Origin of the sequence: Flavobacterium sp. CHNK8 (assembly GCF_019774515.1) — a bacterium.
Taxonomy (GTDB): Bacteria; Bacteroidota; Bacteroidia; order Flavobacteriales; family Flavobacteriaceae; genus Flavobacterium; species Flavobacterium tiangeerense.
In genome coordinates this window covers 2710557-2941242 of the sequence record NZ_CP081492.1, presented here as the reverse complement: position 1 = coordinate 2941242, position 230686 = coordinate 2710557, and the positions used below count along the sequence as shown (strand labels likewise).

Here is a 230686-nt window from a genome sequence, read left to right as displayed (position 1 = left end):
CAGCTATTATTATTTTAAAGTAAAAGATTATCCTAATATTTTTGTAGGCTCATCGCAAATTTCGAGTCAGTTGCCAGTAACCATGATTGGCGATACGATCCAAATTTCATTTGATATTGATACAGAGGAAGTAATTGATGTTTCCACTTTTGAAAACATCAATTTAAAAAAGAAATAATTTTGGTTAATTATTTGTAGTGATAAAAGGTTGGATTCAGTTGTGTTGAATTCAGCCTTTTTTGATTTTATTTCTAAGGAGTATTTTAAAAATAAGTCAAAGCACCCGATGGACATTTGTCTACCGTTTCTCTTATTTTTTCAGAGGACGAAGCATCAATTTTTATCCAAGGTTTTTCCTTTGGTTGAAAAACATCGGGATTATTGCGAACACAATTACCAGAATGAATGCATTTGCCAGCCTGCCATACTACAGTCAGTTCACCATTAGTATATTCTTTTGTGATGTCCATTGAGTCCATAATTATATTGTGGTGTTGATTAAAATGTTGTTTTTTAGTATTTTAGAAACGGGGCATTTTTCGGCAATGTTCAATAATCGATGCTTGACGTCATCTTCAATTGTTTGAGGGAAATAAATCGCCCTTGAAATAAATGTAGTAGGTGTTGGACCATCTTCCTGATTAAAATTTAACGCAATATTGATTTCAGGAATGTCCCATCCTTTTCGGTCGATGTACATTCTTAAAGTAGAAAGTGTACACGATGCTAGGGCGGCAAGAAGCGCACTGTAAGGATCTGGTCCTAAATCTTTTCCTCCTATGCTTTCGGGCTCATCCATTATAAGTTGGCCGTTCCTCCAAGTAATTGTGCATAAATATTTTTGGGAACCAATAGTACCTAAAATATCATTCTCTAAAGCCTTTTCCATCAGTAATATATTATTTTTTGAACGTAGTTATAAAACATCTTTAAATTCGGGAGTTTTGTTGAAAACGTGTTTTACAAAATACCAAAATGGAACAACATTAGAGTCTTTATCTCATGCATATGAACTTCTCTCTAACAGCAAATCATTACCAAAACATTTTAACGTCATCGTTTAAATTACGAAGTGCTCCAAATTGAATTCTATAAGGATTGTACCAACTTTTGAATCTAAAACCAAAATTAGCTTGTAACCATCAGTGATCTGAATGTTATCTAGTGCTTGCTTTGTGTAAAACTGTATTTCCTACAGTATATAAATTTAGTGATTTTTATTATACAAATTTAGGCAGATAAATATGAGAGCACTTAATATAGATTGAGAAGCTACCAAAACAAACTTTGGTAGCCTCTGTAAACGTTGTAATTATGCAAATATCAATTGAATTTGTATAACCATGAGCATTTACAAACAAATATCTTTGCGCTTTTAAAATTAGTCAAAAAAATAGCATGAGTCAATTATACAAAGTGGTACTAGCAATGATGATGATAACCACTTCATCATTTGCTCAAATAGATTTCGATAAAGTGATTATTAGGAAAAGCTTGTCGCAAGCATGGGAATTAGATAGTATAGACAAACAAGGAACTTTTAGGTTTGTCTCTTATCGTCCTACTTATATAGCTGCAGCGCGTTGGTCTAGTAAAAAGAATGAAGCACCTTTTAATGAAAGTGGCGAATTTAACACTACCGACAAAAATATTTTTAATAATATCGAGTCTAAATTTCAAATTAGTTTTAAAACTAAAGTGATGGAAGGAGTGTTCAATGGGTTTGGTGATTTATGGGTAGGGTATACTCAAATAGCGCATTGGCAGATTTACAATAAAAAATTATCTAGAGCCTTTAGAGAACTCAACTATGAACCCGAAATAATTTTAAACTTCCCTGCAGATATTACTCTTTTTAAAGGAAAAATCAGAACTTTTGGGGTTATTTTGAACCATCAATCTAATGGGAAAGACATTCCTACGTCAAGAAGTTGGAATAGAATTGTTTTAAACATTGGATATGAATATAAAAACTGGAATGTAAATTTTAGACCTTGGTATCGCTTGCCTGATACGGAAGACGAAAATCCAAATATTACCAAATATGTTGGAGATGCAGAGTTAGAAATAGCGGCACAATTTGGTAAGCACGAATTTTATACGCTGATCAATCATTCGTTTAGTACTTTTGAAAAAGGAAATATTCAACTTAATTATGTATTCCCAATTCATGGCCATTTGAGAGGTCATGCTCAGATTTTTCAAGGTTACGGAGAGACTTTGATTGATTATAATGTCAAGCAAACTACTATTGGAATTGGAGTTTCCTTTGCAAATTGGTAGATCTCTTGAAACTTTTGAATACTTTACAGCTACTCTATTTTACAAGTAATTACTGTCTTGTGACACAACGATGGCTTTTGGAACTATGATTTCATTTTGCTAAAAAACTCAGAAGATATACCAAAATTGGTAACGATGTGTTTTTTAATATGTTTTTTCGATTATAACAGGGTAATCTTCAAAAGTAAAGGGTAGAGAATTTTCGACTATATTGTCATTTATATTGATACTCCAGAATTTGTAAAATTTGTAATGTTCACAAATTGGCCGCTACCGAATAAAATAGTTTTGGCTTTAAAGTGAATAGTCTCTACTTTGGATAGAAATAAGCTTTCTTTTTATGGAGTTAGTGCACTGTATTGGGTAATATTTTGATGAATTAACGCTATTATTTTTGTTCTGTTTTCTTTTTCTCAGGCAATAATTCAAATGATGTTGCCACAAAACGCTGGTTAACTATGTAACCTGTAACTTTGGCTTTCCTTACAGCAGCACAAAATCCATCTTTGGCATGTGCATCGCCGTGAGAATCGATGGAGCTGCCGTCTACAAAATAAGATTTTCCGTCTATGCGAACGGCCAAATCGCATCCGTGACCCGTCATTGCAAATTGGCATTGACCACAAGAAGCTTCCACAATTTTAGATTCTTGGTTTTCTTTTTTATCCTGAGCACTGGCTAGAGTAGCAATAATTAAAAGTGCTATACAAAGTATTTTTTTCATGGTAATAAAGTTATAAAAAAAAACAAAGATACCTGTTTTTTACATTGAATAGTTTTTGAACATGTAAATCCACAACAGTCGCGACAAACGAATATTGAACGAAGCTAAGGCGATTATCACAAAGGCAATAATAGGTATGATTCTCAAATCAAATCTTTCCTGAAAGAAAAACTGAGCAATTCCATAAGTGGCTATACTTTGCGCCACTGTTAGGCCATAATTGACATACATAGCTCCAAAAAAATAGCCAGGTTCTTTCTCGAACTTGTAATGGCAGTGCGAACAGTATTCGTTCATTTTTGGGAAACCAAAAGTAAAAAAGAGACTTTTTTCATTAAAAACCTTTCCTTTTTGACACTGTGGACAATCATTATTTAGGATATGCGCGATAGCGTTTGACATGATATTTATTTTTATCAAAGGTATTTCTAATTCCCATGAATAGTATTTTCTATCTTCGCTACTTCTAGGACAATAAAGACATTTAGATATCATGGCTAAGTATCCCATTTACAATATTCAGCGGTTTAATTGCAATGCAGTCAATAGTAGTTTGTACATCAATACTTTTAAAAATCATTTAATTACGCACAGTTTCGTAGAGGAACCGCACCGCCATAATTCCTATGTTTTAGTATTTTTTACACAAGGCTCGGGGACGCATGAGATTGATTTTGATGTTTTTGACATTCAGCCCGGAAGTATGTTTTTTATGCAACCTGGACAAATTCACCATTGGCATTTATCCGAAGATGTTGAAGGATATGTTGTTTTTTACTCACAGGAATTTTACAATCTTTACTTTGGACAAAAAGATATTGCCAACTACCCTTTTTATTCTGCTGTGGATAATAAACCCGAGCTTGTTTTACAAACTGACGAAAGTCTTGCCATTGTGCCGTATTTTGAAAGACTTATCGAGGAATCACAGTCTACTCAGCCTTGGCAAAAGGATTATATTTTGAATCTTTTGGACTGCATTCATATCGAAATTGCACGTAAGTATGAAAAATCGAATTTGTATCAAGCACATGCCTACAATGTGAAAATTAAAGCTTTTGAAACCGAATTAGAAAAGCATTACAAAACAGAGAAAGCGGCCTCTTTTTATGCAGCCCAGCTTCACATAACGCTGAAACATTTAAATAGAATTTGCAACGAAAGACTCCAAAAAACCACCACGGAGGTTATCACGGACAGAGTTTTACTCGAAGCCAAACGCATGTTGTTTGACAAAGATTTCACTGTAAACGAAATAGCATTACGTTTAGGATATGAAGATTACTCGTATTTTACCCGATTGTTTAAGAAACAAACGGGATTAACGCCTAGCCAATTTAGAACCACCAAAAATTAGTTTTTGGTGGAAATGTTTTGTTTTTTCTTTGTTAGTACCACATAAATAATACACAAACTACAAACAGTATTAATGAAATACAAATAATTAGGCTGTACAAAAGTCACTTCAAGGATTAATAATGTACTGTTTATAATGAGCGCGCAACTAGATAGCAAGAGTAGGGTATTTTTAAATTTCATACTGGCAAATATTTAGATTTTTTGTCTGACGTTTTAATGCATGTACTTATGGGTGAACAGTAATAAAGCTTGCCGCATTCTTGGCTTTTTCTACAACAATGTCAATTGGTGTTTCAAGACTATCATTTACCAAAGCCACACCCATACGTCGGTAAGGTCTTGAAGTGGGTTTGCCAAAGATTCTAAAATCAGTTTTGGGTAAAGCAGCAATTTTTTCTATTCCTGTAAAACTTGGATTTTCAGAGTTTTCTGACGCTAAAATAACGGCACTAGCACCCACTTTTTCTAGTGTAATTTCAAAAATAGGCAAGCTTAAAATAGCACGTAAATGCAATTCGAATTCGTTAAAGTTTTGCGTTCCCGCCAAAGTTACCATTCCTGTATCATGTGGTCTTGGCGATAATTCTGAGAAATAAACACCATCATCAGCCAAGAAAAATTCGACTCCAAAAAGTCCTGCGCCTCCCAAAGCTTCGGTAACTTTCTCAGCCATATCTTGGGCTTCGTATAAGTCTTTGTCGGATATCAGGGCAGGTTGCCAGCTTTCTTGATAATCACCACGTTCTTGACGGTGACCAATTGGCGCACAGAAAAGTGTTGGGTTATTATTTTGTACCACCGTTAATAATGTGATTTCCGAATTGAATTTGACAAATGCTTCTACAATTACTTCTACCACATCGCCACGTGAACCTTCAACGGCGTATTGCCAAGCTTTTTCGATATCAGATTCCGTTTTGATAGTGGATTGCCCTTTTCCAGACGAAGACATCAATGGTTTTACCACGCATGGCATTCCAACTTCGGCTACTGCTTTTGTCAATTCTTCGGCAGTGGTGGCGTAAAGATAGTTGGCCGTTTTTAGGCCAAGTTCTTTGGCGGCCAAATCACGAATGGCTTTACGGTTCATCGTAAAGTTGGCTGCTTTTGCTGATGGCACTACGGTTATACCTTGTTTTTCGTAATCATAAAAACGTTCGGTACGAATGGCTTCTATTTCGGGAACAATAAAATCGGGTTGGTGTTTAGCAACGATGCGGTCTAATGCCTCGCCGTCAAGCATATTAATGACTTCAAAACCGTGCGCTACTTGCATAGCAGGTGCATTTTCATAACTGTCTACTGCAATTACAGTTTGCCCGATGCGTTGTGCAGAGATTACAAATTCTTTACCTAATTCGCCTGAGCCGAGGAGTAGTATTTTCATTTTTTTAAATTGTTTGTTTTTGAGAATTTTGACTCCGTTTTACAATTATTAAACTACTAATAAACGTCAAAATCATTAATAGGAATGATAAAAATAGAATCATTAGTATTGAAAATATAATTTGAGAATAAATCTGTGACCCTAACACAACAGATGTGCCATTAATAAATAGTCCTATTATATATGTTGCGAACAAAGTTATTATAAGTTTTGCACTTACTTGAAATGAAAATTGAGAACAAGTTTGAAAGTAAGATGCTTGTCTTACTGATAAACTTATTTTTTTGGCTGAATTCCAAAAAATAAAAATAATAAATAGGGGGAATAGAATTCCCCAAAAAAGTTGATTTCCGAATAATCCAAAGTCACCTACTGCTATTAAGATTTCAATAAATAATGTTTTCGTAAAGATTAATATTGGAAAAATGGAGCAAATAAAAAAACCAGCGATTATAGAGTTTCTAGTAATGCTATTTTGTGATTTCATTTACATTTGGTTTTGAGAGTAAAGATAAAAAATGGATTTTATTCCCGAGTATTTTTTGCAGATTTGGTATATTTAATTCTATACAGAAATAATAATTTGGTATTTAGTTATTTGAGGAGTTTAGTAATTTGGATAGAAGTTAGTAGTTTAATTCAGATTCAAATTTGTTTTCTCACTCCATTCTAGTTCGTTTGGTAATTCTTTATTACTGAATTCAATATGAATTACTCTGCGTCTTTCGTTATTAGTTGTTTTATTTGATGCGTGAAAAAGTAAAGGTCTCATGATCATTATTCCGCCTTTTTCAACTTCACAGATCTTTTCTGTTTCGTTTTTAAATTCTATATTTTCAACTCTTACGATGCCATTTTTATGTGATTTGTTTAGAACTTTTAGTGCTCCATTTTCTTTGGTTGTTTTGTCTAAATGAATTCTAATGGTGAAATTTTTTTCTAGAATATCTTTAGGAGGTTGAACCGCATATTGATTTTGTTTTAAAGTCCAATTTTCGAAATTATCAACTTCAATTTTTTTGTCAACAGAAATAGTTAGATCTTGATGATAAGCTACAAACCAATTTGATTTTTCTGGTTTATCAAAGTATATAGATTTTGTTATAAAATAATCTTTCCCAAAAGTTGAGTGTATTATGTTAATCAAGTTTTTATTGAAGATGTGGGAAAGTACTTGGGGAATTTCTTTATGAAATTGTCGAATTGCAAATAATTCTTTAGATTTTCTAAAGGTTGAATCAGAAGGTTGCTGGGATGTTTTTTGGTCAATAAATGAAATTATTTCGTCTATTTCAAAATCTGAATAAACATTGTCAATAATCTCAAAACCATCAGAATGTATTTTGTTTGAGTAATTCATTACAAGTTTTTTTTGCGTGAGGGATAGAAGCGGCATCCTTTTGTGAAGCGATAGCGAAACAAAAGATATAGCGCATAGCCCGCTCGCCGCGGCGAACACGCCCAAATTTAATAAAAAAACCGATGCCTTTTTTTAATAAAGCATCGGTTTTGTGTTTTAATGAAAATGATCTTCTTCAATTTCGAATTCAGCGTCTTTTTCCCAAATTTCCATTTCGCAGGGTTTGCAATTGAATTTGAGTTTGTATTCTAATTCGCCTTGTTTTAATACCAAAGGTTCTTTTACCTTTTTGTCCATATTTTCTCGATGGTATTTCGGGCAACGTTCTAATTCGTATTTAATACAATATTTCGTCGTCATCACACGTGATTTCCCAGGATCCCATTGCAATTCAAAGGCTTTTTCGATTTCGGTAACGCCGTGACGCTCGTAGAATTTACGCGCCAGTTTGTTTGAAACATTGTACATAAAATCCAATTTGGTTTCCGGATAAGGATGCGATGTTTTAACCAATTGGTGTTCCTCAACTTTGTAATTAGCCAAACGAATTTCCGACAGTTGTTCGTAAACCGTTCTTCGAATTTCGTTGATTTTGGATATTGGTAAGAACCAATTTTCAGAAAATGCAATTGTAATTTCATCAGCTGTGTAAGGCGTGAAACCTGTTTTGGCCAAGTTAGTTTTGAAGTTTTCTTCAATTGACTCGTTGTTCTTGGTTCTTTCTTTTGGATGTACCAATTGAACCTTGCTCACATTACCATCTTCGTCAGTAGCTTTTAATTCAAAGCCATTTTCTGTTTCGGATAAGTGCAAAGTAGTGCTTATTTTACGAACCGCACTGTCTTCGCGTTCTACAATTTTGATAAAAGCTGCGTCGTTGTTACGGTAAATAAAAGTGCCTTCTTTTAGTTCTTTTAATACATTTGGGTAAGCCAAGCCGTTTTCGACTTTGTTTACATAAATTCCGTCAGCCTCGTTGTTCTCATTGATGTAACACAAACCATCGCCGTTGTGGAGTAATTCGCCGTTCTCTATTTCGTAAGCATTACCCACAGTACGAATTAGTTTCCCAATGTATTGTCCTTTTGATTTTGGACTTTCCCAAGAACCGATAGATTGGTGTCTTTCGTTTACAAAATAATCGGTGTATCCACGATTGAAACTTTTGTTCAAAGCAGAGTCAAAAGTAAAAGTACATTTTCCAGAAGAAGCTTTGGTGTAGTTTTCATTCCCTTCCAAGAAAGCATCTAGTTTTTGACGTAAATAAGAAACATTATTTTTTACGTACACGATATCTTTCAATCGCCCTTCGATTTTAAAGGACATCACGCCGGCTTCTACAAGATTTGGAATTTGATCCGAAACGTCAAAATCTTTTATAGAAAGTAAGTGACTGTTCTTGATTAAAGTTTCGCCGTTACCATCAATTAAGTTATACGGCAAACGGCAGTTTTGTGCGCAGGAACCACGGTTAGCGGAGCGTTCGCCATTGGCCACACTCATATAACAGTTTCCGCTGAATGACACGCAAAGTGCACCGGTTACAAAAAATTCTAACTCAACATCAGCTGTATCAGCGATTTCTTTGATTTGGTGTAAATTCAATTCACGAGCCAAAACGACGCGTTTCATTCCGGCATCTTTCAAGAATTTAATCTTATGAGGATCACGGTTGTTGGCTTGCGTACTAGCATGCAAAACGATAGGAGGCAAGTCCATTTCCATGATGGCCATATCTTGTACAATTAAAGCATCAACTTTAATATCATACAATTGCCAAATCATCTGGCGGCAAGTTTCTAGCTCGTTATCATACAAGATCGTGTTGATAACCACAAAAACTTGTGCATTAAAAAGGTGTGCGTACTCTACTAAAGCAGCCACATCTTCGATAGAGTTGGTAGCATTAGAACGGGCTCCAAATTGTGGTGCACCAATATAAACGGCATCAGCCCCACTATTGATAGCTGCCATACCATGAATTAAATCTTTGGCAGGTGCTAGAATTTCTATTTTTTTCTTCATCGATTTGATGATAAATTAGTTGTTTATTAACACTTTAGTCTTTTTGGTGGTTCCAAAAAAAAAGTGAGCAAAGGTCTAATAAATTATTCAAGATTTCTAATTCGGGAATGGATTTTTTGAGAAATATTTTTTGAAGGATAAAAAATGATCTTTCTCGATTTTAGGCTCATAAAAAAGCCTCAAGTTTCCTTGAGGCTTAGTGTGAAATGGAACTTTGCGTTACTGTAAAACACTTGAGTATTCATTTATAAACCTATTTTGAATACCGTGTATTGAACTGAATTCTTAATTTTTTATAAATTTCACAACATTCATTTTATCGTTATTTTTTATTTTTAATAAATAAACACCATTTTGCAACATGTCGATTCTTATTTTTGTCTCTTCATTGCTTATTGGTTGTGTTAATACCTCTTTTCCAGAAATATCATAAATATACGCTAAACATTTATTTAATAATTCTGTGGTTTTTATAATTAAAAAATCATTTGCAGGATTGGGATAGAAGATAAAACTAATATCATTGAAATTTTCGTTGGTATTTAGTGTTTCAGCTTTTGTACAGGTTGATTTTGATAAAATTTGATTTCCATCTTTTACTATGTATATATCATAACAGTAAACGTTATTTTCTACTATTTCCGTATCTAATAAATATAAGTCTGTTACTCCCTCTTTAAATAATATATTGTTACGGTAAATATTGTAAGAGTAGTTTTTGCTACTATTAACATTGCTAGTATTGTTTGTTTTTTTGTTAGAAAATGCTGATTTTTGAGTATCTTTTTCAAACTTTGAAATAAATGTAAAATCAGAATCTGTGAATAATGTTGCTCCAGACTTAATATTTTTTGGATTTATCTTATAAGTACTCGACCCATGTTGTATTTCAAAATAAATTTGATTCCCAATAGTGTATCCAGGAGTAATTGTAGAGTTAAAAGCACATTTGTCTATGTTAGGCTTGCAATTGAAAACGTATAATGAATCATTCTTACTTGAATATACAATAGAGCTTACGATTGTTTTACCTTTAAGAGTAGGGGTGTTACAGTCTGTAGAATTGATTCCGTTTTGATCGTAAACATTAATAATATCTCCATCTGATAAAAAATCAAATGCAGACGCTTCAACAACTACTGTATGGTATTGACCCCAACCCCAATTAACAATTATAGTCTTATCATCAAGAACTTTAGATTTAGAGTTAAAATCAATTGCTGATATTTTATAGAACAATCTATTAGTTAGGTTTTTATTATCCGATACATTAGATTCAATGATGTAATCTCCTCCCTTTGTATAAGTGTTTTTTGTATTACCGTTTAATTCTGAAGAGAAATCATAAACTTTATCACCATCGTAATCCCATTTGTAATTTTTTATTGTGCCATCTTGGTCAGTTGCAGTAGAAGTAAAAGTCACCTCAAGCGGAACTTCTCCTAATAGAGGAGTAATAAAATTATTTACGACAGGAACATAATTGATATCGCCTTTTTCTGCCATAAGCAAAGGACTGTAAATTACTTCTCCTCTGTTTATATCGTCAAATTTATCAAATATTTTTTCACTTATAACACCAATATCTATTGTTCCCCACCAGTTTTGGGTTGCAGAAAGGTTATTTGAGGAAAGATTTTGAATGTTAAAGGTATTGTTTTGTAAAAAGTTACTATTTGTAATGGTTAAATTACCATTGGTATTAACTTTTATTCCAATGTTCATTCCTGATATGGTACTTTGATTTATAGTATTCGTTCCGTATAGTTCTAATCCTGTGTTATTTCCAGAACCTCTTATCGAAGTTTCATTCATTGTCAAATTATTGCAGGATAAAATAATATTGGCTTCGCCAAATATCACGCTTTTATTAATGGATACGTTATTTGCTTGGCTCAAATTCATAGGTAAGTTTGTGATTTGGCTATTATCAATGCTTATATCGTAGTAGTTATTTGTTGGAATAAAACTGCCTCCTTCCACTATACTGTTTTTGATATTGAAATTTGCTCCGCAACATCCTATTTTCCATGTCGTATTTTTTACATTACAGCCATCAAGCCAGATACCTGAATTGTATGAATCTGAAAATAAAGTAGCGTTGATTAATTGCATGTTATTCAGCGATATTTTTTCACTTCTTGGGTATTCTCCCAATATCTGTCCTGATTCAAAACTACCATTGGAAAGTAACAACTCGGCACCAGTTTGATATCCACCAGTAAGTATGTTGGTGTTTATCATTTGTAAATTATCTATAGTTAATTTTCCAGTGTTTTTGTCTCCTTGCTGGAATTCGGATTCATTGCCTACTTGTATGCCGATATTTCCGTCCAGCATTTTGATATAGCTGAGTTTGTGTGTAGCTAGATTAGTGGCTGCAAAATTCAGGAAACGTTTTCCTTTTTTCATGCCGCTTACATCGCTTCGAAAAACGATAGTATTAGGTTGGGTTCCGTTGGCTTCAAGTCTTCCTTTTACTAGCAATTCATAATCTCCAGTATAACGAATTTCTACACCGGGTTCTATTGTTAAAGTTACGCCTGAGGGAACTTGAACATCACATAATATATAATATGGACTTAATGCTTTTGTCCAAGTTGCATTTTGAGCAATTAAACCGCAAACTCCAGTTCCTGCATCTAATACTCCCATTCCGCTAAGGTTGACAGTACTTGTGTTTTCTTTCGAGTTATGATTTAAAGTTAGGGTTGTGTTTACTTGTCCTAAATAGACTGGTTTAAAATTAACCGTTAATTCATATACTTCGTCAGGTTTTATGGTAAAACTTGTATTGTCTACAGAAAACAGACTACTATTCAAGGTAATATTACTGATTACCAAATCCGCTCCTCCCTTGTTTGTGATTAATATTTTTTTGCTGACAGTGTTGTTTAATTGAACAACATCCATGTTTATATTTGTTGTAGATAAACTGATTATTGCGGAGGGTGCTCCAGCTATGGAGTACCAGCTTTCATGGCCTTCAATTTTGTCATTTACCCCATCGGCTGATAAATCATGGGCAGTTACAGCAATGATGTCGTTAATGATTGTACTGGTTAAAGTATATGTGGTGGCATTACCAGCATTAATGACATTTGTAAAATGTATGCCATCGGTAGAGCCATAATAAATTTTATAACCAGAAATGTCCGTTTCAGTGTTGGCGGTCCATTTTAATACAACATTGCTGCCATTGGTAATCTTAACCACATTTAATGGTGGGGTTATTGGCGCAGTTGTTTTTGAATCTGTTAATTGGTTGGAAAAGTTTATTGTTCCTTTATTTATATCATCATTCTTGTCCCATAACAATTTGTTGATGTCTGTTATGTTATTTGTTCCCCACCAGTTTTGTGTAGCAGTAAGGTTATTTGAGGAAAGATTTTGTATGTTAAAGGTATTGTTTTGTAAAAAGTTACTATTTGTAATGGTTAAATTACCATTGGTATTAACTTTTATCCCAGTGTTCATTCCTGATATGGTACTTTGATTTATAGTATTCGTTCCGTATAGTTCTAATCCTGTGCTATTTCCAGAACCTCTTATCGAAGTTTCATTCATTGTCAAATTATTGCAGGATAAAATAATATTGGCTTCGCCAAATATCACGCTTTTATTAATGGATACGTTATTTGCTTGGCTCAAATTCATAGGTAAGTTTGTGATTTGGCTATTATCAATGCTTATATCGTAGTAGTTATTTGTTGGAATAAAACTGCCTCCTTCCACTATACTGTTTTTGATATTGAAATTTGCTCCGCAACATCCTATTTTCCATGTCGTATTTTTTACATTACAGCCATCAAGCCAGATACCTGAATTGTATGAATCTGAAAATAAAGTAGCGTTGATTAATTGCATGTTATTCAGCGATATTTTTTCACTTCTTGGGTATTCTCCCAATATCTGTCCTGATTCAAAACTACCATTGGAAAGTAACAACTCGGCACCAGTTTGATATCCACCAGTAAGTATGTTGGTGTTTATCATTTGTAAATTATCTATAGTTAATTTTCCAGTGTTTTTGTCTCCTTGCTGGAATTCGGATTCATTGCCTACTTGTATGCCGATATTTCCGTCCAGCATTTTGATATAGCTGAGTTTGTGTGTAGCTAGATTAGTGGCTGCAAAATTCAGGAAACGTTTTCCTTTTTTCATGCCGCTTACATCGCTTCGAAAAACGATAGTATTAGGTTGGGTTCCGTTGGCTTCAAGTCTTCCTTTTACTAGCAATTCATAATCTCCAGTATAACGAATTTCTACACCGGGTTCTATTGTTAAAGTTACGCCTGAGGGAACTTGAACATCACATAATATATAATATGGACTTAATGCTTTTGTCCAAGTTGCATTTTGAGCAATTAAACCGCAAACTCCAGTTCCTGCATCTAATACTCCCATTCCGCTAAGGTTGACAGTACTTGTGTTTTCTTTCGAGTTATGATTTAAAGTTAGGGTTGTGTTTACTTGTCCTAAATAGACTGGTTTAAAATTAACCGTTAATTCATATACTTCGTCAGGTTTTATGGTAAAACTTGTATTGTCTACAGAAAACAGACTACTATTCAAGGTAATATTACTGATTACCAAATCCGCTCCTCCCTTGTTTGTGATTAATATTTTTTTGCTGACAGTGTTGTTTAATTGAACAACATCCATGTTTATATTTGTTGTAGATAAACTGATTATTGCGGAGGGTGCTCCAGCTATGGAGTACCAGCTTTCATGGCCTTCAATTTTGTCATTTACCCCATCGGCTGATAAATCATGGGCAGTTACAGCAATGATGTCGTTAATGATTGTACTGGTTAAAGTATATGTGGTGGCATTACCAGCATTAATGACATTTGTAAAATGTATGCCATCGGTAGAGCCATAATAAATTTTATAACCAGAAATGTCCGTTTCAGTGTTGGCGGTCCATTTTAATACAACATTGCTGCCATTGGTAATCTTAACCACATTTAATGGTGGGGTTATTGGCGCAGTTGTTTTTGAATCTGTTAATTGGTTGGAAAAGTTTATTGTTCCTTTATTTATATCATCATTCTTGTCCCATAACAATTTGTTGATGTCTGTTATGTTATTTGTTCCCCACCAGTTTTGTGTAGCAGTAAGGTTATTTGAGGAAAGATTTTGTATGTTAAAGGTATTGTTTTGTAAAAAGTTACTATTTGTAATGGTTAAATTACCATTGGTATTAACTTTTATCCCAGTGTTCATTCCTGATATGGTACTTTGATTTATAGTATTCGTTCCGTATAGTTCTAATCCTGTGCTATTTCCAGAACCTCTTATCGAAGTTTCATTCATTGTCAGATTATTGCAGGATAAAATAATATTGGCTTCGCCAAATATCACGCTTTTATTAATAGATACCTTATTAGCCAGCCTTAAATTCATAGGTAAATTTGTGATTTGGCTATTATCAATGTTTATATCGTAATAATCATTTGTGGGAACAAAACTGCCTCCTTCCACGACACTGTTTTTGATATTGAAATTTGCTCCGCAACATCCTATTTTCCATGTCGTGTTTTTTACATTACATCCATCAAGCCAGATACCTGAATTGTATGAATCTGAAAATAAAGTAGCGTTGATTAATTGCATGTTATTCAGCGATATTTTTTCACTTCTTGGGTATTCTCCCAATATCTGTCCTGATTCAAAACTACCATTGGAAAGTAACAACTCGGCACCAGTTTGATATCCACCAGTAAGTATGTTGGTGTTTATCATTTGTAAATTATCTATAGTTAATTTTCCAGTGTTTTTGTCTCCTTGCTGGAATTCGGATTCATTGCCTACTTGTATGCCGATATTTCCGTCCAGCATTTTGATATAGCTGAGTTTGTGTGTAGCTAGATTAGTGGCTGCAAAATTCAGGAAACGTTTTCCTTTTTTCATGCCGCTTACATCGCTTCGAAAAACGATAGTATTAGGTTGGGTTCCGTTGGCTTCAAGTCTTCCTTTTACTAGCAATTCATAATCTCCAGTATAACGAATTTCTACACCGGGTTCTATTGTTAAAGTTACGCCTGAGGGAACTTGAACATCGCCAATAATCTTATATGGACTTAGTGCTTTTGTCCAAGTAGTACTAAAACTAATATTTCCTTGTACGTTAACTTGTGCAGAAGCAACATTAATTAGACTAAAAAGTATAATAGTACTTAAAATTGTTTTCATTGTTTTCATATAAAGAGAGATCTATTTAAGAAAGGAAAAATAAATTTTGAAAGAGGTATAATCTACTCGGGCTAATTTCATAAAATTGTATTTCTATGATTAAAAACACCTCTTTGTTATTAAAAGACAATATTACAGAAATTTCCTTGTATTAAAAAGGGGTCATGGTAAAATATAAAAGATTGTATGTTAGTTTTTCAAAATAAAAAAATGCCCCAAGAAATAAATCTAGAGGCATTTTATTTTAAATATTTCAATACTGGTTTTAGGCGACTGCTTCTTTAATGCGACGCAATGCTTCTTTTAATAATTCTTCGCTAGTAGCGTAAGAGAAACGAATGCAGTTTGGATTCCCAAAGGCGTCACCAGTTACAGTAGCTACATTAGCTTCGCTTAAAAGGTACATAGAAAAATAATTGGCATCTTTGATAAAAGTTCCTTTAAGTGTTTTTCCAAAGAAGGATGAAACGTCTGGAAAAACATAAAAAGCACCCTCTGGAACGTTGATTTTGATTCCTGGAATGTCTCTTAGTAATCCTACAACTAAATCTCTACGGCTGTGGAATGCATCTACCATGTGTTTTAAAACACTCGGGTCAGCATCAACAGCAGTAATTGTAGCGCGTTGTGCTATAGAATTGGCTCCTGAGGTTACTTGTCCTTGGATTTTTGTACACGCTTTTGCAATGAATTCTGGAGCACCAATGTATCCAATTCTCCAACCTGTCATGGCAAAAGCTTTGGCTACACCATTTACAGTAATGGTTCTTTCTAGCATTCCTGGGATGGATGCAATGCTGCAAAAAGTCCCTGAAAAATTGATGTGCTCATAAATTTCATCAGCAACTACATATACATGTGGGTATTTTTCTAACACAGCAGCAAGCGCTGTTAATTCCTCACGGCTGTAAACAGATCCTGATGGGTTACATGGTGAGGAGAACCACATCATTTTTGTTTTCGGTGTAATGGCTGCTTCTAATTGTGCCGGTGTTATTTTGAAATCTGTTTCTACAGATGTAGGAACTTCAACAGGAACTCCACCTGATAATTTTACAATTTCGAAATACGAAACCCAATACGGTGCTGGTAAAATTACTTCGTCACCATCGTTTAGCATTACTTGAGCAATGTTGTACAACGATTGTTTCGCTCCGGTAGAAACCACAATTTGTGTGGGTTTATAGTCTAAATTATTATCTCTTTTAAACTTTCGGCAAATGGCTTCTTTCAGTTCAAGGTAACCTTCAACAGGAGAATAGGTGCTGTAATTTTCATCAATAGCACGTTTTGCTGCTTCTTTGATAAAATCAGGCGTATTAAAATCAGGTTCGCCAAGGCTTAAACTGATGATGTCTTTACCTTGTGCTTTTAATTCTCTGGCTAAAGCCGCCATGGCTAAGGTTTGTGAAGTAGATAAATTATTTATTCTATCGGATAATGGATTCATTGGTATTAAGTTGTAGTTAGTTTTAATATGTTAGTAGCCCATAAAGGCTTTTTTATGCGGTTAATGCTGGATTTTGGCCTAAATCTTTTAAATGTTTGAAATGAGCAATCACGGCACTTCTCATCGTTTTATATTCATAATATGGTAGGTTGCATTCTGCAGCAGTTTCTTTTACAATTTTTGCAATTTTACCATAATGTACATGGCTTATATTTGGGAAAATATGGTGCTCAATTTGGTGGTTTAATCCGCCAGTGTACCAGTTTACGATTGCGTTTTTTGGTGCAAAATTAGTCGTGGTAAACAATTGGTGAATAGCCCAAGTATTGTCCATTTCGCCCAATTCGTTTGGTGTAGGATTTGTAGTTTCTTCTACTACGTGCGCTAGTTGGAATACAACACTTAAAATCAAACCAGCAGTGTAATGCATCACAAAAAATCCTATTAGTACTTTCCACCAAGTGATCCCAATTACGATTGGTAATACAATCCAAATAGCAACATAAATAACTTTGGTAATAATTAGCGTTGTCCAAAGTATTTTTGGGCTCTTAGCTTCTCCGTAAGATAATTTTCTTTTGAGGTAGTTGCGCATTTGCTTAAAATCGGTAGTAATCGCCCAGTTGAAGGTTAATAAACCGTACAAGAAAATAGAGTAATATTGTTGAAAACGGTGAAAGTTATACCACTTGGCTTCTTTGGTAAAACGAATAACACGACCAGCATCTAAATCTTCATCATGTCCCGGAATATTGGTGTAGGTATGGTGCAAGACATTGTGTTGAACTTGCCAGTTGTACACATTACCTGCTAGTACGTATATTGTTCCGCCCATGAATTTGTTAACCCATGATTTGTTTGAATACGACCCGTGATTTCCGTCATGCATCACATTCATTCCAACTCCAGCCATACCAATTCCCATGACGATTGTCAATAACAAGTGCGCCCAAAATGGCATACCAAGGGTTAGAATTAAAAAGTAAGGTGCTAGAAAAACAGAAAATAAAATAATCGTTTTCAGGTATAATTGCCAGTTGCCTGTTTTTTGAATGTTGTTCTCTTTGAAGTAGTTGTTAACCCGAGAGTTAAGTGTTCTAAAAAATTTTAGGCTATCTTGCTTAGCAAAAGTAGGGGCATTGTTATTCATATAATGTAGATAAGGTTCAAAGGTAATTATTAAAAATTTTTTGGTATACAAATTTCAGATAAATATTTTAACCATAAAGTATTACTTTTGTTAAAAAAAATAATAGATGGACGAGATTTTAAAGTATTTTCCTAATTTAAGTGATCTTCAGAAGGAACAGTTCGAAAAGCTCGATTTTTTATACCACGAATGGAACGAAAAAATCAATGTGATTTCGAGAAAAGATATTGATTCTTTATATACCAAACATATTTTACATTCACTTGGAATTGCTAAAATAATGAAATTTGAACCTGGAACGTACGTTTTAGATGTGGGAACTGGCGGTGGATTTCCAGGAATTCCATTGGCGATTCTTTTTCCGGAAACTAGATTTTATTTGATTGATGTTATTGCCAAGAAAATAAAAGTGGTTCAGGCTGTTGCCGAAGGTTTAGAATTGAAAAACGTAAAAGCAGAGCAAATGCGTGCTGAGAATGTAAAAGGTGATTTCGATTTTATCGTGAGTCGAGCCGTAACCAATATGCCTGATTTTGTGTCTTGGGTGAAAACCAAAATTAAAAAGAACAACAAACACGAATTGAAAAACGGAATTCTTTATCTAAAAGGAGGTGACTTAACCGAAGAATTAAAAGATTTCCCTAAAGCCACGGAGTACAACTTAGCGGATTATTTTGAAGATGAATTTTTTGAAACGAAGAAAGTTGTTCACTTGCCGTTGAAGTTTACGGTTTAGTCTAAAGGTCGAAAGTCATAAAGTCTAAAGAAAGAATTAGATAAAAAAAAGCCGAATCTAAATTTTTAGATTCGGCTTTTTGGTATTTGCTAAAATGCTCTAAAGACTTTTGACTTTTCACTTTAGGACTAAAAATTACTCTCCTAAAAATGGGTATCTGTAATCAACCGGCGTTACAAAAGTTTCTTTGATAGTTCTTGCAGAGGTCCAACGCAATAAGTTTTGCATAGATCCTGCTTTATCATTAGTTCCTGATCCTCTTGCTCCACCAAACGGTTGCATTCCTACAATAGCTCCTGTTGGCTTATCATTGATGTAGAAGTTACCAGCTGCGTTTTGTAGTTTCACGGTAGCTTCTTCAATAGCGTAACGATCTTGACTGAAAACAGCTCCTGTCAAAGCATACTCTGATGTAGTGTCTACTAATTCTAGAGTTTCTGCCCATTTAGCATCTTCGTAAACGTAAATAGTTACGACTGGTCCGAATAATTCGGTTTCCATTGTAGCGTATTTTGGATTGGTAGTTAGAATAACTGTTGGCTCTATAAAGTACCCTTTTGATTTGTCATAATTCCCACCGATAATTACCTTTGCATCAGCATCAGCTTTAGCTTGGTCAATAGCTTTCGCCAATTTATCAAATGAACCTTCAGAGATTACTGCCGTGATAAAGTTGCTCATATCTTGTGGCGATCCCATTTTCATTGATTTCAAATCAGCTTCTAATTCAGCTTGTACAGCTGGCCATAAACTTTGCGGAATGTATACGCGTGAAGCAGCGCTACATTTTTGACCTTGGTATTCAAAAGCACCACGAGCGATACCTGTGCTAACTTGTTTTGAGTGTGCAGATGGGTGTGCAATGATGAAATCTTTACCACCTGTTTCACCTACTATTCGTGGATATGTTTTGTATTTGCTAATATTAGTACCAATTTTTGCCCAAATATCATTAAATACTCCTGTAGATCCTGTAAAGTGAACTCCAGCTAAATCACGGCTAGCCAATAAGGTTTCGGTGATCATTCCTGAGTCGCCCATAACCATGTTGATAACACCATTAGGTAGACCTGCTTCTTTGAAAATTTGCATCAATAAGTTGGCAGAGTACACTTGAGTTGCTGCAGGTTTCCAAACCACAACGTTACCCATTAAGGCAGCACTTGTAGGTAAGTTTCCAGCAATTGCTGTAAAGTTAAAAGGAGTAATGGCGTATACAAATCCTTCAAGAGGTCTGTATTCAACGCGGTTCCACATGTCTGATGTTGACTTTGGTTGCTCGTTGTATATTTGTGTCATGTACTGTACGTTGAAACGTAAGAAGTCAATTAATTCACAAGCGGCGTCAATTTCGGCTTGATATATTGTTTTAGACTGTGCAATCATTGTTGCTGCATTGATCTTAGCTCTGTAAGGTCCAGCTAATAATTCTGCTGCTTTTAAGAAAATTCCAGCGCGTTGCTCCCAAGCCATTTTAGCCCAGTCTTCTTTAGCTTCAAGTGCTGTTGAAATTGCAGCTTCTATATGTTTTTTTTCGGCTTGGTGATATACCCCTACAATATGCTGGTGGTCATGAGGAGCAGACATTTTTTTAGTGTCTCCAGTTCTAACTTCTTCGTTTCCTATATAAAGAGGAACGTCTACTGTAGCGTTCCACATTTCGGCGTATGCTGCTGAAACCGCTGCTCGCTCTGGCGAGTTAGGGGCATAGCTTTTTACAGGTTCGTTTACTGCGTTGGGTACGTGAAAAAATCCTTTTAACATATTGATGTTTTTATTGGGTTAAAAATAGTGTTGTATTGTTTTTTAAACTAAAAACAAAAGTACAAAGGTTTCTTTAAAGATTTGATATTTTTTAAAGTAATCTAAAGCATCTTGTTGTCCTTTATCTAGATTGTAGCCCTGATAGTAATGGAAAGCTTTTTATGATGGAAAGCCGATTTTGCAGCGCTAAAAAAGCGACTGGAAGAAGCTCTTTTTAGGGCTAGGAAAACGTGCTTGACACAAAAAAACTTGTAATGAATAGCAGGATTAGCTCCTTATGAAAAGTATTAATTAAGTGCAAATGGTGCACATAGCCTAAAAGCAGGCACGATTACTTTGAAATTTCTAGTTGAAGTAAAATTAATCATGTTGAAGTATCCTTTCATGGCACCATACGGGGAGGATAATAAGCAACCTGAGCTGTAAGTATGTTGTTCGCCAGGTTTTAATACTGGTTTTTTTCCAATAACACCTTCGCCATCCACAATTTCTATATCGTTAAGAGAATCAAAGATTTCCCAATGACGTGAAATTAATTGTACTGAATCCTTACTGTGATTTTCAATTGTAATTACATAACTAAAGGCAAAGTGAATCTTATAGTTTTTGAAGTAAGTACCTTCAAAACTAGTTAATACTGAAATTTTTATGCCTCTTGTTATTTGAGAAACCATATTAAAAGAGTGAATATGTGTTTATTATTGACAAATTTACAAAAAAATGGTCTTAAATCAGTCCATTCTATAAAAAGTTTTTTCTAGTTAATGATGTTCAAGGAACTCGCTACGCCTTTACCAACCACGCGCTCGTACCGATCAATACTTTCTTTGTAATAGACCAATATGGTGTATTCATTTTCGGTTTGATAAAAGTTGCCATCAATGCTGTTTTCTTGGTCAATTATACCTGTGTCATTGGCAATTGTATATTGAAAATTTGCGAATCCTTGTTTCATTAAAATAGCTTTTTCATACCTGCCATTTTTTGGGTTATACTCCATCTGATATTCTGGAGTTAAGGCGTAGTTATTGAACATTCCTGTTACGTACACATTTTTGTTCATTCTGAAAGTTGGAGCAGATAGGTTGAAGTATACCCAAGCATAATCAGCTTCTATTTCACTTTTTATAGTGTTTAGATTTTTCGTAACAAAGGCACCATTGGCATCTTGAGTAAAAGTATACGGGAAATTTGCACGAGCGGCATTTGTGTGTAAAAAAGTGCCATAAATAGGTGTGCTAGAATCAATTCGGGCCACATTATTGCTTGCTGAGCGAATGTCTTTGTTTTCGAAAAATAAAAATTCATTGCCTGCCCAAAACTGCGTCTCAATATCGTATTTGTAAATCAGGTCATTTCCTATTGTATATTGAGGTTTAATATTTTTTAATGCGGTTTTAAACTGTGCGTTTTGTAAAATAAGAACTTTCACGTTTTTAATTGGATTTTGAAAAGTAATGCTGCTAGATTTAATGCTAAAATCAAGATTGTGTTTTGCATCATTGCTTTGTACTGTTCTTGCTCTTTTTATTTGCAAGGGAACTGTAACAAGGTCTTCGTAGAGGATGAATTTTCTAGAAAAAACAACCTCCTTGTTTTCGTCCAATACTTTTATCATGTAATTACCACTGATTTTGAGCTGTTGCGTAAACTGATTGGGTATCGCTAATTTGTAATGCGAATAAATCTGAAGCGTATTAAAGGAATTTGTATAATCTTGTATTCTTTGATTGTCAAAACCTTCGAGGTATTCATTTTTGGGAATAGGGGTGGGAACCCAGTTGTAGTCGCAATGAATTATTTCATAATAGTAATTGGCTTCATTGCCATACAGATCATCAAATTCTAATTGAAATCCTTCGCCTAATTTTAAAAATGGAATGATATTTTGATCATTCTGAATAAAGGAAATTGTTTTGATGTTAAAAGGTGGTGTGATCTCTTTTTCTGCCTGCGCAAATGTTACGCTGCTGAAGCTAATGGCAGTGATAAGTAGAACTATTTTAGAAAAGAAGGTACTCATTATGGGATGCTTAAGATTGTGTAAATATAAGGATTACTGCTCTTTGTTGCAGATTTATTTATTCGCCTATAGTATGTTTTACGTATGTAAATTCTGTTAAAAAAAGCATAATGTTGTAATATATTAAGGGTTTGGGTGCTATTTTTACTGCAAACAAACAAAACTTATGAAAAAATTAAACAAATTTGTACTAGGGATCATGTTGTTTCCAGCGGCTGTTTTTGCGCAGCAAATGGATTTTTCAACAGCAATTCCCTTAGACCCTTCGGTAAAAACAGGAAAACTACCAAACGGGTTAACATATTATATCAAGAAAAATGCCAAACCAGAAAAGAAGGTAGATTTGCGACTGGTTGTTAACGCGGGTTCTATTCTCGAGGAAAATGATCAACAAGGACTAGCGCATTTCATTGAGCACATGTGTTTTAATGGAACCAAGCGTTTTCCTAAAAACCAATTGGTGGATTACTTACAAAGCATTGGTGTAAAATTTGGTCAACATTTAAATGCCTACACTGGTTTTGATGAAACGGTTTATTTTTTACCAATTCCATCAGATGATCCTGAAAAATTAGAAAAAGGATTCCAAATTATTGAGGACTGGGCGTTCAACACTGTTTTGACACCAGAAGAAATTGATAAAGAAAGAGGCGTAGTATTAGAAGAATATCGTTTAGGTTTAGGTGCTGGAAAAAGAATGATGGGTCGTTATCTTTCTAAAATGATGCATGATTCTAAATATGCTACTCGTTTGCCAATTGGTCAAAAAGAGGTATTAGAAAAGTTTAAACATCAGTCTTTAATTAATTTTTACAAAGATTGGTACCGCCCTAACTTGATGAGTGTTATTGTAGTAGGTGATATTGATGTAGCCGAAATGGAGAAAAAAATTATTTCTCACTTCTCTGCTTATAAAAATCCTTCAAATGAAAAACCAAGAAAGGTATTTGAGGTTCCTAATCACAAAGAAACTTTTGTAGCTGTAGAAAGTGACAAAGAAGCCTCAAGTACTCAAGTACAATTATTGTACAAAGATTATGCTGGACCTAAGAAAATGGTAAATTTAGGTGATTTTAAAAATTACATGATCGAGAATTTATTTGCAACGCTTTTAAATACGCGACTAAATGAGTTGACCAATTCTTCTACACCACCATTTACTTACGGGTATTCCTATTATGGTGGAACGTTTGCAAGAACCAAAAAAGCATATCAATCCGTTGCAATGTCTCAAGAAGATAAGCAACTAAGCGCCTTAAAAGTATTGGTAACAGAAAATGAGCGTGCTAAGAAATTTGGATTCACACAAGGAGAATTAGATCGTGCTAAGTCTGAATTTATGGCTTCTATTGAAAAAGCATACAATGATAGAAGTAAAACGAATTCAGAGAACTTTGTTGGGGAGTTTCAAGCAAATTTCCTTGAAAACGAACCTGCTCCAGGAATTGAATGGACCTTTCAAACCTTCAAGCAAATCTTACCGTTGATTGATCTTAAAGATGTAAATGGGTTAATTAAAGAGTACGTTAAAGAGGATAACCGAGTTATTATTCTAACTGGTCCTGAAAAAGAAGGCTTGAAAAAAGTAACAGAGCAAGAAGTATTAGCTGCAATAAAAGTGAATACTGACGAATTAAAACCGTACGAAGATGCTGCCGTTGCTACTAGTTTACTAAGAAACGAAGTAAAACCAGGAACTATTGTAAGCAGAGAAAGCAATGCAAAATTAGGTACAAAAACACTTGTTTTGTCTAATGGTGCCAAGGTAACTTACAAGAATACTGATTTTAAAAATGATGAGGTTCTTTTTGAGGCAGTAAGTTTAGGTGGTTCGAATTTATATTCGAATGAAGAAATGAAAAAAGTTCAGTTTGCCAATGGAGCACTTGCAGAGGCAGGTTTCTCAGGATTAAAATTGAACGATATCAATAAATTCATGACGGGTAAAATAGCAAGAGTAAATCCTTACATTGGTGCTACTACCGAAGGTTTACGTGGTTCTTCAACACCTAAGGATTTAGAATATCTTTTCCAAATGACTTATGCTTATTTTACAGATTTAAATTTTGATCAAGAAGCTTTTGAAGGCTTTAAGCAAAAGCAGTCTAGTTTTTTCAAAAACATGGCTTCTACACCTCAAAACTATTTTCAACAAGAGTTTTACACCTACTTGAACAAGGAGAATCCAAGATTCAACGGAGTGATGCCTACTGATAAATCATGGGCAGATACAGATTATAAAATAGCGTATGAAAAATACAAAGAGCGTTTTGCAAATGCTGCAGATTTCGAATTTTATTTTGTTGGAAACGTTGATGATGCAACAATCGAAGCATTCGCAGCAAAATACATAGCTTCATTACCAGCTAATGATAAAAAAGAGAAAATAGTTGACTTAGGTTACAGATTGCTAAAAGGAGACTTGAAAAAAGTAGTAAATAAAGGAGCAGATCCAAAGAGTAACGTTACCATCATGTTTTATGGGGATGCTAAATATTCTGCTAAAGACGCTATGAGTATACAAGCTTTAGGCGAAGTTCTTACTATTAAACTGACAGAGCAATTGCGTGAAAACGAAAGTGGTGTGTATGGTGTAAATGCAAGAGGAAGCATCAGCAAAATGCCATACGGATCATATAATTTTTCGATAGGTTTCCCTTGTGGACCAGAAAATGCTGAGAGGTTAACTGCATCTGCATTGAAAGAACTTCAAAACATTATTGACAAAGGACCAGATGAGAAAGATATTGCTAAATTCAAGGAAGGTGAACTTGCTGATTTTAGAAAAGACAGTAAAGAAAACAGATATTGGTTGTCTAATCTAACAAGATCTTACATCAATGGATACAGCCCAGAGGATGTTTTCAAATTTGAAGAAATGGTAAATGCAGTTACTGCTAAAGACATTCAAAACATCGCCAAACAATATCTTACAAAAGATAAAGTGATAGGTATTTTGATGCCAGAGAAAAAATAATTTTTTTAGTCTTAAAACTAAAACCTGCTATTTCATTGAAGTAGCAGGTTTTTTTTATGCTAAAATAAAATCTAAATTTTCTTCAATTTCAGGGCTGATGTGGTTTTCATCAAGCAACGCATCCGAAAGCAGTTTTTTGTTTTCTTGTAATTGAATGATTTTTTCCTCGACGGTATTCTTGGTAATGAATCGAACGACATTTACTTTATTCAACTGCCCAATACGATGAGCCCGACCAATTCCTTGCTTTTCAGCAAAGGGATTCCACCATGGATCTAAAAACAAAACATACGAAGCTTTTGTGATATTGAGTCCCACGCCACCCGCTTTTAAGGAAATGAAAAACAATTTAGCACGCTCCTGTTCCTGAAATTTTTGCACTTGATACGCGCGTTCATTTTGTGGGGTTGCGCCAGTCAATTCGCAAAAATCAATTTTGTTTTCGATGCTCCATTTTTTATAAAATTCCAAGTTAGACACAAACGAACTGAAAACTATTGTTTTTTGATTGGATTGTACTAAGGTTTCTAAATATCGTGTCACCGCTATATATTTTCCTGAATCTAGTTCTGATTTTTTATCAATCATTTTAGGATGATTGCTCAATTGTCTTAAGCGCATCAATGTATTGATAATGTTGATTTTGTCAATTCCAGAACCATTCGTTTTTAAAAGTGCATTTCTTGCTTTCGACTTTTCTTCTTCGTATAATTTCTCTTGTTCGGGTTCCATGTCACAATAAAAAACTTGTTCTGATAGTTCCGGCAGGTCTTTTAAAACTTGTTCTTTCGTTCGACGTAAAATAAACGGACTGACTAAGTTTTTAAGTTCCAGTAGACTGTTTTCATCTTGTTTTTTCTCAATGGGAACTTTGTAATGCTCCGCAAAAAAAGCGTAACTCCCTAAAATATTCGGATTGATGAATTGCATTTGTGACCATAAATCGTCTAATGAGTTTTCTATTGGCGTACCACTTAACGAGATTTTATGAGTCGTTTTTATTTGATTAATAGCTTGAAAAATTTTCGAGTTTTTATTTTTGATATATTGACTTTCGTCCAAAATCAAAAAACGAAATTGGTACTTTTCCAAAATGGAAAGATCTTTCGATACAATGGCATAACTCGTAAAGATCAAGTCGTATTTTTCTAATTTTTTAGAAATTAGTTTTCGATCTTGTCCTACATATTGAATTCTTCGAAAATGAGGTGTAAACTTTCTAGCTTCGTTGTACCAGTTGAATACCAAAGAGGAGGGAAGTACAATCAAGGCTTTTAGGTACTCTTTGGCAATAGGAATTTCATTGCCGAACAAATCGAGTTGCATGTTTTCGGCTTTTTCAAAATCTAATTTTTCTTGAACGGCGACGAGCGTGGATAAGGTTTGCAATGTTTTTCCCAATCCCATATCATCGGCCAAGCAAGCACCTAAACCGTTGTTGTAATGTTCTAGAAGCCATTGTACGCCTTCTATTTGGTACGGTCGCAACGTGGCTTTAACCAAATCCGAAGGTTGGTATTGAACAGTTTCTTTTACATGCAAGGTCTGTTTTAATTGAGGGATGTCTTCAAAAACAGCAAAATTACTTTTGAGCACTGCCATAGTTCCGTTGTTGATTTTAGCCAGTTTAGCCATGGCTGCATAGCGCGTCATCCATTCAAGCGGAATTAAAAAATAATTCCCATTGGGTAAGAGAAACAGGCGGTTTTGGCTTTTTATATTCGGAATTAAGTCGCTGAAATTGAATTCAAAATCATCACAAACCACAGTCATTTTAATATCAAACCAATCGTTTTGTATGGTGTTGGAGAATGTAATGGTATCTGTATTATTGTCAATATATTTTCCGTCGATTTTAAGATTTTCTAATGAAAAACCTAATGACTCTAATTTTTCTCGATGGGCTAATAGCCATTGAACACATGCGTAAGTGTCTTTCTGTTCTGTTTTTTGTAATAGTCCAAAAAGCTGATTTTCTTGTTTGCTAACTCCAAGTTCTTCAAAGGATTCAATAAATGTATCCTCAGCTTGACTTCGCTTGTAATGGATTAGTTTTATGTTCTCTAAGTCTTTTAAATCAATTTCCGTATGCGTGTTTTTGGTTTTAGTGGCATCAAAAACGTATCCGTTATAATCAAAAGTAAGGCTAATGAAATAGGTGTTTTTAAAAAAGTCATGTACCAATTGTAGGTTGCAAGAACGTATAGCGGTTTGGGTTATTACTTCAAAACCCGTGGCGCTTATGTCTACTTTTTTGGCAATGTCTTTAATGAATTTTTCAAAATAATCGGGAACTAATTTCGAAGGAATTTCGACCGTTTTTTTATTTAAAAAAGGGGTTACTTTTTTGGAATTGATGCTTTTTAACGCATACAGTTTATGGTGTGAAACCAACCATCCCGGTTCGTCTAACAACAATGTTACTTTTGTGTTCGAGGGATAAAAAGCAAGGTCATTTTCCTTGAGTTTTAAAGTATATGAAATTCCGTTTTCGTGTTTATCAAAATGCAGTTTGGTTTCTAAAGCTGGATTTTGAGTGCCAATACGACTAATGCGAAAATCTTTTTCTTTACCTAATTGAAACGAAAGCGGAAAATCATGTTCGCGAACTAAAGCATAAAAGGATGCTAATTGCAGTTGTATGAATTGTGTAATTCCGAATTTTAATTTCTCGTCTTGCAATAAGTCCTCAATCTTCTTGGCAGCTTTACTTTTTATTCTGTATTTTTTAAACAAGACTTCTGGTTGTAAGCTTTCGCAAATGCTAAGTGTTTTTTGCGTTGCAAGTGGGAGTTGTTTTGTCTCAACGCCCATACTTTGCAGCACTTCTGAACTTGCTTTTTTTTCTAAATACGTGATGGTATCCACATGTCCAACCACATACGAAGTAGGGATATAGTAATTGAGTTTCGCTTCAAAACTAAGATCAAAGCAAAACTGGAAATGATTTTCGGGTTCCAAAAGTATAACGTTATTTGATTGTTAGGTTATATAGACACAGATTCCACAAATTTACACAGATTAATTTGTGCAAATTTGTGGAATCTGTGTTGGATTTTAATCTACTAAATATTATTTAAAACAAACTGGGATAATTTCGCCTTTGGCCAAACAGTATTTTTCTACCAATTCAGGTGCAATTTTATTGGTGTAATCTTCTTCAACAACTGTAAAACCTATGCTTCTTAATTTGTTAAAATAATCTCGGCCATAAATGCGCACGTGGTCGTATTGTCCAAATATTTTGGCACGTTCTTTCTGGTCGGTAATGCTGTCATCCGCAAAAGTTACTTCACGATTTAAGTCTTGTGGAATTTGTAAAATGGCCATTCCGCTAGGTTTCAAAACACGATACAATTCCTGCATCGCTTTGGTATCGTCAGGGATGTGTTCCAAAACGTGATTGCACAAAATCACATCGTATTGATTGTCCTTAAAAGGTAAATTGCAAATGTCTGCTTTCACATCTGCCAAAGGCGAAAACAAATCGGTGGTGGTATAATCTAAGTTTTTTTGCTTTCGAAACAATTTATAAAAAGCTTGTTCAGGAGCAAAATGCAAAACTTTTTTAGGTGCAGTAAAAAAATCGGTTTGTTCGTTGAGGTACAACCACAATAAACGGTGTCTCTCTAATGAAAGAGTACTTGGCGATAGCACGTTGTTGCGTTGCGTTTCGTATCCATACGACAACATTGATTTGAAGCTTTTACCGTCAATAGGATCAGTAAATTTGTCTCCTTTAAGAGTAAAGGCTATTATTGGTCGAGCCACATAACTCAAACGAATTAATAACGGACGTGGAATGGTATTGAGGATAAGTTTAAAAGCAGATTTCATTTAAAGTTTATTTACTGAACACGAATTTCAGATTAGTATAATTATACGACACAGATTGCACAGATTTTCACAGATTTAATAGGAGTGAAATAGATTTTTTATCACAATATAACTCTTTTGTATTTTAAACTATCCTCGCCAAAGTTAATAACAAGTCCTATTTTATTTTTCGAACAAGCTAAATAGTTTAGAGTTTGCCCCGTATCACTAGTTGTTAATTGTGAGATTGCTTTTATTTCTAATATTATTTCATCAAAAACTACAAAATCAGCAAAATATTTTTTTGACAAAATAATATCCTTGTACTCAATTTTGTATTCTTTTTCTCTTTCAAAAGGAATATTATTTTTTATAAATTCATATTGCAAGGCTTCCTTGTAAACAATTTCATTGAAACCTTTACCGAGAATTTTTATGTACTTCCATACAGAGTCCAATAATTTTGTATGTTTCTTGTTTTAAATAAAATTCCTCCATATTCAAAAAAAAAAAATAATCTGTGAAAATCTGTGTAATCTGTGTCAATCAAAAAAATGTTACATCACCAAAGGCACTTTTCTAAACTCTTCTTCCTCATTGCTCACAATTCCCAGTTCTTTATAAACGTAAGCAAAAGTGGATAAAATTTCAGGTTTTCCATCAATAATGGCCACATCGTGTTCAAAGTGGGCACTTGGTTTTCCATCGGCAGTAGTAATAGTCCAGCCGTCTTTGTGTTGTTTGATGTTGCGGGTTCCCATATTGATCATCGGTTCTATGGCAACCACCATACCTTCAATAAAAAGTTTACCACGACCTTTTTTACCGTAATTTGGCATTTCGGGATCTTCATGCATTTTTTGGCCTAAGCCGTGACCTACAAGCTCACGTACTACACCATATCCATGTGCTTCGGTATATTTTTGAATAGCATTTCCCACATCTTCCACACGATTTCCAAGTCGAAGCTCGCGAATTCCTACGTACAAGGATTCCTTTGTAACTTGTAATAATTTTTTTGTTTCTGGTGCCACTTCTCCAATTTCGAAAGAGTACGCATGATCACCATGATATCCGTTTTTGAAAGCACCGCAATCCACCGAAATTACATCACCGCTTTCTAATGGTTTGTTGTTTGGGATTCCATGAACTACTTGTGAGTTAGGACTCATGCATAGTGAATTTGGAAAACCGTACAATCCTAAGAAACTTGGTACTGCGCCGTGATCACGAATAAAGGCTTCGGCAAGTTTGTCTAAGTATAATGTTGTTACTCCTTCTTTGATCTCAGAGGCAATCATTCCTAAAGTTTTGGATACGATTAAGGCACTTTCGCGCATTAATTCTATTTCTTCACGTGACTTTGCTATAATCATAATTTCGAATTTTCAGTTGGCAAAAGTACGATTTTATAATTATTTAATCCGGATTGGCCATAATTTTAAACAGCTCCGAATTTGAAATGTAAAAGCGGTTTTCCAATGCTATTTTTGAGAGTTGCGCACTCACTAAATTGTTCTCTCTAGTATTGATTAAAAACAGTGAGCTTTCTCCAAATGAAAACAAGCGCTCTTCAGAATTCAGCATGGTTTGATTGTCTTTCACCAGACCTTTTATTAATTCTTTTTGTTTTAATAAAGATTCGATTTCTATTTTTTGAGCATTAATCTTGTTCGTCAATTGTACTTTTTCAAGATTCAAGGCAAATTCTGTTTCTTGTACTTTGAATTTAGCTAATTTAAGACTTCCTCTTTCTTTTCTTAAAAATAGAGGAAAGTAAAAGTTAACCCCAATCTTATAATCTTCAAAGCGGTAATTGTCTATATAGCTCGGTTCAGATAAATAGGAATAACCGATGTCAATTTTGGGTAAAAGCATATTGGCTTTCAGTTTTTGATCTACAGTTAACATGTCGATTTTACTTTCAAGCGCTTTTATTTTTGGATGACTGGTAATCGAAAAGTTTTGATTAACCAGATCATTTGTTCTTAAACTTTCTTGAATGGTAAACTCCAATTGAATTTCTGGAATTAAATCTTCAGCTAATTCTAGCGGAATGTTGTTCTCAAGCCATAAATAATTAGACAGTTCTAATTTGGCTTTGGTAAGTTTTAATTTAGAATCTTCTAGGCTTAAAGCTCTGTTTTTTACAATAATTCCGGCTTCAACACTATCTATAGCAGGTTTGTCTCCTTGATTGATTAGGGATTGTATTCCTTTAAATCGTATTTGAGCATTTTGATTGTATTGTTCATAAAGTTCTACCTCATTGAAGTTTTTTTTCCAGTTAAAATACGCTACTGATGCGTCATAAAGCACAACGATGGCTTGCAGTTTTCGCTCTGCTTCGCTTAGTTTTATTTGCATTTTTGCTTTTCGAACATCAGCCATTCTTTGATTAATTAACAAGCCTTGTCCAAGCGGAACAGTAACTCCCAGAGATGTTAGCCCTTGATTAGGTACTGTATTTTCAGGATTGAGATACACGCCTTCATTGTTATCAAATCCAGCCTTAATTTCGATACCGTACCAAGTTGGTATTTTGAAACTGCTGTTTAAAATAGAATAATACTCTTTGTCTTTGAATTGTTTTTTGCTAAAATCGACTTCAATTTTCGGATCAAAACCACCTCTAGCCATCATCAAGTTTGCTTGCGCTTTGTTTATTTCTAGGTTAGCATTTTTTACCAAAGGATGGTATTTTTTTACATAACCTAAAAATTCAGTATAGGAGAACTCCTTTGTAACCGTAGTTTGCGCGGATAATGAGATGCCAAAAAATAAAAACGCTACTAGTATTTGTTTCATTACTTCTTATCTTTTGTAGGTTGATCTGCTGTTTTGTAATAATTAGGAGGAAAACCGTTAAGTGTTCTCCAAAGTTCAAACCACACAGGAACATTGTTAAGTAAAGCTATGGTTTGAGCACCAGCTCCTATACTTAATTGTTTTGGCCACTTGTCTTCGTTTTCATCAGGAGCAATTAGCACTCGGTATTTACCGTTTGCACTGATAAAATTCTCAATCGCCACAATTTTTCCACCAAAGGTTCCATAGGACATGTTAGGCCAACCCGAAAATACAATAGTGGGCCATCCATCAAACCAAACACGTACTTTTTCACCTTTACTCAAAAGGGGTAAATCAATAGGATTAACAAAGGTTTCAACAGCAATATCATATTCTGAAGGCATAATCGTAGCTATTGGAGTTCCCTCCTTTATGGTTTCGCCAATACCAGATTGCAAGGCTCTATTGACATAGCCGTTTTGAGATGCTTTGATGTAATACATACCGTTTCTAATACTGTAATTAGCATACTGATTTTCTAATTTGTTAACTTGTGCATCTGTATCAAACTGGCTGCTCAATGCGGTATACTTATCACTATTAGCTTTGGATGCTTTTTCAGCATACTCAGCACTTATTCTATTTATTTCAACTTTGGCATTTATAAATTCATTTTTACTAGTAAGGTATTTATTTTCCTGAGTGATTATCTTAGCCTCAACTTCTTGTAATTTCAATCTTTTTTCTTCGATATCAGTCAATGGCTTTAATCCCTCTTTGTTTAACGCAACAGAACGGTTGAATTGTGTTGTCGCAATTTTTAGTTGCGTTTTTACAGCTACCAAATCAATACTATCACTTTTAATTTTTAAAACAGATTGTTTAATTTTATTTTGAGCTTGCTCCAGTTTTAAATCCTTTTCTCTTTCAATAGCTTCTACTTGTCCGGTTAATGTACTTACTTTTGAGCTATAGGATTCTAAGGATTGTTTCTTAGCGTTAATTTGATTTCTAGTGTTCTGTACCAAGTTAGGATCCATATAGTCTTCTTTTATCTCTGAGATAAAAACAATTGTGTCCCCTTTTTTTACATAATCACCTTCTTGTACATACCATTTTTCAAGTCTACCAGATATTACACTTTGTATGGATTGGGGTCTTTGATTTGGTTTTAAAGTGGTTACGCTACCGCTTCCAGATATATTTTGTGTCCAAGGTAAGAACAAAGCGATTACTCCTATGATTGAAACGGCCGCTATAATTTTATTTAAAATCTTATAATGAGGTCTATTAGCAAGGTTATGTACCGTCGTGAAACGATCAAATGAAGGAAGTCTTGTATTATTTTCGGATATGTTTAGCATGGCTAATTATTTTTTTAAATCTTGTTCGATTACACCGTTATTCATAATGATTACTCGGGAGCACTTGGTTTTCCAATATGGATTTTTTGACGAAACTATGATGGTCCATTTGTGTTTCTCGGACGTTATAAAATCTATAATTTCATTTGCAACAGTGGTATCCATTTTATCAGTTGGATCTTCATAAAACAAAATTTTAGGTTTATGAATGATGCTTCGGGCCAATAAAATCTTTTGGCAATTCGATGACGAAAGTTGTTTTCCTTCGGGTAATATATTAGTGTCAAGTCCCTTAGGTAATGATTTTATAAATGAAGTGAGTTGGACGCCATCTATTGCCCATCTAAGATCTTCAGTGCTTATGAATTTATCATTAAAGGTAATGTTTTCGAGTAGAGTACCTTCAAATGGGGTTTCTCCAGTAATGATAGATCCTATTTGAGATCGATATTGTTTTATGTTTATTTTTTTGAAAGTATCATCATTTATATATAAAGCACCCGATGTAGGCTCTAGTAAACCCGATAAAATTCGGATTAATGTAGACTTGCCAGATCCATTTTCACCATCTATTGCTATGTGTTCCCCTTGGTCAATTTTTAATGTTATGCCATTTAAAATTTCTTTTGTTGAATCAGGGAATTTAAAACTCATTCCGTCCATTTCAAGTGAAATTTTATTGTAACAGGTATCACTCGTAAAAGGCATTTCCTGCTCAAGTTCTAAATCAGTTACTTGCCCTATTTTTTCAACTGATGTTAATACGTCATAAAATGTCTCAAGTCCCAAAATAATTTTTTCAACAGAGTTGATGACCAATAGGATAATAATTTCTGCAGCCACAAATTGACCGATGTTCATTTGTTGTGACAGCACTAAAAAACCACCAATTGAGAGTAAACTAGCTGTAATTATTATTTTAAAAATAATCAATTGACTGAATTGTCTTTGAATAATCTTGAAATGCTTTTCTCTGTAAGACAAGTAATCACTCACGAGATTGTCGTTTTTTTGTAACCCAAAATTATAATTTAAATCGTTTTTAAAACTGTAGCTGTTTCTAGCCATTTCTTGAATCCAACTAGCCACTTTGTATTTAAACTTAGATTCTTTTAAACTTGTTTCAAGTCCAGCTTTGTATGAAAATTTGAATATAAAATAAAGCAATAAAAACAGTAATGCTCCAAATACAATAAAATAAGGGTGGTATAAAGACAACAATATAATACCAAAAATAATTTGAAGTAAGGCAGCCGAAAAGTCAATAAGTAATTTTGATGTTCCTTTTTGTATTGCTAAAGTATCAAAAAAACGATTGGCAAGTTCTGGGGGATAGGTGTTGTAGAGTTCTTCTATTTTTATTTTGGGTAAACGAGCACCAAATTCAAATGAGGAACGCACAAATATTTTTTGTTGTAAGTTTTCCGTAATTCGGAGCTGCATTAAAGATAAAAGCCCTACTAAAGCTACCCCAAAAACAACTAATACAATTAGCACAATCCATGAAGCACTCACGCGTCCTGATTGTATAAAATTTGTAATGGCTTGAATACCTAATGGGAGTGATAAACTTATTAATCCAGCAAAAATCGCATAGAAGAAAATTTGGTAAACATCTTTTCTATCTAAGGTAAGTAAGTTGTAAAATCGTTTTAAAGGAGTGTTTTTCATAGTATTTATTTTGCAATTCTTTCTACTAGATCTATGTAAAAATCTGTTGGCGAAATGGTTTCATTACAATTTGTTATGGTTTTTAAATGGTCTTTTAAAAAATGTTGGTGCAAGGCTCCTTCAACTATTGATGAGGCCAAGCTTTTTGCAAAAGGGTACTCTTGGTTGATAGCAACTATCATTTCAATTAAGCGGTTTATGACTCTTTTGTAAACTAAAAAAAAGCCTTCTTTATTCTCTTCGTCTACTTCTTTAGTGAGTAAGGTTTTAGTAAACTCTGCAATAATAATTTTGTTCAAGATGTTTTCATTGATGTGAGTTGTAGCATAATCATCCTCAATTTTTTCGGTTACGATTGTAATTGCTTTTTTCAATCTATCAATGGGTATAAGAATATTATTAGTGGCAAATACTAGTTTATATTCAATCCATCCCCAGTACCAAGACGATAAGTATAAAAGGAGTTTATGTTTGTTCTCAAAATAGCGGTATATAGAACTTTCGTTAGACCCAATTCGTTCTCCTAGTTTTTTGAAGGTAAAATTATCAAAGCCAATTTCATCAATAAGTAAGATACTGTTTTCTATTATTTTCTTGCCTAGAGTGGAGGTTTCGGGGTTTTTAACGTACAACTTCTCGTTAATAGCAATACTTATATTTGATAAAATAGCGTCCATAATATTTGTTTAAGCTCAATTTTGTATTTATAATCTGTTTTAATTTAATCTTATTAGAAATTTACTTTCAGTCCAAAATTCAAATTTTTCATGTCTTGCAAGTCATTTTTGATTTTGTTGTCTTTTAAGTCTAAATATTTAAGATGGTCTAATTTTTTTAAAGTAGGAACCTTCTCAATTTCATTGTTTCCAAGATATAAATTTTCAAGATTTTTTATTTTTAATAATTCAGTTGGTAGCGTTTTGAGCTGATCATTTTCCAAGTACAAAGATTTAAGCATTGGTAATTTAGCTAAAACATCAAGTGTTTTGGGTAAGTTCATCTTACTTTCATCGTTTAATCGTACTTCTTCAAGTAATTTTAGATTTGAGAAATCACTAGGAAGGACATCAAAATCATTCCCGCTTAAGTCAATAGATTTTAATGTTTTAATGTTTGAAATACCGCTTGGAATTTCTTTTAAATGGTCGTTTTTTAAACTTAAGTATTCTAGATTTATAAATTTAGACCAATCCACTGCATCGAGTTTTATGTTTTGATTGCTTAAATTCAATCGATAAATAAGCTCAGGATTTTTCAAAGCATCATTTAAATTATTGAATTCTTTATTTTTTTCATACTTAATTTGACTCCACAAACTAGTGGAAATAAGAAGAACAAGGACAGTTGTAAAGTATGTTTTCATAAAAAGAATTTTTAATTCAAGCAAAAGTACAGCATAATTAATAGTAATACTATTGATATTGTTTATTTAACTTTAATTTAAGATGTGGATACTATTCAGATATGAGAGTATTCTTAACAAAAAAAGAGGCTGATCAAAAATACTTTTGAAAGCCTCTTTCTTATTAATTATTGTTAGTTATAGTGGGACTTACCGTTTTTACTAGGAGCGCCACTTTTCCCATTCTCGTTTCCTATTGCATTTGAGCCATTCTCACCAGGGCTGCCGTTATGTCCTGTTCCTAATGAGCTGCAACTATATAAAGTTATAGTTAATAGCGCAATCATATACTTTTTCATAGTAGAGAATTACAAGTCATTACCTCAGGTTTTTCAACACCCATCAATTCAAGTATTGTAGGGGCTATATCACCTAGCACACCGTTTTTAATCATAGTTAAGTCCTTATCTACTAGAATTAGTGGGACTGGATTTGTGGTGTGAGCCGTATTTGGACTTCCATCAGGGTTAATCATTGTTTCGCAATTACCATGATCAGCAATTACAAGAGTGGTGTAATTGTGAGCAAGTGCTGTAGTGATAACTTTTTCAACACATTGGTCAACTGCTTCACAAGCTTTTATTGCCGCGCTCATGATACCTGTATGCCCTACCATATCTCCATTGGCAAAGTTTAAGCATACAAAATCAACTTCCTCTTTTTCAAGTTCTGGAATAAGTGCCTCCGTTAGTTCATTCGCACTCATTTCAGGTTGTAAATCGTAAGTAGCTACTTTTGGAGAATTTTTTAAAATTCGGCTTTCGCCAATAAATGGAAGTTCTCGACCTCCTGAAAAGAAGAATGTAACGTGTGGATATTTCTCTGTTTCAGCAATTCTAATTTGTGTTTTGCCTGCTTTTTCTAAAACTTCACCCAGTGTTTCAGTGATGTTATCTTTATTGTAAACTACTTTTACGTTTTGATACGTTTCGTCGTAATTGGTAAGGGTAACATAATACAAATTAAGCTTGTGCATGTTTTGCTCATGACAATCCATTTGTGATAGTACCTCCGTTAATTCTCTACCTCGGTCTGTTCTAAAGTTAAAGAAAATAACTACGTCATCATCTTCAATTACAGCGATTGGTTCACTGTTGTAGGTAGTGATTACGGTTGGGTTTATGAATTCATCTGTAATATTTGCGTTATAACTTTCTTGTATAGCATTTACAGCATTTGTTGCTGGTGTGCCTTTTCCATTTACCAATAAATCATAAGCCAGTTTCACTCTTTCCCAGCGTCTGTCTCGATCCATAGCATAATACCTACCAATAACCGATGCTATTTTAACAGAAGTGTTGCTAATGTATTCTTGCAAATCTTGAATGTAATTTTTTCCTGATTTAGGATCTACATCACGGCCATCTGTAAAAGCATGAACATATACTTTCTCTAAACCATATTCTTGCGATGCATCAATCAATCCTCGTAAATGCGAAGTATGTGAGTGTACACCACCATCAGATACTAGTCCTAGAAAGTGTACTTTTTTATTATTAATTTTAGCATAAGTGAATGCATCTACAAGTACTTGTTCTTGGGCTAACGTTCTATGAGCTACCGCCAAGTTAATTTTGGCCAAATCTTGGTACACAATTCGTCCTGCACCCAGATTCATGTGACCCACCTCGCTGTTTCCCATTTGTCCTTCTGGAAGACCTACATTTAAGCCATCTGTTCTTAGTTGAGCACTAGGATAATTTTGATACAAACTATTTATAAATGGGACATTTGCATTATCAATAGCTGAAACTTTTGGATCTGGTGATTTTCCCCAACCATCCAATATCATAAGAATTACTTTTTTATTCATTATCGTGTCTTTTAAACAAAGATAAAGTATTTCTAAAAAGGTTCAAATCTCCAGAAATAACTATTATACATTAAAAGGGGAACGCATACAAAAAATGACTATTTAGTTATGAGAGGCATCTATTTTTGTAATTAATGCATTCAAAATGTATTCTTCACCTGATTGTAGTCTATAAAATAGCGTAAGCTGATCGAAAATACATGGCTCAAAGCATCATTATTGAGTAGTCGAGTTACATTGCTGTTGAATTCTTTGTTGATATTTCGTTCAAAAGCACCAGCATTATTTCGATACAAGACGGTTACTTGACTTCCTGGAGCAAACCACCAGGTGTATGACAAATCAGCATTCCAAGAATAAAAACTTGAATTTTTGTTTGCGGTATAATCTTTAAAATCTGTAAACCTGCCATTTTGTTCTAAGGATAATGTGTTTTTATTTTCGGCATAAGACCAGTAATGACGCATTGCAACATTGAAAGTCATTTGACTGTTCAAGGCATACTTTCCTGACAAGGTGTTTGAATACGTTACTACATTTCTATTGGCAAATACAATAGTTTGATCTGAATTACTACTTGGGTCAGGATTGATATAGGTGTCAATATATCCTTTATTGTTGTTTTGTCTAAAAAAATTGAAGTTGTAATTCAAGGATAATTTGTCACTGAAACGGTACCTTGGTCCTATCGCAAAACCATAAGATTCGCGTCCTTTTTCATTAAAGACAGCATAAGACGGATTCAAATCAATAGCAAAACGGTTGTTGTAATTAGTAGATACATATACAAATCCACCTATGCGCTCCGGTATAATGACAAATCTATTCTCAGCTCTTGGTTCGTAATAATCGTAGGATTCTAGTGGGTTGCTATTGATGCCAAAACCGATGTAATGGTTTTTTTTGGTATCAGAGTTGATTTGAATATTGAGGTTGTTGGATTGAATTTTTCCTGTTTCTTTTTGAAATTGTGTATAAGCATTAATCCTGGTATTAAAAGAGTTAAAATACTTAGTAGGATTTAAAATTCTATAACTTGCATTTCCGTATACACTATAATAATTGGTTTGAAAATTAATTCCCAGGTCATTGTTGTCAAAATCTTTTGTCATAATATCAGCACCAATACCGTATCTGTATTTACCACTAGTTTCGGAAAAATTAAGTTGAGAATTGATTCCTTTCTTATCTTCTGTAGTGTTAATGTAGCTGTACTTAAAATCTCCAGCTAAATTATAGGTGTTTTTCTTAGTGTTTAAATCCCATGCTAGTGCAGTAACATTCCCATCTCTAAAATTCCCATTTCTAGTAACATTAGTGTTTATGAATGCAACTGAGGAGTTTTTGCGAAAGCGTTGGTCTAGTACGAGTACATTGTAATTGGCTAGGGGTTCAATAAGCTCTTCTCGTCTAGCGCCAGTTTCAGTATTACGAATCGATGCGGTTGTTTTTTCGGTAACGGCATTCAATATTCCCACACCCAGTCCGCCCTTAGTTCTACCCGAAACTTTAAAGGCATTAATTAGGTTTACAGTGGCTGGACTAGCATCAACAACTTCATTAGTTGCTAAGTTAGGTCTAGTGCTTGGGCTTCCGCCAATACGTCTCGAATACAGTAAATTTCCTTTGCTAAACAAATCCGTTCCTTCTGTAAAAAAAGGTCTGTTTTCATTGAATTGCTGTTCAAACGGACCCAAATTCAAGATTTGATCGTCAAATTTTGTTTGTCCAAAATCAGGTATCAAAATCATGTCTAGCGTAAAAGCATCGTTGATACCGTATTTTAAATCCAGTCCGCCTTTGAGTGTGCCATATGTTTTTTGTTTAGCATTGGCATTTACATAAAAAGAGGAGTACGGCAATAAGAAAAGCCTAACGGGAGGTTTGATGTTTTCAATACCCTCTAGTGTTCCGTTTTGCTGTGTAAAAGTCCCTAGTTTTGAGTCAATAAAATTCCAAGAATATTTATATCGATCTCTTCTTACTTCTCTAAAAAAGTTCAGTCCCCAAGTTTGTTTGTTTTCTGCCGAAAAGCGTAGTGCAGCATATGGGATTCGCATTTCCACAACCCAGCCTTTATCAGTAATAACAGCCTTACTTTCCCACACTGCGTCCCAAGAATAATCCTCTCCATTTGAATCGGTTGTAATACAATCAGCTTGACCATCAGCAGCATTTACAAAAAATTGAAAATCTTGTTGACCATCATTAAATCCATTTATAAACACCCCAAAAATATCCGAAGTCCCAAAATCATCTCGCTGTGTGATTTCTCTTAAAATTTTATCAGGATTTTCATCATGCAGCATTGCGCCTATGTAAATGGCGTCATTATCATATAAAACCCGAACCTCTGATTTTTTGTTTTCGGGGATGGGCTTTCCATTATCAGGTTCAAATGTGATGAAATCACCCGCTACAGCTGCAGAGTTCCAAATAGCTTCATTTAGTTTACCGTCAATTTCTATTTTTTCAGAAATGAACTTGGTTTGTAATGTTTTCTTTTGGCTGTAGCCAATGAAAGAGAAAGTAATGAAACAAAATAAAAATAGATTCTTCATGCAGTGATTATAAAATGATTGATGTGAAAACCATTGCTTTTACAGTAATGTTTTCTGTATAAATCCATAGTTTGTCATAATAGACTTATTTTTTATAGTATTGTTACACTTTCTTAAAACAAATAATCATTAAATGTATGATTGCCTCGTGAAACATGGACATTAGGAAGAACTAAAACTTTTAAAACAATACAAATTCAAGTAGGTGTAGAGTAGTGGTAGCGGAGGTATACGCGATTTAAAACATTCATTATCAAGTAATTTTTAAATAAAATTATGTTAAACCCGTTGAATGACATGTTATTATGTGTAATTTTGCGACTCCAAATCAAATTATAATCTAATAGACTCGAATGATTTATACGATGCTACCTACTATTTTATTGCTTTTATTTACTTCATTGACAGAAAAACCACGTTTTGTTGATAAAATCCCAAGCAGTCACAACGTATATGCAAATAATGCTGTACCTACCGAAGAATCAAAAATGGAACAAGTGTACCGAAGATTAAATTCGGACAAATTTTCATTGCCAAAACTGGAAAGTTTCTCTGAGGCTCTCAAAGGATATTATTCTTTAAAAGAGAAAGGGATAATCCAAAAAGACATTCTTACTATCATTGATTTTAGTTTGTCGTCTAATGTTAAAAGACTTTGGGTTATTAATATTGATACAGGTGAAATTTTATTTCATTCACTGGTAGCACATGGTCGCAACACCGGAGAAGAATATGCTTCTCAATTTTCTAATGCTTCAGAATCGTATAAAAGTAGCTTGGGTTTCTATGCCACGGGCGAAATTTATACCGGAAAACACGGTATGTCACTGCGTTTAGATGGTTTAGAAAAAGGAGTAAATGATAATGCCCGCGCAAGAGGTGTTGTCATGCATGCCGCTGATTACGTATCTGATTCTTTTATAAAAAACAATCAACGCTTAGGCCGTAGCCAAGGATGTCCGGCAGTTCCTGCAGAAATGTCTAAAGAAATCATCACTACGATACAAAATAAATCTTGTTTTTTTATTTATCATCCGTCTAGAGCAACAGTTTTTGGAAGTAGAAGCATTTCGTAATGCTTCATAATATAGGTAGGAACGCATATTGAGTAGTGTTTTTTATCTTATTAGTACTTAAAACAGGTGTTTTTAAAATATTTTTTATAATTTTTTTTAAAGCTTTCAAGGGTTATAATAAATTCATATTAAATTATTTAGGGTTTTAAATTTGGGTTTATGTAAAGGTTGAACGGTTGATAGCTTTGACTTTTTCTAAAAAAAACTTGCATTAAAGGAAACTTATTAAGTATATTTGCACCGTTGTTAATGCGAAAGTAGCTCAGTTGGTAGAGCTCCAGCCTTCCAAGCTGGTTGTCGCGAGTTCGAGCCTCGTCTTTCGCTCTAAGTTTCAAGTTTTACTTAGAATTTTTTTTTACTGTTATAATGCGAAAGTAGCTCAGTTGGTAGAGCTCCAGCCTTCCAAGCTGGTTGTCGCGAGTTCGAGCCTCGTCTTTCGCTCTAAAACCTCAAGCTTTTGTTTGAGGTTTTTTTGTTTTATGGTTGTTCTAGTCCCGAAGCTTCAGGATATCCCCTGAACGAAGAATACAGGAAGCCCCGACTTTCTCTCTTTGAAGCCGAAACTTTATGTTTCGGCTTTTTTTGTTTCAAAAGTTTCTTTAAATTATTTAATATAACTCAAGTCGGTTTCTGTTTCAAGTTCTGTGGGAATTTGATTTTGACCAAACAATCTTGCGGTTAAATTGCCTTTCAAAGTTATTTTATCTCCTTTTACTTCTAGCCAGCTGCCTTCTCGCAATCCTAATACGGGAACCGAATTGTATGCGTGAAATTCCTTAATTCTAGTTTCGCGCGTTTCACCCATGTGAGTAGATGTTGTATCTGGATCAAGGTAATGCGGATTTAAATTAAACGGAATCATTCCTAAAGTTTTAAAACTAGGCGGATAAACAATAGGCATGTCATTTGTAGTTTGCATGTTAAGTCCGCATATATTACTACCAGCACTTGTACCTAAATATGGTGTGCCTTTTCTAATGGCATCAGCAAGTGGTTGCATGATATTATTTTTGTACAATTGAGATACTAATACAAAGGTATTTCCGCCACCGGTAAAAATTCCAGATGCTTCTTGTATGGCTTGCACGGGATTTTCAAATTCCTCAATTCCATTTACAGTAATATTAATTTTGGCGAAAGCCAATCGAACCATAGCTGTATATTCCTCGTGAGTAATACCGCCAGGTCTAGCATATGAAATAAAAAGGATGCTGTTGCAATCCTTAAAATGTTTGGTTAGGGTAGGCAATAGATACTCTAAGTAACTTTGATGAGCAAGCGTTGAGGTACTTGCAATGATCATATTTTTCATTGTTAGGGTGTTATTTTTTTATAAAGATATTAAAACCGTCTTTTTTAACTGTGATTTTTAATTAACATTTTTTTACCATCCTATTAGTAATTAATTTGCAAAGCATTACGATACTTTTACAACGAATCAATACTTCTTTTTTAACGAATGTTTAAAGTGCTGTGCTTGCTTATTGTTTTGATGACTACACAAATGGAGTCGCAAGAGATGCCTAGAATTGCTCTAAAGGGTTCGGTAATGGTGCAAGATGATGTTTTAGAGGGTGTTGATGTTGTGAACAAAAAGACTAAAGAAACCACTCGTACAAATGCTCAAGGAAATTTTTCGATACTTGCAGCGGTTGGAGATACTTTGGTTTTTACAGGATTGCAAATAAAAGATATTTATTTTCCAATATCGGCACAGCAATTTCTTCAAGGATTTATTTCGGTACAAGCAAACTTACGCTCGTATCAATTAAAGGAAGTTGTAGTTCAAAACGGAATCAATGCTAGAGCACTCGGAATTATTCCTAAAGGGCAAAAGACGTACACTCCCGCAGAAAGAAAATTATATACTGCAACTGACTTGAATGCTTCTTTAAATGCAGGATCAATGGCTGGTGGTTCAGTCTCGGTGGATCCATTGCTAAACTGGATTTCAGGTAGAACAAAAATGCTGAAAAAGGAGTTGAATGCAGAGAAAAATCAATTTTATATTTTACAAATAGAGAATTTATTTACTCCAGAATATTTTGATACTAAATTGAAGATTCCGGTTTTGTACGTAAAAGGATTTGAATATTATTGTATTGAAAATGATAGTTTTATAGCTGCTTTAAAGTCAAAAAATGTTGCTTTAGCTGCGTTTTTGATGGGAGATTTAGCATTAAAATATAAAGAAATAATAGCTCGTGAAAATTAAAAATACATTATTGTTAGTGCTGTTTATGATGGTGCAATCAATGTACAGTCAAGATGTGCCCGTAAAAGAGATTCGGGGTAAAATTGTAGCAGATTCTGTTGCTGTAGACCGCATTAATATTGTTAATATTACCACGGAGAAAGCAACAATATCTGATGGCAACGGTTTTTTTACAATTCCTGCAAAAGAGGGTGACGTACTTGTTTTTACAGCCGTTAATTTAGAAGGACTACGAAAAAAAATAGAGAAACAAGATCTTGAGCAAACGCTTTTGTTGGTAAAAATGAATCCCAAAAGTATTGTTTTAAGGGAGGTTATTGTCAATGATAATAGTATTACTGCAGAAAGTTTGCGTATTATTCCTTACGGTCAAAAAAAGTACACTCCCGCGGAGCGAAAGATGTATACGGCAACCTCTGGTGGAGGAATAGATGGGTTACTTAACACCATTTCTGGACGTAAGGCTATGCTGAAAAAAGAAATGATTGTGGAGAAAAAGGAACAACTATTGGCCAGGTTTGCAAACTTTTTTGAAGATAAATATTATATAGAGACTTTGAAAATTCCTCAGGAACATATTTTAGGATTCCAGTATTATTGTGTTGATGATGTTGACTTTGCAGCTGCACTTGCTGCTAAAAATAAATGGAAGGCCATGTTTTTAATATCCAAATTAGCTCAAAATTACAACGAAATCATAGCTCTTGAAACAAAATAAAAGCATAGCACTAATAGCAACATTACTGAGTATTTGTACTCAGGGACAGGTTATAAATGAAAAACTCCTAACAGGTAAAATTATAGCAAATGCAAAGCCTGCAGCTGGTGTTCATGTCTTGAATATTGTTAATGAAAAAGAAACGGTAAGTGATAGTTTGGGTGTTTTTAATATTATGGCAAAACCAGACGATCTTTTGGTTTTTACAGCACCAAATTTAGAAATCCATAGGCGAAGCATTGATGAAGAGGATATGCATCAAAAACGTTTAGATATTGAAATGTTTATAAAAGCAATTGAATTGCAAGTGGTTTACGTTAATGCTCACCCGGAAATTAATGCAAGTGCATTAGGTATAATTCCTAAAAATCAAAAAGTAGTAACGCCAGCGCAACGCGGTAGGTATTCCCAGCCCAATGGACCACTGCAAGCAATAAAAATAATGATAACTGTTAAAAATCCGGCGCTTGATAATGCTCTTAAAGTAGAACGGAATATAGCAGCATTAAATAGGCTTGATGGGATTTTTCAGGATAAATATTATGTTGAAACCTTAAAAATTGACAAAGATTACATCAAAGGGTTTCAGTATTATTGTATAGAAGATGCAGAGTTTAGTGCGTCTCTAAAAAGCAATAACAAGTGGAAATTAATGTTCAGAATTGTAAAGCTCGCCGAAATTTATAATGAAATGAATGCGTCGCAATAAGTTTAAAATAGTAGTTTGTGTTCTTTTTTTATTCCAAATTACATTTGGCCAATCTACTGTTGAGAAGGTTTATACTGGAAAAGTAATAGTAAGCAATCAGTTTACAGCAGGTGTAACTATTACCAATAAAAAAACAGGTCTGCAAGTAAATACCAACCAAGATGGCTTTTTTTCCATAGTAGTTCATGTCAAAGATACTCTAGTTTTTGAAGCCGTTCAATTGCAAAAGAAACAAAAAATAATCATAGATACCGATTTCGAAAAAGCAGATGCTGTAATAGAGTTGCAACTTAAGAACACGGTGTTGAAAGAAGTTGTTGTCAATGGTAAAAAGATAGATGCCTACAGTTTAGGAATAGCGTCAAAAAATACTAAAAAGTTCACTCCTGCAGAACGAAAGTTACAAACAGCGGGAGATTGGAAACCCATCATGCTGTTGGGCCTATTAGGCGGTTCAATGGAATTAGATCCCTTGATTAATAAAATAAACGGAAGAACCAAACGCTTAAAAAAATTGATTGTTCTTGAAAGAAAAGAACTGAATATCAAATGGATTTCCGAGGAGTTTCAAGATGCCTTTTTTACAAATCAATTAGGGATTAAACAGGAATTTATCAGTGGGTTTAAATATTATTTAGTTGAAAATGATAACTTTACAAAAACACTGCTCACTCGGGACAAAGATCAAATTATTTTTAGCATGATACCCTTGGCACAAGAATATAAAGATAAATTACAAGGCAACTGAAATAGCAATTTTGAAAAAACAATAATATGAAGCAGCTCTTACTTATTTTTATCCTTTTTGGAAACGTTTTATGGGCTCAAAATAAAGATAGAAAGCCATTGCATGCGCGATTGATCAATGATTTTACCATTGTAGATAATGGGTATGTTTTTAATTTGAGTGCCAAGACCAAAACGTTTATCAGCAAGCAGGGTTTCTTTGATATTTTGGCTCAAGCCAAAGATACGTTGCTCATTTCCAGTTTAAATTTTAAGTCGAGAAAAATCATTGTTTCTGAAAATGATTTTTTAAAGCCGCTCGCTTTATTTGATATGGAATCTCAGTTGACGGCCTTAAAAGAAGTTGTGGTCAAAGGAAAGTTAGATCCAAAACCATCTTTGCCTAACACCCAAAAAATAGTTGATATGAAATTCATAAGCGATGAAAAATCAGCTGTAAAGAATAGCGCCATGCCATCGGATAGATCCATTGAAAACGGATTAGATTTTGTACGCGTTTTTAAAATGCTTAAAAAAGCATTCACAAAGAAGAATGTAGATGAATCTAAAAGCAACAATACGGATCAATTTCCAGAAATGGTGTTGTCCCGAATTGATGGCTATTTTTTTTCGCATACTTTAAAACTAGAACCAGCGGAAGTCAATTTATTTTTAGATTATTGTAAAAACGATGCTGCTTCAAGTAAGTATTTAGAACATACGGATACCTTTTTATTAATGGATTTTTTGGTTAACAAGAACAAAGAATTTAAAAGATTCACTACTTTTGAAAAATGAAAAAAATAATTACAAGAGTTCTTTTTGTAGTACTCATTCTCTCTATGTCATCTTTTGCGGCGCACAAATTTTATGTTGCCCTGTTTCAAGTAAATTATGTTTCTGAGAAAAAAATGATTCAAATCACTGCTCGTATTTTTGTAGACGACTTGAATAATGCCTTAGAAAAAAAGCATAATAGAAAAGTAAATCTAGGTTCAGAAATGGAGACAGCTGACGATGTCATGCTATTAAAAAAATATCTTAATGAGAAGTTTATTGTGAAAGTAGATGGACAAACCAAAGTTATAAATTTTGTTAGCAAAGAGATGGAAGGGGATGTGCTTATTTGTTATTTGAGTATCAAAGAAATCAAAAAAATGAAGGCACTAGATATATACAATGCAGTATTGACACAAAATAATGCTGAGCAACAAAATATTATGCATTTTAATGTTTTGGGGGTCAAAAACACACTTTTATTTACGACATCAACATCAAAAGGAGTGTTAAAATATTAATTAGTGCTTTTTTAAACAAAAAAAATATTATTTTCACCCATTGAAATAACCAGATTTCCAACTATGAAAAAATTATCCTTATTCTTGCTGCTTCCGGCAATGCTATTTGCTCAAGAGAAAACCGCACCTGTAACTCCTAAGCAAACAGGGAGATATGACAACAACAAATTTAGCCAGATGTATGATGTTTTGGCAACGCCAAACATGTTTCGTACTGCTTCTGGAGCTCCCGGACCTGCTTACTACCAGCAACAAGCCGATTATAAAATTAACATTGAATTAGACGATAAAAAATCACGATTGGCAGGTTCAGAAACCGTGACTTATTCCAACAACTCACCAGATACGTTAGAGTATTTATGGGTTCAATTAGATCAAAATCAAGCTGCTAAAAACTCGCAGACACCATTGGCAGACAGCCAAAGAATGGAGCAAGTTTTTCCAGCAGGAAGTTTTGCAACTAAGTTTTTAAAAGAGCCAGCAGAACGCGGTTTTAATATTGAACAAGTTAAGGATGCTAAAGGAAATCCTTTATCCTACACGATCAATCAAACAATGATGCGTATTAACTTGGCATCACCATTAAAACCTGGAGAAAAATTTTCTTTTTCTATCAACTGGTGGTACAACATTAATAATTACAGACTAGAAGGCGGTCGTTCTGGATATGAATTGTTTGAAAAAGAGGGCGACAAACTATATGTAATTGCTCAGTTTTACCCAAGAATGGCGGTTTACAACGATGTTGAAGGTTGGCAAAACATGCAGTTTTGGGGCACAGGAGAGTTTACATTGCCGTTTGGTAATTTTGATGTAAATATCACAGTTCCTGCTGATCACGTGATGGAAGCAACAGGTGAATTAATGAATAGAAGCGAAGTTTTTACTGCAGAGCAAGTGAAAAGATACGAATTGGCAACAAAATCATATGATAAGCCAGTGGTTATTGTAACGCAGGCAGAAGCTGAGGCGGCTGAAAAAGGTTTTTCAGACAAAAAGAAAACATGGAAATTCAGTGCTAAAAACGTTAGAGATTTTGGTATTGCAACTTCTAGAAAATTCATTTATGATGCCATGGCGGTGAAACTAAATGAGAAAACGGTAATGGCTGTTTCGGTTTACCCAAAAGAAGCCAATCCATTGTGGGGAGAAACTTCAACTAGAACAGTAGCGCACACTTTAAAGAGCTATTCAGCACATACTTTTGATTATCCTTACCCGAAAGCAGTTTCGGTTTCAGCAGAAGATCAAGGGATGGAATACCCAATGATTTGCTGGAATTACGGGCGTCCTGACGAAAAAGGTGTAACTAGCGATCGAATCAAAAACGGAATGATTGGTGTAGTAATTCACGAGGTAGGACACAACTTTTTCCCAATGATCGTAAACTCTGATGAGCGTCAATGGTCTTGGATGGATGAAGGATTGAATACGTTTATGCAATATATGGCTGAGCAAGAAATGAATGTTAATTTCCCTTCAAGCCGCGGACCAGCAAGTAAAATAGTTCCTTACATGAGTGGTGATCAAAAATTCTTAGAGCCAATCATGTCAAATTCTGAAACCATAGTTCAATTTGGAGCTAATGCCTATGGAAAACCTGCTACAGGATTAAACATTCTTAGAGAAACCATTATGGGTAGAGAATTGTTTGACCATGCGTTTAAGGTGTATGCAAACAGATGGAAATTCAAGCACCCAACTCCTGAGGACTTTTTTAGAACGATGGAAGATGCTTCGGCAGTTGATTTAGACTGGTTCTTTAGAGGTTGGTTTTACTCCACTGATTTTGTAGACATCGGTGTAAAAGAGGTAAAACAATATTATGTATCTGAAACGGCAACAAAAGAGTTGAAAGATGCCGTAGTTCGTAGAGGGCGTTTTGGTCAAGAAAAAGGACCATTCGTATACTTAGTTCCAGCAACAAGTGAGGAGTTAAGCGCTAAAGATAAAAAAGCATTGGCTATTAACGAGGTAAGTTTATTATCTGAGTACGTAGAAAAAAACTTTACTGCCGAGGAAAAATCAGCATTAAAAGCACCAAAATATTTTTACGAAGTGGAGTTTAACAAGCCAGGAGGAATGTTAATGCCAATCATTGTGGAGTTAACGTATGAGGATGACTCAAAAGAAACGTTTAAATACCCAGCTCAAATTTGGAGAAAAAACAATGACACTGCTAAGAAAGTATACGCAACAGATAAAGCGATCAAAAAAATTATTGTAGATCCAAAATTAGAAACGGCTGATATTGATGTAACTAATAATACTTGGCCAAAAGAAGAAGTGAAGTCAAAATTTGATTAATTACTTTTAAAATAAAATACAATACCCCCAAAAGCAACTGCTCTTTGGGGGTATTTTTATGAAATAATTAAAAGGCAACCATGCAAAAAGTAATATCTTTGTAATCATAAAAAATATAAAATTATGTTTGGTATAGGAGGAGGCGAATTAATTTTTATCATGTTTATTGTTCTCATGCTTTTTGGGTCAGATAAAATACCCGAAATTGCTAGAACCATGGGTAAAGCAATGGCGCAGTTAAAAAATGCTACAAATGATATAAAAAGTGAAATTCAAAAGGGAGCAGAAACAAATGGTTTTGATACCAAATCAATTTCTAACATAACAGGATCGATCAATAGCGAAATTAATAAAGCAAAAGAATCTATCTTGGGAGATACCTCTCCATTTGATTCTATTACATCAGGTGTAACGGATGAGATTACAAAAGTAAAAGACAGTTTACTTGCAGAAACAAAGCCTGTTGAAGAGGCAACTTCTTCACTTGAAGATGAAATCACAGGACCTATTAAACGACAAATGTAATGCTAGAAAAACTACGTGCACTTGATGTAGAACTTTTTGTTTATCTCAACAGCCTTGGCAATGAAACCTTTGATGCGACATGGTTATTTTTGACCAAACAAATCAACTGGCTTCCCTTTTTTTTATTGCTATTGTTTTTGGTTTACAAAAAATTAGGAAGTAAACAAACCTTGTATTTACTGCTATTTGTAGCGATATTAATTGCCTTTACAGATCAAACAACAAACGCTTTCAAAAATGGTTTTCAGCGTTTGCGCCCTTGTAACAATCCAGATATTAATACGTTTATCAGGGTGGTTCAATCCAGAAGTTCTTATAGCTTTTTTTCAGGGCATGCCGCAAATTCTATGGCTGTTGCTAGCTTTTTGTACTTTGTATTTAAAAACAAAATCAAGTATCTTGGATTCTTGTTTCTATGGCCCTTAGTCTTTGCGTACAGTAGGATTTATCTAGGCTTGCATTATCCTTTAGACATACTCACGGGCTATTTCTTCGGCTTTGTTTTTGGGTATCTAATGCACCTTTTATACAAAAAAGCACAAAAGAAATATTTTCCTCAGCAGCTTTCATAACTCTTTTTATTTAGGAGCTATTTCCTGCTATCCGCTATATTCCCGATCTTAAAAAAAACTACGGCAAAAAGAGCCTTGTTTTTTTAAGATCGGGAGATGCCGCTTCTATCAGGGCTAGGGCAGTTGCTTTCAGTAGAATTTGTAAACTAAAGAACTCTGCTTACCGTTAAACCATCACGAATAGGCAGTAAAACGGTCTCTACTCTTGGATCTGTTGCTAATAAACGATTGTATTCTAGTAATATTTTTGTACTTAAATCTTTAGGATTTAGGGGTTCTAAAACTTTCCCGCTCCATAAAACATTATCAGATAGAATAATCCCTCCTTTATTCATTTTGGGTAAGATCAATTCAAAATAGTTCAAGTAGTTTTCTTTATCTGCATCAATAAAAACCAAATCAAACTTTAAGTTAATCGTTGGGATAATGTCAACCGCTTCGCCGAGATGTTGAACAATTTGTTCTCCCCAAGGAGATTTGTCAAAATGCTTGCGTTGAAAATCAACTAATTCTTCTTTGATGTCAATCGTGTGCAATTGTCCGGTTTCTTGCATCCCTTCGCATAAGCACAATGCTGAATAGCCAGTATAGGTGCCAATTTCCAGAATATTCAGAGGTCGAATCAATTTTGACAACATGCTCAAAACCCTGCCTTGAAAATGCCCGCTTAACATTCGCGGAAGCAAAATTTTTTGATAGGTTTCTTTATTTAATGCTGCGAGCAATGTTGGTTCTTTTTCGGAATGTTGCTCAATGTAATTTCCTAATTCTGGTGAAATGAAATGCATTATCTTAAACTTTTTATTGGATTTTGAAAAGTGTTAAATATTCGAACAATGTAAATGGTGTTGTGATGAAATTGGTAAAGTACTTTATAATTTCGGATAATGATTCTCTTGCAATCAATTCGGTATTCATCAATTTGAAATTGATCAGGGAAAGTGATTGCCTTTATACTTTCGAAAATTTCAGTAGTTATTCTAGTTGCAACATGAGGTGAGATCTTTTGTTCCAGCGAAAAATAAATTTCTTTTAAATCAAGTTTTGCATTTGTAGTCCAAAAGATCGGATACTTTGGATTACTCATTTTTCCAGGTTTTCATTTCTTCAATAAGATTTTCTTGAGAAACTACTCTGTTGTATTTAATATCTTCTAGACCTTCTTCAACTTTATTATGATATTCTGAGATTGTTAAGGAATTTCCTTTAGCATCGTAAGAAACAATTTCATTCAAATAATTGTCAAAAACCGAAGAAACAATACGCAATAAACGTTCGTCGGCATTTTCAATTTGCATTTGAATTTTCTCTTTTAATTCTGGAAGTCCCATGTCTATTACTGTTAGAAAAACAAAGTTACAAAATATAATTTTGAGGGTTAAAAAAAATCCATATAATTCAAAATTGTCATTAAATTTGCAACATGGAAATCGAAAAAAAAGATATAAGATCCCTTTCAAAAGAACAATTGCGTGATTTTTTTGTTGCCAATAATGACAAAGCCTTTAGAGGAAATCAAGTATATGAATGGTTGTGGAGTAAAGGTGCTCACAGTTTTGAGGACATGACCAATGTTTCTAAACAAACCAGGACTATGCTGGAAACGCATTTTGTGATCAATCACATCAAAGTAGATACCATGCAACGCAGCGAAGATGGAACCGTAAAAAATGCGGTTCGTTTGCATGATGGACTAGTGGTCGAATCGGTTTTGATACCTACAAATACACGAACTACAGCTTGTGTTTCTAGTCAAGTAGGGTGTAGTTTAGATTGTAATTTTTGCGCCACAGCGCGATTAAAAAGAATGCGTAACCTGGAACCTGCAGAAATTTATGATCAAGTAATTGCCATTGATAAAGAAAGTCGTTTGTATTACAATCATCCGTTATCGAATATTGTTTTCATGGGAATGGGAGAACCGTTGATGAATTACAACAATGTTTTGAAGGCCATTGAAATGATTACTTCCACTGAAGGATTAGGGATGTCTCCAAAAAGAATTATGGTCTCAACTTCTGGAGTACCTAAAATGATTAAAAAACTAGCAGATGACGATGTGAAATTCAAACTAGCTGTGTCATTACACTCGGCAATAGATGAAGTTCGTGCCCGAATTATGCCTTTTAGTGCTAATTTTCCTTTGTCTGAATTACGGGAATCATTAGAATATTGGTACCGAAAAACCAAAAGCAAAATTTCCTATGAATATGTAGTTTGGAAAGGTATCAACGACACTAAAGAAGCGGTGGATGCTCTAGTCAAATTTTGTAAATATGTTCCTTGTAAAGTGAATCTCATCGAATACAACCCAATCGATGATGGAGAATTCCAGCAAGCATCTGAAGAATCTATAAATGCCTACATCAAAGCACTTGAAGCAACCGGAATTGTGGTAAAAGTGCGCAGAAGTCGCGGTAAAGATATTGATGCTGCATGCGGACAATTAGCAAACAAGGAAGCTTAAGAAATTACTGCTTAATAATAATCCAAAAGAAGATGCTTTGTTGCCTGATTTCTTGCTAATATCGTATCTTTGAAACTCATGAATGTCACCTCTCAAATAAAACAGCCCATCTTAAAAGAAATGGAACTTTTTGAAAAAAAGTTCTATGAATCTATGACTTCGCAAGTGGCTTTACTCAATAGAATTACCTATTATATAGTAAACCGCAAGGGGAAACAAATGCGTCCTATGTTTGTTTTTTTAACAGCAAAAATGGTTGCTAATGGTCTTGTAAATGAGCGTACGTATCGTGGTGCTTGTGTGATAGAGCTTATACATACTGCTACACTGGTTCATGATGATGTAGTAGATGATAGTAATCGCCGAAGAGGTTTTTTCTCGTTGAATGCGCTTTGGAAAAATAAAATTGCTGTTTTAGTAGGTGATTATTTGTTGTCAAAAGGCTTGTTGCTGTCTATTGATAACGGTGATTTTGATTTACTTCGAATTATATCTGTCGCTGTACGCGAAATGAGCGAAGGGGAATTACTTCAAATTGAAAAAGCCCGCAGACTGGATATCACTGAAGATATTTACTACGAAATTATTCGAAAAAAGACAGCTACTCTTATTGCTGCTTGTTGTGCTTTAGGTGCTTGTTCTGTCATTGAAAGTGAAGAGCAAGTTGAAAAGATGCGCAAATTTGGAGAGCTGATAGGTATGGCTTTTCAAATCAAAGATGATTTATTTGATTATACGGATGAAGCCATTGGTAAACCAACAGGAATTGATATCAAAGAGCAAAAAATGACTTTGCCTCTTATCCATGTTTTAAATACTTGTACCCCAAAAGAGAAAAGTTGGCTTATCAATTCGATAAAAAACCATAACAAAGACAAAAAACGCGTTAAAGAGGTTATTGCATTTGTGAAAAACAACAATGGTTTGGTTTATGCCGAAGCAAAAATGGTTGCTTTTCAACATGAAGCACTTTTATTACTTCAAGATTTCCCTGAATCCGATTATAAAAGCGCCCTAATTTTAATGGTCAACTACGTTATTGAAAGAAAGAAATAATTTTTTTTAAAATATTTTATCTTCTGAACGCCTTATTTTACTCGTTTTTTTTGATTTTCAAAGTTCAAAATCAAAAAAAAATCAGATGTCATGCAACCTTTTTATATCGAAAAGCGTCTATGTAAATAGAGATGAGGTTCAATATCAAGATTTAATTGCAACAGCACTAAAATGTATTGACATTGATATTGATTTTTGTCATTGAAACTATTTATGAAAGTAATCAACTTACATCACGAGGAAAAGGAATTAATCCGGTTGGCTGTCGATAATAATCGACAAGCGCAACAGCAAATTTATACCCAGTTTTCTCCTAAAATGTTAAGTGTTTGCCGTCAATACATAAAAGATATGCATCAGGCCGAAGATGTTATGATTACTGCTTTTATGAAGGTCTTTACTAATCTTAAAAATTACGAACATAAAGGTAGTTTTGAAGGCTGGATCAGGAGAATTATGGTTAATGAATGCATTTCTTTTATCAGAGTAAATAAAAAAATTAAATATATCGAAGATGATTTCGTGATCGGTCGCGATGAGGAAAGTTTTAATGCTATTGAAAGTCAATTGTCTGTAGACGACATTCAATCCTTGATAGATAATTTACCAGATGGTTATAAAATGGTTTTTAATTTATTTGCGATAGAAGGATTTAAACACCATGAAATTGCAAACCTGTTGGGAATTAATGAAGGAACATCAAAGTCGCAATTATCGCATGCTAGAAAAATGCTGCAAGTACAAATTAGTACAATAAAAAATTATGAGTATGGAACCGAATAAATTTGAAATGCAAATAAAAGAGCAGTTGAATGCTAGAGAAATCAAACCTTCGGCGATGGCTTGGGATAAACTCGACACAATGCTTTCTGAGACAGAAAAACAGAAAACCAAATTCCCATGGTTGTATATGGCGGCAAGTTTTGTTGGTTTTCTACTTATTGGAACCCTATTTTTTGATCAAAAAGAAAGTGTGAATGTAAATCAAGAGGATGGAGTTGTATTTCAAGATTCAAATAAGAATAAAGATAATGTAAAAACAATTGATACGTTAAAAAATACAAACACACTGTCAATTGCTTTAAAACCTAACGTTCAAAAAGGCATTGTTGTTCCTCAATACCAAGCTTCAACGCAGCAAAAATCATTGAAATTAGAGAACAATCAATTAGCAGTATCCCAAATTAAAAATTCTAAGAAGGATAGTTTAAACATTTCATTAGAAAATATTAATCTAAAAAAAGGTACTAAAAACAGGTATGTTTCAGCATCTGGATTGTTAGCAGAAGTGAGTAATACACAACTGGAGTCATCAACTAATTTGCAAGTCAATCCAAAACCGATAAAAAGCACCACGGTTAATCCTCAGAATTTATTGTCGGATGTAGAAACAGAGATGAATCAAACCTTTAGAGAGTCGGCCATAAGCAAGTTTAATAAAAATTACAACGCCATAAAAACAGTTTTGGCCAATAGAAATTACGAAAAAGAATAATCAATCATCAATCAAAAATCGAACATTATGCAAAAAATTATTTTAATCACAGTACTACTGTTATCGGCCTTTTTAACAAAAGTTAATGCGCAAGAAAAAGGAGTTTATAAAAATATTCTAGACTGGACATATTGGCAACCGGTGTCGCCAAATTATGAAATGAGTCTTGAAAAGAACTCCGAATTTAAAGAAGAAAATATCTTAACCATTAAGTCGGTTAAAAGTAAAATCAATGGTTTTGGTACAATCATGAAATCAATTAAGCCAGACTTGTATTTAGGAAAAACAGTAAAAATGTCGGGATATGTTAAATGTGATAATATTAAATCTTGGACTGGTTTATGGATGCGTGTGGATTATTATGATGTTGCCGTTTTAGCTTTTGATAACATGCGAAAAAATCCCATAAAAGGTACAAAAGATTGGGCTAAATATGAAATTGTGTTGCATGTGCCAGCAGATGCAACTTCTATTTCCTATGGAGTTTTATTAGATGATACGGGTCAGGTATGGTTTAAAGACATTGCATTGGAAATAGTTGATGATACTACACCTGAAACGGGACTTACAAAGGGAAGAGACCACCAATCAATTCCATTTGAGACCAGAGCTAAAGCCATTGGTAACGAAATTAAATCAATAACAAGTTCAGAAAAAAATGCCTTAAAAAAAGAGATCGAACAAATTGATAAAGATCTCGATAATAAAGTAATTACGAAGGAACAAGCGGATGATTTAAAGTTAAAGAAAGCAGCCGTTCATGCAGCAAATATTGATTCTAAAGTTAGTGTTCAGGAAGAAAAACTCAACCAGTTGGTACAAGATAAAGTGGATGGAAAAGTGCAAGACGCTAAAGACACTAGAAGTGGCGGCAGAATGGTTATTTTTGGGACTAATTCTGAAGAGCTTGGACCAAATCAAACCGAATTTAATATTTCCTCTTTAAAAGTGTACAACGGACAAGAGGATAAGGATGAACGCCAATCCAAAAGAACAACGTCACAATTTGTTTTTGCTGCAGGATTGAACAATGTCATTACCGATGGTGAAGTTAAAAAATCAGATTTCAGGTATTTAGGATCTCATTTTTATGAAATTGGCGTTTCTTATAATTCTAGACTTTTAAACAATTCTAACCTATTGCATGCCAAGTACGGTTTGTCAGTGATGTACAATAACCTGCGCCCTACAGATAATCGTAGTTTTGAGGTGAATGGCAATCAAACCAATTTGACAGTGAATCCTATTGAATTAAAAGATTCTAGATTTAGAAATGTAAGCTTGGTATTTCCGTTACATTTAGAATTTGATTTTACAAAGCCAGAGGTTAAGAACGACAAAACCTATTTTAAATCTCATCAAAGTGTTAGAGTAGGACTAGGCGGGTACGCAGGAGTAAACCTGAAAACAAAACAAATTTTACAATATGAAAATTCAGATTTAAAATCAACCGAAAAAACTAAAGGAGATTTTAACACAGGTGATTTTGTCTATGGATTGAGCACTTATATAGGATATAAAGCTACAAGTTTATACTTGAAATATGATTTAAATCCATTGTTTAAGGACAATGCTGTCAAGCAAAACAATGTTTCACTAGGTTTGCGTTTTGATTTTAATTAATTGCTGATGGCATTTTAGCAGCATAAAAAAGCACTTTGTAAAGAAGTGTTTTTTTGTTTTTTAGATTGTGAATTATCCAATTTGATTTGTGTAATTTTACATTTTTCAATCCCTAAATATTTTATTCAACTTGATTTCAAAAGCTACAATTGATACTGTTTATGAAACTGCTCGTGTAGAGGAGGTTATTGGTGAATTTGTTCATTTAAAAAGAGCAGGAAGTAACTATAAGGGTTTAAGTCCATTCTCTGAAGAGCGTTCACCATCATTTATGGTTTCTCCGGCTAAAGGAATCTGGAAGGATTTTAGTTCTGGAAAAGGCGGAAATGCTGTTGCTTTCTTGATGGAGCATTCTCATTTTACGTATCCAGAAGCCATTAGATACTTAGCCAAAAAGTATAATATTGAAATTGAAGAAACAGAGCAAACAGATCAAGAAAAAGCACTCACAGATACTCGAGAAAGTATGTACTTGGTCTCGGAATTTGCCAAAACGTATTTCCACAATACACTTTTAAATTCCGAAGAGGGAAAAGCTATCGGCTACTCTTACTTTAAGGAAAGAGGTTTTACAAATGAAACCATCAAAAAATTCAGTCTAGGATATTCACCTGAAAGCTGGGATGCGTTTACAAAAGAAGCTCTTGGCAAAGGATATAAATTAGAATTTCTGGAAAGTACAGGACTTACAATTCCCAAAGAGGACAGGCCTTTTGATCGCTTCAAGGGGCGTGTGATGTTCCCTATTGAGAGCATGTCCGGACGAGTCTTAGGTTTCGGAGGTCGTATCTTAACCAATGATAAAAAAGCAGCAAAATACCTAAACTCACCTGAAAGTGAAATTTACCACAAAAGTAAAGTGCTGTATGGTATTTATCAAGCCAAACAATCCATAGCAAAATTAAACAATTGCTACCTTGTTGAAGGATATACTGATGTGATACAATTCAATCAATCTGGTATTGAGAATGTGGTAGCGTCATCTGGAACTGCCTTGACGCCAGATCAAATTAGACTGATAAATAGATTGACAAAAAACATTACCGTTTTATTTGATGGTGATGCAGCAGGATTGCGCGCCTCTGTGCGAGGGATTGATTTGATACTTGAAGAGGGTATGAATGTCAAAGTGTGTACTTTTCCTGATGGGGAAGATCCAGATAGTTTTGCAAAAAAAACGTCGTATGATGATTTAGTCTATTATCTTGAAAATAATTCTAAAGATTTCATTCAGTTCAAAGCATCGCTCTTAATGAATGAAGCTAAAAACGATCCGGTAAAAAAGGCCGACCTGATTCGAGATATGGTAGGGAGTATATCTAAAATTCCAGATCGAATTCAACGCGAAATTTACATTCAGGAATGTTCCCGAATTATGGATATTTCAGAGCAAGTATTACAAAGTACTCTGGCGCAATTATCTCAAAAAGAAGTTGCCGAGGTTGGAAAAAAACAAAAACAAGAGCAACAAGCTTTTGAAATTGTTAAAAACGAAAATCCTATAGCTGTCGCTAAAGTTGATGTATTAAATAGATTAGAACGTAAAATAATTGAAATTTTACTATTGTATGGCAACCTTGAAGAAGAATTTGAGGATGTATTTTTACGTACAAATGCAGAAGGAGAAATTGAAACTGTTTCAGAAAAAAGAAATTATAAGGTTTACCAACGTATTTACCTCAGTTTGCAAGAAGATGAGGTGCAACTTGCTAATCCATTATTTAGAGCAATTTACAATGATCTTATAGCGTTTTATAATGAGAATGAATCCTTTAGTATGGAACAGTATTTAATGCGCTTGGATGTTGACTTTGCCCAAGAAGTAACAGATATTTTAATGGAAGATGAGCAACTCGTTCTTCATGATTGGGTAGGTCAAAATATTTTTCCAAAAACTAAAAATGAAACAATAGGTCAAGAGGTTTCAGAGACTATTTTAACGCTTCGTTGGTATCTTGTAGGAAGTATTATTGAAGAATTAAAAAGCTCTATATCATCTGAACCAAATTCAGATAATACAGAGCCTTTATCATTAGTTATGGATTATAATATTTTAATCCATTCTTTTTCAAAAAAATTAGGTAGAGTAATGTCAAGATATTACTAAACGATTTCTAATTTTTTTGCTTTGTCTACTAGATCAACCAGATTAGTTACATTTAGTTTAGTTAATAAACGTAATTTGTAAGTACTGATTGTTTTTTCATTCAGGTTTAAGATATCAGCAATTTCGTGGTTCTTTTTCCCTCCACTCAAGTAGCGTAATACTTCTACCTCACGGTTAGAAAGTTTGCGATACAAACGCTCACTTTTACTTTGTTTTGCAATCAAGGCTAAGTTTTTCTTCACGGTTTCATTCATGATGATCTTACCTTGCGATACTTTTACAATAGCAATTCCTAGTGTTTCTAACTTTTCGGATTTGTGCACAAAGCCAGATGCTCCGGCTTTAATGGCATTTGGTGCATAAATCTGTTCAGATAGGCCACTGTATAAAATCACTTTTGTTTTTGGGAAATCTTTCAAGATTGTTTTGATCTCGAAGATACTTGAAAGTCCTTCCAAGTCTAAATCCAGTACTAGTACATCAATGTCTTTCGTTTGAAGTATATCTCGTACCATCAAGAAATTGCCCACATTGGCTACAATAGAGATGTCAGCATTATCTTTAAAGTAAGATTTTACTCCAAAATGCACAACAGGATAATTATCGGCTATACATACTTTAATCATAATTTTAAATTTTTTTGAATTGTTTGTTATTGGAATTGTAAAATTAATAAATAAATTCTGTAATTAATTGTAAATCAACATAAAAATTCAAATTTTTATTAAAAATTTATTTTGCAAACTGGAATAGACTCCATTTTATGGCGGTTTGCTGTGTTTAAACGTTTGTAAATTTCGAAAACAATTTTTTGTCGTCCTTCAAAATCAGATGCTTTTTTTCCAGATTCATCAGCTAGCATTGCCCATTCTAATTCGTCATAACTAGCACCCAGTTGGTCTTCATCTGTTCTGTCATCACCAAAAAGTCCATCTGTAGGGGATGCCTTTTGAATAGAAGTTGGAATTTTTAAATGCTGCCCCAATTCATACACTTCGGATTTCATTAAATCAGCAATAGGACTTAAATCTACTCCGCCATCACCATATTTTGTGTAAAATCCAACACCAAAATCTTCAACTTTGTTTCCAGTTCCAGCAACTAGCAATCCATGTATGCCTGCCAGGTAATACAACGTAGTCATTCGTATGCGGGCACGCGTGTTTGCTAGTGAAAGGTTGAACTTTGCCTCATCAATACTGTGAGGAACACTTTGTTTAAAAGTTTCAAATACAGCAGTTAAATCAGTTTGTACACTTTGTACGTTTGTGAATCTAGATTTTAATTGCTCAATATGCTCTTGGGCTCTTTGTACGTGGCTTTCAGCCTGATGAATAGGCATTTCAACACATAAAACTTGTAAGCCTGTTTGTGCACACAAAGTAGAGGTTACTGCAGAGTCTACACCACCCGAAATACCTACGACAAAACCATTAACTTTTGCATTTTCGGCATAGGTTTTTAACCAGTTTACAATATGAGTATTTACTTTTTCAGCTTCAAAAATACTTTTTTTAGTCATAATAATTCACGTTTTAAAAAGGAGGGATGTATATTTGCAAAAGCAATTTGTTGTGCATTAATTCCCGAGGTTACTTACACAAATTTAATTAATTAATTATGAAAAAATACCTATTAACAGCAGTCTTTTGTCTTGTTTTGATGGCATGCGAGAAAAAAACGAAAGTAGAGCATGAAGTTTCAGAGATTCCTGTAGATTTGAAGGTAGAAAGATTTGACAAACTTTTTTTCGAAACCAAACCAGAAAATTTAGATAAGGTAAAAAAACAGTATCCTTATTTTTTTCCTGCAGGCAATGATAACACGGTTTGGATAGAGAAAATGCAAAATCCTCTTTGGAGAGAACTTTACACAGAGGTTCAAAAAAAGTATGCCAACATAGAACCAGTAAAGAAAGAGTTAGATGATTTATTTAAGCAAATAAAATATCATTTTCCAAAAACAAGAACCCCAAAAGTGATCACTGTGATTTCTGAAATGGATTATAATACCAAAGCAATTTATGCAGATTCTTTGGTAATCATTTCTCTCGAATTGTACTTAGGAAAAGATCATAAATTTTATCAATTTCCCAATTACCTAAAACAAAATTTTGAAGAAAGACAAATTGCACCTGATGTAGTGTCCAGTTTTGCCATGCGTAAAATTCCTCCGGGAACTCAAAAGGAGTTGTTGTCTCAAATGGTTTATTGGGGTAAGCAGCTTTATTTGAAAGATGTACTGTTGCCTACTTACACTGACGCCGAAAAAATAGGGTACACTCCTGAACAAATAAAATGGTGTGAAGAAAACGAAAGCTACATGTGGCGCTATTTCTTAGAGAAGGAAATGCTTTATAGTAGTGAGCAAAAATTAGCACTTAGGTTTATCAACCCAGCACCGTTCTCAAAATTTTATTTAGAAATTGATAACGATTCTCCTGGTCAAGTAGGGGTATGGGTAGGATGGCAAATTGTTAGAGCTTACATGGAAAACAGTGGCGCTTCACTAGAAGAATTGTTAAAAACAGACGCAAAAGAAATCTTTGTTAAATCAAAATACAAACCCAAAAAATAATGTCAAATACCAATACATCAGAAATAAAATTTTTAGTTGAACTAGATGAAAATCGCGTTCCAGAAAAACTAATGTGGACTGCCAAAGATGGTGGTGTAGAGCAACAAGAGGCTAAAGCTATAATGCTATCAATCTGGGATAGTAAAGCAAAAGAAAGTATGAGAATTGATTTGTGGACAAAGGATATGCCTGTAGATGAAATGAAAATTTTCTTCCATCAGACATTAGTTGCCATGTCTGATACTTTTAATAGGGCTACAAACGACGAAAAAATGGCTGCAACAATGAAGGATTTTTGCGATTATTTTGCAGAAAAACTGGACTTAACCAAAAAATAAAAAAAATAAGAGCTGTTCCTGCAGCTCTTATTTTTTTTGTATAGATTTCTTTTTAAGATCTTTCAATATCTTTTTTAGACTCCCTAATACTAATTTATTGGAGCTTTTATGAAAATTGATGTTATCAATTAGTTTGTTTGATTTTTTGGTTTCCCACATTGACTTCTGTTGAACTGCTCGATCCCTACCTATTACTTTTTGTGCATATATAATTTGATGTAAATTCAAATCGTATATTTCTAGAGTTACTTCAGCATTGTTTTCCTCTGTTGAGTGCTCATCGTCATATAAAGAGATTGTTCCTAGTTCATCCTTATTTTTTTTGGATGATACATTGATAAAGTAATCAAATCCTGTACCTGCTTGTAGTAATTTGATTTGTTCTTTATTGGGATTAAGAGGTATGTTTTCAGGAAGGAGCAAGCCCTTTGCATCAGCCCGAAAATGATAACGGTTACCTATGTTTTCAGCAAAAAACGATGTTGCTTCTTCAGTGAGTTTTTCACGGTTTTCTTTAGCGCTGTAGACCGTGTTTAAGAGCCATTTTCCTTGGGTAAAATCTACACCTGTTTTGTAATCATGATTTGTAAGTAGGTAGGTGTTAGATTTACAGGAACTCAGAGCTATAAAAAGGATTCCTACTTTAAAAAAGATGCTCCTATTGTTTGAATTCATTGAAAAATTAGTTCTAAAATTGACTGTTGTTTTTAAAAACTTCTTGATTTACTTCATCAATATAGGTCAATAACTCTTCCTTTCCAGTAGATTCTGTTGCAGATGTAACAAAATATTGAGGCATTTCGGCCCAGTTATTTGCAAACATTTTCTTTTTATAGGCAGCAATGTGGGAGTCAATTTTTACTTTACTAATCTTATCGGCTTTGGTGAAAATAATACAAAACGGAATTTCACTTTCGCCCATGTATGACATGAATTCAACATCTATCGTTTGTGCTTCATGCCTAATATCAATTAACACAAAAGCGCAAACAAGTTGTTCTCTTGTTTCAAAATAATCAGTAATGAATTCTTGAAATATAGACTTGGTTTTTTTTGATACTTTAGCATAACCATAGCCAGGTAAATCAACTAAGAACCAGTTGTTGTTAATCAAAAAATGATTTATTAATTGGGTTTTTCCTGGGCGTCCCGATGTTTTAGCTAATTTTTTGTGGTTGGTAATCATGTTAATCAAGGATGATTTTCCCACATTAGATCGGCCAATAAAAGCATACTCCGGTAAAAAGTCTTTTGGACATTTTGATACATCGGAGTTACTGATAACAAATTCGGCGGTATTAATTTTCATGTTCTAAAGGTGTAAAATGCAAATTTTGCCTTAATGTATGGCAAGATGCGTATTGGTAAGCCATTCTTCTAGCAGGCGGTTGAATTCTTCTGGATGCTCCATCATTGCAGCATGACCGCATTTATCAATCCAGTACAAAGTAGAGTTTGGTAATAATTTATGAAATTCTTCGGCAACATCTGGAGGTGTTACTTTATCATTTTTTCCCCAAATAATACAAGTTTGTACATGCATTTTAGGTAGATCTTTGGCCATATTATGGCGTATAGCGCTTTTTGCAATCGTAAGCGTTTTTATTAATTTGATACGGTCGTTTACAGATTCGTATACTTCATCGATAAGTTCTTTTGTTGCAACTTTTGGATCATAGAATACGTCTTCGGCTTTCTTTTTTATGTATTCGTAATCACCTCTTTTTGGGTAACTATCACCCATGGCGCTTTCGTAAAGACCAGAGCTACCAGTAATTACAAGTCCAGCTACTTTTTCAGGATACATTTTGGTGTGATACAATGCAATATGTCCTCCTAGGGAATTTCCAAGTAAAATAACACGCTCTAATCCTTTGAAGGTGATGAAATCTTTAACGTATTTTGCAAAACTTTTTACATTAGTCTTTAAAATGTTTTGTGTGTAAATGGGTAAGTCTGGAATGATAATTTTGTAACCCTTTGAAGAAAAGTGATCAGCAACAGCATCAAAATTACTAAGTCCGCCCATAAGTCCGTGTAAAATGACAATTGGAGTCCCTTCACCTGCTTCATAATAGCTGTATCTTCCCTCTTTTTTATAGTGTTTTTCCATTTTTTTTTAATCCCTATTTTCAATTTTGACAAATATAGGATTTAATAAATAAAAATGAATTTTTAAGACAATTTTTAATTGTAAAATTATCACTAGCGTGTCATAAATAATCCTTTTTATGTAGTAAAATACTAGTGTTTTTTTACGTGAAAATATCTTTTTAATTGCTTGATATTTCCATATTTTGAACAATCCTGCTACGGTTTTTATTCTTGAAGAGTGAATTAACAAAAATGAGGCTAACCTGTTGACAGTATATAAATTAAGGATTTTAGCTAGAAAGTGGTTAAACTTATTAACAAAGTGGTAGTAAGTGGTAAATTGTGGTAGATTTTTTTATATTTTTGCTCTACATCATTTAATACTTTTTGTTTGGACACAATTGTAGGAACATATGAATGCAAAGTTGATGCTAAAGGCAGGATGCTACTACCAGCGCCGCTTAAAAAGCAATTGGCTTCATCTCTTCAAGACGGGTTTGTTTTGAAGCGTTCTGTGTTTCAGCCATGCCTAGAGTTGTATCCTATGCAAGAGTGGAATGTAATGATGGCAAAAATTAACAAGCTCAATCGCTTTGTGAAAAAGAATAATGATTTTATCCGAAGGTTTACCGCAGGAGTAAAAGTGGTAGAGATTGATGCGCTAGGTAGATTGCTGGCTCCAAAGGATTTAGCAGTTTTTGCAAGTATTACTAAAGATGTTGTTTTCTCGTCATCTATTAATATGGTAGAAATTTGGGATAAAGATTTGTATGAGAAATCAATAAGTGGAGATGATCTGGATTTTGCAGATTTAGCAGAGGAAGTAATGGGGAATTTAAATGACGACAACAATGGAATATCATAATCCTGTTTTGCTTCAGGAATCAGTAGATGGTTTAAATATTCATCCTGATGGAGTATATGTAGATGTAACTTTTGGAGGAGGAGGTCATTCAAAAGAAATTTTGAAACGGCTGGGACCAAATGGGAAGTTGTTTGCCTTTGATCAAGATGAAGATGCATTAGCCAACGCATTAGCTGATGATAGATTTACCCTGATAAATGAAAACTTCCGTTTTATAAAACGGTTTTTGCGTTTTTATGGAGTAAAGAGTGTTGATGGTATCTTAGGTGATTTGGGAGTTTCTTCTCATCAGTTTGATGTTCCTGAAAGAGGTTTTTCAACTCGTTTTGATGCTGACTTAGATATGAGAATGAGCAAAAAAAATGACTTGAGTGCTTATAAGGTAGTAAACGAATATGATGAAGCTAACTTAAAAAGAGTTTTCCTAGATTATGGAGAGTTAAAAAACGCTCCTGTACTGGCCAGAACTATTGTGGAGGCCAGAACGCAATTCCCAATAAAAACTACTGATGAGTTAAAAGAGGTTTTGTCAAGGTATTTACCAGAAAGAGTTAGGAATAAAATATTGGCTCAGATTTATCAAGCTATACGTATAGAGGTGAATCAAGAAATGGATGTTTTAAAGGAGTTTTTGGAGCAATCTTTAGAAATCTTAAAACCAGAAGGACGTTTGAGTGTTATTTCATATCATTCTCTTGAAGACCGATTGGTAAAAAGATTTGTAAAAAACGGAATGTTTGATGGAGAGCCAGAACGAGATTTTTTTGGAAATTTTTCGGTTCCATTTAAAACCATCGGAAAATTAATTGTTCCCAATGCTAACGAGATTAAAGATAATAATAGAGCAAGAAGTGCAAAATTAAGAATTGCTGAAAAAAGATAAAAAATGAAAAACGGGGTTTACAGTTTATTAAAAGCAAAGTTTCTTGTAAACGATGATGCTGTAAAAAACTGGCGATTCATTGTTTTTGTAATTGTACTAGCTATTATTATGATTGCAAGCACACAAAGATTTGATCAAAAAGTTTTTGAAATAACAGCACTATCAAATCAGGTGAAAGAATTACGATCAGAGTTTATTGATAGAAGATCAGAGTTAATGAAATTAAAATTGGAGTCCACTATATCTGATAAAATGTTGCAAAGACAAATTTATCCATCCACAGTGCCACCAGTAAAAATAAAAGTAGTCAAAGAAGAAGAAAAAAACTTTTTCAAAAAAATATGGGAGTAGACGATAAAAATATATCCTACAGAATTTATCTGGTTGCTGCATTCATCTTTGTGATTGCAGTGGCTATTACTATTAAATTAACCAATATTCAATGGGTTGAGGGAGATTATTATCGCAAATTAGCCAAAGAAAGAACGGTAAGGAACTTTGTAATACCAGCCAATAAAGGAAATATTTACTCGGCTGATGGCAGTCTTTTGGCTACGTCAATTCCTAATTATGAAATACGTTTTGATGCCGTAGCGCCCAAAACCGAAGTCTTTGAAAAGAATGTAAAATCACTTTCAGACTCTTTAGCAACAGTCTTGGGTAAAACATCTAGCTATTTTGAAAATGAATTAAGAAAAGCACGTGCCAACAAGAATAGATATTATTTAATAGGTCGTAAACTAGGTTATACTTCTTATTTTAAAATTAAAGGTTTCCCATTATTTAATTTGGGAGCTTTTAAAGGTGGGATAATTATAGAGCAAGAGACAGTTAGGGAGCATCCCATTGGTAAAATTGCAGAAAGAACAGTAGGGTACGAACGTACTCAAAACGGTCAATCTGTTGATGGAAAAGGAATAGAATGGGCTTTTAGAAAATATCTGAATGGGAAAGACGGCAAGATTTTAAAACAAAAAATTGCAAAAGGACAGTGGAAACCTATTCGTGATGTAAATGAAGTTGATCCTCAAGACGGGTATGATGTGATTTCTACTATTGATGTTTATATTCAAGATATAGCACATCACGCTTTATTGAAACAGCTGGAGTCTTATGAGGCAGATCATGGATCAGTAGTAGTGATGGAGACTAAAACCGGTCATATTAAAGCAATTTCTAATTTAGGAAGAGCCAATGACGGAACTTATTATGAAACTACTAATTACGCTGTAGCAGAGTCTCATGAGCCTGGTTCTACTTATAAATTAGCAGGATTAATGGCATTGTTAGATGATAAAAAAGTAGATACAAGTGCAGTTTATGATAGCAAAAACGGAGTAATAACTTATTTTGGTAAAAAAGTAGAAGATTCTCATGAAGGTGGATACGGTAAAATTTCTTTGGCTAGAGGTTTTGAGGTTTCATCTAATACAATATTAGTTCAAGCGGTTTATAATGCATACAAAGAGAATCCATCACAGTTTGTAAATCACCTTAATAATTATGGACTTAATAAAACATTAGGACTTTCCATCAAAGGGGAAGGAATTCCGTACGTGCCTCAACCTACAGATAGAAGTTGGTCTAAAATATCATTGCCTTGGATGGCTTTTGGATATGGAGTGCATATTACACCAATGCAAACTTTAGCGTTTTATAATGCCGTTGCAAATGATGGAGAAATGGTAAAACCACAGTTTGTATCTGAAATAAAAGAGTGGAATAGAACCATAAAAAAATACGAGAAAGAAGTTTTGAACCCTAAAATTTGTTCTAAGGAAACCATTGTAAAACTGAAAGCAGTCTTGGCAAATGTGGTGAAAAAAGGAACGGGATCTAAATTGTTTTCTAAAGATTTTTCAATGGCAGGAAAAACTGGGACGGCGCAGGTAAATTATGGTAAAGCAGGTAGAACAGGAATGTATTATGCTTCCTCTTTTGTGGGCTATTTTCCAGCCGAGAATCCAAAGTATTCTTGTATAGTGGTGGTGCATAAGCCCAATACTGCGCTTAATAATTATTACGGAGCTGATGTGGCTGGGCCAGTTTTTAAAAGAATTGCACAAAAAATATTTACCGATGCTCCTTCAACCAATACCATAAAAAATCTTGACAGGAAAATTGATAAGCAAGAACAAAGCTATGAGGCTTACTATTCAAAAGTTCAAAAAAAGCAGAAAGTAGTTCCTAATCTTAAAGGAATGTCAGGCATGGATGCTGTAGCGCTTCTTGGAAATTTAGGAATGAAAGTAAAAGTTGTGGGTGTAGGAAAAGTAAAAAAACAGTCGTTGCAAGCAGGTGAAAATGTAGTAAAAAATGCAACAATATTATTAGAGTTATCATGAAAGTACTAAAAGACATATTATACAAAGTAGCTATAGATTCGGTAACGGGTCTTACAGATATTCCTGTGAATAAAATAGAATTCGATTCTAGAAAAATTCTCAACGGAGATGTATTTGTTGCTATTCACGGTACAGTTTCAAACGGTCATGATTATATTGACAAAGTTATCCAACAGGGAGCCACTGCAATAGTTTGTCAAATATTGCCACTAGTACTTGCGCCAGGAGTAACGTTTATAAAGGTTCAAGATACCAATGCGGCATTGGCTTGCATGGCTGCAAATTTTTATGATTCGCCTTCGCAAAAACTAAAATTAGTTGGTATTACAGGTACTAATGGTAAAACCACTATTGCCTCTTTATTATACCAATTATTTATAAATGCTGGGTATAAAGTAGGATTGCTTTCTACAGTAAAAATCATGGTGAATGAGAAAGAGTATAAAGCTACGCATACCACTCCAGATTCGTTAACAATAAACCACTACCTAAATGAAATGATAGAAAGTGGTGTTGAATATTGTTTTATGGAAGTGAGTTCGCATGGAATTCATCAAAAGAGAACAGAAGGATTGCATTTTACAGGTGGGGTTTTCACCAATTTGTCTCATGATCATTTAGATTATCACCCCACATTTGCTGAATACAGAGATGTTAAAAAAGCTTTTTTTGATAGTTTGCCAAAAACTGGTTTTGCCCTCACCAATGCTGACGATAAAAACGGATCTGTCATGTTACAAAATACCGTTGCTAATAAAAAAACGTACGCCTTAAAAACCTATGCCGATTATAAAGCACAAATTTTAGAAAATCAATTATCAGGCTTGTTATTAAAAATAAACGGTCATGAGGTTTGGGTTAAATTGATTGGAGATTTCAATGCGTATAATTTGCTTGCAATTTACGGTACCGCTATAGAATTAGGACTTGATAGTCTAGAAGTTCTTAGGTTGTTATCTAATTTAGAAAGTGTTTCAGGCAGGTTTCAATATATAGTATCGAATTCTAATGTGACTGCTATTGTTGATTATGCTCATACACCAGATGCTCTTGAGAATGTTTTGAAAACAATAAATACCATTCGTACTCAAAACGAGCAGCTGATTACGGTTGTGGGATGTGGGGGTGACAGGGATAAAGCAAAAAGACCAGTAATGGCTGATATTGCTGCAAGTTTAAGTGACAAAGCTATTTTCACTTCGGATAATCCAAGGAGTGAAGATCCTTTAGAAATTATTTTTGAAATGGAAAAAGGAGTAGCTCCACATCATTTTAAGAAAACAATTTCTATTACAGATAGAATGCAAGCTATTAAAACAGCGTGTCAGTTAGCACAGCCTAATGACATCTTATTGGTTGCTGGTAAAGGTCATGAGACATACCAAGAAGTTAATGGTGTTCGTCATGATTTTGACGATATGAAAATAGTAAAAGAACTATTAGAACAATTAGGGAAATAATTTCAAATCGTTTGGTATTTAAAGCGATCCATAGAAAAAAACAAAATAACAGTTAACAAGATAAACAAAGATATATGCTGTATTATTTATTTGAATATTTAGACAAAATGATGGATGTTCCTGGAACAGGAGTTTTTCAGTACATTACTTTTAGATCAGCATTAGCCTTAATGTTATCGCTATTATTGTCTACTATTTATGGGAAACGAATCATTCGCTTTTTACAAAAACAGCAAGTAGGAGAAACGGTTAGAGAACTTGGTTTAGCGGGTCAAAATGAAAAAGCGGGTACTCCTACAATGGGTGGTTTGATTATCATATTTGCAACGCTTGTTCCGGTTTTACTTTTTGCAAAACTGCACAATATTTATATAGTATTGCTTATTGTTACCACTCTTTGGATGGGAACAATAGGATTTATTGATGATTACATTAAGATTTTTAAAAAGGACAAGCAAGGTTTAAAAGGAATTTTTAAAGTAATAGGACAAGTAGGTTTAGGATTAATAGTAGGGACCGTTCTTTATTTTCATGCTGGTGTTACTGTACGTACAGATACGTCTACATCAGATATTTTTAGAGCGACTACTAGCACTGTTGTGTTGCCAGCACCTATTGAAGAGAAATCAACAGCAACTACAATTCCGTTTTTTAAAAATAATGAGTTTGATTACGCCGAAGTTTTAGCTTGGACAGGTGAAGGTTATGAAAAATGGGCCTGGTTAATATTTATCCCAGTGGTAATTTTTATTATCACAGCTGTTTCAAATGGTGCGAATTTAACAGATGGTATAGATGGTCTTGCTGCAGGAACATCGGCCATTTCAGTGCTGGCGTTAGGTATTTTTACGTTTGTATCGGGGAATATTATTTTTTCCAATTACTTGAATATTATGTATATCCCTAACTCAGGAGAAATGACGGTTTTTATAGCGGCATTTGTAGGGTCTTTAATTGGGTTTCTTTGGTATAACTCGTATCCAGCATCGGTATTTATGGGAGATACGGGAAGTTTGACTATTGGGGGTATCATTGCTGTACTAGCAATTGCAGTTCGTAAGGAAATGCTAATCCCATTGTTGTGCGGTATTTTTCTAGTAGAAAATTTTTCGGTAGTACTTCAGGTGAGTTATTTTAAGTATACCAAGAAACGTTTTGGCGAAGGCCGCAGAATATTTTTGATGTCCCCATTACATCATCATTATCAAAAGAAGGGATATCATGAGAGTAAAATTGTTACCCGTTTTTGGATTGTAGCCATCATGTTAGCCATACTGTCCATAGTTACATTAAAATTGAGATAGTATGAGACTAGTTATTCTTGGTGGAGGAGAAAGCGGTATTGGAACTGCAATTTTAGGAAAAAAGAAAGGGTACGACGTTTTCGTATCTGACTTTGGTAAAATAAAAGGGAATTATAAAGAGGTTTTATCTCTCAATTCAATTCCGTGGGAAGAAGAAAAGCATACTGAGGATTTGATTTTGAATGCCGATGTGGTTATGAAAAGCCCTGGTATTCCTGATAAATCTCCTATTGTTAAAAAACTAGTAGAAAAAGGTGTTTCGGTAATGTCAGAGATTGAGTTTGCTGCTCCTTTTACAAATGCTACCATTATAGGAATTACGGGTAGTAATGGAAAGACAACTACAACCATGCTTACGTATCATTTGTTGAAATCAGCTGGAGTAAATGTAGGTTTAGGAGGAAATATAGGTAAAAGTTTTGCCTGGCAAGTAGCGGATAATAAGTTTGATTATTATGTGCTTGAATTGAGCAGCTTTCAACTAGACGGTGTGTTTAATTTCAAGCCACACATTGCAATAATTACGAATATTAGTCCAGATCATTTAGATCGATACGAATATAAATATGAAAATTATATCGATTCAAAGTTTAGAATAACAATGAATCAAACAGAGGAGGATTATCTAATTTATGACGCAGATGACGAAGCGATCAGTAATTGGTTAACAACTCATCAAACAAAAGCAAAATTAATTCCTTTTTCATTGACAAAAACATTCAACGAAGGAGCTTACATAATACAAAATAAAATGGAAATTAAAATTAACCGAGAGGATTTTTCAATGGATACAGAGCATATCGCCTTAGAGGGAAAACATAATATGAAAAACGCAATGGCAGCCACTTCAGTAGCAAAATTAATGCAAATTCGAAAAGCTACTATCCGTGAAAGTTTGTCAAATTTCCAAGGAGTTGAGCACCGTTTAGAAAAGGTTTTGAAGATTCAAAACATTCAATACATTAATGATTCTAAGGCTACAAATGTAAATGCTACTTTTTTTGCTTTAGATAGTATGAATGCACCCACAGTATGGATTGTTGGTGGTGTTGATAAAGGGAATGATTACAATGAATTAATGTCTTTAGTTCGAGAAAAAGTTAAGGCAATTGTGTGTCTTGGAGTTGATAATAAAAAAATTATAGACGCATTTGGTAATGTAGTAGACATGATGGTTGAGGTAACTTCTATGAGCGATGCTGTTCGAATGGCACAGCGCTTATCAGAGAAAGGAGATACTGTATTATTGTCTCCTGCTTGTGCTAGTTTTGATTTATTTGAAAGCTATGAGGATCGTGGTAAACAATTTAAACAAGCAGTTAAAAGTTTGTAAGCAAATAGTGTTTTAAAGTGGTAAAGGGCAGTTTATTCCTCTGCTATAAAAGGATTAGAATTGGTAACAAAGAATGAAAATGAAAAAACTAATAAGCAATTTAAAAGGGGATAAAGGGATTTGGTCATTTGTGGCCTTATTAGCCTTGTTGTCTTTTATGCCTGTTTTTAGTGCGAGTAGTAATTTGGCTTACATAGGAAAAGGAGATGGTAATACGCTGGGATATCTGGTAAAACACATTGTTCATATTGCAATAGGATTTACAATAATTTTTATGGTGCACAAAGTACCTTATCATTATTTCAAAGCTATTGCAAAGGGGTCCTTGTACTTTGTTTGGTTGCTTTTAGCGTTTACATTATTCAAAGGCACAGTAATTGCAGGTGCTAATGCTAGTAGATGGATTCAAATTCCTTTCATTGGTGTTACTTTTCAGCCCTCAACTCTTGCCTCCATGGTGTTGTTTATATTTGTAGCTCGTTTTTTATCAAAAAAAAGAACTGAGCTCTTAACATTTAAAGCCTCTGTGTGGGAGCTATGGTTGCCGGTTTTTATAACGTTAATATTTATTTTGCCTGCAAATTTCAGTACAACAGCCCTTATTTTTTCTATGGTGTTGATGCTAGTTTTTATAGGCAAATATCCATTGAAATACATGGGTATTGTTATTGGTTCTGGAGTTGTGATGTTAGCTTTTTTCATGATTATCGCAAAGACTTTTCCTGATGCATTTCCCAACCGTGTGGATACGTGGATTAGTAGAGTTGAAAATTTCACCAGTGATAAACCTGGAGAAGATGATTACCAAATAGAGAAAGCAAAAATTGCAATCGCATCAGGAAAATTATACGGATTAGGACCAGGTAAAAGTGTCCAAAAAAACTTTTTACCGCAATCTTCATCTGATTTTATATATGCAATTATTATTGAAGAATATGGTCTTGTGGGCGGAGTTGGAGTAATTGTCTTGTACTTGTTGTTGCTATTTCGTTTTGTTGTGGCTTCTCATAAAGCCAATAGCCTTTTTGGGAAATTACTGGTCGTAGGTTTAGGTTTTCCAATGGTTTTTCAGGCCATGGTAAATATGGCAGTTGCTGTTGAACTATTGCCTGTTACAGGGCAAACGTTGCCGCTTATAAGTAGTGGAGGTAGCTCCATTTGGATGACATGTTTTGCATTAGGAATCATTATTAGCGTGACCAAAAAAGAAGAAGAAATAGCAGAAGAAAAAAAGGAAGCTGCAAAAAGAGAAGAAGCGTTGCAAAAGCTCATTGATAGAGAGCTTAATGAGGAGTATGAAGTGGTGCAGGATTATTCTATAGAGGATAAAGCTACAAATCCTATGAAGGCAGTGTTTAATAAATAGGATTCGAAATTTTTTTAAAATGAAACAATATAAATTCATACTTAGCGGCGGAGGAACTGGCGGACATATTTATCCGGCCATTGCTATTGCTAATGAATTAAAATTGCGTTTTCCAGATGCTGAATTTTTATTTGTTGGAGCTCAGGATAAGATGGAAATGCAAAAAGTACCTCAAGCAGGTTATGTTATAAAAGGATTATGGATTTCAGGATTACAACGAAAGTTAACCGTTGATAATATTTTGTTTCCTGTAAAAGTACTTTCTAGCCTGTGGCGCTCTAGATCAATCATAAAAGAGTTTAAGCCAGATGTTGTAATAGGTACTGGTGGATTTGCAAGTGGGCCATTATTGCAATCAGCAGGGATGAGTGGTATTCCTACCTTGATTCAAGAACAAAATTCCTTTCCAGGAATTACAAATAAATTATTGAGTAAAAAGGCTAGTAAAATTTGTGTAGCATACGAAAATCTGGAACGGTTTTTTCCACAAGGCAAAATCATTCTAACAGGAAATCCAGTTCGTCAAGATTTATTAGATATCGATTCTAAAAGAAGTGAAGCTTTATCGTATTTTAATTTAGACGATAATAAAAAAACACTTCTAGTTTTGGGTGGAAGTTTAGGTTCAAGACGAATTAATCAGCTTATTGAAAAAGAACTTGATTTTTTAATTGCCTCAGGAGTACAAGTTTTTTGGCAATGTGGTAATTTTTATATGGCTGAGTATAAACATTTTTCTGACAGGGAAAATGTTCAAGTAGTTTCGTTTATTGACAGGATGGATTTAATTTATGCTGCTGCTGATTTTGTGATTTCGCGTGCAGGTGCATCATCAGTATCTGAATTGTGCTTGGTAGCTAAACCCACAATTTTTATACCATCGCCAAATGTAGCCGAAGATCATCAAACCAAAAATGGTAAAGCAATTGTGGATAATGGCGGAGCTTTACTTATTAAAGAAAGTGAGTTGGATTTAAAGTTTGAGTCAGTTTTTAACAAACTTATTCATGACGAACAACTTCAAAAAAACTTGAGTAATAACATGAAAAAATTGGCTAAACCTAATGCGACTAAAGACATTGTGGATGCCATTGTATCATTGTTGAAATAAATAAAAGATAAAGTAGTTTAATACTATCAGAATATAACAGAAATGAATTTAAATAACATACATAACGTTTATTTTATAGGCATCGGAGGAATCGGGATGAGCAATCTTGCTCGTTATTTTAAAACATTAGGAAAGCAAGTTTCTGGATATGATAAAACCCCTTCAAGTCTTACAAGTGAATTAATAGCGTCTGGAATTTCAATTCATTTTGAAGATGATGTTCAATTGATTCCAAAAGATTTTTTGATCAGTAATACGCTTGTGGTGGTAACTCCAGCTGTTCCAAAAACGCATTCCGAATGGAACTTTTTCTTAGAAGAAGGATATGAAATAAAAAAGCGAGCAGAGGTTTTAGGTTTGATTACCGAAAATACGTTTTGTTTTGCAGTAGCAGGAACACATGGCAAGACAACTACATCTGGGATTTTAGGACATATTTTAAATGAAAGTGGTGCTGATGTGACTGCTTTCATAGGTGGTATTGTTGAGAATTATAATTCAAATTTAATAGGCAACGGTAAAACAATTACCGTGGTAGAAGCAGATGAATTTGATCGTTCTTTTTTACATTTGCACCCCAATATTGCATGCATCACCTCTATGGATGCGGATCATCTAGATATCTATGGAACAAGTGCTGCAATTGAAGAATCGTTTGTAGAGTTTGCCTCTAAAATTGAAGATAAGAGTAATCTTTTCATAACAAAGGATTTGCCATTAGAGGGAATAACCTGCGCCGTAAATGAAGATGCTGTTTATAAAGCGTTTAACGTACGTGTCGGAAACGGAAGTTATGTTTTTGATGTTCAAACACCATCTGGTGTGATGCAGGATTTGCATTTTGGACTTCCCGGAAAACATAATCTTATGAATGCCTTGATGGCAATTGGTATGGCAAATTTATATGGAACTCCTCAAGATGCTATTGCAAAAGCTATTGCGTCATTCAAGGGTATAAAAAGAAGATTTTCATATCAAATAAAAACGGATCATAAAGTCTATATTGATGATTATGCACACCATCCTACTGAGATTAACGCAGTGCATCAAGCAGTAAGAGAGTTGTATCCTAACCAAAAAGTGTTGGCAATTTTTCAGCCACACTTATTTAGTAGAACTCATGATTTTGGGGATGATTTTGCCAAAAGTTTATCGGCTTTTGATGAGATTTTGCTTTTGGATATTTATCCTGCAAGAGAATTGCCTATGCCGGGAATAACATCAGAGTGGTTGTTGCAAAAAATGACTAATGAGCATAAAGAATTAGTAGAAAAGAAAGATTTAGTTCAAAAGATTGTAAACAGTGATGCAACAATTATTGTTACAATAGGTGCGGGAGATTTAGGAGAATGGGTTCCAACAATTAAAAAAGCATTAAATGAAACTCTTTAATTGGACAAATGTACGATTAGTGCTCATGTTTGTACTGGTGATTTTTTTATTTTCATTCACATCAAAACGAAATGAAAATAGAAAACTGAAGCAATCTACAGTAACATTTGTGGGAGTTAATTCGCCATTTGTTAAACAAGAAATAGTTAATAAATTGTTGATAGAAAATAGTGACAACGTAAGAAGTATTCAAAAAGTTAATTTAGATTTGAATAAACTAGAAACCACTATTGATTCACATGCTATGATTAAAAAATCAGAAGTATATGTGACCATTGATGGCGTGTTGAAAGCAGTGGTAGAACAAAAGACTCCAATTGCTAGGGTGTTTGATAATGGTAAGTCTTTTTATATTGATTATCAAGGCGGTAAAATGCCTTTGTCAGATAACTTTACAGCCAGAGTACCGCTTGTTTCAGGAGCGAGAAATAAAAAAAATAGCGAAGAATTAACAAAATTATTTCGAGTTATTTACGATGATGAATTTTTGAAAAAAAACATCATTGGGATACAAATAATGCCAAACGGTAGCTTAATTATGCACAATAGAAATTTTGATTATCAAATAGATTTTGGTAGTCTGAATTTTTCGGTGTTAAAATTTAGGAATTACAAAGCTTTTTTTCAAAAGGCTGTTTTGGATGGTTCTTTGTATAAATATAAAAAAATTGACCTCCGATTTACGGATCAAGTAGTTTGCACTAAATAATTGATAATGGAAAAAGAGAAGATTGCAGTAGGACTAGATATTGGGACAACTAAGATAGTTGCCATGATAGGCAAAAAAAATGAGTATGGTAAACTGGAAATTTTAGGTTTAGGTAAATCTAAAAGTCTTGGTGTGGCTAGAGGCGTGGTTAATAATATTACGCAAACTATACAGTCTATACAACAAGCAATCCAAGATGCCGAAAATAATTCAGGTTTTAAAATTAAAGATGTAGTAGTAGGTATTGCTGGTCAGCATATACGTAGTATTCAACATACAGATTATATTAGCAGACACAATCCAGAAGAAGTAATAGGCGAAAGTGACATACAACTTCTTATTGATCAAGTGAATAAATTAGCCATGTTACCTGGAGAAGAAATTATCCATGTCTTGCCTCAAGAATTTAAAATTGATGGTCAATCAGAGATTAAGGAACCGATAGGAATGTATGGTGGAAGACTCGAAGCAAGTTTTCACGTGGTTGTAGGGCAAGCAGCTTCCATTAGAAATGTTGGGCGTTGCATTCAAAGTTCGGGTATTGAGCTTTCTGGGCTTACACTGGAGCCATTAGCTTCTGCTGATGCGGTTTTAAGTCAAGAAGAAAAAGAGGCTGGAGTTGCTTTAATTGATATTGGGGGTGGAACCACTGATTTAGCCATTTTTAAAGATGGAATCATTCGTCATACCGCTGTCATCCCTTTTGGAGGGAATGTTATTACTGATGATATTAAGGAAGGATGTTCTATTATTGAAAAGCAAGCTGAACTTTTAAAAGTGAAGTTTGGGTCTGCTTGGCCAGGAGAAAACCGTGACAATGAAATTGTATCAATACCAGGATTAAGAGGAAGAGAGCCAAAAGAAATTTCATTGAAAAATCTTTCTAAAATTATTAACGCACGTGTAGTTGAAATAATTGAACAAGTTTTTACCGAAGTGAAAGCTTATGGTCATGAAGATCCAAGAAAGAAATTAATTGCAGGTATTGTATTAACTGGTGGTGGAGCTCAGTTGAAACATATAAAACAACTAGTAGAATATATAACAGGAATGGATACCAGAATAGGCTATCCAAATGAGCACCTAGCAGGGAATTCAGATGAGGAAATATCAAGTCCTTTATATGCAACAGCTGTGGGGTTAGTAATGAAAAGTATAGAAAACAAAACTCAAAGTGCAGTACGATTGGATCTTGTTGCTCCAGTAAAAGAGCAACCAGTTTATAGAGCGCCCGTGGCTGTGGCACCAACTCCTGTAAATGAAGTGTCTGAAATTGCAATAGAGGAAGAATACAATATTAAAGAGAAACAACCGGATTCTACCGCAACTAGAATTCAAAAAAACTTCTTTGATCGTTATGTGGATAGGATCAAAGAATTTCTTGATAATGCAGAATAAAACTCAAAAAAGAAGCTAAGAATTAATAATAATTTCAAAAAACCCAAAATTATGCCAAGCAACACAGAATTTGGAAGTATTTCATTTGATTTACCTAAAAACCAATCAAATGTAATAAAAGTTATAGGGGTCGGTGGAGGCGGAAGTAACGCTATCAACCACATGTTTAAGCAAGGAATAAAAGGCGTTGACTTCATAGTGTGTAATACAGATTCTCAAGCTTTACATAGCAGTTCAGTGCCAAATAAAATACAGTTGGGTGTTCATCTTACCGAGGGGTTAGGCGCAGGTGCTAATCCTGATGTAGGACAGCAGTCAGCTATAGAGAGCATCTCCGAAATTGAAAAAATGTTGGATCAAAATACCAAGATGGTTTTTATTACCGCTGGTATGGGTGGTGGTACAGGTACCGGTGCAGCTCCAGTAATTGCTCAACTAGCTAAGGAAAGAGATATTTTAACAGTAGGTATAGTTACGCTACCGTTTCTTTTTGAAGGTAAAGTGCGTCAAGAGCAAGCTTTAATTGGAATTGAAAAATTACGTAAACAAGTAGATTCCTTAATTGTTATAAACAATAACAAACTAAGAGAAGTTTATGGAAACCTTGGTTTTAAAGCAGGATTTTCTAAAGCGGATGAAGTCTTGGCAACTGCTTCACGCGGAATTGCCGAAGTAATTACGCATCACTATACTCAAAATATCGATTTAAGAGATGCTAAAACGGTTTTGTATAATAGTGGAACCGCAATTATGGGTTCATCAGTTTCATCAGGTGAGAACAGAGCAAAAGAGGCTATTATTGCAGCTCTAGATTCGCCATTATTAAACGATAACAAAATTACTGGTGCCAAAAACGTATTGTTGCTTATCGTTTCTGGTACTAATGAAATTACTATCGATGAAATTGGGGAAATCAATGATCACATTCAAAACGAAGCGGGACATAATGCCAATATCATCATGGGTGTAGGTGAGGATGAGTCTCTTGGTGATGCTATTGCAGTAACTATTATTGCAACAGGATTTGACATAGAACAACAAAATGAGATTGTAAACACAGAGCCTAAAAAGATAATTCATACGCTAGGGGATGAGCAAAAAAGTGTGTACAATTTAATAAACAATTCTGTAACTGCATTTGACTTAAATATGGAGACTCCAAAAGCGTCTTCTGCAAATGATAGAATTGTATTTGATTTAATGGAGGACGAAGTAGTTGTAAAAACTCCAGTTGTAAACACACCAACGATCAATAATGAAGACTTGGTTGAAATGTCTGATTTTATAAACAATTTAGACGTAACATTCGAAATTGTTTCACCTATTACTGATATCGATTTTATAGTTTCTACTCCAGCAGTAGAGCCACAATTGGTGCAAGCAAAAACAACAGAAAAACAAGAGCAAACATCATTTTCATTTGATTTACCTCTTTTTAAATCAGAAGTGTCAGAACAAAAACAAGACAATAACGTAATTTTTGAATTGACAAATGAGACTAAAGAAATTAAAGTAAATGAAGCAGTTCAATTTGTACCAGTAACAGAGCTTTCAGACAATGGAATTATCAAATATTCGCTAGAGGAGTATATGGATGAAGAACCAGAGTTTATGCCAAAAGCTGCAGTAAAAGCAACTGAAGTGGTTACGCCAGCTGAATTGAATATCACTTTGAAACAAGTAGATACTACAACAGCTGAGCATATGGATTTTGAAAGCATTGCTCCTACAGAAATGACTATTGAAGAGTCTTTAAGAATGAGAGCTGATGAGCGTAGAAAGAAATTAAAAGATTTCAATTATAAGTTTCATAATAATGTTTCTAAAATTGATGAATATGAGAAAGAACCTGCTTACAAACGATTGGGTATAAATATCTCAAATAATCAAATGAATACTGCAAATTCAAGGATATCTGTTGGTACAGATAGTAACAATGATTTGCAATTGCGTTCTAATAATTCGTATTTACACGATAACGTAGATTAAGGTGTTAATTAATTCTAGGAAACCCGAAAATTAATATGATTTTCGGGTTTCTTTTTTTACTACAATCCACCAGATAGCAGTTGCTATTCCCGTTAAAATACTGTAATTTTGTTGAGCCTGAATCCAGCTGTTGTTGCAAGCTTTTTGTACAAAACGCTTTTTTTCTACAGTCTTAAAAGAGCTTCTTTCAGTCGCTTTTTAACTCCTAGAAAAAAATTGCTTTTTGCCCTAAAAAGGCTTTTCACGACCATCTGGGGCAGTAAGCAACAGTGCGCCGTAACTGCTGTTTCATCATAATTGAAAAAACAAAGACATAAGATATGAGTTTATCAACATTAATCATGGACGAAATGAAGACCGCCATGAGAGCTAAAGATACCGTTGCACTTGAAGCATTAAGAGCAATAAAATCAGAACTATTACTAGCACAAACGGCAACAGGATCTAAAGAAGAAATTTCAGAAGACGATGAAGTTAAGTTGCTACAAAAACTTGTAAAAACACGTAAAGAAAGTGCCCGAATCTTCACAGAGCAAAACCGTTTAGATCTTGCTGAGCCAGAACTAGCGCAAATAGCAGTTATTGAGAAATTTTTACCAGCTCAATTGAGTGAGGCAGAAGTAGAAACAGTTATTGCAGCAATTATTGCCGAAACCGGAGCATCAGGTATTGCTTCTATGGGGAAAGTTATGGGATTAGCATCAGCAAAACTTGGTGGAACTGCTGAAGGGAAAACGATTTCTACAATAGTTAAAAAATTATTGACCTAAATTTTAAGATACAAGATTAACAATTATAAATCTAGAATCGTTAATCACAAATCTCTAATCAAATGGCTGTGTAGTTCAACTGGATAGAATATCAGATTTCGACTCTGAGGGTTGCAGGTTCGAACCCTGTCGCGGCCACTTTTTAACTTTTAAATGCCTTAAAAAATTACAAGTTTTCTTGAGTTTTTTGAGGCATTTTTTTAATGAATTACTTTAATATGGTTGTCCAAGTAGTTTTGACAGTTTTTATAGGTCTCTTTTTTCTTTTATTTATACTGTTTAAAGTTATTGAGCCCTCTTATATGATGTTCTTTAATAAGCCATTGTTCATACATTGGTATCCTTTCTCTAAAAGACTGAAGCCCCATCAGCGTAAAATTTTATCAGACGATTTTCCTTATTACAGTACCTTATCGACTAAAAGAAAAGAGTATTTTGAACATAGAATACTTATGTTCACAAAACAATATCAATTTATAGGTAAAGATCTTGTAGTTACAGAGCAAATGCGATTGCTAATAGCAGCTACTTATGTCATGCTTACCTTTGGGATGCGTAATTATCTTGTTCCGTTGTTCAAGCGAATTGTAATTTATCCTACGGTATACTTCTCAACCGAAAATGAAGTTTTTCACAAAGGCGAGTTTAATCCCATGATGAAAGCAGTAGTTTTTTCTTGGGAGGATTTTATCTTAGGTCATTTAAGTTCAACTGATAATTTGAATCTAGGATTACATGAATTTACGCATGTAATGCATTTTCATTGTATGAAAAATAACGATCCCAGTTCTATTATCTTTTTTGATGCCTTTAATGAAGTAGTCAAGTATTTTTCTGATTCGGTTTTAAGCTCCTCATTAAGCGATGCTCAGTATTTTAGATCCTATGCGTATGAAAATCAATTTGAATTTTTAGCAGTAGTTTTAGAACATTTCTTTGAAACACCAGCTCAATTTAAAACCGTACATCCAGATTTGTATGATCATGTTGTCACCATGATAAACTATAAAGAAAATCAATAAAAATGGCGCACTAGGCGCCATTTTGTACTAAAAAGTGGTAAGCTTTTTTAGATCTTGAATTGTTTGTACAGGGTCTGTTGCTTTAAAAACAAAACTTCCTGCAACAAGAACATCCGCTCCTGCTTCAACAAGTTGTTTTGCATTAGAACTAGTTACACCACCGTCAACTTCAATTAGAGTGTTGGCTCCTTTTCTTGTAATTAAGGCTTTTAGTTTTTCAACTTTAGAATAGGTGTTTTCAATAAATGATTGACCACCAAAACCAGGATTCACACTCATGATACAAACCAAATCAATGTCATTAATAACATCTTCTAGCAGGTCAATTGAAGTATGCGGGTTAATGGCAACCCCTGCTTTCATTCCTTCTGCTTTTATGGCCTGTAGTGTTCTGTGTAAATGTGTACACGCTTCGTAATGTACGCTAAGGATATTGGCTCCAAGTCCAGCAAATGTTTTGATGTAGCGATCTGGATCTACAATCATTAAATGGACATCAATAGTTTTTGTAGCGTGTTTAGCAATGGCTTCAAGTACTGGCATTCCGTATGAAATATTAGGTACAAAAACGCCGTCCATGATGTCTATATGAAACCAATCAGCTTCACTGTTGTTGATCATTTCAATGTCTCGTTGTAGGTTTCCAAAATCAGCCGCTAATACTGATGGAGCAATAAGTGTATTTTTCATTGTGTAGTTGTTTAAGCTGAATATGTTTTCAGATTCTTAAGTTGTTGTTTGTGCAAAAATAGTTTTTTTAGACCAATTGCGGTACTTTTTCATTAAGAAGAAACAACGACTTTTAGTAACGAAGGTTGCGTAAGGGATAGAAGCGGCATCCTCGTAGTTCAACGGAGAGATACAGCGAATTGCCCGACCCGAAGTTTTTACGGAGGGTTACGTCTTTAAAGTGAGAAGTGAATAGTGAGAAGTGAATAGTGAGTGGTGAGTAGTGAACAGTATTCAGTGATTAGTTCTCAGTAAATAGTGATTTGTGGTTATATTGAAAAAAATAAAACTTCGGAAACTCGATCTGCCGTGGCGGAGAACAGACCGAGGTGTTATTAAAAAAATAAAACCTCGGTAATCAGCCGAGGTTTCAATCATCAATCAAAAAACGAACAGTTAATCAGACTGTTGTTTGCTTTAAAAAAGTTTTAAGTTTAAGGTTTCAAGATGTTTTGAGCAACTTTAAACTTTAAACTTGAAACAAATATAGTTATCCTAAATAGGTTTTTAAAATTTTACTTCTAGAAGTGTGTTTTAATCTACGGATTGCTTTTTCCTTGATTTGACGCACACGCTCACGAGTTAGGTCGAAAGTTTCTCCAATTTCTTCTAAAGTCATTGGGTGTTGGTCACCAAGACCAAAATACAAACGAACTACATCAGCCTCACGAGGTGTAAGAGTTTCAAGAGAACGCTCAATTTCGGTACGTAATGACTCGTGAATTAACTCTCTATCTGGGTTTGGAGACTCTCCAGAACGCAATACATCGTAAAGGTTAGAATCTTCACCTTCTACAAGTGGAGCATCCATGGATAAGTGACGGCCAGAGTTTTTCATAGACTCTTTTACATCATTTACGGTCATGTCAAGTTCTTTTGCAATTTCCTCAGCAGATGGCGGACGCTCGTTAGATTGCTCTAATAAAGCGTACATCTTGTTGATTTTGTTGATAGAACCAATTTTGTTCAAAGGCAAACGAACAATACGAGACTGCTCAGCCAAAGCTTGCAAAATCGATTGACGAATCCACCATACAGCATACGAAATGAATTTAAAACCACGAGTTTCATCAAAACGTTGTGCTGCTTTTATAAGTCCAAGGTTTCCTTCGTTAATTAAATCGGGAAGGGTTAAACCTTGGTTTTGATATTGTTTTGCCACCGATACTACGAAACGTAAGTTGGCTTTTGTTAATTTCTCTAAGGCGCGCTGGTCACCAGCTTTAATCTTTTGTGCTAACTCTACCTCTTCATCAGCCGTAATAAGATCAACTTTTCCAATTTCTTGTAAGTATTTGTCTAATGATGCAGTTTCACGATTCGTTACCTGCTTGGTAATTTTAAGTTGTCTCATGGTGTTGTCTCCTCAATTTTAAAGTGTACAAATAGTTATACGTAAGGAGTTGCAAAAAAGTTACATTTATTTTTAAATTTTATTTTAAAAAGATTTTTTTTGGCATTTTCGCCGCGGCGAATCGGGCTATGCGTTACAATCTTTTTATTTGCTGCGGCGCATAAAAAGGATTTCCACTGCTATCCCTAATGCGGTTTAGTATACATTAGAACGTTATGTGCTTTTAGAAAAACAAAAATCCCGTTCGCATTGGCGAACGGGATTTTCTATAAATAAACCTTTAGTAAACTAAGATCTGATTACTCTTTTTTCTCCTCGCGTGGAGGTCTAGCGATAAGTGCTTTACGAGACACTTTTTCTTTTCTTGTTTTTGGATCAAGTCCTAGGTATTTCACTTGAAACACATCGCCCATGTTTACCACATCAGTAACGTTTTCAGTTCTTTCCCAAGCTAGTTCAGATACGTGTAACAATACTTCGTTTCCTGGAGCAGCTGTATATTCTACAACCGCACCAAAATCAAGCATTTTAATTACTTTCACTTCGTAAGCTTCACCCATTTGTGGTTTGAAAGTGATTGATTGAATTTTAGCTAATACTGCTTCAATTCCAGCAGGATCAGTTCCTAAAATTTCAATAACACCTTGCTCGTCTACCTCGTTGATTACGATAGTAGTTCCTGTGGCTTTTTGTAATTCTTGAATCACTTTTCCACCAGGTCCAATTAAAGCACCAATAAAGTTACCAGGAATAGTTCTGGTGATAATTTTTGGAGCGTATGGTTTCACATCTTCTTTTGGAGCAGCAAGAGTTTCAATTAATTTTTCAAGAATATGCAAACGACCGTCACGAGCTTGAGCCAATGCAGCTTCCATAATCTCGTATTTCAAACCGTCAATCTTGATGTCCATTTGGCAAGCGGTAATTCCTTCAGAAGTTCCAGTTACTTTAAAGTCCATATCTCCTAAATGATCTTCATCACCAAGAATATCAGACAATACAGCAAAACGTTCTCCATCTGTAATTAATCCCATTGCAATTCCAGAAACTGGACGAATCATTTGGATACCAGCATCCATTAATGATAATGTACCAGCACAAACGGTAGCCATAGAAGACGAACCATTCGATTCTAAAACTTCTGATACTACACGAATTGTATAAGGACAATCAGCAGGAATCATGTTTTTCAAGGCACGTTGTGCCAAGTTACCGTGACCAACTTCTCTTCTTGAAGTTCCTCTTAAAGGACGAGCTTCACCAGTTGAGAAAGGAGGGAAGTTGTAATGCAAGTAGAATTTTTCTTCACCTTGTTCAGATGGAGAATCAATTTGATTAGCTTCTCTAGAAGTTCCTAAAGTAGCTGTAGCCAAAGCTTGTGTTTCTCCACGTGTAAACAATGCAGATCCGTGTACTGATGGTAAATAATCTACCTCACACCAGATTGGTCTGATTTCTGTAGTTTTTCTTCCGTCTAAACGAGTTCCTAAATCTAGGGTTACGTTACGAACAGCTTCTTTATTGGTTTTGTAGAAATATTTAGAAACTAAATCTCCATTTTCAGCCAATTCTTCTTCAGTAAATAAAGCTTTTACTTCTTCTTTTACTTCTGCAAATGCAGCAGTACGTTCTTGTTTAGAAGAACCTTTGCTTGCAATAGCATATATTTTATCGTAAGCTGCTTCTTTTACCTTAGCGTAAATAGCTTCGTCTGATTTTTCATTTTCGTATTCACGTACTTCTTTTTTTCCAAAAGCAGCAGCTAATCTTTCTTGCGCAGCAATTTGTACTTTAATGTGTTCGTGAGCAAATTTAATTGCTTCTAACATTTCTGCTTCTGAAATCTCTTTCATTTCTCCTTCTACCATGGCGATAGAATCGGTTGAAGCTCCAATCATCATGTCTATGTCTGACAATTCTAATTGTGCGCGAGAAGGATTGATGATGAATTTACCATCAATACGACCAACTCTAGCTTCAGAAATCAAAGTTTCAAATGGAATATCAGACAATGCAAGTGCTGCCGAAGCTGCTAAACCTGCTAATGCATCTGGCATTACATCCTCGTCATGAGACATCAATTGGATCATAACTTGAACTTCAGCGTGGTAGTCATCTGGGAAAAGCGGACGTAAAACACGGTCTACCAATCTCATTGTTAATACTTCGTTGTCACTAGGGCGTGCTTCTCTTTTGAAGAAACCACCAGGAAAACGACCTGCTGCTGCAAATTTTTCACGATAATCTACCGTTAATGGTAAAAAATCAATACCTGGACTTGCTTTTCTTGCGGAAACAACTGTACCTAAAATAACAGTTTTTCCAATTCTTACTACTACAGATCCATCAGCTTGTTTTGCCAAACGACCTGTCTCGATTGTGATGCTTCTGCCATCACCTAAATCGATACTTTCTACAAATAATTGTGGAATCATAAATTTAATTTTTTAGTTAAACATGGGTTCTAGTTGTGTTGTAGTTGTTGTTTTGCGTAGTTAATGCCTAAAACCCAATGAAAAACCAAACTTTTTTTAATGATCAATTCAAATGAATTGATTTTGTGATTTTGTCTTAGCTCTAATCCCTTTTGTGTCAGGACTTCTGTAGTACTTAAAGACAATAATATATAAAATAAAAAAAGAGGCACTTTCGCACCTCTTTTCTATTGATTATTTTCTGATATTCAATACTTTGATAATTTCACGGTATCTGTTGATTTCTTTCTTTTTCAAGTAATCTAACAACGATCTTCTTTTACCTACTAGTAATACTAATGAGCGCTCTGTGTTATAATCATGACGATTTTTTTTCAAGTGCTCCGTTAAGTGACTAATTCTGTAAGTAAACAAAGCGATTTGCGCTTCAGCTTTTCCAGTATTCGTTTTTTCTCCGTGTTGTGCGAAGATTTCTTCTTTAATCTCTTTAGTTAAATACATTCCAATATTATTTAATGATTCTTATGTATGTCTCCCATCTATTGGTAGACGGGTGCAAAAGTATAAAATAATTATGAATAAGGAAACAATAATCGGCATTTATTTTGATAAGGATTGAACCACATATTAGTTTGGTAGATATAATTTCACTTTTATTGGAAGGTTATAGGTAGAGTAAAATGTGTTTTTACCAACATTCCTCTATATTTACCCGGAATCCAATTTTCGTATTTTGAAATTAACTTCAAGGCATTCTCGGTAACGCCAAACTGATCTTGTGAATAGGCCGAAACATTTTCTAGTGCCCCTTTCTCGTTTACATCAAAAATCACTAGTATTTTACCAGTAACATAACCATCGATGTTTTTTGGGATTACACCGCAATTTTTCACATAGCTATAAAAATTATTCATCCCTTTTTTGGGGCTTGCTGTCTCTCTAATTAAATTGTAAGAGTACTTATTATTCAGTGAGTCGATGCTATTTCCAGAGGTTAATTTACCTTTGTTATATTGTTCTGTGAATTCAACTTTTTCATCAATAATACGACCTTTCCAAATACCTTCTTTTACAAAGTTTTTAATAACACCGAAAGATGTTTCATTGTCCGATTCTTGGTCAACAAATTCACCTTCTCCATTTGTTACTTTTTGATCATTGTTTTCATCAAAAAAGTTATGAATTTTAATACTATATTCTTTTTTGTTTTTACTGACTTCAATTTCTGATTCTAATTTGAAAAGTCCATTTTCATAGTAATAAAATTGTTTGTCAATTAATTTATTATTTTCATAATTTGCAATTCTCTTTTTTTTACCATTTTCATAGAAATACAAACATTTACCATGTAGCAACACCCTATCTTTGTCTAAAGTATTTCCTGTTAAAAAAATCTTACCTGACTTGTAATAAATTTTTACAGGGTAGGTTTCTTTATTGGTCTCATAACCTTCAATTTCTTTTATATACTCAAAGTTATTCTCGTTGGAGGTGACAAAGAAAGCATCTGTATAAAATAGCTTTTTGTTATTGTCTTGTGAATAAATAGTATTCGTTAAAACCAGCAAGAATAAGTTGATAAATAGTTTTTTTTTGAATTTCATAAAAGGGTTTAATTGAATAGGATTGCTACCTCTTGATTAACAAATTCTAAAAAACGTTCATCTTCTTCACTAAAAGGATCTATAACATGGCTATCAATATCAATTTGACCTATGTTTTTTCCATTTACAAAAAGAGGCACAACGATTTCAGATTTTACAGTAAAGCTACACGCAATGTAATTATCTTGAGCGCTTACATCGGGCACTACAAAATTAGCATTTGACTCAGCCACTTGTCCGCAAATTCCTTTTCCGAAAGGGATTACAGTATGATCTGTTTCTGCACCTACATATGGACCTAAATGTAAAGTTTTGGCTTCATGATTAGCAAAATAAAATCCTACCCAATTATAGTAGGAAATAGAGCTGCTTAATAGTTGGCAAATTTTTAATAATTTTTCGTCTCTTGTTTGTTCAGGACGTGCTATGATTTCGGATACTTTTGGTTTTAAATCTTGAAATGTCATTTTTCTTAAATTTTAGTTAGTACAAAAGTATTTAAAGAGATTTCTTTATTTTACATAAATTTGTTAAAAATTTTATTTTGAAAAAATATTTAGAACGCTACAAACCCTTTTTACAATTCTTAGGTTTATTTTTTATAAGCTATTTGATTTTTACATTGTGTTATCAATATTATCTTGGAACTTATGAAAATAATGAAGTTGATGGTTTTACTAGAGTTGTAAGTATAAATACGGCCCAAATACTTCAAGTATTCACTGAGGGATCTTATGTGATTAAAAATGCATCTCAAGATTATATGAAATTGATTTATTGTGGAAAATATGTAGCTAAAATTGTGGAGGGTTGCAATGCTATGAGTGTTATTATTTTATTTGCCTCGTTTATAATTGCTTTTTCAGGAAGATTCAAACCAACGTTTTCATATATTGTCTTGGGTAGTTTATTTATTTACATACTCAATGTAATACGAATAGCCTTGTTAAGTTCGTTGATTTTTTATTATCCCGAACAAGAAACTTTATTGCATGGGGTAATTTTTCCGCTTTATATTTATGGGGTTGTTTTTATTTTATGGATTTATTGGGTTCAAAAACATTCAAAGTATGCGTCAGAAAAAACAAAATAAAATATTTAGAATCTTAGTCATTGTAGTATTGCTTTTTCTAATAATTCTAGCTAGAGCCTACGAAAATCAATTGTTTAATGATCCTTTATTGGAGTTTTTTAAAAAAGATTTTTCTAGTTTGAGTTTGCCTGATGTTTCAAATTATACTTATTTTACTGTGTTGTTTTTTCGATATGCTATAAATACTGTTTTGTCATTAGGTATTATTTATTTTGTGTTTAATGAAATTGAATTGGTAAAATTATCTCTGGTTTTGTATTTGTTGTTTTTTGCGGTTTTGATCATTGGTTTTTTTACTGTTGCCAATATTTCATACGAGAACCAAAAATGGCATTTGTTTTACATTCGAAGATTTATCATACAGCCCATTTTTTTATTGCTTTTTGTTGCGGGTTTTTACTATCAAAAAAGAAGGTAGTATTCGTTTTATTGCTTTTTAATCGTTAATAAAACTTTAAAATAAGGTATTGTATTGCTCCAGAAACTTATTATGCTTACTTTCACACACTATAATTTTAGGTTTAAAATATTTTTAGAATGAACGAATTTGATTGGAAAAATTTAATTGACCCACTTTTTTACATCCATTTTGACATAAATGGAATTAAGTTGGGGATTTTTATAGTTTTATTTATTGTTTTTGCCGAAACCGGTCTTTTTGCAGGTTTCTTTCTGCCAGGTGATAGTTTGTTGTTTTTGGCTGGAATTTACAGTCGAGAGTTAATTGAAAATATATTTATAATTGACAATGATTTTTTGAATGTAGTTTTGTTATCTACTTTGGTAGCATTGTCAGGGATTTTAGGTAACGTGGTGGGATATTGGTTTGGTTCAAAAAGTGGCTATTATTTGTATAACAAAGCAGATAGCTTTTGGTTCAAACGCAAATACTTGGTTCAGTCTAAAGATTTTTTCGAAAAATATGGTGGTAAGGCGATTATTTTTGCTCGTTTTTTACCAATTTTCAGAACATTTGCACCGATAGTTGCAGGAATTGTATCAATGGATAAAAACAAGTTTATGTTTTATAACATCCTGAGTTCTTTTATCTGGTCATTCACATTAATTTTTGCAGGACATTATTTGTATGGCTTTTTGTTAGAAAATTATCAAATTGATTTAAAAGAACATATAGAGTTGATTGTGTTGGCTTTAGTAGGAATTACTGTTATACCGGTGATTTATAAGTTTAGTAAAAAATCAAAGGGTGAAGAATAATCTAGTTTCAAGATTATCAATTAAATAAAAAATAAAAAAAGGATGTAGTTTATAGAAAATTATATCCTTTTTTTATGTTGAAAATTATAAGTTTATAAATCTATATAATGAGTTTCGCTTATTAGTTTCCCATCAAAGGTAAATCCTTCAAGAGTAACTTTTATTTTCTTTTGATTTAAGTTAGGAATTTCTGCCTTTGTTGTATTTAATTGGTCAGTAAGTAATGTAGGAATCCAGTTGATTACTCCGTAATTTATAAAACCATTATCATTAGTACTGCTGTATTCAACATTTTCAAATTTTGGAGTATCGCTATATCCATTTTCAATGGCTACACTTTTAATACTATTATTGTTTATCCAAGGTTTTGGCTTGAATTTTTTATAAATTCTTATTGTACCTTGAAGATTGCGCCCAGAGGAAACAAGCGCACTTGGATTCAAATAAATTTCTTCAAGTTCATTCATTTGAATGTTTTGTAAAAACGAAAAGTCTCTAATTTGCATGTCATCCATAAAAATCTCAGGAGATTTAGCAATTCTATCTCCTCCACTAGGACTTATAATGGAAACATTACTACCTGAGTTATATACTCTAAATCCTTTAGTGTCTAAAAAGGTGAGTAAATCAATAGATTCTTGACCTGTAATTTTATATCCTCTTAAATTTACATTACTTAGTTTTTTTTCATGAACTAAAATATCTTTAGATTCTCTTGCCTTCACATTAACGCTATTTAGTAGTATAGATTCTTCTTTAAATACAGGAATATCTTCTATAAGAGTGTTTGCAATCTGATCATTACTTGTTATAGAAATCCCTTTAAAAGCATGATTATAATTCCTTTGCCCATTAATTACTTTAGCAGTGTGCGCAAGTTTGATTGGATTACTATCTGTATTTCTTTGCAAATTGTAATCAACTAAAGTGGAGTCACTTAAAATTAAGTTTTTGAATTCAAAATCACCATCGATAGAAATGGGAGATTGTACATTAATTTGATGATGGTACGATCTAAAACTAACGTTGTATTCCTTTGCATTTTTAAGAATTGGAGAAATGACTTTTCCCTTTATAGTAAGACCCATGTCAAATTCATATAAATTTTTTGGAGCATTGGAAATGATTTCATTCCATGAATATTTTGATTTTGGTATGCTAAGCATTAAAAGATCCAATTCGTATTTTACCCCGCTCTTTGGATTAGACAAGTAGTTGTCAATATTTTTTACGGGAGAATTCAAGTAAAAATTACATAAGAAATCCGTTGTTATGGAGCTATTCAAATCTGTATTTTTTCCATTATTGGGAACAATAGATATGCTAATATTTGCATCTTTTTGATTGGATAATCCGTCTAACTCTAGCCCTCCATTTAGATTTATTTTTTTTGTAAGTGCTACGTTTTCTTTGTTTTTTGGAAGTTTTATAAAAGTTCTTTCAGCAAGTTGATTTAAATACTGATCTATTATTCGAACAACATTAATACCATCCGATATTGCATCTGTACTGAAAATAATATTTTGTTCCAGCGTAGCTGCGTCTATATTTACATCAAATAGTAAAGCTCTTTCGTCTTGATGTACCACTAAAAATAATTTATTCTTACTAATGTCATTAATAGTTTCAGGATTTGTTTTTATTTTTACCGATGCTTTGTCAGCCAATGAAAAACTGTTTACCTCTAATGTAACACCTTTAAGGGTAGTGCTAGGGATGCTTTTTTTAATGGTTTTATTATTCAAGTCAGCTGATAGCGTGTAATTTTCATTTTTCGGATTTAAAACAAACTTTCCTAAACCTTCATTGTTTATAGCGATTTCTGAAATTAATTCATCAGATGCGTTTTTTAAGTAAATTTTTTGATTCCCAATGGCATTATTATGTGCGTCTACCATTTTAATTCCCACGGTATTATTGATTCCGTATAGTAAAACGCCACCTTCTGGAATTACCTCTATTTTAGCTGTTTCGGGGTTGGGAATTGTGCTGTCAAAGAAATTAGGCTTTTGAGTATTTATGATTTTTATGGGATAAATACTGGATTCATCTTCCTGAAAATTATTCATCCAATTGGTGTAAACTTGAACGTAATAATTTCCTGAAGGTAATTTTTTTAAATCTTTAAAAACTCCTTCAAAAGTACCTGTATTGGCATAACTGAGTTGCTTGCTTACTACTGCTCCAGATTGATCGTGCAACGCAACAAACACATTCATGGTGTTGTAAAATGGCAAAAGTTCTTTTCTGTTATAGGTGTATCCTTTAAACCAGATTGATTCGTTTGAGAGATATGTTTTTTTATTTAAATGGAGGTGAATATTTTCTCGTTCTAATGAAAAATAGGCGTTTAACTTGTCAATTATTTGAGGGTTATTACTGATGTCTTGACAATAAGAATTTAGGAAAAGAAAGAATGTTATTATTGTATAATGGATTTTTTTGGCGCGCATAAAAATTATTGTTTGTCGGTTTGTTAGTTTTAAGTTTTTAAAATTAAAAAAAAAACCGAAGCAATTTGCTTCGGTTTGGTTATTTTTAAAGATAATTCTTAAATTAAGACTACATCATCCCTGGCATTCCGCCGCCCATTGGCATTCCGCCACCAGCGTTTTCTTCTTTAATGTCAATTAGAGCACACTCTGTAGTTAAGATCATACCAGCTACTGAGGCCGCATTTTCTAGAGCAACGCGAGTTACTTTTTTAGGATCAATAATTCCAGCAGCAAGCATATCTACATACTCGTCAGTTTTAGCATTATATCCAAAATCTCCTGAACCCTCAGCTACTTTTGCTACTACTACTGAACCTTCAAGACCAGCATTTTCTACAATAGTTCTCAACGGAGCTTCTACAGCGCGGGATACAATTTGTATTCCTGTAGCTTCATCAGCATTGTCTGCAATAATGTTGCTTAGAACATTTTTAGCTCTTAGTAATGCAACACCACCACCAGCAACAATACCTTCTTCTACTGCAGCACGAGTAGCGTGTAAAGCATCATCAACTCTATCTTTTTTCTCTTTCATTTCTACTTCAGATGCAGCTCCTACGTAAAGTACAGCAACACCACCAGCTAATTTAGCCAAACGCTCTTGTAATTTTTCTTTATCGTAATCAGATGTTGTTGCTTCCATCTGACCTTTGATTTGGTTTACACGGTTTTTAATCATGTCTGCATCTCCAGCACCACTTACAATAGTTGTATTGTCTTTATCGATAGTTACTTTTTTAGAAGTTCCTAACATTTCAATCGTTGTGTTTTCAAGAGTGTATCCTCTTTCTTCAGAAATTACAGTTCCACCAGTTAAGATAGCGATGTCTTCTAACATTGCTTTTCTTCTGTCACCAAAACCAGGTGCTTTAACAGCAGCAATTTTTAAAGCTCCTCTTAATTTGTTTACAACTAATGTTGATAAAGCTTCTCCATCTACATCTTCAGCAATGATCAATAATGGCTTACCTGATTGAGCTACGGGCTCAAGAACTGGTAATAATTCTTTCAGTGAAGAAACTTTTTTGTCGTATAAAAGGATGTAAGGATTCTCTAATTCTACTTCCATTTTTTCAGAATTAGTTACAAAATAAGGAGAAAGGTATCCTCTGTCAAATTGCATTCCTTCTACTACATCAACATACGTGTCAGTACCTTTAGCTTCTTCAACCGTAATCACTCCTTCTTTTCCAACTTTTGCGAAAGCAGTAGCGATTAACTCACCAATTACTTCGTCATTGTTAGCAGAAATAGAAGCAATTTGTTTGATTTTCTCAGAATCACTTCCTACTACTTTTGCTTGCTGTGCTAAGTCGGCAACGATAGCTTCAACAGCTTTATCAATTCCTCTCTTTAAGTCCATTGGATTTGCTCCAGCAGCTACGTTTTTCAAGCCTTCTTTTACGATTGCTTGTGCCAAAACAGTTGCAGTTGTAGTTCCGTCTCCTGCTAAATCATTTGTTTTAGAAGCAACTTCTTTAACCATTTGAGCTCCCATGTTTTCTAATGGGTCTTTCAATTCAATTTCTTTGGCTACAGTAACACCATCTTTGGTTACGTTTGGACCTCCGAATGCTTTTCCAATGATTACATTACGTCCTTTAGGTCCTAAAGTTACTTTTACAGCATTTGCTAATGCATCAACACCACGTTTTAATCCGTCACGTGCTTCTATATCAAATTTTATATCTTTTGCCATTATTTCAAAAATTGTTTAATTGTTTTAAGTATTGAAAATTTCAATTTTTTGTTTCCTATTGTGGGATTATCTAGACTATACTATTGCTAGGATGTCGTCTTCACGCATAATTAAGTAGTCAACACCTTCTAGTTTCAATTCTGTACCAGCATATTTGCCATAAAGTACCGTATCTCCAATTTTCACTGTCATCGTGTGCTCTTTAGTTCCGTTTCCTACTGCAACAACGGTTCCTTTTTGAGGTTTTTCCTTTGCAGTATCAGGAATATAGATACCAGAAGCAGTTTTTGTTTCAGCAGCCATAGGCTCAATTAGAACTCTATCCGAAAGTGGTTTAATGTTTAAATTCATGGTCGTATATTTTTATATTAAATTAAAAAGTTGTGATTAAAGTTTTTCAGAAATTGTGCCATCATGCTTGAACTGACATATTTTCCTAAAAAAAATGCCAGCTTTGACAGGCTGGCATTTAATATATATGTGATATTATTTATTTTGCTGGAGCTGGAGTAGCTGGAGCGTTTTGTACTGGTGCAGCAGGCGCAGTAGTACTTGTGTTTTCAATTATTTTAGAATCAGTATCACTTAGCGTTCCTGTAAAACTTAAACTTGAAAACAAGATCAATAATATAAGAATTGTTGCTAAAGTCCATGTACTTTTATCTAAAAAATCAGTTGTTTTTTGAACTCCACCTAGCATTTGAGAACCTCCAATGTTTGAAGATAATCCTCCACCTTTAGGGTTTTGAACCATTATGACTACGATTAATAAAAAACATACTATAGTTATTAAAACTAAAAAAATTGAAAATGTGCTCATTGTTTAATTATTATTATGTTGTAAAATCTTAATATCCGAAATGCGGTTCGCAAAGAAACTACTTTTTTCTGGATATTTCAAAATTAATATTTCATATGCTTGAATTGCTTTTTGGTATTTTTTTTGTTCCAAATATACTCTTGCAAGTGTTTCGGTCATTAATGATGAATTATCAGTTGTATTGATCTCAATGGTAATAGGTATTGTTACTCCATTCTTTCCAGGTGTGATTTTGGGACTGGTCTCAATAAACTTGTCAATGAGTTCTAGTTTTTTTCTTTTTTCCTCATCCATTAAAGTTTCTGGTTCAAGTACTTTTTCGTCACGTTTTATAGGTTCGCTACGAGATAATTGAAGCCATTCCTGAAACGAATGTTGTTCTTGTTTCGAAAAATCAAGTGGAGTTCCTATGGCTAGTTTTTCCTCAATTTGATGGGATTGTTCCTCGGGCTCTACAGTGCTAGATTTAGAAATTGAAGTTAAAATCGATTCTTCAAGAGTATTGATTTTTTGATCTAATTTTTTTTCTGGAACAATTATTTCGCTGTCAACTACTTGAATGTCTAACATTTCTTGAGCTTTCTTTTCATACAAACTAGTATGTATTGAAATAAAAGTATCAGATATTATAAAGTCAAACAATATAGATCGGTCTGTGGTATAAGCTGCAGTGCGTTTTAAGGCATTGTTGTACTTGTAACTGTCTTGGTTGTAAAGCCCTTTAAGTTGTAATGCTCGTGCACTTTGAAAATACGGAAATTCATCTATTACCTTTTCTAAATCTTGTGTTTGTTGCACATGAATAGTATCCGGTTTATTTATGATATGGATAAAGTCAGTTACATTCATTTTTTAATTGTTCAATGTTCGGTAATTTCTTTTTTGCTAGAGTTTTTATTCAGTGCTCAAAATCGATTTGTGAACTAATTTTTAATAGATCCTAATTTACCATTTAGCTAATGACTCATTAAATATTTCTTGTGTAATTCTTTCGAAAATTTCTTTCAAGGCATTATTCAAAGTTGCTCCGGTAAGCTGTTGGTCTGCGGGATAATCAAAAAAGAATGAGAATGGTTTTTCAAAATTATCTGTTTCTTTCTTCTTATTGGTAAAACGCACATTAACTCTTACTGTTAATCGGTTTTGAGCAGCACGTTGATCAGCAGTTGCTGTCATTGGACTAATTCTATACTCTACAATTTCTCCTTCATAAGTCAAATCGGCACCATTTTTTACTAAGTTTAAATTAGTCTGATTTTGAATTAAATCCTGGAGTTCAAGTGTAAAAGTTCTGTCAATACCAGGTTCTATAAGTTCAGCATTATTTTGAAAAAAACCTACCTGAAACGTTTCGGCATCAATTTTACCGGTTCCCGTGAAGTTGTAAACAGAACATCCTTGTAACGAGGAAACGAGTAGTATGACAAATATAAATTTTAAGTATTTCATGTAAAAGAGTAATAGTTAATTTCTGTTTGTTTGACCTGTTAAGTCTAATAACATTAAATTACAAGTCAAATTGTTTGATTTTTCTATATAAAGTGCGCTCCGATATTCCTAACTCATCTGCGGCTGCCTTGCGTTTACCTTTGTTTTTTTCTAATGATTTTTTAATCATTTCTATTTCTTTCTGCTCTAGTCTCAAGGTTTCTTCCTCCTCAATGGTTTCAGCAAATAAATAGTTCTCTTCTGGTTCTTGGTACAAACTTTCGTTATTCAAAGTTGTAATTTGGTTGTTTCTAGGAGATTCTTCAAAGTCTATTTCATTATCATTTTCGTTTGAGCCGTAAATCTTTTTGATCAAACTTTGATTCGTCTCTTGCACTTTTGAACTCCCATTCTGAATCAGTTCCAAAGTCAGTTTTTTCAAATCATTCAAATCACTTTTCATATCAAAAAGGACTTTGTATAAAATTTCTCTTTCCGTACTGAAATCGTTTTCACTTTTTTTATCCTTGATTACAGAGGGTAAGTTGCTGCCTTGTTCTGGCAAGTAAGATTGCAATGTAGTAGCTGTAATATCTCTGCTTGTCTCTAAAACTGAAATTTGTTCAGCCACATTTCGTAACTGGCGAATGTTACCGCTCCAGCGAAATTTTTGCAACACTAGTACAGCACTTTCCTCTAATTTTAGTGGTGGCATTTTGTATTTGTGTGCAAAATCAGCGACAAACTTTCTGAATAATAAGTGAATGTCGTCTTTTCTATCTCTTAAAGGAGGTAAGGTGATATCAACGGTACTCAAACGATAGTATAAATCTTCTCTGAATTTTCCTTTTTCTATGGCATCAAATAAATTGACATTAGTTGCAGCCACAATTCGAACATCAGTTTTCTGAACCTGAGAGGAACCCACCTTAATAAACTCACCATTTTCTAGAACACGCAACAAACGTACTTGTGTGGTAAGGGGTAATTCGCCCACTTCATCAAGGAAAATGGTACCACCATCAGCCACTTCAAAGTAGCCTTCTCTGGTACTTGTAGCGCCCGTAAACGCTCCTTTTTCGTGACCAAAAAGTTCGCTATCTATAGTTCCCTCGGGAATTGCTCCACAGTTTACGGCAATGTATTTTCCGTGTTTTCTATGCGAAAGGGAGTGTATGATTCTCGGTATATTTTCTTTACCTACACCGCTCTCACCAGTTACCAGCACAGTGATATCAGTAGGGGCAACTTGTATGGCTTTTTCTATGGCACGATTGAGTTTTGGGTCATTCCCAATAATCTCAAAGCGCTGTTTTATTGACTGAACTGATTCCATTTTATTTTTGTTTAAAGTTTTGTTAGTTTAAAGTTTCAGGTTTCACAATGAAACTTAAATCTTAACTTTTCAAACTTTTCTTAATTCATATCACTCAAACCAACTGCTATTCCTTTTAACGTTCCAGAGGTGCAGCTTTCAATTTTTACATTAACAAAATCTCCAATGTTGTAATTCTCTTTTGGAAAAACTACCGTTATACTCTGCGAATTTCTTCCAGAGAATTCTTCTGTTGATTTTTTAGAAACTTTTTCGACTAAAACTTCTACTGTTTGACCTATGAATTCTTCACTTCTAAACCAAGCGTGTTTTTGTTGTAAATCTACAATTTCTTGCAATCTACGGGCTTTAGTTTCATCGTTAACATCATCTTCCATTTTTCTTCCAGCCAATGTCCCTGGACGTTCAGAATACGAATACATATAACCAAAATTATACTTCACGTACTCCATTAAACTCATTGTGTCTTTATGATCCTCTTCAGTTTCTGTTGGAAAACCCGCTATCATATCTTGAGAAATAGAGCAATTCGGGATAATAGTCCTAATTTTATCTATTAAAGTCATGTATTCTTCACGAGTGTGCAAACGGTTCATTTCCTTTAAGATTCGGTTGCTTCCAGACTGAACCGGTAAATGAATGTGTTTGCAAATATTAGGATGCTTAGCAATAACATGCAATACACTTTCATGCATGTCTTGTGGATTAGAAGTTGAAAATCGAATTCTCATTTTAGGAAAACCAATAGCAACCATCTCAAGTAATTGATCAAAATCAACAGCTGTAGCTTTTTGCATTTCGCTAGCATTTTCAAAATCCTTTTTCAAACCACCACCGTACCAGAGGTAGCTATCTACATTTTGACCTAAAAGCGTAATTTCCTTAAAACCTTTGTCCCATAAATCTTGAACTTCTGCCATGATACTTTGGGGTTCACGACTGCGTTCACGTCCACGAGTGAAAGGAACCACACAAAAAGTACACATATTATCGCAACCACGAGTGATAGAAACCAAAGCCGTAATCCCGTTACTCATCAATCGAACTGGAGAAATATCGCCATAGGTCTCATCTTTTGATAAAATAACATTTATGGCATCTCTACCTTCCTCAACTTCTTGTAATAAATTGGGTAAATCTTTATAAGCATCTGGACCTACAACAAGGTCCACAATTTTTTCTTCCTCAAGAAATTGACTTTTCAAACGTTCTGCCATACAGCCCAAAACCCCAACTTTCATTTTAGGGTTAATGCGTTTTACGGCATTGTATTTTTCTAAACGTTTTCTAATGGTTTGCTCTGCTTTATCGCGTATAGAACAGGTATTTACTAGAACTAAGTCTGCCTCTTCCAGAACTTGTGTGGTATTATACCCATTTCCAGATAAAATGGAAGCTACAATCTCGCTATCCGAAAAATTCATCGCGCAGCCATAGCTTTCTATAAAAAGTTTCTTTGTATTCTCAGGTTTATTCTCTAAAACAAGACTTTCGCCTTGTTTGCTTTCTTCAATAATCTTTTCCATGCTATTTTTTCAAAGCACAAAGATAAGCTAAAACAAATAAATGTGACAACTTGTCAGATTAAGAATTAACAGTATTTTAAGTTTGAAGAATTAGTTGTTTGTGTTTGCCAATTTTTTACAAAAAAAGAAAAAAAGCTAGCATTTAAGACTTTATTTGAATTGGGATTATGAACGTAATTTTTGCCTTTTTAAAGAGTATAAAAAACAAAACTCTCGAGGCAATTCGAGAGCTTTAAGTATGAAGTACTTCTTTATTGTTTTAATGATCTGAAGTATTTAGGTTGATAAACTCAATTCATAAAAATGAAATTAAAAATAAAATTACCACTACAGTAGTAAACGCTATTATTCTGTTTTTTCCAGTATTTTTATTGTTAATTTGATCATCTTTTATAATTTGGATAAGCTCGTAAACAGTAAGTGGAATTGCTATTATAAAATATATGAGATAGAAATAAATACGATTTTCTTTATCAATATACGCTATATAATAGCCTTGCAGAATAAAAATAAAGGATAGGATAATAACGCTTGTTCTTAAAATTTTTCTCATGTTGTTAGTCGTTTATACAATTTTGATAATCTCTTTTTTGCATTAGTCTGACATGTATTATTTTGCCACACTGCAATTGCAGCTAAATCCTTAAAAATCTATAGATAAAATACATTTTAGGTAAATATTTTTAAACTGAATTATCTTTTTTTATATATTAAATTTTGTTTGCAAGGTAAAAAATAATAGTCTGAAAACTGTATTTGTTTACTGTTGATCAATTGATCAGTTTTTCTATTTCAGCATTATAAATTGCATCTATAATTTAGAATATTTTTAATACCTTATTTCAAAGGGTGAAATTTTAGAAAAATCATTAGAATTTCTGTTTAACTAATACGGACTGATTTCTAAATTTGTGTAGTACTTGTGGATTATCTAAAGGATGAAGAAATGATTTGAAAGTATATTTTACAAGTCAAATTTTATACTAATAAATGCAGATACAAATGTTTGGAATATGATGTTAAAAATAAGTTCAGTAACAGCTTAAAAGTCCCTATCAATAAGTGTCAATTCATTCAAATGTTATTTCAAAAGCTTAATATTTAAAAAAAATAGATACTTTTGTCCCAGAAAAATAGACGAATGGCAAAGAATTTAGTTATAGTAGAGTCCCCAGCAAAGGCAAAAACAATCGAAAAATTCCTAGGTGCAGATTATCAAGTAGAGTCCAGTTACGGACATATTGCTGATTTACCTTCAAAGGAAATAGGAGTAGATGTAGATCATAATTTTAAGCCTAAATATGAGGTTTCTGCTGATAAAAAAGCCTTGGTCACCAAGCTGAAAGGGTTAGCTAAGAAAGCCGATATGGTTTGGTTAGCAAGTGATGAGGATCGTGAGGGTGAAGCTATTTCTTGGCACCTTGCCGAAGAGCTTAATTTAGATAAAAACAAAACCAAAAGAATTGTTTTTCATGAGATTACTAAAACAGCTATTCTCAAAGCAATTGATAATCCTAGAGAGATTGACTATAATTTAGTTAATGCACAACAAGCGAGACGTGTTTTAGACCGTTTAGTTGGTTATGAATTATCTCCTGTATTGTGGAGAAAAATTAAAGGAGGTTTATCTGCGGGTCGTGTTCAGTCGGTATCTGTACGTTTAATTGTAGAACGCGAACGAGAAATTCAAAATTTCAAAGCCGTTGCAACCTACTCAGTTGTTGCCGAGTTTACAAACGAGTCTGGAAAAATATTCAAGGCTAAATTGCCTAAAAATTTTAATACAAAACAAGAAGCTCAAGATTTCTTAAACAAAAATATTGGTTCTACATATAAGGTTGCAGATTTAGAAACAAAACCTACCAAAAAATCTCCAACAGGTCCTTTTACTACTTCTACTTTACAACAAGAAGCTGCGCGTAAACTGTATTTACCGGTGGGTATAACCATGCAACTTGCACAGCGCCTATATGAAGCGGGATTGATTACCTACATGAGAACGGATAGTGTTAACCTGTCAAAAGATGCGATGGAAGCTGCTCAAGCCGAAATCATCAAATCTTATGGTAAAGAGTTTTCTAAGCCAAGAACATTTGTTAATAAAAGTAAAGGAGCACAAGAGGCGCACGAGGCAATTCGTCCAACGGATATGTCTCGCCATACGGTAGACATTGACCGTGATCAAGCACGTTTGTATGATTTAATTTGGAAAAGAACATTGGCCTCGCAAATGAGTGACGCGCAATTGGAACGTACCAATGTGAAAATTGAAGCGAGCAATCACAATGAAATATTCACCGCATCTGGAGAGGTATTGCTTTTTGAAGGTTTCTTAAAAGTCTATCTGGAAGGTCATGATGATGATGAGGAAGAGCAGGAGGGAATGTTGCCCGCAATGAAAGTGAACGAAAAATTACAAAACAATTATATCACAGCAACCGAGAGGTATTCTAGAGCTCCAGCTCGTTTTACCGAAGCTTCTTTGGTAAAAAAACTAGAAGAACTAGGAATAGGTCGTCCATCTACTTATGCACCTACAATTTCTACCATTATTAACAGGAATTACGTTGAAAAAGGAAATTTAGACGGTCAAGAGCGTAATTATACGCAGTTGATTTTGCAATCTGGTAAGGTAGATGAGAAAGCACTTAAAGAAAATACTGGATCAGATAAAGGGAAATTAGTACCTACTGATATCGGAACCATTGTAACGGACTTCCTTGTCAAGAATTTCGGAAATATTCTAGATTATAATTTTACGGCAAAAGTAGAGCAGGACTTTGATGAAATTGCCGAGGGAAATATTGTTTGGACCAAAATGATGCAGGAGTTTTACGATCAATTTCATCCAACGGTGAAAGATGTAGAAGCGAATGCTGAGCGTGAAAGTGGCGAAAGAATTCTAGGCACTGACCCTAAAACAGGAAAGCCAGTTTCGGTTCGTTTAGGGAAATTTGGACCGATGGCTCAAATAGGTGCTCCTGATGATGAAGATAAAAAGTTCGCCAGTTTGATGAACGATCAAAATATTGGTAACATTACCCTTGAAGAAACCTTGAATTTATTTTTGTTACCCAAAAATTTAGGAGAGTATAAAGGAGAAGAAGTTGAGGTGAGTAATGGTCGTTATGGTCCTTATATTCGTCATGGTGCAGCGTTTGTGTCTTTACCAAAAGGAGAGAATCCATTAGATGTTGATTATAAAAGAGCTCAAGAATTAATTGATGAAAAAGCCTTGGCAGATGCGCCTATAGCTGTTTATAAAGGTGAGGGAGTTCAAAAAGGTGTTGGTCGTTTTGGGGCTTTTATCAAGTGGAGTGGATTGTTTATCAATGTGAGCAAAAAATACAATTTTGATAATTTATCTCAATCAGATATTGAAGCCTTGATAGAAGATAAGCTTCAAAAAAATATTGATAAAGTATTACACAATTGGGAAGAGGAAGGAATTCTTGTAGAAAAAGCACGTTGGGGTCGATCTGTGATTACAAAAGGCAAAATTAAAATCGAGTTAAGTAAAGATGTTGATGCGTCAAAACTAACACTTGCAGAAGTTCAAGAAATGATTGCTAAAAAAACACCTGCTAAAAAAGTAGCAGTTAAAAAAGCACCTTCAACAAAGGCAACAACAAAGAAAGCCGCCGTTAAAAAACCGGCCGTTAAAAAGAAATAATTAATAATTTAATTTGTTCGCTACACAATTTTAAGTTAACAGTGTAGTGAAGATGAAAAAAGAATAAATGGAATTTGATTTTTTAAACCCCGTTGAGGATGAGGTTCTAGAATATTGTTTTGGATTGAGTTCACAGCAACTTGGGAGTAAGGTTGTGATGCATACCCAAGATCAATTTCCAGATGTAAACAAAATCAAATTAGCAATCATAGGTGTTTTAGATAATAGAGGGCAATCTATTGAAACTAAAAATATAAGTTTAATTTCTTTAAGAAAAGAACTTTATAGCTTATTCCCTGGCAACTGGGAAACGTCAATTGCTGATTTAGGAAATATTCTAGCTGGAAATACAGTATCCGATACACATTTTGCTGTCAAAAAAATTGCATCAGAACTATTGAAATCAGGAGTTATTCCTATTATCTTGGGAGGTTCTCAAGATATAACCTACGGTCTGTATAGAGCTTATGACGTGTTGGAACAAATGGTTAATATAGTTTCCATTGATAGTAAGTTTGATTTTGGAAAAGATGAAGAAGAACTATCGTCTACATCGTATTTAACAAAAATTATTGTCGATGAGCCAAATAATTTATTTAATTTTAGTAATTTAGGCTATCAAACGTATTTTAACTCTCAGGAAGAAATTGATTTAATCGAAAAATTATTTTTTGATGCCTATCGTCTTGGTGAGGTTTCAAATAATATTTTGATCACAGAGCCTGTTTTTAGGGATGCAGATCTTGTAAGTATTGATTTAAATGCTGTTAAATCTTCGGATTCTGGGAATTTTATTTCGTTTCAGCCAAATGGTTTTAATGGTAAAGAAATATGTTCTTTGGCCCGCTATGCTGGCATTAGCGATAAGGTAAGTTCTTTTGGTGTTTTTAATTTTAATGGAACTCATCAAGAATCAATACTTGTTGCGCAAATAATTTGGTATTTTATTGAGGGAGTTCAATATAGATCAAATGAATATCCTTTTGGCAGTAAAGAGTCTTATTTAAAGTACATTGTGCCACTGGATGAAGAAGAATTGATTTTTTATAAAAGCGATAAAACAGAAAGATGGTGGATTGAAATACCATTTATTTCAAATGTTAATAATAAATTAAAAAGAAATACGTTATTACCATGTTCATACGATGAATACCTCCTTGCATGCAATAATGAATTGCCAGAAAGGTGGTGGAAAGCACAAAGAAAAAATCTTATTTAGAGATATTTAACATAGATATATGATTTTTTTATAAAAAGCGATTTGTTTAGTATAAAAAAATTGTTTTTGTTAAAAATAATAAATAGGTTTACACCCTCAAATTTAATGAATAGATAACCGAAATTATATGAATAAGTTCATAGCTTTTACGACGATTTTAACCCTATTGATTAGCTGTGCTAAATCAAGTGATAAAGGGGAATTAGTTGGTATTAATGGTGGAAAGTGGCACCCTGAGAAGCCATACGGAATGACTTTAGTCCCTGGAGGCTCATTTATTATGGGTAAATCTGATGCAGATTTAGCGAATGTTGAGGATGCTCCTACAAAAACAGTAACGGTACGTTCATTTTATATGGACGAAACTGAAATTACAAATAGTGAATACCGTCAGTTTGTAGAATGGGTTAAAGATTCAACTATAAGAGTTAAATTAGCAATAATGGCTGATTTAAGTGGTCAACCTGCTACAACAGGATCTGGTAAAGGAAGTAAATTAGGAAGTATAGCTGATTATGCTTTTAGCGATTCAGATACTACTAAAATGACTGCATATGACAAATATATGTATGACAACTATTATAGTATTGGTACTGAAGATGATCAATATGCTGGTAGAAAATTAAATAGAAAAGTAAAGCTTGCTAAAGGACCGAAAGAATATCCTGACGCAGCATATACTGAGGTAATGGATTCTATGTATCTTCCAAGTGAAGAATCATATAATGGTTTGAGAACAATTGACGTTAATAAATTAAAGTTTCGTTACTCTTGGATGGACATACAAGCAGCTGCAAAAGCCAAAGTAGGTCGTAGAAAAGATTTTATCAAAACTGAAGAGGTGAATGTGTATCCAGACACAACAGTTTGGATTAAGGATTTTGCATATTCTTATAACGAGCCTATGCACAATGATTATTTTTGGCACAAAGCATACGGGGATTATCCAGTAGTAGGTGTTAAATGGACGCAAGCAAAAGCTTTTTGTGCTTGGAGAACATTAAATAAAAATAGTTATATTAAATCTAAAACTAAAGGTCAAGATTTAATAAATTCTTTTAGATTGCCTACAGAGGCTGAGTGGGAATACTCTGCAAGAGGAGGTTTAGAATCAGCAACCTATCCATGGGGTGGTCCTTACACTAAAAATGATAGAGGTTGTTTTTTAGCTAATTTCAAACCTAATAGAGGGGATTATGCTGCTGATGAGGCTTTGTATACAGTAGAGGCTAAATCATATGAGCCTAATGGTTATAATTTGTACAACATGGCTGGAAATGTGTCAGAGTGGACTGATTCTGCATATGATTCAAACGCTTATGAATACGTTTCTTCAATGAATCCTAATGTGTTAGATGCTTCTAACAAACGTAAAGTTTTGCGTGGTGGATCATGGAAAGATGTTGCTTACTTCTTACAAGTTAGTACAAGAGATTATGAATATGCTGATTCTGCAAGAAGTTATATTGGCTTCAGAACTGTGCAAGATTACATGGGTCTTCAAACTACAGGAAACGCTAAGAAAAAGAAATAAATTAAACAAAAACCCAATCTATTAAAATTTAAAATTTATTATTATGGCATTATTAGGAAAAAAAGCAATGAATTTCGCTTACGGTATGGGGGCTGCAGTTGTAATCCTTGGAGCATTATTTAAAATTACTCACATTGAATATGGTATTTTAACAGGTAATTTGATGCTTACTATTGGTCTTGTTGTTGAGGCTTTGATTTTTGCATTATCTGCTTTTGAACCTGTTGATGATGAGTTGGACTGGACTTTAGTTTACCCTGAATTAGCTAACGGACAAGCTAAGCCAGCTGCTAAAAAAGTAGAGCCTATAGCTGATACGCAAGGTTTATTGTCACAAAAGTTAGATGCTATGCTTAAAGATGCTAAAATTGATGGTGAATTAATGGCAAGTTTAGGAAGCAGTATCAAGAATTTTGAATCAGCTGCAAAAGGAATTGCTCCTACAGTAGATTCAATTGCTTCTACAAAAAAATACAGTGAAGAGTTAACTCTTGCTGCATCTCAAATGGAATCTTTAAACAGTTTATATAAAGTACAATTGGAAAGTGCTTCTAGAAATGCTCAAATCAATGAGGAGGTAGCACAAAACAATATGAAGCTTAAAGAGCAAATGCAATCTTTAACTTCAAACTTATCTTCTTTGAACTCAGTTTACGGAGGAATGCTTTCAGCTATGAACAATAAAGGATAATTAGTTTCGAACTATTATATTAATTTAAACTAATTATTAGAAAATATGGCAGGAGGAAAACTAACCCCTAGACAGAAGATGATAAACCTGATGTATTTGGTTTTCATCGCGATGTTAGCATTAAATATGTCCAAAGAAGTATTATCTGCTTTTGGAATTATGAATGAAAAATTTGAAGGTTCTAATAGTGCTGCAGAGCAATCAAATGCACAAATGTTGATGAGTTTAGATGCTAAGGCAGCTGAAGCCGGTGGTGAATTTGCTGCTGCATCTGGAACCGCTCATAAAGTAGAAGCGATTACAAAGAAATTTTACGATTACATCGCTAACATAAAGACTGATGTTTTAAAAGGAACTAAAGTTGACCCTGAAACAGGTAAATTACCTTATGAGTCAATGGACAAGGGTGATAACTTAGATCAATCTTGGTTTAGCCCTGCAGGTTATTCTGCAAAAGGGAATGAAGTTGTAAAAACAGTTGAACAATACAAAGCAGACATGAAAGCTGCATTAGGAAGTAACAAAAAACTTTCTTCTATTGTTTCAGAAGTTGAATCTAAATTCTCTTTGTTGCCTGTGAAAAATAAAGACGGAATTTCAATTCCTTATTTAGATTACAATTTTAAAGGTTTTCCTGCTGTTGCTTCATTGGCCAAATTATCTGCTTGGCAAAATGATGTTAAGAAAATGGAGACTGATGTTTATAATACGTTGTTAGGAAAAGCCGCTGTTGCTGCTGCATCTTATAGTAATTATCAAGCAATAGTTGTTTTAGATAAAAGTGCATATTTTCAAGGTGAGCAAGTTACTGGAAAAGTAGTTTTAGGACGTTATGATGAAAACACAAAACCAACTTCATTTTCAGGACCAGGTAAAATTGTTAATGGTCAAGCTGTAATTGCTATGACTGCTGGAAATGTGGGTGAGCAATCTATTAATGGACAGTTTACTTTCCTTGAGGATGGTAAAAACATTCCTTTGAAGTTCGCTGGTAAATATGTTGTAGTTCCTAGACCTAATTCGGCTACTATCTCTGCTGATAAAATGAATGTTGTTTATAGAGGTGTTCAAAACCCTATTACTATTTCATTTGCAGGTATTCCAGATAATCAGGTAAATGCATCAGCACCTGGATTGTCAAAAGTAGGTAACGGTAAATACGTGATGTCTCCTGGAGCTGGTAATGAAGTTATTATCAATGTTTCTGGTAAAATGGCGGATGGTAAAGTTGCATCTGATAAAAAAGTATTCAGAATAAAAGGAATTCCTGGACCAACGGGTACGATTAGAGGTGAAATGGGTGTTGTTAAAGGGCCTAAATCTAACTTAGAAGTATCTACAGTAGGAGCTAAGCTTGTTGACTTTGATTTTGAAGTAGGACTAAGTGTTATTGGTTTTAACCTTAAGGTTACTGGCCAGCCAACGGTGGTTGTACAAGGAAACAAATTGAATGCTCAGTGTAAAGCTGTACTTTCTAAAGCAGGTAGAGGTGATCAAGTTACCATTTCTGAAATAAAAACAAAACTTGACGGTGCTGGTAGTTATTTATTACCAAGAACTGCTCCGGTTATTTTTGAAATACAATAATAAATTGGATTTTATAAATCCTTTTCAATATCAATAAGAATACCACTATGAATATCAAAAATTTATTTATCGCAATCGTCGCTTTATCGGGTTGTTTTGTGTCAAGTGCACAATCCAATTTATTGAATGCGAAAACTCCAGATCAAATTGGATTAAAAACAGCTGCGCAACTTGACTCGGATAATGATAAGCCACTTGCTTATGGTTATGTTCACGATAGAGACGTGTTGATGGGTAAAACAACGTGGGAAATTATAGATCTTAGTGAAAAGATTAATTTTTCTTTGTATTTCCCTATTGATACTGCTAACATAGGTAATGATAGAAGATCTTTGTATGATGTATTGTCTAAGGCAATTAAGAATGGTAAAATAACCGAAGTATATACTGATAGTTATTTTAACACTAAAAAATCGCTTAAAGATATCCAAGCTTCATTAACAAGAATTGATACAACGGATGCAGGTAGAGAGCAAATTAATGCTGGAAGTAAAGTTTCTGAAGAGTATATAATAACAGAAAACTTGGCTGCTCAAGATGTAACGCAATATAAAATCAAAGGATATTGGTATTTTGACAAACGTCAAAGTGAATTGAAGTATCGTTTGTTAGGTATTTGTCCTGTTACTCCTGATGTTTACACTATGAACAGTGACGAGAAAGATTATATTGAATTATTTTGGATCTTTTTCCCAGCCGCTAGAGAAGTTTTGCATGATGCTAAAGCTTTTAATGATAAAAACTCTGCATTGCCAATATCATTTGATCAAATTTTAAACTCAAGACGTTTTAATGCCTTTATTTATAAAGAAGAAAATGTATACGGAGATAGAAGAATTGATGAGTATATGAAAGACAATGCTCAAAATCAATTGTTAGAATCTGAAAGAGTGAAAGATAAAATTCGAAACTTTGAATCAGATATGTGGAATTACTAGTAGTTTTCAATGAATATAAAAAAACTCTTACCTTTTGGTAAGAGTTTTTTGTTTGAAGCTCTTTTCTTTAAAATTTATTTTATTTAAATGTTAGATTATATTATAGTTGGTTCTGGTTTGGCTGGTTTGTCATTTGCTGAATATGCTTTACGCAATCAAAAATCTATTATGGTTTTTGATAATAATTCTCAAAACTCATCTAAAATCGCAGGTGGTTTATATAATCCTGTTATTTTAAAGCGATTCAGTGAAGTTTGGAATGCGCAACAACAATTGGATGTGATGAATGAATTTTATACCATTTTAGAAAAAACACTCGAAAAACAATTTGATTTTAAAACTCCTATTTTAAGGAAGTTTTATTCCGTTGAAGAACAAAATAATTGGTTTTTAGCGGCAGATAAAAAAGGTTTAGAGCCTTTTCTTTCCACTAATTTGATTTATAAAAATGTAAATGGAATAGATGCTCCTTTTGGCTATGGAGAAGTTTTACAAACGGGTTATGTTGACACTTCTTTTTTTTTAGAATCTTTCTGTACTTATTTAAAAAAACTAGACGTATTTATACCAGAGTGTTTTGATTACAATGAATTAATTCAAGATCAAGAGAGGGTTTCTTATAAAGGCTTGAAAGCAAGACATATTGTATTTGCGGAAGGTTTTGGGTTGCATGCTAATCCTTATTTTAATTATTTACCTTTAGATGGAACTAAGGGTGAGCTATTTATTATAAAAGCAAGCGATCTAGATCTAGACGTAATTATTAATACTAGTGTTTTTATTTTGCCTTTAGGAAATGATTTATTCAAAGTGGGAGCTACTTACAATTGGCGAGAGAAAGATGATTTTCCCACAGAAGATGGTAAAATAGAACTCATAGATCGTATTAAAGAGATATTATCTTGTGATTTTACTATAGAAGCGCATTTTGCAGGAGTTAGGCCTACGGTTAAGGATAGGAGACCACTTATAGGCACTCATCCAGAATACAAGCGTTTTCATGTTTTAAATGGTCTTGGAACACGTGGAGTAATGCTGGGACCTGCTATGGCTCAAGAATTATATAACCATATTGAAGACCAAAAAATATTAGATCCCGTTATTGATATTAGGCGATATGAAGCTAAATACTATTCTTAATTCTTTTTTGTAGTTGCATTTGGATCATAAGAAATAAACATATTTATGTATATATTTCTGGACCACCTAAGGACAAACGGAAAAGTCACAACGAGGGTAATTATAATAGCCGCGAAAGCTATTTTTAAATTCGTTTTAAAAAAAATAAAAGAGACAATAAATGCTGCTATTCCTAAAGCAACATTAAGTCCGTAACTAACATACATAGCTCCATAAAAAAATGAAGGTTCTATTTGGTAGCGTAATCCACAATGACTACAATTTTCTTTCATTTTTAGAATTTTTGTCAATTGAAATGGATTTTTTTCCAAATACATGCTCTCATTCTGGCATTTAGGACAAGTTCCTGTTAAAATACTATATAATTTGGATCCTTTTTTTAACATTTGCAAAAAATTAATTTTTTCTTTTTGAAAAGCAGTGTTTGTTGTTACAAATTTACACATTCATTAAGGAAATAAATCATAATACATGCTTAATATACACAATTTATCTGTTTCTTTTGGTGGTACTTATTTGTTTGAAGAAGTTACTTTTCGTCTAGGTGCTGGAGACAGAGTAGGCCTAGTTGGGAAAAATGGAGCGGGGAAGTCTACCATGCTTAAAATGTTGGCAAGAGATTTTGCACCAGATTCTGGTGTGATTTCACAAGAGAAAGATATTAGAATGGGTTTTTTGCGTCAAGATATTGATTTTGAGCAAGGAAGAACAGTTCTCGAAGAAGCGTATGAAGCTTTTACTGAAATTAAAATTGTTGAAAAAAAGCTTGAAGAAATAAATCATCAACTGGTTACTAGAACTGATTACGAAAGTGATGCTTACAGCCAAATTATTGAAGATTTATCAGATTACACCCATCGATTTGAACTTTTAGGAGGATATAATTATGTGGGAGACACCGAAAAAATCTTGTTGGGATTGGGTTTTAAAAGAGAAGTTTTTGACAATCAAACTGAAACTTTTTCTGGAGGTTGGAGAATGCGTATTGAACTAGCTAAATTATTATTGCAAGCTAATGATGTATTGTTACTGGATGAGCCAACGAACCACTTAGATATCGAAAGTATCATTTGGTTAGAAAGTTTTTTAAGAAATTATCCAGGTGTTGTTGTAATTGTTTCGCATGATAAAATGTTTCTTGATAATGTTACGAATAGAACTATTGAGATTTCTCTAGGGAAGGCTTATGATTTTAATAAACCGTATTCACAATATCTTGAACTTCGTCATGAAATTCGAGAAAAGCAATTGGCAACTCAAAAAAATCAGGCCAAAAAAATTGAAGAGACCGAAAAATTGATCGAAAAATTTCGTGCCAAAGCCTCTAAGGCATCGATGGCACAGTCTTTAATAAAAAAATTAGATAAAGTTGAACGTATCGAGGTTGACGAAGATGATAATTCGGTAATGAATATTTCTTTTCCAGTTTCTAAAGAACCGGGCAGAGTTGTTATTGAGGCCGAAGATGTCACCAAAAGTTATGGTGACAATACGATTTTAAAAGACATTAGTTTATTAGTAGAACGTGGTAGCAAAATAGCTTTTGTAGGTCAAAATGGTCAAGGTAAATCTACATTTATTAAAGCAATTGTCAATGAATTTGAATATCAGGGAAACATCAAATTAGGTCACAATGTGCAATTGGGTTATTTTGCTCAAAATCAGGCAGAATATCTTGATGGTGAGATTACATTGCTTCAAACTATGGAAGATGCCGCTGCAGATACTAACCGTATGAAGGTTAGGGATATGTTGGGTTCGTTTTTGTTTAGAGGAGATGATGTTGAGAAAAAAGTAAAAGTACTCTCAGGTGGTGAAAGAAACCGTCTTGCATTGTGTAAATTATTATTACAGCCAATCAATGTGTTGTTGATGGATGAGCCTACGAATCACTTAGATATTAAGTCTAAAAATGTTTTGAAAGCTGCCTTGCAAAAATTTGGAGGAACTCTATTATTAGTATCTCACGATCGTGATTTTTTACAAGGAATGTCTAATATTGTGTATGAATTTAAAGATCAAAAAATTAAGGAGTATTTAGGGGATATCAATTATTTCTTGGAACAGCGCAATTTGGAGAATATGCGTGAGGTGGAGAAAAAAGATATTGAAAAGGCAACCTCACCAAAGGAAAGCAACAAAACCTCTTATGAAGATCAAAAAAAGGGGAAAGCACTTCAAAATAAATTGAGTAAAATAGAAAGTCAAATTAAACAATTAGAACGCGACATTCAGCAGGATGATAAAATGCTTACTTCTAATTATGACAAACATATTGAAGATGCTAAGTTTTTTACGGCTTACAATAAAAAGAAATCAGAACTAGATCAATTATTGTTGGACTGGGAAATAATTCAAGAAGAAATTGATAATTTTTAATGTAACTTAGAGCTCCTTATGGAGCTCTTTTTTTTAGTTGATAATGCCAATAGATTTAGAATGAGAAATAGCCTCGCTACTCTCCTTAAAATAGCACACAGCAACGTTAAGTGTAGTTAAGTTGTTTAAAACTGAACTAACTTTTTCTTTTTTTGAACTTCCAGTTTGCCTGATGTAAACCGCTTTTACCGTTACTGGAAATATTTTACAAATGGATTCGTATAAGTAGGGATCGTGCTGCGAGTCATCACCAAGCAGTACATATTCAAGATTGGGGTAAAATTCAAGAATATGTTTTATTTTTTCGAATTTATGATTGTGACCACCTCTGCCCGTCATAAAAAAATCGGTTAAACTGCTTTTAATATCTTTTAATAGTAACACCGCTTTTGGAAGTTTGTGAATTGCCGTAAAATTGATGATAAAACGGTATAAATTCCATTCACTGCTAGAAACATAAAAAAAAGCATTGAATTCGGACTCGTTATTTCTTCCCGCAGTACTCAACGCTTGGTAATGCGTTACTACATCATCGTAAATTTTTCGTTTGTTTATGTTTTTAAAAAGAAGGACATACAACTTCAATAAAGGATTGAAGGTATAGGAAACCAGAAAAGTATCGTCAATATCTGATATGATTCCTAAATTTCCTTTATGTGGCCTGATGTAGCTTTCTTTTTTTATGATGGTTTCTTTTTCATAAGTCATGCTTACTTCATAGTCAATCCATCCATAATCGCTGTTGGGATCTAGTGGAATACAAAATTTAAAATAGCCATCATCAAGTGTTTTAGTGTGAATTTTAGCACCATTTAGTTCTAAGTAAACATCGGCGTTTGCTTGTGTTTTCATCTGAAACATTTTGATTACCGATGTAGCATTTTTGAGGTTTTTCTTTTGAAAATTATACTCTTCTAACGTAGTAGGTTTAAATACGTGCCCCATGACAATTAATTCTTGTTCATTTGCATAACCACGGTATAATTTTAAAATAGGCTTCATAAATTTTGTATTTTTGAAAAAAGTTAAAGTAGAGGTTTTAATCGAAAAAAAGAAAAGAAATTTGAAAAAGAATATCTTATTTGTTGTAAATCCTATTTCTGGAGATATCGATAAATCAGCCTTGATAGAATCTGTATCTCAATTTGCTGCAAAAGAAAATTTGAATATCAGAGTTTTTACTACTATTGGTGAAAACGATATTCAAAATATAAAAGACTTATATACTAACTACAAGCCTGAAAGAATTATCGTTGCAGGTGGTGATGGTACCATTAAAATGGTTGCCGAAGCCATGGAAAAAGAGGACGTAATATTAGGCATTTTGCCAGCAGGCTCGGCCAATGGTTTGGCTGTTGATCTTAATTTACCCTCAACTATCGAGGAGAACCTTTCAATTGCATTCTTGAATGATTACCTAACTATTGATATGATTTCAATCAACGGAAAAAAAAGTATTCATTTAAGTGATATTGGTCTTAATGCAGCATTGGTAAAAAATTATGAAAGCAGTAACGTAAGAGGCATGTGGGGTTATGCTTTGCAAACCGTGTCTACGTTAATGGAGCTTGATGATCCTTTTATTGCAACTATCACTGGAGATTTTCCAACTATTGTGAGCGAAGCTAGAATGGTGGTTATAGCTAATTCTCAAAAATATGGTACTGGTGTTACTATAAATCCCCATGGAGTAATGAACGATGGGAAATTTGAATTGGTAATATTGAAAAACATGGATTTACTCTTATTGGGTAAAATAATAACGGGAAATATGCCTCTTGATGATGAGGATGTCACTATTATATCAACCAATAAAGCTCAAATTTCACTTAATGTTCCAGCAGACTTTCAAATAGATGGTGAGTACTGTGGTAAAGAAACCAAATTAAATATTGAAATACTTAAAGGACAAATGAAAGTGGCTATTCCTTATACCGATCTCTCAATTATTTAAAAGGATTACGCTCTTGCCAAATGGTTTCGGGTTCTAAGTATCTGAATACTTTTGGTAATAAAAGATTAAATATAGAAGATTCATGGCGCATTAAACCAAATACTTTCTCCGGTTTAGCACCTACGGAACTTTTTATTTCTAATGCTGTTCTGGCAAATACAATTGATTTAAATTTTTTATTTATGGAATAGGCTATCATATCATAAAGCATATTCAAGTAAAGCATTTTTTCTCGTTGAATGGTTTCATCATAACCTAAAAAATAGGTATCCATAATAGATCCGTTTTTTATTAATGTGTTGAAACCAATAAGTTTTCCGTTCAAGAAATATCCATAAAAAAGAAATTTATCCTTAAATTGCTCTTTAAAAACACTAAAATGATTTTTGGGTAGAAAAAAAGTGTTAAAAGGAGCATTTTTGGCCACATAAAGATACAATTCGTAGATAGTGTCTTCAAGGGCTATGATTTCCTCTAGATGTAATTTTCTTTTTTCAATTCCAGTTGCCCTTTTACGACCTCTTTTATATTGATCTCTGTATTTTTTCGATAATGAACTGATATAATCCACCTCATGATGCCAATTTTCATCAATTGTAAAAATCATATTGGGTTGAGTAGAAAACTTGAAATCTTTGCGAAAAGCGGGTACTTTAAACAGTTCAAATTCTTTGGAATTGTAATCCTTAAAAGACGTAATGTGTATTTTTATACCTTGTTGGGAAAAAGTATTTTTTAATTTCTGGACAGCTATATTAAGAGTATGTATTGCTTTTTCAGGGTTTGCATCTGCACTTAATGCAAATGAATTTTGACCTGTGAGCATATTGTTTCCAATAATCAGTACATGCGAGGCTATTTTTTTAAAAACAAAATTCCGTATCCTATTCTTTATACTGTTATCACGTTCCCCAAAACTATCAAGTGCATTTAAATCAATAAATTGAGAAATAGCAATCCCAATTAAGTCATCTTGGTTGAAGATACCAATATAGTTACACTTCATATTTGCTGGGCTAGAAGTCTCAAGCACTTGCAGGTATTTTTTAGATAAAAAAACAGTCGTATTAGCAAGGGTATCCCAATTTGCAGGTAAAGATGTGGTATTATCGAAAATTTTGAACGAATATGATGAATCCAAATTGAGTGTAAATATTTATACAAAATTAGTTATTTATGTTCAATGATTTACATTAAAGCATTAAAGCATTGTTCTAAAAAAATTGAACCACGTATAAAGCAAAATTTAATATAGTAAACCAGAAGTTGATTTGAAAAGTATAAAAAGGGATGCTTAAACAATATTTAACATTGTTACTCAGTGGTGTAGAATTTTTGTACCTTTAGCTGTACACTTTTAGGGATTATAAATCAATAAAATATTTATGAAAACATATACTGAAACGACTATTCAAAATGAATTGGTTGCATTGCAAGATTGGAACTTTATAGAGAATGCATTAGAGAAAAAATATGTTTTTAAGAATTTTACTCAAGCAATGGGGTTTATCGTTCAAGTAGGTATTATTGCTTCTTCTTTTGATCACCATCCTGATTGGTCAAATTCCTATAATAAAGTACATCTTAAACTCAGTACACATGATGCTGGTGGGGTAACACTTAAAGACATCCAGCTTGCAACAGCTATAAATGCAATCCTGTAATTGATTTGCAAAATAATGAATTTATGTTTTTGTGTACTAGAATCTTATGTTTAATTAGTAATTGTAAATGAATTTTCATTAGTTCAATATTTTATGTAGGCTGTTTTAAATTGTATTTTCCTAAATGAAATTACATAAATGTAAGATTTTGTTTTATTAAAAACTAAAAAACATGTAGTTCGTCGGATTTATTTGCTGAACAACTGAAAAAAAACTAATTTTATGTTAATATGTAATATAACAATCAGGGTATGAAAAAAGCTTTACTATTATTTTTGATTCTTTTGAGCAGCAATGTAATTATTGCAGCAATCTCTCCAAAGGAAAAAGAGGCTTTGATAAAATTATACCATGTCACAGCTGGTCCACAATGGAAAGTGAAGTGGGATTTAAGTGCTTCAGAAACATCATGGTTTGGTGTTAAAATTGAGGATAATAAAGTTATTGCGTTAGATTTATCAGATAATAATTTAACAGGTAAGATTCCTAATGAAATTTCTAATTTAGTGAATTTGCAGGTTTTAAATTTACACAAAAATCAACTTTCAGGTAACATACCTCAATCTTTAGGAAAGTTAAAGTTATTAAGAATTTTGGACCTTTCGTTCAATCAATTGTTTGGTCCTATTCCTACTTCATTGTGTCAATTAGATAAATTGAGTTCTCTTGAATTGTATATGAATAATTTATCTGGAATTCTACCAAGTCAGTTGGGGTTGTTAACACAGTTAGAAAACTTGTCGCTTTTTAATAATGAAATCACAGGGGAGATTCCTAGCTCACTTTATGAACTTAAAGGTTTAAAAACCTTAATGCTAAACAGTAATAAATTAGTGGGAGGCTTGAGTAAAGAGATTGAAAATATGATTTTTTTAGAAAACTTAAGTTTGTTTGATAACAATATGAATGGACAAGTTCCTATGGAATTGAAAAAATTAACTAGATTAAAGGAAATGAATTTATCTTACAATAAATTTAATGGATTTGTGTCCAAAGATTTAGCAGTATTAGATATTATGAATATGACTATGTTGAATGAAAAAGGTTTGGCTGTGGCTTTAAGGGTAGTTTCAGACAGAAATTCTGCAATCGTATCTGAAGATTAAAGTTTAGTAAATAAATAAGTTAGTTGGTTTTATATTTAATAAACGTAGTTGAATTAAACCTGTAAGCAATTACAGGTTTTTTTATGGAGTAGTTTTAATATACCTGTCATCAGTTTCTATGCTTTTGTTTGAATTTTAAATGGATTTTAATCTTAATCGAGAATTATTTTCTGGACCAGCGTCGGTATTTGTATCCTTTAAAATCATAAAAAATAATCATCAAATAAGAAGGTACTAAAATTAAATATGCAATTTGATTGCCACTTTTTGCTTTTTCTGTAACACCATGACTTCATTAGCAAAGTTGATGGTTTCTGCCAAATAACCATAAACCAATCGGAAAATTGCACCTCCAATGATTTCCATAATCAATAGAGCCTTGTCTATTCTAATATATCCGCCCATATCCTGAAGCGCCATTGGCCATAGTGCAGACCAACAAAGAGCATTGACTAGTCCCAATTGCTATATTAAGATAATGACTAAAGGCAAAGTAGGTAAATCAGGTAACTGAATTAATATAGTAGCAGAGATCATAGTAATTAATAGTGCTGAAATTAACCCGAGAATCCCAGAAGTTTTTAGTGCTGTCATCTGTGAAACATATTTATGAATTAACGTAACTCCTAAAATATATCCTATTACCATTGCGGTCATGGTAAATGAAGCTAGTTTTAAATAAAAATCACCATTTTCACCATATACGCCTAATTGTTTTCTGAAACCTCCAATTGAATCTCCTGCCAAAACTTCGGCAGCCAAGTATACCATCAAAGTGATTACACCTAAAACTAATTGGGGGTATTTAAAAGCATTTACTTTCTGTATAAAAACGCTTTGATTTAATACTTTTCCATCTCTATCCAGATCAATTTCAAGTAGCGGGGATAGTTTAACTAGAGCGGCTAAGACAAGAATAATAGCGCCCATATACAAATAAGGTCTCTGTAATTGTAGCGCAAGGGAATCTAACACGGCAGATTTAGTGGCTAGATCCAGTACAGCAATTTTATCGGCCGTATACTGTTGCATGTTTGACAGCACCAAAGCTGTCAAAACCAGCGGCGCGATAAATCCTGCTAATTTATTGGCAATCCCTAACACACTAATTCGTGCTGCGGTACTTTCTCTGAGACCGATAACAACTATATAAGGACTTGCTGCCGTTTGCAAAATTGCTAAACCAGTGCCCATAACAAATAAAGCCACTAGGAATAAGAGGAAAGTACGTGCTTCGGCTGCAGGGTAAAACATAAATGCTCCCAAAGCAATTACAACCAATCCTACCGAAACGCCGTTTTTATAGCCTACTTTTTCTATAACCCAAGTGGAAGGAAGAGCCATTACAAAATAAGCAATGTAAAAGGTAAAAGGCACAAAATAAACCTGTGATGGTAACAGTTTAAATGCTAATTCAAAAAACGGAATTAGTGGGTCATTCAACCAAGTTGCGAATCCTAAAATGAAAAATAAAGATGTCAAAATAACCAGCGGAATTAATGTCTTTCCAAGTTTATTATTTATGGTGCTTTTACTTTGTGACATGCTATTTGTTTGTAGGTTTTACAATTCCCAGTTGAGTACTGGATAGTGTTTTTTTAAATAGGCTTTTACCTCGGTAATATCTTCTTTGGCTGTTAAATCTGGAACATGTTCAGAGAACGAAATTCCTAATGTGGTATCTGGATGCTCTTTTAGAGCGTTCAAAAGTACTGTTGGTAATTCTTTTTCGTCTCTTTCAGGATGAACTGGACAGTTTTTTAGATACGGATATATAAGCGCTCCGTTGAATTTAAAAGCGTTCATGCTCACTCTTAATTTTCCTTCGGTGTCTTTGTAGCTTTCTAAAACCTCTGCAGTTGGTTTTTCTAGAATATCTAGCAATTGATTGTTTTCACTTAGCTTGGCTATTGCAAAACGAGAAATTCGCTCTAACGGAAACTCCAATGCATCCCGGTTATAACTGATAAATGCATTTGGACTAGTGTTTTTTCTAAGTGCGTATAAGGCTTCGGTAGAATATAAATTATCGCTATTGCAAACCGTATACTCTTGAGAATTCAATTCAGGATATTGCTCAGTAGCTTGGAATAAAGCATCAGCGGTGCCAAATGGTTTTATTCTCCCTTCGGGAATGTATTGCGTTGCAAAGGAAATCGTTAAGCCATTGAAATTATTGTTGCTGTTTTCACTTCCGTAAAACTCTTTGAATAAATCTCCTTGTTCTCCAATAATGATATAGATGTTTTTATACCCAGCTTTTTTAGCATTTAATAAAAGGTAGTCCAATAATGGTCTTCCGTTTGGTCCAACGCCAATTAATCCTTTACTTCTTTCGTTCGCCTGCGTAATTTCTTCTTCACTCAAATTATCAACTGTAACTTGTTTTTTCATTCTAGAAGAAGCACCACCAGCCAAAATGATTAGATTGTCATGCATACTTAATTTTTTAAAATGTTACTGTTCTAGTATTCTCACACCAGGATCTACGGTTACTGTGTAGGCTTCAATAGCGCCTGCTGCCAGTATTGCTGCCACTACAGGAGCTTCATGTCCGGGTTCGGCCAGTACTACAATACTTCCTCCGCCACCTGATCCTACTATTTTTGCTCCATATGCTCCAGCTTTTAATGCCGCATTGATCATTGCGTCAATTTTAGGGACAGTAATTTTTAATAAATCTCTTAAAACAGCATGATGTTGATTCATTAAAGCACCTATCTTCTTTAAGTTTGGAGTAGGTTTTTTAAATTCTTTTAAAGCTTCTTTTGTATAATGGTAATTCTTGATCGCCGCTTCAAAAAAAGGAATTAATCGATCTGGTAAGTAATTATAATATTTATCTAAATCTTCTATTTCAGATGTGTTTAAATCAAAATCTTTGAAATTTTGTTTAATAATGGCAATAGCTATTAAGGCATTTCCTTTTAATTCTCCTATTAAACCAATTGTTTCCTTGGGCACACCAGAAACACCAGTTATTAAGCCTTTTAATTCGTTGCCAATGATGTTGTATGAAAAAGGATCCTTGGTGTTAATGTGTACAATATTGCCCATAGCTATGCTGTAATGATCCATCATTCCGCCTGGTTCTCTGTGTTCTAAAACTTCAGAAGTATAACCCATTTTTGCAATAAATTCGGGTGTAACTTCGGTATCAACTCCAAAAGCGGTAACCAAAAAATGTATCCAAGCCATGAGCAAAGCAGATGAACTTGAGGTTCCAGAATTGATAGGAATATCTCCTTTTATAGTGATGTTGTATCCTTCGGTTGGTATGCAACCATGTCGTCTCAAAACTCTCAAGGAAGAGGCAAAATAATCTCGAGGCGCTAATTCTGGAAATGTAGCATGAATATCAATGACCCTAACTTCATTAATATCCTCCATGTTCAATTTGAAAACTGAAGTGTCATTTTGAACAGCAGTTAGTATTATATTTCGATTAATAGCACACGCTATCACGGGTAAACCCAAATAGTCTTGATGGTCTCCAAAAAGACACGTTCGTCCTGGAGCTAATGATATTATTTTTTTCACTTTTTAGAGGTGTTAAAATGCTGTTTTAATAGGGTTTAAGGCTATTTTTATATGTAATTCTAACTGTTTATTTAGTTTTTGTTTTACGAAACTATAGATTAAAATCTAATAAAACAATTAAAAAGATATAAAATGTGCTCGAACACATTTCAAGTTTGTTGTTTAGTATATTTTGAATTGATTTAAAAAAACACTCATAAAAAGATTAGTAATTACTTTTAAAGAATGTAAACTCATAATTAGTCAATCCTTTGTTAATTAAGTCTTACAAAAAAATCAAAACCAAAGTTTTTATATATTTGCTCAATATGGATAAAAAATATACAATAAAGGATATTGCTAATTTAGCTGGTGTTTCAAAAGGAACAGTTGATAGAGTTTTACACAAAAGAGGTAAAGTTTCGCCAACGGCTTTGGACAAAGTCAACGAAGTTTTAAAAGTAATTGACTACGAGCCAAACCTTATTGCCAGAAATTTAAAAAACAATAAGATTTATCGTATTTGTGTTGTACTTCCTGATCCTGAAATTGATCCATATTGGCGTCCTTGCTTGAACGGTATTAATGATGCGGTGAAAGAATTCAAAGCCTATAATTTGGTTATTGAAACCTTTTATTTTAATCCGGAAAAAAAGAAATCTTTTTTAAAAATAAATGAAGCCTTATTAGAATTATCTCCTGATGCAGTTTTAATAGCGACTTTATTCCATAAAGAAACCGTGGATGTTATTGAGCAATACAATTCGTTAGACATCATTGTGAATACGTTCAATAATCAGGTCGAATCCAGTTTTGTGAAAAGTTTTGTTGGTCAAGATTTATTCCGAAGTGGGCGAGTGGCAGCAAAATTATTAGATTCAATTACTGATGCGGGTCATATTGCTATTGTTCATATTGATGAAACCTACAAAAATGCAATTCACATGCAAGAAAAGGAGCGGGGTTTTAGAACTTATTTTAATGAGAAACAAAATTCTGCGTACACAATTACCACTTTAAAATTAAAAAATCCAAATATTGAACTTAATTTCAAAACATTCTTGAATGAAAATCCAAATGTGACAGGAATTTTTGTTACCACGTCTAAAGCGTATCAAATGGCAAAAATAATAAGCGACTTTAAAATCAATAAAATTAAAGTGGTAGGATATGATTTAATAGATGAAAATATTACGTATTTAAATCAAGGCTTTATCGATTTTATAATCCATCAAAACCAGAAAAGACAAGCGTATCTGGGAATAACTTCCTTAGTGGAATATTTTCTCTTTCAAAAAGAAATTCCAGAAAGGATTCTTTTGCCCATTGATATTGTGAACTCAGAAAATGCTTCGTATTATATGGAGTAAAAAATAATCTATTCTTTTAAAGTTAATACACCAAAGGAAGAAGCGATATGGAAATTTGGAGTTTCTGTATTTGGGTTAATCCAAGTAATCCAGTTAGGTTTAACAGATTCATTTTGTGTTTTGATGTATTTAGCTCTAAAAATACCGGTTTCTATCCTATTGTTTTTTATTAGGCTTAAACTTTTTAAAGATTCAATACTGATTGATCCCTCAACAATAAAAGAATTAGCTTTTACAGATGATTTTACTGTTAATTCATTCTTGGGCCAGTTCCAATTGAAATCAAAATTCTTATCAGGATAGGCTATAAAATCCATTACTCTACCACGAGTGTCTATTTCTAAACAATAGTAGGGATTCATTGCAGGATCAGTTCTAAAAAAGAGTTCAACTCGATCAGAGTTTCCGATGCTTTCAATACTGTCATCCTTTTTTTCTATGTGGATTTCGATATCTAAAATAGTAAAATTAAAAAATAAATTTTCCCGATCCCAAAGCGCTTTAAATATAACTTCTTTACCTTTTCCTGTACTCCATGGGGAACAAAAATCAGTCAAAATCTGGGCATTATCCCATTCGAAATCATCTCCATTTCCAGAGATTATCAGTTGTTTTTCTTTAATTAGATGTACTTGATATTCTTTCATTTCTGGAATTATTTTATGCGTTATTTAGTTTTACTTAATAGCGTGTTCGAATAATTTTTTCGAAATTTAGGTAAAAGAATTTTGACTGAATCTCTTTGTCAAATTTTTTATTTTCTACTTTCCAAAATTGGAGATTGATATGGCTTTTTTCTATCGAATTCAGATCAAAATAACATAAAATCTAAATTAAAATTAAATTCAATATCATGAAACTGCTGTTGAATTTTTAATTTCCAAATTTCTTATCATTTGATTGGTGTGGCCTCTTTTACTTAACAACAAGATCGAATATGTTGCTGTTCTTTTACCAATAAACTAGAATTTTATTTAAAAAAAACGTTTCATGTACTATTTATGTGCTCGAGAACATAAATAATATGTGTTCGAGCACATTTTTTGTGTTTTTCTTGCTTAGTAAAAATATAATCTATAGTTTCGTTAAGTATTAAACAATAACATACCTTTTTTTAGATCAAAATTCGATGTTTTTAAAGATCATTTAAGAGAATAAATGGAGCAATTTGCATTCAAAAAAGAGGTTAGATTGATACTAAAGTTAGCTCCGTAAAGAAATTATAAATTAAATTTTTAGCGTTCATTTTTCTTTATTTTAAAAAAAAATAGACTTGATTGTCTAATGGCTACTGTACTTTAGTAGAGTAATTTAGATATCAATGGATGCTTGTTTTTATTCAATACAGCAGTTTTATTGAATGTTATTGTTGCAATTTTATTTTAAATAGAAAGATAGATTTGAGCTTAATGCAGTTGCCGTTCTTAAAAATGTTGGTGAATAATTTTAGGAATTTAAAAAAGAATGGTAAGAGGTTATTGTTTTTTCAATTGCCATTAGGTAGCTAAATTTTTCGTAAGCATAAAATAGGATTATAAAAAAATCAAACAGTATAAAAAATAGAGATGAAAAAAAGATTCTTAACAAAACTAGCAGCAATCATATTCTTGATTCCCCTTACATCTTGCAGCGGTATTGAAAAAAGTGATGAGGTAGGTGATAATGATTCTAAAATGGTATCCACAATTTCTTTGCCTCTTGGTGGAAATGCTTTTAGTTCTATTCCTTTTGCAGGAATTAAAACTATTACAAAAAATGGAATTGAGGATTGGACTAATTCTGAAGAATATTTCACTGCTTATTTTCGAGTTTCTGAACCTGGAGTTTTTCAATTTTCTATAAATAAGGAGTCATTATTAGTTCTTGGGAAGTCAACTTTAGAATTCACCATTAACAATGAATCCAAAAGAGTAGAATTTAACGAGACTAAAAAAGATTCTTACCAAATAGGACGTTGGGAAATTAAGGAGCCAGGTTATGTTGCTTTAAAAATAAAAGGAATTAACAAGAGTAAAAGTCATTTTCCTTCTATTGTAAGCGTAACAATTAACAGTTCAATTGCTAAAGAAAAAATTGCATTTGTTCAAAATGACGAAGGTAGTTTTTATCATTGGGGAAGAAGAGGACCTTCTGTACATTTAAATTATCAAGTGCCAACAGATAAGGATATTGAATGGTATTACAACGAAGTTACAGTTCCAAAAGGCCAAGATGTTATAGGTTCTTATTATATGGCAAACGGATTTGCAGAAGGTTATTTTGGTATTCAAGTTAATTCCCAAACAGAGCGCAGAGTATTATTCTCTGTCTGGAGCCCATTTGTAACTGATGATCCGGCCTCTATACCAGATTCTAAAAAAATTAAACTTCTTAAAAAAGGAGCAGGAGTAACAACTGGAGAGTTTGGCAATGAGGGTTCTGGAGGACAAAGTTATTTGAAATACAATTGGATTGCAGGAAATACTTATAAATTTTTACTCCGTGGAACTCCTCAAAACGATAATTCAACAACCTATACCGCTTACTTTTTTGCTCCTGAATTAAACCAATGGCAATTAATAGCTAGCTTTAATCGCCCGGAGACTAATACGTATTTAAAAAGATTTCATTCGTTCCTTGAAAATTTTTCTCCAGAACAAGGGGATAAATCTCGCGAAGTTTTATTTGGCAATCAATGGTATTGTGACGCTAACGGAAATTGGACAGAGATAAATTCCGCAAAGTTCACAACAGACAATACGGGCACTATAGGATACCGTATGGATTATTCAGGAGGTCTACTAAATAACGATTCATTCTATTTGAAGAACGGAGGCTTTTTTAATAATTTTACCAAAGCACAAAGCATTTTTACAAGATCATTAAGTCAGAAAAGACCTGATATTGATTTTAAAGTATTGCCGTAAAGAGTACTCACGGTTTAAATTAAAAATTACAATAAAATATTATTGAATGGGTAATCTAGAACTAGATTATCTGCCTTTTTTAAATAAATTAAATTATGAAATCGCCATTAACAACAGGTTTGTTGCAAGCAAACACCAATAAGTAAAAGGCGACACCATATATGACCACTAACAAATAACTTTTACATATATGAAAACTAGTATTTTTAAATTACTACTTATTTCCATTGTTTTTCTGGGATGGACAACTGTATCAGCTCAAATGATTAAAACCCCAACTCCCAAACGACCTAAAGGTCAAACAGATGTTTTACGGCTAGCTACAGCTCCCATTCCTACGGTTCGTATTGCTTTCATCGGTTTAGGAATGCGTGGTCCAGGCGCTGTAGAACGTATGACTCATATTCCGGGGGTTGAGATTATAGCACTGTGTGATATGTTAGAGACCAATACAAAATCAGCTAATGAAATTCTTACTAAAGCAGGGCTTCCAAAAGCGCAAGAGTTTTTTGGAGATGAAAATGCTTGGAGAAAAGTAACAGCACTACCTAATGTAGATCTTGTGTATGTAGCAACCGATTGGAAAAACCATGCAAATATTGGCGTTCAAGCCATGAAAGATGGGAAAAATGTTGCTATTGAAGTTCCTGGTGCCTTGACAATGGAGGAAATTTGGGACTTAATTAATACTTCTGAGAAAACACGTAAGCATTGCATGCAATTGGAGAATTGTGTATACGATTTCTTTGAGTTGACAACTCTAAATATGGTGCAACAAGGATTGTTTGGAGAAATTATGCATGCTGAAGGGGCTTACATTCACGGACTTCAGCCTTACTGGGGCGAATATTGGAATAACTGGCGTATGGATTATAATAGAAAACACCGTGGTGATATTTATGCAACTCATGGAATGGGACCGGCGTGTCAAGCATTAAATATTCACCGTGGTGACAAAATGAACTTTTTAGTTTCTATGGATACTAAAGCTGTTGGAAATCCTGCTTATATTAAAGAAAAATCAGGAGAAGAAGTTACTGACTTTAGAAATGGAGATCACACGATGACTATGATTCGTACCGAAAAAGGTAAAACAATCCAAATTCAACATGATGTGACTTCCCCGCGTCCTTACAGTCGAATGTATCAAATTAGTGGGACAAAAGGGTTTGCAAATAAATATCCCGTTGAAGGATATGCTTTGGGGTCAAAGGAAGTTGGTTCAGATATTACACCCAACCATGAAAAATTAAATGCCCACAGTTTTGTTCCTGCTGATGTAAAAAAAGCATTAATGGAAAAATACAAACACCCAATTGTAGCTGGAATTGAAGAAAAAGCTAAAAAAGTTGGTGGTCATGGCGGGATGGACTTTGTAATGGATTATCGTTTGATTTATTGTTTACAAAACGGACTTCCGTTAGATATGGATGTATATGATTTAGCAGAATGGTCTTGTCTTGGCCCGTTAACCGAAAAATCACTTGATAATAATTCAGCAGCAGTTGAGATTCCTGATTTTACTCGCGGTGGATGGCAAAAATTAAAAGGTTTAGAGTTTTCTAAATAAAATATAAAATCAATTGCAAAGAGAATTTCAGCTTTTATAGAAAGAATCCAAAAAGTTGAATAATTTTCTAACTAATGAAAAAAATGAGCTCGATGATGTATCGGGCTCATTTTTTTTTAATTGACTTTATGCTTTCTAAATTACTTTATATCAATAGGACAGATGCTTTTTTGATTGTATAGTTTACTAAAAAACGAACCGCTATTGAGTGCCTGCATACAAGTTTTGAGTTGTGTAAAATAAGATTAATACAACTGTCAAAACGATTAATTCAAAATTTTTGAATTTTCCAGCAATGCTAGGTTAATACCTTTATAATTCAGTCTGTAAAATCTTTTATAGAATTATTAGGTTTTAGAAAAAGAAATAACCTACAGATAGTTGAAATACTTCGTTTCTATATTTACTAGAAGAATTATCTAAATTATTAATGTTTGATAATCCAAAATTATATCTTGCTCCAAAATTAAGTCCGTTTTCTAGTTTGTAACCAATTCCTAAATTAGCAGCTAAGTCAACTTTCTTAAACGTATCTTTTACGTTTGTGCTTTCATTTTTGGCCGAAAGTAAATACCCAATTTGTGGTCCAGCTTCAAGACTCAACCCTTTTGTTACATAATATTTTGCCATTAACGGAACGTTTAAATAATTTAATCCAACAATGTTTCCGTCACTTCCTTTAAAGCTGTAACCTTGACCGGAAAGCATAAGTTCTGGTTGAAAAGAAAATTTTTTCGCAATTGGAATCTCAGTTACTAATCCGAAATTAAAGGCAGAAACAGGTTCAAGGCTACTGGTGTTGTCACCAGTAATGTTACTAATGTTAATACCTACTTTTGCACCAAATTTAATTTTTTGCGCGTTTGCGTTTGTAAATCCTAAAACTGTAAGAACAGCTAGTACTAAAATTTTTTTCATAAAAATTGTTTTTTAATTATTGAAGTGCAAAACTCACACAAGAAGAACTAGAAAAGGTGCCAAAAACTTCAAATTGTATAAATCGGTACTTATTTATTTGAATTCCGATACTCATTTGGGGTTTGACCAGTAGCTTTTTTAAAAGCTTTATAAAAAGTGGTTTTTGAAGTAAAACCAGACTCTAGTCCCATAGTCAATAGATTATAATTTTCATATTCAGAATTAGAGATCATTTCCTTCACAGCTTCAACCCGATATTGATTGATGTAATTGGCAAAGTTGTCACCTGTTACCGTATTTACAATTTGTGAAACATATCCAGCACTTATGCCTAGTTTTTCAGCGATTTTTTCTCTATTCAAGGTACAATCGGTATAAATATGATGTTCCTTACAAAGAATATCAAGTTTTTGAAAATAAAGATTATCTACCGTAATAGATTCCCGATATTCTTCTGGGCTGTCATTTTCATTAATTTCCAAATTACTGTATGAAATAGTTAAATCGTTATTTAGAAAAGTAGAGATAGCATCCTTGTTTTTTGCGAGTCTGTACTTGTAAATGCCTACATAAGCTGTCCAATGAATAATGAAAGTTGCAGATAAAGCCACGACACTCATAGCAGAAGAAATGTCATATTGAAGAAATATGGCGACTAACCAGGTAATAATCCAAGAGAATAACAAAGATGTAAAAAGGGTTAATAACGTAACTACCCATTTTTTTTCTTCTGAATCCTTTAAATGTTTCATCATAAAATAAGAGTAAATCAACAGAAAAGGGATGAATGTAAGGACTAAAAAAAGATGAAATAGACTCAGTGTTTCAATGATAACAATTCCTGGTTTTGGAATAGTATAAATTCCTGCTACACGATCAAGATCGTTTGTAATGTTGAGTACAGCGGAAAATGCAAATGGAACAAAACATAAATATATTTTTTGTTTGCTTTTTACAGTGTCATCAATCCGATTTACGATATATAGGAATAGGAATGCAGGCAATAGTAATGCCCACTCTACATTGTCAATAAAATGTAGAAAAGGATAGGGAGTATATGCTTCTTCTAATTCAAAGACATAATTCAGTAAAAGGATAGAAAGTGTAAATAGCAAGTATGCCACATATTTATTTGAATTACTATTAAATAAGGAAGACCTTAAAATAACTAATCCCAAGACTATTCCCTGAAAAATGGCGATATTTAAAAGTGTAGTATAAATCAATTTCTGGCTTTAAAAGTTATTTTTCTAATCTGTTTTGGGATACCATTGAAAGGAGTCGTTTTTTAAAACATAACTTATTTCATACGAATTCACGGAACGAATTTATACCAATACAGTTAACTTTCTTATGGGATTATGAAATGATTAACTAAAAGGACAAGCTGCCTCAAGAGTCCCAATGATAAGACAAAGGTCTTCTTTGTGCGCATAATCTAAATATTTGTCCTTTGAATGTGATAAAAAAAAAGCTCCAGATTTCTCTGAAGCTTTTCTAGTGTTGGGAAACTATACAATAGCTACCAATTGTTTTTTACGAAATGTGTTTCAAGAAGTGTAAAAGCTTTATTTCCTTTTGAATGAATCGTATCATAAAAAATGCAAATAGAAATAAAAAAATATATCCGCTTAATAGAATGTAAAGATAAAATCCTCTTGAGAAAATGGTTTTAAAAACTGGTAAAAGCAATGTAAACCCGGCAGTATACGTGAGGTAAATGATAGGAGTAAGGATGTAATGTATTTTTTTTCTCCAACTGTAAAACTGATGTGCTAGTTTACTGTATTCTATTAATGTGAGATCAGTATTTAAATTGGCTAGCTTTTTTACACTGATCCATTCTAAGGCTACGCGACTCACAAGCATTACAATCATAATGCACAATCCAATACTAAATTGAACATTTCTATAAGCACCTGACCAGATATAATAGGAGATTAATATTATAGAAGTCAAGCTTAAAATTATTCTGGTCCATAAATGACCGCGTTTAATTTTTTTAGTATGTAACTCCGCTTTTTTTATGATTTCGGCGGGAGTTGGTTGTGATTCAGATGCTGTCTGCTGATCCCAGATATTTTGTAATTCTTCAAATGTTTTCATTTTGTACACATTGAGTTAAACTTTTTTTGATTCTATGAATTCTAACGCGAAGGGTTTCTTCGGTTATCCCGATTACTTCGGATATTTCCTGATATTCCAAACCGTCTAAAGTCATCAGGATGATCATCTTGTTCGTTTCTTCCAATTTTTGTATGCAATGATACATTTGTCTAAGTTGCTCATCTTTTTCGCTCGAATAAGTTTCTGCAACAATCTGAGGCAGAATATCGGTCCTGATTTCTTTCTTTGTAGATGATTTTCTCAAATAAAGAAGGCAAGTGTTTACTGCAATTCTGTAAATCCAAGTGCTGATATTTGATTCATTTCTAAAAGTGTCTAACTTCTCCCAGACTTTGATGAAGATTTCCTGAGTTGCATCAGAGGCTAATGCGGTATCACCACAAAAATATCCTTTGCACAATCGAAACACTTTATTGTAATGCTTATAGTATATCTCGTCGAATAGTTCTTTTTTAGCCACCTTATTTTAATTCAAGTTTTACTTTATCCAGAAACCATTCTGGTTGATCGTACATAACAAAATGAGCGGAGTTTGCTGCATATTCAATTTTAACAGAAGGCAGATTTTCATACTGGGCTTTATAAGTGTTTTGTACTGTGGTAAGATCTGGATTTGAAGCAGCTAAAATTACAACAGGAATTTTAATTTTAGAAATTTCTTTTCGAAGGTCTAAATTTAGCATGTCAATATAACCGTGAACGTAAGTTTTTCGATCCACAAGACGCATCCATTCATTGATTGTTTTTTGTTTTTCTTTGTTCATACACATAAAAGAAGTTGACTGCGAATTCATTCCGTCAAACGCTTTTTGGTCCATGTTGAGCATCATTTTACTTTGCGGATTGTCATACGGAATAATTTCTCCTTTGTAGTTAGGTATCATTAAAGCGGCAGTTGCAGGCAAAGCATCAACAATAATTAATTTTTTGAACAAATTGGTTTCCTGAGAGGCTAACCACAAGCTTAAAGTACCTCCTAAACTATGACCAACTAATGTAGCATTCTTTATTTTTTTTGTTTTTACATAGGAAATTACCTGATCTTTGATGGTAGCCAACCAAGGGGTTTCTATTGGGGCGACATTCCCAAATCCCGCAAAAGTAAAAATATGGCATTCGTTGTTTTTAGAAAGCTCTGCTACTGTTTCATTCCAAACTTCTCCGGTGCAGCCAAAACCAGGGAATAACAAGACTGGAGTTCCTTTTCCTTTTACCTCTACTTTGAAGGCGGTTTGAGCAAAAACAGATTTTGAGATCAAAAGGAAAAATGCAATAATTAAAATAGATTTCGTTTTCATAAGATGTATTTTTTTAAAGTTTACCTTTTGATACAGTACTAGATTAATTGTTACCTCAAAAAAGCATTTTTTTTTTAAATTTTTTTTCGAGGATCAAATTTTGGGTTTAAGACCCAGTAAATGAGAGTGATTGTGAGTTTTTAAAAAGCAAAAAACACCAAGTTTTTCAAATGGTGTTTTCGTAATAGTTCTCTCTCTTTCAGAAACGTGTCATATAAAAAGCTGTGGAGAGTGTCTCCGACTTCGCATGCGGAAACTGAGTTAAACTTTAAAAAATCAAAGACAACCGCAGATTCGCAGATTAAATAATACCATAATCTGCAAATTTGTGGTGAAAAAATATTTTAAATGGCGCTAAGTTGGCGACATTTGCGAAGCAGCCCGCAGTCTTTGAGTAGGTTTTTTTGAATACTTCGAGCAGCTGGTTTTTTATTTAGTAGGTAAATAATTATATTTGAAAATTAAGCAGTTTTTTGTACCAGAAATGTTTAATTTTATGGTTATTCATTTAATAGAGCCACATTTCAAACACTTTATTTTCTTTAATTAAGTAAGCAGGCACTCGTTGCAAACGAGCATCAGAGGGGTAAATCCCGATAAAAAAATAAAAGTGGAAATAGAATTTCATTTTGGTGGAAATTCAAAATGACCTAGCGCAATTGATGTAGATGTTCATGTTGACGGCAAGTATAGTAATACTTTAAGTAAGGAATAACCAACCCATAAAATTATAAAATGGATTTCAATTATTTAGTTTCAGAAATAAAGAACTATTATAGAGAATTTGAATATGATAAATTAATTGTTGACTACATTTTTACATTAGAAGGTAGTTACAATTTTATTGTTAAATATGAGAAAAATAGGAAATCCAGAGAATCAGAAGTTTCGAATAAGCCTATTAGAAGTACTGTTAGAAAGATAGCGGAGATATTTGAGGAGGAAAAAAACTCTAGTAAGAAGTTCAATCGTGTAAAAATAGAAATTAATTTAGATAGCACATATTCGGAAAAATATTGGTGGGATACAGAAAAAGAAAAGCAAGACTTATTAAATTATGCGGATATTTTTTATCAGTGGGTAAATGAGCGTATGATATCGATGATATTTGAATATGAAAAAGATAATAATCTAGTGCCTACTCAATACGATTCAGATGGTGATTTAGAATATTTAAGTTCATGGGACAGCGGTAAATTCACTTTCCACATTAATAAAAAAAACGAATTGGAATATAGAATAGTCCTTACTAAAGATGGAAAGGAAAGAATTCTCGATATCCCACTGAAAGATTATTTTTTAGAAGGAATTATGGAACATCATAAAATAACCAATACGGAACTTTCAGATCAATGGAAACCATGGAATACTATGATATTAAAATCTCTACATTATAACATCCCTTATGATAAGAAAGATGAATTTGTGAGATACGTTATGGAATAACTAAGCTGGATATTGATGGCTCGAAATTGCATTCCGTGTTTCGCTCACCTAAAAATGTCTTATCAAAAGCTGTGAGAATGTCTCCGACTTCACATCATCAATCTGAATAATCTTTATTAAAACTAAGATAAACAAAAAAAGCTTCAGATTTCTCAGGGGGTTTTCTAATAGTCTGCCGAGGTGGAGATTCGAACCTGTGTCCGCCGCGGCGTATAAGAGCCCGACGAGTTTTTATTTTAGAATTAAGTTTTTAATAAACTCCCTTCCAATTCCTGACTTTAAATATTTTTCTCTTTTCATGGCTTCAGCTTTAGAAGAGAAAAATTCAACATGAATTACAGTCCAAGGTCTAAATTTCAAGGTGTATCCTTTAGTGCCTAAAGCGTTATGTGATTTGAAACGTTCTATGAGATTAGATGTAAATCCTGTATAGTTTTTATTGAATTTTTCAGAATATAAAATGTAAACCACAAATTCATCCATGATAGAAAGTTTTTAAAAACAAAAAACGCCAGCTTTTTCTGAAGCTTTTATAGTAGTCTCGCACTGGTGGAGACTCGTATCTGTGTCCGCCGTGGCGGATATGAGCCCTCCTAATTCGTGTCGACAATCTGAATCAAGCTTCATTAAAGCTAAGATAAACAAAAAAAGCTCCAGATTTCTCTGAAGCTTTCTAGTAGCGGGAACAGGACTCGAACCTGTGACCTTCGGGTTATGAGCCCGACGAGCTGCCTACTGCTCTATCCCGCGATGTGCGTTTGTACTTTCAATAAGATTACTTTTTTTGAACCTGTGTCCGCCGCGGCGGATATGAGCCCGACGAGCTGCCTACTGCTCTATCGCGCGATGTGCGTTTGTACTTTCAATAAGATTACTTTTTTTGAACCTGTGTCCGCCGTGGCGGATATGAGCCCGACGAGCTGCCTACTGCTCTATCCCGCGATGTGCGTTTGTACTTTCAATAAGATTACTTTTTTTGAACCTGTGTCCGCCGCGGCGGATATGAGCCCGACGAGCTGCCTACTGCTCTATCCCGCGATGTGCGTTTTGTAATCTCAATAAGGCTACTTAGTAGCGGGAACAGGACTCGAACCTGTGACCTTCGGGTTATGAGCCCGACGAGCTGCCTACTGCTCTATCCCGCGTTGTTTCGGGTGCAAAGATACAATCAATTTCTGCATTTTACAACATAAATTTAAAAAAATGTTTTATTTCGTCTATTCACTTGATATGACTACCTTTGTGGCATAAATTTTAGTAGAAATGTCACATAAAGCAGGTTTTGTAAACATCATCGGGAATCCAAATGTTGGTAAATCAACATTAATGAATGCCTTTGTTGGAGAGCGATTATCAATTATTACTTCAAAAGCACAAACAACTCGTCATAGAATTCTAGGTATTGTAAACGGTGAGGATTTTCAAATGATCTTATCTGATACACCTGGAATCATTAAGCCAGCATACGAAATGCAGGAATCGATGATGAACTTCGTGAAATCGGCTTTTGAAGATGCCGATGTCTTGATTTACATGGTCGAAATAGGGGAGCAGGAACTTAAGGACGAAGCGTTTTTTAATAAAATCATCCACTCGAAAATTCCAGTTTTGCTATTGCTGAACAAAATTGACAATTCGAACCAAGAACAATTAGAGCAACAAGTGGCTTTTTGGACAGAGAAAGTGCCAAATGCTGAAATATATCCAATATCAGCATTGCAAAATTTTAATGTTCCTGAGGTTTTTCAAAGAATCATTACACTTTTGCCAGAGTCTCCAGCGTATTACCCAAAGGACCAACTGACGGATAAGCCAGAACGTTTTTTTGTGAATGAAACCATTCGTGAAAAAATCTTGTTGAATTACAGCAAAGAGATTCCGTACGCAGTTGAAATTGTTACCGAAGAATTTTTTGAAGACGATAATATCATTCGCATTCGTTCTTTGATTATGGTGGAACGCGAAACTCAAAAAGGAATTGTGATTGGTCACAAAGGTGCCGCTTTAAAAAAGGTAGGTACTGAGGCGCGTGAAGATTTAGAGAAATTCTTTGGAAAACAAATTCACATTGAGCTTTACGTAAAAGTGAACAAAAACTGGAGAAGCAACGCGAATATGTTAAAACGTTTTGGATATAATCAGTAGTGAGGAGTGAAGTGACTGGTTTTTTTAGTTTTCATTCAATTACAAGAGTTGTGCGTCATATTTTAAAAATCAGAAATGAACAAAAAAATAAAATTGATTTATTTAATACTCATATTGACACTAAACTTTTCTTGCGTTGAAAAGAAATCAACAGAAAAAGAAACTATCAAACCTGAATTGGTAGTAACACCAAAAACCGACACCTTAAAATTTACTTCTGCAATACGTGCTATCTTTCAGGATAGCAAAGGTAATTATTGGTTTGGAAGTCATAATGAAGGCGTAAGTTTTTATAATGGAAAATCATTTGAATACTTTACAACTAATGAAGGTTTATCAGACAATCAAATCCGTTCAATCCAAGAAGACGACAATGGTAAAATTTGGTTTGGAACTGCGAAAGGAATAAGTGTATATGACAAAGGAAAGTTTGCTAATTATCCTCCTAAAAATAACAACCCAATATTAGATTGGAATGAAACCAATGGAGATTTATGGTTTTATTCGTGGGAAGAAGACGGAATAAATCGTTTTGATGGGATAAATATGAACTATTTGATTTTCCCCAAACCTAAAAATCCTGATAAATCTTATGGTGTAACGGGTATCTCAAAAGATAAAAGTGGTAAAGTTTGGATTGCAACTTATGCAGCACTATTCAGCTATGATGGTAAAAGGGTAAATATCTTTGATACTGAAAAATTAAACCTAAAAGATAATGAGCTTTTGCATATAAGAAGTGTATTAGCAGATTCAAAAGGACGAATTTGGATAGGAAATAATGGAATTGGCGTATTGTTAATGGAAGGTAATTCGATAATTAATTTTTCTGAAAAGAATAATTTAATCCACCCAACAAGCACAAAAAGAGGAGATAAATCAAAACCAGGCACACTTGAACACGCTTTTGCTATTGAAGAAGATTCAGAAGGCAATATCTGGTTTGGAGATGTGTATAATGGAGCTTGGAAATATGACGGTAAATCTTTGACAAACTATTCTGTTAGTGACAAACCATCCAAACCAATGATTTGGACTATTTATAAAGACAATAAAAATAATTTGCTTTTTGGGATGGCAGACGGAAATATATTTAAGTTTAATGGAAAGGCTTTTGAAAAGCGATTTTAAGAAATACGAACGCACAACATCAGCTTGACAAATTGCCGGGTTTAGTCCTAAATTGAACAATCGGTTTTCAAATTAATATTAGTGCTGACTTGAAAGTAAGTGCTTCTAAATCCCTAACTTCCTAAAGCAGCAAAACATTAAAATCAGTACTAGAGTTAGTCTCTTGTACTGATTTTTTTTTTAGCCCAGAGCGAAAAGGAAACCCCGCAGCGAAAAAAGGATGGTGTTGCTGCTCGTGTAGAGCGACCAAAGGAAGCTCCTGCACGGGCTTTGCAACAGCTCCTTGAGTCGCGAGGAGTTGTATTGTAGCGCTGGATTTGCTCCTGAAGGTTTTAAAAGAGATAAATATATTTTGATAAAGGATGTATTTTTATTGTTTATCAATAAATATCAATATATTTGTATTTTAATTTTAAATACTTTGTATCATGTCTAGAAAAACCAATTTTGTTTTTAAAGTAGTGCAAGTGGTATCTTGGATTATTTTCGTGGGGCTTTGCATCCAGGCGGGTGGCTTTATTTTTAATACTGTTTTTACGTTGCTGCTCAATCCAGCTGGGGCAAGTAAGTTTTGGACAGAGGTTGATTTGGCAGCTTTGTATCATTTCAACCAGTCGCATTATGTGACTTTGACTGTTTTAATGTGTATTGTTGCGGTTTTGAAAGCGGTATTGTTTTACAATATTGTACTCGTTTTTCACAATAAAAAAATCAATTTGGAACAGCCGTTTAATGATTCTTTGAAGAAATTTATTGATTTGGTGGCTACTATTTCTTTTGGAATCGGGCTTTTTTCTTTGTGGGGAGCAGGCTTTACACAGAATTTAATTGCAGATGGACTACAAATGCCTAATGTTGCCGATTTGAGTTTTGGTGGTGGTGATGTGTGGTGGTTTACCAGTGTAATTTTATTGGTAATTGGACAAATTATAAAAAAGGGAATCGAAATGCAGCAAGAAAACGAACTAACCATTTAAGTTATGGCAATAATTGTAAACCTAGATGTGATGATGGCTAAGCGCAAGATGTCATTGAACGAGCTTTCGGAGAAGGTAGATTTGACCTTGTCAAATTTATCCATATTAAAAACAGGAAAGGCTAAGGCGATTCGGTTTAGTACTTTGGAGGCTATTTGTAAAGCCTTAGATTGCCAGCCAGGCGATATTTTAGAATATTCGAAGAACGAATAAATACAAAGGGCAGTGGCAAGCTTGTGAGTTTTGTTTTGAAGATGAGGTGGTTAGGTTTTGCTAATGTGGCTAATATTCGAAAAAAATTGATAATCACGCTTTTAAACACTACCTTTGCCACCCGAAACGGAAAAATAAGGTTTCGGAAAAACGAATTTTCAAATTATATTATGAATAACATTGTTGCGATAGTAGGAAGACCTAATGTGGGGAAATCGACCCTTTTTAATAGGCTGATACAAAGAAGAGAAGCTATTGTAGATTCAGTATCTGGGGTGACCCGCGATAGAAACTATGGTAAAAGCGAGTGGAACGGAAAAGAATTTTCTGTAATTGATACCGGAGGATACATAAAAGGTTCTGATGACGTGTTTGAGGGCGAGATCCGCAAACAAGTAGAACTGGCTATTGATGAGGCCGACGTAATCATTTTTGTGGTTGATGTTGAGGAAGGCATAACGCCTATGGATGATGTTGTGGCGCGCTTGTTGCGTAAAGTAACTAAACCAGTTTTGCTAGCGGTAAACAAGGTAGACAACGCCATGCGTGAGAAAGATGCCTTGGAGTTTTACAACTTAGGTTTGGGTGAATACTATACTTTTGCCAGTATATCAGGTAGTGGAACAGGAGATTTACTAGATGCTTTAATTGATGCTTTCCCGGTAAAACCAGAACCTGTTCAAGAGGAAGTGGTATTGCCGCGTTTTGCGGTAGTTGGGCGACCAAATGCTGGTAAATCAAGTTTTATCAATGCCTTGATTGGTAAAGAACGTTTTATGGTAACAGACATTGCGGGTACTACGCGTGATGCTATTGATACGAAGTTTGACCGTTTTGGGTTTGAATTTAACTTGGTGGATACGGCGGGAATTCGTCGTAAGGCTAAGGTTAAGGAAGATTTAGAATTCTATTCGGTAATGCGTTCTGTGCGTGCTATTGAACATGCTGATATTTGTATCCTTGTTATTGATGCGACACGTGGATTTGAAGGGCAAGACCAAAGTATTTTTTGGTTGGCCGAAAAAAACCGAAAAGGTGTAGTGATCTTGGTAAACAAATGGGATTTGGTTGAAAAAGATACTATGTCAACCCGCGATTACGAAGAGAAAATCAAGAAAGAATTAATGCCGTTTACGGATGTGCCAATTCTTTTTGTTTCGGCATTGACCAAACAGCGTTTACTAAAAGCATTAGAAGCTACGGTAAAAGTGTACGAAAACAGACAGCAGCGTATTGCGACTTCTAAATTTAACGAATTCATGCTTAAGGTAATTGAGGCATACCCGCCACCAGCTACCAAAGGGAAATATGTAAAAATTAAATATTGCATGCAGTTGCCTACACAAACGCCTCAGTTTGTATTTTTTGCCAACATGCCACAATATGTTAAGGAACCGTACAAACGTTACCTTGAAAATAAAATTAGAGAAAATTGGGATTTTTCAGGAGTGCCAATCGATATTTATATTAGAGAGAAATAAGACTAGAAAACCACTTTGTAACGAAGTGGTTTTTTTGTTAATGCAAATGTGCAAAGCCTAAGATTTGATTCTTGGGCTTTTTTTGTAGTATATATTACTGGTTTATGGATTTGTAAGTTAATTGAAGATTTCTATTGTAAAGAAAATTATTATGATTATTTTCGTAGCAATCAGAGCTATTGAAATGTTATGTAGCTATCTACATCAGGATAGATTGGATTTTTTACATGGCATATATTTATTAGTTGGCGTTAAGACAACCACAAAATCACCAAAAAAACTCAAATATGAATAAAGAATTGAAATTTAAAGAGATTATTGAGAATATAATTGGGGATATAAATGAAGCAAAAAGAAAGTCTAAATTTATTCATAAAGCTGGTAACATAAAAACTTCTGGTGATGAAGTTGAAAATTTAATCCGTGAAAAAATTAGTCTATTTTTACCTGAAAGGTATTTAGTTAAACAGGGACATATTATTAATTCTGAAGGTAAAGTAAGTAATCAATTCGACATTATAATTTTTGATAGATTGAACACTCCTAAATTCTTTGAAGCTAGTAATGAAACTGTATATTACCCAATTGAATCTGTTCTTGCTGTTGGAGAAATTAAAAAAACTTTGAGAAGTAAAGATCCAATAGAATTTGGAAAAAAAATTAGATATTTGAAAGAAGATATGCAACGGAAATTAATTGTTAATACTGCATTTGGAAATAAAATTTCTAACAGCACATTAATTGCTGATCTTATAAATATGACGTCAGAACGAAATTTTAAAAATCCTCTGTTTTCTTTCATTTTTGCTATCGATGAAGAGAAAATAGAAAATTTAGAAGTTAGTGAAGGCCATAAATATATGCCAAATGATATATACGTTTTGAATTACGGATATTATTTATTTGGAGAAATTAAAGATGGGACAATTGTATCAATGCTGGAAGATGAAAATCCTATGATAAAAACACTTATTGAAGTTAAAAAACCAGGAATAAATTGTATCGGTACTTTACTAAATCAACTAATCAATCATTTAAACAAATGTCATATTGAACCTTTTAGCATATCTAATTATTTAGACGCTAAAACTGATTTTAGAATTACAGGATCAGATATTAAAACTTATACATTAAGAAAATAACGTAAATGTCCAGCCGCCAACACACGCTACATCGGATTTGGGCATTGGGCTTAATGGGAAAATGATTTTGTATTTGGATGTTTAGTGATAACCGAAAAATAAATCTTACTTTAGTCCCAAACCCGCTGTAGTAGCGGGACGTTATACGGTATTGAACCAAAACGAACTAAGTTGCAAAATAAAAAATTAAAAATGGATCCCACAGAAATTAAAATGATTAATGCTGAAGTTGTTTTAATAAAAAGTAAGATTAAAAATGCGAAAATTTTTATAATTGTTTTTTTTGCATTTGCTTCTATTTGGTTTTGGATTTGGAATAGTCAAGAATCCCCTTATTCAATTTTAAACAACTCAATCAACATTGTTTTGATATCATTTTTATTATTGTTCATTTATGCTGTCTCAAAAAAAATTATTACTACAAGGAATGATATTAAAAATCAAATTAAAATTACTGATGAATTAAAAGTGACAAATAAGTATAAAGATTATGAACAGAATGGCGGAGTAAGATTTTTCATAACACTTGATTCAAAAATAATAAAAAAATACGAAGTCACAGAAAATGTGTTTAATGATTTAAATATAAATGATTCTGTATATATTGAATATTCAAAATATGCCAATTGGATACTAAAAATTGAACATAACGGTATCGATATTGAAAACAAACAGATGATAACTTAAAAAATACTGCTAGTATAAATAACTTGATGTCTATTCGTTGAAATCAACACCGAATAAAAGCTAGTAAGCAAAAGTCGGGAATCAGGCATAATGGGAAAATGGTTTTGTATTTGGGATGATTTGGCAAATCCGAATAATGGGCTTAATTTAGAACCAAACCCGCTGTAGTTCCATAACGTCTGCGTCATTTTAAGAAAACTGAACTGTTAAAATAAATCCATTGAAAGCAAATGAATAGTTTAAATGAATTAGAAATAACGAATGGTTTAAGTTTTCCAAAAATCTATAAGGATTTTTATAAACTTTGCGAAAGTTCAACTCCAAAAGGAATGATTGGAACTGACTTATTTAATGAATACAAAGAATTGAATAAATGGGCGAAAGAATTATTGGATGAGGATAATGCTGAAAATTTTCTCAATGATGATGATTTTGTTTTTATGATGCATCAAGGATATATGTTTTGGTATTTCAAAGCTAATGGAAAAGAGAATCCTAAAGTTTACTTTTATTATGAAGGACAAAAAACACCTAAAGAAATATGTTCATTAGAATATTTTATAGAAAATTATCCAAACATTTCAGAATAAAAAACGACGCATAACAGCTAGAAATTAAGAATAGAAAACCACTTTGTAAGGAGTGGTTTTTCTATGTGTTTTTAATTAAAATAAATATTACCCTACGAATCATTATATTTGGAAAAAAAATAAAAACATGAGAAATTTATTAATTTGGTTTTGCTTAGTCTTTAGTTTGTTCAGTTTTGGTCAAAATAAGAACTTTACAGTTGAAGACAAGCTTATATTTTGGAAACTTGTTTATGAAGATTCATCAAGTATATCTAATCTAAAGTCTAATCCTCGACTAGAGTTTGTATCAGATTCAACTGGAAGGATTAAAAAAACTAATTTTGAAGATAAAAAACTTGATCAGTTAACTGCAGAGTTTAAGATCGAAACGAAAAAAGGGAAATACCGTGTTTCTGTTTTTAATATAAAATTCTTTGTACAGCCAGCTGGAATATATGGTGGAGGACTTTTAATGCAAACAATTTCGGAATTTACAATTGAGAGGGCTTTGATTAAAAAGGATGGTCAAATTAGAGAATCGTCATCAAAAAATAATTTGACCGAAAGATTGAACCCTCATTTAGTAGAATTGTTTACGATTAAGAAAGTATCCAAATCAGATTGGTAAATAGAAGGAGAATTTTCTTGGATGTAGATTTCTAAATTTAGACTAATAATTCTATGGATATATTTAAATGGCTTTTTAGTAAAAAGGTGGTCTTTACTGAAAATCTTCAGAGTGATGATTTAGAAATTTCAAAAATTGAAAATGAATCTAAAGCAGTATGTCCATATTGTAATTCTAAATTGAAAAAATTTCCGGTTAGAAAAACAAAATGTATTTTTTGTAAAAAAACAATTTTTGCCAGAAAATTACACAATTCGGTGTTTAAATCTCTCATTACTGAAGATGAAGCTAAAGAAATTGATAAGGTAAAAGAAATAGAATATTTGCAATTTAAAGGATTTCATGATTTAGAAAATTTTGGTGTTACAAAAGATGAATTTCTAAAACGGAAAGAGGAAAATTATTTAAATTATGGAATTGAAAACAATAATGATGACGTGATTTGGTCTCTTTTTAATGAATTACTGATTAAAAATGTGAATGACTTTGATAAATTACGAATGATTTATTATTCTATGGCTGTAAAACTGCATCAAGAAGGTAAAGATAATTTTAAATATTTACAGTTAAGTGCCAAAGCATTGCTAGATAGTTGCCAAAACAGTGATTTAGTATTTGATTTCCAAATAATTACAGCCAAGGGCTGTTGCGAAAACTGTAGGAGCAATGATGGTAAAATTTTATCTATGCAGCAAGCATATTTGTTACCAATTCCATGTAAAGAATGTGATAATACGATTGGATTTTGTAGGTGTACTTATGGTGCTCTAGCAACTAGAAATAGTGAAGGGATGCTAGTAACTAAAAAATAAATTTCGAGTAATCTTGACTTTTTTTTAGGATTTATTTTTCCAATTCAAACGATGAAAAACACTCAATCGGATAATATCACGATCAAAAAAGTTAAGGCCGCTTTGTCGCCTTTGATAACTGTTGAGGTAGCCTAACTCATACGAAAAATGTTTGCTAGCTTGAAAATGTATCGCTGCGTAAATTCTGTTTTGGTCAAAAGTATTTCTACGGGTTGATTTTCCAGCATTAAACATGATTTCATCAGAGAGAATGGCTTTTATAGCTTGGTTTTCTTTTTTCCAAAAGGTATAATCTCCCTGAAGGCGGTATCTAAAACGCCATGAAAAAGTATTTCCGGGTAGCAATCCTGAGGAATTAGCATTGTGAATAAAACGTTCTTCCACTTGAAAACGCTGGTTGAGCACTAGTTTTTTGCCGCTGATTCTCCAAGTCAAGTCTTGTTGCCCGCGGTATTCAGGAATTCTAAAGTCGGGATTGATTTCAGGTATTTGTGTAGTAACCGAAAAATGAGCAAATCCAGCACCTGTTTCCAGATGGCTGTTTATTCTGTAACGTCCTTGAACACGCAACACATAAACATTTTGCTGAATGGGTTTTGTAAAAACTCTATTATCAATTTCAGAATGCAAGGACCATTTTTTACTCAACAGCAATTGATTGTAATAGCGCGTCCAAACAATACTTTGGTGGTCTACTTTTTTTACGGTTTGTGCTTGTAACCCCAAACACAGTAGTGAACAAAAGAAAAGGAATTTTTGAGTCATTAGTTTTAAAAATGGTTGCAAATGTACACAAAGTCAACCATTTTAAAGCAGTTACGTATTTGTTGATTCAATTCTTTACCTATAAAAAAAAGCACCGCTAACTTATGTGGTAGCGGTGCTGTATTATAAAAGGATTAAGTTGCTGTTTATAACGAGTACTTCAAGGTAATTCCGTAGGTTCTTTGGTCGCCTAAAACACCAGCATAATGTCCAGCATTTCCTCCAGCTGGTAATAATTGCTCAAAGTAATCTTTGTTCAATAGGTTTCGACCCCAAAAGTTTACAGATAATCCTTCGGTTGCTCTAAATCCGAAACGACCGTTAAAGATAGCATATCCTTGAACCACCAAGTATTTTGAAGCCGATGGACTAGAAGAAAATTCAGAACGTGCGTACGAGTCAATTGCTACAAAGAATTTACCTAGGTTGCTAAAGAATTTAGCTGATTTGTTATATTCTCCGCCTAAACTTCCGGCCCATTTTGAAACACCTGGCAAAGTACTTCCAGATACATCTTTGAAAGATACAGGAGATCCCGTTTCTTCAAGCGGTAGTGGAGCATTGGTGAATTTAATATATTTTCCATCCGTATAACTCAATGCCCCGTTGAAAGTAAAATGTTCATTGATTACAAAACTAGCATCCACTTCGGCACCTCTTACACGTACTTTGTCCGCATTGGCAAGGTAACCACGATTTACTCCTAATTCAGCTGCTTGTACATTGGTTTGGAAATCTTTGATGTCCGTATTGTACATAGTCAGGTTTAAAATAGCTCTTTTTAACGGAGAGGTTTTTATTCCAATTTCATAGTGATTTACGTCTTCAGGTCTAATTACAGCAAGATCAGCCAATGTTTGTCCTACAGCAGGAGTAGGCAAACCGGCTACATTTACACCCACTGGTTTGTAACTTTTAGCATAAGTAGCGTAGCCATTAATTTTATCAGTCGCTTTATAATTCACTGTTATATTTCCTGAAAAGTCAAACTTATCTTTGTTAGCAGAGAACGTTTGGTTGGTGTATACCGCTCTTTTAATTGCTAATAATTGTGGATCATTAGTTTGTAAACCACCATACGTTTGACGGTCGTAGTTCGATTCTTTTTTGTCATAATTGTAGCGTAAGCCTGGTAGAATATGTAATCTATCGGTAACTTGCCAATCTAATTGACCAAACAAAGCCGCACTTACAGCATGAATATCAGCAATGGTGCGTATTCCGTAGCCTTCAAGCAAACCTGGCTCAGCCCATCTAGCAAGCGGTACAGGAGTTGAAACGCCGTTATTGTTGTAGTTTACCGGCGATTGAGAAAAACGCCATTGTGCATTTCCAGATTCTTCCGTTCCTCTAATTTTAACCGTTTGATCGATAAAAAAGGCACCAATTACTCCGCTTAATTTAGAAGACACTTGTCCTGCATAGCGAATTTCTTGTGTCAACTGCGTATGTCTGGCAGGGTTTTGTGATTTAGCCAAAACTTGAAGTCCTGTAAAATCTCTATCGTTTGAAGGATCCCAGTTCCAAAAACGCCATGCTGTAGTTGAGGTTAAAGTTCCTTTACCAATTTTAGTATCTACGTTAAGCGATGCGCCGCCCAAATCTTGTCCAGAACGCCATGGTGTATCGTGATCAATTTTACGGTCAAAAGCATTTCTGCTCGGGAGTTGGTAATTTAAGTCAGCAATGATGGCGTCAAATTGGCGGTAAGCGGCTCTTTGTGTTGGCGCTACACCAGCAATAACTTGCGCATATCCATCAGGACGTTGTGTAGTAATGTCAGCTGCGAATAAAATGTTCGTGTTTTCAGAAGCGTTGTACAATAATTGGCCTCTAATTCCTTGATTGTTTAAGGTGTTTGTGGCTCTTCCAGTCACTACATTATCAATTAATCCGTCTCTTTGTGTTCCCGAAAAGGAGATTCTACCAGCCAGTTTTTTACTTAACGCACCTGTTATTGATGTTTTAGCTTGCAGGAAACCATAATTTCCGTAGCTTACTTCAAAATCAGCACCAGATGTAAAACTTGGTTTTCTGGTGGTAATGTTAAACGCTCCTGAGGTTGTGTTTTTACCAAAAAGTGATCCTTGTGGTCCACGTAATACTTCAATCCGGTCAATATCTACAAAATCTAAAGTGGTCGCTGCTGGTCGCGAATAATATACTCCGTCAACATAAAAACCAACACCAGGATCAATCCCATCATTAGTTAATCCATAAGGCGAACCAAGTCCTCTAATGTTGATACCCGTATTTCTAGGATTGGAGGAGTACAATTGTACCGAAGGAATCAATTCTTTCACACGATTTACGTTGAAAGCACCTGCTTGTTCGGCTTGTTTTCCGGTTACTACAGATACAGCAATTGGGATATCTTGTGCTTTTTCTATTCTTCTGCGAGAGGTAACGACCACTTCAGAGAGTACTTTTTCTTCTCCGTACGAAATGATAATCTCCAGCGGTTTTACATTGGTAGGCAGTTCGGTAATTTTAATTTCTTTGGTATTGTAGCCTGCATATTGTACAATAAGCGTGAAGGGAAGTGACTTGGCTTCAATACTGAAAGTTCCATCAGCTAGCGTTGTAGTAGTGTTTGTGGTGCCTTTTAGAACGATATTGACACCTGCAATTGGGGAATCTTGTTCGTCTTTTACTTTTCCTTCAAGAAGTACTTGAGCAAAAGAAGTGGAGAAAACTAGAAAAAAAAATAAAGTAGTGCTTAATTTTAAATAAATATTTTTCATTATAGTATGTATATGTAATTAGTAGAGTTTTAAAATAATTTTTTTTTATTTCTAACACATACACATCATACAGGCTTTAGACTTGGGGTTTAATTTTTTGAAAACTTCTAGGGATTTTTGTACTTGCATCTTTTTCATCTTGCTTTAAATAGAGTTACTATTAATATTTCGGTGCAAATATATATAAATTCTATAAAAATAGTAGAGTTTAAAATAAAATTTTTAATTTTTGACTAATGAGGCTATAGTGATACCTTGCATGGCCTTTAAGGTCTCATCTCGAATAAGCATTAAACCATGACGTAAACTGCATTCAGACTCTGTTTTACAGTCTGAACAAGGTTCATAAAAATTTAAAGAAGCACAAGGTAATAATGCAATAGCTCCGTCAAACAGGCGGTGTATATCAGCTAGAGTGATGTCATTTCCTGATTTTAGAAGATAATAACCTCCAAATTTCCCTTGCTTGCTACCCACAAAATGCCCCCTTTTTAGATCCAATAAAATCTGTTCCAAAAACTTTTTTGGAATAGAAGCCGACTCGGCAATTTCAATTGTTTTAGAAATATGGTCTGCGTCCTGCTCGGCTAGATAGAGCAGTGCTTTAAGGGCATATTTGGTTTTTTGTGAAAGCATTTGGTATTCGGATTACGCTTTTTTTACTGTTTAAAAACGAGGTTAAAGATACTTGTTTTTTTAAACGAATCAACTTAAACGATGAAGTTTTCAGACCTTCAAGATTGTTATCATTAATAAGATTGCTTACCGTTAAATTAAAAAAAGGATAAAGAAGCCTGAAGCAGCTTTATCCTTTTTTAATTTAACGATACTTCACAAATTTATTTGCAGCTGCTTTTCAACTTAATAGCGTAATTTGGATTTAACGGTTCGTTTGTTTGTGCTAGTCGTTGTGAACCTACATTTGCCGGACAGGCAATGTCATTAGTCGCATCATAAACTATTCGTTTTCCAGTGGCTAATAGTGTTTTTGGAACATAAATCTGTACTTTGGTTATAGCGTAACCAGACGGGTAATACCGAATGTAGTATCCATCAGGATGTAAAGTCCAAATCCCACTTGGAATATCTGTACGTACAGGTGCCATACCCGCAATAATGGCGTATTTTTCCATTTCGGCGTAAGTATAATTTCCATTAGCAACCATTTGTCGAATGTTATTTTCGGCTTCAAAAACATTTTGAACCGCTTCAGGAAGTTTTGATTTTGCTTGATTCATAAGGCTAGCAGGCAATACGCCTAACATACCACCTTCAAGGTGCGTTAATTCAGCTGTACTTAAAAGAGCGATAGCTGTTAATTTTAGTTGTCCACTGAAATCGGCAAAACGGGATTTAGCAATTATAGCCCATAATAATTCTTGTATATCGTGTTGCTGAATTTCAGGATGTTTTTCGGCATTTTTTAAAATTGTAGTTACAATTTCTTGCTTAGGTCCTAGAGTGGGTGCGTACATGTACCCATCGCCTTGAGAAGGGGCAAAGGTACCTGCTTTTAAACAATAACTTTTGGCACTCATTTCATAAAAGCCATCACACAATACAAATCCGCCTTCAGTAGCTTTTGGTAACAAATATAAAGGTTGTACATTTTTGACCACCAGTAAATCAGGTAATTTTGATCCTGTTTGATCTACATCTTCAAAGGAAGTTGTAATAGATTCTGGTTTTTTTAGTATTTGATCAAGTCCCATTTTTTTGGCTCCTAGTGCAGCGCCTGCTTGTAATACTTTTTCTTTCCAACCGCTAAATTGGGAGTAACCTTGAAATCCAATGCACAACATTAGGATTGCAATACCATGCGATAATTTTAATTTTTTCATTATTTAAAATTTAGTTTTTTTAGTCAAAGATAAAATTATTACTACTAAATAAATTAAAAAGTGATTTAATTTTTCAACAGAGGTATTGCCTTTTAAACAGTAATAAACTACCGTAAAGTGCTGTTTAGAAACAAAAAAAAGCTGCATTTGCAGCTTTTAATTAATGTATGTGTTTTACCAGTCGCCTCCAGATCCTCCTCCAGAAAAACCGCCTCCGCCAAATCCACCACCGAATCCGCCTCCGCCAAATCCTCCTCCAGAAGAACCACCACCAAAGCCTCCGCCTCCGCCACCACGGCCAAGACTGCTAAGTATGATGACATCCATAAGGCTAGGGCCAAAGCCACCACCGCGATTTCCAGAGTTGCCACCGCCTTTATTTCGGGAAGCTAGTACGATGATAACTACTATAATCACAATAATGGGAACAATGGGGAATTTTTTTTCTTTTGATTTCTCTACGCGTTTCCCTTTGTATTTCCCCTTAAAAACATCAAAAAGTGCATCAGTTCCTTTATCAAGTCCATTGTAATAACTTCCGGCTTTAAATTCGGGAATAATGATGTTTCGAGTTATTTCACCGCCAATTCCAGCTGTCAATCGATCTTCAAGACCGTATCCTGCTGAGATCCATATTTTTCGTTCTGCTTTAGCTAATAAAATAAGAACACCATTATCATTTTGTGCAGTACCACCAATTCCCCAAGTTTGCCCCCATTTAGGAGTAAGAATTCCTATGTCTTCGCCCTTAAGGCTTTCAATGGTAATGACCACAATTTGAGTAGTGGTAGAGTCCGCATATTTGACTAATTTTTCCTCAAGCTGTGCTTTTTCGCTTTCGCTTAAAACCTTAGCGTAATCATATACTGAAGTTTGAAAAGTTGGTTTTTCAGGAATTGTAAATTGTGCAAAGCTTATTTGTGCGAAAAATAAAGTGACAAATAGTTTTAGATACAACAAGGCATTCTTTTTTTGTACTACCATTATCCTCTAGATATTTCGTTTGATAATTCATTTGTATCTCCTTCTTGCCAAGGAAAATAGTGTTGCAATTGTTGCCCAGCACTTGTAATGCCATCAATAAGTCCTTGTTTAAAATTACCTTGTTTGAAGTGCGCTACCATTACATCACGGGTACTGTCCCAAAAATCACTTTTCACAGCATCATTGATTCCTTTATCCCCGCAGATGACAAAATTACGATCTTCAACCGCTAGATAGATCAAAACACCATTTTGGAGTTCAGTTGCATCCATTTTCAGTTCGTTAAAAACTTCCATAGCACGATCAAAATGATCCATAGTGGTGGTTTTTTCGATATGAACTCTAATCTCGCCCGAAGTGTTTTTTTCAGCATTACAAATAGCTGTTACAATTTCTTGTTCCTCTTCTTTGGTTAAAAAATCTTCTACTTTTGACATCGGAAATAGTTTTGAGTGAAAAATAACGATTTTCAATCCCACTAGTTTGCTAGTAGTAATCAAAAATCGTTATTCAAAATAAAAAATAAGGTTTAGAATTTTACTTCAACAGGTTTTTCAGCTCCTTCAACAGCAGTAAAATAGGTTTTCTCTTTAAAACCAAAAAGACCTGCAAAAAGACTGTTTGGGAATGTTTTGATATGAGAGTTGTATGGCTTAACAGCTTCATTAAAACGTGTTCTTGCCGTTAAAATTTGATTTTCAGTACTCGCTAACTCATCTTGTAATTTCAAGAAGTTTTGATTAGCTTTCAATTCAGGATATGCCTCAACAGAAACTAATAATCTTGATAAAGAGCTACTTACTCCGCTTTGAGCTTTGTTAAATTCAGCTAATTGCTCAGGTGTAATATTTGCTGGGTCAATTTTTACTGAAGTTGCTTTAGAGCGCGCTTCAATTACAGCAGTCAATGTGCTTTTTTCAAAATCGGCGGCTCCTTTTACAGTGTTTACTAAGTTGCCTATAAGGTCATTTCTTCTTTGATAAGCAGTTTGTACATCACCCCAAGACTGTTCTACATCTTGATTTAAAGTTACGGCAGTGTTGTTGATCCCTTTAACCCAGCTGTACATTACAAAAATTACAACTGCTACTATAATCCAAGGCAAAAATCTTCTCATGTTTGTTTAATTTAGTGTTTAAAATTTAGTTATTTAGTTTTTCTCACACGGGTGAGGTTTGTTTTAAAGTTCGTTTTTTATGTTGGTTAATTGCATTCGTATTGCTTCTAGTTTTCTAATAATTTCAAATTTATCCAAAGTTTTCTTTTGGCCTTCTTTCAGATGGGTCTTAGCACCTTCTAGTGTAAATCCTCTTTCTTTGACAAGGTGATAAATCAATTGCAAATTGGTTATATCCTCAGGCGTAAACATTCTATTGCCTTTTGCATTCTTCTTTGGTTTCAAAATATCAAATTCACTATCCCAAAACCGAATGAGTGATGCATTTACATCAAAAGCTTTGGCTACTTCGCCTATGCTATAGTATCGTTTGTCTTTTGAAAGTTCAATGTGCATTTTTATCTATTTTCTAATTTTTTGTAATTCTAATTTTTGTTGTCCAATGAAATTTCATCTTTCACATCTCACTTTTCACATTTCACATTTCACATTTCACATCTCACTATTCTAATCCAGCGACTGATTTTCTTGATTCGCTAATTGTGAAATAGCTACATATTCAACCGCCGATATGTTTCCGTAATAGAAATTAAGTGGGTTTACTACCTTTTTATCTTTCAACACCTCATAATGTAAATGCGGAGCTTCTGATCGGCCAGTACTTCCTACGTAACCTATAATGTCACCTCTTTTTACACGCTGTCCTGCTCTTGTATTGTACTTGCTCAAGTGTGCGTATAAAGTTTCATATCCAAATCCGTGCCGAATTACAATATGATTTCCGTAGCCTGATGCCGTGTTGTCCGCTTTTGCCACAACACCATCACCAGTAGCATAAATTGGCGTTCCACTTTTGGCTGTAAAATCCATGCCTTCATGCATTTTACGGGCTTTCGTAAAAGGATCTGTTCGGTATCCAAAACCAGAAGCCATGTGTTTTAAGTTCTCATTTCGTACCGGTTGAATGGCAGGAATAGCTGACAAAAATTCACTTTTAGCTTCGGCCAATTTTAAAATTTCGTCTAGTGACTTTGATTGAATGGCTAATTGTTTACTCATAACATCAATCCTTTTAGTGGTATTGATGACTAATTGTGAATTATTATAACCTTCCAGCAATTCATATCTATTTTTACCCTGAAAACCAGCTTTCCTAATAGAGTCTGGGATTGCAGTTTTGTTAAAATACACCCTATAAACATTGTTGTCACGTTCTTCTATTGCGTCAAGCGCACCGTTCACCTGATCCATTTTTTTATTGAGAATGGCATAATTCAATTTTAAATTTTCAATCTCTCGGGCTTGCAAGCGGTCTTTTGGTGTTTCAAAAAAAGGCGTGTTCAATAAAACGATGAAACTCAAAAAACCAAACAACGCGGCAGCTAGTATGAACAGAATAATAACACCAAATTTTCTTCTTTTTTGTGTTTTTATTTTCCTGTAGGCTAGATTTTCAGAATCGTAATAATATTTTACTTTCGACATATTTTAAAATACCCTATTTTTGCACACTATAATGGGTTAGACGAACAAATTTAAGAAATGTTTCATTTGTTACCGTCTTTTTTTAAGAATAAATAAATTAGGTGCCTGTTCCAGCTATTCGTTACAAGTTTACCTTTTTGCCCTCTTTTTTTCTTTGGATCCAGCAGGAGCTTCCTACGGTCGCTCTGCTAGCTCTAGAAAAAATAGTAGGCAAAAATGCAAAGCTTTACACTACTATCTGGGGCAAAAAAGAGTGAAAGATTAAAAGATTGAAAAATTCAATTCTTAGCAATCTTTAAATATTTAAATCAAATCAATGACATCACAAGACGTACGCAAGCAATTTTTAGAATTTTTCGCCTCAAATGGGCATTTAATTGTTCCATCAGCACCTATTGTCCTGAAGGATGATCCCACCTTGATGTTTAATAATTCTGGAATGGCTCAGTTCAAAGAGTTTTTTTTAGGAAACGGAACTCCAAAAAATAATCGAATAGCCGATACTCAAAAATGCTTGCGCGTATCAGGAAAACATAACGATCTCGAGGATGTAGGTTTTGATACGTACCACCACACCATGTTTGAAATGTTAGGAAACTGGTCATTTGGTGATTATTTCAAAAAAGAAGCTATCAATTGGGCTTGGCAATTATTAACAGAGGTCTATAAAATCCCAAAAGAAAATTTATACGTTTCTGTTTTTGAAGGAAGTACAGAAGATAATGTTCCTTTTGATCAAGAAGCTTGGGATATCTGGAAAACATTAATTGATGAAGACCGAATCATCCTTGGAAACAAGAAAGACAACTTCTGGGAAATGGGAGATCAAGGACCTTGTGGACCATGCTCTGAAATACACGTTGATTTGCGTACCGATGCTGAAAAAGCTTTGGTTTCAGGAAAAAGTCTTGTAAACAATGACCACCCACAAGTAGTTGAAATCTGGAATAATGTATTCATGGAGTTCAACCGTAAAGCCGATGGAACTCTTGAAAAACTTCCAGCACAGCACGTAGATACCGGAATGGGATTTGAGCGTTTGTGTATGGCTTTGCAAGGCAAAACATCTAATTATGACACGGATGTTTTCACGCCACTTATTGAGAAAGTAGAACAAATTACAGGTTTTAAATATACATCTGATGAAGTAAAAAACATTTCAGAGGAACAGAATAAAACTAATATTGCTATTCGCGTTATTGTAGATCACGTGCGTGCCGTAGCATTTGCTATTGCTGACGGACAATTGCCATCAAACACAGGTGCTGGTTATGTAATTCGTAGAATTTTGCGTCGTGCAATTCGTTACGGATTTACATTTTTGGATACCAAAGAACCTTTTATCAATAAACTGGTAGCCGTTTTGGCAAATCAAATGGGAGAATTTTTCCCAGAGATTAAAGCACAGCAACAATTGGTTACCAATGTAATTAGAGAGGAAGAAGCTTCGTTTTTACGAACGTTAGACCAAGGATTGCAATTACTAGACAAAGTGGTCGCGGAAACATCAGGAAATGAAGTTTCAGGAGCAAAAGTTTTTGAATTGTACGATACCTTCGGTTTTCCAAAAGATTTGACTGCTTTGATTTTAAAAGAAAAAGGATACACTTACAACGAAACAGATTTTGAAGTTGAATTGCAAAAGCAAAAAGCGCGTTCGCGTGCTGCATCTGAAGTTTCAACCGAAGATTGGTCGGTTTTAATTCCTGGAAATGTAGAAACTTTTGTGGGTTATGATCAAACAGAAAACGAAGTAAAAATTACTCGTATTCGTAAAGTAGATTCTAAAAAAGATGGAATTTTATATCAAATCGTTTTAGACAATACACCATTTTATCCAGAAGGTGGAGGACAAGTAGGTGATAAAGGAACACTAGTTTCTGCTAACGAAACGATTGATATCATTGATACAAAAAAAGAAAATAATTTAATATTACATTTTGCAAAACAGCTTCCAGAAAATATCGAAGCAGGTTTTACGGCAAAAGTAAATACGGATTTAAGAACGTCAACTTCTAAGAATCACTCGGCTACGCACTTGATGCATTTGGCTTTGAGAAGTATTTTAGGAACGCACGTAGAGCAAAAAGGATCCTTAGTAAATCCAAACTATTTGCGTTTTGACTTTTCGCATTTTTCTAAAGTTTCAGATGAGGAATTGCGTCAGGTAGAAGCAAGTGTAAACGCTCAGATTGAAGCTCAATTGCAATTGGTAGAACACCGCAATATTCCAATTAAAGAAGCATTGGACAAAGGTGCAATGGCCTTGTTTGGAGAAAAATACGGGGATTCAGTTCGAATGATAGAATTTGGCGAAAGCAAAGAACTTTGTGGTGGAATTCACGTGAAAAATACAGCTGAAATCTGGCATTTCAAAATCATTTCTGAAGGTGCAGTAGCAGCAGGAATTCGCAGAGTTGAAGCCATTACGGGTGTTGCAGTGAAAAATTTCTATCAAAATCAAGAAAATACTTTGGCGGAAATCAAAGAAACGCTGAAAAATCCACAAGATGTTTTAAAATCGGTAGCTTCATTGCAAGACGATAACACGAAGTTAAAAAAACAAATTGAGCAATTACTAAAAGAGAAAGTCGACGGATTAAAGAATGTTTTAGTCGCTGATTTTCATGAGGTAAACGGTGTTAACTTTTTGGCAAAGCAAGTTGATTTATCAATGAGTTCGACCAAAGATTTGGCACAAGCCATTGGAACAGCTAAACCAAATTCATTTGTGTTTTTAGCTTCAATTGAAGAAGGTTTGCCAAATATTCATTGCTATATTTCTAAAGAATTGGTTGCAGAAAAAGCATTAAATGCAGGAACTGTAATTAGAGAATTAGGAAAGTTAATTGATGGAAATGGTGGTGGACAACCGTTTTTTGCTTCTGGAAAAGGAAAGAATGCAAACGGAATCCAACAAGCATTAGACGAGGCAATAACATTTTTAGGTTAAACAAAAATTAGAATTCATACGCAAACCCTTTTTGAATAGTTTTGAAAAGGGTTTGTTTTTTTACAGAAATACAGTTGTTTTAATTGTGAAATGAATACTATTTAAAGCCTTTTTTTATAGTTTAATTTAGTAATCAAACTTGAATTTTTGTATTATATTGGTATGTAGTTATTTATATTTAACTTTGTTCCGAAAATAAAAAGATTGAATTGAGTATTTATGAAAAATAAAAAAGTGTTTCGTTTTTTCTTGTCTTTTATTATTTTAACATTTGTTTCTTGTGCAAATGATACTGACGATAGTTTTAAATTGCTTCAAAAAGTAATAGAAACAACAGCAAGAGGAAATACGCAAACGTATGTATATGTTTATAATGGGAGCCAGATAGTTAGTATTGATGGCACTCAGGAACGCACAGACTTTACATACACCGATGGTTTGATTTCTAAAATGGTTAAACTTAATAAAACGAACCAACTTCTTGAAACTATTGAATACAACTATCTTAAAGGGGAATTAGTGAGCGTTTTATCTATAGGAAATTACAAAATAAAGTATACCCATAATGCAGATAAAACAGTTTCCTTTGAAAAATTTACCCTAGGTACAGGAAATGTTGAGGTTAAAGAATATCACGGAACGTTACATTTTACCAATGATAATTTAACTAAAGAAGAGCGTATTTATGACAATTCTCTAGCGGGAGAGGAATCTAAGTATAGCATTAGTTTTGATTATGACAATAAAAGAAATCCATTATTTAATATTGCAGGGTTCAAAGAATTATTAAATCAAAATGATAAAATTTCTATCAATAATAATGTTATCAGTACAGTAATTACGAGCACTTCAATAAACGGTCAAATTACATCCTCTGTTACAACATATAAAAATGCATTTACCTATGATTTAGAGAGTTATCCTAAAGAACGAGTTTCTGAATCTACGCCTTTAGCTAGTGGATTCGTGGGGTATTTGAAAATAGAATATTTTTATTAAGATAAAATTTCTCAAATACAACCCTTTCAAAGTTTAAATTTTGAAAGGGTTTTTTTATTGTCATGAATTAGGAATAAAGAACAAAATCTCATTTAATTCGCTAAAATTGTTGAAATTTGTTGCAAATACAATTCCATGCAATTCAGAACCGAAATTCCCATTCCTACCAGTAATTATCCTATTGATTACAATTCTAAAATCATGTCAATAGGTTCTTGTTTTGCTGTAAACATGGCCGAAAAACTGGATCTTTTTAAATTTCAAAACAGCTGCAATCCGTTTGGGATTTTGTTTCATCCTTTGGCAATTGAAAAACTCCTATATTTTGCTGTTTCCGAAAAGAAATTTACAGAAGAAGATGTATTTTTTCATAACGAACGTTGGCATTGTTTTGATGTACATTCAGATTGGAGTCATGCTAATAAAGACGATTTACTCCATAACTTGAATGAGATTGTTACAGCAACAAAGCGACAAATAATCGAATCAACGCATATCATAATCACCTACGGAACCTCATGGGTGTATCGCAATATAGAAAGCCAAGCCATCGTGGCAAATTGTCATAAGGTACCGCAAAAACAGTTTCACAAAGAATTACTTTCTGTTGCAGCAATACAAGAAAGTATAACCAAGACAGTAGGTTTAATACATTCTCTAAACCCTGAAAGCAAGCTTATTTTCACAGTTTCACCAGTAAGACACATCAAAGACGGTTTTGTTGAAAACCAAAGGAGCAAAGCTAATATAGTTTCTGCTTTGCATACTGTTTTGCAAGTTCCCCCTTCGGGGGCGGAGGGGGCTTACTTTCCTTCGTATGAGATCATGATGGACGAACTGCGAGATTATCGGTTTTATGCTGATGATATGCTGCATCCTAATACTTTAGCTGTCGATTATATTTGGCAACGCTTTAAAGAAACTACCATTTCTGAAACGGCTCACACTCTGATGGATGACGTAGAAGCGATCCAAAAAAGTCTTGCTCACAAGCCATTCAACCCCAACTCTGAAAGTCATATTAAATTTGAGACAAGACTTAAGGAAAAAATAACTATCTTAGAAAATCAATATTCATTCATGAAATTTTAATTATGCTCAAAAGAATACTTATCGGAATCGGAATCATTATTGGTGTCTTTTTATTGTTTAAATATTGCGATTTTAAGAAAAATGAGGATCAAGATATTACCTATAATACCAATCTCATTCAGCAGCAAATTCTTAACGTGGGCAAGTTGGTTGTTACTGAAGGGCATTTCTCTGAAGTGATCACCTATAAAAACCAACAGAAATATTTAATGGACATGCTTTCTTTTGAGAAAAAAGCCTTAGTTGTTGTAAATGCTGATGTTACTGTGGCCTATGATTTACATCTTATGAAGTACGACATTGATTCTATTAATAAGACAATTACAATTGTGAGTATTCCCAAAGAAGAAATCAAAATCAGTCCAGATATTCAGTTTTATGATGTAGAACAAAGTAAGTTGAATCCGTTTACTGGCGATGATTACAATAAAATAAACAAATCTGTTAAAGCAAATCTGGCTAAGAAAATTGAGAAATCAAGTTTAAAAACAAATGCTCAAAACCGATTGATCAGCGAATTGTCTAAACTATTAATAACAACAAGTCAATTGGGCTGGACCTTAAAATACGAGGGACAGGTGATCACAACCGAAAAAGAATTTGGTCAAAAAATAAAACTGTAAAACGAAAAAATAACCGCAGATTCACAGATTTTTTAGAAGTAATTAAAATCTGCGAATCTAAGGTTTATTGCTTTTAAGCTTTCGCTTTATCAAAAATCAAGTCCAAACCTCCAGTAACTAAATGAGATACTTCGGGTCTTTTTAGTTTCATTTGATCTAAAAACACCAAAACTTCTTGTAATAATTGAGGTTCGTTTCTGTCTTTTAGCAGTTCTGTAAGTTCTACCGCAAGCAACCAATCGTTAGGATGATTGCTTTGTATTTTTTCAAAAATGGGTCTCAAAGACGTTTCTTTATCATTTGTTTCTCTGATATTTCGAACCGTTTGATATAAAATTTCTAAATCATCACGCTCAGCGGTATGTTTTGCTTTTATAGTAGTGCTCGATGGCAAATGCGAAATCAAATCAAAGCTATTTACATCAGCAGGGCCAGAAAAAGCCGAAGTTACTTTCTTGCCCACCGCCATATCATAAACGCCCCATTCTGGCTGGAATAAAACCGTTTCACCATGCGTTACCGTGCAATTTTTAAAACGAATCAAAGTAATTTCACCTTGTAAGTTTCTGGAGCCTGTAATAATTTCACCTTTAACCGTTATACCGCCCTCAAACTCTAGTGTAACCGTTTTTGATTCGAGTATGTCATAAGCGTTCAAGTCTTTTGGACTCATATCCTCAATAGCAAGGTTGATGCCTTGTAGTTTGCCTATTGGGCTACCAAAACCTTCAGCATGTGTCAAGGTTCCATGACCTACTAATTCTTTTTCTCTGTACGCTAGCGCCGTTTTTCCAGTAGTTTGAATGTAAATGGGTTTGCCTTCATGCTCCATAACTGAGCTGAAAACTCCTGAAATTTGCAATCCAGTACTCAATTCGATCGTTCCTAAGGCATTCGAATCAATTAACTTGTTAATACCTGATAATCCACCGGTACGCAACGCCATTTTATTAGCAAACTCTTCTAAAACTAAATTTAAATAGGCAAATGTAGGTGTAACATACAACTGTGGTTGCAGTTTAGTAATGTCAAAACTCTGGTTGGCTGCAGAAATATCATAAGGTATTTTCTTCACTTCCTGAGTCATACAATGCGCACTCTCGCCTATTGAGGAAAGCAAACCAGCACCATATATTTTAGGATTTTCAACCGTACCAATCAATCCGTACTCAACCGTCCACCAGTGTAAGTTGCGTATTTGGGCCATTTCTGAGAGTTCGCCCATGTTATTTTGCAAATCTTCAACTGCTTTTTCGGCAGCATCAATCGTAGCTTGTGGCGTACCTTCGGCTTCTTTTACGATTGAAAGCAGTCGGATAGCTTCGTACATTTCGTAATCCTTGTGAGAAGAAATTGCTTTGCAACCTATTTCTCCAAAACGACGAAGGTATTCCGCATATTCTGGATTAGCAATAATCGGTGCATGACCAGCACCTTCGTGAATAATATCTGGTGCAGGAGTGTATTCAATATGTTCGAGTTGGCGAATATCCGATGCAATTACAAGTACATTATAGGCTTGAAATTCCATGAAAGCATTGGGCGGAATAAAACCATCAACTGCAACTGCAGCCCAGCCTATTTCGGTCAGAATGCGGTTCATGCCATACATACTCGGGATATTGTCTATCTCAATACCTGTTTTTTTCAATCCTTCTAGGTAGGAACTATGCGCCACTTTGGATAAATAATCCACGTTTTTGCGCATCACATAACGCCAAACCGCTTGGTTTATAGGTGTATAGTCGCTATAATCCTGAGGTTTAATAAATTGTTGTAAATGTTTTGGCAATCGGTCTAATAACGGATTGCTTTCTATAGTTGTGTTCATGTCGAAAACGTTGTAGTTTTTATGCAAAAATACGAAATTCAGGAGCTAATTCCCGCTTTTCATTGCAAGTTTTTGCAAACCCGTTTGTTTTTCTAAAGTTTATAAAAGAGCTTCCTGCGGTCGCTTTTTATAAACAAGAAAAATCAAAACTGCTTTTTCAAAAAGCTTTCCATTGCAATCGGGGCTAGGGGATTTGCAAATGATAAGATATTGTCGGATTTCCTACTCCATCACCTCAAACAAAAAGAACTGTGTTTTCTGTTTTTCCGCAAAATTATTGTCTGAAACCAAGATTAAAGATCGATTGCCGTTAGCCAGCCTGGGGCCAAACGTAATTCCTTCGATATTATCAATAAAAATATCCAAATCATCCATGTTTAGAACCAGTTTTTTAGATCCCAATTGTATGTTTTGGTTCAGTAAGGAGGTGTTATTTTTAACGTTAGTTGCTTTTTTTAGATCACACACAAAAACTTTTACGGAGCATTCTTGGGTTCCCGTGGAGTAGGAACGTTCCACGATAAGTAGTTTATTTTTACTGTAATACTGAATTGCCGAAATTCCATTGACAGCAAAAGCACCACTCGGATTGGGTTCGCGGGCAATAGGGTCTAAAAGATAGCCGTATTGAGCCGTATTTTTTCCGGTTTTGGCATTAAACTGGTACAAACGTATCAAACCTCCTTTGCTGGTTGTGGCTTGGTTACCATCCTCAAATAGCGGTTCCTCAATATTGGTGTAAATGTTTTTGAAGTTTTTATCAAAAGTAATGCCTTCTAAAGTTCCATTGTTTCTTGGCCCTTTTTCTATTTTTTGCATTTTTAGATTTTCTGGGAATGTTACATCTCCTAGAAAATCACCTTTTAAAGTCATGAAGTTCAAGGCAGGATTTTGCAAAACTTCCTTATCTGCGGTTATCACTCGAGCTCCTTCGCTGCTCCATACCAAAGTGTTTGTTTTTGGATTAAATCGGATGTCTTCTGGATCTGTTGAGGTGTTTGGTGCAGTGTTCCAGCTGCCATATACTTTTCCGGTTTCATTTTTTAAAGTACTCATGCTTTGAAATATAACATTTTTCAGAAGGTTATTTTCCAAAGCTATGGTGGCAGTGTAATAACGAGCCTCATTAAAAATCGATCGATCATCGGAAATGATGTAATACAACTCTTTTTTTTGATCATAATCAATACCAGATAAGCCACCGATTTTTGTATTTTGAAATTGGGCATCAAACGGAACTTCAATAGTGTTTAATAACTTTATTTTTGGGACGTGACTGTGTTCAGCGCTTTGTTTTACATTGGCACAAGAGAAAAGAAATACAGGAAGAACAACTAAAAAAAATAATTTGCGCATAGAATTGATAGTGTACTAGATAAAAATAAGATAGCTGCAGCTAATAACGTTACGATGGATTGGCTTGATTTGTTTCGGCGTTACGGAAATAGTCAATTTTGTAATGAAACATATCAGCCATGGCTTTTGCTCTGTATTTGGCTTCATCTGCAAGCGGTCCTTGGAATAATTGATCGGTAGTTTGTGTAAATAGTTCCATCCAACGGTTAAAATGATCTTTACCAATAGGGAGCTGCTTGTGAGGCGGAAAAGGACTTCCAGAATAAGAGTGAACTTCCAGCAAAATAGTTTCCCAAAATCCGTACATTTTTTCTAAATGTTCAGGCCAACGGTTGCCTATTTTTTCGTTAAAAATAGGGCCTATTATTTCGTCTTTTTGCACTTGAGCATAAAAGGTATTGACTAAGAGTTTAATATCGTCTAAGGTAGCAATATCGTTTTGTGGTATCATAATTTCTATAAAAAAAGCCTACGCAAAGGTAGGCTTTATGTTTGATTGTAGTAATGTCTATTTTTCTTTTGGCGGAAATTGTTCTAAAATTTTAGTAACAAATTCGTTGATTCGATCTTCTTTGTCTCTTCGGTTTTGAGTTAAATTCCCAACACCTTCACCTTGCCAAATGAGTTCTTTCTTTTTAGCATCAATTAAGTCGATAAAAAGTGTCCCCTCAGTTGAAGTACTAGCAATTGTATTTTGTCCTCCCCACATAAAAGGACTCCAACCCCAACCCCAGCCGTAACCCCATCCAGAGTTGAATTGATTGACATCAACTCGTTCTCTTTCTTTGGTAAAAATGTTGACTAACAAATCTGGATCTTCGCTTTTGGTCATGCCTTTTGCACTCAATTCACGATCTATAGCGTTTAGGATTCTTTTCTTGTCTAATTGTGAAATTTCAACTTTGTCGATTCCATTTTTATGAAACGCATACGTTTTGTACGGAGTGAAATCTACTTTTTTATCAAAATCAGAGTACACTCTAACTGAACTGCAGGAAGCAAATACAAAGAGTAATAGTACAGGAATAAATTTTATTGTTTTCATAATGTTTTATTTTAGTGTTTCAAGTTTGAGGCTTCAGGTTTGAAAAGTTAGACTTGAAACCTGAAACTATAATAAATCTTCGTCAACTACATTAGGGATGGTGACTTTCAATAAAGGTTGCGTTTCCATGGCTCTTTTTATTGCAAAAATAGCCCCTTCGTTTCTTGCCCAACTTCTTCTCGAAATTCCGTTGTTTACATCCCAGAAAAGCATTGATTCTAAGCGTTTTGATGCTTCTTTTGTACCATCAAGAACCATACCAAAACCACCGTTAATTACCTCGCCCCAACCGACACCGCCACCATTGTGAATAGAAACCCATGTAGCACCGCGAAAGCTATCGCCAATTACGTTTTGGATTGCCATATCAGCAGTGAATCTTGAGCCGTCGTAAATATTGGATGTTTCTCTGTAGGGTGAATCGGTTCCAGAAACATCGTGATGATCGCGTCCTAAAATGATATATCCAATTTCTCCTCGAGCAATAGCTTGATTGAAGGCTTCGGCGATTTTAATTCGACCTTCGGCATCCGCATATAGAATTCTGGCTTGTGAGCCAACAACCAATTGATTTTCTTGCGCGCCTTTAATCCATTGAATATTATCCGCCATTTGTTGCTGGATTTCTTCTGGAGAGTTTGTCATCATTTCTTCCAATACATCGCAAGCAATTTTATCAGTTTTGGCTAGATCCTCTGGATTTCCTGAGGCACAAACCCATCGGAATGGTCCAAACCCGTAGTCGAAACACATTGGTCCCATAATATCTTGAACGTAGCTGTTGTATTTAAAATCGATGTGATTTTCTGCAAAAACATCGGCTCCAGCACGAGAGGCTTCCAGTAAAAAGGCATTTCCATAATCAAAGAAATAGGTGCCTTTTGCTGTATGTTTATTGATTGCATCAGCATGACGACGCAATGTCCTTTGAACTTCTTCTTTAAATTTGTCAGGATGAGTTGCCATTAATTCATTCGACTCTTCAAAAGTATATCCAGTTGGGTAATAACCTCCAGCCCAAGGATTGTGTAATGAAGTTTGATCGGAACCGAGATCAATATGCAGCTCTTCTTTATCGAAACGTTCCCAAACATCAACCACATTTCCGAGATAAGCAATGGAAACTACTTCTTGTTTTTCTAAAGCTTTTTTAACTCTTGGAACTAATTCTTCGATATTTTCAATCACTTCATTGATCCAACCTTGCGAATGACGAATGTGTGTAATTTTTGGGTTTACTTCGGCACAAACAGTTACGCAACCAGCAATATTTCCTGCTTTTGGTTGTGCACCAGACATTCCGCCAAGCCCAGAAGTAACGAATAATCCGCCTTTTGGCGATTTCTTAATTTTTCTAAAACCATTTAAAACTGTGATGGTAGTTCCGTGGACAATTCCTTGTGGACCGATGTACATGTAACTTCCGGCAGTCATTTGTCCGTATTGAGAAACGCCCAAAGCATTCATTTTTTCCCAATCATCCGGTTTGGAATAATTTGGAATAACCATTCCGTTAGTAACAACTACTCTTGGCGCTTCTTTATGAGAAGGGAATAATCCCATGGGATGACCAGAATACATGGCTAACGTTTGCTCTTCGGTCATTTCTGCCAAATATTTCATGGTCAATAAATATTGAGCCCAGTTTGAAAATACTGCTCCATTTCCGCCATACGTAATTAATTCATGCGGATGCTGCGCTACGGCATAATCCAAATTATTTTGAATCATCAACATGATGGCTTTTGCTTGTTCGCATTTTCCCGGATATTCATGAATTGGTCGCGCATAGATTTTATAATCAGGACGTAGGCGATACATATAAATTCTTCCGTATGTTTCTAATTCGGCTTTGAATTCAGGAAGTAATTCTGCATGATGTTTCGGCTCAAAATAGCGCAAAGCGTTTTTTAGTGCTAATTTTTTTTCATCATCCGAAAGGATTTCTTTTCGTTTTGGAGCATGATTTATTTCGGTGTCATACGGTTTTGGATTTGGTAAAACCGAAGGAATTCCTTGTACTATTTGTTCTTGAAAAGTCATTTTTAATTTTATTTCGTTATTTTTCATGTAGTGTTTTGTTAAAGAAGCACTTACTTCTTGTAAAAAATCAAACAACTAAGGATAACGAATATCCGACCTATGGTAGGATTTGTGAATTTTGATTCTATATTTCTGTGAACAAATATCCATTTTATGTATGTGTTTTTTTAAACCAGCACTCTAATATTGTTTGTTATTTAGATTCTAAAATGTGATTATTTTTTATTGGTTCCTGTTTTTTTATCAAATCCGTAAGGACAATGTCTACAGTTGTTTTTACAACAATAACCTCTTTTAAGGTGGTGTTTCTCGGTAAAACATTTATATCCTTCTGGTGTGTAATAGAAATCTTCCCCTTCTATCAATTTATTTTCATTACTTTGGCTCATTATTTTTTGATACTACTTTGGAGAATATAATTTTACAATTCCACAAAATGTTCTTTTTTTAAGGTTTTGTATGACTACAAATTTATAAATTTTAGTGCTAATGTTTTTGATTGTGTCCAAATATTTAATTCCAAAAGGATATCGTGGATTAACGATTTTTCCTTTTGTAATAGTAAAATTCAAGAAAGATAAAGAAAATCCAATTTTACTAAATCATGAACGCATACATATCAGGCAACAAATCGAGTTGCTAATTCTCCCTTTTTTTATTTGGTACCTTTTAGAGTATTGTATACGATTGTTACATTATAAAAATAGTTATCTCGCTTACAAAAACATTTCCTTTGAGCGGGAATGTTATACGCATGAACAAGATTTAAACTTCTTAAAAAAACGTACTTTCTTTAATTTTTTAAAATTTATTTTTAGATAGTATACGTTTTTATACCTCCGTCATTTCGTTATTGTTTTAAGATGAGAACTAAAATGGTAGTATTTTTAGTATTTATGTCTATTTATTTTTTGAAAGAAAAAACATATTTTAAAACTAAAAAAGTGTATTTCATCGATTATTTATACTTTTTATCGGCTTTTTTGTCTGTTTGTATTTTATTTTTTTTGTAAATTTAGGTAATGAAAAACAGTTTTATGCTTTTGTTTTTGAATTTTTAGAACCTACATTTTAAAACTATTTAGCAAAGCTGCTTTTATATAAAAAATTAATACTTTCTAATTTAAAAGCTTATGAACACATCAATACTTCAAAAAGGAGCTTTCTTTTTTCTATTCATTTTTTTTCAAAATGAAAGTAAGGCACAAATGTATGTGAGTCCAAATAGTTATGTATTTGCTACAAATGAGTTGGTTTTTATAAAAGAGCAATTAGAACTCAAAGCTGCTACAAGTAATTTTTATTTGAGAGATAGTGCGCAACTTTTACAAGGCACTACAACCAACACAAGCAACAGTGGTTTAGGTAGTTTATCTGTATATCAAGAAGGTTCCACAAATAATTTTCAGTATAATTATTGGTGTTCGCCGGTAGGTGGGGCTGCTGCTACTACAGGAAATTCCCCTTTTGGTATAAGTCAATTGAAGGACGTCACTAGTATTATTGGGTTTAACGAGCCTAATATATTAGCCTCAAATAGCTATAATGGAACTGCAAGTCCGCTTGGAATTGCCCCTTTTTGGATTAATAAATTAATAGGTTCATCTAGTTATGCGAGTTGGTTGGCAGTAGGTTCTGCAGCAACTATAAATGCGGGTGAAGGATTTACAATGAAAGGCACTTCGGGGACAAATGCGATAACTGTAAATGGAGTTCAAAACAACCCTGGAAGTAAGCAACGTTATGATTTTAGAGGAAAACCTAATGATGGTACAATACAAATATCCGTTGGCTTGTCGCAGTTCACTCTCACAGGTAATCCATATCCATCTGCGATTGATCTTTCTGCATTCTTGCTTGAACAAACAAATTGTTCAGGTATTGCTTATTTTTGGGAACAAGACAAAACCGTAAATTCCCATTATATTACGGATTATAAGGGAGGTTATGGTACTTTTTCTCCTGGAACATTAGGTAGCAGCGGCGTTTATGTGCCAGCTACTTTTTATTCCTATGATGGATCAGGAAATAGTGGTGGTATAACTGGTTTGGGGACTATTTTTCAAAGACGTTTTTCACCTATTGGACAAGGTTTTATGATTAATGGAAGAGTAAATGGAACTGTAGAAATGAAAAACAGTTATAGAGTTTTTGTAAAAGAAGGGGTAGCAAACAATTCTCAATTTGAAAAAACTTCTGGAAAGAAAAAGACGAATCCAGATTTTGAGTTTTTGTCTAAAATTCAATCTGTTTCTGGATTTGATTATAAAACGGTAAGTACGGAGCTTACACCACAAATAAGATTAAATACCTTAATGAATAACCAAGGGGTTCGACAGTTAGCACTTGCATTTATTCCTCAAGCAACAGATGGAGTAGATCGTGCCATGGATGCAATGTCATCAAGCGATAGTGCTCCTGCCGATGTTTATTTTGTTTTGCAAGATTCTGAATATGTAATTAATGCAGTAAACTTTGATCTAGATAAAAAAATTCCAATTGGATTTAAAAACACTAAACAAGCTAATTTTAAAATAACAGTTTCAGAGATTGTTAATGTTCCTACTGTTAATGCCGTTTATTTGCACGACAAAATCAAAGATACCTATCATGATATCAAAAATAGTTTTCATGAAATGGTGTTGCCGGCTGGAAAAAATAATACACAATTTGAGATTACTTTTAAAGACAACAAAACATTAGGAGTAGATTCTAACGCAAAAGAGGACTTTATGGTCTACCAAAACAATCCTTCAAAAAGCTTAACAATAAGCAATCCAAACTCAATAGAATTAGCATCTTGCGGAATCTATGATGTGGCAGGAAAATTGATTTTTGTCCAAGATGATTTGGGTGATCAAGCAACTTTAACTTTTTCAACAGCCAGTTATGGAGATGGTATTTATATTGTGAAGTTGACTACAAAAGACAATAAAAATTTCGGCAAAAAAATAATTATCAAAAATTAATTTCAATAGCATACAAAATCTAAATGCAATCTGAGAAGGTTGCATTTTTTTATGCATTTTAGTTTTACCTTTGTATTAAAATCAAATATTTTGAATCAAAAAGTAGCGAAACTGTTCTCCAACTCCATTGAATTATACATCAAAAGAGAGGATTTGTTACATCCATTTGTTTCAGGAAATAAATTCAGGAAGTTAAAATATAATATTCTTGAAGCTAAGAAATTGCAAGAAAAGCAGTTGCTCACTTTTGGCGGTGCATTTTCAAATCATATTGCCGCAGTAGCATATGCAGGTTATGAAAATGGTTTTAAAACTATTGGTATTATTCGAGGGGATGAATTAGAGAACCAAACGGTTTTAAATCCCACATTAACGTTTGCAAAGAAATGCGGAATGGAATTTGAGTTTGTTTCAAGATCAGATTATCAGCATAAGAATGAACCAGAAAATCTAGCGAAATGGACCGAAAAATGGGGTGCTTTTTATTTGATTCCAGAGGGCGGAACAAATTCATTAGCCATACAAGGGTGTGAGGAAATACTAAATGAGGAGGATAGTTATTTTGATTATATCTGTTGCTCCGTTGGAACAGGGGGGACAATTTCAGGTATTATAAACAGTATTTTGCCTCATCAAAAAGTTTTAGGCTTTCCTGCTTTAAAAGGTGATTTTATGAAAGAGGAAATTCGTAATTTTGTAAATAATAATGCTTGGGAATTAAATACGGAGTATCATTTTGGGGGGTATGGCAAGGTAAATGATACTTTAGTTCAATTTATAAATCAATTTAATGTTGATTTTCAAATCCCACTAGATCCCATTTACACCGGTAAAATGGTTTATGGTGTTCTTGATTTGATGGAGAAAAATTATTTTCCCGAAAATTCGAAAATTTTAATGATCCATACAGGAGGTTTACAAGGTATTCAAGGCATGAATATCAAGTTAAAAAACAAACAATTACCAACTATTGATATACATGTTTAAAAAATATATAGTCTTGCTTGTAGTGCTAGTATTAGCAAGTTGTAATACGACTAAACCCGTTATTGTAACTAAAAAAAACACGCCAAGAGCAAGTGTTCCAACTGTTGTAAAGGGAAAACCCGAAACCTATAAACCAGCTAAAAAGACTGTTGCCAAAGTGCCAACAAAACCAAGCGTTGCGGTATCTCAAAAATCAAAAGCAACAGTACATAATGTACCAAAAGAAGTCATAGTTTCTACCTCTAAAACGGTTGTGACCAGTGATGTCATTGTGTTATACGTTTCAAAATTCAAGGATATTGCTATGGGAAACATGAGAAACTATGGCATTCCGGCGAGTATTATTTTGGCACAAGGAATCCTTGAATCTGGGGCAGGAAACGGTGATTTGGCCTTGAGTGCTAACAATCACTTCGGGATAAAATGCCATGTTGGTTGGACTGGAGAATCAGTCAATCATGATGATGATGCCTCTCAGGAATGTTTTAGAAAATATGAAAATCCATCAGAGTCTTTTAGAGATCATGCGTTGTTTTTAACTAGTAGAAACAGGTATGCTAAATTATTCGAAAATCAAAAAGGCGATTACAAGGCTTGGGCCAAAGGTTTAAGAGCTGCAGGTTACGCCACTGATCCTAAATATCCTGATAAATTAATTTCATATATAGAAAGATATAATTTGCATCAATATGATGATTTGGTTTTAGGGATCAATTCAAATATTAAAATTAAGGAAATCACCGATGAATTAAATATTTCTAATAAAAATTCAGTAGCTTGGAATTCTGATAGTTATGAAGTTCAAAAAGGAGATACTTTATATTCTATTGCGAAGAAATTTGCCTTACAAGTTGAGGATTTAAAACAAAAAAATAACCTCACTGATAATGCACTCGCTATTGGTCAGCGGTTAATTGTAAAATAAGTATAAACACATAATTAGTATTCATTAGATGTTATATAAAAGAAGTAGTCAGCTTTTTGCTGATGCAGAAAAAGTAATTCCTGGAGGTGTCAATTCTCCTGTTCGTGCCTTTAAAGCAGTAGGTGGTACACCTATTTTTGTAAAAAGTGCCAAAGGTGCATACCTGTATGATGAAGATGGAAATAAACTAATAGATTACATCAATTCATGGGGACCAATGGTTTTAGGCCATGCGTATGAGCCAGTCGTTGAAGCTGTAATTGAAAGAGCAAAATTAGGAACCTCTTTTGGGATGCCAACTGAGCTTGAAACCCAAATAGCTGCTTTGGCCATAAAAATGGTACCTAATATTGACAAAATTCGTTTTGTAAATTCAGGAACAGAAGCTTGTATGAGTGCTATCAGACTAGCGCGAGGTTATACTAAAAGAGATAAAATCATCAAATTTGCGGGTTGTTACCACGGACATTCGGATTCTTTTTTGATCCAAGCAGGAAGTGGCGCTATTACATTTGGTTCTCCTAATAGCCCTGGTGTTACCGCTGGAACGGCTAAGGATACCTTGCTTGCGCGATACAATGATTTAGATAATGTTGTGGAATTAATTACAGCAAATCCTAATGAAATTGCAGCCATAATTGTTGAACCTGTGGCGGGGAATATGGGTTGTATTCCACCTAAAGAAGGTTTTTTAGAGGGCTTACGCCAATTGTGTACAGATAATGGAATCCTACTTATTTTTGATGAGGTTATGACCGGTTTTAGACTTGCAGCAGGCGGAGTTCAAGAGCTTGTTGGGGTTACTTCAGATATTGTTTGTTTTGGAAAAGTTATTGGCGGAGGTTTACCTGTAGGTGCCTTTGCAGCACGTGCAGAAATTATGAATTATCTTGCGCCATTAGGTCCTGTTTACCAAGCCGGAACTTTGTCTGGAAATCCATTGGCTATGGCCGCAGGATTAGCCATGTTACAAGCCTTAGATGCAGATAGAGACGTGTTTAATCGATTAAAAGACAAAACAGCTTACTTAGCAGCAGGAATAGATAGAGTTTTGCGCAATAACAACGTGGTGTTTACAATAAATACCATTGGATCTATGATTTCAGTGCATTTTGATGAAAACGCAGTGGTAGATTTTCAAACAGCTGCAAAAGGAGACAATGAAACCTTTAAGAAATTCTTTCATGGCTTACTCCAAGAAGGAATTTACATAGCGCCTTCTGCGTATGAAACTTGGTTTATAACTGATGCGCTTACGTATGAAGATCTAGATTTTACCATTCAAGCCATCGATAAAGTGTCTAAAACTTTTTAAAAAAAGGATTGACGTAAAAAATATTTACATAAAAATGCCCCCAAAAAGTTAGATACTATTCGGGGGTATTTTTTATAAAATAATCATTTATTTTCTGTGAGACTCCATTCTATTTGCTTTTTTGCCATGCTGATACGCTAGTCTTTTAGCATCTCGTTGGTGTCTTTCTGTTCTTGAAGCATCCCATTTTTTAAACTGCTCGTTCGAAAGAATTTTTTTCATTCGTTCTTTCATCACAATTTGATTGTCTAACATTTGGTTTTTAAGCTCAAAACGCTCATCAGATGTCAGTTGTTTTTTTTCTGCTGTTTTGTTTGCTTTTCTATCAGCAAGCATCGCTTCACGTTTAGTGCTCTGTTCTGCAAGAAGTGAACTAATTTCTTTTTGTTGCGATGCATTGAGATCTAGTTCAAGAGTCATTTTCTTGACCTGTAAGACTCTCTTTTGTTCGGCACTCATGCGTTCCATTTTAGCGCTGTCAGTTTTTGTTTTTCTTTCTTGTGCTTGACTTGTTATTCCAAAAGCCAAAACCAATACAATCAATAATTTTTTCATTTTTTTAGTTTTAAGATGTATAGTTATAAGACAAATGCAAAACAAAAAAGTTTAGTCTTTAACAAAAGTTTAGCGGTAAGTGAATTGATTAAAGGAATTTTTTTCTTTCAATTTTATTTTTTTTATGATTTAACTTGTTGTTTGAAAGTTGTTTTTTAGAATAATTACAGAGTCATTCAATTTATTTTACATAAAATACACAAACAAAAAACGATTAATGTTAATTAAACATTTCTCTATTAATTATAAAGCGTTTCTGAAGGTTTTATTCTACTATAACTCTTAAATATTATTATAATGATTGTTATGTTTTAGTCCAAGAAAAAAATCAAGCTGATGTTCATTTACAGTAATTTATAATAATTTTTAGATCAAGAAAACCAAATTAAACTTCTTGTCGTACATAAATGCATAACTGAATAACTAAATATATAAAACGATGAAAAAGAAACAACTTAATTTAGGTTTTGCTTCCTTACTAGGAGCAGCAATTTTATCTCTAACAGCAATTTCATGTAATGATGATGATTCAAATAATTCTGATAGACCTGTAGAAGCAGTTGCGCCTGATGTAAATTTTACAGCTTTGGCAAGTAATAACACTATTATTACATATAACGCAAGTACATTGAGAGCGCCAATTGCTACAGTACCTATTGTTGGATTACCAACATCTGAAAGAATTGTGAGTATTGATTATAGACCAGCAACGGGACAATTGTACGGATTAGGTTCGTCAAGTCGCTTGTATTTTATCAATGAAAAAAGTGGAGTAGCAACAGCACTGGGGGTTACTTCTTTTGCGCCTGTAATTGCATCTGCTAATGCATCAATTAATTTTAATCCTACTGTTGATAGAATTAGATTGGTTACAGATTCTGGTCAAAATTTAAGATTACACCCAGAGTTAGGAACTGTTGTTGCTACAGATGGAGTTATTAATGGTGGTGTCAGCCCGAAAATTGGCGCCATTGCATACACTAACAGTATGGCGGGCGCTACAACAACCATGTTGTATGATGTTGATTTTGAGCAGGATAAATTATATTTACAAAATCCTCCTAATGATGGTGGATTACAATTTGTAGGTGATCTAGGAATAAACTTTGAAGGCGTGGGTGATATGGACATTTTACCTGATAATTCTTCCGCTTTAGCAGTAATCAACAATAATAATGTATCTTCTTTATTTACTATTGATTTAACAACGGGAAAAGCAGCTAACGTAGGGAAGTTTGCTGAGCAAATTGTAAGTATTGCTTTTAAAACAAATCCTATTGCTTATGCTACTACAAGTACTAATATGTTGTTTCGTTTTAACCCAACAACTGGTACTAATAATTCAGTTGCTCTAACAGGTTTAGCAACAAATGAATCTATCGTAGGACTTGATTTTAGACCTGCAAATGGTGGATTGTATGCTGTATCAAATCAAAGTAGACTTTTTACAGTGAATACAGCAAACGGTGCCTTAACTGTTGTAGGTTCTACATTTGGAACTGCGTTAATAGGAACTGCTTTTGGTTTTGATTTTAATCCTACTGTTGATAGAATACGTTTAGTAAGTAATACAGGTCAAAATTTACGTTTACATCCAGATTTAGGAACGGTTGCAGCAGTTGATGGAAATTTAAATCCTGGAACTCCAGCTGTTACTGCGGGTGCTTACACAAATAATGTAGCAGGTGCAACAACAACGGTTTTATTTGTAATAGACTCACAAACAGATACTCTTTTCCGTCAAGATCCACCTAATAACGGAACTCTTGTATCCATAGGAAGTTTAGGAATTAATGTAGATGCTGATAGTGGATTTGATATTGGAGGAAATAGTGCAACAGCATTTGCATTGCTTAAAGTAAATAACGTTACCTCTGTATACAGCATCAATCTTACTACAGGAGCTGCCACAAAAATCACAGATGTAAATGTTCAAGCTACTGCAATGGCTGTAGGTTTAGGTTTTTAATATTTAGTTAGTTTTGTTTTGAATTAGTAAGCCGACTCCTTGCAGGGAGTCGGCTTGTTTTTTTGATTACTTTTTATTTTAAAAATGCAATGCAAAACCAATGTTTAACTGGAACGTATTGTCATAAAACTGCTTGTGTGTTGCAAAATTATATCGTACTCCAGGTTCAATACTCACATTTTTTCCTAAAAATACAGCATAACCAATTTGAGTTCCTAAATACGTAGGATTTAAATCAGCTTGACCAAAACCGATGCCATTATACGAAAGTTCAACAGGAATCATGCCTTTGATATAATATTTAGCACCAACTTTGTAGGCAATTGGTTCACCTACACCATCTATTTCTCCATAACCCAATCCTAACTTTAAAGCTAGGTTGTCTTTTATAAAATAGCCACCTTCAGCGCCAATGTTAAAGGCGTTTACACCATTAGTATTGCTAAAATATAAAGCTGTAGAACCTACGTTGTTACCAAAACCTGTATTGGCTTCAATAAGCCACTTTCCTTTTAAGAGCTGACCGTCTTTTGCTTGTCCATTTGCAAATGCAAATGCGCATAATGCAAATAATGTTGTTGTAATTTTTTTCATATCTATTTTTTCCAGTAAAAGTAGAAATTAAACTTATTTACGTATGATTTTTAAGACAGATTTAACTTTCGTGTCTGCTTCGAAAAATACGTCAGCTAACTGCAAGTGTTTTTAATGCATCTGTTACACGTTTTACTTGAACTAACAAAATGTATAGTTGATGTTGTTTTTCTTTTTCTAAAAAGCACAAAATAAATGCTGTTTATAGCATTGAAAGCATGATATTTATCAGTTTTTAAACGGTTTTCTTTCGCGATTTTTGTGGTTTATATATAAAACTCATTTTAGCATGACTACACGTAAACCACTTCATACCTTTCATATCCCAGTTATGGGACTTGCTTATACGATTGATAGCCCGATACGAGTGGCTAAGTATGGAATTTCCTCCGTGATTTCAATTATGGATGATGAACTTATCGAAAAAATGAATGCTTTTTACAGTAAGAAATTCGATTTGCCGTATCAGGAAATTACCCAAAAAATACATGACTATCGGGCAGAACGTATTGCTTCTTATCTGAATTTGGTAGACAAAATCGTGAAGGAAAAATTCGAAAATTTCAAAACGGAATTATCCGAAAGTAAATCAGCTTTGGAAAATTATATCGCCATGCTTCCTAACAAATCAACGATTAAAGCGGGTCTACAAAACTTGATGCAGGACGGTTTTGCTTTTAAAGAAAATATCAAAAATTATCTGGAGAAAAATCTTTTCCCAGGTGATATTGATGTTAATATTATGACCAAATTAGATAAGGACAATTTTATCAAAGACGAACAATTGCCAATTGCTTTTAATGATGCACATGCTGCACTTCGCGGGTTTGTGAACAGTACGTTAGAATCTTCGGTTGTTTTATCGGCTGGTATGAATCCAAGATTATACAGCTATTTCGAAAGTTTTTCGGCTTTCTTTCCAGATAAAAATAATGCACCGAAAAAGAAAATTACACTAAAAGTGAGTGACTTTCGTTCTGCTATGATTCAAGGGAATTTTTTGGCTAAAAAAGGACTTTGGGTTTCTGAATATCGAATCGAATCAGGACTGAATTGTGGTGGACATGCTTTTGCTACCGAAGGCTATTTGTTGGGACCTATTCTGGAAGAATTCAAACAGAAAAAAGAGCAATTGATTCAATCTGCTCATGAGTTGATGGTGAAAGCGTTGGGGCAAAAAGAAATGCATGTTCCGGAACAACCTTTGGATTTAAAAATCACGGTTCAAGGCGGCGTAGGGACTGCTGAAGAACATGATTTCCTGTTGGAACATTATGAAATTGATTCTGTGGGTTGGGGTTCCCCGTTTTTATTGGTTCCTGAAGCCACTTCGGTTGATACACACACCAGAGCGCTATTGGCTAGAGCCAAGGAAGATGATTTATATTTAAGTCATATTTCGCCGTTGGGAATTCCTTTCAATACGTTGCGAGGAACGACGAATGAAAAATTAAAATTGAAACGAATTGAGGAAAGCAAAGCAGGAAGTTCGTGTCCAAAACGATTTTTGGCGTTAAGCAAAGAATACGATGCGAAAGGAATTTGTACATCTTCTAAGAAATACCAAGATTTAAAACTAGAAGAATTGCTACTCGAAAAAGATATTTTACCAGCAGAAGTTTTCGAAAAAAAGAAAAATAGCATTACGGAGAAAGCCTGTCTTTGTGTGGGTTTAGCCAATGCTTCGTATCTTGAAAATGACATTAAGATAAAAGGGCAGGCACAAGGCGTAATCATTTGTCCAGGACCCAATATGGCGTATTTTGATCAAGAAGTATCGCTGTCTAAAATGGTACAGCATATTTACGGAAACGCTTCTGTATTGACGGTTACTGATCGTCCAAATCTATTTGTGAAGGAGTTAAAAATGTATTTGGATTATCTGAAAAATGAAATTTCAGCGGTTACCGAAGAAATAACTTTGGGACAAATTAAAAAATGGAATTCGTTCAAAAATAATTTGCTAGAAGGGATTGAATACTATGAAGATTTATTTTCAAAAACTCCATTTTTCGAAAGCGCCAAATGTCAGATTCAGAGTCAACTTAATATTTGTAAAGTCGCACTAATTGCTATTGAGATTCCAAAATTAGTGACAGCGTAATAAAAACAGGCTTGAAATTTTCAAGTTTATTTTAAAAACAAAAAAAAAGAGCTTCAATTGAAGCTCTTTTTTTATAAATATAGTTTTAGAACAGACTTATTCTTTTAATCTACAAGATTTTACATCACCATCAACTACAACTTCGGTCATCCCTAATGAAGAAAGGTTTTTCATGGCTTTATCCCATTTTTTACCACTCAATTGAGATTGGATTTTCAACAAACCAAATTCCATTTGATTGTTATTTACTTGTAAAAGTGTTACAATTAATTTTTCGTCTTCTTCAAGCTCAATTTTAACTTGTTTTTTCTCAGGACGCATTTGTGGAAACAACAATACTTCTTGAATAGATGAATTATTGGTCAAGAACATCATTAAACGATCCATTCCAATTCCTAATCCAGATGTAGGAGGCATACCATATTCCAGTGCTCTCAAGAAATCTTCATCAATAGTACCGTTCGCTTCGTCATCACCTTTTTCTGCTAAGCGCATTTGGTCCTCAAAACGCTCTCTTTGATCAATAGGGTCATTCAATTCAGAATAGGCATTGGCAACTTCTTTACCACAAACCATTAATTCAAAACGTTCTGTAAGTTCTGGATTATCACGGTGTTGTTTACAAAGCGGAGACATTTCTTTTGGATAATCAGTAATAAACGTAGGTTGAATGTAGTTTCCTTCGCATTTAGCGCCAAAAATTTCATCAATTAATTTTCCTTTACCCATGGTTTTGTCCACATCAATGCCCATGCCTCTAGCTGCTTCAAACAATTCGGCCTCATTTTTACCAGAAATATCAAAACCAGTGAAGTGTTTGATAGAATCCGTCATGGTAACACGTGCATACGGTGCTTTAAAATTTACCGTATGTTCTCCAAAAATAGCTTCGCTAGTTCCGTTAACCGCTACTGCACAATGCTCTAGTAAGTTTTCGGTAAATTTCATCATCCAGTTGTAGTCTTTGTAGGCTACATATATTTCCATGGCAGTAAATTCTGGGTTATGCGTTCTATCCATTCCTTCATTACGAAAGTTTTTAGAGAATTCATAAACCCCATCAAATCCACCAACAATCAATCTTTTTAAATACAATTCATTTGCAATACGCATGTAAAGCGGAATGTCAAGTGAGTTGTGGTGTGTAATAAACGGTCTAGCCGCAGCGCCACCAGGAATAGGCTGTAAAACAGGAGTTTCAACCTCAAGGTATCCTTTATCATTAAAAAAAGAACGCATGGCGTTAAACAATTTAGTTCTTTTGATAAAAGTAGCTTTTACATGATCATTAACAGTCAAATCTACATAACGTCTGCGGTATCTTTGTTCAGGATCTGCAAAGGCATCGTAAGTTTTTCCGTCAGCATCTGTTTTTACAACTGGTAATGGTTTTAGAGCTTTAGATAGAACACTGAGTTCATGAACATGCACCGATATTTCACCTACTTGTGTCTTAAAAACCGTACCGCGCACACCAATAAAATCTCCAATATCCAATAATTTTTTGAAAACAACATTGTACATCGTTTTCTCCTCATCATTTGAAATATCATCACGAGAAATATATACTTGTATACGTCCTTCGGCATCTTTCAATTCAGCAAATGAAGCTTTCCCCATAATGCGTTTTCCCATCAATCTACCTGCTAAAACTACCTCTTTGCCTTCGTATTTTTCAAAGTCAGCAAGGATTTCGCTAGAGTAAACTGTTGTAACAAATTCTGCTGCAGGATAAGGCTCAATGCCTAGGTTTCGCAATTCTGTGAGTGCCTCTCTACGTAATATTTCTTGTTCAGATAATGCCATTATATGCTGTTTTTAAGTCTGCAAAGATACTATTTAAGTTTTAAAAATTAAAGTTTATCAAGGCCCCTTTTTTTTCTTTTTTGATGCACACAATCACCTTTCAATTGACGCCTATTCCTGCTATTCGCTCTATCTTTTTTTCTTGCAAAAACAAGAAAAAAAGGATGCCACTGCTATCAGGGCAATACTAGAAAATATATTTTTTCAGCAGTCTAAAAGTAGTATAATTCATGTATATTTGCTTTCAATTTTATCACCGTAGCTCTTATGAAAAAATTCTTAGGTTTAATAAGCCTCATTTTATTGACAAGTTGTCAAATTACCGAAACACTTACTATAAATGGCGACGGATCGGGTAAAATAACTCAAGAAGTTTTAAGAGATGAGCAAAGCTACCAATTGTTAATGGGAGAGGAATATTCTAAAGAAGAAGAATACCAAGATACTACCTATGTTTTTAAGGATGTCATCGCTAAAAACCAAGAAACTTTTTCGAGACTAACAAAATTTGAAAAAGAGGTTTTCGGAAAATTCAATCCAGTAACGGTTTATATAAAAAAGAGTTCAATCGAAAAACATTTCAAAACTACTTTTACGCAAGAATTTAAGGCGGTTGAAGAAGTGGCCGACCTTTTAAAAACCGAAAATTATGTAAGTGATATCATTCACAATTATGCATTGGCTGCCGAGGAACATTATTTTAGTGTACAATATAGCTATGATGATAAAATTTTTAAACGAATTGTTAAAATCACAGATCCAGAAAGACTTAAATCGGAGCAAGCAAGAGTAGAGGCTAACAAAAAACATTACGCTTCATTAAAACTAGTAGAAAATTTTGTGCTCAAATACCAGTTTCCATTAAAAATAAAATCGGTTTCAAACCCAAATGCTAAAATTAGTTCTGATCAAAAATCATTGCAATTAGATTTTAAAATTACAGATTGTCTATACAATCCAGACAGTACTAACTTAGAGGTGGTTTTGGAGTAATAATGAGTTCGGATTCTTTTGTAAAGAGTTTGTATATTTGAACAAAAAAAAATATGAAAAGAATAGTAGTATTTCTTTTGATTCTCATTTCAATAGTGAGTTGTACCATAAAAGAGAAAATGGTAATAAATGAAAACGGTTCAGGAACATTTTCGTATGGATTTGATATGGCTGCTCTATTAAAAATGGGAGGGCCAAAAAGTGACTCTGCAAAAGTTCCTAAAAATGTAGATACTGTTTTTACATTCAAGGAAATGTTTTCAAAAATGAGTGACAGCATTGGTAAACTCTCTATGGTAGAAAAAGAACAGTTAAAATTGCTTGAGGATTTTAAAATTAATTTAAAAGTCAATGAAGAAAAACAGCTGTTTGAATACAATATGGCATTTGATTTTGCGTCTTTAGATAGCTTGAAAAATATGGTGTCTCCTCTAAAAAGTGCTGAGGTATTATCATTATCAGATAAAAGGTTAGGAGGTAAGGTTTCTAAAAAATCAGAGGACGAGAATGATTTTAGAACTTCGTTTGCTTATGATGGTGCTAGTTTTGAAAAGAAAGTATTAGATAAAAATAATAAAGAAATAAAAAATTCAACTTCTGTTGCTAAGAGTAAAAAAAAGAGTGCTAAAAAAGAAGCTGATGATGAATTCTCAAAAAAAATGCAGGATATGTTTAAGGAATGTAAATATTCTTTAGAATATCATTTCCCCAAAAAGATAAAAAGCATCTCATTAAAGGACGCTAAGATTTCAGAGGATAAAAAAAGCTTTGTGGTTGAGATTCCTATAGAAAACTTAAAAGCGAATAGTGATCAACTAGGATTTAAAGTGCTGTTTGAAAATTAAATAAAATGAATAAAAAAATCCAACTTCAAGATCTAGGAAATAAAGATTACAAAGCAACTTGGGAATACCAGGAAGAATTGTTCAAGGGTATTGTAGATTTAAAAATTCAGAATCGTCGAGAGGAACTTGAATTGGCAACACCTAATTATTTTCTTTTTGTAGAGCATCCGCATGTATATACACTTGGTAAAAGTGGTGACTTGACTAACTTGCTTTTATCTGAAAAGCAACTGGAAGCCAAAGGTGCTACTTTTTATAAAATTAATAGAGGCGGTGACATTACCTATCACGGACCAGGACAAATAGTAGGCTACCCAATTATCGATTTAGAAAATTTTTTCACAGACATTCATAAGTATCTTCGTTTATTAGAAGAATCAATTATTCTTACACTACAAGAATATGGTCTTGCCTGCGGCCGTAGCGAAGGAGAGACTGGTGTTTGGCTTGGTGTAGGAACACCATTTGCCAGAAAAATATGTGCCATGGGTGTTCGAGCATCGCGATGGGTTACCATGCATGGGTTTGCATTGAATGTAAATGTGGACTTAGGTTATTTTGACAATATTATTCCTTGTGGTATAAAAGGAAAAGCTGTGACTTCACTAAATGTGGAGCTAGGAGTAAAAGAAGTGAATGAAAGTGAAGTAAAAGAAAAAATCCTGCATCATTTTAAAAATCTTTTTGAATGTACTTTGGTTAAAGAATAAACTTTAATAAGTTTATAGACTTATTTTCTAATTTATAAAAAGGTATAGATGAACTCAAGTCTATTTTTCAATTGTCAACTTTTTTGTCTTAAATGAAACTTTTTTTTTGATTATATATATAGGTAGAATTTTTCATGAAATATATAACTTCATATAGGCTTCATTGAAAGTTTTAAAAAAGTATAATTATAGTAATTTGATTGGCCATTTTATAAATTAAGCTTTAATTGTTCAGGTAGAAGTTTAAAACTCAAACGATGGTATTTTGTGATACCATATTTTTTTATCGCCTCTCTATGGTCTTTAGTGGGGTATCCTTTATTTTTATTCCAGTTATACATAGGAAATTCTTCATGAATACGGTTCATGTATTCATCCCGATACGTTTTGGCTAATATTGAAGCAGCAGCTATACTTTGGTACTTTGCATCACCTTTAATAATACAGGCACTAGGTGTTGTGGTTAATATTTCAATTTCAGTTTCACTGAAAAGTAAACCGCCGCGATTTTTAATTCCAGTTTTAGGTAAAAAAGGAGAATTGCCATCTATAATTACGGATAAAGGTTTTGGATTTAATTTTAATACGCATTCCTGCATGGCTTTTATTGATGCATTCAAAATATTAATTTCGTCAATAATTAAAGGTTCAAGATGTGTTACAGCATAGGACAGCGCTTTTTCTTCAATAATAGGTCTTAACTCATTTCTATTTTTAGCGGATAATTTTTTACTATCGTTCAACAAAGGAATAGTGCAGTTTTCAGGAAGTATCACCGCGGCTGCTGTAACTGGCCCAGCTAAACAGCCTCTACCGGCTTCGTCAGCTCCAGCTTCTAAAGATGACTTATAGTAATGAGATAATAGCATTGTATTTTTTACTCAAAATTAAGATTAAATTGAAGGATTGTGATTTTTTCAGGTAAGATGTTTTTGTAATATTCAGAAGTTTTAAATTAAATGTAACATGATTTGTGTTAAATTTTCTAAAAATTTGGTTTTTTAAGAATTTATTATGATTTTTGTTACATAACTAAATCAAAACATATTTAATATGAGATCAAAATTTAAATGGATTTTTACGCTTTTACTAGCGTTCTCTATGCAGTTTTCTTTTGCGCAAGAAAGAACTATCTCGGGTATAGTATCAGATGCAACTGGTCCAATCCCTGGGGCGAATGTTCTTGTAAAAGGAACGAGAAATGGTGTTCAAACGGACTTAGCTGGTAAGTATGCCATTAAAGCAAGTATTGGTCAGACGTTGGTTTTTTCATTTATTGGTATGAAAGAAGTTGCAGTGTCTGTTACAGGATCATCAACAGTTAACATTAAACTTGTTGAAGCTGATAATGCTTTGGAAGAAGTGGTAGTTACATCTTTTGGTATAAAGAGAGATCGTAAATCACTAGGGTATTCGACTACAAAAATTGATGCTACACAATTAACAGCTGCAAGAGCAACAAACGTAACTAACCAACTTGTTGGTAAAGTACCAGGTGTGCGTGTGTCAGGTTCTGGTGGAGCATTTACGGGGTCAAGTGTTATTATTCGTGGTTTTACTACTTTTACTGGAAGTAACCAACCTTTATATGTAATTGATGGTGTTCCAATTGACAATAGTGGTGGTGCTACAGAATTACAAAGAGGTTCATCTTCTTCAAATAGAGCGATTGATATCAATCCTGAAGATATTGAAAATATTGTCGTACTTAAAGATGCAGCTTCTACAGCATTGTATGGTTCTAGAGGGGCTTCTGGTGTAATTTCTATAACTACTAAAAAAGGTAAAAAGGGAGAAAGATCTTCTATTACTTTTAATACAAGTTTCAATGCAGGTACAGTAAATCGTTTGCCTGATTATCAGAATGAATATGCACAAGGTTTAAATGGTACTTTAACACCAACACAAATCGGTAACGTAAATAGTCCTGGTGGAGGAGTTACAACATCTTGGGGGCCTAGAATAGCTGGACAAACCATTACGAATTCATTTGGTCAACCAGAAATTCTTAAAGCTTACAAAAATAATGTTAGAGATATCTTTAAACAATCATACAATATCCAGAACAACTTAAGTTTTAGTGGTGGTTCAGAGAAATCTTCATACCGAATTGCTTATGGAAATACAGAGGAAACGTATGTGTTGGATAATAATAAATTAGTTCGTAACAACTTAACGTTTACGGGTACAACTGATGTTTCTGATAGATTTACTGTTGGTGCTTCATTTACTTACACGAACACTTCATCTGAGAGAACACTTCAAGGGAATCAATTATCAAACCCATTGTTTAGAGCTTATTTTACACCAAGATCTTACAACTTAACTGGATTGCCTTTTGAAAATGCAACAGGTCAACAATTGTATTTTGCAGGTGAGGATAATCCATACTGGAGTATTAAAAACAATACTTACAACGATAAAGTGAACAGAATTTTAGGGAACTTTAATGCAAAGTATGAATTTACATCTTGGTTAAGTGCTGATTTTAAAATCGGTACTGATTTTTATAACCTAACAAGTAAAGGTTTTGATCAAATAGGAAACAGAGGTGGAGGATTTACTGGATCAAGTGGTGCTAGAGTAGGTGGTATTGTTGACAGAGTAAATAACGTACACAATGTGAATTCATATTTTACTTTGAATGCGAATAAAAAAATTAATGATTTTACATTCTCAGGTACATTAGGTAATGAAATCAACAGTAATTACAGCTATGCTTCAAATGTATTTGGATACAGTTTAACTGTTCCAGGTTTTAGAAATATAAAAAATGCTACAACTTACTTACCTGAAACGGGTATGACAAGCTCTAAAATATATGGAGTTTTTGGAGATGTGGCTGTTGAGTATAGAAATTTTCTTTCGGTTAACGTAAAAGCAAGAAATGACTGGTCATCTACTTTAGCGCCAGCTAACAATTCTATTTTCTACCCAGCCATTTCAGGTAGTTTTGTCTTAACTGAAGCTTTCCCTGGAATTAAATTAAATAATAAAATTAATTTAATAAAATTTAGAGCTAGTGCAGGAGAAGTAGGTAAAGGAGCGCCAGCTTATAGTACTGATTCTTACTATGTACAAGGATTAGCTTCTGATGGTTTTGGCCCTCAAATTACTTTTCCATACAATGGTTTGGCAGGTTTTACATTAGGTAATGGTGCTGGAAATGCGGATATTACTCCAGAGTTTACAAGAGAGGTTTCTTTTGGAGCTGAGTTTGGATTTTTCAATAATAGGTTGACTATTGATGCAACTAGCTACAACCGTAATACTCGTAATGTAATTTTGAGTGTTCCAGTTTCTGCTGGTTCAGGTGTAACTTCTGTTTTAAGAAATGCAGGAAGACTTTCTACAAAAGGTGTTGAATTAATGGTTTCTGGTACTCCAATTAAATCTAAGAATTTTTCATGGGATATTGGTGTAAATTACACTCAATTCAAATCTATGGTTGAGGAATTGGCGCCAGGAGTTTCTAATATATTCTTAGGTGGATTTACGACTCCTAATATCAGACTTGTTGCTGGTGATGAATATGGACAAATTTACGGTTCAGCATATCAAAGAGATGCTGCTGGGAATCTATTAATTAATCCTACTACAGGCTTACCTTTGGCCACACCTGATGTTAAGAAAATTGGTAATCCAAACCCGAAATTTACAATGGGTATTACTAATAATTTCACAGTTAAAAACTTTAACTTATACGTATTGTTAGATATTAAAGAGGGTGGGGATCAATATTCAAGAAATATTGCTGACGTTCAAAGAAATGGTGTTGCAATTGAAACAGCTGAGTTCAATAGATTTGAAGCTGATGGAGTAACTCCTTCTAAGCCGTATACCTACCAAGGTGTATATGCATCAGGTGCTAATGCAGGTCAACCTAATACAACTGCTGTAACAACACAAAATTATTTTGGTAACACAGGTAAATATGTTGCTGCAGAAGGTTTTATTTATGATACATCTTGGTTCAGAGTAAGAGAGGTTTCTCTTTCTTATAAATTAAGTTCTAAACTTTTAGATAAAACTCCTTTCAAACAATTTGAAGTTGGTGCTTTTGGTAGAAATTTATTCTTACATGCTCCGAATTATCCACACTTTGATCCTGAGCAAAATGCTTTGGGTATTAGTAATGCACAAGGATTAGAATTTAACTCATTGCCAAATACAAGAACAATTGGTGTGAATCTTAAAGTAGTACTTTAATAATAAATTAGAAATATGAAAAATATAAAAGTTTCAATAATTGCTTCGTTATTTTTAGCTGCATTTGTTTCAAGCAGTTGTGAATTTGGAGACATAAATCAAGATAGAGACAATATCTTAACTGCGCCTATTAATCAGCAATTAACTTCATTGACTGTGAATGTTGGTTTTTTTGCTGGAAGTGATTTAAACAGATTTTCGTCATTAATTACCCAGCAATTTTCAGGTCAAAGTACTGGTGCTTTAAATCAAACTCAGTTATATGAATCGTTCCAAATTTCTGGTGCTGATCAAAATAATGCTTGGTCAAGTTTATATGCTACAATATTAAACGATGCTGAAAACATTATTACAAATGCTAAAGCTACTAATAGCCCGCACTATTCAGGTGTTGCAAAGATTATGAAAGCATATTCATATCAAGTTGCAGTTGATACTTGGGGTAAAATTCCTTTTTCAGACACTCAAAAATTAGCTGCAAACACAAAGCCTAAATACGATTCTGATGAAGAAATTTATACAGGTATCGTTAAGCTTTTGGATGAAGGTATTGCAGAAGTTAATGCTACTACTTCCAATATTTCTCCAGGTACAAATAGTACTATTTTTCCAGGTGCTTTTTCTTCAACGAAAAATAATTGGATAAAACTTGCTAATACTTTAAAGTTGAGAATTTACATTCACTACAGTGAAAAAAATCCAACTTTTGCAAAATCTAGTATTGATCAATTAGTAGGTTCTGGTGCGCCACTTTTTACTAGCAATGCTGATAACTTTCAAATGAACTTTTTAGATGCTGCAAATGCTAGAAACCCAATCGATCAGTTTGAAACTGCTAGAGTTGGTCAACTAGTTGTTAATGCGCGTTTGGTTAATATCATGAATGGTAAAACTGATCCACGTAGACAATTCTTTTTCACTCAATTCCCAGCTGGTTCTGGAAATTATGTGGGAGCTGTTTCTGGAGCTCCAGCTGCAGCAAATAGTTATTCAAAGTTCCATACATATTTAAGAGGTGCTTTCTTAACAGCAGCCTACTCAGGAGCTGCTCCTATTAGAATGTTAACTTTTGCAGAATATAACTTTATTAGAGCTGAAGCTGCTTTAAGATTTGCTTCACCAGGTAATGCAGATACTTTTTTTAGAGCAGGTATAACGGCTTCTATGGAATCAGCGGGTGTAAGTGCTACAGATATCACAACTTATTTAGCTGCAAATGGTACTTTAACAGGTACTAATGCTCAAAAATTAGAGCAAATTATTACTGAAAAGTATGTAGCTAATTATGGAGTGCTTTTAGAGCCATGGACGGACTGGAGAAGAACAGGATATCCAGCTCTTACACTTCCTTCTAATGCAGTTACAACTGCTATTCCAAGATCTTTATTTTACCCACAGACTGAAATTGATCTAAATTCTGAAAATGTGAAGCAAAAAGCAGATATGAATGTGAAAGTGTTCTGGGATACTAGACAATAAATAAATTACTTTTTTGAAAACCTTCTCTAAATGAGAAGGTTTTTTTTTGCATTACTATTTTTTTTATCAATTTTCTATTTGATACAAATATTCCTAAATAAATTTCTTTTAGTTGTTTTTCTGTGATTTGTATTGATTTTTTAACAATTTTTAGATGTAAATTTTCTTAATTTAGCACTTTACTTTTTTATTTATCTAATTATGAAAAAAAATACTATTAAATCACTCTTTTTTGTTTCACTTTTATTTGGTTCTTCAATTATTTATGCACAAAACGTTAAAAACCGTGATGCGATTTTAAAACAATCAAATATTTCTAATCTTCATCGTTTAAAAAATCATTTTGCAAAAGAACATTCTGAGAAGTATGCTAAGACTTTAAGTTTAGCAAAACTTAATGGATGGCCGATTAGTTTTGTTACCCCTGAGGGTAATTTTGCTGAAATCAAAGAAATTACTGATTCAGGATTTCCTCTATACCGTGAGACAAAAAATGTGGGTTCTGCTTTTACGTCTCGTGCTAATAAACTGCAGCCTAATGGCGGCTTGGGATTAAATCTTACAGGTGAAGGTTTATTTGTTGCTGTATGGGATCAGGATAATGCTACGATTGGTCATGAAGATTTTGGAGGACGAGCTTTTATTTATGACAACAATACAAGTCCTACTTCATATCATTCCTCACACGTTACGGGTACAATGATCAGCTCAGGAGTTAACTCTCCTAATGGATCTGGTAGAGGCATGGCCTATAAAGCCTTTGCTTATGTAAGTAACTGGACTCGTGATATTGAAGAGATGACTGAATTGGCAATGAATAACGGATTGCTACTTTCTAATCATTCCTATGGACTTGCAGCATCTAATGCTAATTTTCCTGAATTTATCTTTGGCGCTTATAGGTCAGACTCAAGAGATTTAGACCAAATTACTTTTGAGGCTCCTTATTACCAGCCAGTAATAGCAGCAGGAAATGATCGAAATAAAGCTCCAAGCATCAATGGTGCTAAAGACGGTTATGATTTATTAACTGATTTTAGCACGGCCAAAAACGCAATAGTAGTTGCAGCTGTAGAAGGTTTGAGTACATCAGGTTATGTAGACCCGAGTAGTGTTGTAATGTCTAATTTTAGCAGCTGGGGTCCTACAGATGATAATCGCGTTAAACCGGATATTTCAACTAAGGGGGTTAATGTTTTCTCAACAACTAACGCAGCAGGAAATAAAGGGTATGGTACTATTTCTGGGACATCTATGGCTGCACCTGGTGTTACAGGAACTTTATTGTTGTTGCAAGAACATTTTAATAATTTGTCACGAAATTTTATGAGATCTGCAACTTTAAGAGGTCTTATGGTTCATAGTGCTGATGAAGCAGGTGAAGCAGATGGTCCAGATCCAAAGTTTGGGTGGGGTTTATTGAACGCTGAAAAAGCGGCTGTATTAATATCAAATGCATTCGTCACAAACAAGAAAGTACTTATAGAGGAATTTGATTCAAGATCAACTGTTTTTCAACAAGGAAATACAATTACAAGAGTAGTAAAGTCTAATGGTAGCGAGCCTCTTATGGCAACTATATCATGGACAGATAGAGCAGGTTTTACAAATACAGGTACTGTAGATTTAAAAACTCCTGTGTTAGTGAATGATCTTGATATAAGAATAACAAGAAATAATGATGTTTTTTTACCTTGGCGTTTGAATGACGATAAATCACAACCTGCCATCAAAGCAGATAACACTGTTGATAATGTTGAAAAGATAGAGATAAAAAATCCTTCCAATGATTTTTATACTGTTACAGTTAGTCATAAAGGAAACTTGGTTGGTGGTAGTCAAGATTTTTCATTAATTATATCAGGTGTTGAGGAAAATACTTTAAATGTTACAGAATCAAATTTTAAGTCTTTAAATGTATGGCCTAATCCAATGAACGATATAGTCAATGTTGCTTTTGAATCAGAATCAAATGAATCTATAACTTTTGAAATTTATGACATATTAGGAAAACTTCAATTAGTTAAGAAAATGGATGACAAAAGTGTATTAAATTATACTTCTGTTAACGTTGAGTCATTAGAAAAAGGAATTTATTTGTTTGTAGTTAAACAAGGTGTGAAGCAATCCATATGGAAAATCGTTAAAAATTAATTTTTTTAAAGTAAAACCATACAATATTTAAATATTCATGGATTTTAACAATCTATTACGGACTTCGAACGTTATTTAATATATTATTAATATTAACTATTAAAAGTTTGTTAATTAATAATTAATTAATAGTTTTGTCTTTTAACAAACTCAAAAAAAAAATTTATGAAATCAAAGTTTACTTGGATTATGACGCTATGTTTAGCGTTCTTTATTCAGTTTTCCTTTGCGCAAGAGAAAACTGTTTCGGGTACTGTTACATCAAAAGCCGATCAAATGACTATGCCAGGGGTAAATGTTGTGGTACAAGGTACAAAACGCGGTGTTCAAACTGATTTTAACGGAGGCTATGCTATAAAGGCATCTGTTGGTGAAAGATTAGTTTTTTCTATCGTAGGCTCTAAGACTGTTACAGTTGTTGTAGGTGGTCAAACCAGAGTAAATGTGCAATTAGAGGACGATAACATGGTTCTAGAAAATGTAATTGTTGAAGGTTACAACGTTACAAAAACAAAAGCAAAATCAAATGTTGCTTCGGTTACAGTAAGCGCACAAACAATTGAAGGAAGACCTAATGCTTCTTTCATTCAAACATTGCAAGCACAAGTAGCTGGTTTGAATATTACTTCAGGTACAGGGCAGCCAGGTGGAAATAGCCAGGTTATTATCAGGGGTACAGGATCTATTAATGGTAAAGTTGAACCTTTATTCGTTATTGATGGTATTCCATTGAATAACGACAACTTTAGAAGTATCAACCCAGATGATATTGAATCTGTATCTGTATTAAAAGATGCAGGAGCTACATCTATTTACGGAAATAGAGGTGCAAATGGTGTTATCATTGTTAAAACTAAAAAAGGAAATTTTGATTCTCCTTTAAGTGTTAAGTACACATCTACAACTGGTTTTTCTACTTTGCAAAAAACAGATTACAACTTGATGAATGCACAAGAGCTCCTTACAACAGAGCGTGCATTTGGTAGAGGTAGAGGTTTTACAAGAGGTCCTGGTGGGGGTCCAATGACAGATGCTCAAATTGCAGCTGCTCCAAACACCAACTGGAATAAATATTTCTTTAGAACTGGTGTAACTCAAAACCACGTAGTAAGTATATCAGGTGGTGGTAAAAATGCTACATCTTTTACATCGTTAGGTTATTTTGATCAACAAGGTATTTTGAAGGGATCTGATTTAAAAAGATTCAGTTTCAGAAATAATCTTACAGGAAAGTCTAATAACGATAAGTTTGCTTATGCTACAACAACTTCTCTTAATTTTTCTAGAAGAAACGAAGCAAATGCAATTGGAACAGGTGGGGTAAATCAAAACTATGTTTTAGGTGCTAACAATAGTGCTCCTTACATTTCACCAAATGAATACAGTACTAGTCAACAATTGTTGGCAGATTATAACGCTCAAGGTGGTACATTGTTATTGACTCCTTTATTCTTAATTGACAAACTTAAAACTTTCCAGAATAGATTAGATGAATTAAAAGGTCTTGTAAATCTTGATGGTTCTTATAAGATTACTAGAGATTTAACTTTAGGAACAGCCTTAGGTTTAGATTATACTCAGGGGAATTCTTATACTTGGCAGAGTCCAACAGCATTTAATACTTTGCTTTTTAGTGCTGCTGCAACTGCTCCAGATACTGAAAATCAATTTTTTGAAAGAGATTTAGCGTTATCATCAACAACGCGTCTAAATTTCAACCGTTCTTTTAATGAAAAACACACGATTAATGCAGGCGCCTATTTAGAGTATATTAAGTCGAATAGAAATGCATTTACATTCACACAAAGAGGTTTAAATCCAAAAACTACTTCTCCCGGAGCTGGTACAGGATATATCCTTGATGGTCCAGCCGATGATAGAAACGTTCCTACAGTATCTGCTTCACGTGCAGTGACAGGATTGTTGTCTTATTTTGGAAATGTTGATTACGATTACGATAGTAAATATGGTTTTGGAGCTTCTATTCGTAGAGATGCATCATCAAGATTTGCTGAAGACTACAGATGGGGTACTTTTTATTCTTTAAGCGGACGTTGGAATATTGACAAAGAAGCATTCATGCAAGGTTCTGTCTTCAACGGATTAAAATTAAGAGGTTCTTATGGTACTTCTGGAAATCAAGATATTTCAAATGGGGTATATCTTGCATTAAATAATACAAGAGAATTGTACACTACAGGGACGGGTTATAATGGAACACAATCTTTTATATTAAGTCAATTAGCTGTTCCAGATTTGCAATGGGAAACTACGGCTCAAGCTAACGTAGGTGTTGATTTTGAAATTTTCAAAAGTAGATTGAGAGGTTCATTCGATGTATATCGTAAAAAAACAACTGATTTGTTTTTAAGTGTTCCACTTTCAGGTGTAAATGCAACTACAGGGATTAGTAAAAACTTTGGAGCCCTTAAAAATGAGGGAGTTGAAGCTACTTTAAACTATGATTTATTTAAGGCAGATAAAGCTGGAGATTTTAATATGACATTAAATTTTAATGGTTCATATAATAAAAATACAATTTTGGATGTTGCAGGTACAACAGGTGTAATTGATAACACTACAACTGTAATTCAAGAAGGTAGAACTATTGATGAATTTTTCTTAACTAGATATGCTGGTGTGAACCCTGCAAATGGTAACTTATTGTTCTTGACTGCATCTGGACAAGTAACAGAAAATCCAAACATTACAGGTGATAGAGTTCTTACTGGTAAATCACGTATACCGTTGTATCAAGGAGGTTTTGGTTTTAATACCAAATACAAAGGGTTCTATTTTGATACTAACTTTTCTTTTGCTGCTGAAGTATACAGAATTGACTTTGATTTACAAGGTCTACAAAATCCAACTAATAACATTGGTGTATTCAATGTGTCTGCAGATTTGTTGAATGCATGGACGCCAACGAATAGAGTTACTGATATTCCGTCTTTAAAAGCTACAAATTATGCTGCGCAAAATAACTCTGATAGATATTTAGTGGATGCTTCTTATGTTAGATTAAGATTCGCTTCATTTGGATATGATGTACCTAAAAAACAAATTGAGAAAACACCGTTTAAATCGGTAAGAATTTTTGTTCAAGGTGAAAACTTAGTTACATTCACGAAATGGAGAGGTTGGGATGCTGAAAGCCCACGTACTGCTGATCAATATCAATACCCTACCCCGAAATTATTTTCTGTAGGATTACAATTAGAATTTTAATAAAAAAAGATATGAAAAAGATTAATTTTATTTTAATAGCATTAATAGTGACGGTCTTTTCATCTTGTGATGATGCACTAGAGATTGTTCAACCAGGAGAATTAGGCCCGAATGTTACTTTTCAAACAGTAGGTGATTTACAATTAGGACTTAATGGAGTTTATGCTGCAATCGCAGGAGAAAATCCAATTGCCTTTAGTACTGTTTTTACTGATGAAGTTGCCATTGGTTTTGCAAATGGTGGCCAAGGTTTAAATGGTGGGGAGTATGTGTTTAATTTGAATGCTGCTTCTGCTGATGCTGCTAACATTTGGCTTAGTAATTATTCATTGATAAACAGAGCTAACAGAGTAATTGCAGGTGCTAAATTAGTAACACCAACTGCTGCAAATCTTGCTACTTACAATGACATTGTAGCGCAAGCTCATATTATTAGAGCTTGGGGACACTTTGTTTTATTAAGCCACTTTTCTACTGACTTAACTAGTGACTCTGCTTTAGGAGTAATTAAGCTTGATTTTGTACCTACAGTACTGGATCAATTGCCTAGAAATACAAATGGTGAAGTTTTTGCTTTGATTAATGAAGATTTGAATTTTGCATCTTCATTGAATGCGTCATCTAATACTAATACTACACGTACTTTTGTATCAACTGATTTTGTAAAAGCATTTAAAGCTAGAATGGCAGCTTACAGAGGAAAATATAGCGAAGTTACTACATTGGCGGATGAATTAATTACGAAATATCCTTTGACGCCAAGATCTGCAACTATTGCAACTGAAGCAACTTCATTGTATTTGAATATTTGGTCTGATGTTGCAATTCCAACTGCAACTCAAAATGAAGTTATTTTTAAATTGGAGCGTGTTCCAGGAAACCGATTAATCAATGCTACTTGGGCTTCTGTAAACAGTACCGTGAATGGTTCTCCTTTTTATGAAATGAGTACTAGATTGTATAATTTATTGAACAATACTAATGACATTAGAAGGCGTGCATTTTTAAGTCCATCTTCAGATCCAGCAGGTGGAAGAATTGTCATTGGTAAATATCCAGGTTCTGGAGGTATTGTACAGTTAAATGATATTAAGATTTTTAGAACTGCGGAAATGTATTTTTTAAAGGCTGAAGCTCTAGCTGAGGCTGATAATTATGTTGGTGTTGCTGCACAATTGCAAGCTGTTACAAATGCTCGTTTTGTTGCAGGTACTGCTCCTGTAATTCCTGTGCCAGCAAACAAACAAGCTGCTTTTGCTCAAATTCTAAATCAACGTAGAATAGAACTGTGTTTTGAAGGTCATCGTTATTTAGATTTGAAACGTTTAGGTGTTAAGGCTGGTGTTACCATTGATAGAGCGCCTGAGGATTGTTCTGCTTTTAATGCTTGTTCTATTCCAAGTAATGATTTTAGATTTACAATGCCAATTCCTTTCCAAGAATTAGCTGCTAATACAGGTATTAAAAATCAACAAAATCCAGGTTACTAATTAATTAATTTAATCAATCATGAAAAAGTATATTTTAAAAATAGCTGCATTTGCTCTAGTTATTGGGTTATTTGCAAGTTGTGAAAAAGAGACTGTTGAGTTTGATAACGTGAACGGTCAACAAGGTATTCAGTTTACCACAAGGAGTTACAACATTACTGTTCCACCAGAGGGAACTAAAGTTACTATTCCTGTATCTGTAACTACAGTTTCAACTGCTTCTAGAACTTTTCAAGCTGTTGCAGATGCAAAATCTACTGGAGCTGCTGCTTCTTACAAAATTGGAGTTGCTACTATTCCTGCGGGTTCTTATGAAGGAACTTTAGATGTAGATTTGAATACTGTTTCATTACAAGACGGTATTGCTTATTCTCTACTTGTGAAATTAGTTGCTCCAGCAGGAGGTTCAGCATTTAATGAAGTTGCTACAATTAATTATAACAAAAAAGTTGTTTGTAATAATGTTGTTTTAACTGTAACTACAGATGCGTATGCAGAAGAAACTTCTTGGAAAATCAAAAATGCTGCTGGTGTAGTTGTTGCATCAATCCCTCCTGGAACTTATGGACCTGCTTCATCTGCGGCTAGTAGAGGAAAAGTTTATACCCATAACATTAACTTGCCAAACGGTAAGTATACTCTTATTATGGAAGATGTTTATTGTGATGGTCAAGCAGACGGTGTTTATGAGGGTAGTTATAGATTAGACTGTTCTATCATCAAGCATGCATCTGGTACAGGTGCATATGGATGTACAAAAATTACACCATTTGAAATAAATCCATAAAATTTAAATTTAATTCTTAAAAAGAGTGTTTTGTTTTATTCAAAACACTCTTTTTTTTTATACTTACTTTACAGAAGGTTCTAATCTATTTTTTTCTTTTTTTCTTCTTTTTTATAATCTACATTTGTAGCATGATTGGTTTTAATTCTTAATTCTCATCCATGCAAAAATGTCTTTTATTTCTTTACATCATATTGTTATGCCCTTTATTATTTTTTGCTCAAGTAAAAAATGAATCTATCGAACAAAAAACTAAATCACTCAGGATCCCAGATTCTCTCAGAAACAAAAAAGTAGCATCAATTGATCTTTACAAAGTAATTACAGTTGATAATGATACAACGTATATAGATACTTCTTTGACCATTCAAAAAGAATACAGTCATAACTATCTTCGAAAAGATATTTTTGGTTTACTTCCTTTTGCAAATGATGGGCAAACTTATAATACGTTGCAGTATAGCCTGAGAGAGTACAACCCATTACCTGAGTTTGGCTTTAAAGCCAAGCATTTTAATTTTTTAGAAGCTCAGCATTTACGGTATTATTCAGTTGCTACACCTGTTACTGAGTTGTATTTTAAAACTACCATAAAAAGAGGTCAATCTGTAGACGCTTTTATTACTCTGAATACTTCAGAGAATCTTAATTTTTCAATTGCATATAAAGGCCTTCGATCTGAAGGAGAGTATTTAAACCAGTTATCAAGTACGGGTAATTTTAGATTTACTACTAGCTATAATACAAAGAACAAGCGTTATTTTGCAAATGCGCATTACACTTTTCAAGACATTTTAAATGAAGAGAATGGTGGCATTACTACTATTGAAGATTTTGAAAGTGAAAACACAAGCTTTAATAATAGACAGCGGTTTGAAGTGTATTTTACAGATGCCAAGTCTTTCCTAAAAGGGAAAAGAATTTTTCTGGATCATAATTTCAGAATAAATCCGGAAAAAGGGAATACAAATTTATATGTATCGCATCAAGTAAACTACGAAAATAAATTTTTCGAGTTCAATCAGCGTACAGTTTCCTCAACGGTAGGTTCTTCAGCTGTTGAACGTTTTGGTGATTCTTTTATTAATTCCAATATAAACGACCAAACGCGTTATAATAAATTGTACAATAAAGTAGGGTTGACGTTTGAAAACAGTTTATTAGGTAAGTTTTATTTTTTTATTGATGATTTTAGATCAAATTCGTATTACAATAGGATTTTAATTTTTAACAATCAAACTAACATTCCTAGTTCCTTAAGTCAAGATATTAATACCATATCAGGTAAATACGCTTTTTATCGAAAAGAATTCTCTGGTGATTTCTCATATCAACGCTCTATAACATCTCAATCTTTATCAAATCTGGATGCAAATTTTAAATTTAATTTTAATGAAGATTTTCAACTGTCTTTGCAATATCAAAATTTGAATAAATTGCCAAATAATAATTATAACTTATACCAAAGTAGCTTTATACAGTACAACTGGTCTAATGATTTTAAAAATGAAAAAATTAATATATTAAATGCTAATCTAGTTTCTCCTTGGGTTGATATTGATTTTCAATATACCATACTCAATGATTATTTATACTTTACTAACATTGCAACAGATCAGCAAAAGAGTGTTAGAACTCAAATTGTGGCGCCTGCTCAGTATAATGGAACTTTAAATTACGCTTCATTAAAGTTAAGTAAAGAAATTAATTTCGGCAATTTTGCTTTAGATAATACTGTTTTATTTCAAAAAACAACACAAGACGAAGTTGTTTTAAATGTGCCCGAAGTGGTAACCCGAAACACCATTTATTATTCTAATTATTTCTTCAAAAATGCATTGTTTTTACAAACGGGAGTTTCTTTGAATTATTTTTCAAAATATTTTGCGAATGAATACAACCCGTTAATTGGCGAGTTTTTTGTTCAAAACGAGAAACAAATTGGTAATCATCCAAATTTAGATTTTTTTATAAATGCAAAAATTCAAAGAACTAGAATATACTTAAAAGCAGAACATTTTAATTCAAGCCTTACGGGCAATAATTTTTATGCTTCACCTAATAATCCATCTCGTGATTTCACAATTCGTTTTGGTTTAATCTGGAACTTTTTCAATTAATTTCAATTTTCTTTAGGGCGTTTTTCCGTGCTATGCGCTATATCTTTTCTTGCTTAAAGAAAGCAAGAAAAGGATGCCGCTTCTATCACGAACGCAATCTGTATTACACAAGAATATTACTTGCAAAAATGTTATCTTTGCACCATTATACACTACAATATATCATTTAAAATTTATAACCAAATGCGCTACGCCGAAAATATATTAGGAACAATAGGCAACACACCTTTAGTAAAACTAAATAGAGTAACCGCCGAAGTGGATTCTCTTGTACTTGCAAAAGTAGAAACTTTTAATCCAGGAAATTCTGTAAAAGATAGAATGGCAGTTAAAATGGTTGAAGATGCCGAGGCTGATGGTAGATTACAACCCGGAGGAACAATCATTGAAGGTACTTCAGGGAATACAGGAATGGGACTTGCACTAGTAGCTATAATTAAAGGTTACAAATTGATCTGTGTTATCTCTGATAAACAATCAAAAGAAAAAATGGATATTCTACGTGCCGTAGGGGCAAAAGTTGTTGTTTGTCCTACTGATGTAGAGCCTACTGATCCAAGATCCTATTATTCAGTTTCAAAACGGCTAGCTGAGGAAACACCTAATTCATGGTATGTCAATCAATACGATAATCCATCTAATGCAATTGCACATTATGAGCAAACGGGTCCTGAAATTTGGGAACAAACTAACGGTAAAATTACTCATTTTGTAGTTGGTGTAGGTACCGGCGGAACGATATCTGGAACTGCTAAGTATCTAAAAGAACAAAATCCAAATATTAAAATTTGGGGAATTGATACTTACGGCTCTGTATTTAAAAAATATCATGAAACGGGAATTTTTGATGAAAACGAAATTTATTCCTATATCACTGAAGGTATAGGGGAGGATATTCTTCCTAAAAACGTTGATTTTTCTCTTATTGATGGCTTTACAAAAGTAACGGATAAAGATGCGGCAGTTTACACTCGAAAAATTGCACTTGAAGAAGGAATTTTTGTTGGGAACTCGGCAGGTGCTGCTATCAAAGGATTGTTGCAATTGAAAGAGCATTTTAAGCCAGATGACGTTGTAGTTGTACTTTTTCATGATTCAGGAAGCCGTTACGTAGGGAAAATGTATAATGATGAATGGATGCGTGAACGTGGATTCTTAGAAGAAGAAGTAACTAAGGCAGAAGATGTTATAAAAGATCATATTGATAAGCCACTTATTGTTGTTCGCACCGAAGAGTTGGTTTCACATGCTATTGAGCGCATGCGTAAATACAAGATTTCTCAAATTCCTGTAATAGACATTACTGGTTTTGTAGGCTCTGTTGATGAAAGTGATTTGTTTCAAAGCTATGTTGCTGATAAAAATGTAGCTGATAAACCGATAAAAGAGGTTATGGGTAAACCTTTTCCAATAGTGAAGCAGGGAACACCTATTGAAGAGGTTTCTAAATTATTTACTAAAGAAAACGAAGCTGTTTTAGTTGAATTAGCAAATGGGAATCACCATATTATTACTAAATATGATATTATTGGTTCTATTAAATAAATAGTTATAAATAGTATTAGAGGCCTACATTGTTTTTACTTTGTAGGCTTTTTTTTGTTTTGATGAAATTATTTTATGAGCATGTTAAAAGTGATTTGGAGTATGAGGAACTTATTTTTGATGTATATTTGTAAATATTACCTTAATATAGAAATAAAGTGACTTTTACTGCAATAGATTTTGAAACAGCAATTGGTTATCACCCTTGCTCTGTAGGTATTGTAACCGTTGAAAACGGTATTGTTGTTGATGAATTTGTTACCTTAATACAGCCGCCTAATAATTACTATTCTCCATACACAATACAAGTGCATGGTATTCATCCATACGATACAGAGTACGCAAAGACTTTTGCTGAAATATATCCTGAAATCCACAAAAGGCTTTATAATCGTGTAATTGTTGCTCATAACGAGAGTTTTGATAGGAATGTTTTGGCTAAGTCCATGGCGAATAACTATTTAGATTATTCGGATCTAAATATCGCTGATCGATGGGAATGTACGGTTAAAATATATCGAAGCAAAGGATTTAAGCCTACTAAACTGAGTGATTGTTGTCGGGAAATGAACATAGAACTCAACCACCATGAAGCGCTGTCTGATGCGCGAGCCTGTGCACAATTGTACTTATTGAAATAGATAGTACTTAGCTTGTTTACCTTAATTTCGTATTATGTTTTGCTCAGAATAGATTATTTTCACTAATTTAGTAAGTAGTGAAATATAAACAATATGAAAGAAGATTTTCTTCATTACATCTGGAGATTTAAAAAATTCAATATTCTAGATTTGAAAACACATCAAGGTGAATCCTTGACTATCATAAATGTTGGGCAGTATTTAGAACTTTCGGGCCCTGATTTTTTTAATGCTCAAATCCTTATTGAGGGTCAAAAATGGGCTGGAAATGTTGAAATACATATAAAATCTTCTGATTGGTATGTACATCATCACGAAAAAGACGATGCCTACGATAGTGTTATTTTGCATGTAGTTTGGGAACATGACACCGAAATTCACCGAAAAAACAATACCGAAATACCAGTTTTAGAGCTTAAAAATTATGTTGATCCCTCAATTCTTAGCAACTATCAATCTCTTGTAGCTCCTAAATCTTGGATTTTCTGCGAGAAACAAATTAATCAAGTTGATGAGTTTGTATTGAAAAATTGGCAAGAACGATTGTTTTTTGAACGTTTAGAACGTAAATCAAAACCTATTTTCGATTTATTAAATCAAACTAATCAAGATTGGGAAGCGGTTTTATATTGTCTTTTGGCCAAAAATTTTGGCTTAAACACCAATGGAGACACTTTTTTAAAAATTGCACAATCTATTCCATTTGCTACCATAAGAAAAGAAAGTTTTGAAGTTGAAAATTTAGAAGCTTTAATTTTTGGTACCGCAGGTTTATTAGATGCTGATAAAGAGGATAACTATTTTAAGGATTTGAAATTCAGGTATTTTTATTTACTTCATAAATACCAGCTTGATAAAGAAATTATAGAGCCTGTTCAGTTTTTTAAACATCGCCCAGATAATTTTCCCACAATTAGACTTTCTCAATTGTCAAATTTGTACCATTTACATCAAAATTTATTTTCAAAAATTAGTGCTTTAAAGTCTTTACAAAGTTGTTATAATTTGTTTCAAATTCCTTCATCGTTGTATTGGAATACACATTATCAGTTTGATAAAGTAAGTCCTAAAAAGAATAAAAGGCTCTCTAAATCATTCATTGATTTGATTGTTATCAATACAATAATTCCGATTCAATTTGCCTATTTAAAGAGCCAAGGTAAAGAAATGGAAGAGGATTTTATTAATTTGCTTTCAGAAATTGCACCAGAAAAAAATTCAATTATTGATAAGTTTAGTTCTTTTGGAATCGTTTCCAAAAATGCTTTTTATTCACAATCACTTTTGCAATTGAAAAATGAGTATTGCAATCAAAGTTTGTGTTTACAATGTAGTATCGGTATGGATTTGCTCAAAAACAAATAGACAAGAATAAGAAGATGTGAATATAGAGTTGTATTTTTGTATTTATTAAATTCATTCCTAGATGTCAGCAATTTTAAAAATAAAATTTTTTTTCGAAAAACACGGATTTCATGTTTCTTCCAGATTAGCAGATACGCTTGGAATGCGGGCAAGTAGTGTGCGTCTTTTTTTTATATACCTTTCCTTTGTCACTGCTGGATTATGGTTTGCAGTGTATCTTACACTTGCATTTTGGATGAAGTTAAAAGATCTCATAAGGGCAAAACGAACTTCAGTATTTGATTTGTAAAATAAATAAAAAAAGGCTCCTAATTATTAGGAGCCTTTTTTACTTTATTCTTGTGGGTTGTTCAATTTAGAATTTCTTTTTCCATAAAGGAAGTAAATTAAGAGACCTATTCCTAACCAGCCCATCGAGAATTTTTGAGCATCTAAACTTAGTTGAGTCATTAAATAAATGTTGATTGCAATACCACAAACAGCAATTACTGGTAAAGCAGGAACTTTAAAAGTTCGTTCTAAACCAGGTTGTTTAATTCTCAGAATCCACACAGCGACACATACCATTGTAAAGGCGAATAAAGTTCCAAAACTACACATTTCTGCTAATTTACTAATCGGTGTAAAGGCAGCAACAGTAGCAATAAATCCACCTAAGATCATCAAGTTTGTTTTTGGCGTACCAGATAAAGGATTAACTTTTGAGAAAACAGGAGGAATTAAACCATCTTTTGACATCCCTAAAAAGATACGAGATTGTCCCATGATCATTACCATTAATACTGATATTAAACCTACAGTAGCAGCTATTGTAATAATATAACCAGCCCAAGCTTGTCCAGCAATGTCAAATGCATAAGCTACGGGAGCTTTAATAGCTTCAGGATATTTTCCTAGTGGGTTAAAGTCTTGGTAGCTAATCATACCTGTTAATACTAACGATACTAATATGTAAAGAATTGTACATACTAATAATGATACAATAATAGCAAATGGAACGTCTTTTTTAGGATTGATTGCTTCACCAGCTTGAGTAGAAACAGCATCAAAACCTACATATGCAAAGAAAATGGCCGCAGCTCCGGATATAATACCTTTGAGTCCGTAAGCTTGATGCGGTTTTTCATCAACTATAATAGTTTGTACATCAGGTATAAATGGAGACCAGTTGTCTACATTTATGAAGAATGCACCAGCAATAATTACAAAAATTACAGCAGATACTTTTAAAATTACAATAAAGTTGTTAGCACTAGCTGCCTTTTCAGTACCTTTTATTAATAAAGATATGACCAAAATTACAATTAAAAAAGCGGGTAAGTTCATTGAAAATCCTTCGCCAGTATAACTCGCTGGGTCAGTGGTAAGCCACTCAGGGAGTTTTATACCAAACATTTTCAGCATTTTATTGAAATAGCCTGACCACGAAACGGCGACAGTCATAGATCCCATAGCATATTCAAGTATTAATCCCCAGCCAATTATCCAAGCAAATATTTCTCCAATAGTTCCATAAGCATAGGCATAAGCAGATCCTTCTACAGGTAAAATAGAAGCAAATTCAGAATAGCACAACGCTGCAAATACACAGGCAATACCCGCAATAACAAATGAAAGTGCTAGTGCTGGTCCAGCATGATTATAGGCTCCTGTACCTGTAAGAACGAATATTCCTCCTCCGATAATAGCTCCAATACCAATTGCAGTAAGGCTCCACTTTCCTAAAACTCTTTTTAATTGACTTTTTTTCATATCAGCTTCAAAAGCTGATACTGGTTTAACTCTCCAAATTGACATGGTTGTTTAATGTTTTAAGTTATTAAGCTCCAAATGTATTGTTTTTTATAAAAAATAAAAACAATAATTGATTTTTAACTCATAAAAAATGTTTTAAAATCCTTTTTGAAGTCTTTTTTGTCAATTTATTATAATTACTCCTATATTTTTGTTTTAAAAACTTTTAAATTCTCATACTGTTTGACGGTTGATTCTTTATTTTTTTTATTTTTATACGCATCTAACTTTTAATGATTTTAATTAGATTATGGACTTCAAAACTTTTGAATCTTTTTTTAAGTTCAATAAAGAACAACGTCTTGGAATTATAGTATTATTTACTCTTATTTTTATTTTACAAATATGTTACTATTGCTATGATTTTAATCCTAGTATTAAACAGTCGCCGCAGGAGTTACAGTGGATTGCGTTGCAGTCAAGTTTAGATTACGAGAAGAATGTTACTAAAAATTTACCAAAACAACAGTATGCATTCAATCCCAATTTTATTTCAGATTACAAAGGCTATAAATTAGGAATGTCTACACAAGAGATTGACAGGTTACTTGCTTTTAGAAAGCAGAATAAATTTGTAAACTCCCCAGAAGAATTTCAGCGGGTAACACAAATTTCAGATTCATTACTTGAAACCATGTCTCCCTTGTTTAAGTTCCCTAATTGGGTTGAGTATAAAAAAGGCACGTCTCCTTATAAAGAATATAAAAATCAGGAGTATCAGGCTTTCGCCAAAAAAGAAAAGGTTTCAGTATTAGATATCAATCAAGCTGATAAAGAAGCTTTGATGAAGGTCTACGGAATAGGAGATGCTATTTCTTCCCGAATTTTGAAACAAAAAGAAACTCTTGGAGCGTTTGTCTCAATGGAGCAAATGGATGAGATATGGGGGTTGTCTCCAGAAGTTATAGAGAAATTAAACATTCATTTTAAAGTCGGAGTGCTTCCTAATACTAAGAAAGTTGACATTAATAATGCGTCTTTAAAAGAGCTTAGCGCGTTTCATTACTTTAGATATGCACTTGCTAAAGAAATTGTAACATACAGAAGTATGAATGGAAACATAAAAAATATTGAGGATTTAACAAAAACTAAGGGATTTCCTGTTGATAAAGCAAAAATAATTGCCTTATATTTGGACTTTAAATAGAACTATCAAAAAACTAGAATAAAAAGTGCGTTTTTTTATCATAATTTGTACAAACGTAATTTTATTGTTCTTTCCAATTTTGATTTTTTGTCACTTATCCAGAAACTGACTTTATATCTAGTTTCTACCAATCTAAAATTTGTTAAAAAAGAAAAAAACATATGAATTCAATTTACTTCACAGAGGAGCACCAAGCATTTAGAGAAAGTTTAAAAGGTTTTTTACAAAAAGAAGTGGTTCCGCACATTGAGAAATGGGAAAAAACAGGAACAATAGAGCGCTTTATTTGGGAGAAATTCGGGGAAATGGGTTATTTTGGTATTGCTTACCCAGAGGCATACGGAGGTCTTGGTTTGGACTTATTTTACACGGTTATTTTCCTTGAGGAATTACAAAAAATAAAATCATCAGGTTTTGCTGCAGCCATGTGGGCTCATGCTTATTTGGCTATGACACACTTAAATGCTGAGGGTGACGAAAGAATTAAACAAGACTACTTAGCGCCAAGTATCGCTGGAAAGAAAATAGGTGCTTTATGTATCTCAGAACCTTTTGGTGGTAGTGATGTTGCGGGAATGCGAACTAATGCCGTGAAAAAAGGTGACAAATATGTGATTAATGGTTCAAAAACATTTATCACAAATGGTGTTTATGCCGATTATTACATTGTGGCTGCCAAAACAAATCCAGAACTTGGTAACAAGGGAATTAGTATTTTCTTAATGGATACAGGTCTTAAGGGAATATCAGCTTCAAAACTTGATAAACTAGGCTGGAGAGCATCGGATACAGCAGAGATTGCTTTTGATAATGTAGAAATCCCTGCTGAAAATTTAATGGGTGAAGAAGGAAAAGGATTTCCGTACATCATGCAGCATTTTGCTTTAGAGCGTTTAATTATGGCAATCAATGCGCATGCTAGAGGTGAATATGCTATTGATTATACTATTGAATATATGTCGCAACGTGAGGCTTTTGGTAAAAAAATCAGTAAGTTTCAAGCATTAAGACATACGCTTGTAGAACATGCAACAGAGGTTGAGCATTGTAAAATTTTCAATTATGCTGCAGTAGCCCGTCTTGATAAAGGGGAGTATGTGGTTAAAGAAGCAACAATGGCAAAATTAAAATCGACAAAAGTAGCTGATGAAACCATTTACAGTTGTTTGCAAATGCTTGGAGGCTACGGTTACATGGAAGAGTATCCATTAGCACGTTTGTTTAGAGATAGTCGTTTAGGGCCTATTGGTGGAGGAACATCTGAAATCTTAAAAGAAATTTTAGGAAAAATGATCATTGATAATCAAAATTATGAGCCGGCTGTAAAATAGTTTGGTTCCCTCATGTGTACGGCACGAGTTATAAATATTAGTAAGAGTCTTGTTTTTCAAGGCTCTTTTTTTGTGTGAAGGATAGAAGTGGAAATCCTTTATGGATGCGTAGCAGTAAATAAAGATTGTAGCGCATAGCCTGACGGCAAAAAGATAGTATTTCAATAGATAAAAAATACTTCCTTGCCGGCACACCCAAAATAAATAACAATAAATAGCGATAAAGTAAAAATAATGTCTACTTTTGCAGCCTAAAGAAAGGGGGTGTCTATATTATGTTAATTATACCAATTAAAGACGGAGAAAATATCGATAGAGCGTTAAAACGTTACAAAAGAAAATTTGATAAAACAGGAACTGTTCGTCAATTAAGAGCGCGTACTGCTTTTATTAAGCCTTCAGTTACGAATAGAATCAAAATTCAAAAAGCGGCTTATATTCAAAATATGAGAGATAACTTAGAGAGTTAGTCTATTTTACAGAAAAATAAAACCGTTAGTCATCAAAATTTAATAACTTTGATGCTAACGGTTTTTTTATGGCTACTAATAAAGATGCATTTCGAGATTATCTCACCTTGGAGAAAAAATATTCAGCACACACCATTATGGCTTATTGTGTGGATGTGGATGCATTTTCGGAATACATTAAAAAAGAATTTGACCAAGAAACTATAGATCATGTTCATTATGTTCAAATAAGAAACTGGATAGTCTCACTAGTGGATATGTCGGTTTCGAATAGTTCTGTCAATCGTAAAGTAGCTTCCCTTAAAGCCTACTTTAAATTTTTAATGAAGATAAAGCAAATTGAGACAAGTCCTTTACTAAAACATAAAGCTCTCAAAACAGCTAAAAAAGTACAAATACCTTTTTCGGAAAATGAAATGCAAAATCTTTTGTTTGGAACCCAGCATGCTGAAGGTTTTGAGCAAATAAGAAATGCTCTAATTGTAGAGTTGTTTTATGCTACTGGTATTCGCCGGACGGAGTTAATACATTTAAAAAATTCAGATGTAAATTTGTCAAACAACACTATAAAAGTATTAGGAAAGCGAAATAAAGAGCGAATAGTTCCATTGTTGCCTATACTTAAAGATCAAATATCTCGTTATCAAGAAGAAAGAAGAACGCTAGTTACGATTAATGATGAGGAGTGTTTTTTTTTAACTAAAAAAGGAGATAAATTAAGTGATTCTTTTGTGTATCGATTAATAAATTCGTACTTTAGTAATATATCAGAGAAGGTAAAAAAGAGTCCGCATATTCTAAGACATACTTTCGCTACACATTTATTAAATAACGGAGCTGATTTAAACTCAGTAAAAGAGTTGCTTGGTCACTCGAGTTTAGCTTCTACGCAAGTTTATACCCATAACAGTTTAGCTGAGTTGAAAAACGTATATGCAAAGGCTCATCCTCGAGAAAGTAAAAATAAAATTTGAACCATTAAATAAAGAAGATCATGAAGGTAAGTGTACATGCAGTTAACTTTACAGTTGACAAGAAGCTAGTTGATTTTATTCAAGAAAGATTGGATAAGTTAGAAAAGTACTATGACAAGGTGGTGTCGTCGGATGTTTTTTTGAAAGTAGAAAAAACTAGCGAAAAGGAAAATAAAATTGCCGAAGTAAAAATAATTGTTCCTGGTGATGAATTTCTGGTCAAAAAGCAGTGTAAAACCTTTGAAGAAGCGATAGAGTTATCTTCGGAATCTCTAGAACGAATGTTGCTCAAGAGAAAAGAAAAGATTAGTTCTCATATTTAATATAAATTTTTTTCAAAAAATGTTTTGATTGAGAGATAAAATCTATACATTTGCAGTCCGTTAGAAATAGCGGACTTTTTTTATTGATTTGCCAGCGTAGCTCAGTTGGCTAGAGCAGCTGATTTGTAATCAGCAGGTCGTGGGTTCGAGTCCCTCCGCCGGCTCAAATTATTGAGGTATAAAATAAAAAAAGTTGGGGAGATACTCAAGCGGCCAACGAGGGCAGACTGTAAATCTGCTGTGTGAACTTCGCAGGTTCGAATCCTGCTCTCCCCACTAGAAAACTTGAATTGTGTTTTTTTGAATTGAAAAATTTAAAAATTGTAATTCGAGCTCTTTGATAAGAGGTTCTGCCGACTTAGCTCAGAGGTAGAGTGCTTCCTTGGTAAGGAAGAGGTCACGGGTTCAATTCCCGTAGTTGGCTCAAGTAAGTAGGAAATAAAAATTAATATATAACAAGATTAAAATTAAGTAAAATGGCAAAAGAAACCTTTAACCGTTCGAAACCACACTTAAATATTGGTACGATCGGACACGTAGATCACGGTAAAACTACTTTAACAGCAGCAATCACAAAAGTATTATCTGATGCTGGTTACTGTCAAGCAAAATCATTTGATCAAATTGATAATGCTCCTGAAGAAAAAGAAAGAGGTATTACAATTAATACATCGCACGTTGAGTACGAAACTGCTAATCGTCACTATGCACACGTTGACTGTCCAGGTCACGCGGATTACGTGAAGAACATGGTTACAGGAGCTGCTCAAATGGATGGAGCTATTCTTGTTGTAGCTGCAACTGATGGGCCAATGCCACAAACACGTGAGCACATCCTTTTAGGTCGCCAAGTAGGTATTCCTAGAATGGTAGTTTTCATGAACAAAGTGGATATGGTTGATGATGCTGAGTTATTAGAGTTAGTTGAAATGGAAATTAGAGACTTATTGTCTTTCTATGAGTACGATGGAGACAACTGTCCAGTTATTCAAGGTTCTGCTTTAGGTGGATTGAATAATGATGCTGCTTGGGTACCTAAAATTCTTGAATTGATGGAGGCTGTAGATTCTTGGATCGAAGAGCCAATCAGAGATACAGATAAGCCTTTCTTGATGCCAGTTGAGGATGTATTTACAATTACTGGTCGTGGAACTGTTGCTACAGGTCGTATCGAAACAGGTATTGCTAATACAGGAGATCCAGTTGAAATCATTGGTATGGGAGCTGAAAAATTGACTTCTACTATCACTGGAGTTGAGATGTTCCGTAAAATCCTTGATAGAGGTGAAGCTGGAGATAACGTAGGTTTATTGTTAAGAGGTGTTGATAAAGAATCTATCAAAAGAGGAATGGTTATCATTAAGCCAGGATCTGTTAAGCCACACGCAACTTTCAAAGCTGAGGTTTATATCTTGAAAAAAGAAGAAGGTGGACGTCACACTCCATTCCATAACAACTACCGTCCACAGTTCTACGTACGTACAACTGACGTAACAGGAGTTATTACTTTACCAGAAGGTGTAGAGATGGTAATGCCAGGAGATAACTTAACTATCAATGTATCTTTGTTAAGCCCAATCGCAATGAGCGTTGGTTTACGTTTCGCTATCCGTGAAGGTGGTAGAACAGTAGGAGCTGGACAGGTTACTGAGATTGTAGGTTAATCTACAAAAAAAATAAATTCAAAAACAATGTCGTTTAACGACGACATTGTTTTTTATTCTACGGGCGTAGTTCAAGGGTAGAATAGCGGTCTCCAAAACCGTTGATGGGGGTTCGAATCCCTCCGCCCGTGCAAAAAATATATCACAATGACAAAAGTTGTAAATTACATATCAGAAGCATTTGAAGAATTGAAATCAAATGTAACTTGGCCAGAATGGTCTGAGGTACAACGTCTCACGATTGTTGTGGCTGTTTTTTCTGTTTTATTTGCCTTGGGAACATGGGGAGTTGATGAAATTTTCGCAAAAGCTTTAGCAGGATTTTTTAACTGGATAAAAGCTTAATTTTTTTGTTATGGCAGATGTGAATGTTAAAAAATGGTATGTCGTTAGAGCGGTAAGTGGCCAAGAAAATAAAGTTAAAGCTTATATTGAGACTGAAATTGCAAGATTAGAAATGACTGATTATGTTTCTCAAGTTCTGGTTCCTACTGAAAAAGTAGTAACTGTTAAAGAAGGGAAAAAATTAGTTAAAGATAAAGTTTACTTTCCTGGCTATGTCATGATAGAAGCGAATCTTGTTGGAGAAATACCTCATATCATTAAATCAATTACTAGTGTTATTGGTTTTTTAGGTGAGATTAAAGGTGGAGAGCCTGTTCCTTTAAGGATGTCTGAGGTTAACAGAATGTTAGGTAAGGTTGATGAACTTGCTGTAAATACTGATACTAGATCTATTCCTTTCAATGTTGGAGAGACAATTAAAGTGATTGATGGTCCATTTAATGGATTTAATGGTTCAGTTGAAAAAATAAATGAAGAAAAGCGTAAACTAGAAGTAATGGTTAAAATTTTCGGTAGAAAAACACCATTAGAACTTAGTTTTATGCAAGTTGAAAAAGTATAATTTTTGTTACATCTATAATATCCACTGTAATCGCTTCCAATGATTATGGTGTTAAATTTTTTAAAAAATGGCTAAAGAAATTAGTAAGGTAGTTAAACTACAAGTTAAGGGAGGTGCTGCGAATCCGTCGCCACCGGTTGGACCTGCTTTAGGAGCTGCTGGGGTTAATATCATGGAGTTCTGTAAGCAATTTAATGCTAGAACACAAGATAAACCTGGCAAAATATGCCCAGTACAAATTACTGTGTATAAAGACAAATCATTTGATTTTGTTGTAAAAACTCCTCCAGCTGCCGTTCAATTATTGGAGGCTGCAAAGCTAAAGTCTGGATCAGGTGAACCAAATCGTAAAAAAGTAGCTAGTGTTACTTGGGATGTTATCAAAGCGATAGCTGAAGATAAAATGGTAGATCTAAATGCATTCACAATCGAATCTGCAATGAGCATGATCGCTGGAACTGCTAGATCTATGGGTATAACTGTATCAGGAGATGCTCCTTTTTAATTAAGAGAAAGAAATGGCAAAATTAACAAAAAAGCAAAAAGAGGCTGCTTCTAAAATTGAGAAGAACAAACTATACTCTTTGAAAGATGCTGCTGCATTAATCAAAGTTATAGCTTCTGCAAAATTTGATGAGTCTGTTGATATCGCAGTTCGTTTGGGTGTAGATCCAAGAAAAGCGAATCAAATGGTAAGAGGTGTTGTTACATTACCTCACGGTACTGGTAAAGATGTAAAAGTTTTAGCATTAGTTACTCCAGATAAAGAAGCTGAGGCTTTAGCAGCTGGTGCTGATTATGTAGGTCTTGATGACTATTTACAAAAAATCAAAGATGGTTGGACAGATGTTGATGTAATTATCACGATGCCAGCTGTTATGGGTAAATTAGGTCCTTTAGGTCGTATATTGGGACCAAGAGGTTTAATGCCAAACCCTAAAACAGGTACAGTAACTATGGATGTTGCTAAAGCTGTTCAAGAGGTTAAAGCTGGTAAAATTGACTTTAAAGTTGATAAAACTGGAATTGTTCATGCTGGAATTGGTAAAGTTTCTTTTGGAGCTGAGCAAATCTATGACAATGCACACGAAATTATTCAAACATTAATTAAACTTAAGCCAACTGCTGCTAAAGGTACGTACATTAAAGGTATACACCTTACAAGCACAATGAGTCCTGCTATTGCATTGGATCCTAAAGCAGTATAATTGGTAGTTAATAACTTTTAGTATGACTAGAGAAGAAAAATCAATCGCGATTGAAAATTTAACTGCACAGTTAGCTGGTACAAATATTATATATGTATCTGATATTTCAGGACTTAACGCAGAAACTACTTCAAGTTTAAGAAGAGCTTGTTTTAAAGCAGGTATAAAATTAGAGGTTGTAAAAAACACTTTGCTTGCAAAAGCAATGGAAGCTTCTGATAATGATTATGGTGATTTACCTTCAGTATTGAGTGGTAATAGCGCTATCTTTATTTCAGATGTGGCTAATGCTCCAGGAAAAATCATTAAAGATTTTAGAAAAAAATCAGCTAAGCCTATTTTAAAAGGTGCTTACATTAACTCTGAAATTTATTTAGGTGATGATCAATTAGATGCATTAGCAACTATCAAATCTAAAGAAGAGCTTATTGGTGAAATCATTGGATTATTACAATCACCTGCACAGAGAGTTATTTCTGCTTTACAAAACCAATTCGCTGGTAGCGAAGAGGTTTCTGAGGAAGATGAAGCTTAATAATTTTAGATTTTATCTAATATTATTTGAATTACGCGCACAATAAATAAATTATATTTTACAAATCATTTTAAAACGATAAAAAAATGGCAGATTTGAAACAATTCGCAGAACAATTAGTTAACCTTACAGTTAAAGAAGTTAACGAATTAGCAACAATATTAAAAGATGAGTACGGAATCGAACCAGCTGCTGCAGCTGTAGTAGTTTCAGGTGGTGGTGAAGCTGCTGCTGAAGATGTTCAAACTGAATTTACAGTTGTATTGAAAGAGGCTGGTGCTTCTAAATTAGCAGTTGTAAAATTAGTTAAAGAACTTACAGGTTTAGGTTTGAAAGAAGCTAAAGATGTAGTTGATAGCGCTCCAAGTAACGTTAAAGAAGGTGTAACTAAAGAAGAGGCTGAAGGTCTTAAAAAATCTTTAGAAGAAGCTGGAGCTGTTGTTGAGCTTAAATAATTAAACTCCGTTTAATGAATACGGTTTAGGTCATGGGTTTAATCACCTTTTGACCTAAACCATTTTTTCGTATAATTAAAATCTAGCGTTTTTAGATGCTTTTTTTATTTATCGAAATATATTTTACCCATTACGATGAAAAAAAATTAATAGATAATAAGAAAGTAGTTATCCTTAATTAATTTTTAAAAGATGTAATGCATGTGAAATAATCATACAAATAGCTTCTTATTTGTATAATAAAATTACTTTTTAATCAAAATTTTGTTCATTGATGCTAACAAATCAGACTGAAAGATTGAATTTTGCCTCAACTAAAAACATTCCTGACTATCCAGATTTTCTAGATGTTCAGGTTAAATCGTTTAAAGATTTTTTTCAATTAGAAACTAAATCAGACGAAAGAGGTGACGAAGGGCTTTACAATACCTTCATGGAGAATTTTCCAATTACTGATACGAGAAATAATTTCGTATTAGAATTCCTTGATTACTTTGTAGACCCACCACGTTATACAATTCAAGAATGTATAGAAAGAGGTCTTACCTATAGTGTACCTTTAAAAGCTAGGTTAAAACTATATTGTACCGACCCAGAACACGAAGATTTTGAAACGATTGTTCAAGATGTTTATTTAGGAACAATTCCTTATATGACACCAAGTGGTACTTTTGTAATCAATGGTGCTGAGCGTGTAGTTGTATCTCAATTACATCGTTCGCCTGGAGTTTTCTTTGGTCAATCATTCCATGCCAATGGGACAAAATTGTATTCTGCGAGAGTAATTCCGTTTAAAGGTTCTTGGATTGAATTTTCTACAGATATCAATAGTGTAATGTATGCTTATATTGATAGAAAGAAAAAACTTCCTGTAACAACTTTATTCAGAGCTATTGGTTTTGAAAGAGATAAGGATATTCTTGAAATTTTTGATCTTGCTGAAGAAATTAAGGTTTCGAAAACAGGTCTTAAAAAATATATCGGTAGAAAATTAGCGGCACGTGTATTGAATACATGGCATGAAGATTTTGTTGATGAAGATACTGGTGAGGTAGTTTCTATCGAACGTAACGAAATAATCCTTGATAGAGATACAATTATCGATAAAGATAATGTAGAAGAGATCATTGATTCTAACGTTAAATCTATTTTGTTACATAAAGAAGATGCAAATCAAGGTGATTATGCGATCATTCATAATACGTTACAAAAAGACCCAACAAACTCTGAAAAAGAGGCTGTTGAGCATATCTACAGACAATTACGTAACGCTGAACCGCCTGATGAGGAAACCGCTCGTGGTATCATTGATAAATTATTTTTCTCTGATCAGCGTTATAACTTAGGTGAAGTAGGTCGTTATAGAATTAATAAAAAATTAGGTTTAGATACCCCAATGGAAAAGCAAGTCTTGACCAAAGAGGATATCATCACTATTGTTAAATATTTGATTGAATTAATCAACTCAAAAGCTGAGATTGATGATATTGATCACTTATCTAATCGTCGTGTAAGAACAGTTGGAGAGCAGTTGTCTCAACAATTTGGTGTTGGTTTAGCTCGTATGGCTAGAACCATTCGTGAGAGAATGAACGTTAGAGATAATGAGGTGTTTACACCGATAGATTTGATTAATGCTAAAACATTATCATCTGTAATCAACTCTTTCTTTGGAACAAATCAGTTGTCTCAGTTTATGGATCAAACAAATCCATTAGCAGAGATTACGCACAAGAGAAGATTATCTGCACTAGGACCAGGTGGACTTTCGAGAGAGAGAGCTGGTTTTGAGGTACGTGACGTTCACTATACGCATTACGGACGTTTATGTCCAATTGAAACTCCAGAGGGACCAAACATTGGTTTGATTTCATCTCTTGGTGTTTATGCTAAAGTTAACGGAATGGGTTTCATTGAAACACCTTACCGAAAAGTAACTAACGGAGTTGTAGATTTAGAGTCTACTCCAGTTTACTTAAGTGCTGAAGAAGAAGAAGGTATGTTGATTGCACAAGCAAACATTCAAATGGATGCTGCTGGTAAAATTACTGCTGAGGATGTTATTGCTCGTCAAGAAGGTGATTTCCCAGTAATTGAGCCTTCAAAAGTTGATTATACTGACGTTGCGCCTAACCAGATTGCATCAATTTCTGCATCTTTGATTCCTTTCTTGGAACATGATGATGCGAACAGAGCCTTGATGGGATCTAACATGATGCGTCAGGCGGTTCCTTTGATTCGTCCTGAAGCTCCAATTGTAGGTACAGGTTTAGAGCGTCAAGTTGCTTCTGATTCTAGAGTGTTGATAAATGCTGAAGGTGATGGAGTTATTGAGTATGTTGATGCTAATATAATCACTATCAAATACGATCGTTCTGAGGAAGAAAGAATGGTTAGTTTTGAACCAGATGAAAAAACATATAATCTAATTAAATTTAGAAAAACCAACCAAGGTACAAGTATCAACCTTAAACCAATCGTAAGAAAAGGGGATAGAGTTGTTGCTGGTCAAGTACTTTCGGAAGGTTACGCAACTCAAAATGGAGAGTTAGCTCTTGGACGTAACTTGAAAGTGGCGTTTATGCCATGGAAAGGGTACAACTTTGAGGATGCGATTGTAATTTCTGAAAAAGTAGTTCGTGATGATATTTTTACCTCTATACACGTTGATGATTATTCATTAGAAGTTAGAGATACTAAATTAGGTAACGAAGAATTAACGAATGATATTCCTAACGTTTCTGAAGAAGCTACTAAAGATTTGGATGAAAACGGTATGATTAGAATTGGAGCCGAGGTAAAACCTGGTGACATTCTTATCGGAAAAATTACTCCAAAAGGAGAATCAGATCCTACTCCAGAAGAGAAATTGCTTCGTGCAATCTTCGGGGACAAAGCAGGTGATGTAAAAGATGCTTCTTTAAAAGCGTCTCCTTCTTTACATGGTGTTGTTTTAGACAAGAAATTGTTCGCAAGAGCAGTGAAAGATAAACGTAAACGTACACAAGACAAGGATGCTTTAGGAGCACTTGAAATGGAGTTTGAAGTAAAATTTGTTGAATTAAAAGACAAATTAGTTGAAAAACTTTTCTTGATCGTTAACGGGAAAACATCTCAAGGTGTAATGAATGATTTGGGTGAAGAAGTTTTACCAAAAGGTAAAAAATATACTCAAAAAATGCTTTATGCTGTTGAAGATTTTGCTCACTTAAGTAAAGGTCAATGGGTAGCTGATGATGCTACTAATACTATGGTTAATGATTTAATTCATAACTATAAGATTAAATTGAATGATTTGCAAGGTGCGTTACGTAGAGAGAAATTTACAATTACTGTAGGTGATGAATTACCAGCTGGTATCTTAAAATTAGCTAAAGTTTATATCGCTAAGAAACGTAAATTGAAAGTGGGTGATAAAATGGCGGGACGTCACGGTAACAAAGGTATTGTTGCACGTATCGTTCGTCATGAAGATATGCCTTTCCTTGAAGATGGAACACCAGTAGATATCGTATTGAATCCACTTGGGGTACCTTCTCGTATGAACATTGGTCAAATTTATGAAACTGTTCTTGGTTGGGCTGGAATGAACTTGGGTAGAAAATTTGCTACTCCAATTTTTGACGGTGCTTCACTTGATCAAATAAATGCTTTGACTGATGAGGCAGGTGTACCACGTTTTGGACATACTCATTTATATGATGGAGGAACTGGAGAGCGTTTCCACCAAGCAGCAACTGTTGGAGTAATCTACATGTTGAAATTGGGTCACATGGTTGATGACAAGATGCACGCACGTTCTATAGGTCCATACTCATTGATCACTCAACAACCACTTGGAGGTAAAGCTCAATTTGGAGGTCAACGTTTTGGAGAGATGGAGGTTTGGGCACTTGAGGCTTATGGAGCTTCTAGTACGCTACGTGAAATCTTGACTGTTAAATCTGATGATGTTATTGGTAGAGCTAAAACTTACGAAGCAATCGTTAAGGGTGAGTCTATGCCAGAACCAGGATTACCAGAATCATTCAATGTATTAATGCATGAATTGAAAGGTCTTGGACTTGATATTCGTTTAGAGGAATAAATAAATTTTGTCAACTGTAGAGATGCGATTAATCGCATCTCTACTTTGGCATTTATATAAGTTTTTAGGATTTAGACCCGTAACCCGTTCCGATTTTTTATGAAATTTCAAATAATTTTATAACTAGCACTTCAAAATAAAAAGGTTTGAAGTTTAGAGAAGTAACCCGAGGTAGTGTTTAAGTCAAAAGTTTGAAAGTCAAAAGTAAAAAGTCAGTCGTGACTTTAAAACTTTATGACATTTGACTTTAGACTAAAATCAAATCAATTTTTTAATTGCAAATAAATCAATAGTAAAAACTATGATGAATAATAGAAATAACAACAATAAGGATAAAAACCCTGTAAAAAGGTTTAATAAAATCTCAATCGGTCTTGCATCTCCTGAATCTATTTTGAAAGAATCAAGAGGGGAAGTTTTAAAACCGGAAACAATTAACTACAGAACGCACAAACCAGAGCGTGACGGATTATTTTGCGAAAGAATTTTCGGTCCTGTTAAGGATTTTGAATGTGCTTGTGGTAAATATAAAAGAATACGTTACAAAGGGATTATCTGTGACCGTTGTGGTGTTGAAGTAACTGAGAAAAAAGTACGTAGAGATAGAGTAGGTCACATCAATCTTGTGGTGCCAATTGCTCACATCTGGTATTTCCGTTCTTTACCAAACAAAATTGGTTATATCCTTGGTCTTCCATCTAAGAAATTAGACATGATTATTTACTACGAAAGATATGTAGTAATCCAAGCTGGTATTGCTAAAAATCCTGATGGAGAATCATTACAAAGATTAGATTTCTTAACCGAAGAAGAGTATTTGAATATTTTAGATACACTTCCTGCAGACAACCAATATTTAGATGATTTTGATCCTAATAAATTTGTTGCCAAAATGGGAGCAGAGTGTATTATGGATTTGTTAGCAAGAATTGATCTTGATGCATTGTCTTACTCATTAAGACATAGCGCTAACAATGAAACATCTAAACAACGTAAAACTGAAGCTTTAAAAAGATTACAAGTAGTTGAATCTTTCCGTGAGTCTAACTTAAACCGCGAAAACCGTCCTGAGTGGATGATTATGAAAGTGGTACCAGTTATTCCACCAGAATTGCGTCCGCTTGTGCCACTTGATGGAGGTCGTTTTGCAACTTCAGATTTAAATGATTTATACCGTCGTGTAATCATCCGTAACAACCGTTTGAAAAGATTAATGGAGATCAAAGCTCCAGAGGTTATCTTGAGAAACGAAAAACGTATGTTGCAAGAATCTGTAGATTCATTATTTGACAACACGCGTAAAGCATCTGCTGTTAAAACAGAATCAAACAGACCTTTAAAATCACTTTCTGACTCGTTAAAAGGTAAGCAAGGACGTTTCCGTCAAAACTTATTGGGTAAGCGTGTGGATTATTCTGCTCGTTCGGTAATTGTTGTTGGACCTGAATTAAAACTATCTGAGTGTGGTATCCCAAAAGATATGGCAGCAGAATTATACAAACCTTTCGTAATCCGTAAATTGATTGAAAGAGGTATTGTAAAAACTGTTAAATCAGCTAAGAAAATAATAGATAAGAAAGAGCCTGTAGTTTGGGATATCCTTGAAAATGTAATCAAAGGTCACCCAATCTTACTAAACCGTGCTCCTACTTTGCACAGACTAGGTATTCAAGCATTTCAACCAAAATTAATTGAAGGAAAAGCAATCCAATTGCACCCTTTAGTTTGTACGGCATTTAATGCGGATTTTGATGGGGATCAAATGGCGGTACACTTACCATTAGGACCAGAAGCTATATTAGAGGCTCAGTTATTAATGTTAGGTTCGCACAATATCTTGAACCCTGCAAATGGTGCTCCAATTACGGTACCATCTCAGGATATGGTCTTGGGTCTTTATTATATGACCAAAGAACGTTTGTCAACTCCTGAAATGAAAATTTTAGGTGAAGGAATTACTTTCTATTCTGCAGAAGAGGTGAACATCGCTTTGAATGAAGGAAGAGTAGAGTTGAATGCTCGTGTTAAAATTAGAGCAAAAGATTTTAACGAAGCAGGTGAATTAGTATACAAAGTGATTCAAACTACTGCTGGACGTGTATTGTTTAACGAAGTTGTTCCTGAAGCTGCTGGTTATATCAATGACGTATTGACTAAGAAAAACTTAAGAGACATTATTGGTCACGTACTTAGCTGTACAGATGTTCCAACAACTGCTGCTTTCTTGGATAACATGAAAGATATGGGGTATAAATTCGCCTTCAAAGGTGGTTTATCATTCTCATTAGGAGATATTAGAATTCCAGATCAAAAGCCTCAGTTAATTGCTGATGCAAGAGAACAGGTTCAAGGTATTTCTGCAAATTATAACATGGGTCTTATTACCAATAACGAACGTTACAACCAAGTTATTGATGTATGGACATCAGCAAATGCTCAATTAACAGAGCTAGCAATGAAAAACATTAGAGAAGATCAACAAGGATTCAACTCGGTGTACATGATGCTTGACTCTGGAGCAAGGGGATCTAAAGAACAAATTCGTCAGTTAACTGGTATGCGTGGTTTGATGGCTAAGCCTAAAAAATCTACTGCTGGTGGTGGTGAAATTATTGAAAACCCGATTCTTTCGAACTTTAAAGAAGGTCTTTCTATCCTTGAGTACTTTATCTCTACTCACGGTGCTCGTAAAGGTCTTGCGGATACGGCTTTGAAAACGGCCGATGCTGGATACTTGACTCGTAGATTACATGATGTTTCTCAAGACGTTATTGTTAACATCGAAGATTGTGGTACTTTGAGAGGTGTTGAAGTTTCAGCATTGAAAAAGAACGAAGAAATTGTAGAATCATTAGGAGAAAGAATCTTAGGACGTGTAGTTTTACAAGATTTGATTAATCCATTGACTAACGAAGTATTGGTTCATTCTGGTGAGCAAATTACCGAAGCTATTATGAAAGCTATTGATGCTTCTCCTATCGAGAAAGTTGAAGTGCGCTCTCCACTAACTTGTGAAGCTTTAAAAGGTATTTGTGCTAAGTGTTACGGTCGTAACCTTGCAACAGGTAAAATGACACAAAGAGGTGAGGCAGTTGGTGTAATTGCAGCACAATCTATTGGGGAACCAGGAACACAGTTAACATTACGTACTTTCCACGTTGGAGGGGTTGCGGGTGGTATATCTGAAGAATCAAGCATCATCACTAAATTTGCTGGTAAGCTTGAAATTGAAGATCTTAAAACTGTTAAAGGTGAAGATAGCGAAGGAAACTCAGTTGATATCGTTGTTTCTCGTTCTACAGAGTTAAAATTAATTGACGAAACAACTGGTATTTTATTAAGTACTAATAATATTCCTTACGGTTCAAGCATTTTTGTTGCAGATGGTCAATCTGTAGCTAAAGGAGATGTAATTTGTAAATGGGATCCATATAACGGAGTTATTGTTTCTGAGTTTACTGGTAAAATTGCTTACGAAGATTTAGAACAAGGACAGTCGTTCATGGTTGAAATCGATGAGCAAACTGGTTTCCAAGAAAAAGTAATTTCTGAATCTAGAGCTAAAAAATTAATCCCAACTTTATTAGTTTACGGTAAAGATGGAGAATTGATTCGTTCTTACAACTTACCAGTTGGTGCCCACTTGATGGTTGAAAACGGTGAGAAAATTAAAGCTGGTAAAGTATTGGTGAAAATCCCACGTCGTTCTTCTAAATCAGGAGATATTACAGGAGGTTTACCAAGAATTACAGAGCTTTTAGAAGCTCGTAATCCATCTAATCCAGCTGTAGTTTCTGAAATTGATGGTGTTGTTTCTTTTGGAAAAATCAAAAGAGGTAACCGTGAGATTGTTATCGAATCTAAATTTGGTGATGTTCGTAAATACTTAGTTAAATTATCAAGCCAAATTTTGGTTCAAGAAAATGACTTCGTAAGAGCAGGTGTGCCATTGTCTGACGGAGCAATTACTCCAGATGATATTTTAAGAATACAAGGTCCAGCTGCTGTTCAACAGTATTTGGTTAATGAAATTCAAGAAGTATACCGTTTACAAGGGGTAAAAATCAACGACAAGCACTTTGAAGTAGTAATACGTCAAATGATGCGTAAAGTAAGAGTACAAGATCCAGGTGATACTTTATTCTTAGAAGATCAATTGATTCACACTAAAGATTTTATTGTTCAAAATGATAAGCTTTACGGAATGAAGGTTGTTGAGGATGCTGGTGATTCAAGCGTTTTAAAAGAAGGTCAAATCATTACTCCTCGTGAGTTGCGTGACGAAAACTCTTTATTGAAACGTACGGATAAAAATCTTGTTGTTGCCCGTGATGTTGTAACTGCTACAGCAACTCCAGTATTACAAGGTATTACCAGAGCTTCGCTTCAAACGAAATCATTTATCTCTGCTGCATCGTTCCAAGAAACTACTAAAGTATTAAATGAAGCTGCTGTTGCAGGTAAAATTGATTACTTAGAAGGATTGAAAGAAAATGTAATCGTAGGACACAGAATTCCTGCAGGAACAGGTATGAGAGAATATGATGCTACAATTGTAGGGTCAAAAGATGATTACAATGATATGATGGCTAACAAAGAGGAGTACATTTATTAATACAAGGATATGAGCAATTCAAACCAACAACAAGATCAAATTAATATAGAATTAGATGAAGTAACTGCAGAAGGAATTTATTCTAACTTAGCAATTATCAATCACTCTTCTTCAGAATTTGTTTTAGATTTTGTTAGTATAATGCCTGGAATTCCTAAGGCTAAAGTGAAATCAAGAATTGTCTTGACACCACAGCATGCTAAACGATTATTAAAGGCTATTGGAGAAAATATCCATAGATTTGAAATTGCCCATGGCGAAATTAAAGACACGGAACAGTTGCCCATACCGCTCAACTTTGGCCCAGCCGGTCAAGCATAAATTTCAAAAGCTCCAGTATATTTACTGGAGCTTTTTTTTTAGGTTATAACTGGGTAAATTGTTTTGGATTTTAATTTGTTAAATCGATATTACTAAACAGAAATCTATGTGTTTAAATCGTTATTATTACATGCTTTAATATTAAATTTTGTGCTTTAATCGACTATTATGGTGCTTTGTCGAAAATTTTTTTTACGACTAAACAAATGGTATACTTTTGTTTCGGATTTGGATGTCAACTCCCCGAAAAAAAATATTATTATTTATGAAATATTTCTCGTCTTTAGTTTGCAATGAATTAACACTTAAAGGTTGCCTTTTTTTCTTTTTTATATTGTGTTCTAATGTAACTTTTTCGCAATCTTCACAAACCATTGTAGAAAATAATCCTATTGAAATAGTATCAGTTAAAAATGAAAATATAACTAAAACGAGTACAACAAATAATGTGAATTTTGTGCTTTGGTTTATGGGTTCTAAACAAGATACTAAATCAAATACTTCTATCGAAGAAACAAATACAAAAAAACAAGTAATTACATCAGGTACTGCTCCTAATAGAATTTTAATTAAAACTTTCTTGAAAAAAGCAATTAACTCAGAAGTTATGGTTGCTTAAAAATATAAAAAACAAAAAAAACGCTAATTGAAAGATTAGCGTTTTTTTTTGGTATTTATGTCCCGTCCTGAAATAGCGATACACAAAAACAATCGTTATGGAAGAATACACGAATTATGTAAAGCGCACCCAGCGAGATTACAGCATGTCCTTAAAACTTCAAATCGTTAGAGAAGTTGAGCAAGGTAGTTCATCAATTACCCAAATTAGAAAACAATATGGCATTCAAAGCCATGCTACAGTTCTGGGCTGGTTACGAAAATTTGGTAACTTTGATTGGGAAAACCAATCCCCTTTGAATATGGCAAAGTCACCCGAACAAAAAATTATGGAACTTGAAGCCCAAGTCAAGCTATTAGAAAAACAAAAGGCTCTTTTAGAACGACAAGCTTACGTTGCAGATAAAAAAGCAATCTTGTTTGACATGATGATTGATTTAGCTGAGAAAGAATATCATATCGATATCCGAAAAAACTCTGCACCCGAACAATCGCCCGCTTTAGAGCAAAAGAACAAAAAACAGTAGCGTTTACCTGTTATTTGTTCGGGATAGACAGACAGGTTTATTATCGAAAGACTAGAAGAATAGCATCCAAACAAAACAAAGCCAAAGAAGTGATTTTGATGGTGAATAATATCAGGAAGACAATGCCTAGAATAGGTACTCGAAAACTATATTATCTTTTGTTGGATAAACTTCAATTAATGAAAATTGGAAGAGATAAGTTCTTTGATATACTCAGAGCCAATCATTTATTGATACATCCTAAACGAAGTTATCATGTAACGACTAACTCACATCATCGATTTAATAAACATCAAAATCGAATTCTAGATTTAGAAATTAACAGACCAGAGCAAGTTTGGGTCTCTGATATAACCTATATAGGAAAAAGAGATAATCCTTGCTATTTAAGCTTAGTCACAGATGCTTATTCTAAAAAGATTATGGGATATTATGTTGCCGATAACATGAACACAGAAAGCAGTTTGAAGGCTTTTAAAATGGCTCTTAAACACAGAAACAACAAAAACTTACCATTGATACATCATTCAGACAGAGGGATTCAATATTGTGCTAATGACTACCAAAAGCAACTTAATAAAAATAAAATTCTATGCAGTATGACACAAAACTCTGACCCTTATGAAAATGCAGTGGCAGAAAGGATCAATGGTATTTTAAAACAGGAATTTAGGATTGACAAATACAATCAAAAAGCAGAAATCATGCAAAAAATTGTAAAAGAAGCTATTGATATCTATAATGAAATCAGACCTCATTATTCTAATTACATGCTTACTCCAAATCAGATGCATCACCAAAACAAAATTAAAATGAGAACCTATAAAACAAAAAACAGTAGCAAACCAGAGCTTGCTACTGTCTAAAATTGTACTTTTATTTTTTATTAATCCTGTATCACTTTTTCAGGACTAGACATTATTTAGATCGGAACTATTCAAATTCAGAAGTAAAAAATAATTTCACATTGGGATATTTGTTTTGTGTCATCTGTATAGTAAAATCGGAGTCTGCAAGAAATACTAATTGACCGTATTTATCATGAGCTAGAAATTTTTGTTTAATTCTTCTGAACTCTTTAAATTCTTCACTTTTTGGGTCATTTGGTTTTACCCAACAAGCTTTATGTACAGGAAAGTTTTCATACGTACATTTTGCACCATATTCATGTTCTAAACGGTATTGAATTACTTCGTATTGCAAAGCACCCACCGTTCCAATAATTTTTCTATTGTTCATTTCTAGAGTAAATAATTGCGCTACACCTTCATCCATTAGCTGATCAACTCCTTTCTCCAGCTGTTTAGCTTTCATAGGATCAGCGTTGTTAATATATCTAAAATGCTCAGGAGAAAAACTTGGAATTCCTTTAAAGCTCATTAATTCCCCTTCGGTCAGTGTGTCACCAATTTTAAAATTTCCAGTGTCATGAAGGCCCACAATATCTCCAGGATAAGAAATATCTACAATTTCTTTTTTCTCTGCAAAAAAGGCGTTTGGGCTAGAGAATTTTAAATTTTTCTTTTGTCTTACGTGATAATACGGTTTGTTTCTTTCAAAAGTTCCAGAAACAATTTTTATAAAAGCGAGTCTATCTCTGTGTTTAGGATCCATATTGGCATGGATTTTAAATACAAAACCAGACATTTTTTGTTCTTCTGGATCTACAAGTCTTGTTTCGGAATCTTTAGGTCTTGGCGAAGGTGCAATTTCTACAAAGCAATCTAGTAGTTCTCTAACACCAAAATTATTCAAGGCTGAACCAAAGAAAACGGGTTGTAGTTTTCCGTCTAGATAATCTTGTTTGTCAAATTTTGGATACACTTCGTCAATTAACTCTAATTCTTCTCTAAGTTTATCGGCTGGTTTTTGACCAATTATTTTTTCAAGCTCTGGACTTTGTACATCTGAGAAAGCAATTGTTTCTTCTATGTTTTTACGACTATCACCACTGAATAAATTGATATTTTGTTCCCAAAGATTATAAATTCCTTGAAAGTCATATCCCATCCCGATAGGGAAACTCAAAGGTGTTACGGTAAGTCCAAGTTTTTGTTCAACTTCATCCATTAAGTCGAATGCATCTTTTCCTTCTCTATCTAATTTATTGATAAATACAATAATTGGAATTTTACGCATTCTACAAACTGCTACTAATTTTTCAGTTTGTTCCTCTACACCTTTAGCTACGTCAATCACTACAATAACACTATCAACTGCTGTTAAAGTTCTAAAAGTGTCTTCGGCGAAATCCTTGTGTCCAGGTGTATCAAGTATGTTTATTTTCTTGTCTTGGTAATTAAATGCAAGTACAGAGGTAGATACAGAAATTCCTCTTTGGCGTTCAATTTCCATAAAGTCACTCGTAGCACCTTTCTTTATTTTATTATTTTTTACGGCACCTGCTTCTTGAATTGCTCCTCCAAAAAGAAGTAATTTTTCAGTCAATGTCGTTTTTCCAGCATCAGGATGTGAGATAATCCCGAAAGTTCTTCTGCGTTGTATTTCTTCTAAAAAGCCCATATGTATATGAATAGTTTGCAAAAGTACTATTTATATACGCTATTTGAAAATTTGATCTGTTTAAAAGGTATTTTCGTATTGTGTAAACGATTCCAAATAAAAGAGGCTGCCTAAAAAGGGCAGCCTCAAAGAAAAACTATTACATATTGATGGACCATACAGAATATCCATTAGGAGGACATTGTATTTTTACCCATTTGTCAGCTTGTGTTGTTGGGAACCAGCCAGAGTTACCGGTAAAATCTTTAATTTGTGCATTGGCCCAGTTGGTTTGTATCCAGCGCTCTTGCCAGGTTGAAGAGTTATTGATGTAAACGACTAATCCTGGATTGCCATTGTATCCGTTTCTTCTTGCTATGTATTCATCATTATCTGTGTATAAAATAGAAGTGTTACCGGTTGCTTTGTTGTTGTGAATCCAAATTAGATTATTCAATTTGGTTTTATTTAGCCACTCTTCATAATCACGGTAAAAAATTGTTGGATATCCTTCGTGTGTTAATATGTACGCGTATGCTAATTCTTTTTTCCAAATTTCATCAGTGTCATGATTCGCAACAAATGTAACCGCTTTGTATGGATTTCTTTTCCACATCATATCATCGTTGAGTACGTTTAGGTTATTGCCATCAAAAGCATCATTCATTTTATAATAGCAAGCAAAGTCAAACACAGAACTATTGGCGTTATTTGCCCAGTCATTGAGTATATTTACATTAGAATCCCAAAGTTCACCTACAGAGAATCCGCCTACATTGGTATTCCAATCTTTAATAACCCAAGCGCCAAAACCTTTTACGTAATCAAATCTCCAGCCGTCAAATTTCATCGTGTTTTTATAAAATTTACCTACACCATCAGCTCTTTTCCAGAGCCAGTCTTGAACATTTGGAGTAACGTGAGCTAGGTCAGGAAATCCTCCAAATAAACCTTCATCATTATTTCCGTAGGCATTTTTATAAAAATCAGCACTTGTTCGTTTAAACTTACCAGAGGCAACACCTGTAAAATTAGTATATGTTTGTGTTCCTGTAAATGGATTGCTCTCTAGTTGCCCGCCACTGTTGTGATTGAGAACCATATCTGCATACACTTGCATGTTTTCGGCATGAACCTTTGTTATTAAACTTTCTAGTTCGGTTTTAGAACCAAAACGCGTTTCAACAGTTCCGTTTTGATTAAAATTACCAAAATCAAAATAATCAGTTGGATCATATCCCATAGAAAACGCTCCGTTTTGAGCTTTTGAAACAGGTGGTAACCAAATTGAACCAATACCTACATTTGACCAAGCTGTTATTTTTGAATTGACTACATTCCACCACGTTCCACCTGCGGGCACATCCCAGTAGAAGGCTTGCATCATGACACCTCCACCCGGATTTGCAACATATCTTCCAGTGGAAATATTCGTTTGTTTTCCTGTGCTAAACGGACGTCCATCATGTTTAGTGACTTGAATAATTTTAAACTGAGATGCTTGTTCTATAGAGTCTTTTTGTAGTTCATCTGATGTAGAACAAGCATTTAAACTTAAAAAAAGTGACGCGATGGCACAGGTTTTTAATACATTTTTTTTCATAATCATTTAGGTTAATTGGTTTTAGTTCATGTTAGATTTTGGGATGAATTCTTGCTGATAGTGTTAATTTATAATAATAGAATAGGGTTTGGTAAATAAGTTCTTATTGAGTATATGTAAATTATAAAGCCAATATATAATGGTATTTATAATTTATTGTGCTTTTATATTTTAAATTGATAACAATAGCTAATTTATAAATTAAATGATTTGAAGGTGATTTACTTGTTTTTATTTTGTTTCGAAAACGATGTAGTGTTTACAACTTTGTATTTTAGACTTAAAAAAATGAGAATTTTAAGATTTAATTCGGAGTTTAATTTTAAATAGTATTAATCCAGTTTTATAATTTTATGAGTAGATATTCAAAACAAAATATTTGAAATAGGATTTTTGTTTTTGAAATAGAATTAAGATGTACTTATTGTATGTTAGTGATAACTCATGAAATGAGCTCTAATTTCACTATTTTTTTGCGCTATAATTTTTTGTTAATAGTAGCAGGTATACTTGTATAATGTAATTGAATTGTTATTTTTGTTCGTTTTTAAAATTTTAAGATAACAACTTTTGATTTGATGTAGTAAATATTTCAATTTTAGAATGTTATAATTAGAATTGGGACACCTGAAAAGGTTTCATTTTGAAAATCTTAATTTTAAAGACAATATCATTAAAAGTAAATTAAAATAATGCCAATAAATTCAATACCAATGAAGTCCAATAATAATAGAATTACACTTACTGTTTTGTTCTTAATGTTTATGAGTGTAGTTGTAAATGCACAAGAAATTATTAAGGATTCTGTAATAGCTCCCGTAAAAAAAGTAAAGTCAACTGGCAAACAAAAAGTTGACGGTGTTGTAGCTACTGTTGGGGATTATATTATTTTAGACTCAGATATAGATAAAACGTATTTAGAGATACAAGCTGGAGGTGGTAATACTTCAGAGTACGATCGTTGTCAAATGCTTGGAAAGCTTCTAGAAGACAAGTTGTATGCGCATCAAGCTGTTCAAGATAGTATTATAGTTACAGATACAGAAGTGAAAGGAATGATGGAAGAACGATTGAATTACATGATAGACAAAATTGGGTCTATGGAAAAAGTAGTTCAATATTATAAAAAAGATTCTGAAGAAGAATTTAGAACTTATTTTGCTGATATCTTAAAGGAGGGAAAACTTACTTCGGAAATGCAAAAAAAGATTATTGATGCTGTAGAAATTACTCCAGAAGAAGTAAGAAATTATTTTAAACAAATACCAGCGGCTGATTTGCCATTTTTTGGTGTGGAACTCGAGGTAGCACAAATTGTGGTTAAGCCAAAAGTTTCTGCAGAAGACAAACAAAAAGTCATTGACAAACTCAATGGGTTTAAAAAAGAAGTAGAAGAAGGTGCTAGTTTTTCAACAAAGGCAGTTTTGTACACTCAAGATCCTGGATCTAGGTCAAATGGAGGGTATTATAAAATGAATCGTAAAACTCCTTTTGTAAAAGAATTTAAAGAAGTTGCTTTTAGTTTAGCCGAGGGAGAAATCTCTGCTCCTTTTGAAACGGAATTTGGATATCACATTATTCTTGTCGAAAAGATTAAAGGTCAAGAAGTAGAGTTGCGTCATATATTATTAGCACCAACAGTTACAGATGCATCTTTAGCTGAGGCCAAAGAGAAAATTCAATTAATAAAAAAGAGAATAGAGGATAAAGATATCACATTTGCAGAAGCTGCCAGAACTTTATCTGATGAAAAAGAAACTCGAGCAAATGGCGGTGCTTTAATCAATCCACAAACACAAGATACCCGTTTTGAGTTGACTAAAATGGATCCTTCTTTTTACAGCCAAGTTTCAAATTTAAAAGAAAATGAAGTTTCTGCGCCTATCTTAGATCAAAGTGAAGAAGGTAAAAAGAGCTTTAAAATTATTACGGTAACCAATAGAATTGATGAGCATACAGCAGATTATGCTAAGGATTACATTAAAATAAAGGATTTAGCGTTAAAGCAAAAACGAATTACTGAAATAGGAAAATGGTTTGACGAGAAAATCAAAGAGACCTACATCAAGATTCAGGGGGAATATAGAGATTGTAAATTCACGAACAATTGGTTAAAAAAATAGACTTATTTTTAGGGTTTAAAACTTAAAAAATTTCTGTAAATAAATAAAAAGAGTTAGTTTTATGCTTGCATAAACTAGCTCTTTTTTAATTTAAAAAATATATACATGTCAGATGTTGCAGCAATACATAATTTGGTTCAAAAACGAAATGAACTAAAAAAAGAAATCGCAAAAATTATTGTAGGACAAGATGCTGTTGTCGATCAAATATTACTTTGTATTTTTTCAGGTGGACACGCTTTATTGGTGGGTGTTCCTGGATTAGCAAAAACACTTATGGTAAACACTTTGGCGCAAGCTTTAGGTTTAGAGTTTAAAAGAATACAGTTTACACCAGATTTAATGCCATCGGATATTTTAGGAAGTGAAATTTTAGATGAAAGCAGACAATTCAAATTCATAAAAGGACCTATTTTTTCGAATATAGTTTTGGCTGATGAAATCAATAGAACGCCTCCCAAAACGCAAGCAGCTTTGCTTGAGGCTATGCAAGAAAGATCTGTTACTATTGCTGGAAACAATTATAAATTGAATTTACCCTATTTTGTATTGGCAACTCAAAACCCAATTGAGCAAGAAGGAACCTATCCTTTACCCGAAGCGCAACTGGATCGTTTTATGTTTGCTATAAAACTTGAATATCCAAGTTTTGAAGAGGAAGTACAAGTGGTAAAGCAAACTACTTCAAATGAGAAAGTAGTTGTAAATTCGTTATTTACAGCACAAGAGATCATTGATTTTCAAGAATTGATTCGCAGAATTCCTGTTGCGGATAATGTTATAGAATACGCGGTGCGCTTGGTGAGTAAAACGCGTCCAGATAATTCTTTGTCAAATGAATTTGTGAAAAATTATTTAGATTGGGGAGCAGGACCTAGAGCCTCTCAAAATTTAATTTTGGCTGCCAAAGCCAATGCGGCTTTTAATGGAAAATTTTCTCCAGACATAGAAGATGTTCAAGCCGTGGCAACCGGAATTTTGAGACACCGAATCATTAAAAATTACAAAGCAGATGCCGAGGGAATAACTGAAGAAATGATTATCGAAAAGCTATTATAACGTTGTAGTTAGCTTATTTAGAAAGGTTCTTTGTTGTAAAAGCAGCAAAGAACCTTTTTTTATTTTGGTCTAAATTCACGGATTGCTAAAAATGGCTTTTTTAAATACCAAATAAATAAAATTTTATTAAAATTTTGAATTATCTGCATTGGATGTGGTTTTTTATATGGTTTTAGCAATAATAATTTTTAAAAACGGGACTTATATTAAATTTTTTTAAATCTCAGCTTTAATTCTTAAATTTGCTAAACTAAATAACATTTAATTCTTATGTCTCTATTTGCAATAAATTTTTAGCATTATAGAACAGTAATATATCACACTTATGAGTACTTATAACGATTACATTAATGAGATTGAAGAGCGTAAAGGTCAAGGTCTTCACCCAAAACCAATCGATTCAGCAGAATTGCTAATCGAAATCGTAGCACAAATTAAAGATACAAATAACCCAAATAGAGAAGATTCTCTTAAGTTTTTTATCTACAATACCTTACCAGGAACTACAAGTGCTGCTACTGAAAAAGCAAAATTTTTAAAGGAAATTATTCTTGGTGAAGAAGTAGTAAATGAAATTACTCCTGCTTTTGCTTTTGAATTATTATCGCACATGAAAGGTGGTCCTTCAATTGAAGTGTTACTAGATTTAGCTTTGGGAAATGATGTAGCAATTGCCAAAGAAGCTGCTAAAGTTCTTAAAACTCAAGTATATCTTTACGATGCCGATATGGATCGTTTAAAAGCTGCATTTGAAAGTAATAATGAAGTAGCTAGAGAAATTTTAGAAAGTTATGCTCAAGCAGAATTTTTCACAAAACTTCCAGAAGTAGCTGAAGAAATAAAAGTAGTAACGTTTATAGCAGGTGAAGGAGATATTTCTACAGATTTATTGTCACCAGGTAACCAAGCACACTCACGTTCAGATCGTGAATTGCACGGTAAATGTATGATTACGCCTCAAGCACAAGATGAAATCAAAGCCTTGCAAGCACAACATCCAGACAAATCTGTAATGCTAATTGCAGAAAGAGGTACAATGGGTGTAGGTTCATCTCGTATGTCAGGTGTAAATAACGTGGCGCTTTGGACAGGAAAACAAGCAAGTCCATACGTGCCATTCGTAAACTTTATGCCAATCGTTGCGGGAACAAACGGAATTTCTCCAATTTTCCTAACTACAGTTGATGTAACGGGTGGAATTGGTTTAGATTTGAAAAACTGGGTAAAAAAGACAGATGCAAACGGAGAAGTTGTTCGTAATGAAAGTGGTGATCCAGTTTTAGAAGAAACCTATTCTGTAGCAACAGGAACGGTTCTTACTATTAATACAAAATCAAAAAAATTATATAACGGAGACCAAGAATTAATTGACATTTCTAAAGCTTTCACGCCTCAGAAAATGGAATTCATCAAAGCTGGTGGTTCTTATGCGATTGTTTTCGGTAAAAAAATTCAAACTTTTGCAGCAAAAACTTTAGGAATTGAAGCGCCTCTAGTTTATGCGCCTTCAAAAGAAGTTTCAATAGAAGGACAAGGACTTACTGCTGTTGAAAAAATCTTCAATAGAAATGCTGTAGGAACAATTTCTAAAAAAGCATTACACGCGGGTTCTGATGTTCGTGTAGAAGTTAATATCGTTGGTTCTCAAGATACAACGGGATTAATGACGGCTCAAGAATTAGAGTCTATGGCAGCAACAGTGATTTCTCCAATAGTTGATGGTGCTTACCAATCGGGTTGTCATACTGCTTCAGTTTGGGATAAAAAAGCGCAAGCCAACATTCCAAAATTAATGAAATTCATGAACGATTTTGGTTTGATTACCGCTCGTGATCCTAAAGGTCAATACCATGCAATGACAGACGTAATTCATAAGGTTCTTAATGATATTGTAATTGACGATTGGGCAATTATTATTGGTGGTGATTCACATACTCGTATGTCAAAAGGAGTAGCATTCGGTGCCGATTCTGGAACAGTTGCTTTAGCTCTTGCAACAGGAGAAGCTTCTATGCCTATACCTGAATCTGTAAAGGTAACTTTCAAAGGTCAAATGGCTAGTTACATGGATTTCCGTGATGTAGTTCACGCTACTCAAGCGCAAATGTTACAAAAATTTGGAGGAGAAAATGTTTTCCAAGGAAGAATTATTGAAGTGCATTTAGGAACGCTTACAGCCGATCAAGCCTTTACATTTACAGATTGGACTGCTGAAATGAAAGCCAAAGCTTCGATTTGTATTTCGGAAGATGATACTTTAGTGGAATCTTTGGAAATTGCAAAAGGAAGAATCCAGATCATGATTGATAAAGGAATGGATAACAAAACGCAGGTTCTTCAAGGATTAATCAACAAAGCAAATAAGAGAATTGCTGAGATTAAATCAGGTGATAAACCAGCTTTAACTCCAGATGCCAATGCTAAATATTATGCAGAAGTGGAGGTAGATTTGGATGTGATTAACGAACCAATGATTGCTGATCCAGATGTAAACAACAAAGACGTTTCTAAAAGATATACTCACGATACCATTCGTCCACTTTCATTTTACGGAGGGGATAAAAAAGTAGATTTAGGATTCATAGGTTCTTGTATGGTGCATAAAGGGGATATGAAAATATTAGCTCAAATGCTTAAAAACGTGGAAGCACAAAATGGTAAAGTAGAATTTAAAGCACCATTAGTAGTAGCGCCACCAACCTATAACATCGTAGATGAGTTAAAAGCAGAAGGTGATTGGGAAGTTCTACAAAAATATTCTGGTTTCGAGTTTGACGATAATGCTCCAAAAGGTGCTGCACGTACTGAATACGAAAACATGTTGTATTTAGAGCGCCCAGGGTGTAATCTATGTATGGGTAACCAAGAAAAAGCTTCAAAAGGAGATACGGTTATGGCAACATCTACTCGTTTGTTCCAAGGTAGAGTTGTAGAAGATACAGCTGAGAAAAAAGGAGAGTCACTACTTTCTTCTACACCAGTAGTTGTATTGTCAACAATATTAGGAAGAACTCCAACTATTGAAGAGTATAAAATTGCAGTTCAAGGAATTAATTTAACCAAATTTGCACCTTCAAATAAGCAATCTGTATTTTAAAGAGATACGTTAAAATTTTTATAAAAAGCTCGGGTTTAGGTACTCGAGCTTTTTTTTGTGTAATAGCTGTCTTAATTTTTTGTAAATTGTAATATTGTTCAACAATACTTAAATAGAAATTATGGCCTTTGATATAGAAATGATAAAAAGAGTGTACAGCAACATGGCAGATCGTGTTGATACAGCACGAAAAGTTGTAGGTAGACCACTAACATTAAGCGAGAAAATCTTGTACAATCACCTTTGGGAAGGCAAGCTTAACCAAGCTTTTACTCGTGGGGTTGATTATGTTGATTTTGCACCAGATAGAGTTGCTTGTCAAGATGCTACAGCACAAATGGCCTTATTGCAATTTATGCATGCGGGTAAAAAAACGGTAGCCGTACCCACT

At 33.8% G+C, this 230686-nt stretch carries 196 protein-coding genes and 9 tRNA genes (2 of these 205 only partly in view); 119 read left to right on the top strand and 86 right to left on the bottom strand.

Annotated features, from left to right (window positions below):
* Positions 1-178, top strand: the end of a protein-coding gene (locus K5V07_RS12780; protein WP_221917772.1) for a hypothetical protein. Its footprint begins 1454 nt before the window's first position; the window shows 178 of its 1632 coding nt (coding positions 1455-1632); the start codon falls outside the window, past its left edge; it ends in the stop codon at positions 176-178.
* Positions 179-263: 85 nt separating this feature from the next.
* On the opposite strand, the gene K5V07_RS12775 is transcribed toward K5V07_RS12780, so the two are convergent.
* Together K5V07_RS12775 and K5V07_RS12770 are read right to left on the bottom strand one after the other, a co-directional pair.
* Positions 264-479: a (4Fe-4S)-binding protein gene (locus K5V07_RS12775; protein ID WP_221917771.1), complete on the bottom strand. Its 216-nt coding sequence runs from the start codon at positions 477-479 to the stop codon at positions 264-266.
* Between the two features lie 2 nt (positions 480-481).
* Complete coding sequence (locus K5V07_RS12770) at positions 482-889, bottom strand: OsmC family protein (protein WP_221917770.1); 408 nt, start codon at positions 887-889, stop codon at positions 482-484.
* A gap of 509 nt (positions 890-1398) precedes the next feature.
* Here K5V07_RS12770 and K5V07_RS12765 point away from each other — a divergent pair.
* Positions 1399-2283, top strand: coding sequence for a phospholipase A (locus tag K5V07_RS12765; protein ID WP_221917769.1), 885 nt, complete (start codon positions 1399-1401; stop codon positions 2281-2283).
* A gap of 388 nt (positions 2284-2671) precedes the next feature.
* On the opposite strand, the gene K5V07_RS12760 is transcribed toward K5V07_RS12765, so the two are convergent.
* Together K5V07_RS12760 and K5V07_RS12755 are read right to left on the bottom strand one after the other, a co-directional pair.
* On the bottom strand, positions 2672-3007 hold the full coding sequence (locus K5V07_RS12760) for a DUF6370 family protein (RefSeq protein WP_221917768.1): 336 nt from the start codon (positions 3005-3007) through the stop codon (positions 2672-2674).
* A gap of 39 nt (positions 3008-3046) precedes the next feature.
* Positions 3047-3409, bottom strand: a complete 363-nt coding sequence (locus tag K5V07_RS12755; RefSeq protein ID WP_221917767.1) for a DUF983 domain-containing protein — start codon at positions 3407-3409, stop codon at positions 3047-3049.
* 91 nt (positions 3410-3500) lie between these two features.
* Here K5V07_RS12755 and K5V07_RS12750 point away from each other — a divergent pair, with 91 nt between their 5' ends.
* Positions 3501-4364, top strand: coding sequence for an AraC family transcriptional regulator (locus K5V07_RS12750; protein ID WP_221917766.1), 864 nt, complete (start codon positions 3501-3503; stop codon positions 4362-4364).
* A 228-nt stretch (positions 4365-4592) separates the two neighbouring features.
* Here K5V07_RS12750 and purT read toward each other — a convergent pair whose 3' ends face one another.
* The 7 genes from purT to K5V07_RS12715 form a co-directional block, all read right to left on the bottom strand.
* Complete coding sequence (gene purT, locus K5V07_RS12745) at positions 4593-5753, bottom strand: formate-dependent phosphoribosylglycinamide formyltransferase (protein WP_221917765.1); 1161 nt, start codon at positions 5751-5753, stop codon at positions 4593-4595.
* 4 nt (positions 5754-5757) lie between these two features.
* Positions 5758-6240, bottom strand: a complete 483-nt coding sequence (locus K5V07_RS12740; protein ID WP_144889413.1) for a hypothetical protein — start codon at positions 6238-6240, stop codon at positions 5758-5760.
* A 147-nt stretch (positions 6241-6387) separates the two neighbouring features.
* Entirely contained in the window at positions 6388-7113 is a 726-nt protein-coding gene (locus tag K5V07_RS12735) for a phytanoyl-CoA dioxygenase family protein (protein ID WP_221917764.1), read from the bottom strand.
* Positions 7114-7269: 156 nt separating this feature from the next.
* Entirely contained in the window at positions 7270-9138 is a 1869-nt protein-coding gene (locus K5V07_RS12730) for a U32 family peptidase (protein WP_221917763.1), read from the bottom strand.
* Positions 9139-9423: 285 nt separating this feature from the next.
* Positions 9424-15336, bottom strand: a complete 5913-nt coding sequence (locus K5V07_RS12725; protein WP_221917762.1) for a DUF1573 domain-containing protein — start codon at positions 15334-15336, stop codon at positions 9424-9426.
* A 265-nt stretch (positions 15337-15601) separates the two neighbouring features.
* A complete protein-coding gene (locus K5V07_RS12720; RefSeq protein ID WP_221917761.1) occupies positions 15602-16786 on the bottom strand; it encodes a pyridoxal phosphate-dependent aminotransferase in 1185 nt (394 codons plus the stop codon).
* A gap of 52 nt (positions 16787-16838) precedes the next feature.
* Positions 16839-17936 (bottom strand): acyl-CoA desaturase, encoded by a 1098-nt coding sequence (locus K5V07_RS12715; protein WP_144889782.1) that lies wholly within the window; start codon positions 17934-17936, stop codon positions 16839-16841.
* Between the two features lie 106 nt (positions 17937-18042).
* Here K5V07_RS12715 and rsmG point away from each other — a divergent pair, with 106 nt between their 5' ends.
* Positions 18043-18672 (top strand): 16S rRNA (guanine(527)-N(7))-methyltransferase RsmG, encoded by a 630-nt coding sequence (rsmG, locus tag K5V07_RS12710; protein WP_221917760.1) that lies wholly within the window; start codon positions 18043-18045, stop codon positions 18670-18672.
* 135 nt (positions 18673-18807) lie between these two features.
* Here rsmG and pruA read toward each other — a convergent pair whose 3' ends face one another.
* The 3 genes from pruA to K5V07_RS12695 form a co-directional block, all read right to left on the bottom strand.
* Positions 18808-20436, bottom strand: a complete 1629-nt coding sequence (gene pruA, locus K5V07_RS12705) for an L-glutamate gamma-semialdehyde dehydrogenase (RefSeq protein ID WP_221917759.1) — start codon at positions 20434-20436, stop codon at positions 18808-18810.
* A gap of 287 nt (positions 20437-20723) precedes the next feature.
* Positions 20724-21110, bottom strand: coding sequence for a Co2+/Mg2+ efflux protein ApaG (gene apaG, locus K5V07_RS12700; protein ID WP_182649373.1), 387 nt, complete (start codon positions 21108-21110; stop codon positions 20724-20726).
* A gap of 83 nt (positions 21111-21193) precedes the next feature.
* Positions 21194-22459: a DUF5103 domain-containing protein gene (locus K5V07_RS12695; protein ID WP_221917758.1), complete on the bottom strand. Its 1266-nt coding sequence runs from the start codon at positions 22457-22459 to the stop codon at positions 21194-21196.
* Positions 22460-22625: 166 nt separating this feature from the next.
* Between K5V07_RS12695 and K5V07_RS12690 the strand changes: the two genes are divergently transcribed.
* The gene (locus K5V07_RS12690; RefSeq protein ID WP_221917757.1) at positions 22626-25436 is read left to right on the top strand and encodes a pitrilysin family protein; all 2811 of its coding nucleotides are present in this window, start codon (positions 22626-22628) and stop codon (positions 25434-25436) included.
* 54 nt (positions 25437-25490) lie between these two features.
* On the opposite strand, the gene K5V07_RS12685 is transcribed toward K5V07_RS12690, so the two are convergent.
* The 11 genes from K5V07_RS12685 to K5V07_RS12635 all read right to left on the bottom strand — a co-directional run bounded on the left by K5V07_RS12685 (position 25491) and on the right by K5V07_RS12635 (position 40853).
* The gene (locus K5V07_RS12685; protein ID WP_221917756.1) at positions 25491-28397 is read right to left on the bottom strand and encodes a DEAD/DEAH box helicase; all 2907 of its coding nucleotides are present in this window, start codon (positions 28395-28397) and stop codon (positions 25491-25493) included.
* 111 nt (positions 28398-28508) lie between these two features.
* Positions 28509-29273 (bottom strand): class I SAM-dependent methyltransferase, encoded by a 765-nt coding sequence (locus K5V07_RS12680; protein ID WP_221917755.1) that lies wholly within the window; start codon positions 29271-29273, stop codon positions 28509-28511.
* Positions 29274-29374: 101 nt separating this feature from the next.
* Entirely contained in the window at positions 29375-29710 is a 336-nt protein-coding gene (locus K5V07_RS12675; RefSeq protein ID WP_370632498.1) for a GxxExxY protein, read from the bottom strand.
* A 99-nt stretch (positions 29711-29809) separates the two neighbouring features.
* Positions 29810-30628: a type I methionyl aminopeptidase gene (gene map / locus K5V07_RS12670; protein ID WP_221917754.1), complete on the bottom strand. Its 819-nt coding sequence runs from the start codon at positions 30626-30628 to the stop codon at positions 29810-29812.
* 43 nt (positions 30629-30671) lie between these two features.
* Positions 30672-32060, bottom strand: coding sequence for a TolC family protein (locus tag K5V07_RS12665; RefSeq protein ID WP_221917753.1), 1389 nt, complete (start codon positions 32058-32060; stop codon positions 30672-30674).
* Positions 32060-33406 (bottom strand): HlyD family secretion protein, encoded by a 1347-nt coding sequence (locus K5V07_RS12660; RefSeq protein WP_221917752.1) that lies wholly within the window; start codon positions 33404-33406, stop codon positions 32060-32062. The genes K5V07_RS12665 and K5V07_RS12660 overlap by 1 nt, the downstream gene beginning before the upstream one ends.
* Before the next feature lie 6 nt (positions 33407-33412).
* On the bottom strand, positions 33413-35077 hold the full coding sequence (locus K5V07_RS12655; protein ID WP_182649359.1) for a peptidase domain-containing ABC transporter: 1665 nt from the start codon (positions 35075-35077) through the stop codon (positions 33413-33415).
* A 5-nt stretch (positions 35078-35082) separates the two neighbouring features.
* Complete coding sequence (locus tag K5V07_RS12650; RefSeq protein WP_182649357.1) at positions 35083-35754, bottom strand: TetR/AcrR family transcriptional regulator; 672 nt, start codon at positions 35752-35754, stop codon at positions 35083-35085.
* A gap of 53 nt (positions 35755-35807) precedes the next feature.
* Complete coding sequence (locus K5V07_RS12645) at positions 35808-36440, bottom strand: leucine-rich repeat domain-containing protein (protein ID WP_144889377.1); 633 nt, start codon at positions 36438-36440, stop codon at positions 35808-35810.
* A gap of 334 nt (positions 36441-36774) precedes the next feature.
* Positions 36775-38292 (bottom strand): 2,3-bisphosphoglycerate-independent phosphoglycerate mutase, encoded by a 1518-nt coding sequence (gene gpmI, locus K5V07_RS12640; protein WP_182649351.1) that lies wholly within the window; start codon positions 38290-38292, stop codon positions 36775-36777.
* 140 nt (positions 38293-38432) lie between these two features.
* On the bottom strand, positions 38433-40853 hold the full coding sequence (locus tag K5V07_RS12635) for a DUF5916 domain-containing protein (RefSeq protein ID WP_221917751.1): 2421 nt from the start codon (positions 40851-40853) through the stop codon (positions 38433-38435).
* A gap of 353 nt (positions 40854-41206) precedes the next feature.
* Between K5V07_RS12635 and K5V07_RS12630 the strand changes: the two genes are divergently transcribed.
* The 3 genes from K5V07_RS12630 (at position 41207) to K5V07_RS12620 (ending at position 42370) form a co-directional block, all read left to right on the top strand.
* On the top strand, positions 41207-41929 hold the full coding sequence (locus K5V07_RS12630) for a murein L,D-transpeptidase catalytic domain family protein (protein ID WP_221917750.1): 723 nt from the start codon (positions 41207-41209) through the stop codon (positions 41927-41929).
* Between the two features lie 251 nt (positions 41930-42180).
* Positions 42181-42253: transfer RNA gene (locus K5V07_RS12625), tRNA-Gly, on the top strand.
* 44 nt (positions 42254-42297) lie between these two features.
* Positions 42298-42370, top strand: a tRNA-Gly gene (locus K5V07_RS12620).
* A 163-nt stretch (positions 42371-42533) separates the two neighbouring features.
* On the opposite strand, the gene pepE is transcribed toward K5V07_RS12620, so the two are convergent.
* On the bottom strand, positions 42534-43241 hold the full coding sequence (gene pepE / locus K5V07_RS12615; RefSeq protein ID WP_221917749.1) for a dipeptidase PepE: 708 nt from the start codon (positions 43239-43241) through the stop codon (positions 42534-42536).
* A gap of 180 nt (positions 43242-43421) precedes the next feature.
* Here pepE and K5V07_RS12610 point away from each other — a divergent pair, with 180 nt between their 5' ends.
* The 9 genes from K5V07_RS12610 to K5V07_RS12570 all read left to right on the top strand — a co-directional run bounded on the left by K5V07_RS12610 (position 43422) and on the right by K5V07_RS12570 (position 50999).
* A complete protein-coding gene (locus tag K5V07_RS12610; RefSeq protein ID WP_255577969.1) occupies positions 43422-44144 on the top strand; it encodes a hypothetical protein in 723 nt (240 codons plus the stop codon).
* Positions 44134-44862: a carboxypeptidase-like regulatory domain-containing protein gene (locus tag K5V07_RS12605; protein ID WP_255577968.1), complete on the top strand. Its 729-nt coding sequence runs from the start codon at positions 44134-44136 to the stop codon at positions 44860-44862. Before K5V07_RS12610 ends, K5V07_RS12605 begins: the two co-directional genes overlap by 11 nt.
* Positions 44849-45571, top strand: coding sequence for a hypothetical protein (locus K5V07_RS12600; protein WP_221917747.1), 723 nt, complete (start codon positions 44849-44851; stop codon positions 45569-45571). Before K5V07_RS12605 ends, K5V07_RS12600 begins: the two co-directional genes overlap by 14 nt.
* Positions 45558-46319 (top strand): carboxypeptidase-like regulatory domain-containing protein, encoded by a 762-nt coding sequence (locus tag K5V07_RS12595; RefSeq protein ID WP_221917746.1) that lies wholly within the window; start codon positions 45558-45560, stop codon positions 46317-46319. The genes K5V07_RS12600 and K5V07_RS12595 overlap by 14 nt, the downstream gene beginning before the upstream one ends.
* 26 nt (positions 46320-46345) lie before the next feature.
* Positions 46346-47095 (top strand): hypothetical protein, encoded by a 750-nt coding sequence (locus K5V07_RS12590; protein WP_221917745.1) that lies wholly within the window; start codon positions 46346-46348, stop codon positions 47093-47095.
* On the top strand, positions 47092-47595 hold the full coding sequence (locus K5V07_RS12585) for a DUF6702 family protein (protein ID WP_221917744.1): 504 nt from the start codon (positions 47092-47094) through the stop codon (positions 47593-47595). Before K5V07_RS12590 ends, K5V07_RS12585 begins: the two co-directional genes overlap by 4 nt.
* A 63-nt stretch (positions 47596-47658) precedes the next feature.
* On the top strand, positions 47659-49902 hold the full coding sequence (locus K5V07_RS12580) for a M1 family metallopeptidase (RefSeq protein ID WP_221917743.1): 2244 nt from the start codon (positions 47659-47661) through the stop codon (positions 49900-49902).
* 123 nt (positions 49903-50025) lie between these two features.
* Positions 50026-50427, top strand: a complete 402-nt coding sequence (locus K5V07_RS12575; RefSeq protein WP_158729564.1) for a twin-arginine translocase TatA/TatE family subunit — start codon at positions 50026-50028, stop codon at positions 50425-50427.
* On the top strand, positions 50427-50999 hold the full coding sequence (locus tag K5V07_RS12570; protein WP_221917742.1) for a phosphatase PAP2 family protein: 573 nt from the start codon (positions 50427-50429) through the stop codon (positions 50997-50999). The genes K5V07_RS12575 and K5V07_RS12570 overlap by 1 nt, the downstream gene beginning before the upstream one ends.
* 146 nt (positions 51000-51145) lie before the next feature.
* On the opposite strand, the gene K5V07_RS12565 is transcribed toward K5V07_RS12570, so the two are convergent.
* Genes K5V07_RS12565 through K5V07_RS12555 form a run of 3 tightly spaced genes read right to left on the bottom strand, consistent with a single transcriptional unit; the run spans position 51146 to position 52330 of the window.
* Positions 51146-51787, bottom strand: coding sequence for an O-methyltransferase (locus tag K5V07_RS12565; RefSeq protein ID WP_221917741.1), 642 nt, complete (start codon positions 51785-51787; stop codon positions 51146-51148).
* Positions 51787-52086: a type II toxin-antitoxin system RelE/ParE family toxin gene (locus K5V07_RS12560; RefSeq protein WP_221917740.1), complete on the bottom strand. Its 300-nt coding sequence runs from the start codon at positions 52084-52086 to the stop codon at positions 51787-51789. The genes K5V07_RS12565 and K5V07_RS12560 overlap by 1 nt, the downstream gene beginning before the upstream one ends.
* Positions 52079-52330, bottom strand: coding sequence for a hypothetical protein (locus K5V07_RS12555; protein ID WP_221917739.1), 252 nt, complete (start codon positions 52328-52330; stop codon positions 52079-52081). Before K5V07_RS12555 ends, K5V07_RS12560 begins: the two co-directional genes overlap by 8 nt.
* Positions 52331-52422: 92 nt before the next feature.
* On the opposite strand from K5V07_RS12555, the gene rlmN reads away from it, so the two are divergent.
* The 6 genes from rlmN to dnaG all read left to right on the top strand — a co-directional run bounded on the left by rlmN (position 52423) and on the right by dnaG (position 59747).
* Entirely contained in the window at positions 52423-53466 is a 1044-nt protein-coding gene (rlmN, locus tag K5V07_RS12550; RefSeq protein ID WP_221917738.1) for a 23S rRNA (adenine(2503)-C(2))-methyltransferase RlmN, read from the top strand.
* Between the two features lie 78 nt (positions 53467-53544).
* Positions 53545-54522 carry a polyprenyl synthetase family protein gene (locus tag K5V07_RS12545; protein WP_221917737.1) on the top strand — a complete coding sequence of 326 codons (978 nt, stop codon included), beginning with the start codon at positions 53545-53547 and terminating at the stop codon, positions 54520-54522.
* Between the two features lie 213 nt (positions 54523-54735).
* Complete coding sequence (locus K5V07_RS12540) at positions 54736-55305, top strand: RNA polymerase sigma factor (RefSeq protein ID WP_221917736.1); 570 nt, start codon at positions 54736-54738, stop codon at positions 55303-55305.
* On the top strand, positions 55292-56017 hold the full coding sequence (locus tag K5V07_RS12535; RefSeq protein ID WP_221917735.1) for a hypothetical protein: 726 nt from the start codon (positions 55292-55294) through the stop codon (positions 56015-56017). The genes K5V07_RS12540 and K5V07_RS12535 overlap by 14 nt, the downstream gene beginning before the upstream one ends.
* 27 nt (positions 56018-56044) lie before the next feature.
* On the top strand, positions 56045-57640 hold the full coding sequence (locus K5V07_RS12530) for a hypothetical protein (protein WP_221917734.1): 1596 nt from the start codon (positions 56045-56047) through the stop codon (positions 57638-57640).
* 130 nt (positions 57641-57770) lie between these two features.
* Positions 57771-59747 (top strand): DNA primase, encoded by a 1977-nt coding sequence (gene dnaG, locus K5V07_RS12525; RefSeq protein WP_221917733.1) that lies wholly within the window; start codon positions 57771-57773, stop codon positions 59745-59747.
* Here dnaG and K5V07_RS12520 read toward each other — a convergent pair.
* On the bottom strand, positions 59744-60373 hold the full coding sequence (locus K5V07_RS12520; RefSeq protein ID WP_182649317.1) for a response regulator transcription factor: 630 nt from the start codon (positions 60371-60373) through the stop codon (positions 59744-59746). The genes dnaG and K5V07_RS12520 overlap by 4 nt on opposite strands.
* A 98-nt stretch (positions 60374-60471) precedes the next feature.
* Positions 60472-61269, bottom strand: coding sequence for an NAD(+) synthase (nadE, locus tag K5V07_RS12515; protein WP_221917732.1), 798 nt, complete (start codon positions 61267-61269; stop codon positions 60472-60474).
* A 98-nt stretch (positions 61270-61367) separates the two neighbouring features.
* Between nadE and gldB the strand changes: the two genes are divergently transcribed.
* Positions 61368-62324, top strand: a complete 957-nt coding sequence (gene gldB, locus K5V07_RS12510) for a gliding motility lipoprotein GldB (RefSeq protein WP_221917731.1) — start codon at positions 61368-61370, stop codon at positions 62322-62324.
* Positions 62324-62662, top strand: a complete 339-nt coding sequence (gene gldC, locus K5V07_RS12505) for a gliding motility protein GldC (RefSeq protein ID WP_182649981.1) — start codon at positions 62324-62326, stop codon at positions 62660-62662. Before gldB ends, gldC begins: the two co-directional genes overlap by 1 nt.
* 27 nt (positions 62663-62689) lie before the next feature.
* Here the strand turns inward: gldC and K5V07_RS12500 are convergent, their stop codons facing one another.
* Genes K5V07_RS12500 through K5V07_RS12490 form a run of 3 tightly spaced genes read right to left on the bottom strand, consistent with a single transcriptional unit; the run spans position 62690 to position 64775 of the window.
* Positions 62690-63337, bottom strand: a complete 648-nt coding sequence (locus tag K5V07_RS12500; protein WP_221917730.1) for a hypothetical protein — start codon at positions 63335-63337, stop codon at positions 62690-62692.
* A 13-nt stretch (positions 63338-63350) separates the two neighbouring features.
* Complete coding sequence (yihA, locus tag K5V07_RS12495) at positions 63351-63971, bottom strand: ribosome biogenesis GTP-binding protein YihA/YsxC (protein ID WP_144889323.1); 621 nt, start codon at positions 63969-63971, stop codon at positions 63351-63353.
* A 30-nt stretch (positions 63972-64001) separates the two neighbouring features.
* Positions 64002-64775: an alpha/beta fold hydrolase gene (locus K5V07_RS12490; RefSeq protein ID WP_086453017.1), complete on the bottom strand. Its 774-nt coding sequence runs from the start codon at positions 64773-64775 to the stop codon at positions 64002-64004.
* Between the two features lie 372 nt (positions 64776-65147).
* Here K5V07_RS12490 and K5V07_RS12485 point away from each other — a divergent pair, with 372 nt between their 5' ends.
* The 16 genes from K5V07_RS12485 (at position 65148) to K5V07_RS12410 (ending at position 82703) form a co-directional block, all read left to right on the top strand.
* Positions 65148-65621: a division/cell wall cluster transcriptional repressor MraZ gene (locus K5V07_RS12485; RefSeq protein ID WP_086453018.1), complete on the top strand. Its 474-nt coding sequence runs from the start codon at positions 65148-65150 to the stop codon at positions 65619-65621.
* On the top strand, positions 65596-66504 hold the full coding sequence (gene rsmH / locus K5V07_RS12480) for a 16S rRNA (cytosine(1402)-N(4))-methyltransferase RsmH (RefSeq protein WP_221917729.1): 909 nt from the start codon (positions 65596-65598) through the stop codon (positions 66502-66504). The genes K5V07_RS12485 and rsmH overlap by 26 nt, the downstream gene beginning before the upstream one ends.
* A gap of 3 nt (positions 66505-66507) precedes the next feature.
* On the top strand, positions 66508-66855 hold the full coding sequence (locus K5V07_RS12475; RefSeq protein WP_086453019.1) for an FtsL-like putative cell division protein: 348 nt from the start codon (positions 66508-66510) through the stop codon (positions 66853-66855).
* Positions 66846-68849 carry a penicillin-binding transpeptidase domain-containing protein gene (locus K5V07_RS12470; protein WP_221917728.1) on the top strand — a complete coding sequence of 668 codons (2004 nt, stop codon included), beginning with the start codon at positions 66846-66848 and terminating at the stop codon, positions 68847-68849. Before K5V07_RS12475 ends, K5V07_RS12470 begins: the two co-directional genes overlap by 10 nt.
* Positions 68846-70309, top strand: coding sequence for a UDP-N-acetylmuramoyl-L-alanyl-D-glutamate--2,6-diaminopimelate ligase (locus tag K5V07_RS12465; RefSeq protein WP_221917727.1), 1464 nt, complete (start codon positions 68846-68848; stop codon positions 70307-70309). The genes K5V07_RS12470 and K5V07_RS12465 overlap by 4 nt, the downstream gene beginning before the upstream one ends.
* Before the next feature lie 74 nt (positions 70310-70383).
* Positions 70384-71613 (top strand): phospho-N-acetylmuramoyl-pentapeptide-transferase, encoded by a 1230-nt coding sequence (gene mraY, locus K5V07_RS12460; protein ID WP_221917726.1) that lies wholly within the window; start codon positions 70384-70386, stop codon positions 71611-71613.
* 1 nt (position 71614) lies between these two features.
* A complete protein-coding gene (gene murD / locus K5V07_RS12455; protein WP_221917725.1) occupies positions 71615-72946 on the top strand; it encodes a UDP-N-acetylmuramoyl-L-alanine--D-glutamate ligase in 1332 nt (443 codons plus the stop codon).
* Between the two features lie 79 nt (positions 72947-73025).
* The gene (locus tag K5V07_RS12450; protein WP_221917724.1) at positions 73026-74312 is read left to right on the top strand and encodes an FtsW/RodA/SpoVE family cell cycle protein; all 1287 of its coding nucleotides are present in this window, start codon (positions 73026-73028) and stop codon (positions 74310-74312) included.
* A 19-nt stretch (positions 74313-74331) separates the two neighbouring features.
* Entirely contained in the window at positions 74332-75423 is a 1092-nt protein-coding gene (gene murG, locus K5V07_RS12445) for an undecaprenyldiphospho-muramoylpentapeptide beta-N-acetylglucosaminyltransferase (protein WP_221917723.1), read from the top strand.
* 42 nt (positions 75424-75465) lie between these two features.
* Positions 75466-76815 carry a UDP-N-acetylmuramate--L-alanine ligase gene (gene murC / locus K5V07_RS12440; RefSeq protein ID WP_221917722.1) on the top strand — a complete coding sequence of 450 codons (1350 nt, stop codon included), beginning with the start codon at positions 75466-75468 and terminating at the stop codon, positions 76813-76815.
* Entirely contained in the window at positions 76802-77524 is a 723-nt protein-coding gene (locus K5V07_RS12435) for a cell division protein FtsQ/DivIB (RefSeq protein WP_221917721.1), read from the top strand. The genes murC and K5V07_RS12435 overlap by 14 nt, the downstream gene beginning before the upstream one ends.
* 6 nt (positions 77525-77530) lie before the next feature.
* Complete coding sequence (gene ftsA / locus K5V07_RS12430; protein WP_182649960.1) at positions 77531-78922, top strand: cell division protein FtsA; 1392 nt, start codon at positions 77531-77533, stop codon at positions 78920-78922.
* A 51-nt stretch (positions 78923-78973) separates the two neighbouring features.
* Positions 78974-80911: a cell division protein FtsZ gene (ftsZ, locus tag K5V07_RS12425; protein WP_221917720.1), complete on the top strand. Its 1938-nt coding sequence runs from the start codon at positions 78974-78976 to the stop codon at positions 80909-80911.
* Positions 80912-81231: 320 nt separating this feature from the next.
* Complete coding sequence (locus tag K5V07_RS12420) at positions 81232-81681, top strand: GatB/YqeY domain-containing protein (RefSeq protein ID WP_221917719.1); 450 nt, start codon at positions 81232-81234, stop codon at positions 81679-81681.
* A 64-nt stretch (positions 81682-81745) separates the two neighbouring features.
* Positions 81746-81819 (top strand) — tRNA-Arg (locus K5V07_RS12415).
* A gap of 65 nt (positions 81820-81884) precedes the next feature.
* Positions 81885-82703: a zinc-dependent peptidase gene (locus K5V07_RS12410; RefSeq protein ID WP_370632496.1), complete on the top strand. Its 819-nt coding sequence runs from the start codon at positions 81885-81887 to the stop codon at positions 82701-82703.
* Between the two features lie 27 nt (positions 82704-82730).
* On the opposite strand, the gene rpe is transcribed toward K5V07_RS12410, so the two are convergent.
* The 6 genes from rpe to K5V07_RS12380 form a co-directional block, all read right to left on the bottom strand.
* Positions 82731-83393, bottom strand: a complete 663-nt coding sequence (rpe, locus tag K5V07_RS12405) for a ribulose-phosphate 3-epimerase (RefSeq protein WP_221917717.1) — start codon at positions 83391-83393, stop codon at positions 82731-82733.
* A gap of 529 nt (positions 83394-83922) precedes the next feature.
* Positions 83923-84786 carry an RNA polymerase sigma factor RpoD/SigA gene (locus K5V07_RS12400; protein WP_026707723.1) on the bottom strand — a complete coding sequence of 288 codons (864 nt, stop codon included), beginning with the start codon at positions 84784-84786 and terminating at the stop codon, positions 83923-83925.
* Positions 84787-85085: 299 nt separating this feature from the next.
* Positions 85086-87221, bottom strand: a complete 2136-nt coding sequence (locus tag K5V07_RS12395; protein ID WP_221917716.1) for a polyribonucleotide nucleotidyltransferase — start codon at positions 87219-87221, stop codon at positions 85086-85088.
* Between the two features lie 234 nt (positions 87222-87455).
* On the bottom strand, positions 87456-87722 hold the full coding sequence (rpsO, locus tag K5V07_RS12390) for a 30S ribosomal protein S15 (protein WP_086453034.1): 267 nt from the start codon (positions 87720-87722) through the stop codon (positions 87456-87458).
* Positions 87723-87874: 152 nt separating this feature from the next.
* Complete coding sequence (locus K5V07_RS12385; RefSeq protein WP_221917715.1) at positions 87875-88825, bottom strand: hypothetical protein; 951 nt, start codon at positions 88823-88825, stop codon at positions 87875-87877.
* An 8-nt stretch (positions 88826-88833) separates the two neighbouring features.
* Positions 88834-89292 carry a GAF domain-containing protein gene (locus K5V07_RS12380; RefSeq protein ID WP_221917714.1) on the bottom strand — a complete coding sequence of 153 codons (459 nt, stop codon included), beginning with the start codon at positions 89290-89292 and terminating at the stop codon, positions 88834-88836.
* A gap of 77 nt (positions 89293-89369) precedes the next feature.
* Between K5V07_RS12380 and xrtF the strand changes: the two genes are divergently transcribed.
* The 3 genes from xrtF to K5V07_RS12365 all read left to right on the top strand — a co-directional run bounded on the left by xrtF (position 89370) and on the right by K5V07_RS12365 (position 91136).
* Positions 89370-89918 carry an exosortase family protein XrtF gene (gene xrtF / locus K5V07_RS12375; protein WP_221917713.1) on the top strand — a complete coding sequence of 183 codons (549 nt, stop codon included), beginning with the start codon at positions 89370-89372 and terminating at the stop codon, positions 89916-89918.
* Entirely contained in the window at positions 89896-90336 is a 441-nt protein-coding gene (locus K5V07_RS12370) for an exosortase F system-associated protein (RefSeq protein WP_221917712.1), read from the top strand. The genes xrtF and K5V07_RS12370 overlap by 23 nt, the downstream gene beginning before the upstream one ends.
* A 119-nt stretch (positions 90337-90455) precedes the next feature.
* Complete coding sequence (locus K5V07_RS12365; protein ID WP_221917711.1) at positions 90456-91136, top strand: DedA family protein; 681 nt, start codon at positions 90456-90458, stop codon at positions 91134-91136.
* 92 nt (positions 91137-91228) lie between these two features.
* Here K5V07_RS12365 and K5V07_RS12360 read toward each other — a convergent pair whose 3' ends face one another.
* The 8 genes from K5V07_RS12360 to miaB all read right to left on the bottom strand — a co-directional run bounded on the left by K5V07_RS12360 (position 91229) and on the right by miaB (position 100440).
* Positions 91229-93589 carry a hypothetical protein gene (locus tag K5V07_RS12360; protein WP_221917710.1) on the bottom strand — a complete coding sequence of 787 codons (2361 nt, stop codon included), beginning with the start codon at positions 93587-93589 and terminating at the stop codon, positions 91229-91231.
* 109 nt (positions 93590-93698) lie between these two features.
* Positions 93699-95330 carry a chaperonin GroEL gene (gene groL / locus K5V07_RS12355; protein WP_221917709.1) on the bottom strand — a complete coding sequence of 544 codons (1632 nt, stop codon included), beginning with the start codon at positions 95328-95330 and terminating at the stop codon, positions 93699-93701.
* Between the two features lie 75 nt (positions 95331-95405).
* Positions 95406-95681, bottom strand: coding sequence for a co-chaperone GroES (gene groES, locus K5V07_RS12350; RefSeq protein WP_144889261.1), 276 nt, complete (start codon positions 95679-95681; stop codon positions 95406-95408).
* A 139-nt stretch (positions 95682-95820) separates the two neighbouring features.
* Positions 95821-96150, bottom strand: coding sequence for a preprotein translocase subunit SecG (secG, locus tag K5V07_RS12345; protein ID WP_221917708.1), 330 nt, complete (start codon positions 96148-96150; stop codon positions 95821-95823).
* Positions 96151-96153: 3 nt separating this feature from the next.
* Positions 96154-96999, bottom strand: a complete 846-nt coding sequence (locus K5V07_RS12340; protein WP_221917707.1) for a tetratricopeptide repeat protein — start codon at positions 96997-96999, stop codon at positions 96154-96156.
* A gap of 96 nt (positions 97000-97095) precedes the next feature.
* Entirely contained in the window at positions 97096-97599 is a 504-nt protein-coding gene (locus K5V07_RS12335) for an LptE family protein (protein ID WP_144889255.1), read from the bottom strand.
* A 58-nt stretch (positions 97600-97657) separates the two neighbouring features.
* Entirely contained in the window at positions 97658-98914 is a 1257-nt protein-coding gene (locus K5V07_RS12330; protein WP_144889253.1) for a sigma-54-dependent Fis family transcriptional regulator, read from the bottom strand.
* An 80-nt stretch (positions 98915-98994) separates the two neighbouring features.
* A complete protein-coding gene (gene miaB, locus K5V07_RS12325) occupies positions 98995-100440 on the bottom strand; it encodes a tRNA (N6-isopentenyl adenosine(37)-C2)-methylthiotransferase MiaB (protein WP_221917706.1) in 1446 nt (481 codons plus the stop codon).
* Between the two features lie 1141 nt (positions 100441-101581).
* Between miaB and topA the strand changes: the two genes are divergently transcribed.
* The 7 genes from topA (at position 101582) to K5V07_RS12290 (ending at position 111222) form a co-directional block, all read left to right on the top strand.
* Positions 101582-104113 (top strand): type I DNA topoisomerase, encoded by a 2532-nt coding sequence (topA, locus tag K5V07_RS12320; RefSeq protein WP_221917705.1) that lies wholly within the window; start codon positions 101582-101584, stop codon positions 104111-104113.
* Between the two features lie 67 nt (positions 104114-104180).
* Positions 104181-105332 (top strand): formimidoylglutamase, encoded by a 1152-nt coding sequence (locus tag K5V07_RS12315; RefSeq protein ID WP_221917704.1) that lies wholly within the window; start codon positions 104181-104183, stop codon positions 105330-105332.
* Positions 105333-105459: 127 nt separating this feature from the next.
* Positions 105460-106866 (top strand): gliding motility lipoprotein GldK, encoded by a 1407-nt coding sequence (gene gldK / locus K5V07_RS12310; RefSeq protein WP_221917703.1) that lies wholly within the window; start codon positions 105460-105462, stop codon positions 106864-106866.
* A 43-nt stretch (positions 106867-106909) separates the two neighbouring features.
* Positions 106910-107557, top strand: a complete 648-nt coding sequence (gene gldL, locus K5V07_RS12305; protein ID WP_221917702.1) for a gliding motility protein GldL — start codon at positions 106910-106912, stop codon at positions 107555-107557.
* Between the two features lie 45 nt (positions 107558-107602).
* Positions 107603-109144, top strand: a complete 1542-nt coding sequence (gene gldM / locus K5V07_RS12300; RefSeq protein ID WP_221917701.1) for a gliding motility protein GldM — start codon at positions 107603-107605, stop codon at positions 109142-109144.
* 47 nt (positions 109145-109191) lie between these two features.
* Complete coding sequence (gene gldN, locus K5V07_RS12295) at positions 109192-110082, top strand: gliding motility protein GldN (protein ID WP_221917700.1); 891 nt, start codon at positions 109192-109194, stop codon at positions 110080-110082.
* Between the two features lie 87 nt (positions 110083-110169).
* Complete coding sequence (locus tag K5V07_RS12290) at positions 110170-111222, top strand: FAD-binding oxidoreductase (RefSeq protein ID WP_221917699.1); 1053 nt, start codon at positions 110170-110172, stop codon at positions 111220-111222.
* Here the strand turns inward: K5V07_RS12290 and K5V07_RS12285 are convergent.
* Entirely contained in the window at positions 111219-111608 is a 390-nt protein-coding gene (locus tag K5V07_RS12285) for a DUF983 domain-containing protein (protein ID WP_221917698.1), read from the bottom strand. The two genes, K5V07_RS12290 and K5V07_RS12285, sit on opposite strands and share 4 nt — an antisense overlap.
* An 85-nt stretch (positions 111609-111693) precedes the next feature.
* Here K5V07_RS12285 and K5V07_RS12280 point away from each other — a divergent pair, with 85 nt between their 5' ends.
* Complete coding sequence (locus K5V07_RS12280) at positions 111694-113601, top strand: ABC-F family ATP-binding cassette domain-containing protein (RefSeq protein WP_221917697.1); 1908 nt, start codon at positions 111694-111696, stop codon at positions 113599-113601.
* Positions 113602-113634: 33 nt separating this feature from the next.
* Here the strand turns inward: K5V07_RS12280 and K5V07_RS12275 are convergent, their stop codons facing one another.
* Positions 113635-114603, bottom strand: coding sequence for an App1 family protein (locus tag K5V07_RS12275; protein ID WP_221917696.1), 969 nt, complete (start codon positions 114601-114603; stop codon positions 113635-113637).
* A gap of 13 nt (positions 114604-114616) precedes the next feature.
* On the opposite strand from K5V07_RS12275, the gene K5V07_RS12270 reads away from it, so the two are divergent.
* Positions 114617-115555 carry a diacylglycerol kinase family protein gene (locus tag K5V07_RS12270; RefSeq protein ID WP_370632492.1) on the top strand — a complete coding sequence of 313 codons (939 nt, stop codon included), beginning with the start codon at positions 114617-114619 and terminating at the stop codon, positions 115553-115555.
* Here the strand turns inward: K5V07_RS12270 and K5V07_RS12265 are convergent.
* Positions 115548-116696, bottom strand: coding sequence for an 8-amino-7-oxononanoate synthase (locus K5V07_RS12265; protein ID WP_221917695.1), 1149 nt, complete (start codon positions 116694-116696; stop codon positions 115548-115550). The genes K5V07_RS12270 and K5V07_RS12265 overlap by 8 nt on opposite strands.
* 244 nt (positions 116697-116940) lie before the next feature.
* Between K5V07_RS12265 and K5V07_RS12260 the strand changes: the two genes are divergently transcribed.
* Both K5V07_RS12260 and K5V07_RS12255 read left to right on the top strand, forming a co-directional pair.
* Positions 116941-117219, top strand: a complete 279-nt coding sequence (locus tag K5V07_RS12260) for a 4a-hydroxytetrahydrobiopterin dehydratase (protein ID WP_221917694.1) — start codon at positions 116941-116943, stop codon at positions 117217-117219.
* A 251-nt stretch (positions 117220-117470) separates the two neighbouring features.
* Positions 117471-118325, top strand: a complete 855-nt coding sequence (locus K5V07_RS12255; RefSeq protein ID WP_221917693.1) for a Two component regulator three Y domain protein — start codon at positions 117471-117473, stop codon at positions 118323-118325.
* A gap of 240 nt (positions 118326-118565) precedes the next feature.
* Here the strand turns inward: K5V07_RS12255 and K5V07_RS12250 are convergent, their stop codons facing one another.
* From K5V07_RS12250 to K5V07_RS12235, 4 genes are read right to left on the bottom strand one after another with little or no spacing between them, the layout of a single operon-like run.
* Entirely contained in the window at positions 118566-118787 is a 222-nt protein-coding gene (locus K5V07_RS12250; protein WP_221917692.1) for a hypothetical protein, read from the bottom strand.
* Between the two features lie 3 nt (positions 118788-118790).
* Complete coding sequence (locus K5V07_RS12245; RefSeq protein ID WP_221917691.1) at positions 118791-119870, bottom strand: MFS transporter; 1080 nt, start codon at positions 119868-119870, stop codon at positions 118791-118793.
* 18 nt (positions 119871-119888) lie between these two features.
* Positions 119889-120764: a sugar phosphate nucleotidyltransferase gene (locus K5V07_RS12240; protein WP_221917690.1), complete on the bottom strand. Its 876-nt coding sequence runs from the start codon at positions 120762-120764 to the stop codon at positions 119889-119891.
* Positions 120765-120782: 18 nt separating this feature from the next.
* The gene (locus K5V07_RS12235) at positions 120783-121865 is read right to left on the bottom strand and encodes a galactokinase family protein (RefSeq protein WP_221917689.1); all 1083 of its coding nucleotides are present in this window, start codon (positions 121863-121865) and stop codon (positions 120783-120785) included.
* A gap of 308 nt (positions 121866-122173) precedes the next feature.
* Here K5V07_RS12235 and K5V07_RS12230 point away from each other — a divergent pair, with 308 nt between their 5' ends.
* Positions 122174-123214: a substrate-binding domain-containing protein gene (locus K5V07_RS12230; RefSeq protein WP_221917688.1), complete on the top strand. Its 1041-nt coding sequence runs from the start codon at positions 122174-122176 to the stop codon at positions 123212-123214.
* An 8-nt stretch (positions 123215-123222) separates the two neighbouring features.
* Here K5V07_RS12230 and K5V07_RS12225 read toward each other — a convergent pair whose 3' ends face one another.
* Positions 123223-123861 (bottom strand): sugar-binding protein, encoded by a 639-nt coding sequence (locus tag K5V07_RS12225; RefSeq protein WP_221917687.1) that lies wholly within the window; start codon positions 123859-123861, stop codon positions 123223-123225.
* A gap of 918 nt (positions 123862-124779) precedes the next feature.
* Between K5V07_RS12225 and K5V07_RS12220 the strand changes: the two genes are divergently transcribed.
* On the top strand, positions 124780-126120 hold the full coding sequence (locus K5V07_RS12220) for a DUF3472 domain-containing protein (protein ID WP_221917686.1): 1341 nt from the start codon (positions 124780-124782) through the stop codon (positions 126118-126120).
* Between the two features lie 190 nt (positions 126121-126310).
* Complete coding sequence (locus K5V07_RS12215) at positions 126311-127690, top strand: Gfo/Idh/MocA family protein (RefSeq protein WP_221917685.1); 1380 nt, start codon at positions 126311-126313, stop codon at positions 127688-127690.
* Positions 127691-128044: 354 nt separating this feature from the next.
* Here K5V07_RS12215 and K5V07_RS12210 read toward each other — a convergent pair whose 3' ends face one another.
* The 5 genes from K5V07_RS12210 to K5V07_RS12190 form a co-directional block, all read right to left on the bottom strand.
* Positions 128045-128608: a porin family protein gene (locus tag K5V07_RS12210; protein WP_221917684.1), complete on the bottom strand. Its 564-nt coding sequence runs from the start codon at positions 128606-128608 to the stop codon at positions 128045-128047.
* Between the two features lie 89 nt (positions 128609-128697).
* Positions 128698-129834, bottom strand: a complete 1137-nt coding sequence (locus tag K5V07_RS12205; RefSeq protein WP_221917683.1) for an AraC family transcriptional regulator — start codon at positions 129832-129834, stop codon at positions 128698-128700.
* A 310-nt stretch (positions 129835-130144) separates the two neighbouring features.
* Positions 130145-130714: a hypothetical protein gene (locus tag K5V07_RS12200; protein WP_221917682.1), complete on the bottom strand. Its 570-nt coding sequence runs from the start codon at positions 130712-130714 to the stop codon at positions 130145-130147.
* Entirely contained in the window at positions 130701-131195 is a 495-nt protein-coding gene (locus K5V07_RS12195; protein ID WP_221917681.1) for an RNA polymerase sigma factor, read from the bottom strand. The genes K5V07_RS12200 and K5V07_RS12195 overlap by 14 nt, the downstream gene beginning before the upstream one ends.
* A 1-nt stretch (position 131196) precedes the next feature.
* The gene (locus K5V07_RS12190) at positions 131197-132033 is read right to left on the bottom strand and encodes an alpha/beta fold hydrolase (protein ID WP_221917680.1); all 837 of its coding nucleotides are present in this window, start codon (positions 132031-132033) and stop codon (positions 131197-131199) included.
* A 735-nt stretch (positions 132034-132768) separates the two neighbouring features.
* On the opposite strand from K5V07_RS12190, the gene K5V07_RS12185 reads away from it, so the two are divergent.
* Complete coding sequence (locus K5V07_RS12185; protein ID WP_221917679.1) at positions 132769-133479, top strand: hypothetical protein; 711 nt, start codon at positions 132769-132771, stop codon at positions 133477-133479.
* Positions 133480-133710: 231 nt separating this feature from the next.
* Here the strand turns inward: K5V07_RS12185 and K5V07_RS12180 are convergent, their stop codons facing one another.
* The 3 genes from K5V07_RS12180 to K5V07_RS12170 form a co-directional block, all read right to left on the bottom strand.
* Positions 133711-133962 (bottom strand): GIY-YIG nuclease family protein, encoded by a 252-nt coding sequence (locus tag K5V07_RS12180; protein ID WP_221917678.1) that lies wholly within the window; start codon positions 133960-133962, stop codon positions 133711-133713.
* A gap of 194 nt (positions 133963-134156) precedes the next feature.
* A tRNA-Met gene (locus K5V07_RS12175) sits at positions 134157-134229 on the bottom strand.
* A 322-nt stretch (positions 134230-134551) separates the two neighbouring features.
* Positions 134552-134624, bottom strand: a tRNA-Met gene (locus K5V07_RS12170).
* Between the two features lie 118 nt (positions 134625-134742).
* On the opposite strand from K5V07_RS12170, the gene era reads away from it, so the two are divergent.
* From era to K5V07_RS12120, 10 genes are all read left to right on the top strand, one after another.
* Positions 134743-135624, top strand: coding sequence for a GTPase Era (gene era / locus K5V07_RS12165; RefSeq protein ID WP_144889172.1), 882 nt, complete (start codon positions 134743-134745; stop codon positions 135622-135624).
* A gap of 75 nt (positions 135625-135699) precedes the next feature.
* Positions 135700-136755: a two-component regulator propeller domain-containing protein gene (locus K5V07_RS12160; protein WP_221917677.1), complete on the top strand. Its 1056-nt coding sequence runs from the start codon at positions 135700-135702 to the stop codon at positions 136753-136755.
* A 428-nt stretch (positions 136756-137183) separates the two neighbouring features.
* On the top strand, positions 137184-137732 hold the full coding sequence (locus K5V07_RS12155) for a DUF2975 domain-containing protein (protein WP_221917676.1): 549 nt from the start codon (positions 137184-137186) through the stop codon (positions 137730-137732).
* Between the two features lie 3 nt (positions 137733-137735).
* Complete coding sequence (locus K5V07_RS12150; RefSeq protein WP_221917675.1) at positions 137736-137945, top strand: helix-turn-helix transcriptional regulator; 210 nt, start codon at positions 137736-137738, stop codon at positions 137943-137945.
* Positions 137946-138115: 170 nt separating this feature from the next.
* On the top strand, positions 138116-139426 hold the full coding sequence (gene der / locus K5V07_RS12145) for a ribosome biogenesis GTPase Der (RefSeq protein WP_144889166.1): 1311 nt from the start codon (positions 138116-138118) through the stop codon (positions 139424-139426).
* A 287-nt stretch (positions 139427-139713) separates the two neighbouring features.
* A complete protein-coding gene (locus tag K5V07_RS12140; protein WP_221917674.1) occupies positions 139714-140568 on the top strand; it encodes a DUF6602 domain-containing protein in 855 nt (284 codons plus the stop codon).
* A 192-nt stretch (positions 140569-140760) separates the two neighbouring features.
* Positions 140761-141255, top strand: coding sequence for a hypothetical protein (locus K5V07_RS12135; protein ID WP_221917673.1), 495 nt, complete (start codon positions 140761-140763; stop codon positions 141253-141255).
* A 230-nt stretch (positions 141256-141485) separates the two neighbouring features.
* The gene (locus K5V07_RS12130; RefSeq protein WP_221917672.1) at positions 141486-141845 is read left to right on the top strand and encodes an SMI1/KNR4 family protein; all 360 of its coding nucleotides are present in this window, start codon (positions 141486-141488) and stop codon (positions 141843-141845) included.
* Positions 141846-141972: 127 nt separating this feature from the next.
* Positions 141973-142455 carry a hypothetical protein gene (locus K5V07_RS12125; protein WP_221917671.1) on the top strand — a complete coding sequence of 161 codons (483 nt, stop codon included), beginning with the start codon at positions 141973-141975 and terminating at the stop codon, positions 142453-142455.
* A 53-nt stretch (positions 142456-142508) separates the two neighbouring features.
* Positions 142509-143267, top strand: a complete 759-nt coding sequence (locus K5V07_RS12120) for a hypothetical protein (RefSeq protein ID WP_221917670.1) — start codon at positions 142509-142511, stop codon at positions 143265-143267.
* A gap of 24 nt (positions 143268-143291) precedes the next feature.
* Here K5V07_RS12120 and K5V07_RS12115 read toward each other — a convergent pair whose 3' ends face one another.
* The 9 genes from K5V07_RS12115 to K5V07_RS12075 all read right to left on the bottom strand — a co-directional run bounded on the left by K5V07_RS12115 (position 143292) and on the right by K5V07_RS12075 (position 152203).
* On the bottom strand, positions 143292-144032 hold the full coding sequence (locus tag K5V07_RS12115) for a DUF2490 domain-containing protein (protein WP_221917669.1): 741 nt from the start codon (positions 144030-144032) through the stop codon (positions 143292-143294).
* A gap of 146 nt (positions 144033-144178) precedes the next feature.
* Positions 144179-146776: a TonB-dependent receptor gene (locus K5V07_RS12110; RefSeq protein ID WP_221917668.1), complete on the bottom strand. Its 2598-nt coding sequence runs from the start codon at positions 146774-146776 to the stop codon at positions 144179-144181.
* Between the two features lie 222 nt (positions 146777-146998).
* Positions 146999-147412 carry an Rrf2 family transcriptional regulator gene (locus K5V07_RS12105; protein WP_221917667.1) on the bottom strand — a complete coding sequence of 138 codons (414 nt, stop codon included), beginning with the start codon at positions 147410-147412 and terminating at the stop codon, positions 146999-147001.
* A 203-nt stretch (positions 147413-147615) separates the two neighbouring features.
* Complete coding sequence (locus tag K5V07_RS12100) at positions 147616-148617, bottom strand: hypothetical protein (protein WP_221917666.1); 1002 nt, start codon at positions 148615-148617, stop codon at positions 147616-147618.
* 174 nt (positions 148618-148791) lie between these two features.
* Positions 148792-149601, bottom strand: coding sequence for a YgcG family protein (locus tag K5V07_RS12095; RefSeq protein WP_221917665.1), 810 nt, complete (start codon positions 149599-149601; stop codon positions 148792-148794).
* Complete coding sequence (locus K5V07_RS12090; protein ID WP_144889153.1) at positions 149601-150038, bottom strand: TPM domain-containing protein; 438 nt, start codon at positions 150036-150038, stop codon at positions 149601-149603. The genes K5V07_RS12095 and K5V07_RS12090 overlap by 1 nt, the downstream gene beginning before the upstream one ends.
* A 92-nt stretch (positions 150039-150130) precedes the next feature.
* The gene (locus K5V07_RS12085; protein ID WP_086454137.1) at positions 150131-150718 is read right to left on the bottom strand and encodes a LemA family protein; all 588 of its coding nucleotides are present in this window, start codon (positions 150716-150718) and stop codon (positions 150131-150133) included.
* 63 nt (positions 150719-150781) lie between these two features.
* The gene (locus tag K5V07_RS12080) at positions 150782-151114 is read right to left on the bottom strand and encodes a MerR family transcriptional regulator (protein WP_086454138.1); all 333 of its coding nucleotides are present in this window, start codon (positions 151112-151114) and stop codon (positions 150782-150784) included.
* 111 nt (positions 151115-151225) lie between these two features.
* The gene (locus K5V07_RS12075) at positions 151226-152203 is read right to left on the bottom strand and encodes a M23 family metallopeptidase (RefSeq protein WP_086454139.1); all 978 of its coding nucleotides are present in this window, start codon (positions 152201-152203) and stop codon (positions 151226-151228) included.
* Positions 152204-152519: 316 nt separating this feature from the next.
* Between K5V07_RS12075 and alaS the strand changes: the two genes are divergently transcribed.
* The 4 genes from alaS to K5V07_RS12055 all read left to right on the top strand — a co-directional run bounded on the left by alaS (position 152520) and on the right by K5V07_RS12055 (position 157870).
* The gene (gene alaS, locus K5V07_RS12070) at positions 152520-155156 is read left to right on the top strand and encodes an alanine--tRNA ligase (protein WP_221917664.1); all 2637 of its coding nucleotides are present in this window, start codon (positions 152520-152522) and stop codon (positions 155154-155156) included.
* A gap of 219 nt (positions 155157-155375) precedes the next feature.
* The gene (locus tag K5V07_RS12065) at positions 155376-156155 is read left to right on the top strand and encodes a hypothetical protein (protein ID WP_221917663.1); all 780 of its coding nucleotides are present in this window, start codon (positions 155376-155378) and stop codon (positions 156153-156155) included.
* A 135-nt stretch (positions 156156-156290) separates the two neighbouring features.
* On the top strand, positions 156291-157247 hold the full coding sequence (locus K5V07_RS12060; protein WP_221917662.1) for a GSCFA domain-containing protein: 957 nt from the start codon (positions 156291-156293) through the stop codon (positions 157245-157247).
* A gap of 2 nt (positions 157248-157249) precedes the next feature.
* The gene (locus K5V07_RS12055; protein WP_182651553.1) at positions 157250-157870 is read left to right on the top strand and encodes a DUF4230 domain-containing protein; all 621 of its coding nucleotides are present in this window, start codon (positions 157250-157252) and stop codon (positions 157868-157870) included.
* Positions 157871-157943: 73 nt separating this feature from the next.
* Here the strand turns inward: K5V07_RS12055 and K5V07_RS12050 are convergent, their stop codons facing one another.
* The 6 genes from K5V07_RS12050 to K5V07_RS12025 all read right to left on the bottom strand — a co-directional run bounded on the left by K5V07_RS12050 (position 157944) and on the right by K5V07_RS12025 (position 164534).
* Complete coding sequence (locus K5V07_RS12050; RefSeq protein WP_221917661.1) at positions 157944-159701, bottom strand: aromatic amino acid hydroxylase; 1758 nt, start codon at positions 159699-159701, stop codon at positions 157944-157946.
* 222 nt (positions 159702-159923) lie between these two features.
* A complete protein-coding gene (locus K5V07_RS12045; protein ID WP_221917660.1) occupies positions 159924-161057 on the bottom strand; it encodes an esterase-like activity of phytase family protein in 1134 nt (377 codons plus the stop codon).
* Positions 161058-161106: 49 nt separating this feature from the next.
* The gene (locus tag K5V07_RS12040) at positions 161107-161508 is read right to left on the bottom strand and encodes a group III truncated hemoglobin (RefSeq protein WP_221917659.1); all 402 of its coding nucleotides are present in this window, start codon (positions 161506-161508) and stop codon (positions 161107-161109) included.
* A gap of 57 nt (positions 161509-161565) precedes the next feature.
* Positions 161566-162102 (bottom strand): DUF4136 domain-containing protein, encoded by a 537-nt coding sequence (locus K5V07_RS12035; protein ID WP_221917658.1) that lies wholly within the window; start codon positions 162100-162102, stop codon positions 161566-161568.
* 66 nt (positions 162103-162168) lie between these two features.
* Positions 162169-164145, bottom strand: coding sequence for a urocanate hydratase (locus tag K5V07_RS12030; protein WP_221918184.1), 1977 nt, complete (start codon positions 164143-164145; stop codon positions 162169-162171).
* A 215-nt stretch (positions 164146-164360) separates the two neighbouring features.
* The gene (locus K5V07_RS12025; protein ID WP_220485246.1) at positions 164361-164534 is read right to left on the bottom strand and encodes a DUF5522 domain-containing protein; all 174 of its coding nucleotides are present in this window, start codon (positions 164532-164534) and stop codon (positions 164361-164363) included.
* Positions 164535-165278: 744 nt separating this feature from the next.
* Between K5V07_RS12025 and K5V07_RS12020 the strand changes: the two genes are divergently transcribed.
* The 4 genes from K5V07_RS12020 to hemL are packed head-to-tail and all read left to right on the top strand — an operon-like array spanning position 165279 to position 170341.
* On the top strand, positions 165279-167114 hold the full coding sequence (locus tag K5V07_RS12020) for a T9SS type A sorting domain-containing protein (RefSeq protein ID WP_221917657.1): 1836 nt from the start codon (positions 165279-165281) through the stop codon (positions 167112-167114).
* A gap of 51 nt (positions 167115-167165) precedes the next feature.
* A complete protein-coding gene (locus K5V07_RS12015; protein ID WP_221917656.1) occupies positions 167166-168101 on the top strand; it encodes a 1-aminocyclopropane-1-carboxylate deaminase/D-cysteine desulfhydrase in 936 nt (311 codons plus the stop codon).
* Positions 168094-169026 (top strand): glucosaminidase domain-containing protein, encoded by a 933-nt coding sequence (locus tag K5V07_RS12010; protein WP_182651545.1) that lies wholly within the window; start codon positions 168094-168096, stop codon positions 169024-169026. The genes K5V07_RS12015 and K5V07_RS12010 overlap by 8 nt, the downstream gene beginning before the upstream one ends.
* Before the next feature lie 28 nt (positions 169027-169054).
* A complete protein-coding gene (gene hemL, locus K5V07_RS12005; RefSeq protein ID WP_221917655.1) occupies positions 169055-170341 on the top strand; it encodes a glutamate-1-semialdehyde 2,1-aminomutase in 1287 nt (428 codons plus the stop codon).
* 87 nt (positions 170342-170428) lie between these two features.
* On the opposite strand, the gene K5V07_RS12000 is transcribed toward hemL, so the two are convergent.
* Positions 170429-170896 carry a hypothetical protein gene (locus K5V07_RS12000; RefSeq protein WP_221917654.1) on the bottom strand — a complete coding sequence of 156 codons (468 nt, stop codon included), beginning with the start codon at positions 170894-170896 and terminating at the stop codon, positions 170429-170431.
* Between the two features lie 439 nt (positions 170897-171335).
* Between K5V07_RS12000 and K5V07_RS11995 the strand changes: the two genes are divergently transcribed.
* On the top strand, positions 171336-172865 hold the full coding sequence (locus K5V07_RS11995; protein ID WP_221917653.1) for a DUF4394 domain-containing protein: 1530 nt from the start codon (positions 171336-171338) through the stop codon (positions 172863-172865).
* A 78-nt stretch (positions 172866-172943) separates the two neighbouring features.
* On the opposite strand, the gene K5V07_RS11990 is transcribed toward K5V07_RS11995, so the two are convergent.
* Positions 172944-173459: a hypothetical protein gene (locus K5V07_RS11990; protein ID WP_144889132.1), complete on the bottom strand. Its 516-nt coding sequence runs from the start codon at positions 173457-173459 to the stop codon at positions 172944-172946.
* Between the two features lie 289 nt (positions 173460-173748).
* On the opposite strand from K5V07_RS11990, the gene K5V07_RS11985 reads away from it, so the two are divergent.
* Entirely contained in the window at positions 173749-175563 is a 1815-nt protein-coding gene (locus K5V07_RS11985) for a hypothetical protein (protein WP_221917652.1), read from the top strand.
* A gap of 96 nt (positions 175564-175659) precedes the next feature.
* On the opposite strand, the gene lysS is transcribed toward K5V07_RS11985, so the two are convergent.
* Positions 175660-177369, bottom strand: coding sequence for a lysine--tRNA ligase (lysS, locus tag K5V07_RS11980; protein ID WP_221917651.1), 1710 nt, complete (start codon positions 177367-177369; stop codon positions 175660-175662).
* 267 nt (positions 177370-177636) lie between these two features.
* Between lysS and K5V07_RS11975 the strand changes: the two genes are divergently transcribed.
* The 3 genes from K5V07_RS11975 to lipB are packed head-to-tail and all read left to right on the top strand — an operon-like array spanning position 177637 to position 179917.
* Positions 177637-178362: a hypothetical protein gene (locus K5V07_RS11975; protein ID WP_221917650.1), complete on the top strand. Its 726-nt coding sequence runs from the start codon at positions 177637-177639 to the stop codon at positions 178360-178362.
* A 53-nt stretch (positions 178363-178415) separates the two neighbouring features.
* Positions 178416-179207 (top strand): hypothetical protein, encoded by a 792-nt coding sequence (locus K5V07_RS11970; protein ID WP_221917649.1) that lies wholly within the window; start codon positions 178416-178418, stop codon positions 179205-179207.
* Positions 179208-179212: 5 nt separating this feature from the next.
* Complete coding sequence (lipB, locus tag K5V07_RS11965) at positions 179213-179917, top strand: lipoyl(octanoyl) transferase LipB (protein WP_221917648.1); 705 nt, start codon at positions 179213-179215, stop codon at positions 179915-179917.
* Between the two features lie 209 nt (positions 179918-180126).
* On the opposite strand, the gene K5V07_RS11960 is transcribed toward lipB, so the two are convergent.
* Complete coding sequence (locus tag K5V07_RS11960) at positions 180127-180786, bottom strand: ribonuclease HII (protein ID WP_221917647.1); 660 nt, start codon at positions 180784-180786, stop codon at positions 180127-180129.
* Between the two features lie 184 nt (positions 180787-180970).
* Between K5V07_RS11960 and K5V07_RS11955 the strand changes: the two genes are divergently transcribed.
* The 11 genes from K5V07_RS11955 (at position 180971) to K5V07_RS11905 (ending at position 199224) form a co-directional block, all read left to right on the top strand.
* On the top strand, positions 180971-184126 hold the full coding sequence (locus K5V07_RS11955; RefSeq protein WP_221917646.1) for a SusC/RagA family TonB-linked outer membrane protein: 3156 nt from the start codon (positions 180971-180973) through the stop codon (positions 184124-184126).
* A 15-nt stretch (positions 184127-184141) separates the two neighbouring features.
* Positions 184142-185605, top strand: coding sequence for a SusD/RagB family nutrient-binding outer membrane lipoprotein (locus K5V07_RS11950; protein WP_221917645.1), 1464 nt, complete (start codon positions 184142-184144; stop codon positions 185603-185605).
* A gap of 201 nt (positions 185606-185806) precedes the next feature.
* Positions 185807-187759 (top strand): S8 family serine peptidase, encoded by a 1953-nt coding sequence (locus K5V07_RS11945; RefSeq protein WP_221917644.1) that lies wholly within the window; start codon positions 185807-185809, stop codon positions 187757-187759.
* Between the two features lie 165 nt (positions 187760-187924).
* The gene (locus K5V07_RS11940) at positions 187925-190987 is read left to right on the top strand and encodes a SusC/RagA family TonB-linked outer membrane protein (RefSeq protein WP_221917643.1); all 3063 of its coding nucleotides are present in this window, start codon (positions 187925-187927) and stop codon (positions 190985-190987) included.
* Positions 190988-190998: 11 nt separating this feature from the next.
* A complete protein-coding gene (locus K5V07_RS11935; RefSeq protein WP_221917642.1) occupies positions 190999-192477 on the top strand; it encodes a RagB/SusD family nutrient uptake outer membrane protein in 1479 nt (492 codons plus the stop codon).
* 19 nt (positions 192478-192496) lie between these two features.
* Positions 192497-193264, top strand: coding sequence for a hypothetical protein (locus K5V07_RS11930; protein WP_221917641.1), 768 nt, complete (start codon positions 192497-192499; stop codon positions 193262-193264).
* A 161-nt stretch (positions 193265-193425) separates the two neighbouring features.
* Positions 193426-195384: a putative porin gene (locus tag K5V07_RS11925; RefSeq protein ID WP_221917640.1), complete on the top strand. Its 1959-nt coding sequence runs from the start codon at positions 193426-193428 to the stop codon at positions 195382-195384.
* Positions 195385-195567: 183 nt separating this feature from the next.
* The gene (locus K5V07_RS11920; RefSeq protein ID WP_221917639.1) at positions 195568-196929 is read left to right on the top strand and encodes a pyridoxal-phosphate dependent enzyme; all 1362 of its coding nucleotides are present in this window, start codon (positions 195568-195570) and stop codon (positions 196927-196929) included.
* A gap of 158 nt (positions 196930-197087) precedes the next feature.
* Entirely contained in the window at positions 197088-197570 is a 483-nt protein-coding gene (locus tag K5V07_RS11915) for a 3'-5' exonuclease (protein WP_182651499.1), read from the top strand.
* A gap of 93 nt (positions 197571-197663) precedes the next feature.
* The gene (locus K5V07_RS11910) at positions 197664-198935 is read left to right on the top strand and encodes a DUF2851 family protein (protein ID WP_221917638.1); all 1272 of its coding nucleotides are present in this window, start codon (positions 197664-197666) and stop codon (positions 198933-198935) included.
* Positions 198936-198996: 61 nt separating this feature from the next.
* Positions 198997-199224: a PspC domain-containing protein gene (locus K5V07_RS11905; RefSeq protein WP_144889117.1), complete on the top strand. Its 228-nt coding sequence runs from the start codon at positions 198997-198999 to the stop codon at positions 199222-199224.
* 44 nt (positions 199225-199268) lie between these two features.
* Here the strand turns inward: K5V07_RS11905 and K5V07_RS11900 are convergent, their stop codons facing one another.
* Positions 199269-200732 (bottom strand): amino acid permease, encoded by a 1464-nt coding sequence (locus K5V07_RS11900; protein WP_221917637.1) that lies wholly within the window; start codon positions 200730-200732, stop codon positions 199269-199271.
* A 247-nt stretch (positions 200733-200979) separates the two neighbouring features.
* Here K5V07_RS11900 and K5V07_RS11895 point away from each other — a divergent pair, with 247 nt between their 5' ends.
* The 22 genes from K5V07_RS11895 (at position 200980) to K5V07_RS11790 (ending at position 220777) form a co-directional block, all read left to right on the top strand.
* Positions 200980-201876 carry a helix-hairpin-helix domain-containing protein gene (locus tag K5V07_RS11895; RefSeq protein WP_221917636.1) on the top strand — a complete coding sequence of 299 codons (897 nt, stop codon included), beginning with the start codon at positions 200980-200982 and terminating at the stop codon, positions 201874-201876.
* 161 nt (positions 201877-202037) lie between these two features.
* Positions 202038-203207: an acyl-CoA dehydrogenase family protein gene (locus K5V07_RS11890; protein ID WP_221917635.1), complete on the top strand. Its 1170-nt coding sequence runs from the start codon at positions 202038-202040 to the stop codon at positions 203205-203207.
* 275 nt (positions 203208-203482) lie between these two features.
* Positions 203483-203677: a 30S ribosomal protein S21 gene (gene rpsU / locus K5V07_RS11885; RefSeq protein ID WP_035670421.1), complete on the top strand. Its 195-nt coding sequence runs from the start codon at positions 203483-203485 to the stop codon at positions 203675-203677.
* Positions 203678-203745: 68 nt separating this feature from the next.
* Complete coding sequence (locus tag K5V07_RS11880) at positions 203746-204651, top strand: tyrosine-type recombinase/integrase (protein WP_221917634.1); 906 nt, start codon at positions 203746-203748, stop codon at positions 204649-204651.
* A 20-nt stretch (positions 204652-204671) separates the two neighbouring features.
* Positions 204672-204974, top strand: coding sequence for a ribosome hibernation-promoting factor, HPF/YfiA family (hpf, locus tag K5V07_RS11875; RefSeq protein WP_086454427.1), 303 nt, complete (start codon positions 204672-204674; stop codon positions 204972-204974).
* Positions 204975-205064: 90 nt separating this feature from the next.
* Positions 205065-205138 (top strand) — tRNA-Thr (locus K5V07_RS11870).
* Positions 205139-205169: 31 nt separating this feature from the next.
* A tRNA-Tyr gene (locus tag K5V07_RS11865) sits at positions 205170-205250 on the top strand.
* A 76-nt stretch (positions 205251-205326) separates the two neighbouring features.
* Positions 205327-205398 (top strand) — tRNA-Thr (locus K5V07_RS11860).
* Positions 205399-205450: 52 nt separating this feature from the next.
* Positions 205451-206638: an elongation factor Tu gene (gene tuf, locus K5V07_RS11855; protein WP_221917633.1), complete on the top strand. Its 1188-nt coding sequence runs from the start codon at positions 205451-205453 to the stop codon at positions 206636-206638.
* Between the two features lie 60 nt (positions 206639-206698).
* Positions 206699-206769 (top strand) — tRNA-Trp (locus tag K5V07_RS11850).
* A gap of 16 nt (positions 206770-206785) precedes the next feature.
* Positions 206786-206983: a preprotein translocase subunit SecE gene (secE, locus tag K5V07_RS11845; RefSeq protein WP_086455318.1), complete on the top strand. Its 198-nt coding sequence runs from the start codon at positions 206786-206788 to the stop codon at positions 206981-206983.
* A 10-nt stretch (positions 206984-206993) separates the two neighbouring features.
* A complete protein-coding gene (gene nusG / locus K5V07_RS11840) occupies positions 206994-207545 on the top strand; it encodes a transcription termination/antitermination protein NusG (protein WP_086455317.1) in 552 nt (183 codons plus the stop codon).
* A gap of 67 nt (positions 207546-207612) precedes the next feature.
* Positions 207613-208050, top strand: a complete 438-nt coding sequence (gene rplK / locus K5V07_RS11835; RefSeq protein ID WP_007807442.1) for a 50S ribosomal protein L11 — start codon at positions 207613-207615, stop codon at positions 208048-208050.
* A 13-nt stretch (positions 208051-208063) separates the two neighbouring features.
* Positions 208064-208753, top strand: a complete 690-nt coding sequence (rplA, locus tag K5V07_RS11830; RefSeq protein ID WP_039111376.1) for a 50S ribosomal protein L1 — start codon at positions 208064-208066, stop codon at positions 208751-208753.
* A gap of 22 nt (positions 208754-208775) precedes the next feature.
* Positions 208776-209288, top strand: coding sequence for a 50S ribosomal protein L10 (gene rplJ, locus K5V07_RS11825; protein WP_221917632.1), 513 nt, complete (start codon positions 208776-208778; stop codon positions 209286-209288).
* A gap of 86 nt (positions 209289-209374) precedes the next feature.
* A complete protein-coding gene (gene rplL / locus K5V07_RS11820; RefSeq protein ID WP_086455315.1) occupies positions 209375-209743 on the top strand; it encodes a 50S ribosomal protein L7/L12 in 369 nt (122 codons plus the stop codon).
* Positions 209744-210017: 274 nt separating this feature from the next.
* Positions 210018-213830 (top strand): DNA-directed RNA polymerase subunit beta, encoded by a 3813-nt coding sequence (rpoB, locus tag K5V07_RS11815; RefSeq protein ID WP_144889109.1) that lies wholly within the window; start codon positions 210018-210020, stop codon positions 213828-213830.
* A gap of 301 nt (positions 213831-214131) precedes the next feature.
* Positions 214132-218445, top strand: a complete 4314-nt coding sequence (gene rpoC / locus K5V07_RS11810) for a DNA-directed RNA polymerase subunit beta' (protein ID WP_221917631.1) — start codon at positions 214132-214134, stop codon at positions 218443-218445.
* Between the two features lie 9 nt (positions 218446-218454).
* Positions 218455-218766, top strand: a complete 312-nt coding sequence (locus tag K5V07_RS11805; RefSeq protein ID WP_144889107.1) for a DUF3467 domain-containing protein — start codon at positions 218455-218457, stop codon at positions 218764-218766.
* A gap of 265 nt (positions 218767-219031) precedes the next feature.
* Complete coding sequence (locus K5V07_RS11800; RefSeq protein ID WP_144889106.1) at positions 219032-219385, top strand: hypothetical protein; 354 nt, start codon at positions 219032-219034, stop codon at positions 219383-219385.
* 97 nt (positions 219386-219482) lie between these two features.
* Positions 219483-219911, top strand: coding sequence for a hypothetical protein (locus tag K5V07_RS11795; protein WP_221916217.1), 429 nt, complete (start codon positions 219483-219485; stop codon positions 219909-219911).
* Positions 219912-219925: 14 nt separating this feature from the next.
* Positions 219926-220777, top strand: a complete 852-nt coding sequence (locus tag K5V07_RS11790) for an IS3 family transposase (protein ID WP_221916371.1) — start codon at positions 219926-219928, stop codon at positions 220775-220777.
* A gap of 67 nt (positions 220778-220844) precedes the next feature.
* Here the strand turns inward: K5V07_RS11790 and K5V07_RS11785 are convergent, their stop codons facing one another.
* Both K5V07_RS11785 and K5V07_RS11780 read right to left on the bottom strand, forming a co-directional pair.
* Complete coding sequence (locus K5V07_RS11785) at positions 220845-222434, bottom strand: peptide chain release factor 3 (RefSeq protein WP_221918183.1); 1590 nt, start codon at positions 222432-222434, stop codon at positions 220845-220847.
* Positions 222435-222573: 139 nt separating this feature from the next.
* Positions 222574-224016: an alpha-amylase gene (locus K5V07_RS11780; RefSeq protein ID WP_221917630.1), complete on the bottom strand. Its 1443-nt coding sequence runs from the start codon at positions 224014-224016 to the stop codon at positions 222574-222576.
* Positions 224017-224729: 713 nt separating this feature from the next.
* Here K5V07_RS11780 and K5V07_RS11775 point away from each other — a divergent pair.
* The 4 genes from K5V07_RS11775 to K5V07_RS11760 all read left to right on the top strand — a co-directional run.
* Positions 224730-226139, top strand: a complete 1410-nt coding sequence (locus K5V07_RS11775; protein ID WP_370632488.1) for a peptidylprolyl isomerase — start codon at positions 224730-224732, stop codon at positions 226137-226139.
* A 105-nt stretch (positions 226140-226244) separates the two neighbouring features.
* Positions 226245-227198 (top strand): MoxR family ATPase, encoded by a 954-nt coding sequence (locus tag K5V07_RS11770; protein ID WP_144889102.1) that lies wholly within the window; start codon positions 226245-226247, stop codon positions 227196-227198.
* Positions 227199-227523: 325 nt separating this feature from the next.
* A complete protein-coding gene (locus K5V07_RS11765; protein ID WP_221917628.1) occupies positions 227524-230295 on the top strand; it encodes a bifunctional aconitate hydratase 2/2-methylisocitrate dehydratase in 2772 nt (923 codons plus the stop codon).
* Positions 230296-230416: 121 nt separating this feature from the next.
* Positions 230417-230686 carry the beginning of an aconitate hydratase gene (locus tag K5V07_RS11760; RefSeq protein WP_221917627.1) on the top strand. It continues 1998 nt past the right edge of the window, so 270 of the gene's 2268 nt are visible here — the first part of the coding sequence; the start codon lies at positions 230417-230419; its stop codon lies off the right edge, out of view.

Excerpts from the sequence above, each read along its gene's own strand:
- K5V07_RS12130 (WP_221917672.1), top strand. The coding sequence starts at position 141,486 with ATGAATAGTTTAAATGAATTAGAAATAACGAATGGTTTAAGTTTTCCA.
- K5V07_RS11930 (WP_221917641.1), top strand. The coding sequence starts at position 192,497 with ATGAAAAAGTATATTTTAAAAATAGCTGCATTTGCTCTAGTTATTGGG.
- K5V07_RS12690 (WP_221917757.1), top strand. The coding sequence starts at position 22,626 with ATGAAAAAATTAAACAAATTTGTACTAGGGATCATGTTGTTTCCAGCG.
- K5V07_RS12545 (WP_221917737.1), top strand. The coding sequence starts at position 53,545 with ATGAATGTCACCTCTCAAATAAAACAGCCCATCTTAAAAGAAATGGAA.
- K5V07_RS12560 (WP_221917740.1), bottom strand. The coding sequence starts at position 52,086 with ATGAGTAATCCAAAGTATCCGATCTTTTGGACTACAAATGCAAAACTT.
- K5V07_RS12020 (WP_221917657.1), top strand. The coding sequence starts at position 165,279 with ATGAACACATCAATACTTCAAAAAGGAGCTTTCTTTTTTCTATTCATT.
- K5V07_RS12030 (WP_221918184.1), bottom strand. The coding sequence starts at position 164,145 with ATGACTTTTCAAGAACAAATAGTACAAGGAATTCCTTCGGTTTTACCA.
- K5V07_RS12770 (WP_221917770.1), bottom strand. The coding sequence starts at position 889 with ATGGAAAAGGCTTTAGAGAATGATATTTTAGGTACTATTGGTTCCCAA.
- K5V07_RS12725 (WP_221917762.1), bottom strand. The coding sequence starts at position 15,336 with ATGAAAACAATTTTAAGTACTATTATACTTTTTAGTCTAATTAATGTT.
- K5V07_RS12715 (WP_144889782.1), bottom strand. The coding sequence starts at position 17,936 with ATGAATAACAATGCCCCTACTTTTGCTAAGCAAGATAGCCTAAAATTT.
- K5V07_RS11765 (WP_221917628.1), top strand. The coding sequence starts at position 227,524 with ATGAGTACTTATAACGATTACATTAATGAGATTGAAGAGCGTAAAGGT.
- K5V07_RS12135 (WP_221917673.1), top strand. The coding sequence starts at position 140,761 with ATGGATCCCACAGAAATTAAAATGATTAATGCTGAAGTTGTTTTAATA.
- K5V07_RS11975 (WP_221917650.1), top strand. The coding sequence starts at position 177,637 with ATGAAAAAATTCTTAGGTTTAATAAGCCTCATTTTATTGACAAGTTGT.
- K5V07_RS12260 (WP_221917694.1), top strand. The coding sequence starts at position 116,941 with ATGAAAACATATACTGAAACGACTATTCAAAATGAATTGGTTGCATTG.
- K5V07_RS12090 (WP_144889153.1), bottom strand. The coding sequence starts at position 150,038 with ATGTCAAAAGTAGAAGATTTTTTAACCAAAGAAGAGGAACAAGAAATT.
- K5V07_RS12585 (WP_221917744.1), top strand. The coding sequence starts at position 47,092 with ATGAAAAAAATAATTACAAGAGTTCTTTTTGTAGTACTCATTCTCTCT.
- purT (WP_221917765.1), bottom strand. The coding sequence starts at position 5,753 with ATGAAAATACTACTCCTCGGCTCAGGCGAATTAGGTAAAGAATTTGTA.
- K5V07_RS12065 (WP_221917663.1), top strand. The coding sequence starts at position 155,376 with ATGAAAAATAAAAAAGTGTTTCGTTTTTTCTTGTCTTTTATTATTTTA.
- K5V07_RS12360 (WP_221917710.1), bottom strand. The coding sequence starts at position 93,589 with ATGCGCGCCAAAAAAATCCATTATACAATAATAACATTCTTTCTTTTC.
- K5V07_RS12755 (WP_221917767.1), bottom strand. The coding sequence starts at position 3,409 with ATGTCAAACGCTATCGCGCATATCCTAAATAATGATTGTCCACAGTGT.
- gldM (WP_221917701.1), top strand. The coding sequence starts at position 107,603 with ATGGCAGGAGGAAAACTAACCCCTAGACAGAAGATGATAAACCTGATG.
- K5V07_RS11795 (WP_221916217.1), top strand. The coding sequence starts at position 219,483 with ATGGAAGAATACACGAATTATGTAAAGCGCACCCAGCGAGATTACAGC.
- K5V07_RS12190 (WP_221917680.1), bottom strand. The coding sequence starts at position 132,033 with ATGAAAACGAAATCTATTTTAATTATTGCATTTTTCCTTTTGATCTCA.
- K5V07_RS12475 (WP_086453019.1), top strand. The coding sequence starts at position 66,508 with ATGAAAAACGGGGTTTACAGTTTATTAAAAGCAAAGTTTCTTGTAAAC.
- K5V07_RS12230 (WP_221917688.1), top strand. The coding sequence starts at position 122,174 with ATGGATAAAAAATATACAATAAAGGATATTGCTAATTTAGCTGGTGTT.
- murC (WP_221917722.1), top strand. The coding sequence starts at position 75,466 with ATGAATTTAAATAACATACATAACGTTTATTTTATAGGCATCGGAGGA.
- murG (WP_221917723.1), top strand. The coding sequence starts at position 74,332 with ATGAAACAATATAAATTCATACTTAGCGGCGGAGGAACTGGCGGACAT.
- rpsU (WP_035670421.1), top strand. The coding sequence starts at position 203,483 with ATGTTAATTATACCAATTAAAGACGGAGAAAATATCGATAGAGCGTTA.
- K5V07_RS12595 (WP_221917746.1), top strand. The coding sequence starts at position 45,558 with ATGCGTCGCAATAAGTTTAAAATAGTAGTTTGTGTTCTTTTTTTATTC.
- rpe (WP_221917717.1), bottom strand. The coding sequence starts at position 83,393 with ATGAAAAATACACTTATTGCTCCATCAGTATTAGCGGCTGATTTTGGA.
- K5V07_RS12280 (WP_221917697.1), top strand. The coding sequence starts at position 111,694 with ATGCTTAATATACACAATTTATCTGTTTCTTTTGGTGGTACTTATTTG.
- K5V07_RS12720 (WP_221917761.1), bottom strand. The coding sequence starts at position 16,786 with ATGAATCCATTATCCGATAGAATAAATAATTTATCTACTTCACAAACC.
- map (WP_221917754.1), bottom strand. The coding sequence starts at position 30,628 with ATGATTATAGCAAAGTCACGTGAAGAAATAGAATTAATGCGCGAAAGT.
- tuf (WP_221917633.1), top strand. The coding sequence starts at position 205,451 with ATGGCAAAAGAAACCTTTAACCGTTCGAAACCACACTTAAATATTGGT.
- der (WP_144889166.1), top strand. The coding sequence starts at position 138,116 with ATGAATAACATTGTTGCGATAGTAGGAAGACCTAATGTGGGGAAATCG.
- K5V07_RS12015 (WP_221917656.1), top strand. The coding sequence starts at position 167,166 with ATGCATTTTAGTTTTACCTTTGTATTAAAATCAAATATTTTGAATCAA.
- K5V07_RS12435 (WP_221917721.1), top strand. The coding sequence starts at position 76,802 with ATGAAACTCTTTAATTGGACAAATGTACGATTAGTGCTCATGTTTGTA.
- K5V07_RS11945 (WP_221917644.1), top strand. The coding sequence starts at position 185,807 with ATGAAAAAAAATACTATTAAATCACTCTTTTTTGTTTCACTTTTATTT.
- rpoB (WP_144889109.1), top strand. The coding sequence starts at position 210,018 with ATGCTAACAAATCAGACTGAAAGATTGAATTTTGCCTCAACTAAAAAC.
- K5V07_RS12470 (WP_221917728.1), top strand. The coding sequence starts at position 66,846 with ATGGGAGTAGACGATAAAAATATATCCTACAGAATTTATCTGGTTGCT.
- rplJ (WP_221917632.1), top strand. The coding sequence starts at position 208,776 with ATGACTAGAGAAGAAAAATCAATCGCGATTGAAAATTTAACTGCACAG.
- K5V07_RS11905 (WP_144889117.1), top strand. The coding sequence starts at position 198,997 with ATGTCAGCAATTTTAAAAATAAAATTTTTTTTCGAAAAACACGGATTT.
- K5V07_RS12110 (WP_221917668.1), bottom strand. The coding sequence starts at position 146,776 with ATGAAAAATATTTATTTAAAATTAAGCACTACTTTATTTTTTTTTCTA.
- miaB (WP_221917706.1), bottom strand. The coding sequence starts at position 100,440 with ATGGAAAAGATTATTGAAGAAAGCAAACAAGGCGAAAGTCTTGTTTTA.
- K5V07_RS11780 (WP_221917630.1), bottom strand. The coding sequence starts at position 224,016 with ATGAAAAAAAATGTATTAAAAACCTGTGCCATCGCGTCACTTTTTTTA.
- K5V07_RS12210 (WP_221917684.1), bottom strand. The coding sequence starts at position 128,608 with ATGAAAAAAATTTTAGTACTAGCTGTTCTTACAGTTTTAGGATTTACA.
- K5V07_RS11990 (WP_144889132.1), bottom strand. The coding sequence starts at position 173,459 with ATGAAAAAAATTACAACAACATTATTTGCATTATGCGCATTTGCATTT.
- K5V07_RS12080 (WP_086454138.1), bottom strand. The coding sequence starts at position 151,114 with ATGCACATTGAACTTTCAAAAGACAAACGATACTATAGCATAGGCGAA.
- topA (WP_221917705.1), top strand. The coding sequence starts at position 101,582 with ATGGCAAAGAATTTAGTTATAGTAGAGTCCCCAGCAAAGGCAAAAACA.
- K5V07_RS12750 (WP_221917766.1), top strand. The coding sequence starts at position 3,501 with ATGGCTAAGTATCCCATTTACAATATTCAGCGGTTTAATTGCAATGCA.
- K5V07_RS12665 (WP_221917753.1), bottom strand. The coding sequence starts at position 32,060 with ATGAAACAAATACTAGTAGCGTTTTTATTTTTTGGCATCTCATTATCC.
- gldK (WP_221917703.1), top strand. The coding sequence starts at position 105,460 with ATGAATAAGTTCATAGCTTTTACGACGATTTTAACCCTATTGATTAGC.
- K5V07_RS12085 (WP_086454137.1), bottom strand. The coding sequence starts at position 150,718 with ATGAGAAGATTTTTGCCTTGGATTATAGTAGCAGTTGTAATTTTTGTA.
- K5V07_RS11950 (WP_221917645.1), top strand. The coding sequence starts at position 184,142 with ATGAAAAATATAAAAGTTTCAATAATTGCTTCGTTATTTTTAGCTGCA.
- K5V07_RS12535 (WP_221917735.1), top strand. The coding sequence starts at position 55,292 with ATGGAACCGAATAAATTTGAAATGCAAATAAAAGAGCAGTTGAATGCT.
- K5V07_RS12150 (WP_221917675.1), top strand. The coding sequence starts at position 137,736 with ATGGCAATAATTGTAAACCTAGATGTGATGATGGCTAAGCGCAAGATG.
- K5V07_RS12465 (WP_221917727.1), top strand. The coding sequence starts at position 68,846 with ATGAAAGTACTAAAAGACATATTATACAAAGTAGCTATAGATTCGGTA.
- apaG (WP_182649373.1), bottom strand. The coding sequence starts at position 21,110 with ATGGTTTCTCAAATAACAAGAGGCATAAAAATTTCAGTATTAACTAGT.
- K5V07_RS12100 (WP_221917666.1), bottom strand. The coding sequence starts at position 148,617 with ATGAAAAAATTAAAATTATCGCATGGTATTGCAATCCTAATGTTGTGC.
- K5V07_RS12220 (WP_221917686.1), top strand. The coding sequence starts at position 124,780 with ATGAAAAAAAGATTCTTAACAAAACTAGCAGCAATCATATTCTTGATT.
- K5V07_RS12255 (WP_221917693.1), top strand. The coding sequence starts at position 117,471 with ATGAAAAAAGCTTTACTATTATTTTTGATTCTTTTGAGCAGCAATGTA.
- K5V07_RS12010 (WP_182651545.1), top strand. The coding sequence starts at position 168,094 with ATGTTTAAAAAATATATAGTCTTGCTTGTAGTGCTAGTATTAGCAAGT.
- K5V07_RS12275 (WP_221917696.1), bottom strand. The coding sequence starts at position 114,603 with ATGAAGCCTATTTTAAAATTATACCGTGGTTATGCAAATGAACAAGAA.
- K5V07_RS12380 (WP_221917714.1), bottom strand. The coding sequence starts at position 89,292 with ATGACATTTCAAGATTTAAAACCAAAAGTATCCGAAATCATAGCACGT.
- K5V07_RS12680 (WP_221917755.1), bottom strand. The coding sequence starts at position 29,273 with ATGAAATCTGCTTTTAAACTTATCCTCAATACCATTCCACGTCCGTTA.
- K5V07_RS12650 (WP_182649357.1), bottom strand. The coding sequence starts at position 35,754 with ATGGACGCTATTTTATCAAATATAAGTATTGCTATTAACGAGAAGTTG.
- K5V07_RS12575 (WP_158729564.1), top strand. The coding sequence starts at position 50,026 with ATGTTTGGTATAGGAGGAGGCGAATTAATTTTTATCATGTTTATTGTT.
- K5V07_RS12185 (WP_221917679.1), top strand. The coding sequence starts at position 132,769 with ATGGATTTCAATTATTTAGTTTCAGAAATAAAGAACTATTATAGAGAA.
- K5V07_RS11775 (WP_370632488.1), top strand. The coding sequence starts at position 224,730 with ATGAAGTCCAATAATAATAGAATTACACTTACTGTTTTGTTCTTAATG.
- K5V07_RS12645 (WP_144889377.1), bottom strand. The coding sequence starts at position 36,440 with ATGAAAACATACTTTACAACTGTCCTTGTTCTTCTTATTTCCACTAGT.
- K5V07_RS12330 (WP_144889253.1), bottom strand. The coding sequence starts at position 98,914 with ATGGAATCAGTTCAGTCAATAAAACAGCGCTTTGAGATTATTGGGAAT.
- K5V07_RS12540 (WP_221917736.1), top strand. The coding sequence starts at position 54,736 with ATGAAAGTAATCAACTTACATCACGAGGAAAAGGAATTAATCCGGTTG.
- K5V07_RS12215 (WP_221917685.1), top strand. The coding sequence starts at position 126,311 with ATGAAAACTAGTATTTTTAAATTACTACTTATTTCCATTGTTTTTCTG.
- rlmN (WP_221917738.1), top strand. The coding sequence starts at position 52,423 with ATGGAAATCGAAAAAAAAGATATAAGATCCCTTTCAAAAGAACAATTG.
- rplK (WP_007807442.1), top strand. The coding sequence starts at position 207,613 with ATGGCTAAAGAAATTAGTAAGGTAGTTAAACTACAAGTTAAGGGAGGT.
- K5V07_RS11960 (WP_221917647.1), bottom strand. The coding sequence starts at position 180,786 with ATGCTATTATCTCATTACTATAAGTCATCTTTAGAAGCTGGAGCTGAC.
- K5V07_RS12115 (WP_221917669.1), bottom strand. The coding sequence starts at position 144,032 with ATGACTCAAAAATTCCTTTTCTTTTGTTCACTACTGTGTTTGGGGTTA.
- rsmH (WP_221917729.1), top strand. The coding sequence starts at position 65,596 with ATGACGACAACAATGGAATATCATAATCCTGTTTTGCTTCAGGAATCA.
- gldC (WP_182649981.1), top strand. The coding sequence starts at position 62,324 with ATGTCAAATACCAATACATCAGAAATAAAATTTTTAGTTGAACTAGAT.
- K5V07_RS12315 (WP_221917704.1), top strand. The coding sequence starts at position 104,181 with ATGGAATTTGATTTTTTAAACCCCGTTGAGGATGAGGTTCTAGAATAT.
- gldN (WP_221917700.1), top strand. The coding sequence starts at position 109,192 with ATGAATATCAAAAATTTATTTATCGCAATCGTCGCTTTATCGGGTTGT.
- K5V07_RS12035 (WP_221917658.1), bottom strand. The coding sequence starts at position 162,102 with ATGAAAACAATAAAATTTATTCCTGTACTATTACTCTTTGTATTTGCT.
- K5V07_RS12240 (WP_221917690.1), bottom strand. The coding sequence starts at position 120,764 with ATGCATGACAATCTAATCATTTTGGCTGGTGGTGCTTCTTCTAGAATG.
- ftsA (WP_182649960.1), top strand. The coding sequence starts at position 77,531 with ATGGAAAAAGAGAAGATTGCAGTAGGACTAGATATTGGGACAACTAAG.
- K5V07_RS12400 (WP_026707723.1), bottom strand. The coding sequence starts at position 84,786 with ATGAGACAACTTAAAATTACCAAGCAGGTAACGAATCGTGAAACTGCA.
- rplA (WP_039111376.1), top strand. The coding sequence starts at position 208,064 with ATGGCAAAATTAACAAAAAAGCAAAAAGAGGCTGCTTCTAAAATTGAG.
- K5V07_RS12660 (WP_221917752.1), bottom strand. The coding sequence starts at position 33,406 with ATGCTAAACATATCCGAAAATAATACAAGACTTCCTTCATTTGATCGT.
- K5V07_RS12140 (WP_221917674.1), top strand. The coding sequence starts at position 139,714 with ATGAATAAAGAATTGAAATTTAAAGAGATTATTGAGAATATAATTGGG.
- K5V07_RS12095 (WP_221917665.1), bottom strand. The coding sequence starts at position 149,601 with ATGGTAGTACAAAAAAAGAATGCCTTGTTGTATCTAAAACTATTTGTC.
- K5V07_RS12105 (WP_221917667.1), bottom strand. The coding sequence starts at position 147,412 with ATGCTTTCACAAAAAACCAAATATGCCCTTAAAGCACTGCTCTATCTA.
- K5V07_RS12610 (WP_255577969.1), top strand. The coding sequence starts at position 43,422 with ATGACTACACAAATGGAGTCGCAAGAGATGCCTAGAATTGCTCTAAAG.
- K5V07_RS12760 (WP_221917768.1), bottom strand. The coding sequence starts at position 3,007 with ATGAAAAAAATACTTTGTATAGCACTTTTAATTATTGCTACTCTAGCC.
- K5V07_RS12290 (WP_221917699.1), top strand. The coding sequence starts at position 110,170 with ATGTTAGATTATATTATAGTTGGTTCTGGTTTGGCTGGTTTGTCATTT.
- gpmI (WP_182649351.1), bottom strand. The coding sequence starts at position 38,292 with ATGAATAAAAAAGTAATTCTTATGATATTGGATGGTTGGGGAAAATCA.
- K5V07_RS12385 (WP_221917715.1), bottom strand. The coding sequence starts at position 88,825 with ATGAAATTCAAAAAAAAACTATTTATCAACTTATTCTTGCTGGTTTTA.
- K5V07_RS12420 (WP_221917719.1), top strand. The coding sequence starts at position 81,232 with ATGAGTTTATCAACATTAATCATGGACGAAATGAAGACCGCCATGAGA.
- rpoC (WP_221917631.1), top strand. The coding sequence starts at position 214,132 with ATGATGAATAATAGAAATAACAACAATAAGGATAAAAACCCTGTAAAA.
- rsmG (WP_221917760.1), top strand. The coding sequence starts at position 18,043 with ATGGACGAGATTTTAAAGTATTTTCCTAATTTAAGTGATCTTCAGAAG.
- K5V07_RS12200 (WP_221917682.1), bottom strand. The coding sequence starts at position 130,714 with ATGAAAACATTTGAAGAATTACAAAATATCTGGGATCAGCAGACAGCA.
- K5V07_RS11970 (WP_221917649.1), top strand. The coding sequence starts at position 178,416 with ATGAAAAGAATAGTAGTATTTCTTTTGATTCTCATTTCAATAGTGAGT.
- nusG (WP_086455317.1), top strand. The coding sequence starts at position 206,994 with ATGGCAGATGTGAATGTTAAAAAATGGTATGTCGTTAGAGCGGTAAGT.
- K5V07_RS12245 (WP_221917691.1), bottom strand. The coding sequence starts at position 119,870 with ATGTCACAAAGTAAAAGCACCATAAATAATAAACTTGGAAAGACATTA.
- groES (WP_144889261.1), bottom strand. The coding sequence starts at position 95,681 with ATGAATTTAAACATTAAACCACTTTCGGATAGAGTTCTAATTGAGCCT.
- K5V07_RS12490 (WP_086453017.1), bottom strand. The coding sequence starts at position 64,775 with ATGGAAAAACACTATAAAAAAGAGGGAAGATACAGCTATTATGAAGCA.
- mraY (WP_221917726.1), top strand. The coding sequence starts at position 70,384 with ATGCTGTATTATTTATTTGAATATTTAGACAAAATGATGGATGTTCCT.
- K5V07_RS12125 (WP_221917671.1), top strand. The coding sequence starts at position 141,973 with ATGAGAAATTTATTAATTTGGTTTTGCTTAGTCTTTAGTTTGTTCAGT.
- K5V07_RS12695 (WP_221917758.1), bottom strand. The coding sequence starts at position 22,459 with ATGAGTACCTTCTTTTCTAAAATAGTTCTACTTATCACTGCCATTAGC.
- K5V07_RS12740 (WP_144889413.1), bottom strand. The coding sequence starts at position 6,240 with ATGAAATCACAAAATAGCATTACTAGAAACTCTATAATCGCTGGTTTT.
- K5V07_RS11895 (WP_221917636.1), top strand. The coding sequence starts at position 200,980 with ATGGACTTCAAAACTTTTGAATCTTTTTTTAAGTTCAATAAAGAACAA.
- K5V07_RS11900 (WP_221917637.1), bottom strand. The coding sequence starts at position 200,732 with ATGTCAATTTGGAGAGTTAAACCAGTATCAGCTTTTGAAGCTGATATG.
- lysS (WP_221917651.1), bottom strand. The coding sequence starts at position 177,369 with ATGGCATTATCTGAACAAGAAATATTACGTAGAGAGGCACTCACAGAA.
- K5V07_RS11880 (WP_221917634.1), top strand. The coding sequence starts at position 203,746 with ATGGCTACTAATAAAGATGCATTTCGAGATTATCTCACCTTGGAGAAA.
- K5V07_RS11770 (WP_144889102.1), top strand. The coding sequence starts at position 226,245 with ATGTCAGATGTTGCAGCAATACATAATTTGGTTCAAAAACGAAATGAA.
- K5V07_RS11935 (WP_221917642.1), top strand. The coding sequence starts at position 190,999 with ATGAAAAAGATTAATTTTATTTTAATAGCATTAATAGTGACGGTCTTT.
- K5V07_RS12285 (WP_221917698.1), bottom strand. The coding sequence starts at position 111,608 with ATGTTAAAAAAAGGATCCAAATTATATAGTATTTTAACAGGAACTTGT.
- K5V07_RS11920 (WP_221917639.1), top strand. The coding sequence starts at position 195,568 with ATGCGCTACGCCGAAAATATATTAGGAACAATAGGCAACACACCTTTA.
- nadE (WP_221917732.1), bottom strand. The coding sequence starts at position 61,269 with ATGACTAAAAAAAGTATTTTTGAAGCTGAAAAAGTAAATACTCATATT.
- K5V07_RS12635 (WP_221917751.1), bottom strand. The coding sequence starts at position 40,853 with ATGAAGAATCTATTTTTATTTTGTTTCATTACTTTCTCTTTCATTGGC.
- K5V07_RS12395 (WP_221917716.1), bottom strand. The coding sequence starts at position 87,221 with ATGATTCCACAATTATTTGTAGAAAGTATCGATTTAGGTGATGGCAGA.
- rpsO (WP_086453034.1), bottom strand. The coding sequence starts at position 87,722 with ATGTATTTAACTAAAGAGATTAAAGAAGAAATCTTCGCACAACACGGA.
- K5V07_RS12040 (WP_221917659.1), bottom strand. The coding sequence starts at position 161,508 with ATGATACCACAAAACGATATTGCTACCTTAGACGATATTAAACTCTTA.
- K5V07_RS11785 (WP_221918183.1), bottom strand. The coding sequence starts at position 222,434 with ATGGGCTTTTTAGAAGAAATACAACGCAGAAGAACTTTCGGGATTATC.
- K5V07_RS11955 (WP_221917646.1), top strand. The coding sequence starts at position 180,971 with ATGAGATCAAAATTTAAATGGATTTTTACGCTTTTACTAGCGTTCTCT.
- K5V07_RS12565 (WP_221917741.1), bottom strand. The coding sequence starts at position 51,787 with ATGCATTTCATTTCACCAGAATTAGGAAATTACATTGAGCAACATTCC.
- K5V07_RS12765 (WP_221917769.1), top strand. The coding sequence starts at position 1,399 with ATGAGTCAATTATACAAAGTGGTACTAGCAATGATGATGATAACCACT.
- K5V07_RS12075 (WP_086454139.1), bottom strand. The coding sequence starts at position 152,203 with ATGTCGAAAGTAAAATATTATTACGATTCTGAAAATCTAGCCTACAGG.
- K5V07_RS12410 (WP_370632496.1), top strand. The coding sequence starts at position 81,885 with ATGAATTACTTTAATATGGTTGTCCAAGTAGTTTTGACAGTTTTTATA.
- yihA (WP_144889323.1), bottom strand. The coding sequence starts at position 63,971 with ATGAAAATTAATACCGCCGAATTTGTTATCAGTAACTCCGATGTATCA.
- K5V07_RS11805 (WP_144889107.1), top strand. The coding sequence starts at position 218,455 with ATGAGCAATTCAAACCAACAACAAGATCAAATTAATATAGAATTAGAT.
- pepE (WP_221917749.1), bottom strand. The coding sequence starts at position 43,241 with ATGAAAAATATGATCATTGCAAGTACCTCAACGCTTGCTCATCAAAGT.
- alaS (WP_221917664.1), top strand. The coding sequence starts at position 152,520 with ATGACATCACAAGACGTACGCAAGCAATTTTTAGAATTTTTCGCCTCA.
- K5V07_RS12450 (WP_221917724.1), top strand. The coding sequence starts at position 73,026 with ATGAAAAAACTAATAAGCAATTTAAAAGGGGATAAAGGGATTTGGTCA.
- hpf (WP_086454427.1), top strand. The coding sequence starts at position 204,672 with ATGAAGGTAAGTGTACATGCAGTTAACTTTACAGTTGACAAGAAGCTA.
- era (WP_144889172.1), top strand. The coding sequence starts at position 134,743 with ATGTCACATAAAGCAGGTTTTGTAAACATCATCGGGAATCCAAATGTT.
- K5V07_RS12630 (WP_221917750.1), top strand. The coding sequence starts at position 41,207 with ATGATTTATACGATGCTACCTACTATTTTATTGCTTTTATTTACTTCA.
- K5V07_RS12775 (WP_221917771.1), bottom strand. The coding sequence starts at position 479 with ATGGACTCAATGGACATCACAAAAGAATATACTAATGGTGAACTGACT.
- K5V07_RS12225 (WP_221917687.1), bottom strand. The coding sequence starts at position 123,861 with ATGAAAGAATATCAAGTACATCTAATTAAAGAAAAACAACTGATAATC.
- pruA (WP_221917759.1), bottom strand. The coding sequence starts at position 20,436 with ATGTTAAAAGGATTTTTTCACGTACCCAACGCAGTAAACGAACCTGTA.
- K5V07_RS12580 (WP_221917743.1), top strand. The coding sequence starts at position 47,659 with ATGAAAAAATTATCCTTATTCTTGCTGCTTCCGGCAATGCTATTTGCT.
- K5V07_RS12050 (WP_221917661.1), bottom strand. The coding sequence starts at position 159,701 with ATGAACACAACTATAGAAAGCAATCCGTTATTAGACCGATTGCCAAAA.
- gldB (WP_221917731.1), top strand. The coding sequence starts at position 61,368 with ATGAAAAAATACCTATTAACAGCAGTCTTTTGTCTTGTTTTGATGGCA.
- K5V07_RS12155 (WP_221917676.1), top strand. The coding sequence starts at position 137,184 with ATGTCTAGAAAAACCAATTTTGTTTTTAAAGTAGTGCAAGTGGTATCT.
- rplL (WP_086455315.1), top strand. The coding sequence starts at position 209,375 with ATGGCAGATTTGAAACAATTCGCAGAACAATTAGTTAACCTTACAGTT.
- groL (WP_221917709.1), bottom strand. The coding sequence starts at position 95,330 with ATGGCAAAAGATATAAAATTTGATATAGAAGCACGTGACGGATTAAAA.
- K5V07_RS12530 (WP_221917734.1), top strand. The coding sequence starts at position 56,045 with ATGCAAAAAATTATTTTAATCACAGTACTACTGTTATCGGCCTTTTTA.
- K5V07_RS12060 (WP_221917662.1), top strand. The coding sequence starts at position 156,291 with ATGCAATTCAGAACCGAAATTCCCATTCCTACCAGTAATTATCCTATT.
- K5V07_RS12000 (WP_221917654.1), bottom strand. The coding sequence starts at position 170,896 with ATGAAAAAATTATTGATTGTATTGGTTTTGGCTTTTGGAATAACAAGT.
- gldL (WP_221917702.1), top strand. The coding sequence starts at position 106,910 with ATGGCATTATTAGGAAAAAAAGCAATGAATTTCGCTTACGGTATGGGG.
- K5V07_RS12025 (WP_220485246.1), bottom strand. The coding sequence starts at position 164,534 with ATGAGCCAAAGTAATGAAAATAAATTGATAGAAGGGGAAGATTTCTAT.
- K5V07_RS11940 (WP_221917643.1), top strand. The coding sequence starts at position 187,925 with ATGAAATCAAAGTTTACTTGGATTATGACGCTATGTTTAGCGTTCTTT.
- K5V07_RS12555 (WP_221917739.1), bottom strand. The coding sequence starts at position 52,330 with ATGGGACTTCCAGAATTAAAAGAGAAAATTCAAATGCAAATTGAAAAT.
- K5V07_RS12735 (WP_221917764.1), bottom strand. The coding sequence starts at position 7,113 with ATGAATTACTCAAACAAAATACATTCTGATGGTTTTGAGATTATTGAC.
- murD (WP_221917725.1), top strand. The coding sequence starts at position 71,615 with ATGAGACTAGTTATTCTTGGTGGAGGAGAAAGCGGTATTGGAACTGCA.
- K5V07_RS11985 (WP_221917652.1), top strand. The coding sequence starts at position 173,749 with ATGACTACACGTAAACCACTTCATACCTTTCATATCCCAGTTATGGGA.
- K5V07_RS12730 (WP_221917763.1), bottom strand. The coding sequence starts at position 9,138 with ATGAAGAAAAAAATAGAAATTCTAGCACCTGCCAAAGATTTAATTCAT.
- K5V07_RS12570 (WP_221917742.1), top strand. The coding sequence starts at position 50,427 with ATGCTAGAAAAACTACGTGCACTTGATGTAGAACTTTTTGTTTATCTC.
- K5V07_RS12500 (WP_221917730.1), bottom strand. The coding sequence starts at position 63,337 with ATGAATTCAAACAATAGGAGCATCTTTTTTAAAGTAGGAATCCTTTTT.
- K5V07_RS12180 (WP_221917678.1), bottom strand. The coding sequence starts at position 133,962 with ATGGATGAATTTGTGGTTTACATTTTATATTCTGAAAAATTCAATAAA.
- K5V07_RS12370 (WP_221917712.1), top strand. The coding sequence starts at position 89,896 with ATGCGTCAGAAAAAACAAAATAAAATATTTAGAATCTTAGTCATTGTA.
- K5V07_RS12655 (WP_182649359.1), bottom strand. The coding sequence starts at position 35,077 with ATGAAAAACACTCCTTTAAAACGATTTTACAACTTACTTACCTTAGAT.
- K5V07_RS12335 (WP_144889255.1), bottom strand. The coding sequence starts at position 97,599 with ATGAAATACTTAAAATTTATATTTGTCATACTACTCGTTTCCTCGTTA.
- lipB (WP_221917648.1), top strand. The coding sequence starts at position 179,213 with ATGAATAAAAAAATCCAACTTCAAGATCTAGGAAATAAAGATTACAAA.
- K5V07_RS12120 (WP_221917670.1), top strand. The coding sequence starts at position 142,509 with ATGGATATATTTAAATGGCTTTTTAGTAAAAAGGTGGTCTTTACTGAA.
- secG (WP_221917708.1), bottom strand. The coding sequence starts at position 96,150 with ATGAGCACATTTTCAATTTTTTTAGTTTTAATAACTATAGTATGTTTT.
- K5V07_RS11910 (WP_221917638.1), top strand. The coding sequence starts at position 197,664 with ATGAAAGAAGATTTTCTTCATTACATCTGGAGATTTAAAAAATTCAAT.
- K5V07_RS11800 (WP_144889106.1), top strand. The coding sequence starts at position 219,032 with ATGAAATATTTCTCGTCTTTAGTTTGCAATGAATTAACACTTAAAGGT.
- secE (WP_086455318.1), top strand. The coding sequence starts at position 206,786 with ATGACAAAAGTTGTAAATTACATATCAGAAGCATTTGAAGAATTGAAA.
- K5V07_RS12055 (WP_182651553.1), top strand. The coding sequence starts at position 157,250 with ATGCTCAAAAGAATACTTATCGGAATCGGAATCATTATTGGTGTCTTT.
- K5V07_RS12045 (WP_221917660.1), bottom strand. The coding sequence starts at position 161,057 with ATGCGCAAATTATTTTTTTTAGTTGTTCTTCCTGTATTTCTTTTCTCT.
- K5V07_RS11890 (WP_221917635.1), top strand. The coding sequence starts at position 202,038 with ATGAATTCAATTTACTTCACAGAGGAGCACCAAGCATTTAGAGAAAGT.
- K5V07_RS11995 (WP_221917653.1), top strand. The coding sequence starts at position 171,336 with ATGAAAAAGAAACAACTTAATTTAGGTTTTGCTTCCTTACTAGGAGCA.
- K5V07_RS12160 (WP_221917677.1), top strand. The coding sequence starts at position 135,700 with ATGAACAAAAAAATAAAATTGATTTATTTAATACTCATATTGACACTA.
- K5V07_RS11925 (WP_221917640.1), top strand. The coding sequence starts at position 193,426 with ATGCAAAAATGTCTTTTATTTCTTTACATCATATTGTTATGCCCTTTA.
- hemL (WP_221917655.1), top strand. The coding sequence starts at position 169,055 with ATGTTATATAAAAGAAGTAGTCAGCTTTTTGCTGATGCAGAAAAAGTA.
- K5V07_RS12520 (WP_182649317.1), bottom strand. The coding sequence starts at position 60,373 with ATGATTAAAGTATGTATAGCCGATAATTATCCTGTTGTGCATTTTGGA.
- K5V07_RS12340 (WP_221917707.1), bottom strand. The coding sequence starts at position 96,999 with ATGAATGTAACTGACTTTATCCATATCATAAATAAACCGGATACTATT.
- ftsZ (WP_221917720.1), top strand. The coding sequence starts at position 78,974 with ATGCCAAGCAACACAGAATTTGGAAGTATTTCATTTGATTTACCTAAA.
- K5V07_RS12365 (WP_221917711.1), top strand. The coding sequence starts at position 90,456 with ATGAACGAATTTGATTGGAAAAATTTAATTGACCCACTTTTTTACATC.
- K5V07_RS12590 (WP_221917745.1), top strand. The coding sequence starts at position 46,346 with ATGAAGCAGCTCTTACTTATTTTTATCCTTTTTGGAAACGTTTTATGG.